We start from the raw sequence: 165155 nt of genomic DNA on the forward strand, positions 1-165155 counted from the left end.
GTTATCCAGAATTTTCATGATTATCAGATGATTATCACGCCTGAAGGCGTGCAGCAGATATTGCCGATGGGACCGGTTGCCTCTCAGGAAGCGATTAAACTCCTTGGTACGAATGGTGGCGGCTTCTTTGGTGCGAACTCCGCACATCCGTTTGAAAACCCGACTGCGCTGACTAACTTTGTGCAGATGCTGGCTATCTTTCTGATCCCCGCAGCACTCTGTTTTTCCTTCGGACGCTGTACCGGGAATCCGCGCCAGGGTCTGACTTTGCTGGTCGCAATGAGCATTGTGTTTGTGGCTGCCGCGGCGGCTGTGATGTGGAGTGAAACGCAGGGGAACCCGGCATTTACCGCACTTGGTATCGACAGCGCCATCAATATGGAAGGCAAAGAGGCGCGTTTCGGTATCCTGGCGACAGGGCTGTTTGTGGCGGTGACAACAGCGGCATCCTGCGGGGCGGTGAACAGCATGCATGATTCACTGACACCGCTCGGCGGATTGATCCCGCTGTGGCTGATGCAGATTGGCGAGGTAATTTTTGGCGGTGTCGGCGCAGGTTTCTACGGCATGATGCTGTTTGTGTTCCTTGCGGTCTTTATTGCCGGGCTGATGATTGGGCGCACGCCTGAATATCTCGGTAAAAAAATCGAAGTACGGGAGATGAAACTGACCGCACTTGCCATCCTGGTCACCCCGGCGCTGGTCTTACTGGGTACGGCGCTGGCGCTGAGCACAGATGCCGGACGCGGGGCGGTTCTCAATCCCGGCGCACACGGCTTTACAGAAGTGCTCTACGCGCTGTCATCGGCATCGAACAATAACGGCAGTGCATTCGCCGGGTTAAGCACCAATACCCCGTTCTGGAACCTGTTACTGGCATTTTGTATGTTTGCCGGTCGTTTTGTGGTGATAGCACTGATTATGGCGCTGGCAGGTGCGTTGGTGAGAAAAACCGCTCAGACCGCCGGAGCCGGAACATTGCCGACAACCGGCGCGTTATTTACCGGGTTATTGATTGCCGCGATTTTACTGATCGGCGCGCTGACGTTTGTTCCCGCACTGGCGCTTGGTCCGGTGGCGGAATTTCTGGCTGTATTTAAGTGATTGACGGGAGAAGACAATGAGTCGTCAGACACAGCGTTTATTTGAACCAAAACTGGTGAAACAGGCGTTACCGGAGACATTCAGAAAACTATCCCCGGTGGTGCAGTGGCAGAATCCGGTGATGTTTATTGTCTGGTGCGGCAGTCTGTTAACCACACTGCTTGCCGCCGGTATGATGACCGGGCTTTTCAGCGGCAACGGGGCATTCACACTGACTATCGCCCTGTGGTTATGGTTTACCGTGTTGTTTGCGAATTTTGCGGAAGCGCTGGCGGAAGGGCGCAGCAGAGCACAGGCTGACAGCCTGAAAGGCATGAAAAAAACCAGCCGGGCACGAAAGCTGCGTTCCGCTGAGCGCGACAGTGAATATGAAACTGTCGCGGCAGATACGTTACGCAAAGGGGATTTGGTGCTGGTGGAAGCCGGTGATTTGATCCCGTGCGACGCTACGGTACTGGAGGGCGGCGCATCCGTGGATGAGAGTGCGATCACCGGTGAATCTGCGCCGGTGATCCGCGAGTCCGGCGGGGATTTTTCTTCTGTCACCGGTGGTACGCGGATCTTATCGGACTGGTTGATCATTGAGTGCAGCGCAAACCCGGGAGACAGTTTTCTGGATCGCATGATAAGCATGGTGGAAGGCGCGAAGCGCAGTAAAACGCCGAATGAAATCGCTCTGACTATTCTGCTGTCGGCACTGAGTATTGTCTTTTTGCTGGCGGTGGCAACATTGTGGCCGTTTACTGAATTTGCCGGTCATGCCGTCAGTCTGACAGTGATGATTGCGCTGCTGGTGTGTCTGATCCCGACCACGATCAGCGGGCTGTTATCTGCCATTGGTGTGGCGGGTATGAGCCGGATGCTGGCGGCGAATGTGATTGCCACCAGCGGGCGCGCTGTGGAAGCCGCCGGGGATGTGGATGTGCTGCTGCTGGATAAAACCGGGACCATTACCCTGGGAAACCGCCAGGCGTCAGACTTTCTGGCAGCACCGGGTGTGGATGAACGCACACTGGCGGATGCGGCACAACTGGCATCGCTGGCAGATGAAACCCCGGAAGGGCGCAGTATTGTGGTACTGGCAAAGCAGCGTTTTAATATGCGGGCGCGTGATCTTGCCGGTCTGAAAGCCACCTTTATTCCGTTTACCGCACAAACGCGCATGAGCGGGATCAATGTGGACGGACGAACTATCCGCAAGGGCTCTGTGGATGCTATCCGCCGCTATATCGAGGTCAATCACGGTCAATTCCCGGCGCAGGTCGACAAACTGGTGGAAGAGGTTGCCCGCCAGGGCGGTACGCCACTGGTGGTGGCAGAAGAGCACCGTGTGCTGGGTGTTATCGCGCTGAAAGATATCGTCAAAGGCGGGATCCGCGAACGCTTTGCGCAATTACGCCAGATGGGGATCAAAACGGTGATGATCACCGGTGATAACCGGCTGACAGCGGCGGCGATTGCGGCAGAAGCAGGTGTTGATGATTTTCTTGCGCAGGCGACGCCGGAAGCTAAACTGGCGCTGATCCGCCAATATCAGAAAGAAGGGCGGCTGGTGGCAATGACCGGGGACGGCACCAATGATGCCCCGGCACTGGCGCAGGCAGATGTGGCGGTTGCCATGAACTCGGGAACACAGGCGGCAAAAGAAGCCGGTAATATGGTGGATCTGGACTCCAACCCGACCAAACTGATTGAAGTGGTTCATATTGGTAAGCAGATGCTGATGACGCGCGGCTCGCTGACAACATTCAGTATTGCCAATGATATCGCCAAGTATTTTGCGATTATCCCGGCGGCATTTGCGGTGACTTATCCGCAACTGGATGCGCTCAATATTATGCGTCTGCATTCGCCGGATTCAGCCATATTAAGCGCGGTGATATTCAATGCCCTGATTATTATTGCGCTGATCCCGCTGGCACTGAAAGGTGTGCCGTATCATGCCCTGAGTGCAGCGGCAATGCTGCGCCGCAATCTGTGGATCTATGGAACGGGCGGATTAATCGTGCCTTTTATCGGTATTAAATTGATTGATATGTTGCTGACCCTGACAGGGTTAGTATAAGGATATGCAATGAGTCAGATACGTCCTGCAATCGTTATTTTTCTGGTTCTGGCGCTGGTCACCGGGGTATTTTATCCGCTGTTAACCACGACGCTGGGTGAGTGGTGGTTTGCCCGCCAGGCAAACGGCTCCCTGATTGATGTCAATGGTGAAGTAAAAGGCTCGGCACTGATTGGTCAGCAATTTACACAGCCCGGATATTTTCACGGGCGTCCGTCAGAAACGGCGGGCACACCTTATAATGCACAAAGCTCCGGCGGCAGTAATCTGAGCACCAATAACCCGGTACTGTTACAGCGTGTGGCACAGCGGGCAGAGGCATTACGGGCAGAAAACCCGGATGCCTCCCGTACCGTTCCGGTTGATTTGGTTACGGCGTCTGCCAGCGGACTGGACCCGGATGTTTCCCCGCAGGCGGCATACTGGCAGGCTCCGCGTGTTGCCAACGCGCGCGGAATGAGTGTGCCGGAGGTCAACGAACTGATCAGTGAAAATATCACCACGCCGGTTCCGGCATTTACCGGCGACCCGGTTGTGAATGTGCTGAAACTGAACCTGGCACTGGATGCACACACGTCAGCGCGTGCGCGCCTGAATTAACAGAAGGACATCAATATGCATGACGAGCCACTGCGTCCCGATCCTGATCAGTTACTGGCTCAGGTAACAGAGCGCCCGCGCGGGAAACTGAAGATTTTCTTCGGTGCCTGCGCGGGGGTAGGGAAAACCTATGCCATGTTGCAGGAGGCGCAGCGGCTGCATGAACAGGGTGTTGATGTGCTCGCCGGTGTGGTTGAAACCCACGGACGGCAGGAAACCGCCGCGCTGCTGACGGGGCTGCAGGTACTGCCGCTGAAAAAATATCAGTACCGCGGACGGCAGGTCAGCGGGTTTGATTTGGATCGCGCCCTTGCCCTGCATCCGGCGGTGATCTTAATGGATGAGCTGGCACACGCGAACATTCCCGGCGCACGACACCCGAAACGCTGGCAGGATGTGGAAGAGCTGCTCAATGCCGGGATTGATGTGCTCACCACGATCAATGTGCAGCATCTGGAAAGCCTGAATGACATTGTCGGCGGCGTTACCGGCGTTATTGTCCGTGAAACGGTGCCGGACCCGGTTTTTGATGCCGCCGATGAAATCGTCCTCGTGGATTTGACCCCGGACGATCTTCTTACCCGTCTGCGGGAAGGGAAAGTCTATCTTCCCGCGCAGGCGGAGCGGGCAATCGAGCACTTTTTCCGTAAAGGAAACCTGATCGCCCTGCGCGAACTGGCATTGCGCCGGACAACCGATCGCGTTGATGAGCAGATGCAGGCATGGCGTGAGCATCAGGGTCAGGAGAAAGTCTGGCATATCCGCGATGCTATTTTAGTGTGTCTGCGCCCGGCGGGTGCGAATGAAAAACTGATCCGCGCCGCCGCCCGGCTGGCGGCTAAACTGGGCAGCGACTGGCACGCCATTTTTGTCGAAACCTCAGCCCGCCATAAGTTGCCCGCACAGCAACGGCGCGGAATTTTAAATGCACTGTCACTGGCACAGCAGCTCGGAGCCACCACGGCGACACTGGCAGAGCCGGAAGAGAGCCGGGCGGTTATCCGCTATGCGCGGGAAAATAATCTCGGCAAAGTCATGATCGGGCGGTATGTCCGCAAACACTGGTGGCAACAGGATAAACTATCGGATCAACTCAGCCGCCTGGCGGCCGATCTTGATGTGGTCATGATAGCCCCGAGGGACAGACAGCCGGAAAATCAGAGCAAATACAGTGATAGCCGTCCGTTTCTGGATAAACACAAAACCGATTTACAGGGCTGCATTGCGGCGGCACTGATTTGTGCAGTCACCACACTGCTGGCGCATCACTGGCTGATGGCGTTTGATAATGCCAACCTGGTGATGCTCTATATCCTGGGTGTGGTGGTTGTGGCGCGTTTTTACGGACGCTGGCCGTCAGTATTTGCCACTGTGATTAATGTGGTCAGTTTTGATTTATTTCTGATTAACCCTAAGGGCACACTGGCTGTCTCTGATATGCAGTATCTGCTCACTTTTGCCGTCATGATGACAGTCGGGCTGGTGATCGGCAGCCTGACGGCAGGTGTGCGCTACCAGGCAAGGGTGGCACGTTACCGCGAGCAGCGCACCTATCATCTGTATGAGATGTCAAAAGCACTGGCAACAGCGCGTGAGCGTGATGAAATCGCCACTGTCAGCTGTCACTTTATCAGCCACAGCTTCCATGCCCGCTGTGAAATTCTGCTGCCGGATGCGCAGGGCAATCTGACTCCGGCGGGGGTAAGACCGGGCGCTATTGCCTGGGATGAAGCGATCACCCGCTGGAGTTATGACAAAGGGCAGCCCGCAGGATGCGGCACCGGTACATTGCCCGGTGTGCCGTATCAGATCCTGCCGCTCAGCACGACAGAGAAAGTGCTTGGTGTGATCATTGTTGAGCCGTATAACCGCCGTCAGTTGCAGATCCCCGAGCAGCAAAGGCTGCTTGAGACGCTGATCCTGCTGGCGGCGGGTGCCCTGGAGCGGCAGTCTCTGACAGAAAGTGAAGAGCAGGCGCGTCTGTTCAGTGAGCGGGAGCAGATACGTAACTCGCTGCTGGCGGCGCTGTCCCATGATTTGCGGACACCGCTGACTGTTCTGTTTGGTCAGGCGGAAATTCTGACATTGGATCTCACCAGTGAGGGATCAAAATATGCCTCACAGGCGATGGAGATCCGCCAGCACATTCTCAGCACCACACGGCTGGTGAATAATCTGCTGGATATGGCGCGGATCCAGTCCGGTGGTTTTAATCTCAATAAAGAGTGGTTGCCGCTGGAAGAAGTGATCGGCAGTGCGCTGATGATGCTCAAACCACGTTTTAACACCGATGCGATTGAGATAGATCTCAATGACCCGATGCAGCTTATCTGTGCGGATGGTCCGCTGTTTGAGCGCGTCTTAATTAATCTGCTGGAAAATGCCATTAAATATGCCGGTATTCAGGCGCAGATCGGCATTCGCTCCCGCGTGTCAGAAAACAGTATCGATATTGAAGTGTGGGATAACGGCCCGGGTATTCCGCCGGGGCAGGAAGCGCGGATTTTTGATAAATTTTCCCGCGGGCAGAAAGAATCGGCTATTCCGGGTGTGGGTCTGGGGCTGGCGATTTGTCAGGCGATTGTTGATGTTCACGGCGGCACTATCTGCGCCGGAAACCGGGACGGGGGTGGCGCAAGCTTTCATATACGTTTACCCTATAAAGACCCACCAACTATTGATGAAGCCGATAATCCATTGTGATCACTGTTTTAATTGTTGAAGATGAAAAAGGTATCCGCCGTCTTCTGCGCACTGCGCTGGAAGGGGATTCCCTACGCGTTTTTGACGCTGAAAATCTGGCCCGCGGGCTGGTGGAAGCCGCGACCCGCAAACCGGATCTGGTGATCCTCGACCTGGGATTGCCTGACGGCGACGGTATTGAGTTTGTACAACAATTCCGCCAGTGGAGCTCAGTTCCGGTTCTGGTACTTTCTGCCCGTGACGATGAGCATGATAAGATAGCTGCCCTTGATGCCGGGGCGGATGACTACATGACAAAACCCTTTAGTGTCGGGGAGTTACAGGCACGTTTGCGTGTTCTTATGCGCCGTTACCAGGGCAGTGAAAAAAATGATCCGGTGTATGAATTCGGGGATATCCGCGTGGATATTGCCGGACGTCAAATCAGCAAAGCCGGGGAAGAAGTGCATCTTACTCCGATAGAATTCCGCCTGCTGACTATTCTTATCAACCACAGCGGCAAAGTATTAACCCAGCGTTTTCTGCTCAATGAAGTGTGGGGTCCTAATTCAGTTGAGCATGCGCATTATCTGCGTATTTATATGGGGCATTTGCGTCAGAAGCTGGAAACAGATCCTGCCCGTCCTCAGCATTTTATTACTGAAACCGGGATCGGCTACCGGTTTATATCTGCACCTTAAATACATTTATTTTTCTAATTCTTTTACCTCCCTCACTGTTATGACAAAACTGTTCTGTTTTCCGTCAGATAACATCGTTTATATCAAAAAATAGTCATTTAGTGCGCCCTATAGTAAATCCATGAGTGTCAGACCAACGGATTTTTAAATGTCTGTACCTGACGTCATTCAGATTGCAGCCGACGAACCTGCGGTTTGAATGAATAAGGGTCTAAAAGGAGTTAGTTATGGATTTTGTTATCCAGCTTATTGTGGTGTTGATCTGTCTGTTTTACGGTGCACGAAAGGGGGGTATCGCGCTTGGGTTATTAGGCGGGATTGGTTTGGTTATACTGGTCTTTGTGTTTCATCTCAAACCGGGAAAACCCCCGGTGGATGTCATGCTGGTGATTATTGCGGTTGTTGCAGCTTCCGCGACATTACAGGCGTCCGGCGGGCTGGATGTGATGCTCCAGATTGCTGAACGGCTGCTCAGACGTAACCCTAAGTATGTCTCAATTGTGGCACCATTTGTTACCTGTCTGCTGACCATTTTGTGCGGTACCGGGCATGTTGTGTATACCATTTTACCGATCATTTATGATGTGGCGATTAAAAATAATATCCGTCCGGAAAGACCAATGGCGGCCAGTACGATAGGTTCCCAGATGGGCATAATCGCAAGCCCGGTGTCTGTCGCGGTGGTGTCATTAGTGGCGATGCTGGGGGATGTGACATTAAACGGAAAACATCTCGGGTTTGTTGATTTACTGGCGATTACTATTCCGTCAACACTTATCGGAATATTATGTATCGGGATATTCAGCTGGTATCGCGGCAAAGATTTGGATAAAGACCCGGAGTTTCAGGAATTTATTTCCAAGCCTGAAAATAAAGAATATGTGTATGGCGATACCGTCACACTGCTGGATAAAAAATTACCCCGCAGCAACTGGTTAGCGATGTGGATCTTTTTATCTTCTATTGCTGCTGTGGCGCTGATGGGCGCATTTCCTGAGCTACGGCCTGTGTTTGACGGAAAACCCCTCTCGATGGTACTGGTTATTCAAATCTTTATGCTGTTTGCCGGTGCGCTGATTATTATTTTCACCAAAACCAAACCTGCGTCTATTTCAAAAAATGAAGTATTTCGTTCAGGGATGATTGCGATTGTGGCGGTCTACGGTATTGCGTGGATGGCGGAAACCATGTTCGGCGCGCATTTGGATCAGATAAAAACCGTATTAGGTTCTCTGGTCACCGAATACCCGTGGGCATACGCGGTGGTATTATTGCTGGTATCAAAATTTGTAAACTCCCAGGCTGCGGCACTGGCGGCAATTGTCCCTGTTGCGCTGGCGATTGGTGTGAATCCGGCGTATATCGTGGCATCCGCACCGGCCTGTTATGGTTATTATATTCTGCCGACTTACCCGAGTGATCTCGCGGCTATCCAGTTTGACCGTTCCGGCACCACAAAAATAGGGCGGTTTGTGATTAACCACAGCTTTATTTTTCCGGGGTTGATTGGCGTGGGTGTTTCCTGTGTATTTGGCTGGGTTTTCGCTGCAATGTACGGATTCTTATAATCCTGCACTGTAACTTACTGATAACGGACATTTTGTCCGTTATCAGTAGCATCATGCATTCGTTATATTATGGTTAAGCTGTTGTCTTCGGTGTTTTTTCGATCCGGAACACACCGACCATTTCATTGAGTGTACCCGCCTGATCGTTGAGAGCAGAAGCCGCAGCGACTGACTGTTCAACCAGTGCCGCATTTTGCTGCGTTGCAGAATCAATCAGCCCGATAGCACTGTTTATCTGCGTTATTCCGTCTGTCTGCTCATGGCTGGCGTGCCCTATTTCATGCAGTAATGCGTCCATCTGACTGACATTTGCAACAATCCCGCGCAATGATTCGGCGGCATCCTCCACCAGTTTCAGCCCTTCCTGTGTCTGTCCGGCTGAATTTTCAATCAATGAACGGATCTCACTGGCAGAATCTGCACTGCGCTGCGCCAACAGACGCACTTCACCGGCTACGACAGCAAAACCGCGTCCGTGTTCACCCGCGCGGGCGGCTTCCACGGCGGCATTCAGCGCCAGAATATTGGTCTGGAAGGCAATGGAATCAATCAGATTGATGATGTCAGACATTTTGGTGGCAGTGGCATTGATAGTGCGGATTTTTTCGGTCATCTGCTGCATCATTTCGCCATTGTGTTTTACTACCCCGGCGGTATCTGCCGACAGCGCAGTTGCTTTCTGTGTATTGGCGGCGGTGTTTTTGACTGTTGCGGTTATTTGCTCCATTGAGGCCGCCGTTTCTTCCACAGAGCCCGCCTGTTCTTCTGTGCGCGCCGCCAGGTTCTGGTTACCGGCCATAATCTGCTCTGCCGTGGCAGACAAACTTTCAGAGCCGTTTTTCACTTCGCGGACAATATCCTGAAGATGTAACTGCATTTCAGACAGCGCCTGTAACAGGACGCCGGTTTCATCTTTATGTGTGGTGTTTATATGCTGTGTCAGATCACCCTCTGCAATTGCTCTGGCAAAACGGACGGCTTCATCAAGCGGGCCGGTAATGGTACGGACAATAATTCTGGCGAGGACGGCACTGATGATAATACTGATAGCCGTCAGTGTGAGCAGCAGAGCGCGGTTGGTTTTAAAATTACTTTCCAGTTGGCTTCCCGCACTTTTCATATGGTTATCCTGTAGCGCAATCAGCTGCATTACATTCTCGCGGTATGCCCGCTGGATCCCCGTAGTGGTATTGAGCATTTCATTAATAGCCGCCTGACTATCATCACTTTGCATATATTGCGTCATCCGGCGCTGTGAACTGAGGTATTGCTGGCGGACTGAACGGATCTCTTTAAGGATGCGCTGAGAGGTTTCATCTTTGAGTTGCTCACCCAGTTCATCGAGTATCAGGGTGATTTTCTTACTGGTTTCAGATGCACCAGCAGCCATCTGCCGGATCTGCGGATTCTTGTCGTCCAGTAGTCTGAGTTGCTGAATCCCCACAAAATCATGAAAATAATCAATCAGTAAGTTCGCTTTTACTGTCACCGGATAGTCATTTTCCAGCACATCCCGGATGCCATCATCTGCTTTATTCAGACTGATAATGGAAAGCGCTGAGCTGATAATCATCAGCAATATTGAAAAACCAAAAGCCACAAAGAGTTTCGTACTGATTTTCATGCTGTGCAAAAGCATCGTTCCTCCGGATACTCATTAAATGACTTATTATCGGTAATCATATTGGAAACTTTATAAATTAATTAGGTTTACTTATAACGCACCCTGATATTGATAAAAATGTTATTTCTTTCGTAGTGCTGTCTTTCTTTTAAAGCGTAATCAGCGATGTTAAAGGTGAAATAGTTATCATTTGTTGATATTTAGTGCTGATTTTTTGTGTGCGGGTGATATTAAAAAATATGGCGTATTCTTTTTTTATCTCAGTTTATCCATAAGAAAATAATGCTTATTTTTCTGAAAAATAAGCATTATTTCTGTTTTTTTTCATAAACAGAAAGCGACAATACTTTCCTTACAGCATAAAAAGTAAATTTTATACTGATAATTTCGTTGTTGATTTTACGACCGGATTTCAATGTACTTATCAGTACATTTACAGCGTCAACCAGAGAGACAATTATGGAAAATAATAAAAAAAATTATTCGCGGCGGAACCTTTATTACGATGGATGAATCATACGGCGATATTGTGAACGGGGTGTATGGCCAGGGCATGCAGATTTATGACTTTTAGCCTGCCCTGCCATTTCGGGTATTTCCGGTGTAGTACCGGCAATACCCTTTTTTATATCTGCGATCGGTTACCAGTGAACTGTCAGTGTTGTGGTTATCTGTCGATCATTGCCCCAACTGCATGCGGCATCCGTAAAACAGGATGCAACATAATGCTTATTGAATAAATTATTAATATTCAATGCAATTTCCGCATCGTCAACAGCGGGCAGATTATCCAGTTTGTAACGCAGCATCAGGTCAGTCACGGTGTACGCCGGAACTGTGAAACTGTTTGCATCATCCCCTTGTGTTTTGCCGTTATAGCGAACCCCGCCACCGACTGTCACACCATTGAGCGGTGCATTGTCAAAAGTATAATCTGTCCATAATGATGCTGTGTGCATTGGCACCATAGCAGGGTGATTATTTGCATTTTCCTGCTGCTGCCGGAACCGGGTATCGGTATAGGCGTAACCGGCGATCAGGTTCCAGTTATAGGTGAGTGCAGCTTTGCTTTCCAGTTCAATACCACGTGAGCGGATCTCCCCGCCCTGAACACTGAAAAACGGATTGAGCGGGTCGCGGTGCAGGTTGTTATCTTTTGTCAGTTCATACACGGCAAGCGTGGCAGAGAGTGCCGAATTATCCGGCAGAAATTTCAGTCCGGCCTCATACTGTTTGCCGCGTGAAGGATTAAGCGGCTTACCGCTGACCGTCGCTGCGGTACTCGGCTCGAAGGACTCGCTGTAGCTGAAATATGGCGCAAAGCCGTAAGGCAACTGATAATTTACCCCGCCGCGCCAGGTGAACTCCCGGTCAGTCTGATGATGATTGGTGTCTTCTCCGCTCATATTGTCATGGCTGCGGGATTTACTGACGTTTTCGTCATAGCGTCCGCCGAGGGTGAGTGTCCAGTCCTGCCAGAAAAGCTGCTCCTGGGCATAAATCCCCGTCTGACGGTTCTTATTCACCGTGTTTGCCTGTGCCAGCGGCATGGTGGTCAGATTGCCGTACTGCGGTGAGCGCAGATCCAGCGGTGCTGCAACACCCATCTCATTAGTCATGCGGTTGCGCAGCTGAGAGTAATCCAGCCCCAGCAATAGGGTATTTTTCCAGCCATTGCCGCTGATGTTATGAATGGCGTGGGTATCTGTCACCAGTCCGGTAAGCCGCTCATTATTGATAATATGATTGCGGGCAAGGGTGGAGGTGAGATCCTGCTGTGGCACGCCGTAACAGGCCATCGGATTACTGCTGCATAATCCGCCGCCGTAAATTGTACGCCAGTTAGTGCTTATCTGCTGATAGCGCGCACCCTGATGAAATGACCAGTTTTCATTGAAAGTATGGTCAAACTGCCAGCCGAATAAGCGCTGCTGCCGTTCAAAGCGGTTGTAGCCGGGTTCACCTTCATTAAAACCGGTACTTAGTTTGCCGGTCGCACCACTGTCAACTGTCCCTTCGCGCGGCAGCCAGCCGTAATAGCCATTGCGCGGGGCATTCATTGCCTGCGCCGTGAGCAGTAATGATGTGGCATCATCCGGCTGCCAGAGGTACGAGCCCTGTAATGCATAATAGCGTTCCCGCTCGCCCTGTTGTTGCTGATGCTGGTCGTGGATTGTCCCGGTCAGCCGGTACGCCTGTGTTTCATCGTCATTAAGGGCATCACTGAAATCAAACCCGGTCTGCCATAAATGATGGTTCCCCGCCTGTAACCGGACTTCCCGCAGCGGTGTCATCTGCGGGCGTTTGGAGGTCATTGTTACCACGCCGCCCGGATTGGACTGACCATAAATCACAGATGCCGGACCTTTGATGACATCAATCCGCTGCATAAACTCCGGCAACATGCGGCTTTCTGCATACATATCACCCTGAACTTTTAATCCGTCCAGATAGATGTTCTGACTGACATTATGGAAGCCGCGCATCATGACACTGTCAAACACGGAGGAACTGCCGGAGGTGCCGGTGACAACACCGGGTGTATATCCCAGTGCCTGTTTAAGTGTTGATGCGCCGCGTGCGGTGACTTCCTCCTCACTGATAACAGAAACGGAAGACGGCACTTTATTCAGTGGTGTGGCGGTTTTTGTGGCACTGTCGCTGTAGGTGGCATGATAGGTTCCGTTACTCTCAAGCGGATTGGCTGTCACAGGTGCGGCGGTCACGATTATTTCATCAGGCGCGGCATGACAGGCACCGGCAATCAGTAAGGCGGGTAGTGATAACCGGAAAAGTGATAACCGGAAAAGAGAGCCGGAAAGGGAAGGGCGGTGAGGTGCAGTCATAAAAAAAATCTCATTTGAATGATAATTATTACCGTTATAAGTAAAAAAAAAAGGGATAACGGGCCGGTAATAAGAAAAGGCTGCCGGTGGCAGCCATAAAGAATGAACTCAGTGAATTACTCAGTATTGGTATGCGGGTGCGGTTTCCTCAGAAAGAACGCCAGTGCCAGAGACAGGAAACCGAGCAGAAGGATGAACCAGAACACGGCGTGAAGTCCCGCCGCCAGTGCGCTGGTTTCGCCGTGCTCCGGGAACGCGGCATACGTCTTTTCGCGGTAAAAGGACATCAGCGTGATAGCCATGGCAGTACCCACCGCGCCGGCGACCTGATAAAAGGTATTCCAGACGGCAGATCCATCAGCATACAGGCTTGCCGGTAATGCGCTCAGTGCGGTGGTTTGCGCAGGCATAATCACGCAGGTCACACCGAGACAGAGAAACATAAAGGCAACAACGATGTGCCAGATTTGTGCGGACTCACCAACTGAAAACAGAAACAGAGCAGCACTTGCCAGCATAAAGAGTGATCCTGTCACGACAAACGGACGGGCATCGAAGCGGTTATAGAGCAGACCAATCAGCGGGGAAAATATGACGTTAATAATATTACCCGGCAGCAGCAGTACCCCGGCGAGAGCAGCGCTCAGCATCAGCACATCTTTCAGGAAGAGTGGCAGGATGATCGCGGCACAGAGTACGCTCATCATACTCAGGATCATCAGCAGCAGACCAATGACAAACATTGGCTGGCGGAATACATCCGGATGGATCATCGGCGTTTTCATTACAACCTGGCGGCGGGCAAATACGCCTAAGCAAATGAGTCCTGCCAGTAATGATCCCCACACCTGCGGGCTGCTCAGGCTGTGTTCCGCCATAATTGCCAGTCCGTATATCACGCCGCTGAACCCGGCGGAGGAGAGCAGCAGTGAGAAAATATCAATACGTGGCCGGGTTATCTCCCCTATAGGTGCCATCGCTTTCAGCGCGAGCAGAATGACGGCAACATACGCCAGTGCGCTCAGCCAGAAAATTGCATGCCAGCTGAATCCCGTGAGGATAAATCCGGAGAGTGTGGGTCCCAGCGCGGGTGCCAGTGTGATGGCTATCCCGACCATACCCATCACCATTCCCCGCTGATAGACAGGGAAAATCAGCAGTGCGGCGCTCAGCAGCACAGGCAGTACAACACCGGTGCCGACAGCCTGGATAACCCGCCCGAGCAGCAGCACGGTAAAGCCGGGTGCGAAAGCCGCAATCAGGCAACCGGCGAGTGAAACCGCCAGTGCATTGAGGATCAGCGTGCGGGTGTTAAACCAGCGCACCAGAAAGGCAGACACCGGCACGAAAACAGCCAGGGTGAGAAGGTAGCCGGTCACCAGCCACTGTGCCTGTCCGGCAGAAAGTATAAATTCGCTCATCAGATTGGTGAGCGCCATATTTAATGCGGTTTCCCCGAACAGCCCGATAAATGTCCCGGCCATCAGTACGCTGAGCATCATTTTCGGGTAGCGTACCTGTTGTTGTGCTTCTGTTGTCACGTTATTTCCTCTGTTTCATCAACCTGGTTGACGGTGAGGAAAATAACGCATTTTGAGATAATGGTCAACTTGGTTGACGTGGTGTTTTTGCTATACTGCACAAAAAAGAAAAGGGGTGGCTGAGTGAAAATTGCGTTGAATGAACTGGATTTCGTCGATTTAATCAGTGAGCGGCACACATTGCTCCGTGAGCGGATAGATACCTGCTGGAATGCACAGAGTAAGATCCGCATGGGAACATCGGAATGGTATATCCTCTCAAGGATTAGTGATCAGCCGGTGTCCATTGCGACTATTTCTGCGACTGTCACTATCTCCCGCCAGGCTATTCATAAATTTATCCGTCAGCTGGAAGAAAAAGGGCTGATTACGGTTTTTGATTTGCAGGACAGTAAAAAACTGAAAGGCGTCAAAATGACCGCACACGGGCAGCGGTGCTATGACGCGTACGAAGCCATCAAAGTTTCACTGTGTGATGAGATAGGCGCGGCAATCGGGCATGAGAATGTCGCCCTCATGACCCGGTTATTGCAGCAGCCCTGGTTCGGGGAAAAAGCGTGATGTATCTGTTACGGGCAGACGACATCACTGTATGTCAGTGTCAGGCTGGTGGAAGACAGCCAGCCGACTAAACAATCTGTCAGTTGGTCTTTATCATCAAATCCGTGCTTTTCTGCCTGCTCACATAAACGCTGCCATAAAATACCTTCCTGTTCAGGGATTTGTCTGTGCAATCGCATAGCAGCGGTGAGTTTCTCACTGACTTCCTGCGGTTGCGGGAAGCGTGCAAGTGAGTGAGCATACAAGCAGTGCAAATCAGCATGTAACTGTGCAATTTGTTCCTCCCCGTAGTTCAGTAACGTCCCGGCCTGCGTCACAGCAGACAGTGATAACGGCTGTTTGTCCGTCTCTTTTTCTATCGCGCCGCACCCCGGTAATGGTATATCCGCCAGAGCGGCCTGCAACATAATGCAGAGATGATTATTGCTATCGATATTATTCATGTCTGTCTCCGGACGTGTTGTGGCGATGCCTGTTGTTCTGCGGGTGATACTAGCGTGCAGAAAAAACGATGCTTCGCTGCCGGGCGAAATACCCTGTCAGATATCATGAAGAAAAGGAAAATCCAGAACACTCCGCTTGTTGCTTTTTAAGTATTCACTTATAAATCAGGCAATCGTGTTTTGTTGCGTAACGCATCAGATACCAGGCTGCGCATCATAAAATAAGTTTATTTACAGGAGTTATAAATGTCAGGATTTTCATTTGCTTATGGTTATGGTGAGGAAGAACATCTGGGCGGAAATGCGCTCGAAGGCGATCCGAATACATTTTGTCCGACAGTGTGGGACTATCTGATCAAGCGTTTTGCGTTACGATCCGTGCTGGATATCGGCTCAGGCCTGGGATTTGCTGCAGATTATTTTCACCGCGCCGGAATGCAGACATTGGCGGTGGAAGGGCTGGTATCGAATGTTGATAACTCATTGTATCCGGCGCTCAAGGTCGACCTTACGCATTCATCTGTACATTGTCGTGTCGACTTGGTTCATTGTCAGGAAGTCGTTGAACATATTGATGAAATGTATCTGGATCATCTTCTGAATTCATTTTCCTGCGGACGCGTAATGGTGATGACACACGCATTTCCGGGCCAGGGAGGACATCATCACGTCAACGAACAGCCGCCGGAGTACTGGATTGAGAATTTGAAACGATATAATTTTGAATTACTGTCAGAAGATACCCGGCGTATCCGGGTTATGGCAGAAAAAGACGGTGCAATTTATATGGCGAACAGCGGAATGGTCTTTATCAACCGGAACCGCCTCTGAGTTTAATGCGTTCGTGGTAATTTATGTTAACAAAGCACGTCACAAAGACGTGCTTTGTTAATGTGGATCTGCTGTCGGGATGATTCATAGAAATGACACCGGTAAACCGGGGAGATGTAAATAAAACGTAATAATGTTAATCCTCCGGAAATGAATAATTACCCTGATAATCTGCATAATATAATTTACAAAGTTATTGGTCATAAATTAATATAAAATACAAACTGCCTTTATTATATGTATTTCTCTGATATAGATCACCGGTCTATATAGTTATGGTTTATTTAAAAACCACTGTTAATAATAAGATATAGACTGCTGGGTTATATTTAATACTGCGTTATATCATTGGTTTAATTAATTCATATTAACCCACATGAAATTAACATATTTTTATTAATCCTGATTTAATATAGACAAAATTGGTTTTTTAATTGATATTTTGATATGTGTCGCAGTATAGTGTTTGCAGTTGGATATATTAGTACGAGTTCATTAATAAGTGCTGATTTAAAACAGGTGCAAAAATGGAAAATAACAATCGATTTTGGCCACATATAAGACGTGTTACACATCTGATGATGTTCTCACATCGCTCTTGCTTTAGTTTTAATCGTTTTAATGCAAAAAGGTAGTCCTTCTACTGACATCCATAATGTCATCAGCATATTGCTGTCGTATGGATCGTCAACCTCAATATCATTATATCCGGCACAACAAGTGCAGGACTATACTGAACGCTGATTGATAATTCATATCCCGGCTTTTGTGTATGTAATTCGTGAGTACATGATTTTTTCTTTCATTATTTTATGGCTTATACCCAACGTCATTCAGGATGCAGTCAACGAACCTGCGGTTTGAATGAATAAGGGTATAGGTGCTGTAATTGTATGATTTGAAATTATCAGGTTACTTTATGATATTGCTGTGCATTATGGCATATATACCCAACGTCATTCAAGTTGCAGCCAACGAACCTGCAGTTTGAATGAATAAGGGTATAAATAGTGTGAATCTTTAACTCAATATTATATTGAGGGAACAAGCTCGCATTATAAAAACAAATAACTAAAATATTTTCTGAAAATATTTTAGCGGGAATTCTTTTGCGAAAAATATAGGTATTTAAAATGAATAATTATAAATTTGCTGTCAGCTATGATATGAGTGACTATATCGTCACGCACAGAAATAGTGTGGATATCTTAAGCACCGAATTTACTGATGTTGCTGTAATTATTATTTCTCTTGATGATATTCAGAATGGGAAATTAGATTTCATTGAACAGCATAGCTTTGGTCAGCCCGTTTTTGCGGTAATTGGTCAGAATGATATCATTCCGGCGGAGATCATTACACGCCTGACCGGTGTGATTGATTTAAATAAAAATAACGGTTCCCTGTACAGTAAGCAACTTGAGACAGCCGCACTGAAATATGAAGAAAGTTTATTGCCACCATTCTTCGGCAGTCTGAAAAACTATGTTGAGAAAGGTAATTCCGCATTTGATTGCCCGGGGCATCAGGGAGGTGAATTTTTTCGCCGTCATCCGCTGGGTAATCAGTTCGTTGAATATTTCGGTGAAAATCTGTTCCGCTCCGACTTGTGTAATGCCGATGTCTCTATGGGGGATTTATTAATTCACGAAGGCGCACCGTGCGCCGCGCAACAGCATGCAGCCAAAGTATTTAATGCAGATAAAACATATTTTGTCCTGAACGGGACATCGTCATCCAATAAAGTCGTTCTGAATGCCTTACTGGCACCGGGTGACCTGGTATTGTTTGACCGTAATAACCATAAATCAAACCACCATGGTGCATTAATTCAGGCAGGGGCGACACCAATCTATCTGGAAGCAGCACGTAACCCGTTTGGTTTTATCGGTGGTATTGATGCGCACTGCTTTGAAGAAGACTACCTGCGTGACTTAATTAAAGAAGCCGCACCGGCACGGGCGGGTGAAAAACGGCCGTTCCGTCTGGCTGTTATTCAACTGGGTACGTATGACGGTACAATTTATAATGCACGCCAGGTTGTTGATAAAATAGGTCATTTATGTGATTACATCTTATTTGATTCTGCCTGGGTGGGTTACGAACAATTCATTCCGATGATGAAAGATTGTTCTCCGCTGCTGCTGGAACTCAATGAAAACGATCCGGGCATAATGGTGACACAGTCAGTACACAAACAGCAGGCAGGCTTCTCCCAGACCTCACAAATCCATAAAAAAGATCACCATATCAAAGGTCAGGATCGCTATGTGAACCATAAGCGCCTGAATAATGCATTTATGATGCATGCGTCAACCAGTCCGTTCTATCCGTTATTTGCCGCACTGGATGTCAACGCCAAAATGCATGAAGGCGAATCCGGTAAACGCTTATGGATGGACTGCGTTAAAACCGGGATCGAAACCCGTAAATTATTACTGAAATCATGCAGCCATATCCGTCCGTTTATCCCTGAGACTGTTGACGGACGTTCATGGGGCGAATTTGATACTGATGTGATTGCTGATGATCTGAGATTTTTTAACTTTGTGCCGGGTGAACGCTGGCATGCCTTTGAAGGTTATGCAGAAAATCAGTATTTTGTTGATCCCTGCAAGCTGCTGCTGACCACCCCGGGTATTAATGCCAAAACGGGAAACTATGATGCATTCGGTGTACCTGCAACTATCCTCGCAAATTATTTACGTGAAAATAATATTGTCCCTGAGAAATGCGACCTTAACTCAATCCTTTTCCTGCTGACACCTGCTGAAAGCATGGCAAAAATGCAGCACTTAGTGGCACAAATTGCACGCTTTGAACAACTTCTGGAGCAGGATGCCCCGCTGGAAGTCGTTCTGCCGTCTGTGTATCACGCAAACAAAACCCGTTATCAGGGATACAGCATCCGTCAGTTATGTCAGGAAATGCATGACATGTACGTGAAATTCAATGTGAAACAGCTCCAGAAAGAGATGTTCCGTAAGGCGCACTTCCCTGAGGTAAGTATGTTACCGCAGGCCGCCAATATTGAATTTGTCCGCGGTAATGTTGAATTGGTTGCCGTTGATCAGATAGAAGGATGCATTGCGGCAGAAGGCGCTCTGCCTTACCCGCCGGGAGTGCTGTGTGTTATTCCGGGGGAAATTTGGGGCGGTTCTGTTCAGCAGTATTTCCTTGCGCTGGAAGAAGGTATCAACCTGTTCCCGGGATTCTCACCGGAATTGCAGGGTGTGTATATCCGCAGCGATGAAGATGGTCGTCAGCGGGCATACGGCTATGTAATCAGACACTAAGTTTGCTAATACTTGCATGGCGGGGCAGGGATTAGCATGTCCCGCCATCCCGGGAGAGAAATATGAGTGCTTCAAAAAATAAAATGAGCGTATTACAGCTCACCATATTGACCGCGGTGAATATGATGGGGTCCGGTATCATTATGTTACCGACCAAACTGGCAGAAGTGGGGACAATTTCAATTTTGTCCTGGGTTGTGACCGCAATCGGGTCGATGGCGCTGGCATATGCCTTCTCCAAATGCGGGATGTACAGCCGCCGCAGCGGCGGGATGGGCGGGTATGCGGAATATGCATTTGGTAAGTCCGGTAACTTTATGGCGAATTACACCTATGGTGTTTCTCTGCTGATAGCCAATGTCGCGATTGCGATTTCTGCGGTTGGTTATGGTGCTGAATTAATGGATGCCGTCATGACACCTTTCGGCATCGGTGTCGCCACTATTGTTGTTTTGTGGATCTGTACAGTGGCGAACTTCGGTGGTGCAAAAATCACGGGGCGGATCAGCAGCATTACGGTATGGGGCGTTATTATCCCGGTTGTCGGTATTTCTGTTATCGGCTGGTGGTGGTTCAGTCCTGAGCTGTATGTTAACTCGTGGAACCCGCATAATTTCCCGCTCTTTGATGCTGTCGGCTCATCAATTGCGATGACATTATGGGCATTCTTAGGCATGGAATCGGCATGTGCTAATAGTGATGCTGTTGATAATCCTGAAAAAAACGTGCCGATTGCAGTTCTTGGCGGGACACTCGGTGCGGCGGTTATTTATATCGTATCGACAAATGTGATTGCCGGTATCGTACCGAATATGGATCTGGCAAATTCTACAGCGCCGTTTGGTCTGGCATTCTCACAAATGTTTACGCCGGGTGTGGGTAAAGTCGTTATGGCGCTGATGATTATGTCCTGTTGCGGCTCATTATTAGGCTGGCAGTTTACTATTGCTCAGGTCTTTAAATCATCATCAGATTCCGGTTATTTCCCGAAAATTTTCTCTTCAGTGACCAAAGCTGATGCGCCGGTGAAAGGTATGTTGGTTATTGTGGTTATTCAGTCTGTATTGTCACTGATGACAATCAGTCCGTCACTGAATAAGCAGTTTAATGTGCTGGTTAACCTGGCCGTTGTTACCAATATTATTCCTTATATCTTATCTATGGCCGCGATGATCGTTTTGCAAAAAGTGGCAAAAGTCGATCCGAAGAAAGCACGGACAGGGAATATCATTGCATTTATCGGTGCGGTTTACAGTTTTTATGCCCTGTATTCATCCGGTGATGATGCTGTCATGTGGGGTGCTTTAGCCACTTTCCTCGGCTGGACTCTCTACGGTTTTGTCTCCCCGCGTTTTGAAATGAAGCAAAATCAGGATGTGATGGTTAAATAACGGATACTCTCCGGCGAAACCCGCTTGTGCAGGTTTCGCCGGAGGATTTTTATCCGGTAACCGGCCAATATTATTGTGAATGACGGGAGATATATTTAATGACGGACACATTAGTCACTAAACCCAGGCGTGGGCGACCGCCGAAAAATCATGACTCAGGAATTGATGTCAGAGAATTGCTTATCCGCAGCGGTACAGAGATGTTTACTGAAAAAGGTTATATGACATCGGATATTAACGGGATACTGAAAAAAGTGGGTATACCGAAAGGATCTTTTTATTATTACTTTAAAAGTAAAGAGCAGTTTGGTCTTGAGATCATGCGTCATTACGACAGCTATTTCTCGCATTTACTGGATAAGTACCTGTCTGATCCTGCGTCGCCACCTCTGACCCGCTTAGTCAGATTTTATCAGTCGACAAAATCCGCTATGGAAAAGTATGACTGGCAGCGCGGATGTTTAGTCGGTAATCTCGGGCAGGAAGTGACTAATTTACCCGACGGATATGGCGGAATATTAAAGACTATTATCAGCGGGTGGCAAAAAAAAAGTGGAAGTCTGTCTGTCGCAGGCACAGGCTCTGAATGATATTTCAGCCTTAGTTGATTGCAGACTGATGGCCGTATTTTTCTGGATGGGATGGGAAGGGGCGGTTATGCAGGCTAAACTGGCCCGCAACGGTGAGCCTCTGGATATATTTATCACTATTTTCATAAATGAATTGATTAAAAATAAAGCATAACCGTGTTTCGGTGTGCTGCCCGCCCGGTCGTTATTGAAGAATAATTTATCAGATATCTCAGCTGTTAAAATAACCGTGATTACCTGATAATTTTTTTTATAATTAACAAGATGACTGGTCTATATCCGTAAAAGGGCAATATGATATTTACGTGCATTTTGATTAAAAATAGTGGTCGGTATACTGTAAAATGTGATCAAATGCATGAATCACTGTTATCTGATTGATACTCGGATTGATCACGGTGAGACAGGGGAAAGAGAATATTATAGTCCCGGCATGGAAGTAATGAAAAACAAAGCCCGGAGATTTAAGTAAAAAGACACAATAGTTATTTACTATTGTGTCTCAGGCTCTTCCCGTAAAACGGATACCGTATTTACAGTACCGGTGTACTGCCCACAAAATGATAATCCGGTAAAATAACGACCTTTGCATGTATTCATCGGGTGAGCCCGGTCGTTACTTTGCATATTACTCACTCAAACTTTACAACAGAGCCCTTTCCCCGCTGGTGTTTGTTTCCCGTTTCCGCTCAGGGTTTGAAATGCGGAAACAATCAGCACCAGAATAACCAGCGCAGATCCTGTCCATGTTGCAATTACAGGGTTTTGACCAAAGATACTCATCGAAAATGCGCTGAACATGGTTCCCGACGTGATGCCCATTGTGATAACGGCAGTGTGAACCGTCGTTACCAGATAGCCGGTACCACCTGCCTGAGTAACCCTTGTTATCAGTGCCGGGTTCATGGATATACCAATCAGTCCGACTACCAGTACCATGACGAGTGTTACCGCTTTGATATCACTAAATAGTGAAAGTGAGACTAAAGCGACGAGCAACACGCTATGCCCGATACGTAACACACCAACAGAATGTTCATCTGCGAACCGGCCTGCAACCAGGTTACCAATGACCGTACAAATTCCGTAACCCAACAGGATCATGGTGGTTGCATCAGGACTGAATCCGGCATTATCCTGAAGTAAAGGTGTGAAAAATGAGAATGAGCCGTAAGCTGCGCCGATTGTCAGAAAGCTCACGAGGTAACGGGACCATAATTTAGGTGATTTTAAATTTTTGAGATCTTCCCAGGATTCACTCATGGTTGCTTTTGCCAGGTCAGGCAAGCCTGTTCTGACAGCGACGCTGACAAGTAAGGGCGCTACACCCAACAGATAAAAGCAGTTTTGCCAGTCCCATTGAGTCGCGATGAAATGACTTAATGGTAAACCGATTACGGTACCGATCATTAATCCGCTGAGCACAATAGATACCGAACGGCCTATCTGACCGGGTGATGGTGCCAGTCTTGCTGCAAAGGTCAGGGCAAGGCCGAATGTTGCACCGGACAGACAACCTGTTAATACGCGTGCTAAAGCCAGCCACAAGTATGAATGTACAACCGGCGCAAGCATTTCTATTACCGCATAGGCTATCATAATCCGGGTGAGCATAATTCGCGGTGATTTGCGCCGGAGAACATAGGCAATAACCGGCCCGCCGATAGCCATACCTAATGAATACACGGAAACTAATAAACCAACCTGACCAGTGGTTACATTAAGGTCAGCGGCTATGTTTGGCAGCATGCCTGCGGTCTGGAGCTCGCTCATCGCGATGACTAAAATAACAGCCATCAGTATGTATAAATTTCGATTCAACTTTTCACCTCTTGATCTGATCCATATTTAGCGTCAACTAAACGTATAACACCATGATTATTAATTATTTTTATATGACGTTGTTCTGCCGGCGATTGCACTAAGCAACGTAAGAGGTGATTGATTCTTTACCACCGGTGATATGAAATGCTTTTACATGGGGGCTCATATTCAAAATAACCTCTGTTGTTTATCGATCAGTATAAAATTGAGCGCGTATCCGAATATGATAATACCCCGCTAAATAGTTGTTTACTTATCAGTAAAGAATGTGATGTAAAAAATAGATTTAAGGGATATTACATTTTTGCAATTATCCCTTCTGCTGTGGCATTTAAAAAACAGGGATCACCGACGGTAACACCCATTATCCTAAGTCCGTAATACCCGGCAAGAAAGGCTTTGCTGGCAACGCTGCTATTTGGGGTAACCTGAAACTCTCCTGCTTCTATACCCCGGGTAATGACTTTGTTAATCAGCGATTCTAACCGGTGGAGGTAATGGCGGTTAATCGACTGAATTTCAGGGTCTTTAGGGCTTCGTTCCAAAACGGAATGTAAGGCCAGGCAGCCGCGTGAACTTCCACTATCAAGGTCGGTGGCGATCCCCCACTGAAGCAATTTCATCAGGCGTTCTTTGGCTGTTCCCTGACTGTTCAGAATGTCTTTTTGAGCAATGATACCAACGTCCTGATAGTGCCGCAGAGCTTTTTCATATAGTCCCTGTTTGTTACCGAAAGCATGGTAAAGACTGCCCCGGCCAAGACCGGTTTCCTGACAAAGCATCTGTGTACTGCTTGCTTCGTAACCGTTATTCCAGAATACATTCATGGCTGACTCAATCACTTTTTCGTCGTCATATTCCTTTGGTCGTCCGCTCATAAATCAGTACCTCATAATTCAATTGATCTAAGTTAATCAGTTTTTGACTGATCAGTCAAGAACTATATTTGACCGATCATTACACAATAAGACGTTACTCCCTGCGAAAAATGTAACGCATGAGCAGCCGAATTATTTCACTGGATGCTAAAAACTAAAAGGTGTTCCACATAAATATGATGCTGAAAAATAGCAGCAGTTTATGGCGGCGTATGTCCGGTTAAAGTCCGCCGTGAATGATGAGCCCATCCTGTTTATTGATGATGTTCATTTGGCGCAGGTGATCAAAATTAACTGAAATTAATTATTCTCATATAAAATAAAAGCCCTGATCATTTTTCAATGTCAGGGCTTTTAAGGTACTGCATGTTTTACATTTAACATTAAATATGACTAACGTAATACTACTTTGATACTACTATTAAAAATGTACACGCTTGTTGCTATATGGTTTTACTAAATTACTCTTCTCTCCATATAAACGTTTTTTTGAAAATTTCATCATTAAATGATGAACTAAACAAGTACACTTCCCCTCGCGATATAAACTCCTGATACGTTACCTTACTCCTGTTGCTAACCATTGCGATTGCAACACCCCAGGTAAATCATAGCCTTACATCATCGCGTAAATCATATCTTAACAATGGTACTTAACAACTAATAACTTACGTTGATACTACATTAAACAAATATATTTCCCCTCGCGATATAAACTCCTGATACGTTACCTTACTTCTGTTGCCAATCATTGTGATTGCAACCCCCCGGGTAAATCGTAGCCTTATATCATCGCGTAAATCACATCTTATACTATGGTGCTTTAACAGCTGACAACATATATCTTGCTGTTGAAATAAATCTATCAAAAATAAATTTTATGTCAATACTGTTTTTGCTTACATAACTGAAAAGATAAACAGTAAAAAAATAAGGTAATATTTCAGAGTACAGAATTGTATTAAATATGAGGGTAATTTCCCTATTTAAAACAGAGGCTTTCAGTAAAATATGGTTAACTGAGCTCGTTTTTATATCAGTGTGGATACTGTCCACCCGCGTTATCTTATATCCCGGACAACAAAAAAGCCTTTCCCGAAATACAGAAAAGGCTTTTCAATTCAAAGCATTATACGTTATGAATTAATTCATGCCGTATTTTTTCAGTTTTTTACGCAGTGTACCGCGGTTGATACCCATCATTGTAGCAGCACGGGTCTGGTTACCACGGGTGTATTGCATAACCATGTCCAACAGTGGCTGTTCAACTTCAGCCAGCACCAGCTCATACAGTTCATTAACATCCTGACCGTTTAATTGAGCAAAATAGTTCTTCAATGCCTGCTTAACTGAATCACGTAACGGTTTCTGTGTTACCTGATCTTGTGAATTTACAGTAGCGACGGTTAGTACGTCAGAATTTACGCGTTGTTCGAACATAGTTCTGTCAGCTCTTTTCTTTATTTACGCAAAAAATTTTCAAAATATGCTTCCAACGCCTCCAGCTGTTCGCCGGCATCCTCAATGGCGTTGAATGAGCGCCGAAACTGAACATCAGGCGCATGTTCCTGCATATACCAGGAAACATGCTTGCGGGCTATACGGGCTCCCTTGCCTTGACCATAAAAGTCATGCAATTCCCGTACATGCTCACACATAATGCGTTGCACCTCTGCACCGGGCAGCGGTGGCAACAGTTCACCTGTGTCCAGATAGTGCTGGATTTCCCGGAAGATCCAGGGTCTTCCCTGAGCAGCACGACCGATCATCAGCGCGTCTGCGCCGGTGTAGTCCAGTACTGCCCCGGCTTTAAGCGGGTCAGTTATGTCGCCATTGGCAATAACCGGTATGGCAACAGTCTGCTTAACTGTCCGGATGTTGTCGTATTCGGCTTCACCATTAAAAAGACAGGCACGGGTCCTGCCATGAATTGTAATAGCCTGAATACCGCAACGCTCGGCCAATTGGGCAATCATTACACAGTTTCGTTCTTCCGGTGACCAACCGGTGCGAATCTTCAGCGTCACAGGCACGTCGACTGCATTTACCACTGCTGAGAGAATCTCTTCTACCAGATGCGGATAACGCAGCAGTGCTGAGCCTGCCAGCTTGCGATTCACTTTTTTGGCGGGACAACCCATATTGATATCGATGATTTGCGCACCGCCGGCAACATTAATCTTTGCCGCGGCCGCCATTTCAGCGGGATCATTACCAGCTATCTGCACAGAACGAATACCCGGCTCATCACGATGTACCATGCGTAATCTCGATTTGTCCGTCTTCCATACCTGAGGATTGGAAGAGAGCATCTCTGAGACGGCCATACCTGCGCCCATTTCATAACACAAAGACCGGAAAGGCCGATCTGTAATGCCTGCCATAGGGGCCGCTATAAGGCGGTTTTTCAACTGGTATTGTCCGATTCGCATAGACGAAGAAGTGTGGCCATACTGTGACTGCAAGGGCGCGTATATTACGCATTTTTTCAAAGATATGAAAGGACAAACTTTGAGCAAATCGACCTTTAATGATGATTTTTTTTTTATTGCTTTTTTAAGATTTTATTAATTAATGTTTTGTAACAATAAGTTAGGCTGAAATCAGCATTGCAGCGGGATTGTAATTTAATTTTCATAAGAAAATGCGCCTGCGGATTTTTGCTTATAAACTATTCACTAAGCAACGCAAGCGCACGATTTATATACAAATTATATACAAACAGTCTGAGTATCAGTTATGTTTCGTCGCCGTTATCCGGCACCATTCTTCTTTTTCTGCAATCTCATCGATGATAAATGCATCACGATAGGCATCTGCCACACCTTCAGCCTGGGTCGCCAGCACCCCGGATAATCCGAGTAATCCGCCTGCCTGAGGCAGTGCGCCGATGATCGGAGCCAGTTCACGCAGCGGACCGGCCAGAATATTGGCTACCACAACGTCTGCAACGAGCGTGTCAGGCTTTTCATCTGAAAGGTAAAGGGTCAGGTTGTCTGAGACACCGTTGCGCTCTGCGTTGTCTCTGCTGGCCAGAATCGCCTGCGGGTCAATATCAATACCAATGGCGGCTTTTGCACCCAGTTTCAGCGCGGCGATCGCAAGAATGCCGGAACCACAGCCGAAATCGATAATGGTTTTGCCGTTCAGATCCAGCCCGTCGAGCCATTCCAGGCACAGCGAGGTTGTCGGGTGTGTCCCGGTGCCGAATGCCAGACCCGGGTCGAGCATCACATTGACTGCACCGGGGTCCGGTACATCGCGCCAGCTCGGGCAGATCCACAGGCGCTGACCAAAACGCATCGGGTGGAAGTTATCCATCCATTCACGTTCCCAGTCTTTGTCTTCGAGCTGTTCAATTTTGTAAACAAAATTTTCGCCCAGCAGCGGGTGCTGTTGTAATTGTGCGACAACCCATTCCATATCGGCGTCGGCGTCATATAAACCGACGATGTCAGTATCACCCCACAGGCGGGTTTCGCCCGGCAGCGGTTCAAAAACCGGTGTGTCGTGACTGTCCTGAAATGTGACAGATACCGCGCCGCTTTCAGTCAGTTCGTCACCGATCGTTTCAGCGTGTGCGCCGGTGGAATTTAAGCGTAATTGGATCCAAGGCATAACATTCTCTTTAAGCTAAGCGGCATCCGGCGGGATACGGCTTGAGATGGTGATTTCCGGACCCGCCGGAAAATAAAAAAGCCCCTGAATGACAGGGGCCTGATATAGGGCAGAAGATGAAAATCAGACCTCGTGAAGACCGAGTTTTTTCTCCAGATAGTGGATGTTTGTTCCACCTTTGCAGAAGTTTTCATCATTCATAATCAGCTGATGCAGCTCAATATTGGTTTTAATTCCGTCAATAATTAACTCCGCCAGCGCATTTTTCATACGGGCGATAGCAATTTCACGGGTTTCACCATAAGTGATCAGCTTGCCAATCATGGAATCATAGTATGGCGGCACGGTATAACCGGCGTAAATATGTGATTCCCAGCGGACACCGAAACCACCCGGTGAGTGGAAGCGGGTAATTTTGCCCGGGCTTGGCAGGAAAGTATGCGGATCTTCGGCATTGATACGGCACTCGATCGCATGGCCTTTCACATGAATATCTTTCTGTTTAACAGAGAGCGGCAGGCCGGATGCGACACGCAGCTGCTCTTTAATCAGGTCAATACCGGTGATCATTTCAGTGACCGGATGTTCAACCTGAATACGGGTGTTCATCTCAATAAAATAGAACTCGCCGTCTTCAAACAGAAACTCAAATGTACCGGCACCGCGATAGCCGATATCGATACAGGCTTTGGCACAGCGCTCACCGATACTTTTACGCAGTTCGGCGCTGATGCCCGGAGCCGGCGCTTCTTCAACGACTTTCTGGTGACGGCGCTGCATGGAGCAGTCACGTTCTGCCAGATAAACCGCATGTCCCTGACCATCAGCCATAATCTGGATTTCAACGTGACGCGGGTTTTCAAGGAATTTCTCCATGTAAACCACGTCATTGTTGAATGCCGCTTTGGCTTCACCCTTGGTCATGGCAATCGCTTCTTCGAGATCAGCGTCATTGCGGACAACGCGCATACCGCGTCCGCCGCCGCCGCCGGAAGCTTTGATGATAACCGGATAACCAATGCGGTGTGCGATGGTGTGATTCAGCGGCATATCGTCGCTGAGCGGGCCGTCAGAGCCCGGTACACACGGAACACCCGTTTCTTTCATCGCGTGGATTGCAGAGACTTTATCGCCCATCAGACGGATGGTATCGGCTTTCGGGCCGATAAAGACAAAGCCTGAGCGTTCAACTTGTTCAGCAAAGTCAGCGTTTTCAGATAAGAAACCGTATCCCGGATGAATAGCCTGGGATCCTGAAATTTCTGCGGCAGAGATAATCGCCGGGATATTCAGGTAACTTTTCGCGGAGGCTGCCGGACCAATACAAATGGTTTCGTCAGCCAGTAAAACGTGTTTTAAATCACGATCCGCGGAGGAATGAACAGCAACTGCTTTAATGCCGAGCTCTTTACAGGCCCGCAGGATGCGCAGTGCAATTTCACCCCGGTTAGCAATAAGGATTTTTTCCAGCATGATTCGCCTCGTTATTCGATGACGACCAGTGGCTCGTCAAATTCGACAGGTTCGCCGTCGCTTAACAGAATTGCTTTGACCACACCGGCTTTGTCAGCTTCGATCTGGTTCATCATTTTCATGGCTTCGACGATGCACAGGGTATCACCGACATTGACCTGCTTACCAACGTGGATAAAAGGTTTCGCATCCGGACTTGGTGAAAGGTAGAACGTACCTACCATCGGGGAACGGACCACATGACCGGCAATTTCTTTTTCCGCAACACTGTCAGCAAGGCCCTGAGACGGAGCAACAGCATTGGCTAACGCCGGCTGCTGAACCTGGGGAATATATTGCTGAGGTGCGGCAAAAGTCTGTATCGGTAATGCACGACTGATGCGTACTGATTCTTCGCCTTCAGAAATTTCCAGCTCAGAAATACCGGACTCTTCGACCAGCTCGATCAGTTTTTTTTATTTTACGAATATCCATGAGATGATTCCGTACTCTTAGTGTTGAGTTAGTTGTGACAGACGGTGAACCGCTGCCTGTAAAGCATAACGGTAACCTTCCGCGCCCAGTCCGCAGATAACGCCGGTGGCAATATCTGAGAGATAGGAGTGATGGCGGAACGGCTCCCGTGCGTGTACATTCGACAGATGAATCTCGATAAACGGGATACTGACAGCCAGCAGGGCATCACGCAGAGCCACACTGGTGTGAGTGAATGCGGCCGGGTTAATCAGAATAAAATCTGTGTTTCCCCGCGCAGCATGAATTCTGTCGATGAGTTCGTGCTCGGCGTTGGATTGCAGGTGATGTAATGTCACACCGCACTGACCAGCGTCCGCGGTCAGTGTAGCGACGATATCCGCAAGAGTGAGCGTCCCGTATTTCTCAGGCTCCCGCGTTCCCAGCAGGTTCAGATTCGGGCCGTTCAGTAACAAAATTTGATAACTTTCGGTCATTCTGCTGCCATCTCCTGCAATCTTACGTAATCGCACAACATAACGCGATGTTAATGCGTTGTCACCTTTTTCTCATCGTATGCAAAATTATTTTTTGCGGATGAAGGGCGACATTATAAACATTTCATTGCAGTTCGCAGCAAAATACTGGTCTGAACAGGTCAGATACCGGCATAAGCAGGTGGATTAATCGTTATCACAGTGTTTCATCATCATCTTGTTTCGTACCTGAACGGCTCTGTATGGCGACTATCCGCGGATGTTAACCAATGTCCGGCCGGTGATGGCATTGTTCATAAGTTTTTCTGCGTAACTGACGGCGTCAGACAGAGATATTTCTGTCGCTGCCTGTAAATAGTAGTCTGCCGGCAGGTCTTTTAACAAACGCGCCCAGATTTCAGGACGTTTTTCTGTAGGTACGCTCACAGAATCCACGCCCTGAAGACGGACATTACGTAAAATAAACGGCATCACGGTTGTCGGTAATGTAAATCCGCCGGCTAATCCGCAAGCCGCCACAGTGGCGTTATAGTGCATCTGTGCCAGCAGATTGGCAAGTATCTGTCCGCCGGTTGTATCCACGGCACCCGCCCAGCGCTGTTTTTCCAGCGGACGCCCCTGCGCGCTGAGCTCTTCACGCGCCAGTACGGCTTTAGCCCCTAATTTCAGCAGATAATCGGTGTTGCTCTCACGTCCGCTCACGGCATAAACGGAATAACCCAGTTTTGCCAGCAGAGCCACGGCAGTACTGCCCACACCGCCGCTTGCACCGGTGACAATAATATCGCCGCTTTGTGGTGTGACGCCGCCGTCTTCAAGGGCTTTCACACACAGCATGGCGGTAAACCCGGCGGTACCGATAATCATCGCCTGACGCGCTGTCATGCCGGAAGGCAGAGGTGTCAGCCAGTCGCCGTTAACCCGCGCCTGTTCTGCCAGTCCGCCCCAGTGATTTTCTCCCACACCCCAGCCGGTAAGAATAACGTTCTGACCCGGCTGATAGCGCGGATCTTCTGAATGGCTGACCGTACCTGTGAAATCAATACCCGGTACCATCGGGAAATTACGGATAATCTTTCCTTTCCCGGTAATGGCCAGTGCATCTTTATAGTTGAGGCCGGACCAGGTCACATCCACAGTGACATTTCCCTGTGGCAGTTGTGCCGTATCCACATCTTTAACAGTGGCAGTCAGTACATTATTATCTTGCTCAAGTAACAGGGCTTTCATCTTCGACCTCATTTTTTGTGTGCGGGAACAGATATATACCCAACGTTATTGGTATAGTTATTTTGGTATCAACCTTTTAATATAGGAGATATAACCCGGGTGAATACTGACAGGGCGCAAGATTATGACCTGCCAACAGAGCGGGTTATATTTATTTACAGCATTATTTTGAGATTATTCCGAAGAAAAGGTACTGTGAACACGCCATAATCGGGCGGCATGAAAGGCGCTTTTTCCGGTTTATTCGGGATTTGTCCGCATATTTTAATCAGCATAATGGCGCGATAGCCTCTGCCCGATTGTAAGATTGCGTATATTATATAAAATCCCGTTGAACTTGACGTAAAGTGACGGGTCGACTGTAGGACAGTTTCTCATCAGGGATAACGTGATATCGCCGGTTTTCGATGAGAAGTATGTGTAAGAATTTAAGATCCGGAGATAATAACCGGATTTTTATTACTAATTTTAGTCCGTCTATGCGTATTTCATCAAATAATGAGAAAAAGTCTGCATTTTTGTGCAGCTTTATACTGCGTAGCGTATAAAAATTATCTAGAATAGACCGCTTCCCCTATGTGGTGTGGACACGCTTCTGGCAAGGTGCATGTGTGGCTTGTCGCAAAAAACGTGGTTGGTAAAGTAGACGGTTTTATTTCCGTCCCCGGCTTGCAGGATTATCCTTTTGTATGTTTAAAAAAATTCGTGGCATGTTTTCCAACGACTTGTCTATTGACCTGGGTACTGCCAATACCCTGATTTATGTCAAAGGACAAGGTATTGTGCTTGATGAACCGTCTGTTGTGGCTATCCGTCAGGATCGCCCCGGCTCCACCAAGAGTGTTGCGGCAGTCGGGCATGAAGCCAAGCGGATGCTGGGGCGTACCCCCGGTAATATCGCAGCAATCCGTCCGATGAAAGACGGTGTAATCGCTGACTTTTTTGTGACTGAGAAAATGCTTCAGCATTTTATCAAACAGGTTCACAGCAACAGCTTTATGCGTCCGAGCCCGCGTGTTCTGGTGTGTGTACCGGTTGGTGCAACTCAGGTTGAGCGCCGTGCTATCCGCGAATCTGCACTCAGTGCCGGTGCCCGCGAAGTCTATCTGATCGAAGAGCCGGTTTCTGCGGCAATCGGTGCCGGTTTGCCGGTATCAGAAGCGACAGGTTCAATGGTGGTGGATATCGGCGGTGGTACAACAGAAGTTGCCGTTATCTCTCTGAACGGCGTGGTGTATTCCTCCTCTGTCCGTATCGGTGGTGATCGCTTTGATGAAGCCATCATTAATTATGTGCGCCGTAACTACGGTTCACTGATTGGCGAAGCAACGGCTGAGCGCATCAAACACGAAATCGGTTCTGCATATCCGACTGACGAAGTGCTTGAAATCGAAGTTCGCGGCCGTAACCTGGCTGAAGGTGTTCCGCGTGGTTTCACGTTGAATTCCAACGAAATTCTGGAAGCATTGCAGGAACCGCTGACCGGTATTGTCAGTGCGGTGATGCTGGCGCTGGAACAGTGCCCGCCGGAGCTGGCGTCTGATATTTCCGAACGTGGTATGGTGCTGACCGGTGGTGGTGCATTGCTGCGTAATTTAGACCGCCTGCTGATGGAAGAAACCGGGATTCCGGTGATTGTTGCAGAAGATCCGCTGACGTGTGTTGCACGCGGTGGTGGTAAAGCACTTGAGATGATCGATATGCACGGCAGCGATCTTCTTAGTGAAGAATAAGCGGACTCCCGTTCGTTCAATACTGCAAGCCGGGGGAGTCCGCTCCCTCTGCTCGCCGGATACACCCTCTGTCCGCCCGGACAGAATTACTGTAGCGCCTTGTATCGCAACCTATGAAGCCGATTTTTAGCCGGGGGCCTTCCCTTCAGATTCGCATTATTATCGCGGTTATTTTTGCCATCGGATTTATTGTGGTTGATAACCGGGTTGATGCGTTTACCAAAGTCCGTAACTATCTGGATACGGCGGTCAGTCCGTTCTATTTTTTAGCTAACGGCCCGCGTCAGTTACTTGATGGTATTTCGGATAACTTTGCAACACGCCAGCAGCTGGAATTTGAAAACAGGGCATTGCAGCAGGAACTGCTGGTTAAAAACAGCCAGAATCAGTTGCTTGAACAGTTTAAACAGGAAAATGCTCGCCTGCGTGAATTGCTCGGCTCTCCGTTGCGCCAGGATGAGCACATGATGGTCACCCAGGTGATGTCAGGAGCGAATACGCCTTACCGCGATCAGGTGGTGATTGATAAAGGCAGCCGTGATGGTGTGTATAACGGGCAGCCGGTTATCAGTGATAAAGGTGTGGTCGGGCAGGTTATTGCTGTCTCTCAGCTGACCAGCCGCGTATTGCTGATTTGCGATACAACACACGCACTCCCGATTCAGGTATTGCGTAATGATATCCGCGTTATTGCGTCCGGCACCGGGTGCAGTGATGATTTACAGCTTGAGCCTTTGCCGAACAATATTGATATCCGTGTCGGGGATGTTCTGGTCACATCCGGTCTTGGCGGACGCTTCCCGGAAGGCTATCCGGTCGGGGTGGTCTCTGCGGTGAAGGTCGATAATCAGCGCGCGTATACCATTATCAGTGCAAAACCGATGGCTGATCTTCAGCGGTTGCGTTACCTTCTTTTATTATGGGGCGGGGATGGTAATCCGCGTGACCCTTCCGGCCCGTCTGAAGTTTACCGCGCGGCAAATGAACGCATCATGCAGGTCATGCCGCAGGTGGTTCCGCCAATTATGGCACCGGCACCGGAAAGTGCGCCGGAAAGTGCTGTGCCGCCGGTAGTACAATCTGCAGTGCAACCAAAACCAGCAGTGCAACCAAAACCAGCAGTACAGCCCGCACAGCCAAAACCGGCCCGTCCTGCACAATCTGCTGTGCCGCCTGCCGCTCAGGGTACACCGGATACCGCAGACACCGCACCTGTCCGTCAGCTGAGAATGAAGCCGCAATGAATACCTACCGGGGACAGAACCGGATAATCATCTGGATCTCATTTCTGATAGCGATTGTGCTGCAAATCATGCCGTGGCCGGAACAACTGCAATTTTATCGCCCGTCCTGGGCGATGCTGTTTCTTATCTACTGGGTGATGGCGCTGCCACACCGGGTCAGTGTCGGCTCTGCTTTTTTTCTCGGTATGATGATTGATCTGATTGAAGGCTCCACGCTCGGCGTGCATGCACTGAGCTTATCGATTGTCACTTATCTGGTGGCGTTCAAACATCAGTTACTGCGTAATATGGCACTGTGGCAGCAGTCATTGGTGATTATGGTATTGTCGGCACTGATGCAGTTCTTTGTTTTCTGGTCAGAATTTCTACTGTCAAACATTGTGTTTCATCCGGAAGTCTTCTGGAACAGTCTGGTCAATGGTATCTTATGGCCATGGATCTTTTTTATTATTGCGTAAGACGCGCCGTCACTTTTCTGTTCATTAATAAGGGAACGGCGGCGTGATACGTTAACAAAACGTCAGGACGCCTGAATGCTGCCGATTTACCTTGCTTCAACCTCTCCCCGCCGCCGGGAACTGATTAAACTGCTGAATGTGCAATGTGAAATACTGTCCCCCTGTATTGATGAAATCCGCCGGGACGGTGAATCTGCGCCTGCATATGCGGAGCGTCTGGCGCGGGAAAAATCACAGGCAGGCGTTTTACTGGCAACAGAAGACAGGCCGGTTATCGGCTCGGATACCATTGTGGTACTCGACGGCGAAGTCCTGGAAAAACCCCGCGATGAAGCCCATGCTTTCGCCATGCTCAGTGCACTGTCCGGTCATACGCATCAGGTGATGACTGCTGTCGCGGTTTCCGATCGTTTTCGTACCCTCAGCATCCTGATTGTGACAGATGTGACTTTCCGCCGGTTATCTGATTGTGAAATAAAAGAATATATCCAATCTGGTGAGCCAATGGATAAAGCGGGTGCTTATGGCATTCAGGGGCTTGGCGGGCGCTATGTCCGGAAAATTAATGGTAGCTATCATGCCGTAGTGGGATTACCGTTAGTGGAAACCGAAGAATTGATTAAGCGGTACACGGAAACCCTGAAAGGGACTGTACCGGCACACTTAGATGGAAAAGAAATACCATGACAGCCGAACTTTTAGTCAACGTGACCCCGTCTGAAACACGAGTGGCTTATATTACAGGCGGGATCCTTCAGGAAATTCATATCGAACGCGAAGCAAAACGCGGCATCGCCGGTAATATCTATAAAGGGCGTGTGAGCCGGGTGCTGCCCGGGATGCAGGCGGCCTTTATCGATATTGGCATGGATAAAGCCGCGTTTTTGCACGCCTCTGACATTATTCCGCATACAGAATGTATTGCCGGTGATGAGCAGGAGAAATTCCGTACCCGCGATATCGGGGAGTTGGTGCATCAGGGGCAGGATCTGATTGTCCAGGTGGTGAAAGATCCGCTGGGTACCAAGGGCGCGCGCCTGACCACGGATATCACACTGCCTTCCCGTTATCTGGTCTTTATGCCCGGCGCTTCCCATGTGGGCGTTTCCCAGCGCATTGAAAGTGAAGAAGAGCGCGAGCGGCTGAAAAATATTGTCTCCGGCTATTGTGATGAGCAGGGCGGATTTATTATCCGCACAGCAGCAGAAGGGGTCGGTGAAGAAGAACTGACATCCGATGCGGCGTTTCTCAGACGCCTGTGGACAAAAGTTATCCAGCGCAAAAAACGCAATACCACGCGCACCAAAATTTATGGTGAGTTGGCACTCGCTCACCGCATTCTGCGTGATTTTGCCGGTGAATCACTCGACCGGATCCGCATCGATTCCCGCCTGAGTTTCAGTGATTTGCAGGAGTTTGTGGATGATTATATTCCGGAAATGACCGCAAAACTGGAGTTGTACCAGGGCAGCCAGCCAATTTTTGATCTCTATGATACCGAAAACGAGATCCAGCGGGCGATGGAACGAAAAGTCGAAATGAAATCAGGTGGTTATCTGATTATCGATCAGACTGAAGCGATGACGACAATCGACATCAATACCGGCGCATTTGTGGGACACCGGAATCTGGAAGAAACGATTTTTAATACCAATATTGAGGCAACTCAGGTAATTGCCCGCCAGTTACGGCTGCGCAATCTCGGCGGTATTATTATCATTGATTTTATTGATATGACGGATGCGGATCACCGTCGGCGGGTGCTCAGTTCTCTGGAGCAGGCGCTGTCGAAAGATCGCGTGAAAACGACTATCAATGGTTTCTCTCAGCTCGGGCTGGTGGAAATGACCCGCAAACGTACGCGGGAAAGCCTCGAACATGTTTTATGTGAGAAATGTCCGGCCTGTCAGGGGCGGGGAAATGTCCGCTCCGTGGAAACGGTCTGCTATGAGGTCCTGCGGGAAATTGTCCGCGTTCACCGGCTGCTGGATGTTGATCGCTTCCTGGTATATGCCTCTCCGGCGGTGACAGAAGCTTTGCAGGGTGATGAATCCCATGCACTGGCGGAAGTGGAAATTTTTGTCGGCAAGCAGGTACAGGTCCGCGCAGAACCACTTTACAGTCAGGAACATTTTGATGTGGTGATGATGTAATATACCCAACGTCATTCAAGGTGCTGGCTGAGCGAAGCCAACGAACCTGCAGTTTGAATGAATAAAGGTATATACCCAACGTCATTCAGGATGCAGGAAGGCGGCAAGGGAAGACTGACGGGGAGCATACATAAGTATGTGACCCGGCTGGCTGAGTGAAGCCAACGAACCTGCAGTTTGAATGAATAAGGGTATAAAATAGCGGTATGTTCCCGGATATGAGACAGTATCCGGTATCACCGGCCTTGACAGCAGCAGGGAGAAGGGGAGCCAGTGAGGCGACTGCCAAAGGTTTTGTTTACATGTGTTGTTGTGATTGTGATTGCTGCTGCTCTGTTACTGGGCGGTCTGCGTTACCTATTGCCTCAGATTAATGAATATCGCCCGCAAATCGAAGAAAAACTCTCTGAGATGACCGGAGCGACAGTCAAAATGGGTGAAATCAGCGGACGCTGGCAGGGTTTTGGTCCTGTACTGACCATCCGTGACCTGACGGTTACCAGTGATGAAGCTGATATATCAGCCGAAAAAATTAATCTCTCCCTCGATATCTGGCGCACCTTATTCCGCTTTAGTGTCAGTTTTCGTGACCTGACATTCTGGCATATGAATGTGGATTACAAATCCCCTCTCAGCAGTGACGGCGGCAATTTTGAGCCGGATGCCATTTCTGCCCTCTGGCTTGAACGTTTTGATAATTTTGACCTGCGTGACAGTGAAATCCGTTTTCTTACCCCGTCCGGCGACCCCGCTACCTTAGTGGTTTCCCGCCTCTCCTGGCTTAATCAGACCAAGCGCCACCGGGCACAGGGCGAAGTCCGGCTCTCATCCGTGAATAACCCGCGCGGCTGGTTACAGGTGCGCCTGGATCTGCGGGATGTGAATGGTCTGCTGGATGAAGGTATGGTGTATCTCCAGGCGGATGAAATTGACATGACGCCGTGGTTCAGCCGCTGGCTGCGGGATAACACCGGACTGAATGAAGCCCGTTTCAGTCTTGCCGGCTGGATGACGGTTGAGCGCGGGACAATCACCCGCGGGCTGGTACAACTGAATACCGGCGAGGCGGACTGGCTGGTCGGCAAAGACAGACACACGCTGGAAGTCCGCGACCTGGTTGTGCGCATGCGCCGTCAGGGCGAAGGCTGGTTGTTTAATATTCCTGAGCTGTTTAACCTCAAAACAGACGGACAACAGTGGCCGGAAGGTAATTTATCACTGCTTTATATCCCCGCATCAGAAAAATATCAGGGCAATCAGCATTTGCGTATCCGCGCCAATAATATTGAATTGGCGCGCCTGAGCAGCATTGTACCGACATTTTCTTTCCTGACGAATGATGATGTCAGAGCCTGGCAGAACCGCGACCCGTCCGGGTTGATTCAGGACTTTGCCCTTGATATCACGCCTGCCACCCCGGAAATGCTGGATGTGGATGTGGCCTGGCAGGATGTGAGCTGGAAACCCTGGGGCGGGCTGCCGTCAGTCTCTCATTTCAGCGGGCTGCTGCGCGGTGATCGGGCAAAAGGCATTATGCGTTTTGCCCTGGCGGACAGCGTGGTGGACTATCGTCCGATGTTTACCGCGCCGCTGGCTGTTTCGCAGAGTGGCGGACAAATCCAGTGGCGCAATACCGACGGTAATTTCAGTGCCTGGAGTGATAATTTAGATCTGCGCTCCGGCGCATTATGGACAAACGGGCACTTCCGTTATCAGCAAAATAAAGAGGGTCCGCCGTCACTCGGGATCCTGGCGGGTGTCCGGCTGACGGACGCCGGAGAAGCCTGGCGCTATTTCCCCGTTCCGCTGATGGGCGAACATCTCAATGAATACCTGACTCAGGCGCTGATTGCCGGGAAAGCGGAAGACGCCACGGTAATCTTTCAGGGAGATCCTGCTGATTTTCCGTTCCGCAAAAATCAGGGGCAGTTTCAGATATGGGTGCCGCTGCGTGATGCCACGTTCAAATACGACCCGGACTGGCCTGCACTGATGGATGTGGATGTCGATCTGAATTTTCATAATCACGGGTTATGGATGACGGCTCCGCAGGCGAAACTGGGTAACGCAACCGCACGGAACCTGAAAGCCGATATTCCGGACTTTACGATTGAGCGCCTTTATATTAAGTCAGATATTGAGGGGAAAGGGGAGTCGCTGGGGAACTATTTTGATCAGACCCCGATGAAAGACTCCATCGGCAATACCCTGAAACAGCTGAAAATTGGCGGCAGTGTCTACGGTAACCTTAACCTGGAAATTCCGCTCAATTTTGATGAAATGGTGCGGGCGACCGGTGAGGTCCGCCTGAAAAATAATACTATTGATGTCGTGCCGCTCGGCAGCACGCTGCATGATGTCTCCGGGCAGTTCCGTTTTGATAACGGCGACCTGGAAAGTGATCGCATTACTGCGCGCTGGTTCGGTCAACCGCTGAATATTCACTTCACGACCAAAGAAAATCCGAAAGATTTTGCGGTTAATATCGCACTGGACGGCAACTGGCAGATGAAAGGGATTGATGGCCTTCCTGATGCCGTAAAACAGCATGTAAAGGGTGCTTTTCCGTGGACGGGCGAGGTGAAAATTGCGCTTCCGCAAAAAGGAGAAGTCAGTTATACGGTTGATCTGGATGGTAAAACCGGAAAGCTGACCAGCAGCACGCTACCTGCAATCCAGCGCTGGGCGGCTGACACCGGCACACTGAATATTCATGCCACAGGAACAGAGCACACACTGAAAGCGGGGGGAACGCTCGGAAAATCCCTCAGTTTTCTGACAGACTGGACACTCGGCGATATTCTGACTCTGCGCGGTGCCGCTATCCGTCCGGGTAGTAAAATACCGGAAAAAATCATCCCTGATACCATCAGTATTGCGTTACCGGCGGTGACAGGGGAGCACTGGGTCGGCGCTCTGGCTGTTGCAGGGCAAAGTCATGAATCGCCTTCATCACTGAAACTGCCGGGGAATATTGATATTTCAGCGCCAAGTGTGGATTTTGCCGGACAGCGCTGGAATCAGATGAAACTGCGCATCCATCCGCAGGAAAATGGCTGGTTGCTGAGTGCGGACGGAAAGGAGCTGCGCGGTGATATCCGCCTCCCGCCGTCCGGACCGTGGCAGGCAAGCATTGACTATCTTTATTATAATCCGGACTCCATTGAGAACGCATTGCCGAAATCTCAGCGTAGTGAGCAGACCAAAACAGATTACCGGGTCGCAAGCTGGCCGGCAATCACGTTGCGTTGTGAGGCGTGCTGGGTCGGCGGGTTGAATATCGGTACGGTGAATGCCAAGGTTTATCCTGAAAATAACACCCTGGTTCTGGATGCGGCATCGGTAAAAAACAGTGCCAGCGAGCTGACGGTCAGCGGACGCTGGGATGCGGGGCGTACACCACTATCGCACTTTAAAGGTCAGTTTAAAGGGCCGGTATTTGATAATATGGCTGCGTATTTCGGGGTACTGGTGCCGATCACCGGCTCGCCGTTTACCGTGGATTTTGACCTGAACTGGCGTGATGTGCCGTGGTCGCCTGATGTGGCGTCACTGAACGGCATCATTAATACCTCGCTGGGGAAAGGAGCCATGGAGCGTATGGGCGGCGGAAATGCCGGAAAACTACTGCGGCTGGTCAGTTTTGATGCGTTATTACGTAAATTACAGCTGGATTTCACTGATACCTTCAGTAATGATTTTGTTTTTGACAGCATACGCGGCAAAGGTGTCATCAAAGAAGGTGTTCTGAGTACGAATGATACCCGCGTGGATGGTCTGATGGCGGATATCAGTTTTGATGGTTCGATTTATCTTGTGGAGCGTCGCATTGATATGTCGGTGGTAGTCACACCGGAATTGTCTGCGACAGTCGGGGTGGCAACGGCGTTTGTTGTCAATCCGATAGCGGGAGCTGCGGTCTTTGTTGCCAGTAAGGTACTGGGCCCGCTCTGGAGTAAAATTTCGGTGATACGTTATCACCTGAGCGGCAGTTTAGAAGAGCCTAAGATAGATGAAGTTTTGCGTCAGTTAAAGGAGACTAAGTAATGAAAAACGCAAATGTGGCATTATTACAATTGTGCAGCGGCACAAATACCAAACACAATTTGGCGCAAATCGAACAACAGATCAAACAACTGCCTGATAATATCAAATTGGTCATGACGCCGGAAAATGCCCTGATTTTTGCCTCGGGCAATACCTATCATAAATATGCGGAAACCCAGGGTGACGGGCCGTTGCAGAGTGCAGTAGCTGATATGGCGCGCCGTTACGGTGTCTGGATCCTGATTGGCTCTATGCCGCTGATAAGCCGTGAAGATCCGCAGCGCATTACTGCCAGCAGTATTTTGTTTGATGATAAGGGCGACATTAAAGCCCGTTATGACAAAATCCATATGTTTGACGTGAATATTGACGACGAACAGGGTTCTTATAATGAATCCAAAATTTTCCAGCGCGGTGAGCACATCACGGTAGTGGATACCCCGGTAGGACGCCTCGGCATGACTATTTGTTATGATCTGCGTTTTCCGGGTCTGTTCCAGGCGCTGCGTGAGCAGGGTGCTGAGATTATTTCTGTCCCGGCGGCGTTTACCCGTCTGACCGGAAAATCACACTGGGAGCCGTTACTGCGCGCCCGTGCGATTGAAAACCAATGCATTATCCTCGCACCGGCTCAGGTTGGTGTACATGGCACCCGCCGTACATGGGGACACTCCATGGTGGTTGACGGCTGGGGTAAAGTTGTGAAGAAAAATCCGGATGCGGTCGCGGCGATTGAAGCGGATATTCGTCCGGAAAGCTTAACATCAATGCGCGAGCAGATCCGTGTGGTCAAACACAACCGGTTCCGTCCTCAGCTGACCTCGCTGATTGAGAAAAAAACGACAGGTAAAGAGTAAATTATGAGTTTTTCAACTGTTAGCAACGATCTGCTGACCGCCAATGGTCTTGATGAACAGGATTTGTTTTCTGTTCTCACTCAGTTGGCTGATCGTCATATTGATTACGGCGATCTCTATTTCCAGAACAGCTTCCATGAAGCCTGGATACTGGAAGATAAAATTATTAAAAACGGCTCTTATAATATCGACCAGGGTGTCGGGATCCGCGCCGTCAGCGGCGAGAAAACCGGGTTTGCCTATTCGGATCAGATAAGCCTCACTGCATTACAGCAGAGTGCTTCTGCGGCGCGCAGCATTGTGCGTGAGCAGGGAAATGGTCAGGTTCAGGCACTGAGTCGTGTGAATAACACCGCGCTGTATGCCGCACTCGACCCGCTGCGTTCTATGCCGCGTGAAGAGAAAATTGCCCTGCTGCACCGTCTTGATCGTGTGGCGCGGGCAGAAGATCCCCGTGTTCAGGAAGTGAATGCCAGCCTGACCGGTGTCTATGAAGAAGTGCTGATTGCCGCAACCGACGGCACGCTGGCGACGGATATTCGTCCGCTGGTGCGCCTTTCTGTCAGCGTGCTGGTGGAAGAGGATGGCAAACGCGAACACGGCGGCAGCGGTGGCGGTGGTCGTTTTGGTTATGACTATTTCCTCGGCACAGAAGACGGTGAAGTCCGCGCTGATAATTTTGCCCGCGAAGCCGTGCGTATGGCGCTGGTGAATCTCTCTGCGGTTGCCGCTCCGGCAGGTTCAATGCCTGTGGTATTAGGCGCAGGCTGGCCGGGTGTGTTACTGCATGAAGCTGTCGGACATGGACTGGAAGGTGATTTTAACCGCCGCAATTCCTCTGTATTCAGCGGAAAAATAGGTCAGCAGGTCACATCAACACTGTGCACGATTGTTGATGACGGCACCATCAGTGATCGCCGTGGCTCACTGGCGATTGATGATGAAGGCGTACCGGGTCAATACAACGTATTGATCGAAAACGGTATTCTGAAAGGATATATCCAGGACAAACTGAATGCGCGCCTGATGGGTGTCGCACCGACCGGTAACGGTCGCCGTGAATCCTATGCCCATATGCCGATGCCACGCATGACCAACACTTATATGCTGGCGGGTGAATCGTCGCCGGAAGAGATTATCGCGAGTGTGAAAAATGGTCTGTATGCCCCGAATTTCGGCGGCGGTCAGGTGGATATCACGTCCGGGAAATTCGTTTTCTCCACATCGGAAGCGTATCTCATTGAAAACGGTAAAATTACCAAACCGGTGAAAGGCGCAACACTGATTGGCTCGGGCATTGAAGCTATGCAGCAGGTTTCGATGGTCGGTAATGATCTGAAACTGGATAAAGGCGTGGGTGTCTGCGGAAAAGAGGGGCAGAGCGTCCCTGTCGGCGTCGGACAGCCTACGCTGAAGCTTGACAGTATCACAGTCGGCGGTACGGCGTAATGATGCAGAAGTACGGCACGCTGGTGATTGTCCTGATCGTTGCCGTTTCTGCCTGGCTGGCGGGGTTACCGGGACAATTTATTGACACCCGCCCGTCAGAGCCGGTCCCGCAGCAGACAGAACAACCGCAAGCGATTGATGCACTGACGGAAAAATCCCGCGTGGTTCGTTATGTGCAGCAGCATCAGCAGTTACCGGATTACTATGTGACAAAAAAAGTGGCGCGGAATGCGGGCTGGCAGCCATCAAAAGGGGATCTTTGCGAGGTGATGCCGGGTAAAGCTATCGGCGGTGATCGTTTTGGTAACCGCGAAAAAGGCTTGCCGGATACCCCTGCGCGGCAGTGGTTTGAAGCAGATATTAATTATAACTGCGGACATCGCGGCAGTGACCGCCTGCTCTACTCAAATGACGGGCTGATTTATGTGACAACAGATCATTACCGCTCATTTCAGAAGGCAGGATAATGCATGACGGATGAGACAAACACGACCGGGACAAACACGGCTGAGATAAACAGAGTGCATTTTGATTTCCGTATGATCCGGACCACAGAGGATTTTTATCAGCAATTCAGTGATAAATTTCAGTTGGTTGCGGGTTTTGGTCATAACACGGATGCATTATGGGATATGTTAACGGGCGCAATTGAGTTGCCTGTAACGCTGGTGTTTGAGCATATTACTGCGCGTCAGCGGCGGTTGTTCTCGGCGGTGATTGCCACCTGTCGTGATGCAGAGGAAGAGTGGCCGGGGGATATTCAGCTGATACTGACCCCCCTGACCATGCGGGCGGATTAAGCGGTTTCAGCCAGTTCTTTCAGATACTGGAACAACTGGCGGTACGCTTTCGGGGGCTTATTCCCTTCGCGCTCTTTTTTCGCATTACGGATAAGTGAGCGCAGTTGCTGACGATCAAGGTGCGGGAACAGATCGATAGCTTCTTCTGCCACACTGTCATCACCGGTAACCAGACGATCACGCAGATCTTCCAGCTTGTGCAGCAGAACGACTTGCTGGTTATGACGGTTTTTCAGTTTATCCAGTGCCGTGATGATGGGATCCATGTCACGGGAGCGCATTAGTTTACCGATGAGCTGTATCTGACGGCGAAGGCCTTCACGTTTGATTTTTTGTGCCAGCAAAATGGCATCGAGTAATTGTTCATCCAGCGGAATTCGTTCCAGCTGTACTTTACTTAACGCAACCAGTTCGGCCCCGAGTTTTTTCAGGATTTCCGCATCGCGTTTGATTTCGCTTTTGCTGACCCAGATAATCTCGTCGTCTTCTTCTTCCTGAGGAAGGGCTTCGGGTTCTTCAAACCAGGTTTCAGGCTGCTTTGCCATAATTGTATTTCCTGTGGCGAAACACAGAGCAGCATGACGCCGGATGATCTCTGTGTTTGTGAGTGTTAACATTCGTATATTGGCTATTGTAACCGGGGAAAAGGCCGGATAACACCTATTAGCTACCTGATTGGCTGAACGGCCCCTTAATTTATTAGATTGGAACCTGATTGATGAATATCACTTCTCAGATTATGGCGCAACGTACGCGTCTTGAACAGGCAGTTCAACAGGCATTGAGTATTGCACAAAAAGGCTGTGACAGTGCAGAAGTTGCTGTCAGCAGAACCACCGGCATGAGTGTCAGCACCCGTATGGGTGAGGTGGAAAACGTTGAATTTAACAGTGATGGCGCGTTAGGGATAACGGTTTATCATAACCAGCGCAAAGGCAGTGCCTCTTCCACCGATTTAAGCGACGATGCAATTGTCCGCACGGTACAGGCCGCTATTGATATTGCAAAATACACATCAGAAGATCCGTTCGCGGGTCCGGCTGACCGTGACTTGCTGGCATTTGACGCACCGGACTTGCAACTGTTTTATCCGGCGGAGGTCAGCGCGGACCAGGCGATTGATTACGCCGCAAATGCAGAGAAAGCGGCATTGAGTGCCGATCCGCGCATTACCAATACCGAGGGCGGCAGTTTCAACAGCCACTGTGGGATCCGTGTTTTTGGTAACACGCTCGGGATGTTACAGAGCTATTGCAGCACCCGTCACTCAATGTCAGCCAGCGTGATCGCTGAAGAAAACGGGGATATGGAGCGTGACTACGCTTACACTATTGCCCGTAAACTTGAGGATTTACAGTCTGCTGAATGGGTCGGAAAAGAGTGCGCACGCCGTACATTATCACGTCTGGCACCGCGTAAGCTGGCAACCCAAAAAGCGCCGGTTATTTTTTCACCGGAAGTCGCCACCGGGCTGTTTGGTCATCTGGTGGGCGCTATCAGTGGTACATCAGTTTACCGCAAATCAACTTTTCTGCTCGACAGCCTCGGCAAACAGATCCTGCCGGACTGGCTGACTGTCCGCGAGCTGCCGCATGTGATTGGCGGGCTGGCTTCAACGCCGTTTGACAGCGAAGGTGTCCGCACAGAGGATCGTCTGATTATCGAAAATGGTGTACTGACTAACTGGCTGATGACAACTTACGCTGCGCGGAAACTCGGGCTGAAAAGTACCGGGCACGCAGGCGGGATCCATAACTGGCATATTGCCGGACAAGGGATGGGCTTTGATGCCATGCTCAAAGAGATGGGCACAGGGCTGGTTGTGACGGAGCTGATGGGACAGGGTGTCAGCGGTATTACCGGCGACTATTCACGCGGTGCATCCGGTTTCTGGGTGGAAAATGGCGAGATTCAGTATCCGGTCAGTGAAATCACGATTGCCGGTAATCTGAAAGACATGTGGGCGAATATGATTGCCACCGGGGATGATATCGAAACCCGCAGCAACATCCAGTGCGGCTCTGTCTGGCTGCCGGAAATGAGTATTGCCGGGCAGTAATATCCCCGTGTTAAAAACCTGAATTCCTTGTATGACTACATGAAAAACCCTGACATTTACGTCAGGGTTTTTTATGCCGGAAAGAAACATAGCGATGAAATTATTAAAGTTAGATAGTTCATTACCGGAGAATCTTACATCATCAGCATCGCAATACTTTGACAGACAAAGGTAACCTGACTTTCAAATCCGAACAACAGAGGGAAAGAGAACTCAGACATCGGCGCAGGCAGGCCAAAAAGGTAAGCAAGACTAAAGGCAGACATAGTATCTCCGGACTGAAAAGGATATACCGGCATCATGCATCAAAGAAGGGAAAAACGGAAGCTGCGCCCGCAGGTAAAAAAGAAAACGGACGCAGAGTCGGCTAAAGCAGATTAGCGGTGTAATTCACCGGCGGCTTCAGGCTGATAGATTATCTCTAATACTTTGATGCGCGCAGAATCGCCGTTCGGCATTTTCCATGAAATTTCTGTACCAACAGAAAGGCCGAGTAACGCAGCGCCCATCGGTGCCATAACGGATAATTGTTCCGCACTGTCTTTGAGTGATGCAGGATACACCAGGGTGCGGATGCTCTCTTTCTCATTCGACAGGTCGATAAAACGGATACGGCTGTTCATCGTGACCACATTGGCAGGAATGTCTTCCGGCGCAACAATGTCTGCGCGATCTAACTCGTCGTTTAATGCAGCCGCAATGGCGCTGTCTGCGTAAGCAGGTTGTTCCAGCAGCTTATCCAGACGCTCTGCATCCAGTTCATTGATAATTATGTTGGGTTTATTCATACCACACTCCGAATCATTTCCAATACAAAAGAACACCCCCACACCAGAAGGAGGGGGGTGCTCTTTTGTGAATTAATCTGATAGTAGGCTGTTCTTCCCTGAAAGGAAAGAGATCAGGATCACGAACCACCAGGCTGCGTGAGTGAAACAGCGTATCAATTTTTTTTTAAGTAAAATATTCCGTTTAGTATAGCTAATCTTCATCAAAACCTGAATCGAAAAGGGAAATAATTGCCTCAATCGCTAAATTTTCATCAGGCCCTGTCGCTTCCACTTCAATAATACTGCCCTGTTCAGAATCAAGCATCAGCATTGCCAGTACACTGTCTGCGCGGGCTTCTTCGTTTTGTTTATTGCGAAAGATAACCGTCGAACGGAACGTCTGGATCAGTTCAACCAATTTCATCGCCGGCCGGGCGTGAAGCCCCAGCCGGTTTTTAATCTCAACCTGACAACGGATTGTCATGGATTATTTCCGTTTTTCCAGCGTACGATGACGTGATTGCACGTTTTTACCCCGTGAACGGAAATAGTCCGCCAGTTGCTCCGCGACATATACAGAGCGGTGCTTCCCGCCGGTACAGCCGATAGCAACAGTCAGATAGCTGCGGTTGTTGGTTTCCAGCATCGGCAGCCACAGTTCCAGATAGCTGCGGGTCTGATAAATAAAGTTATGCACTTCAGTATGGCGATCAAGGAACGCTGCCACCGGTTTATCCAGCCCGGTCATCGGCCGCAGTTTCGGATCCCAGTGCGGGTTCGGCAAAAATCGGACATCAAACACATAATCAGCATCAATAGGAATACCGTGTTTGAAGCCGAAGGACTCGAATACCATCGTCAGCTCGCGTTCGCGTTTGCCGAGGATCCGGGTTCTCAGCATTTCTGCCAGCTCATGTACTGACATCTCTGAGGTATCGATAATCAGATCTGCCCGTGAGCGCAGCGGCTCCAGCAGATCACTCTCCTCGTCAATCGCACTTTCCAGTGACAGATTTTTGGTGGAGAGCGGATGCAGGCGCCTTGTATCACTGTAACGGCGGATAAGCGTATTGCGATCAGCATCCAGAAAAAGTAGTTGTGGTGAGAAACTGGCCGGTAACCTGGTCAGGGCTTCTTCAAAGACTTCCGGAGATTCAGGCATATTCCTGACGTCAATACTCACGGCGGCAGAAATGTCGCGTGCTGTCAGGGTGTCAGCAAGTGCCGGTAACAGGGTCACCGGCAGATTGTCGACACAATAGAAACCCATATCTTCCAGCGCCCGCAGGGCAACGGATTTACCCGAACCGGAACGGCCGCTGACAATCATCAGCACCATGAGGGGACTCCCTATCGTTTCTCTTTCAATGGCATAATGCCATTATCTCATTGTCGTTAGCCGGCTGATATCATTCCGTGATGATACTGTACAGCTCTTCATCGCTTTGCGCCTGACGAAGACGGCGGCAGAGCGTTTTATCCGCAAGTTTTTTTGCGACTAACGACAGTGTGTGTAAATGGGTCTGACACTGGTCAGAAGGAACAAACAAGGCAAACAGGATGTCCACATTCTGATTGTCAATCGCATCAAACGCGATAGCGTGCTCCAGGTGTAAAAACACACCACAGGCTTTGTGTGCCTCGTTGCAGTCCAGTTTTCCGTGCGGAATAGCAATCCCGCCACCAATACCGGTTGTCCCGACTTTTTCCCGTGTGAGGAGTGCCTCAAACAGCGTACTTTCCGGCAGGTTCAGTGCCGGGGCTGCCAGCTCACTGATTATTTCCAGTGCACGTTTTTTGCTGGTGCAGTGAATATTATTGCGCGTGCAACTGATACTCAGTACATCGCTCAGGGACAAATTTGCTTCGTTATTCATTTCATTGTTCACTTAGGATCAGAATCCCGGATGCCAGGATGACAGCCGGGATCAGATTACTTCTTTTTTCTGAGAAAATTTAAAATACCCGCTTGTTTATGTTCAAACACACAGGAATTGTTAATGGTTTCTCAGTTTTTCTTTATGTTTTGATAACTGACGACCCAGCTTTTCAGCCATTTCATCAATTGCAGCATACATATCATCTTTTTCCGCTGACGCGTGAAGATCCGCACCGTTTACCTGAGCCGTTGCCTCCGCAATTTTACTGACTTTCTCAATCCGCAGAGTCACCTGGACGCTGTTGATTTTATCGAAAAACTGCTCCAACTTTTTACATTTCGACGTGATAATCTCACGTAATGCTTCTGTAATTTCAACGTTGTGGCCAGTAATTTGTAATTCCATAGTGTCTTCCTTCTCAAATAATATCAGACCAGCTGCTTACGCTGATTTGAGGGTGGGATGGATAACGACTCACGATATTTCGCAACAGTGCGTCTGGCTACCTGAATACCCTGTTCGGCAAGTATGTCCGTCAGCTTACTGTCACTGAGTGGTTTTACCGGATTTTCGGCGGCAACCAGTTTTTTCACCAGAGCCCGGATGGCCGTGGAGGAGGCTTCGCCTCCGCTGTCGGTACTCACATGGCTGGAGAAAAAGTACTTCAGTTCAAAAATACCCCGCGGACTGTGCAGAAATTTTTGCGTGGTAACACGGGAAATTGTTGATTCATGCATTTCAACCCGCAGTGCAATATCAGCCAGCACCATGGGTTTCATATACTCGGCGCCGTGCTCAAAGAAGGCCTGTTGTTCTTCAACAATGCAGGTCGATACCCTGAGCAGAGTGTCGTTCCGGCTTTCCAGACTTTTAATGAGCCACTTTGCTTCCTGCAAATTGTTACGGATAAACTGACTGTCACTTTCATTGCGGGTTCGCGAACCCAGTGCGGCATAATGGCTGTTTACCCGCAGACGGGGAAGGCTGTCTGAGTTGAGCTCAACGGCCCACTGCTCCCCGTGTTTTCTGACAAGGACGTCAGGAATAACATACTCTGATTCACCGGTGTTGACTACCAGACCCGGACGCGGTTCCATGGTCTGAATCAGATCAATGGCAGATTTTAATGCGTCTTCTTTTAATTTTGTTACCCGTCCCAGCGTACGGAAGTCCCGGTTTCCCAGCAATGTAAGGTGTTTATCCACAATCACAAGTGCATCTTTCAGGCTTGGTGTGGTTTCCGGCAACATTTTCAGCTGAACCAGCAGGCATTCACGCAGATCACGGGCACCAACGCCGACGGGATCAAAACGCTGAATGCGTTTGAGCACGGCTTCGACATCTTCGGTGGTAACCTCATCATCCCCGATACTCAGGCGGATATCTTCCACCGGAACAGTCAGATAGCCGGTTTCATCAATGGCATCGATAACGGAGAAGGCAATTGCCGCGTCGGTTTCGGTGAAGGGCGTCAGGCGGGCCTGCCAGATAAGATAATCCTGTAACGTTTCAGTGGTTTCGCCCTGATAGAGCGGAAGTTCATCATCACTGTAGTCACTGCCGGTACCGGATGGCGAGCCGGCGGTGTAAATTTCGTCCCACTGTGTATCCAGCGGAAGGTCTTCAGGCAGCACGGTTTGCTCAAGTGCTTCAACGCTGTCCATTTCTTTCTGTGTTTCAGCACCCGCAGGCGTGTCTATTTCCTGCTCATTATCATCGAGTTCCAGAAGCGGATTAGATTCCAGCGCCTCGCGGATCTCCTGCTGAAGTTCCAGCGTGGAGAGCTGCAACAAACGGATAGCCTGCTGAAGTTGTGGCGTCATCGCCAGTTGCTGGCTGAGTTTTAGTTGCAGACTCTGCTTCATTGCGGACACGGGCTCCTTACGGAAATTACAGGCGGAAACCTTCGCCTAAATAAACACGTTTAACCTGCTCATTATTCAGAATGGACTCTGGTGTGCCGTGGGCTATCATGTGACCCTGGCTGACAATATACGCCCGTTCACAGACATCCAGGGTTTCCCGGACGTTATGGTCGGTGATAAGAACACCGAGTCCGTAATCACGTAAATGCTGAATAATTTTTTTAATATCAAGTACCGAAATCGGGTCAACACCGGCAAACGGTTCATCCAGCAGAATAAATTTCGGATTCGCCGCCAGTGCGCGGGCAATTTCCACGCGCCGCCGCTCTCCGCCGGAGAGTGACTGACCGAGGCTGTCCCGCAGATGGCTGATATGAAACTCTTCCATCAGCTCTTCCGCCCGGTCCCTGCGTTCATCATTGTTCAGGTCGTTGCGGATTTCAAGCACCGCCATCAGGTTTTGCCATACCGTCAGACGACGGAAAATAGAGGCTTCCTGCGGCAGATAGCCGATACCTTTGCGGGCGCGTTCGTGCAGCGGCAGCAGTGTGATATCTTCATCATCAATACTTATCTCCCCTGCATCACGGGGAACAATACCCACAACCATATAGAATGTGGTGGTTTTCCCTGCACCGTTCGGTCCGAGCAGCCCGACGATTTCGCCGGAACTGACCTCGAGAGTAACATCCTCGACGACCTTACGCCCTTTGTAGGCTTTGGCTAATTTGCTTGCAATTAATTTTGCCATAAATCGTTACTTACCTTTCTGGCTGGTTGCTGTCGGGCCTTTTTCCTGAATCTGTGACGGCAGCAGAACGGTTGTTACCTGTTTGCCTTTGTCACTGAATGCCTGCATTTGTTGTGTCGGCACAACATAGGTGATTCTGTCACCGCTGATATTGCTGTCTAACTGCTCCAGATACGCATTTCCGGTGAGTGTGACCAGCTCGGTTGCCATCTCATAACGCATTTTACTGCCACGGCCTTTGATCGGCTTGCCGTTGTCCTGCATCTGATAAAACGTGACCGGATTACCAAATGCTTCGATAACCATTTTATTGGAATCACCGCCCGGACGGGTGACAACCACTTTATCAGCCCGGATATCGATAGAGCCTTGTTTAACCGCCACGCCATCTGTAAATGTGGTGATATTTTTTTCTAAATCAAGAGATTGCTTTAACGATGTGACGGTTACCGGCTTCTGTGTATCCTCTTTTAAAGCGAATGCAGGGATGCTTACAGTCAGGATCGTCGTTGCTATCAATGTATTAAGGATGTTTGCTTTCATTTGGGATCTCATAGTAAGTCTCTACATCTTTGATCAGTTCCGCATTGCGATGGCGTAAATTTCCCCGCATTTGCATCCCGACGGACCGCAGTCCGGTGCCCAGAATTGTCACTTTATCATCAGAGCGGACATCCTGGGTTATCAGATTGACTTCCGCATTTTCCGTGGTAATTTTCTGTAGCTGTGTGTCGGCGGTCAGACTGTTTATCTGCACATCACCATATAAATACAACATTCTGTCATTGGTTAATTTGGCCCGCTTTGAACTGACCGTCCAGGTAGCGGTTTTATCAGGGTCATACGTGGTCAGTACCGGATTAGTAAACCATGTAATTTTTTCCTGAGCAAAATTCTGCACATCGTCTGCATTCAGCTTGTACGCCAGCAACCCCGTGGGTTCATACGCCAGGGTTGATGATGTTTGTGTCTTATATGTCGGCGTACCATCTTCCACAATCTCGCCGTCGCCGTCACCCATACGGGATTCTGACAAGTTCCAGCCAAGCAGTCCGAGAACAATAAGGGCTAAAATGATGATCAGCCAAAGCTTAAATTTACTCATGAATTCCTTGGTAAAGCCAGTGTAATCAATGAATTATTATTCAGATGGACAAGCCTTTGGCGTCATCCAGTTTATCTTGTGCCAGCAAAATAAGATCGCATAATTCGCGGACCGCACCCCGTCCGCCTGCAATCTGTGTAATATAATCCGCTTTCGGTAATAATACAGGGTGTGCATCAGCGACGGCGACAGATAACCCGACTTCTGCCATGACCGGCCAGTCGATCAGATCATCACCGATATACGCCACTTCTTCCGGGCGGAGTACCAGTTTATCTAATAGTTCACGATACGCCAAAAGCTTATCACTCTGCCCCTGGTAAAGATGTGTAATTCCAAGTGTAATGGCACGATCTGCCAGTAATTTGGCTTTACGACCGGTAATTATCGCCACTTCCACACCGGAGGTGAGCAGGCAACGGATCCCATACCCGTCGCGGACGTTGAACGCTTTCAGCTCTTCCCCGTTATTACCCATATAAATGAGCCCGTCAGACATCACGCCGTCAACATCGCAAATAAGCAGGCGTATTTTAGCGGCTTTTTCTATCACGGTTTGCTTTATCGCGCCATAGCAGGTGGCGACAGTGGCATTTTGTGTCATGACAAATCCTTATACGACGCCGGCATGAAGTAAATCGTGCATGTGCAGCACGCCCAGCAGTTTATCACCTTCCGTGACTAATAATGAGGTGATATGACGTGACTGCATTAAATTCAGTGCTTCAACTGCCAGGGTATTAGGACTGATACGGATCCCGCCCGGTGTCATAACATCGGCAATCCGGCAGTTATTCAAATCGACTCCGGCATCAAAAATCCGGCGCAGGTCACCATCGGTGAAAATCCCCTGAATCAGCATGTCATCGTCACAAATCACTGTCATGCCAAATTTTTTGCGGGTAATTTCGACCAGGGCTTCACGCAATGTGGCATTTTTCGGTACGCGCGGAATATCATCATCGGTATTCATTAAATCAGAAACCAGTAACAGCAGTTTACGCCCGAGTGCGCCGCCCGGATGGGAGAGCGCAAAGTCTTCTGCGGTAAAGCCACGAGCCTGTAACAGTGCGATAGCCAGGGCATCGCCCATTACCAGAGTCGCCGTGGTACTGGTGGTCGGCGCCAGCCCCAGCGGGCAGGCTTCCTGCGGGACACTGATGCACAGATGGATATCCGCTGCTTTTCCCATAGTACTGTCCGGGTTACCGGTCATGCAGATAAGCGGGATGTTCTGACGTTTGATAACCGGTATAAGTGCCTGAATTTCTGAGGATTCACCTGAGTTTGAAATGGCAATTATCACGTCTTTCGGTGTCACCATGCCGAGGTCGCCATGTGCCGCTTCTCCCGGATGGACAAAGAAAGAGGGCGTGCCTGTGCTGGCAAAGGTTGCCGCAATTTTATGCCCGATATGACCGGATTTTCCCATGCCCATGATGATAACTTTGCCTTCACAGTGAAACATCAGTTCACAGGCGCGGTCAAAATCATCATTGATATACTGCTCGAGTGACGCAAGGCCTTCACGTTCAATATGAAGAACACGCTTACCTGCCAGTTGAAAATCAGTTCGGGACATCAGGTTTTTCTCACTTTCAGTGTGTTAATGGCTAAAGCTGTACAGCTTAATAGCCCATAAAGAGGCTTGTCAGCCAGGCAATAAATCCGCCGAGCAGAATAATCCCTTTCAGCCGGTTCAGGCGCTGTTTCCGGCCTGCCGAAAAAAGAACAAAAAGAATACTGGCCGCTATCATAACCCAAAAATCAGATACAAAACTGTGCGCGGTCATCGGAGTGGCAGCTAATATGGCAGGGATACCGGCAACGATTGTGATATTAAATAATGTTGAGCCGATAAGATTACCGAGAGCAATATCCTTTTCCCCTTTTACCGCAGCAGCAATTGTGGTGCAAAGCTCCGGCAGGCTGGTACCGATTGCCAGGATAGTCAGCCCGGTTATCCGCCCGCTGATGCCCGCATAACGGGTAAAGGCGACCGCATTATCAATCACAATCCGCACAGATACCGGCAAAATCAGTAATCCGGCGACCAGCCACAATAAAGCAATCGGCAGACTATTTTCCTGCGGTAGTTCATGGTTTCGTTCAGTTGTGAAGCCGTCATATTGGTCACGCCGGGCAATCGAGGCAATTTTTACCACCAGCCAGAGGCTTGCCAGCCCCGCAAGCAGCAGAAATCCGCCCTGAATCCGGGTAATGCCGCCCGACCAGATAAACAGCCCGAAAAGCGCCATCACCGCCAGCATAATCGGCAGTTCACGGCGCAAAATAGCCGACTGGACACTCATAGGGCGGATCAGTGCCGCTAATCCGGCAATAAGCAGTAAATTGGTAATGTTGGAGCCGATAATGGTGCCGAGAGCCAGAGCAGGTTGCCCCTCAAGTACCGCGCCCGCAGAAATAATCAGTTCAGGTAAAGAAGTACCCAGACCAGCAACAACAATACCAATAATAAACGGGGAAATACCAAGCGCACGGGAAAAAATCGCCGCGCTGTAAACAATCCGGTCAGAGGCATAAACAAGCAATATCAACCCGATAAGTAAAAGAATGCAAGTGAGTAGCATAGCTCTCCTCCGGGTCAGAAATAGTGGATTATGATAAAGTGCAGGGTGTTAAGGTTATTGTACGGGGTGAGTCGCAAAAGTAAATCCCCGTCATCCTTTCGTCCACAGGTGCGTTGGCTGCGCTCAGATCCCCGGGTCACATACTTGTGTATGCTCCCCGGTGCTCTTCACTTGCCGCCTTCCTGTGAACAAAATGATTTAGTGGATTGCATCTCCGTCATCCTTTCGTCCACAGGTGCGTTGGCTTAGTTCGTCCACCCCGGTCACATACTGATGTATGCTCCCGTGGATGTCCTCACTTTGCCGCCTTCCTGTGAACGAAATGATTTAGGGGATTGAATCTCCGTCATCCTTTTGCCCGCAGATGCGTTGGCCGCGCTCAGATCCCCGGGTCACATACTTGTGTATGCTCCCCGGGGCTCTTCACTTGCCGCCTTCCTGCGAACAAAATGATTTAGGGGATTATATTTTTCTTATGAAAAGACATATTTTGCGGGGATGGTATTTTTTGTTTAAAAACAAAATCCGGCAGATATCCGGAGGGAAACTGGCGGGGAAATAAAATATAAGTACAATATCCTTTCTGTGCCGGGCGCGAATTTAATATCCTGATACACTTATTTATTACCGCTTTTATCACGGTTTTCCGGTAGTTCCGGATAATTCAGATAGTATCGTCCGCATTTAAAGGCGAAAGTTGCCGCGATTTTTTATATTATGATGGGTCAGTCCGATAAGGTGTTGCGCAAACACGAAAAACATAACGTTAAGGTTGTGAGGTTATGAACCGACAGACGGAAAATATTATTGAGATCCGGAATATGTGCTTCCGGCGCGGGTCGCGCATGCTGTTTAATGATATCAGCATGGATGTACCGCGTGGCAAAGTAACCGCGATTATGGGACCTTCCGGGATCGGGAAAACCACATTGTTACGCCTGATCGGTGGTCAGTTACGTCCGGACAGCGGCGAGATCTGGTTTGACGGCGACAATATCCCGGCACTTTCGCGCAGTAAACTGTATCAGTCACGCCGCAAAATGAGCATGCTGTTTCAGTCCGGGGCTTTATTTACGGACATGACGGTGTATGACAATGTTGCTTTTCCGCTGCGTGAACATACCCGCCTGACTGAACCGCTGATCCACACCACCGTAATGATGAAACTCGAAGCCGTGGGTCTGCGCGGTGCGGCAAATCTGATGCCGTCTGAACTGTCCGGCGGGATGGCGCGCCGTGCGGCACTCGCCCGTGCTATTTCGCTGGACCCTGATCTTATTCTGTTTGATGAGCCGTTTGTCGGGCAGGATCCGATCACGATGGGCGTGCTGGTCAAATTGATTGATGAGCTTAATCAGTCGCTGGGCGTTACCTGTATCATTGTTTCTCATGATGTGCCGGAAGTGCTCAGTATTGCAGATCATGCGTACATTGTTGCGGAACAGTCTGTCATTGCACAGGGTACAGCGGATGAATTGCAGAATAATACGGAGCCGCGCGTACGCCAGTTCCTGGATGGTATTGCCGACGGACCGGTTCCTTTCCGCTATCCGGCGGGTGATTACCACGCTGATTTATTAGGATAAACGAGACATGTTGACACAGGCACTTGCTGCTTTGGGACGCCGCACGATTGAAACGTGCGCGTCTTTCGGGCGGTCAGGATATATGCTGTTCCGTGCACTGTTCGGCAAACCACAGTTTGCCCGTCAGTGGCCGCTGCTGCGCCAGCAGCTCTACAGCGTCGGGGTTCAGTCCCTGCTGATTATTTCAGTATCCGGGCTGTTTATCGGAATGGTTCTGGCTTTACAGGGATATCTGGTTCTGAAAACCTTCGGGGCAGAAGCCAGCCTTGGCATGATGGTGGCACTGTCACTGTTGCGTGAGCTGGGACCTGTCGTGACGGCACTGCTGTTTGCCGGACGGGCAGGATCTGCGCTGACCGCCGAAATTGGTCTGATGAAAGCGACTGAACAGTTATCCAGCCTCGAAATGATGGCAGTCGATCCGCTGCGCCGGGTTGTTGCACCGCGTTTTTGGGCCGGACTAATCAGTATGCCGTTGTTATCCATGATTTTTGTCGCCGTCGGAATTTTGGGCGGTGTCATGGTCGGGGTGGACTGGAAAGGTATTGATGAAGGGTTTTACTGGGCGTCCATGCAGGCGAATGTGGAGTGGCAGAAAGATCTGCTGAACTGCTTTATCAAAAGCGTGGTCTTCGCTCTCACAGTGACCTGGGTTGCGCTGTTCAATGGTTATGATGCTATCCCGACGTCTGAAGGGATCAGTCGGGCAACAACACGCACGGTCGTTCATTCATCGCTTGCCGTGTTAGGGTTAGATTTCGTGCTTACGGCACTGATGTTCGGGAATTAAATAATGCAAAGTAAGAAAAATGAAGTTTGGGTCGGGCTCTTTGTCATCGTTGCGATTGCGGCGATACTGTTCCTGGCACTGAAAGTGGCGGATATCCGCTCTGTCGGCAGCGAAAAAACGTACCGGATTTATGCCACCTTTGACAATATCGGCGGGCTTCAGGCGCGCTCTCCGGTGAAAATCGGCGGTGTGGTGGTCGGTCGTGTCAATACTATCTGGCTGAACGAAAAATATGTTCCGGAAGTCGCGCTGGACATTTACAGCAAGTATGACCATATCCCGGACACCAGTTCATTATCCATCCGTACTTCCGGTTTGCTGGGGGAGCAGTTCCTCGCGCTGAATATGGGGTTTGAGGATGAAGAACTGGGCACGGCTATCCTGAAAGACGGCGGCCGCATTCAGGACACCAAACCGGCGATGGTACTGGAAGATTTGATAGGACAGTTCCTGTACAAGAGCGGTGACGGCGGCAGTGAAGCTGCCCCTGAAACGGCTCCGGCAGCACAGCACTGATACGTAAAGTAATATAAAACCGGGTATTTTCGTGCTCAGTGCCGGAAAATTTGCACAATACTGTTTATACCCAACGTCATTCTATTTTCGCAGCGGGATACCGTCTGTGAGAGATCAGGAGTTAACTATGTTTAAGCGTTTACTGATAGCCGCGATGCTGGTTGTTATTGCCCCGTTTGCCGGTGCTGTTGATCAGACAGACCCGTATGCACTGATGGAAGATGCGGCGGCAAAAACCTTTAACCGTCTGAAAGCCGACCAGGCGCAGATCCGGGCTAACCCGGAATATCTGCGTACTGTGGTTCAGGAAGAGTTACTGCCTTATGTACAGATTAAATATGCGGGTGCGCTGGTATTAGGCTCATATTATAAAGATGCGACACCGGCACAGCGCGATGCCTATTTTAAAGCATTTGAGGCTTATCTGGCACAGGCTTACGGTCAGGCACTGGCAATGTATACCAACCAGAACTATCAGATAGCACCGGCACAACCACTGGATGATAAAACCATCGTGGCTATCCGCGTGACGATCACTGAACCGGCCGGTCGCCCGCCAATCCGTCTGGATTTCCAGTGGCGTAAAAATACCAAAACCGGTAACTGGCAGGCGTATGACATGATTGCCGAAGGGGTGAGTATGATCACCACCAAACAAAATGAGTGGGCATCCATTCTGCGTCAGAAAGGCGTTGATGGCCTGACAACTGAGCTGGAGCGCAGTGCAAAAACACCTATCACGCTGGATCAGAAATAATGACTGCCGCACTGACGTGGGAAAAACACAATGACGTGCTTGCACTGACAGGTGAACTGGATCGCGACACACTGATGTCGTTCTGGACAGCGCGTCAGGCGCAGATGGATTGCGTGCGGACAGTGGATGTATCCGGTCTGGCGCATGTGGACTCAGCGGGACTTGCCATGCTGGTGCGCCTGAAAAGTGAGCAGGGTGATACCCCGCTGGTGCTGGCAGGGGTGAGCCCGAATCTGCAGATGCTTATTTCACTTTACGGCGTTGCATCTGAATTCAGCGATAATCAGTAATAACGCATGAAACTTAAAATACGGTAAATAACGGCGCGATCGATATAAATTTGCTGTGATTTTCCGTAAGGTAACTGCCTCCGGTAGTCGTCATTCCGATGACTGTACTGCCGGGGGCATTTTTAATGGTTTAAGAGTCCGGCATATTCGATTACGATAGTACCTATAACGTACAATCTGATAACCAATTTGAGATATTATGGATACGAATGAAATCAAACAAGTGCTGATGGATACATTGGCACTGACTGACGCAATTGTGACCGGAGACGGCAGCCATTTTCAGGTGGTCGCCGTGGGTGACCTGTTCGACGGCATGAGCCGTGTTAAGCAGCAGCAGGCTGTTTATGCACCACTGATGGAATACATTGCGGACAACCGTATCCACGCGTTGTCGATCAAAGCATATACACCAGCTCAGTGGGAACGGGATCGCAAACTGAACGGGCTGTAATCGCGGCCGGGCAAAGCACGAATAAAAAATTAATGATAATGAGAGTGTCTACAGATGGATAAATTTCGGGTAAAAGGTCCTTCCGTCCTTCAGGGCGAAGTGACTATTTCGGGCGCAAAAAATGCTGCATTGCCTATCCTGTTCGCCGCAATCCTGGCAGACGAGCCGGTTGAATTACATAATGTGCCGGAACTGCGGGATATCGACACATCAATAAAATTATTAACACAATTAGGTGCCAAAATTGAACGTAATGGTACGACATTACGCGTTGATGCCTCTGATATTCATGAATATTGTGCGCCGTACGACCTGGTGAAAACCATGCGTGCGTCAATCTGGGCACTGGGACCGCTGGTTGCCCGCTTTGGTCACGGTCAGGTTTCACTGCCGGGTGGTTGTGCCATCGGCGCGCGCCCGGTTGATTTGCATATTACCGGGTTAGAGCAGCTTGGTGCAAAAATCACGTTGGATGAAGGCTATGTGAAAGCGGAAGTTGACGGTCGTTTGACCGGCAACACCATTGTGATGGACAAAGTAAGCGTGGGTGCCACAATCACCATCATGTGTGCAGCAGCGCTGGCAAAAGGCAAAACCGTTATCGAAAACGCGGCCCGTGAGCCGGAAATTGAAGATACCGCTGCATTCCTGAATGCGATGGGTGCAAAAATTACCGGCGCCGGCAGTGACCATATTGTCATTGAAGGTGTTGAACGCCTCGGTGGCGGCTCTCACACTGTCGTACCTGATCGCATTGAAACCGGTACATTCCTGATCGCAGCTGCCGTTTCACGCGGGAAAATTCTGTGCCGTAATGCCAAGCCGGACACTCTGGATGCCGTACTCGCCAAGCTGCGCGAAGCCGGTGCTGAGATTGAAACCGGCGATGACTGGATCCGCCTGGACATGAAAGGTCAGCGCCCGAAAGCGGTAACATTCCGCACCGCGCCGCATCCGGGATTCCCGACTGACATGCAGGCACAATTCAGTCTGCTGAACCTGGTGGCAGAAGGCTCCGGGATGATCACAGAAACTATCTTTGAAAACCGCTTTATGCACATTCCGGAGCTTATCCGTATGGGCGCACATGCTGAAATCGAGAGCAATTCAGTTCTGTGTCACGGTGTGGAAAAGCTGTCCGGTGCGCAGGTGATGGCGACAGATTTACGCGCATCCGCAAGCCTGGTGCTGGCGGGCTGTATCGCAGAAGGGACAACGATTGTTGACCGTATCTATCATATTGATCGCGGTTATGAGCATATCGAAGAAAAATTGCGTAAATTAGGCGCGAATATCGAACGTATTCATTCAGAAGAGTGATACTAAGAAGAAAGAGCGGATAACCCGCTCTTTTTTTTTGATTTTTTTTTTAGTTTTGTCCGGCTGGCGGGGTAAATTCTTCAATCATCACATCGGCAGAATTCATCTGACCATTACGTAATAATGTTACCGGCACCATACTGCCCGGGCTGAGCTCTGCAACCTGATCCATCATCTCAAGTGGCGAAACGGTTGGTTTATTATTGACACTGGTGATGATATCGCCGACCTGAATACCTGCCTTATCTGCCGGACCATCCCGCGCAACCTGAAAAACACGTAATCCACTGATTTGATTGATGTCACTGTTGTTTGTCCGGATCGGCGGCAGCTCTTTTGAGGTAATGCCGATATATCCCCGGATCACCCGACCGTCTTTAATCAGCTTATTCATAATCCGCAGCGCCAGCTCAGCCGGAATAGCAAGACCGATGCTGTCACTCAGGCGTGAGGGATCATTACTGTCAAAAGACATGGTGTTGATGCCGACCAGTTCGCCTTCAGTGTTGACCAGCGCACCACCTGAGTTACCCGCCATAATGGAAGCATCTGTCTGAAGAAAATTCTGGCGGCGTGTCGGACTCAGCCCGACGCGACCCATCGCACTGATAATTCCCTGGTTTACGGTTTGCCCGACATTGAACGGATTGCCGATAGCCAGCACGACATCACCGACGTGAGACGGGCGTTTCGGGTTTATCGGGATCACCGGAAGTTTATCAGTGGTATTTATTTTTAATACGGCAAGGTCTGTCAGGTCATCTGCGCCAATCAGCATACCTTCATACAGTCTGCCGTAATTGCCGTATTGCAGGGCAATCAGGATTTGATCCGCGTTTTTGATAACATGATGGTTGGTCAGAATATAACCCTGCTCATTCATTATCACGCCTGAGCCGAGGGAGGTCAGTTCGGGTCCCTGCTGGGAAAGGCTGCCCATACTGCTGCTGTAGACGTTGACAACAGCGGGTGCAGCGCGGCGTACCGCTTTGTTATAGCTGACCGGCTCATCATTATTAAACAAATGATTAAACCACTGTGTGACAAATTGCGGGCGAATAGACGGGACGCTGACCAGCAGAAGGGCAGCAACAATAAGTCCCATGAATACGGATCGCAATAATTTAAACCACATAGTACTTAACCGGTGTTGTGAATTAAGGAAGAAAGGGTTGCAGGCAGAATACCATAATCCTGATGATTAATATGTGGGTAAATGCCGTAATTTATGATGATAACCAAACAAATAAGCGCGGATCCGGCGCTTATTTTTATATCCGTTCTGACTGTTATGTTATCAGCATCAGGCCGGGGATCAATTACGTCTGTTTACCGGCCGTGGTTAAAAGGGTTTGTCCCCCGTCACCGTTGCGCGGTGCATGATACGGTGAGCATTTCCGTAATCGAAACAGGCGAGATGCGCAGTGCAGCGATTATCCCAGATAGCCACATCCCCGTTTTGCCAGTGCCAGCGGACCGCATAGGTTGGCCGGGTACTGTGTTTAAACAAGAATGCCAGCAATATATCACTCTCTTCCGGGCTTAATTCATTGATACGGCTTGTAAAACCTTCCGTAACAAATAAACATTTCTCACCGGTCACCGGATGTGTTCTGATCACGGGATGGCTTACCGGCGGATAATCCTGCCTGGCTTTTTCCAATGATGCCTTTGCTTCTTTTGTCTGAGTGAAACGACTGTCAGGAAATGAACGGCTGATATCATGTTCTGCTGTCAGACCGGATAAAAATTGCTTCATGGCCGGGGACAGATCTGCGTAAGCGCGGGTCAGAGATGCCCATAACGTATCTCCCCCGTATGCCGGCACCTGTACCGCCGACAACACGCATCCCATCGCGGGTTTTTCCAGAAAGGTTACATCGGTGTGCCACAGTTCATTATCTTTTAAGTCCAGCAGATGGCTGTCCAGCACAATGATTTCCTTCACGGTTTCATGAGAGGGAAAAATCGGATGTATATGCAGATGACCGAACGCAGCAGCCAGGTCACGCTGAACTTCCGGTTTGAGGTATTGCCTGCGGAAAAATAAAACCTGATGTTCTGATAGTGCTGCCTGCAATTTTGGCAATGTATCTGCATCTTGTATCTGGTTCAGATCGATATCGCTGATTTGAGCGCCGATAGCGGGTGTTAACTTTTGTATATCCATATCCGTTCTCCCGGGTTGTTTAAGATTCTTTTGCGTACCACGGAACTAATGCCTGCTGTAAATAACGTAGTGCCAGTTCAATGCTGAGCGCCACAACGGCAATCACGGCAATGCCTGTCATGACAATCCCTGTATTCAGAAATTGTGCAGCGGACTGCACCATAAATCCCAGTCCCCGCTGTGCCGCGACTAACTCGGCTGCCACCAGTGTTGACCAGCCCACACCCAGCCCAATCCGGACACCGGTAATGATGTGCGGTAATGCTGATGGTAAAATCACATACCTTAAAACCTGCAATCGGTTTGCCCCCAGAGATTGCACCGCCCGTATCCGGTTTTCCGGCACAGCCAGAACGCCCTGCATGGCGGAAATTAAAACCGGTGCCAGAATGGCCAGATAAATCAGCAGGACTTTGGTGGTTTCACCAATACCAAACCAGATAACAATCAGTGGCAGATAAGCCAGAGGGGGAACAGGGCGATAAAGTTCGATAACAGGATCTAACACGCCGCGGATCAGCGGACTCAGCCCCATCATAACGCCCGCCGGGATCCCCGTAATTACCGCCAGGAGCAGTGCCTGAAGTATCCGGTCCAGGCTGGCGGCCAGGTGCTGCCACAGCGTGGCATTCATATAGCCGGACTCTGATAACGCCAGAAACTGACGTCCGATCTGTTCCGGCGCGGGCAGATACAGCGGGTTAACCCACTGTAATGTACTTGTCAGCCACCATCCTGCTATCAGTACAGATATACTCACGATGCTGATTAATATCCGGCTGTGCCGGGCTTTTCTCTCTCCGGATAGGTATTTCATGGTATGACCTCTTTTCTGACAATATGGTATATGCTCTGCATCTGCATTATTAACCGGTTAATTAACTGCACTTGTGTGCCATTATTTTATCGGACAGGTAATCTCTGTAATGAATAAAACTCTGGTCAGATTTTATCTGACGAATAGTCATACCGTCTGACCAGTGTTTATAAAATGGTGGTTCTTCAACGGATATTATTCGTCCCGGATTTGGCGCCATTAATATCAGATTCGTGGCCAGAAGAAGGGTTTCTTCAATATCATGTGTAATAATAAAGAAAGCACTCTGCCGGTTTTTTTTCAATGTCAGAATTAATGATTGCATTTGTTCACGGTTAGCGGCATCCAGCGCCCCAAAGGGTTCATCCATCAAAATAAAATCAGATTCAATGGCCAATGCCCGCGCAATACCAACCCGTTGCCGCATTCCTCCGGATAATGACCAGATATTATCCGTAATAACATGAAGCAGCCCTGTATCCTGCAGTTTCTCTTTTACAATTGCGGTTTCTTCCTGTTTCCCTGAATTTTTAATTTGCAGCCCCAGTGCGACATTTTCATAAACATTGAGCCAGGGCATAAGTGCATCATTTTGAAATACCACCGCTCTGTCTGATGCCGGGCCATAAATTATTTTTCCGTCCTGTGTTATTTCCCCCCCGGACGGAGATAAAAAACCGGCCACAATATTCAGCAACGATGTTTTACCGCAACCGGAGGCTCCCAGTACAACCGTAATACCATTATCAGGTATAGTTAAATTCACATCAGATAATATGATTTGTGGTTTATCGGGGTAAAAAAAAATCAATATTTTTAAGAATAATATCAGCCATATTATTGTTCCTTTGCCGTTTCAATGGCCTGTATACTGATATTTTCGGCATAAGTGGTTTTTACGGTATCAATGCTGCCCTGCTGCTGTAAAAACAGAGCGGTATCACGGATCTCACCGGCAAGAGAGGTGGCCAGAATCCGGGTCTGCTCCTGCAAACCGGGATAATCATTACCGGACATTACCGCGGCAACTTCATCCGGTTGTGATCCGGTCAGTGCGGCAATTTTACCGGATATCTCAGGGTGCTCTGATAAACTATTTTTATTCCGGTTATACCACTGCACTTCCTTGTCAGTGACCGCGACAAATCGGGCAAGGACATCAGAGTGCTGTTCAGCGAAGGTATTTTCCGCCACCCACAAATCATAGGTTGGTTTCCCCCGGGCGCTCATGTCACGGCCGGACATCAGGATCTGTCCGGAGGCTTTAAGCTGACTTAATGCCGGCTCCCAGACATAAGCCGCATCAATATCCTCTCTTTCCCATGCGGCAACAATTTCAGCAGGGCGCAGATTAATGAGTTGTACCGATTTTTCATCAATATTCAGGTGTGCCAGTGCCGCAAGCAAACTGTAATGGGCCGTTGATGTAAAAGGCACCGCAATTTTTTTACCGGTTAATCCGCCTGACGAATGGCGGTCATTGCGGATAATCAGGGCTTCGGATGTACCTAAAATGGCGGCAATATAAAATACCTTAACCGGTAATCCCCGGCTTGCGGCAATACTGAATGGCGCTGATCCTATATTGGCGATATCCACATCGCCGGCAGCCAGTGCGGTTAATATACCGGCACCGCTGTCAAATTTTTTCCAGATGATTTGTTTCCCGGTGGCCTTTTCATAGGCGTTATTTGCCTGCGCAATTTTACCGGGGTCAATACCGGTCTGATAGGCGATCACGACTGGTTTTTCAGCCGATTTATTTTTCCGGGGCTGTTGGTGCGCCGGCAGTGTCTGACTGTGAATAAAACCGGTGACAAGTGCCAGAACCGCTATTAAAGATAAAATCACCCGCTTTTGTTTTTGTTTTTGAGGCTGATATAACGACATAGTTTTCTTCCGGTGAAAAATGATGAATATCGATATATTAAGATGACGGGTGTATATATCCGGAAATAATTAATTATTATATTTAAATTCCATTTTGTTATGCATGAATATTATTCAATGTAATTGTTCTGGTTTTTTAAATAATTAATTTAAATCGGTCTGTTTTTGCGTATCAATTGTTATTGCGTGAGGTGTTTGATCGGGGTATATACTGGCGTGGAATGACAAAGGCATGATGTTATATTTTTTGGCTATAAGATATGGGGTTGTTATCTTATCCTATTTGGCAGGGATGTTATAACCTGGGAAGTACCGGAATAATAATTTATATATAATACGGGAGCAACAGGGTAATGATAAAAAAGCAATCTCCGGTATCGGTGTTCCCGATATCAGCGGAGCAGCTTTCTGCTCTGCAAACAATAACTGACAATGTCACGTCTCATCAACTGGCCTGGATATCCGGTTATTTATGGGGAAAGGTTAGCGAAGAACTGTCCACCGATATTCCTGTTACGGTAACAGCCTCATCAAACGATATTATTACTATTATATCAGCATCGCAGACCGGTAATGCACGACGTCTGTCAGAAGAATTAAACGTACATTTAATTAATGAAGGTTTCAGTGTTAATTTGATAAGTGCGGGTAAATTTAAATATAAACAGCTTGCCCGCGAAAAAATAATTATTATTGTGACCTCCACTCAGGGAGACGGAGAACCACCGGAAGAAGCGGTGGCGTTTTATAAATATCTGCATTCAGAAAAAAAGACCTGATCTCAGTGAAATGGTTTATGCGGTCTTTTCATTGGGTGATTCGTCATATGAAAAATTTTGCCGTGCAGGTATAGGGTTTGATACTCAGTTAGCGAAATCAGGGGCGAAATCGTTACTGTCCCGGGTGGATGCAGATGTGGATTATCAGTCTGTTGCCGGGGAATGGATTAACGAACTCACTCAATTGCTTAAAAAACGGGTATCAGAACAGGGAGATGGTCAGCAGGCGGCAACACCTGTGGGTTGCACCGGCGGGATTAACACTCATGCCTATACAAAAACCACGCCACTGACCGCATCACTCTTGGTTAATCAAAAAATTACCGGACGGGGATCACGCAAGGATGTGCGCCATATTGAAATCTCACTGGGGGATTCCGGCTTGCGTTATCAGCCCGGGGATGCACTCGGTGTTTGGTTTGAAAATGATCCGGCGTTGGCGGATGAAGTACTCAGCTTATTACAACTGAACGGGGAGGAACGTATTTTTATCACCGGTCAGTCATACCCGCTGAGGGAGGCGTTGATTTGTCATCTGGAATTAACACAGAATAATAGCGTGACGGTCAGTAAATACGCGCAGTTAGCACAGAATGACGTGCTGTTAAGCCTTATCAGCGATAAACAGGCCACTGTGCATTATGCGAAAACAACGCCTGTTGCAGCAATGCTCAGGATGACTGCCTCACAGCCATCCGCTCAGGCATTCGCCGATATCCTCAGACCGCTTACTCCCAGACTGTACTCAGTTTCCTCTTCACAGGCTGAAACAGAAAATGAAGTTCATCTTACCGTCGGAGTGATCCGTTATGAAACAGACGGATATGCACGTACGGGCGGCGCTTCAGGGTTCCTGGCTGATCATATAAAAGAGGGCGGGGATCTGCGGATCTTTATTGAGCACAATGATAATTTCCGCCTTCCGGCTGATCCGGCTGCTCCCGTTATTATGATCGGAGCCGGAACCGGTATTGCGCCATTCAGGGCATTTATGCAACAACGTGAAAATGATAATGCGACAGGAAAAAACTGGCTTTTTTACGGAAATCAGTGTTTTACAGAAGATTTTCTGTATCAGACTCAATGGCAGCGTTATGTCACAGAGGGTTTATTAACCTCAGTGTCTTTAGCCTGGTCGCGTGATAAGCCGGTCAGAACCTATGTACAGGACAAGTTGTATGAGCAGGGTGAGGAAGTGTGGCGCTGGATTGATGCCGGCGCACATATCTATGTCTGTGGTAATGCAAATCATATGGCCTGTGATACGCAACGGGCATTGCTGGATATCATCAGCCAATACGGAAATATGGATAGCGGATCGGCTGATGAGTTTTTAAGTGAACTGCGCACTGTGCGCCGGTATCAGAGGGATGTTTATTAATGAGTGATAAAAAATACGGACCTTTAATTGTTGAGGGTAAACTGAGCGACAGCGAAAGAATGAAGCGTGACAGTGATTATCTGCGCGGGACGATTAAAGACGATTTGAAAAATGGTCTGACCGGCGGGTTTGAAGGGGATAATTTTTTACTGATCCGCTTTCACGGGATGTATCAGCAGGATGACCGTGATATCCGTGCGGAACGCACAGAACAGCAGTTGGAACCCCGTCATGCCATGATGCTTCGCTGCCGTCTGCCGGGCGGTATTATTACACCGGCGCAGTGGCTGAAAATTGATAAATTTGCATCAGAAAATACGCTGTACGGCAGCATCCGCATTACCAACCGGCAGACGTTTCAGTTTCACGGTATTTTGAAAGGGGATTTAAAACCGGCACATCAGATGTTGCATGAAGCAGGGCTGGATTCACTTGCCACGGCTAATGATGTTAACCGCAATGTTCTCTGCACGTCTAATCCGGTTCAGTCTGAATTACACAGTGAGGCGTATCAATGGGCAAAAAAGATATCGGAACATTTATTACCCCGGACGCGTGCGTATGCTGAGATCTGGCTTAATAAAGAAAAAGTTGCAGTAACAGATGAGGAGCCAATATTAGGGAAAACCTACCTGCCGCGTAAATTCAAAACATCAGTGGTGATCCCGCCCGTAAATGATGTTGATTTACATGCTAATGACATGAATTTTGTGGCTATTGAACAAAACGGAAAACTGATAGGTTTTAATGTTCTGGTCGGCGGGGGGCTGGCTATGACACACGGTGATACCGCAACATTTCCCCGTTTGGCCAGTGAATTCGGGTTTATTTTCTTAAAGGATACACTGGCGGTCGCGCAGGCGATTGTCACCACGCAACGTGACTGGGGAAACCGGACAGACCGCAAAAATGCCAAAACCAAATACACTCTTGAACGCGTCGGTATTGACGTTTTTAAACAGGAAACGCAGCGGCGTTCAGGTGTGACATTCTCTCCTGTCCGTCCGTATACATTCACATTACGCGGTGATCAGCCCGGCTGGTTAAAAGGTATTGATGGTCACTGGCATCTGACGCTTTTTATTGAAAATGGCCGCCTGATTGATCTGCCCGGCAAACCATTAAAAACAGGCGTGGCGGAAATCGCAAAAATTCACCGGGGGGATTTTCGTTTAACCGCCAATCAAAACCTGATTATTGCGGGAGTTCCACAGGCAAAAAAAGAGAATATTGAATTGATCGCACGGGCGCATGGTCTTATCAGTGACAGTGTTACTCCGCTGCGTGAGAATTCAATGGCATGTGTTTCTTTCCCGACATGTCCGCTGGCTATGGCAGAAGCGGAGCGTTTCCTGCCTGATTTTATCACCTGTGTGGAAAACATTATGCTGTCACACGGTGTGGGCGGAGAGCCTATTGTATTGCGTGTGACCGGTTGCCCGAATGGCTGCGCCCGGGCGATGTTATCGGAAGTGGGATTAGTGGGAAAAGCGCCGGATCGCTATAATTTACATTTGGGCGGAAATCGTACCGGTACACGAATTCCCCGTATGTACAGGGAAAATATCAGCTCAGCAGTGATTTTATCTATTCTGGATGAATTAATCGGACGCTGGTCAACAGAACGGAATAGTCAGGAAGGATTTGGTGATTATCTGATCCGTGCCGATATTATCAAACCAGTGCTTAACTCAGCGGTTGATTTTTATGAGGCAAAAGTGGTTTAACGTAAAAACCGCGCCATTTTCAGTGGCGCGGTTTTTACTATTTACAAAAATCCAGGTTAATCAGCGGCCTGCATTATTGAGAAGCAGGTAAATATCCTCACCACCGCGTAAAATATTCAGTGCGAGAACATTCGGTTTGGCATCAATTATCTTACGTAATTCAACAATGCTCTGAACGCGCTGGTTGTTGACGCCGACAATCAGGTCACCGGCCTGTAATGTGGATGCTTCAGCAGGTGATCCCTTCTGAACCACATCAACACTCACGCCTTTGTCGCCTTGCTTATTACTGCCGTTACTCAGTGTTGCGCCTTCCAGTAGTGTGGTCAGGTTTTCAGCTTTGGTCGTCTGACCTTCGCTGTTATCCAGAATCACACTGACATCCAGGGCTGCACCTTTACGCAATAAACCAATTTTCACTTCTTTGCCCGGTGGTGTGGTGCCGACTTTTGCCCGCAATTCAGCAAAGCTGCCGACACGTTTGCCGTCAACGGAAATAAGCACGTCACCGGCTTTGATTCCGGCTTTAGCTGCCGCTGATTTAGGGATAACTTCACTGACAAATGCGCCGCGTTGTGCTTCCACATTCATGGCTTTTGCAATATCAGCATTCATTTCAGTACCACGGATCCCGAGAACGCCGCGTTTCACTTCACCGGTTGCGATTAACTGACCGGTCAGGTCTTTAGCCATATTACTCGGGATAGCAAAACCGATCCCGACGTTACCGCCGCCCGGTGCCAGAATCGCGGTATTAATACCGATTAGCTCACCGTTGAGATTAAGCAGCGCACCACCCGAGTTCCCCCGGTTAATGGATGCATCCGTCTGAATAAAGTTTTCCAGCCCTTCCATATTCAGTCCGCTGCGACCTAATGCAGAGATAATCCCGGAGGTGGCGGTCTGACCTAACCCGAAGGGGTTACCGACAGCCACGGTGAAATCACCCACACGCAGTTTATCTGAGTCAGCCATCGTAATGGCGGTCAGGTTCGGGGCATTTTTCACCTGCAACAGAGCAATGTCAGTTTGCGGATCACGGCCGATTAAAGTGGCGTCATACTCACGTCCGTCATTGAGCTGGATCTGAATTTTATCGGCATTCTGAATAACGTGGTTATTGGTCAGAATATAACCTTTCGCCGCATCAATAATGACACCGGAGCCCTGACCTTCAAACGGGCGCACACTTTCTTGTTGAGTCGGTGCATTCGGGCCGAAGAAGAACTTAAATTCTTCCGGAACTTGCTGGCGCTGAACCGCCGTGCCGGAGACTTTGACACTGACGACAGCCGGTAATACTTTTTCCAGCATTGGCGCCAGGCTTGGTAATGATTCACCGGCAGCCAGTTTGGCCGGCAGTGCGGCATTTGAAACCGCAGGGATGACGGCGAGGGATAATCCGAGGCTGATGGCAACAGCACTGAGCAGGTTTTTTTTTCTTCTTGTTCATCATGTGTTTTATTTCTCATCAATTAATAAGCTGAATCTGCGGCACACAAAGCCGCAGCATACGCAGATAGTCTTATGACTCTATATGCGGGATGAAAGTTCCGCGTTCAATGAGAATAAAACAACCTTTACAAGGCTTTACGTGAACTTAAATTCGTATGACTAATTGTTTCATGTAAATCATTAAATGGCTGAATTCAGATAAAAAAAAAACCGTGGTATCCACGGTTTCTCAGATTAATTTTCTTTATTTTCGGCGGGGCGGAACAGGCCGGATGAACCGTCTGAGTAATCCCGCGGCGGTAATTTAACCGGCGGCTGGTCGTTATCCGCTTCCGCTTCTGTCAGGCGGTAATTGAACGGATTATCCTGAGCAGGAAGACCGGGCATCAGTTCTGACGAGCTTTTCGCCATGTGCTGATATAACTGGCGGTAATCTTTTGCCATGTTATCAAGCAATTCTGCGCTACGGGCAAAGTGACTGACGAGCTCTTTACGATACTCTTCCAGTTCAGCTTTGTTTTTATCCAGATCACGCTTCATCGCTTCCTGTTCCCTGAGTTTTGAACTCCCCAGACGAACAGCAAGCGCACCAATGATTAAACCAACTGCTAAACCAATGAGTGCATATACCCAAATCATGGCAACTCCTTTAAGTGCATCATGCGCGTAAGATTCTGTTATCACTATAACCGGATTTACTGTCCGGGGGGAATAGCGAACATTGTGGTTGCCGACATTATCCCGGATTTCTGAGTATAATGCCCGCCACAACATCATAAAAATCGCAATATACCCGTATTCATTCAAACAGCAGGTTTGCTGACGGCATCCTGAATGACATCGGGTATAGAAACCATTGATAATGTTAAGGGATTTCTGTTTATGAGTACAACACCGCGTGAGTTGTATCAGCAGGCTCTGACCGGCTCTGCCTTTCAGCCCGATGAGGTTCAGCGCCTCACGGTTGAACGGCTGACGCAGATGCATCAGGCTCTGAGTGAGCACTCTCCCTGTATACAAGAGCCGGAAAAAGGACTGCGCGGTACACTGAACCGCTGGCTGAAAAAAACACCTGTGCAAACGGGATGTCAGCCGGTACGGGGGCTTTATATGTGGGGCGGGGTCGGGCGCGGCAAAACCTGGCTGATGGATCTCTTTTATGACAGCCTGCCGGGGTCACGCAAACTGCGTCTTCATTTTCACCGCTTTATGTTACGGGTTCATGAAGAACTGGCAGAACATCAGGGACATGAAAACCCGCTGGAACTTATTGCTGATCGCTTTGCGCAGGAAACTGATGTTCTGTGTTTTGATGAGTTTTTTGTCTCAGATATCACGGATGCTATGATCCTCGGATCGCTGCTGGAAGCCCTGTTTAAGCGGGGGATTGCGCTGGTGGCAACATCAAATATTCCGCCGGATGAGTTGTACCGTAACGGATTGCAGCGGGCACGTTTCTTACCGGCGATTAAACAGATAAAACACTATTGTGATGTCCTGAATGTTGATGCGGGAATTGACTACCGTCTGCGGACACTCACACAGGCGCATCTCTGGCTGACGCCGTCAGACGGGCAAACAGGCGCGGTGCTGGACTCCATGTTCTCGCGCCTGACCGGCGGCGGGCACCATACCGGTCAGATGCAGCTGACGATTAATCATCGTCCGCTGCCGGTGGTGCGGGAAGCCGACGGTGTGCTGGCAATTACGTTTCATACCTTGTGTGAAGAAGCGCGTAGCCAGTTGGATTATATTGCGCTGTCAAAAATTTATCACACGGTGTTGTTGTATGGCGTGCCGGTGCTGACGACAGAAAACGAGAATGCCGCCCGCCGCTTCCTCGCGCTGACAGATGAATTTTATGAGCGGAAGGTCAAACTGATTATTCAGGCGGATACACAGATGGACGCGCTCTATCAGGGGCAGTTGCTGTCATTTGAGTTTGCACGGTGTCTTTCACGATTGCAGGAAATGCAAAGTGAGGAGTATCTAAAAATGCCGCATCTGGCATAATACGTCCCCCTGAAAAGTACTTTCAGGTTTTTTTCAAATTGGGGTCGATCTTTTGTGGATAGTTCTCTATAATCTTGCGACCCCACGTTACAGCGATTTTTTTATTTTCCCGAAAAAATCGCAACTAGTGCCAGATGATTCTGCTCGAAGGGGTAGGTTTACTGGACAAGCGTCGTGTGAACCTCAGTTTTAGTTTTCTGAACATTGAGTGTTCGCCAACATGTAACTTATTTATTGGGTAAGCTTTAATGAAAACTTTTACAGCTAAACCAGAAAGCGTACAACGCGACTGGTTCGTTGTTGATGCAACCGGCAAAACTTTAGGCCGTCTTGCAACAGAATTGGCTCGCCGCCTGCGCGGTAAGCACAAAGCGGAATACACTCCGCACGTTGACACTGGTGACTACATCATTGTTCTGAACGCAGAAAAAGTTGCTGTAACAGGCAAAAAGCGTACAGACAAGATTTATTATCGTCACACAGGTTACGTCGGTGGTATTAAACAAGCGACCTTCGAAGAGATGATCGCCCGCCATCCTGAGCGCGTTATTGAAATCGCTGTGAAAGGCATGTTGCCAAAAGGTCCTCTGGGCCGTGCAATGTACCGTAAGCTTAAAGTTTACGCAGGCAACGAGCACAATCACGCGGCACAGCAACCGCAAGTTCTGGACATCTAATCGGGATTATAGGCAATGGCTGAAAATCAATACTACGGCACTGGTCGCCGCAAAAGTTCATCCGCTCGTGTGTTTATTAAACCGGGTAGTGGAAACATCGTTATTAACCAACGTAGCCTCGAAAATTATTTCGGTCGCGAAACAGCACGCATGGTCGTTCGCCAGCCGCTGGAATTGGTTGATATGTTAGGTAAAATGGATCTGTACATCACTGTTAAAGGTGGTGGTATTTCAGGTCAGGCAGGCGCTATCCGTCACGGTATCACCCGTGCACTGATGGTGTATGACGAATCTCTGCGTTCTGAGCTGCGTAAAGCTGGCTTCGTAACGCGTGATGCGCGTGAAGTTGAACGTAAAAAAGTGGGTCTGCGCAAAGCACGTCGCCGTCCACAGTTCTCCAAACGTTAATCACTGTTTTCGTTGGAATACAAAACCCGCCTGTCGGCGGGTTTTTTTTTTAACAGCTATAAATATCCGGTCTTATCCTGTTTACTGCATTTATTTCGTTAATCTGTCCCGATTAATACCCGTTTTTAGTATTTTTGAATGATTTTTTGTTCAGACTCACCCTAAGTTGACCGAAATCTGGTAGACTTGCACAAACATTTTTCTCACCCCTGAACACTAAACTGGTTTAGTGAAAACTAAAACCGGAAGACTGTTTCGCATCCTGATTGGCCGCGATGGTTTTCTTTCCCGGATTCAGTGAGAGACTACAGGCAGGAATAGCGTACTGCGCTGTTCACGCCTTTATTTTGATAAACTTGGAGGTTTTCATGGCTGTCGCTGCCAACAAACGTTCGGTAATGACTCTGTTCTCCGGCCCGACCGATATTTTCAGCCACCAGGTACGAATTGTACTGGCGGAGAAAGGGGTAAGTTTTGAAATTGAGCATGTCGAAGCGGGCAATCTGCCACAAGACCTGATCGATCTGAACCCATACCAGACGGTACCGACACTCGTGGATCGCGAACTGACCTTATATGATTCACGTATTATCATGGAATACCTTGACGAACGCTTCCCGCATCCGCCTCTGATGCCGGTTTATCCTGTTATGCGCGCCCAGAGCCGTGTGATGATGCACCGCATCGAGCAGGACTGGTACACGCTGATGAATAAAATCGAGAAAGGCTCAGCCCAGGAAGCGAACCAGGCACGTAAACAGCTGACAGAAGAGCTGGTTGCGGTGTCACCGGTATTCAAAGAGTACGCGTATTTTATGAATGAAGAATTCAGCCTGGTGGATTGCTATCTGTCCCCGCTGTTATGGCGTCTGCCGGTTCTGGGTATTGATCTGTCCGCGCGTCCGTCTTCAGATACCAAACATCTGCAATTTTATATGCAGCGCGTGTTTGAGCGTGATTCTTTCCTGGCATCTCTGACAGAAGCTGAGCGCGAAATGCGTTTACAATCCAGAGGTTAACCGCTGATGGATATCCCGGAAATGACACCACGGCGCCCATATCTGTTACGGGCGCATTATGAATGGTTACTGGATAATGAACTGACTCCGCACCTGGTTGTTGATGTTAATATGCCCGGTATTAATGTGCCGATGGAGTATGCTCAGGACGGACAAATTGTTCTGAATATTGCGCCGCGTGCGGTGGGCGGGCTGGAAATGACCAACGAATGGGTAGGATTTAACGCCCGGTTCGGTGGCATTCCGCGCCAGGTTGATGTTCCGATGGCGGCAATTATTGCTATCTATGCCCGCGAAAATGGTGCCGGACTGATGTTTGAACCGGAACCGGCTTATGACGCGGCAGATGAAGGCGACATTATTCATAGCCCGGCGACAGACAACATCACACTTATTCATGATGAACCGGTAAAAACGGCGGAGCAGGAAACGGACGGAAACGATCCCGAACCACCAACGCCGCCGCGCGGTCGCCCGAACTTGCGTGTTGTGAAGTAACCGGCTGATATTAATATTAAAAAAGACCCGTTTCAGGGTCTTTTTTTTTGCTTTTAATCCGTGAATCCGCAATAGTGAAATATCAGGTTTTGGTGCTATCCGTTTGTTAAATTATAATAATCTGATAGCTGTGATATAATAAGATCACTATGATATTCCGGCTTTTCAGTATTTCATTTTTTTTAAAATACGTATTAGTTACTAATAAAATAACGGTTTCCTGAAAATAACGCATTCTGTTTGCAGAATTTAATCATGAAATGATAATTTAGTTATTAAATTCAGGAGGTGCAATAAGGTACGGTTTTTTTAAAAAAAAGAGTGAAATGGAATAATCTGAATATGTAATCAATAATGTTATCTGTAAAGTAAAATCACTAATGTTATTTCTTATTACTATCATAATATGTTGTTTTCCGAAGGAACGGATTTTTGATAATAATAGGAATATGGCGTATTGTTCGGAGTAATGATTTTCCTTTATGGATAAGTGAATAAATATATTACAACTACTTGTGAATAGGGATTTTATGGAAAAGGAATTTAATGTAATCAGTAAGGTTTTTTACACATCTGTAACGCTGTTATTATCTGTTATGCTCTCCGGATGTACCGGGTCATCAAACCCGAAAGATCCTGTCATAAAGCATTCATTTAAACATCAGGATTCCGGCTATATTCTGGTCCCTGTTATAATAGATAATGATAAGTATACATTCTTATTGGATACTGACTCTCCGGCTTCTGTTCTGGATTCCGGCTTGGTTGAAAAATTATCGGACAAGGTTTACAGCCCGCCGGTTTCTTACAAGCTCTATTCTGGTGAGCTTGAAAAACCCGGCACAGAAGGCAATGTTAGTTTTATTAAACCGGTTAATTTTAAGATTGGTAATTATACCTTTAATGGCGGGGATGTATGGGTATCGAATGACCTTAATATCCTCTCACAGTCAACCGGGGAAGAAATCTCCGGTATTTTGGGTATCGATATTTACAGACGGTTAAACTGGGAAGTTGATAATAAAAACAAAACGCTGACTCTGTATTCAAATCCGCCGGGTCTTGATGAGTATGAAGAGTGTATTTCTTATAGCGACGCCGCATTTCATTCACCTCATTTTAGCGGGAATTTTAATAATAAAAAACGCACTGAGGTAAGTCTGGATACCGGTTCTGAATTAAGCTATATGGCTGAGGATATCCTGAAATATCTGATAAAAAAATAATAAAGCGACCTATCTTAATGAGATTGAAAACTCAGTTTCAACAGATATTACCGGTGTGCAGGAGAGTACTAAATCGTCTTATTATGTCAGTGACTTTGAATTAAATAATACGACCTTCCCCGGACAGCGTTTTTCAGGTAATAAAAACGCAGCAAGTGCCCTCGGAATGGATTTTTTTTAAATCATTTGATAAGTACGTGTTGTCACCGGACAGAATGCTGATTTGTTATAATAAAAGTGAGAAAAGCAGGCTGAATTTTAAGCGTATCCGATCGTTAAACCTGCGGGCTACAGAGGGTAAAGTTGAATTATTCTATAACAGTGCAAAAGTACTGAAAGAGCATAATTTAAGAAACGGGGATATATTAATCAATATTAATGGTACTCAATACCCTGCACATTCAGTGAATAAAGCCGCAGATTTGATTGATACATTACCTGACGGCGATGTGAAGCTTATCTTTAATCGTGATGGTGAGCTTATTCATGTAAATCTGTAAATCTATACCCTTATTCATTCAAACTGCAGGTTTGTTGGCTGCACTCAGCCAGCCGGGTCACATACTTTTGTATGCTCCCCGTCTGTCTTCCCTTGCCGCCTCCCTGCATCTTGAATGACGTTGGGTATATACTCTTTGTGCTTCAATTCTGCTGATTAACAATGCGCTCTGGGATGACAGAGCGCATTGTTGTGTTTAAACATGCAGATAATCGAGAATGCTTTCAGCGGCGCGGCGTCCCTCCGCGATGGCGGTCACCACAAGATCAGAGCCGCGCACCACATCCCCGCCTGCAAAAATGCCACTGACTGAGGTTTCAAACGGGTACTGTGCCTGTGAAGAGGCACTGATCCGCCCCTGTGTGTCGCGTTCAATATTCAGTGCATCCAGCCAGGGCATGGCGTGTGGACGGAAGCCAAAGGCAATTATTACGGCATCCGCTTCAATGGTATAAGCGGAATCATTATCTGTTTCAATTATACGACGTCCGTTACTGTCGGTGCCGCCCAGTTGCGTTGCCATAACACGGACTCCGCTAACGTCTCCCCGGTCATTGAGTTCTATGGCCGATGGTTGACAGTGAAACTGAAAATTAACCCCTTCTTCCTTCGCATTTTTTACTTCGCGCCGGGAGCCCGGCATATTGTCTTCATCACGACGGTAAAGGCAGGTGACATCCGCAGCGCCCTGGCGGATAGCGGTGCGCAGACAATCCATGGCGGTATCTCCGCCACCGAGCACAACTACCCGCTTATTCTTCAGGTCAATGTAGGGCGATGAATTATCATCCGGCAGCTCCATAATATGGCGTGTGTTACCAATCAGGTATGGCAGGGCGCTGTAAACACCGGGAGCCTGTTCATTTGGTAGTCCGCCGTTCATCGGCTGATAGGTTCCGGCACCAATAAACACGGCATCATATTGTTGCTGTAATTCACTGAGCGAAATATCTTTTCCGATCTCAGTATTGAGATGAAACTCAATACCCATTTCGGTGAATAATTCACGGCGGCGCTGCATAATGGATTTTTCCAGCTTGAATGCCGGAATACCAAAGGTAAGCAGACCACCGATTTCAGGATGTTTATCATAGACAACCGCATTGACGCCGTTGCGGATTAATACATCCGCACAGGCAAGCCCGGCGGGACCCGCACCAATCACCGCCACGGTTTTACCTGTCGGGCGCACCGCAGAGAGATCCGGTTTCCAGCCCATTTCAAAGGCTTTATCCGTAATGTAGCGCTCAATATTGCCGATAGTGACCGCGCCAAATTCATCATGCAGCGTACACGCGCCCTCACACAGTTTGTCCTGCGGGCACACCCGTCCACACACTTCCGGCAGACTGTTGGTCTGATGGGCAAGTTCGGCGGCTTCAATAATCCGTCCTTCTTCCGCCAGTTTCAGCCAGTTTGGAATATAGTTATGGACCGGACATTTCCATTCACAGTAGGGATTACCGCACCCGAGGCAGCGATCGGCCTGGTTCTGCACCTGGTTGTGTGAGAAGGACTCATAAATCTCGATAAACTCTGTTTTACGGCGCACCAGAGGTAATTTTTGCGGATCAATACGCTGTAATTCAATAAATTGATAAACATTGCGGCTCATATTTTTTCTCCCTGCGGTGTCCGCAAGCGTAATTCGGTATGGACCCGGCTGTGCTGCGTTATCAGTGTACTGAGGTCGGACGATTTAGGTTTGACCAGGATAAACCGCCCGACCCAGTGTGTCCATGCGTTGAGGATGGCATTTGCCCGCGCCGATCCGGTCAGGCGGAGATGCTCCTGCAACATGCCACGCAGGTGTTCCTGATGAACGGGCAGCGTGCTGATGGCAAGGCTTTCTGTCATTTCCGGATTAACGCGTCCGGCGATACTGCCATCTTCATCAGCCAGATAGGCAAACCCGCCGGTCATTCCCGCACCGAAGTTGATCCCGGTTTTACCGAGCACACAAACAATGCCGCCGGTCATATATTCACATCCGTTATCACCTACGCCTTCGACGACCGCCAGTGCGCCGGAGTTGCGTACGGCAAAACGTTCTCCGGCACAGCCTGCGGCATAGAATTTCCCGCCGGTCGCACCATAAAGACAGGTATTTCCGGCAATGGTGGTTTCATGGGCAATAAACGCAGAACCGGGGTACGGATGCACAACAATCTGCCCACCGGCCATGCCTTTCCCGACGTAGTCATTGGCATCACCCGTCAGGGTTAACTCAATACCGGCGGCATTCCAGACACCGAAACTTTGCCCGGCCGTACCGGTAAAATGCAGTTTCAGCGGCGCGGCAGCAGCACCTGTATCGCCAAGCGTTTCTGCAATAAAGCCGGATAATGAGGCGCCGACAGAGCGGTCTGTATTGCGGATATCATAATAAAATGTCCGCGATTGCTGATTCTGCACATAAGGGCGGGCATCTTCAAGGATCCGCTGATTCAGTTCGCCTTTATCAAATGCCGGATTGCTTTCGCAGCAGAAACGGGCAGCACCATTTTGCGGGACAGGGGAAGCAAGCAGATCCTGTAAATTGATTTTGTGATGTCTGGCGGTCGTTCCCGGTATCTGATACAGCAAATCTGTGCGCCCGATAAGGTCAGTCAGCTTTGTTACACCAAGCTGTGCCATCAGTTCGCGGGTTTCCTGCGCAATAAAACGGAAGTAGTTCATTACCCGCTCCGGCAGTCCGTGGTAATGATCACGGCGCAATGTCTCATCTTGCGTGGCAACGCCGGTCGCACAGTTGTTCAGATGACATATACGCAGGTACTTACAGCCGAGCGCCACCATCGGACCGGTGCCGAAGCCGAAACTTTCCGCGCCGAGAATAGCGGCCTTGATAACATCCAGTCCGGTTTTCAGCCCGCCATCTGCCTGCAACCTGACTTTGTGGCGTAACCCGTTACTGACCAGAGCCTGTTGTGCTTCTGCCAGACCGGGCTCCCACGGGGAACCGGCATATTTTACTGAGGTCAGCGGGCTGGCTCCGGTGCCGCCGTCATAACCCGATATCGTGATGAGATCGGCATAGGCTTTTGCCACCCCGGTCGCGATTGTGCCGACACCCGGTTCAGACACCAGTTTGACGGAGATAAGCGCCTGCGGATTAACCTGTTTGAGGTCAAAAATCAGCTGCGCCAGATCTTCGATAGAGTAAATATCATGGTGCGGCGGCGGGGAAATCAGCGTGACGCCGGGAACGGAATAGCGCAGTGAGGCAATATACGGCGTGACTTTGTCACCCGGAAGTTGTCCGCCTTCGCCGGGTTTTGCGCCTTGTGCCACTTTAATCTGAATAACCCGGGCGCTGCGCAGGTAGCCCGGCGTCACGCCAAACCGTCCTGATGCCACCTGTTTGATTTTGGACTCTTTTTCTGTTCCGTAACGCGCCGGGTCTTCACCCCCTTCACCTGAATTGGAGCTGCCGCCGAGGCGGTTCATCGCAATCGCCAGTGCTTCATGGGCTTCAGGGCTTAATGCGCCGACAGACATCGCGGCGGTATCAAACCGGGTAAACAGTGAGTCGGCGGACTCCACGTCATCTATGTTTACGGGCTGTGTATCAGTGCGCAGTGCCAGCAGGTCGCGCAACATTGCGACCGGGCGGGTGTTAACCAGATCCGCGTAACACCGGTAATCGGCATAGTCTCCGCTGTGAACGGCTTTTTGCAATGCGTTTACCACATCCGGATTCCAGGCATGATATTCACTGTTATGGACATATTTCAGCAACCCGCCCGCATCCGGTTGTTTGCGCACCAGCCAGGCACGGTGGGATAAATCACTCAGATCCTGTTGGAAATCACTGAAATCAGCGCCACCGATCCGGTTTGCCGCACCCTGAAAGCAGAGATCAGCCACCGCATTATCCAGCCCGACCGCTTCAAATAGTTTTGCACAGCGGTAGGAGGCAACGGTAGAGATCCCCATTTTGGACATGATTTTATACAGCCCTTTATTGATCCCGTTACGGTAGTTAAGCAGAACCTGTTGCGCTGAGTGATTAATTACACCAGCGCTGCTTAATTTCAGCAATGATTCACATGCCAGATACGGGTAAACCGCCGTGGCACCAAAACCTAACAGGACGGCAAAGTGGTGGGGGTCACGTGCACCGGCGGTTTCGGCAATAATATTGGCATCACAGCGCAGATTTTTGCTGACCAGGCGCTGTTGCACTGCACCAACAGCCATGGGTGCGGGGATCGGCAGCGTGTCCGGTGAAATATGTCTGTCACTGAGTATCACCAGCACCACGCCCCGGCGGACGGCGGCCTCTGCATTATCACACAGAGAGCGGATCGCCTGCTCCAGTGAGGTTTCCTTCGGATTAAAACAGAGGCTAAATACTTGCGACCGGTAGTTGTGCGGATCACGGCTCAGGAGTTGCTCAAAATCCGTGTGCATCAGTACCGGGGATTTCATGCTCAGGCGGTGCGCCTGACCTTCCGCCTCACAAAAGACATTCATTTCCCGCCCGATACTGGTTGCCAGTGACATAACATGGGCTTCACGCAGCGGATCAACCGGCGGATTTGTGACCTGGGCAAACTGCTGGCGGAAGTAATCATAAATCAGGCGGGGGCGGGCGGAGAGTACCGCAAACGGGGTATCATCACCCATTGAACCGACTGCTTCCTGCCCGTTTTCACCCAGCACCCGCAGCACTTGCTCCAGTTCTTCCAGGGTATAACCGAATTGTTTCTGATAAACGGCAAGCTGTGCGTCATCCAGTGTCCGCTGTGGGGGCATGCTATCCATCAGGGTTTCATAAGGCGTCAGACGCAGAACGTTTTTTTCCAGCCAGGCTTTGTACGGATGGCGGGTTTTGAGGTCGTTATCCGTCTCATGCGCATGCAGAATTTTACCTTCCTGTGTGTCGATAACCATCAGTTCGCCTGGTCCGACACGTCCTTTCTCCACCACTTCATCGGGCTGATAGTCCCATATTCCGATTTCAGAAGCGCAGGTGATTAGTTTATCGGTGGTTATCACATACCTCGCGGGGCGTAACCCATTGCGGTCAAGATTACAGGCGGCATAGCGACCGTCAGAAATCACGATACCGGCAGGACCATCCCACGGCTCCATGTGCATGGAATTGAAATCAAAAAAAGCGCGCAAATCCTCATCCATATCCGGATGATTCTGCCATGCAGGCGGCACCAGCAGACGCATGGCGCGCACCATATCCATTCCGCCGTTGAGAAATAACTCCAGCATATTATCCAGCGAACTGGAGTCCGATCCGGTTTCATTCACAAACGGAGCGGCATTGATAAGATCAGGGATAAGCGGCGTGCGGAATTTATAGGCGCGCGCGCGTGCCCATTCACGGTTGCCGGTAATGGTATTGATTTCACCATTGTGTGCCAGATAGCGGAAAGGTTGCGCCAGCGGCCAGCGGGGAACCGTATTTGTCGAAAACCGCTGATGGAACAGACAGATGGCAGATTGCATCCGTAAATCCGCCAGATCAGGATAGAAGCGCGGCAGGTCTGCTGCCATGCATAATCCTTTGTAAATCGTGACCAGATTAGAGAGGCTGCAGACATAGAAATCCGGGTCAGTAATGCGCTTTTCAATACGCCGCCGCGCCATAAACAGGCGGCGCTCCAGATCCCGTGCGCGCCATCCTGCCGGTGCATTGATAAAAACCTGTTCAATCAGGGGCATCCCGGCAAGGGCAATTTCACCCAGAATATCCGGTCTGACCGGCACTTTGCGCCAGCCTGCAACAGACAGTGTTTCATCGCGCAGCTCTTCTTCGATAATCTCGCGGCAGGCTTGTGCAATCTGCGGGTCCTGACTGAGAAACAGCATCCCGACTGCATAATTACGCGCCAGTTGCCATTGATTCTGCTCAGCTATCAATCGGAAGAAGCGATCTGGTTTTTGTAATAGCAGCCCGCAGCCATCGCCGGTTTTGCCATCAGCGAGGATAGCCCCGCGGTGCTGCATGCGGGCTAATGCACTGATTGCGGTGCGCACCACTTTGTGGCTGGGCTCTCCCTCAAGATGGGCTATCAGCCCGAAACCGCAGTTATCCTTGTCTTGTGACGGGTTATAAAGCATACAGGCCCCTTTTGCGTGTCTCACATTGTGCCGTTAATTCAACGGCTAAGCGTGTTTCCGGGCCTCAGTCAGCCGTTACTGACAGTTAATACATCAGTAAAAGAGACAGTGATGGTGTGTTTGTGCCGGTACCGGTATGAATAGTTATGATGCCGGAGCAGGCGACAGGCAGCCCGGAAGGTCGTTTTTCAACTTATCGGTAAATGATATTCAGGTCAAATATCAGGGAAATAGCAGTAACGGATACTGATTATTGCGATAATGCAATGAAAAAGAACCATTTTATGGTCTTTCATTCCATTTTTATGCGGATGTATAACCCTTTTTTTTATGTGATGAATATCACTGTTTTTTGCGGCTTAGCACCGTGTAGCATGGGCATTTTTTTTATATAACCTGATTTTATCTGCTTTGTTCCTGCTAATTTGCAGATAAATGTCGTGTTTTTATTTTTGTTCAGTGAAAAAAACAGAGACCGGTATCAAAGCAGTCATATTATCCGGTGTGATGTGGTTATTTTTTCTGTTAATTTGATTTTTTATGTAATCCGTTATGATACGGGCCGGGACAATAACAGCTCAGCACGCGGTGATCCGCACATTTTACGATATGATACTAACCCTTATTCAGCGGGTGGAGCAGGTATGAAGTTGCTACGCGGTTTAGCGCAATATTATGTTGATTTACTGATGAAGCTCGGGCTTGTCAGGTTCTCGTTATTACTGGCTTCCGGGCTGGTGGTGCTGGCGATGGTGGTGCAGATTGCCGTCACGATACTGTTGCAGGGAGAAGTGCAGAGTATCGATCTTGTCCGGTCGATTTTCTTCGGGCTGCTTATCACGCCGTGGGCTGTTTATTTTATGTCTGTGGTGGTGGAGCAACTGGAGGAATCCCGCCAGCGTCTGTCGCGTCTGGTGAGCAAACTGGAAGTGATGCGCAAACGGGATCTGGAGCTTAATGAGCAGTTGAAGGAAAACATCAGTCAACTGAATCTGGTTATCACTGAGCGCGAAAAAGTGGAAGGCGAACAGGTTGTCCTGATGGATAAACTGAAAAAAGAGATGAGCCGCCGCGAGCAGACCCAGCTGGAGTTTGAGCAGCAATCTGTTCTGCTGCGCTCTTTTCTGGATGCCTCTCCTGATCTGGTTTACTACCGCAACGAAAAAAATGAATTCTCCGGCTGTAACCGCGCGATGGAACTGCTGACCGGGCGCAGTGAAAAACTGCTGCGCGGGCTGACTCCGCGTGATATCTATGAGACTGAAATTGCTGATAAAGTGATGGAAACGGATGAAAAAGTCTTCCGCCATAATGTCTCTCTCACTTATGAGCAGTGGCTGGTGTATCCGGACGGGCGGAAAGCCTGCTTTGAGCTGCGCAAAGTGCCGTTCTATGACAGTGTCGGCAAGCGCCATGGTCTGATGGGGTTCGGGCGTGATATCACTGAGCGCAAGCATTATCAGGAGGCGATTGAAAACGCCAGCCGTGAAAAAACCACGTTTATCTCCACCATCAGTCACGAATTGCGCACGCCGCTGAACGGCATTGTCGGGCTGAGCCGCATTTTGCTGGATACGGAACTGGACGCGGAGCAGGAAAATTACCTGAAAACCATCCACGTCAGTGCCGTGACACTCGGCAATATCTTCAATGATGTGATTGATATGGATAAACTGGAGCGGCGCAATGTCCGCCTGGATATCCAACCGGTGAATTCAGCTGAGTTTATTTCAGATCTGGAAAATCTCTCCGGGCTGCTGGTTCATCCGAAAGGATTGCAGTTCACGCTTGATCTGGTTCCGCCTGTTCCGCAGGTGCTTCTCACTGACGGCACCCGTCTGCGCCAGATCCTGTGGAATCTGATTGGTAATGGTGTGAAATTTACCCGTAAGGGCGGAATTTCGGTAAAAGTGTGGCGTGAAGAAAATGACATGCTCTATTTTGAGGTCCGCGATTCCGGGATAGGTATCCCGCAGGAAGAGCTGGAAAAAATCTTTGTGATGTATTACCAGGTCACGGACAGTGCAGGCGGGCGTCCGGCAACCGGTACAGGAATTGGTCTGGCGGTTTCCCGCCGTCTGGCACAGGCAATGGGCGGGGACATCACCGTGACCAGTGAGCCGGGCAAAGGCTCCTGTTTTACACTCTCCATTTGCGCACCCGCGCAGGAAGAGTCGGCTGAGGATGAAGATGATGGCCTGCTGCTGCCGGCACTGAATATTCTGCTGGTGGAAGATATTGAGCTGAATGTGGTGGTGGCGCGCTCTGTCCTGGAAAAACTGGGCAATACCGTGGATGTCGCCATGAATGGTCATGACGCACTGGCGATGTTCTCTCCTGAAGAATATGACCTGGTCCTGCTGGATATTCAGTTACCGGATATGAGCGGGCTGGATATTGCCCGTGAACTGCACCGGCGTTATCAGCCGGATGATTTGCCGCCGCTGGTGGCACTGACGGCAAATGTGCTCAAAGATAAAAAAGAGTATCTGGACGCCGGGATGGATGAGGTACTGAGTAAACCGCTTGCTGTCGGCGCTCTGACGCAGGTCATAGCGAAATTCTGGGGAGATGGTACAGAAGGTCTGCCTGCATCTGAACCTGTACAGGAAGCCGCAGAGGACGTTTATGCGCAGTCACTGGATTTGGAGATGCTGAACCAGTACATCGAGCTGGTCGGACCCAAGCTTATCCATGACAGCCTGGATGTGTTTGAAAAAATGATGCCGGGTTATCTGGCAATTCTCAATTCCAATATGGTGGCGAAAGACCAGAAAGGGGTTGCGGAAGAAGGGCACAAAATTAAAGGTGCGGCAGGCTCTGTCGGATTGGTTCACCTGAGACAGGTTGCTCAGCAGATTCAGTCTCCGGATTTACCGGCATGGGCTGATAATGTGCAGGAATGGGTTGATGAACTGAATCATGATTGGGAAAGTCAGGTGGGTATTTTAAGAAAGTGGCTGGCTGATCGCAGATAAAAAATAACCCCAACCGAAGTTGGGGTGCGCGAATACTGCGCCAACACCAGGGAAACTGGTTCACCCGCTTCAACTATTTATCGTTATTTAGGCGAGTGATGAATTAGGCTCTTACATCATACAGACATCAACATAGCAAAGATAAGTATTTTTGTTACAAGATTCATTAAAAACTGTGATGAAGATAGGTGTTTGCGTCTCTGAAAGGTCAGGGATTAATCTACTGTAAAGGGGTCAGATATGAAATCCGTTGGTATTGTTTTAAGTGGGTGTGGTGTTTTTGACGGTAGCGAGATCCATGAATCCGTTCTTTCACTGCTCAGTTTGACACAATCCGGTGCCTGCGTTCATTTCTTTGCACCGGATGAGCCTCAACGCACTGTTATTAATCACCTTTCAGGTGAAGAAAAAAACGACAAGCGTAATATTCTGGAAGAGTCCGCACGGATTTCCCGCGGGCAAATCCGTCCGTTATCGGAGGCGGATGCAGCGCAGCTTGATGCCCTGATTATCCCCGGAGGATTTGGTGCCGCCAAAAATTTATGTGATTTCGCCACAAAAGGATCTGCCTGTGAAATTAATAAATATTTTTTATTATTAACGCGGGAAATGCTGGCACAAAACAAACCGATGGGATTTATGTGTATCGCACCGGTAATGATCCCGAAAATTGTAAATTCATCAGTTCAGCTTACCATTGGTGATGATCCCGCTATTGCAGAAGCGATCGCGGAAATGGGTGGCATTCATGTAAACTGTACGGTGGATAATATCGTCGTAGACGAAACCCATAAAATCGTAACAACACCAGCTTATATGCTGGCTGAGAATATTGTACAGGCGCAGACCGGTATTGATAAATTGGTTAAGAAAGTTCTGCAAATGGCCGGATAATCAGTGAGGGAAATTATGGGGAGGATTTTGCGGTTTCTGCGGAAAATAGTTATTTTTGTTATGTTGTTATGGGTAACAATGATAATTTTGTTCGCATTTCTCCCTGTTCCCTATTCTATGGTGATGCTGGAAAGACAGGTTTCAGCATGGGCAACATTTAATTTTTCTTATGTCGCCCGCAGCACATGGGCAGGCGAAAGTGCCATTTCCCCTTATATGAAGCTGGCAGTGATTGCATCAGAAGATCAACGCTTCCCTGATCATCACGGATTTGATTTTGACGCAATTTCCGATGCGCTCTCACAAAGCAGTAAAAAAGGGCATTCATCCAGAGGCGCGTCCACACTGACACAGCAGACAGTGAAAAATCTATTCTTGTGGGACGGACGTAGTTGGGCGCGTAAGGGGCTGGAAACGTTACTGACGCCGGGTGTGGAACTTATCTGGTCAAAATCCAGGATCCTGACGGTCTATCTCAATATTGCCGAGTTCGGACCGGGGATTTTTGGTGTGGAAGCGGCATCACAGCACTTTTTCCGTAAAAGTGCCAAAAATTTGACTGCGGCGCAGGCAGCTCTGCTGGCCGCAGTATTACCTAATCCGCATCGTCTGCGCGCGGATAAGCCATCTGCTTATGTGCGCGGGCGTCAGCAATGGATTTTACACCAGATGCAACTGCTGGGCGGGACCGGGTTCCTGGAGAAAAATAACCTTACAGATAAGTAACCGGAATACAGTCAATCCCCTTATTATTTCGTATTGTTTAGCCTTAACGATAAGTATAAGTGATGAGAGTAACGGGATTGGTAAGTTTGGTATAATTCTCTTAGTATTCGTTATTTATTGATATATCCTGTTTTTTTTTATCAATGCAGATCATCATGCGTTATTTACCGGCAGGAACAGCAACCGGAACAGCAGAGTAAAAAAAACCTGACTGCGGGTCAGGTTTCTTATCTGTTTCTGAAAGTCCCGGTTAATTGAGCCAGGTAAAGGCGGTGGTGACTTTCTTCGCGCCGTCGGTTTCACTGGCAATTTTTGCCGCGGCAGCGCCTTCCTGACGCGTTACCACACCTAACAGAAAAATCTCTCCGTTTTCAGTCAGCACTTTAATATTAGCCGATTTTACCGCGTCACTGGTCAGTAACTTGGAGCGGACTTTGGTGGTTATCCATGCATCTTTTGATGCGGTGCCCAAATCGACAGGGGCTCCCTGACGGACTTCGTTGTAGACCATTTCGGTTCCGTCAACTTTAGCGGCAATTTCTTTTGCGCGCCGCGCCAGAGACAAATCATCAGCCTGACCAATCAGCAGGACTTTTCCCTGATAGGCAACAGGGACAATACGCGCCTGTTTGATATCTTTATCTTTATTGAGCTGGCCACTGACACGGGCTTCTAATGTGCCGTCATCGACCTGTGTACCGACAGAGCGGGGGTCTGTGGCGGCCTTGGTTGCAACAGCCGCAGATCCGACGATAGCTGCGCCGATACATCCCTGTAACAGTAATGCGGTACAGACAAGTGCTGCCACGGGCACGATTCTCATAATATCTCCTTAGTCTTCCTGATGGGGGAAAAGGGTATTGTCGATTAAATCACATAAACAATTTACCGTCAGCATATGCACTTCCTGTATGCGAACACTGCGTTGTGACGGCACGCGGATTTCAACATCCTGCGGACCCAGTAATCCGGCGAGTTCCCCGCCATCGTAGCCCGTCAGGGCAACAATAGTCATATCGCGGGTAACCGCAGCTTCGACAGCTTTAATAATATTACGGCTGTTTCCGTGTGTGGAAATGGCCAGTAATACATCACCTGTCTGTCCGATAGCCCGGACTTGTTTAGCATAAATCTCATCCTGCTGCCGGTTGGCGGCAATCGCCGTCATCACGACGTTATCTGTATTCAGCGCCAGTGCAGGTAAGCTCGGACGTTCAGTCTCAAAGCGGTGGATCATACTGGTGGCGAAGCGTGATGCCGTCGCCGCTGAACCGCCGTTTCCGCAACAGAGTATTTTATTGCCATTTAATAAAGACTGAACCATCATCATGGCCGCCCGGGAAATGGCATCCGGCAGTGCTTCTGCTGCCGCAATCTGAGTCTGAATACTTTCAGTAAAACACTGTTTGATTCTATCTAACACGTTAGGGCCTGCTATTAGCGACGGGTTATACCCTTATTCATTCAAATTGCAGGTTCGTTGGCGGAACTCAGCCTGCCTGCATCCTGAACGACGTCGGGTATATTACATTAATAAAAGTCAGTATGACCAAAGGCGTTTTTCAGCCATTCGACATGGTCACCGGTTATGGCGCAAATGTCAAAACGACAGTCGCAGGTCATCATGCTCAGCTGCCGCTTAGACAACCAGCAGGCGGCAGCATACAGTAACCGGCGCTGCTTGGTTTTGGTGACACTGGCCGCAGCACCGCCATACAGTGCATTGCGGCGGTAACGGACTTCGGTAAATACCAATGTGCCGTTATCCTGCATAATTAAATCGATTTCACCACGGCGAAACCGGACGTTTTGTGCAACAAACGTCAGTCCCTGACTCTCCAGCCAGATCCTGGCAGATTGTTCGTACTGCCGGCCTGTCAGCCATCTAAGCATAAATACGCCATCCCTGTGAATCTATTATGCCAAACAGAACGGGGTGACATCCGGTCACCCTCAAAAATCAGATAAAACTTAGTTGGCAGATGCCAGCGGTGTGATGTTGCCCTGCTTAAAGACAAGCCACGGAAGCCGGCGGTAAACCGTACAATTATCCGTAATGGAGAGGTCACCACTCGCACCGTTCATGCGCAGGGAATGGCTCTGCATATCCCCGTACTGATTTGCCAGGCGCCAGGCATCCATTCCCATGGCATACAGCCGGACGCGGGTATAGTCATTACCAAACCGCCCTGCGACCTGACTCAGTAACTGCGGATTACCACCTGCAATTAACGGAATGTCAGTCAGTCTCAGACCTTCCATCTCAAACTGAAAATCTTTGCCGGTGCCTGCTTTATTGCTGCGGGAGCTGGCATAAAAGGCCGGGCGTCCGCGGGCACTGGTGGCAAATTCCAGCATCGGTTTAATATACGTCAGTTGATCCGATGTGGCGATAATATAGACAGAGTCTACTCCGCCACCGGCTGGCTCCGGCTGGCTCACCAGACCTTCAGTCTGTGCGGTCTGCTGTGATGCAGGAATAACCGGGACACCGGAAAGCGGGATTGCACTGCCGGGATTTCCGGAGAACGTCTGGTGGCGCACAACGCCGCCGCCGTTTTTCTGCCATTCATCAGCAAAGCTTTGCGCAATACGGCGACCGAAGCTGTTGTCCTGCGTCAGTACCAGCGGTGCGGATTTATTTTCCTGACGGATAAACTGCGCGGCATTGCGGGCTTCATCCTCAGGTGAGAGTGAAAAATAGCAGACATTCGGCTTGGCAATTGGTGTGTCTAATTCATTGAGCGCAAGAATATTCAGAGGTGTATTGCTTGATGCGAGAGCCGTAACATCACCTTTGAACAATGGCCCGACAATCAAATCCATGCCATCAGCCTGTGCCTGTGCCAGTAATGTTGTGAGCGGCTGGCTGTCGGTGTCGTAGATTTTTACGTCTGTGACACTGCGGGCTTCTCCGCTGTATGGCTGAGCCTGCGGAGCGGATGTTGCGGCAGGTTCCTGTGCCGCTGCCACGACCGGGCTGGCAGCCGTTGCGCCGTCACTGTCTGTATTATTTGATGGCGCACCATTAGCCTGATCAGGCGTGCTGATATCTTTATCCGGATCTGCGGCACTGACAGTGGTTTGTGCAGCCACCGGTTCCGTTGTCAGCGCAGGCTGACCTGCAGGCGCCTGTGTTGTTGTCTGCTGATAGCCGCTGGTAAAGTTTGCCTCACCGTTTTGTGCATCAGTAAAGCCCTGACGGATAGCATCACCCATCAGTTTTGCCTGACCACTCAGCGGCAGAAAGAGCGCGACGCGGGCATTTTTCCCGGTCTGATTGTACATGCTGCTCATGGACTGGATTAAATCCTGCGGCAGAAGTTTTGCCGCCGGGTTTTCCGGATAACGGATTTGCCAGTCACCGATGGCGGCAAGCAGTGCTTTTTGATCCTGCTGGTTGCCCTGCCAGACGATCAGGAGATCCATCCAGCCACGCAACGTGGTTTCATCGGCGTTAATCTGAACCTTGTTGCGCTCATCAGGTGAAAAACGTGTTAGCATCAGCCAGGTTTCGTTAATGTTTTGCTGGTGTGCGTCCGGGTCGGTGAGCAGTGGCTCCTGAGCGATAAATGCACGGACGGCATCCATTGACGGCTGTCCGGCGGCAGCATCGATAACCCGCTGATATTGCTGAACCAGCGTTTCCGGTTGGTTTTTGCCACCTGTACCCGCAGTTTGATTATCGAGCGTACACCCTGAGATAATCAATGTTGAAAATAATGCGGTACAAAGTAATTGCTTGCGGTAACGCGATAAAGTTAAGGAAAACATACTGTACCCGGTTATAGTTTTCTGAAAGCTCAATTCTAATGTGATCATCTGGATGAAACAATGAATCAACCTAATCGAGCCGTGGTTGCGGCAGCGACACTGTATGTTGTGCCGACACCTATCGGCAATCTGAACGACATCACTGCGCGCGCCCTGGAGGTTCTTACGCATGTCGATCTGATTGCGGCTGAAGATACACGGCATACCGGTTTGTTACTTTCTCATTTCGGGATTAATAACCGGCTGTTTGCGCTGCATGATCATAATGAACAGTATAAAGCAGATCAATTAATTACCAAATTACAGTCCGGGACGAGTATCGCATTAGTCTCCGATGCAGGTACACCATTAATTAACGATCCCGGCTATCATCTTGTCCGCCGTGCCCGTGAGGCGGGGCTGACTGTTATCCCGCTGCCCGGCGCCTGCGCTGCGGTGACAGCACTGAGTGCAGCAGGTCTGCCGTCGGATCGTTTTTGTTACGAAGGGTTTCTGCCGGCAAAAACAAAGAGCCGTCAGGACACATTGCAGGCGCTGGCAGAAGAGCCGAGAACACTGATTTTCTATGAATCTACGCATCGTCTTCTGGATACGCTGGCAGATATGGTCACCGTGTGGGGCGCTGAGCGCTATGTTGTGCTGGCGCGGGAGCTGACAAAGACCTGGGAGTCAATTCAGGGCAAACCGGTCGGCGAATTACTGGCGTGGGTTCTGGAAGATGAGAATCGCCGTAAAGGTGAGATGGTCCTGATTGTTGAGGGCGCGAAGCCGGTTCAGAATGATGACTTCAGCCCGGAAATTTTGCGCGCGCTGGCGATTATTCAAAAAGAACTGCCGCCGAAAAAAGCCGCCGCAATTGTGGCTGAGATTTACGGCGTGAAGAAAAATGCGCTGTATCGTTATACCCTGGAGAGCGACACGCCGGAAGAATGATGCATTTCCCGTCATTCAGCCTTTCCGGACGGACTTATTCTGTACATCGGCAGGAAAGCCGCTTATAATCCGCCCCGGAGTCAGCCAGGCAATCGCTGCTTTATCGTAGTCCCTTCGGGAGACGGGTAGAGGGGAGGAAAGTCCGGGCTCCACAGGGCAGGGTGCCAGATAACGTCTGGGAGGCGCGAGCCTACGACAAGTGCAACAGAGAGCAAACCGCCGATGGCCCGCAAGGGCACAGGTAAGGGTGAAAGGGTGCGGTAAGAGCGCACCGCGCGGCTGGCAACAGTTCGTGGCATGGTAAACTCCACCCGGAGCAAGGCCAAATAGGGGTTCACATGGTGCGGCCCGCACTGAACCCGGGTAGGCTGCTGGAGCCAGTGCGCGAGTGCTGGCCTAGAGGAATGGTTGTCCAAGACAGAACCCGGCTTAACGGCTGACTCCACACTTATAAAAACCCCGCGTCTGACGCGGGGTTTTTTCATTTCAGCCGGACTGAATCAGGCGATGATATCAATCAAAAGCGCCCTGCAATCTGTCCGTGCGTGAAACGTGACTTCCCGGCTGTCCTGAATAAAGGCGCCGTCACCACACTCAACCATTTCCTGCTTCTGCCCGTCACCGGCAACAACACATCCGTGTATTGACTGATAAAATGCCCGCCTGCCATACAGAGGCAGGGTGAATGAATCGCCTGCCCGAATATTCAGATGAGAGATCCTGATCCCCTGCTGTAAATCAATACTGCCGTTTTCACCATCCGGTGAGGCAATCAGCTGAACCGGAGCAGATGTCAGCGTGAGTGACTGTGCGCCTCCGCGGGAGGCGCCGGGAACGGCACGCAGCCAGATCTGAATACGGGTCAGCGGTGACTCACCGCAGGGATTGGTTTCGGTATAACTGACGCCCTTGCGTGGCGAGAAAAACCGGCACTCATCCTGTTTATTTTCAAGATACAGCCCGTCATTGTCACGAATGTCGTGTTTCCCTCTCAGGATCAGGTTTACAATATCCACATCAGGATAGGATTTGGGCTGGAATCCGGCACCGGGTGCCAGAACTTCCTGATTCAGTGCTTTCAGCGGACCATATCCCAGAAACTCCGGGTCAAAATAGTGCCCGAAAGAGAAGGCATATTTTGCCTGCAACCAGCCATAATCTGCGGAGCCGGCTTGTTTTGCGGTTCGGTGTATAATCATGATGGTCTGCCTGCTGAGAAAAATATACTGAAATAATAAAGGGCTGGACGCCGAATTGTTAGCCAGTTAATCTGGTGGCGACATTCAAATTTTCTGATTGAGATAATGATGAGTAAAGACAAAGCGTTAACGCTGGAATCATTGCGCGTGATGGATGCTATCGACCGCCGGGGCAGTTTTGCCGCAGCGGCTGATGAGCTTGGGCGGGTGCCGTCCGCCCTGAGCTATACCATGCAGAAACTGGAAGAAGAGTTGGATGTTGTATTATTTGATCGCTCCGGACACCGGACAAAATTTACCAATGTCGGGCGGATGTTGCTGGAGCGCGGGCGTTTACTGCTGGAAGCCGCTGAGAAGCTGACCAGTGATGCAGAAGCGCTTGCCCGCGGCTGGGAGCCGCATCTGACTATTGCCTGCGAAGCGCTGATACCGGCGGCGTCCCTGTTTCCGCTGGTGGAGAAACTGGCGCTGAAATCCACCACACAACTGACGCTGGCGACAGAAGTTCTCGCCGGCTCCTGGGAGAGACTGGAAGCCGGACGGGCAGATATCGTGATTGCGCCGGATATGCATTTCCGCTCATCTTCTGAAATTAACTCCCGCCCGCTCTATTCGGTGGTGAATGTCTATGTGGCGGCACCGGATCACCCTATTCACCGTGAGCCTGAGCCGTTATCAGAGACAACACGGGTAAAATACCGTGGTATAGCGGTGGCTGATACCGCCCGTGAGCGCCCGGTGCTGACGGTTTTGTTGCTGGATAAACAGCGGCGCCTGACCGTCAGTTCAATAGATGATAAACACCGTGCTCTGCTGGCCGGACTGGGTGTGGCAACCATGCCGTATCCGCTGGTGGAAAAAGATATTCAGGAAGGTCGCCTGAAAGTGGTCGGACCGGAATACAGCCATGAAACGAATGTGATAATGGCATGGCGGCGTGACAGCATGGGTGAGGCGAAAGCCTGGTGTTTGCGTGAAATTCCGAAACTGTTTATCAATAAATAAGCCTGATAATAAAAAATACACTAAATCAATAACCTGTCGGATATTTTCCGGCAGGTTTTTTTTTCGTTCAGATATTAAGACAGACCCGGATTGACAAAAAAAATACTATTTAGCATCATATAATATATATACCCGACGTCATTCAGGATACAGCCAACGAACCTGCGGTTTGAATGAACAAGGGTATAAATTATATATCCCCGATGCAGGAGGCAATGTGGATCTCAACCGGTTTATGTCAGATGAAAGTTTTACGTTAGATCATGATCTTTTTGAAAAGATAATTTATATAAATTTAAAAAACAGAACAGATCGTAATAAAAACATTCTGGCTAAATTAACTGAAATGGAGATCCCGTATGACAAAATTATTCGCTTTGAGGCAATAGAAACCGATTTGGGGTATATCGGTTGTGCGCAGTCTCATGCAGCAGTCATGAATATGGTGATTGAAAATAGCTGGGGAACGGTATTAGTTATTGAAGATGATACGGATTTTTATACCGACCCGGAGCATATCAAACAAGCTAATACATTTTTATCCCGCCTGAAAGAAAAAAAACTGGGATGTTGCCCTCCTGGGCGGAAATTATTTTTGTGTTTATTATCATGAGCCTGAGTGTTGTCTTTTCAACCTTATGATGTCGTTCTGTGCTAATGCCTATATTGTGAATCAGCATTATGCTGACAAGATGCTGTCGATATTTAATGAATCTGTTTATCTTATCAGTGAAACGGGTGTGCCTGATGAATCAAAAGGAATTGATGCACACTGGTGTAATTTTATGAAAGATGATAACTGGTATGGTTTATATCCCTGTATTGCTTATCAGGCAAAAGGAATAAGTAATATAAGGAAAGGATATACTGACTATGAGTATTTGTTTAATAAACCATTATCAGAACTTGAGTTTCATGATAAAGAATAACTTACAGCGTTACTCATACTAAAAAAAGTATCCGCCATCAGGCGGATACTTAAAATGTTATACCCAACATCATTCAGGATGCAGGCAGGCGGCAAGGGAAGACAGACGGGGAGCATACATAAGTATGTGACCCGGCGGGCGTAGTGAAGCTAACGAACCTGCAGTTTGAATGAATAAGGGTATTTTATTATTTTGCTGTGTGGCTTTGCCTGAATGTTATTACCATTTCTTTTTTAATAAATAATCAATACTGAATTTACCGGGGCCGGTGACAGCCAGCAGGAGAAAACCACCTGCAATAGTAAAGTTTTTCATAAACATTAACTGGTTAGCGCCTTCGGCAAAATTAGTGTGGAACAGCAGCGCGGTCAGCACAGTAAACCCGAAAGTGAAAACAGCGGTTGTCCGGGTTAAGAAACCAAACAAGATTGCCAGCCCGCCGCCGAGTTCCAGCAGAATAGTCAGTGGCAGCAGCGCGCCGGGAACACCCATTGCCTGCATATACTGCTGAGTTCCGGCATAAGCATCACCTAATTTTCCGTATCCGGCCACAATAAATAAAACAGGCATCATGATACGTGCGATTAAAATAGCGTAATTGTTCATTGAGAGATCCTTATTAGCTCAACAATATTGAATTTATAAATCTGCAGGCAGAGTCACTTATTCTTCATTTAAATGGCACGATATGCCAATACGTTTTGTTGGACTAATAGTATGTGCGAATGAGAAGGATTGTTAGCAAGAATTCTTCATGAACAAATTCAAATTTTTTGATTTTGAAAGAAAGAGGTTAACTGTGAGGTTTATTGCGGGGTAAATTGGATTGTATGGTGCGTATCACGCCCCATAACCCAATGGCGCGTTGTCCCCAGCGGTACAGTTTCTTCGGATGACGGACAGAGAATACAGAGATAAGACTAAGACCGGCTATTACCAGCGGACGCAGTTGCACCACTGTCTGCCAGGTTCTGTCCAGTGATTCTGTCTTTTCCAGCCAATGTTCAGTGGTCTGTGATAAATCGCTGCGTTGTGCAGCGATGGTATCAATCAGTGCCTGCTTACGTAATGCCCGTTCAGCGCGGGTCTGTTTATTCATGATGTTGCTCCTGCTGTTTTTTTTTCCAGCAGTTGCTTATCAATCGCCAGTTGTTCGCGGGTCGCACTCAGCAGCGATGATTTACGGGCTTTGCGGACAGCGGACAGTGCAAAAATCAGCGCGCCTCCCAGCAAGACTACCGTCGTGACCGCCAGTGCGGTCAGACGATAGACGGGATCAACCGCCCACATGACCAGGATAAGCAAACTCATCAGCCCGAAAGCGGTCAGCAACAGTGCAACGCCGGCCAGTAAAATCAGCTGGATAAGGTTGGCTTTTTCCTCTTCAAGCTCTGTGGCAATGAGCCTGAGGCGGGTTTCAGCCATGCTGACCACAATAGTGGCGATGCGCGTCAATGTGTCGAGGAGCCCTTTACCGGGCCCCTGCGGACGTTCAGATTCAGCCATAACTCAGCGACGGGTCAGTAAAACGCCTAACACGACACCCACAGCAGCGCCGATCCCGACACCTGTCCATGGATTTTCTTTCACATAGTTATCCGCACGACCGGCCATCTCTTTGGTTTGCTGGATAACCTGCTCTTTACCTTCCGTCAGGCGGGCACGGGAATTCTGTAACGCGGCCTGTGCTTTTTTCTTCAGTGAATCCAGCTCTTCTTTTGATTTATTTTCTGCATTACCTAACACAGATTCCAGAGTATCAGCCAATGATTTCAGTTCGGCGCGTAACTCTTCATTTGAATGATGTGACATAGGAACTCCTTGTGATTGTGTAACCAAGGTTATATACCCAACGTCATTCAAGATGCAGGAAGGCGGCAAGGGAAGATCGCCGGGGAGCATACATCAGTATGTGACCCAGCGATCTGAGTGCAGCCAACACACCTGCAGTTTGAATGAATAAGGGTATAAGTGCAATTGAGGTCTAATGATAGTGTATTTTCCGGCGTTGTCCTGCACATTTCAGGCGGTGGGCGATTAATTCAGAATAAACTGCGGGGAAATGAAAGCTTGCGGGATGATATTCCCCGGTCTACGCAATTTCAGCGACAGACCGGGAAAGGATTTATTGCGGGGTGATATCCGTATCGGTATTTTTTGTCCGCTTGCGTCTCCAGACAACCCACAGGCTGGCAATTAACCCGCAGACTAATAGGACAACCGGGATAATCATCAGAATATTCATCAGATAATGCTCATACTTGCGGAAAAGCGGACTGATGCCCAGGCAATACCCGAGAGAGGTTAAAATTCCGACCCAGAGAAAACCACTCAGCCAGTTAAAAAACTGGAAACGACGGGAACTCAGACCCGCAATCCCCGCCAGCATCGGCAGTAATGTACGGATAAAGGCAAGAAAGCGGCCGACTAACAGCGCGGCAAGACCATGACGGTGAAATAACCCGTGTGCGCGCTGGTGATAATGAGGCGGCAAATGTGACAGCCAGCCTTGTACCATACGCGTATTACTGAGCCAGCGCCCCTGCAGATACCCGACCCAGCAACCCAGGCTGGCACCGGCGGTAAGAACAATCAATGTCGTCGGAAAATCCAGCGTATCTTTTGCGATTAATACCCCGACCAGGATGAGCAGGCTGTCACCGGGTAAGAAGGCGGCAGGAAGCAGGCCATTTTCCAGAAAAAGGATGGCGAACAGCATAATATAGATAGCCCATAACAGAGATGGGTTTGACAGGGTCACATAATCCTGATGCCAAAGTGCAAAAAAGAGTTGCTGCATTGTTTCCATCAAGTATTCCTAAAACTGAAGTAGGCCTATTTCGTCGATCGGGTGTGTTCAGGTAAAGAACCACAGAACATCTGTAATGATGTTTGCGGCAGGTAACCCCTGATATACGTGTTGCAAGACCGGGTCACTTTAGCAAATTAGGGGTAACGGAGACAGTGAATTTTTTCCGGATAACGTAAGATGATATTAAGGTGAGATTTTTATTTTTCAGTTTATATCTGTTGTTAAATCAATAAGTTCTGCGATGAAAGTGCCATTTTTAATCAAAGCTGCTGTTAATGAAAGACTTTTCCGGGGCTATTGCATTTAAATCATCTGTTTTAATGGCGGGTGTAATTGGCTGTCAGAGGTATCATGAATATATAACAATTGAGTGAAAAATAATCACATAAAAATTATTTTTATATTTTAATTTTAAAAATCATAGTGTTATTCAATTATTTGTCACTGAAGTGGCAAAAGAGCTAAATCGGCAATCATTAACAGAATTGGAGATGTTTTATTTTTCCGGACATATTTTATGTTATGTCAGGATCAGTACTCTGATGATTATTCGCAAACCGGCAAAATACCGGGGGTTATGCAGGATAAATCAGGTAATAACCAAAATGAATTAATTAGGTTAAGTTATTAATAGTTGTGACCAAAGTGCCATGCTGTGTTAATAATTTGTATAACCCCTCTTTTTGTGGAATATTGTTCTGGGTTTTGTGGTGTTTTTGAAACTTAAAAACTAAGTTTATTGTTTTTTTTTAGGGTAATAAATTGTGATCATGGCGTCATAATTCAAAAATTATTAAAATTAATCACATTGCGGAATCCATTTCAACCAGATGAATTTAAACGTTTATTTTATAATTTTTCACGATATTGATTATTTGCTGATCATTTGAAATGCAACTAATTTGGCGCAAAATAGCGGTATTACTCTTGTGTAATTTACTATTTTGGAGCTAATTGTGGATCAATCAGAACGCATCACGTCCGCTTCTGCGAATGTACTCAATAACGAGTTTGAAGTTAAGTATCAAAATGTCATCAGCGATTTCTTCAGCCGGGATCCCGGCAAATGGCCAATTTTAAATCACCCGCAAATTCAGGCTATTACCGAATTCCGGCAAACCACACAGGCGGATGTTCAGCAAATAGGCCGCTATCCGAAAGGTGCTGAACTATTTTCCCGTCTGGCAGATGATTCACATATTCGTCAGAACGTTATCCGTCCGGGAGAAGGGCAGGATGATTTACTGGTATTTGCATCAGCGCTGTGTAAAAACTGGGAAAATCCGCTTGCGGTTGAAAATGTTATTGCCATGCCATCGGATCCGGCAATCTATGGCTCAATGCTCGGGTTACTGGGAAATCCGAATATGGTGTACTGCGAATACTCAGGTGTGGCAGATACCATGGAAAAAACCGTGGTCAGAAAAATAGCGAATCTGATAGGTTATGATGCGGACAAAGCCTCCGGTTTGTTCACCCAGGGCGGGACTATGTGTAACCTGTACGGGTATCTTTTCGGGATCCGTAAATCACTTAAACAGTCCAAACATCTGGGGATGTCTGTTGATCAGGATTTCCGCATTATCAACTCGCAGGGCGGGCACTACTCTAATATCACTAACCTGTCTTTACTGGGTGTGGATATTCAAAATAAAACCATCCGCATCCGTGTCGCATCAGATAATACGATTGACCTTGCTGATCTTGAGCAGCAAATCCGCGCCTGTTATACGGTTCACTGTAAAGTCCCGGTTATTTTGCTGACTGCCGGCACAACAGATACCTTTGGTGTTGATGAAATCAAACAGGTTCATGATCTGCGTAACCGCTTATGTGAAGAGTTTGAAATTGCCGATAAGCCACATATTCATGTGGATGCCGCAGTTGGCTGGCCGATTATCTTCTTTATTGATTATGACTTTGCGACGAACCCGCTGGCCATTAATGATGCCACACTGACCGGGCTTCGCCATAATGTAGAGAAATTTAAACAGCTTAAATATGCAGATTCTATTACGATCGACTTCCACAAATGGGGATATGTGCCTTATACCTCAAGCCTCGTGATGGTTCGTGATGGCGATGATTTCAAAGCGCTGGAAAACGATCCGGAAAACTTTACTTATTTTGAACACTCGCTGGAAGGACAGACGCACCTGCAATCCACTATCGAATGCAGCCGCAGTGGTGTCGGGATCTTCGGCGCGTACGCCGGGTTGCACTATCTGGGTGTTGAAGGATATCAGACGATTATTGCGCACTGTCTGCAAAATGCGAATTATCTGCGCAATCACTTGTTATCAATGGGTAATGCCTGCGTTATGGTGCCGGAAAACCAGGGGCCGAGTGTCGGGTTCCGTCTCTATTCACCAAAACTGGTGACAGATCCACAGGCCATGTTTGCGCATGAACTGACCTGCGCCAGTGATAAAACAGCCTATGACATGATGGTACGTAACAGTCACTGGCATCGTGATCTGTTCCTGAAACGTGGCAAATCCGGCCTGTATACTAACTGGGTGGATTCAATCGCCTGCTCAACCTATGCAGAACATAACCGGTTTGCGTATATTCCGGGAGAGAAAGCGGTGTTTATGAACCCGGTAACACAGCGTCATCATATTGATGCTTTTGTTGATATGCTCAGAGCCATGAGTGCCGAATAGTATACTCTTATTCATTCAAACTACAGGTTCGTTGGCTGCGGCTCAGCTAGCCGGGTCACATACTAATGTATGCTCCCCGTCTATCTTCCCTTGCCGCCTGCCTGCAACTTGAATGACGTTGGGTATATAATCAAACGATTGTTTTATGAAATTGAAAGTGGCGGAAAGTCCGCCGCTTTCAATTGAATAATAATTCTTATTATTCAATTTATTACATCTTAATTTTATTCTTTTTTTTCAGCTATTTTACAGACACTATATAGATAGTGTTAATTCACTCTGCGTGTGGTTTTATTACCTAATTATTCTTCTTTTGGCGAAATTATATTGTGAGATATTTTTGTTGATGTTAGCTTTGTGTTAGCCAAAACGTTAACAACATGAAAAAAACCACACAATTTACATTAGAAGGATACACATTATGAAACAGCTTTCTAACGCAGAAGTGGCAATGGTAAGTGGCGCAAACAATCAGGTAATTGCAGCGAATGAGCACAGTTCGGGTACTAAAGTGATTGTCGGGGTCGGTATAGGTACAGGCATTGGTATCGGTCCCTTTATTATCGGCGGAGGTGTCGCGATTATCAGAACGTTTACTCTGGGCGGCAGACGCTAAATTAGTTTCAGTAAAAGTCGCACAGGTCGCATAGACAGATATGCGACTTTTTTTTTGTTTTTTTTAATTTTTTTTTTATGTTATAAAAGAAAAAGAGCATCGCGGTAACTATACGATTAATCTATGTATCGCGGCGCAATTAAAACTGATTTTGACAATGAAGAGTAAAACCATGAACGCAATCATTAACCATCTGCTAAGCCTAAACCTACTACTCAGTTAGGTGGCTGCGTTTATTTGTTTTTCTTCACAAGCCACCAGCAAGGTGGCTTTTTTTGTATGTGTAACCTGCTGGTGGAACTGTTTTTTTAAGGGAGTTCCTATGATGTTTGGTTACACGGCAAGGATTATTATCAGTACCATTTCACCGCAGAATGATTGTTCTGCCGCCGCCTCAGTCACTCAGATGACACAGAAGGAGGCCGCATGAGTCAGCAATGGACATCCCGCTTCGGGCATATTTTAGCCGCCGCCGGCTCTGCTATCGGCATCGGTGCTATCTGGAAATTCTCTTATGTTGCCGCATCTAACGGCGGTGGCGCCTTTCTGATCGTTTTTCTGTTATTCAGTTTTGTTATTGGTCTTGCCGTCTTACTGGCTGAAAATATTTTAGGCAGCAGTACGCGGGCTGAAGCCGTTAATGCATTTAAACAAATGATGGGACGCCACTGGGCATGGATTGGCGTTATCGGTGTATTCAGCTCATGGTGTATTTACAGCTTTTACAGTGTGGTCGGGGGCTGGACCATTGGTTATACGGTGATGGCGGCGACCGGTAAACTGAATATCACGGACAGCGCAGAACTGACCGGTATATTCACCCGCTTTATCAGTGATCCCTGGTGGCCGGTTATTGCTCATCTCACCTTTGCCGGTCTGACCTGTTTTGTGGTGCTGGCGGGTGTACAGCGCGGGCTGGAAAAATCGGTTAAGATAATGATGCCGCTGTTATTTATCATCATGATTGCATTGATTATCATTGGTATCAGCTTGCCGGGTTCGTCTGCCGGACTGAAATTATTTTTGTATCCTGATTTCAGCAAACTGACCGGGAAAGGGGTATTGGATGCACTGGGGCTGGCTTTTTTCTCGCTCTCAATAGGGCTGGGTATTCATATTACCTACAGCGCCTATTTATCTGATAATAAAGGTATTGCAAACTCAAGTATGTGGGTGGTTATTCTCTCCTGCATGGTATGTGTGCTGGCAGGTCTGATGATATTCCCTGCATTGTCTGCCGCCGGTTTAGCGCCGGATGCAGGTCCCGGTCTGACCTTTATGACTATGCCGGTTTATTTCGCCCACTTACCCGGTGGCTCTGTTCTGGCGGTCACTTTCTTTGTTTTATTACTGATGGCGGCGCTGACTTCCGCAATTTCATTGCTGGAGCACATTGTGGCATATGTTCAGATGCGTTTTCAGTGGACGCGCCGCAGGGCGGGTCTGGTGGTAACAGCATCGATTATGCTGATGGGAATTCCGGTGTCTTTATCATTCGGACCGCTGAGTGATGTCACTTTCGGCGGAAAAACGGTGTTTGATCTGCTGGATTACCTGACATCGAATATTCTGATGCCGTTGTTCGGTATTGCGGTCTGTCTGATTTTCGGCTGGTCACGTAAGGCGAATGCGCTGATCCCTGACAACATTACCGGTCTGAAACGTCAGAGCTTATTGTTGGTGTGGCGCTATGTGGGGCCGATTTGTATTGGTGTGATCCTGGTACATGGTCTGATTGGCTGACAGAAGAATAAAAAAAAGCGGCAGGAAATTCTCCCTGCCGCTTTTGGTTTGACAGAACCGGTGTATCAGAACCGGTAGTTTACGCCGACCAAACCACTGTAAGGGGTTTCCTGTTTACTGCTTTTTGCGTAGTTAAATTCACCGTAAACAGCCCATTTATCATTGAGTTTTGCATCAATACCAACACCGTATTTCCCTGTGGTGCCGGACATATCATTTGTCCGTTTGGTTTCTTTATTAAGCTCAACCTCACCGTTTTTGGCAAACTCATGGTTAACCGCCACACGGATATAAGGTTTGATCTGCGCGCCGTTTTCCAGTATGAAATTTTTACCTAAAGTTGCACCCAGTTCACCACTGAACGATTTGGCAGCATCCGCTTTGATACTCATACCATTACTGTAGCGGTAATTTGCACCCTGTCCCCGGAAGGCGGACACCATAACGTAAGGCTCAATAAAGTAATCATCTTTTTCAAAGTATTTACCGGCTTCAACGGAGAAACCAACGCCGTTTGTATTACTGTCAGCCGATGTTTTTCCGTCATTGAAACGGGCATCATAAGTGCTGCGGAAATGGTTGGCTTTCACCACGCCATCCACATAAATCCCGGAATTGTGGCGGAAGGTTGAATAAACACCCAGACTGTAACTGTCTATTTTACCGTCGTTTTTAGCCATGTCGAGTGAGGAGTGGCTGTAACCGGCGAGTACCCCGGTCCAGAGTTTACCGCTTTCAAACTCTGTCATTTTGTCACCCCCGGCGACGATACCATTCATATCGTGGCGGTAAGCAACCTCATTATTATTGATATTATGGCGGGCAGTAGTGGCTTTTGACCAGACCCCGAGATTAACCTGCGAATCATTACGTAATTCACCCAGGCGGGCGCGCAATGTGCTTAATTCGCCTTTCCAGACAGTCGGAATGGCGTTGGCAATCATCAGAGCGGTTTTCGCCGGATCAGTAATTTCAGGGCGGACCGGATCAACAGGTTTTACCGGTACTTCCGGATCAACAGGTTTTGTCTCTTTTACAGGGGAAAGATACCATTCATCTGCCGTATTTTTATCCTGAACCAGATAGTATTTGTAAGCACCTAAATCAACGCTTTTATTGGTCAGGGCGAAGGTATCGTTCTGACTGCCTGCTGCATGGATCAGATGATAACGGTATGGATCAGTTGTATTGCTGACCAGCGCTTTACCTGAGTCCATCACACGGACACCGTGATTACCGCTGACCGAGTCAGTGATATTGAGAAAATCACCTTTGCCGTCAGCCAGACCGGTGTTCATCACAAATAATCCGTTACCGCTGAGCTCATTGATATTTAACTGACTGTAATTATTAGTGTTATTTCCGGTCATATCACCGAATACTGTTACGCCGTTGTTGGTCAGTTTATTGATAGTCGCTATCGACTCAGGAGATGCTTCATTCTGACTTATGTATATGAATGACTTATCATTCTTCAGATTAACCTGTTCAGCGTATGCGCCTTTACTGAGAACACCGTTCAGAGTGTGATCACTGCCTGCGCCCAGAATCAGAGAACCATTCTCAACAGTCAGTGTACCCAGTGAATATGCCCCGTCATCCAGGGTACTACGCCCGCCATTTTGGATGGTGGTATTTTCGGTACTGCCGTATGCCTGTACATGCTGAGTTCCGCCATCGACCAATGTTGCTGCGGCTTCTGCATATTTTTGCACAAGCTGAATACCCTCTTTATAAATAGTGGTATTTTCTGCCTTGCCGTTCAGACCGACTGTTTGTGTGCCGCCCGCCATAACTTGTGTGTTTTCAGCGGTTGGTTTATCGCCCCAGGTTTCGTCAGGATCATTATCCGGAACCCATTGTCCGTTTTCCCAGTCACCGCTGTGGTTTGTGATGATTTGCTCACCATAAATCACCGTATCTTCCGCAGTCCCTGATTTTATTCTTTGGGTACCACCGTCATAAATAGTGGTATTTTTGGCGCCGGTTTTGTCATTGACATAAACCATCTGGTAGCCGCCGTCATATATGTAGTTATTCAGCGCCAGTCCTGATACTGACTGGTAACTGCCTGCTCCGGTAATATAATTATTAATGGCGGTCCCGGCGTCTACCGTATAAGTGCCGCCATTACGGATAAGGGTATTTTTTACAACCGCATCATCTGATTTTATGGGGATATAGAGTTCACCGCCGTCAATCAGGTTATTTTCAGCATAGGCATTGTAGCTGACCGTCAGTTTCCCGTTGGTTTTCACCTGCGTGTTATACGCCTGTACTTTTTCTTTATCTGATGCCGTCCGTAACTCCATAACACCCCATGCATCAACCGTGGTGTTATAGGACTTTGTTCCGTTATGCAGTTGCAGGTTCCCGGTATTGTTTGCATCAATACCCCTGAGCGTAATATTTATCACGCTGCTGTCATCAAACGCGGTTCCGCGGTATGAGTCGCCCAACCGGAAAGAGGCGTGGTCGAGGGTTGTGCCGATAAGGTGGGTATCGTCGGTGAAATTCACTGTTGGTTTGACTGATGAAGGATACGCCATATCAATTTCAGTCAGAAATTTCGAACCCTTAATCGTAACGCCTTTATTTGTTTCAGTCGCTTTCAGTGCATCACTGTCAGCATTCGTATAGCTGCCACCCTTTTTAATCTGCTCAATACGCAGTGATTCATCACTGAACTTAAATTCAGGGATCGGTTCCGGGGGGGATGGTGGCGGGAGGTGCGGTATCAGCAATACCCACAGAAGAATACGCTATGCCGGTTACTGAGAGTATCAGGAACGACAATTTTTTTTAATTTCATCACATTGCCTGTTTTTTCGGAGATGGAATGAACCGGAGGTCGCCATCTGCTCAGCAGATAACGCAAGTGTACTTGGTACATATAAATACTTATCACGGGTGTAAATCTTAAATTTTACGTTATGGCAAGTCAATGTGTCGTAAATCCAACAAATTATAAAATTAATAGTTTTAAATTTAATTTAATTTAAATAGATTTCTGCATGAATATAAAACGAGTATTTTAGTGATTTGTTATTTAAGGATGAGATATAAAGCATTTAATAAACATTATAATTATATGTTAATTAATAACATATACACAACACAATGTTTGATTTATGGGTGTAGCGAGATTATTAATCGCCAATAATGTATTTCATGGCGATATATTCTTTTTTTTTGTTGTATGTCATTTCTGTTTTTTTAAGAAAAAGATAAACACAGGCGCCGGGCATTAGTTTACCGGTTGGTTTATCAGAAATATTACTGTGTTATTGCCGGTATCAAATTACAGGATGGCTGTTTATCCGGCTGAAAATAAAAGGAATCATCAGCAGATCAACTTGATTTTTATCGGTAAATAAATAAGGAGCAGGTATATCAGGCAGTGGTGTGAATGCCCCTCCAAAAAATGATAAATTTTCCTGTTCTTGTGTACATTAAATCCGGTCTTGTATATATTCATCGTTTAGCTTTTTGTGTCATTTACTCATTAGATTGACAGGAAATACGTCGTATGAAAAAGATGAAAGGTATATTTATTGCTCTTGCTGTAACGGCTTTATTAGGGGGCTGTGCCCGTACTGCACCCATTCTGACGCCTCAAACCTCTGTTACTGCTAATGTTTCGGCTGATAAAGTAAAAACAGCTATTCTGGAAGCAGGTCAGAAACGTGACTGGATTATGAAACAGACCGCTCCGGGTGTTATTGAAGGTAAACTGATTTCACGCGATCACACTGTCCGGATCAAGGTTACCTATAGCGCAACTTCTTATAAAATCAGTTATGTTGACAGCCAGAATCTGAAAGCCTCTGATGGTAAGATTCATAAAAGTTATAATCGTTGGGTAAATAACCTGGATAAAGATATTCAGCTCCGCCTTGCTGCTCTGTAAATATAACTCTGATAAAAATGTAATTTCACTAAGGTGAAATTACATTTAATTTATAATTATGATAAAAAAAATTAAAATTCGATAACGACGATATTTCTGCTTTTGATGCCATCAGCGACGCTCAGAAAATTGCATTTGCGCCCATGTTATTCCAGGCAACAATGTGTTTGCGCGACTTTGGTATTTTGGCTTTTCTTGATGAAAAAGGAAAAACAGGCGCACTTCTCAGTGAGATAACGCAGGCTGTTTCGTGCAGTGATTATGCGGTTTCTCTGCTGCTTGATATGGGGCTGACCGGTAAATTAATTTATATGAACGGGGAGTCTTACTGTCTGGGGAAAACCGGCTGGTTCCTGCTTCATGATGAAATGACCCGGGTGAATCTCGATTTTACACAACATCTTTGCTATCAGGGTTTGTTTTCACTGAAAGAATCACTGGAGAACGGCAAACCGGAAGGACTGAAAGTGTTCGGACCGTGGGAAACGATTTATCCTGCCCTGAGCCAGTTACCCGAACCGGCAAAAACCAGCTGGTTTAATTTCGATCATTTTTATTCAAGTGGTGCTTTCAACGCGGCCGTCAGTGTGATTGCAGAGTATTCTCCGTCTCAGCTTTATGATGTCGGCGGGAATACCGGAAAATGGGCGTTGATCTGCTGTGAGGCACTTCCCTGTATCAATGTGACCATCCTCGATTTACCGCAGCAGATAGCGCTGATGAAAGAAAATATCAGCACAACGGCCCATCATGCACGGATAGCCGGCACCGCCATTAATATTCTGGATGAGTCTGCGTTACCTGATGCGGCAGATATCTGGTGGATGAGCCAGTTTCTTGACTGTTTCACCCCTGAACAGATCGTTGCAATCCTGATAAAAATCCGCACTGCCATGAAACCCGGGGCAAAAGTCGCCATTATGGAGCTGTTCTGGGATTGTCAGCCGTATCATGCAGGTGCGTTCAGCCTGAATGCATCCTCACTCTATTTTACCTGCATGGCTAACGGAAACAGCCGCTTTTATGCACTGAGTGAATTTAAAACACTGCTGCACAATGCCGGGTTTGAGATTGAGCGTACGGAACATAATTTAGGCGTGGGGCATACTTTGCTTATCTGCACTCCGGCGGATAAATAGCCGGTACTGAAATATGCCTACCCAACATCATTCAGGATGCAGGCAGCCAACGAGCCTGCAGTTTGAATGAATAAGGGTATAAACATAATCTGATTGGTGAGTTTACGTATTTATGCGCTTTAGTATCGATATCCTTGACCGGACAGCGCTTGCACCGGGACTGACGACGACAGAAGAGTGGCTTGCGTGGAGCCGGCAGTCTGCACCGGTTATCAGTGCCGCACATCCGCTGCCTAAGTGTTCTCAGTTACCGATGATGATGGCGCGGCGCTTAAACAGCGGCAGCCGTCTGGCGGTCAACTGTGGACTGGAAATGCTGCGGAAACACCCGTCAGTGGATGCCATTGTGTTCAGCAGTCGCCACGGTGAGCTGGAGCGGAATTACCGTATCCTCAGCGAATTAGCGACACAAACCCCCGCGTCACCGACAAATTTTACGATGTCTGTTCATAATGCGGCGGTGGGGACTCTGGCGATTATTGCAAAATCCACTGTACCGACCTCGTCTGTTTCTGCGGGAAAAGAGAGTTTTCAGCAGGGATTATTCGAGGTGTTATCTTTATTACACGGCGGGCATAAATGTGTTCTTTTCGTGGATTTTGACGGCGCAATTCCGGATGTTTATCAGCCTGTTCTGCCTGACGGTACGCCTTTTCCGCCCTATGCCTGTGCGCTGGTACTGACAAAAGGAACGCAATGGTCGTGTACCGCACAGCCTGTTGTCCCGGCATCTTCAGAGCAGAGCAACCTTCCGCAGAGCCTGCAATTTTTAAACGGGCTTCTGAACGCGCAGAACCAATTTCATGTTACCGGTGATACCCACCGGTGGAACTGGCAGGGTAACTGACGATAATTATGCGTTTTATGTACTGGCCGGAGCGGCTCTGGCGGCAATGTATCACTCTGTTTTGCTTTGTGTTATTCGGCGTCGGCGGGGTATTACTCTCATTTATCTGGTTTAACGGCCTGTTTTTGTTTTGTCGGAATAAACCTCTGCGGGTAAGGCTTGCGCGGCGCAGTGTCAGTTATAGTTTCAGGTTGTTTTTATGGGTCACAAAAGTGCTGGGGGTGATGAGTTATACTGTCGGTGGCGCTGAAAAACTGCACCAGGATAAAGGCTGTCTTATCCTCGCGAATCACCCGACATTGCTGGATTATGTACTGATTGCCTCCGTCATGCCGGATGTGGATTGTCTGGTAAAATCAGCACTGCTGCGTAATCCGTTTGTCAGTGGCGTTATCCGTGCCTGCCACTATTTAGTGAATAACCAGCATGACATTTTGCTGGAAGAGAGCCGGGAGCGCCTGGCGCAGGGCGATAATTTACTGATATTTCCCGCCGGTACCCGGACGACACCGGGTGTGCGGACACCATTTCAGCGGGGAGCGGCAAATATTGCCCTGCGGTGTGATTGCCCGGTACGCTTTATTCATATTTATAACAGTGAAACGGCGCTGACGAAACAGAGCCGCTGGTATGATATTCCGCAACAAAAACTGCGTTATAACATAGTGATAGGTGAACGACTGGAAAGTGATCAACTGATTGATCCGAAAACCGAATTACCGTCTCTGCGGGCGCGGCAACTGACGCGTATTTTTGAAAGCCGTTTACTGTGACCATTAAATTTACACCGTCATTAAACTTACATAACCATTAAATTTTAGATAATCATTGGGATTTAGACTTGCTATGGCCGATATATCATCAGTGCAGAATGCATTAAAACAACTCATTATTGACACGCTGAATCTGGAAGATATTGCCCCGGACGAGATTGAAACGGATGCCCCGCTGTTTGGTGACGGGCTGGGTCTGGATTCTATCGATGCGCTGGAACTGGGACTGGCGATTAAAAACCGGTATGGCGTTGTTTTATCTTCGGACAGCGATGAAGTCCGTAAACATTTTTATTCTGTTGCCACGTTAGCAGCATATATTGACTCACAGAAATAACCGGAAATAACGATGAAACAGGAAGAACTTTATCAGGAGATCAGTCAGTTGCTGGTTTCTTTATTTGAAATTGAACCCGATCAGATCAAACCGGAATCCCGTCTGTATGAAGACCTGGATCTCGACAGTATTGATGCGGTGGATATGATTGTTTATCTTCAGAAAAAAACCGGAAAAAAAATCAAACCGGAAGCCTTTAAAAGTGTCCGTACAGTGCAGGATGTTGTTGATGTGCTGAGCGACCTTTTTACTGAAGAATAATCAGGCTGCTATGCAACACGTTGGCGGCTATCGCCGGTATGTTCCGTTATTGTTCAGAGGGGCGGATATTGTCCTGATGATCCTCTGGCCGTTTGTGGTGCTGTATCTCCTTTATCTCGGGAAGATGCAGCTCACAGGCGCGGTACTGCTGGGCTATTTTGTTGTGCGTTTTGTGTTGTTATCAAAAACGGCACGGCACAATAAACGGCTGACACTGATACTGACCGCGACAGGCGTATTGCTCTGCACGCTGAGCATACTGTTTAAAAACCATCAGGCGCTGATGTATTACCCGGTTGCGGTAAACGTTACGTTACTGGCGGTGTTCAGCTACAGCCTGTACCGCCCGCCCTCGGTAATTGAACAGCTCGCCCGTTTGCAGACGCCGGATCTCAGCCCGCACGGGCAGCGTTATACGTTCCGGGTCACACAGGTCTGGTGCCTGTTTTTTATTCTGAACGGGACGATTGCGCTGCTGACAACGCTATCAGGTGATGTGACCCTCTGGGCGTTGTGGAACGGATTTATCAGTTATTTACTGATTGGTTTGTTATTTGCCGGGGAATGGTGTGTCCGCAGACGGGTGCAGCGCAATGATCCGCAGCAGAACCAACACAAGATTAAGTCATAATATGGAAAATCATTACCGTCCTGTATCTCAGTGGCTGGCAGCCGCGCCGGAAACCCCGGTGTTACGTCATGAAGGGCGGATAATCACCATTGCCGGACTGACGCAACAGGTAAGCCTGCTGTGTCAGCCGCTTATCCGGCATCCTGCGCAGGCGTGTATATTGTGCTTTCAGGACAGCGCACATTTTATTGTGGCGCTGCTGGCGGTGCTGCATGCCGGAAAAACACCGGTACTGCCCGGTAATCATGACCCCGCACAATGCCTTGCCCTGACGGACAGTAATACACTGTTGCTGACAGATGGCGTTCTGCCGCCATTTTCTGACGGCTGGTTTACCCCGGCGTATCAGGATGTGTCTGTGCCGGTTCAGCCGTTACCGGCGATCCCGGCGGACAGTTATCTGTCACTTTATACGTCCGGCTCCGGCGGCACACCCAAACGTGTTGATAAATCACTGGCGGTTATGGATACGGAAGCCCGCTGGCTGGCGTCATTATGGGAACATTCATTTCATGCGGGATGTGTCCGTGGCTCTGTCAGTCATCAGCATTTATATGGTCTGACATTTTGTCTCTGGCTGCCGCTTTCTCTCGGGTATCTGACGGATACCACAATAGTCGAATTCCCGGAGCAGCTTGCGTATCCGGAACCCTATATTTTTATCACCAGCCCCGCGTTTTTGCAGTTCCTCGACCATAACCTGGCGCCGCCGGTCTGGTCTTTTATTATTTCTGCCGGTGGAAAACTGGAATGGGCGCTGGCCGATGCGACTCTGCGCTGGGGCGCGGTTGCGGTGAATGAAATATACGGCAGCACGGAAACCGGTGTGGTTGCACACCGGGAAAGACGCAGCGGTGACAGCGCCTGGCAGTTGTTTGACGGCGCGACACTCTCTGCGGCGCAGGGCGAATCTTACTATTATCTGCATTCTGCACTGCTGGCACCGCAGACGCATTTCCTGCTGGAAGATAAGCTGCAACTGACGGATGACGGCGGGTTTATTCTCGCCGGGCGCACCGATAAAATTATTAAAATTGGTGAGAAACGCATTTCTGTCACGGCAATTGAAAACCGTCTGATTGAACATCCGGCTGTCGCGGATGTGGCTGTTGTGCCGGTATCCCGCCGTGGGCGGACCTATCTGGGTGCGGTTGTGGTGGTTTGTGCCGGGACAAAAACACCCGGAGCGGAGCAGTTTGCACAGTGGCGCGCTTTTTTACGGCATCACACCGATCCTGTGGCTGTTCCCAGGTTTTGGCGTGTGGTTCCGGTTATTCCGTTAAATCCGCAGAGCAAACGATCATGGTCGGTATTACAGGAGTTATTTAATGTTACCGGTTGAAAAAACGCACTCATTAACAGGTCCGGATGCGCTGAGCGTAACACTGACTATTCCGCCATCCCTTTCCTGGTTTGAGGGACATTTTGATTCTCAGCCGGTGTTACCCGGCGTGGCGCAAATTGAATGGGCAATACATTATGCGGCGCGCTATCTCAATGTTAATGCCGCATTTTCATCACTGGAACAGGTGAAGTTTTTATCGCCCATTCTGCCGCAGGATGAGGTCACGCTGCTGCTGACATGGGATGCACAACTGCAAAAATTACAGTTCCGTTATCACGCCTTTCCGTCAGCGGATGCGGAACCGGTACTGATGAGCAGCGGGAAAATCCGGTTATGTCCTTAATTCTTTCTGCCGGGATCTCTGTTGCGCCTGCGCTGTTTAAGCCCTGTGCACTGATCCCCTGCTATAACCACGGAAAAACGCTGGCGGCAGTCGTCTCAGCACTGACAGCACAGAACCTTGATTGTCTGGTGGTTGATGACGGCAGTGATGAAACCACACAGAGCGATATCGCCGCCGTACAGGCAGCATTCCCGCAGTGTCAGGTGTTGCGCCTGGCGCAAAATCTCGGTAAAGGCGGGGCGCTGGAGGCGGGTTTTCGTCTGGCTGCCGGACGGGGATACACACATGCATTGCAGGTTGATGCTGATGGTCAGCACGATCTCAATGCGGTTGCGCAACTGCTTGCGATGTCGACTGAAACGCCGGACAACCTTATCTCCGGTCAGCCGGTGTATGACGGATCTGTGCCCAAATCCCGCCTTTACGGGCGCTATATCACGCATTTCTGGGTGTGGATTGAAACATTATCCTTTTCCCTGAAAGACAGTATGTGCGGCTTTCGGGTTTATCCTCTCGCCGCAACGCTTGCTGTGATGGATAAGGTTCGGGTGGGGCAGCGCATGGATTTTGATACTGAAATTATGGTTCGCCTCTATTGGGACGGGACAGACAGCCGCTTTCTGCCGACCCGGGTGTATTATCCGCAGGCCGGTATTTCGCATTTTGATGTGGTGAAAGACAATGTGCGTATTTCCAAAATGCATACGCGGCTGTTCTTCGGCATGTTACCCCGTATTCCGCGTCTTTTATGGCGCAGACCCGTCCGGCACTGGGGTGCGACGGCTGAGCGGCGCGGTGTCTGCGGTATGCGCTTTATGATAAAAGTCTATAATCTGCTTGGTCGTAAGCCATTTCAGTTTCTGCTGCTGTTTGTGGCGGGTGGGTTGTGGCTGACCGGCGGAAAACAGAGCCGGGCTTCCCGTGATTATCTGCAAAAAATCCGTACCCGCTATCAGGCACTGGGCAGGAAGGCACCTTCCGGACTGAACAGTTATCGTCACTTTCTGCGCTTCGGGGAAGCGATGCTGGATAAAGTCGCGGGCTGGAGTGGAAAACTGGTCTGGAACCGCGATGTTGCGTTTGCTCCCGGTGCACTGTCTGTACTGGAGTCTGACTCTGCGGGCGGAAAGCTTATTCTTGCCTCACACCTCGGGGATATTGAAGTGTGCCGCGCGCTGGCGGAAACCGGGATGATCAAACGTATAAATGCCCTGGTTTTTCATGAGCATGCCGCCCGTTTTCAGCAAATTATGGCGGAAGTCGCGCCGCAGGCGATGCTGAATCTTATCTCAGTAACGGCTATCACACCTGATATCGCAGTCTTATTGCAGGATAAAATACAGGCCGGTGAATGGGTGGCGATTGTCGGGGACAGGATTGCTGTCTCCAGCTCTCAGCACAATACCCGGCGCATCAGTTGCAGCCCGTTTCTGGGCATACCGGCACCTTTCCCGCAGGGACCCTTTATTCTGGCAGCATTACTCAAATGCCCCGTGGTACTGATGTTCGCCCTGAAAGAGCAGGGGCGCATCATTATTCACAGCGAGGCGTTTGCCGACCCTGTGGTATTGCCGCGCAAACAGCGTGATGCGGCATTGCAGACCTATATTGATCAGTATGCGGCGCGCCTTGAGCACTACACACTGCTCTCCCCCCTGGACTGGTTTAATTTTTATCCTTTCTGGCAGTTACCTGCCGATTCTGTCTCACCGGAGGAAAACCGCCATGTTGTCTGATCCGCGTTTTACTATCGATGTGGATGTTTTTATCCCCTTTCATGACTGTGATCCGATGGGGATTGTCTGGCACGGTAACTATCTGCGTTACTTTGAAGTCGCGCGGGAGCAACTGCTTAATCAGTTTGACTACGGCTACCGGCAAATGCTGGATTCCGGTTATGTCTGGCCTGTCGTGGATGTAAAAGTGAAATACCGCCGGTCAGCGCGTTTCGAGCAAATCGTGACGGTTCGTGCCGTAATCGCCGAATATGAAAACAGATTAAAGATTAATTATATTATCAGCGATAAAAAAACGGGTGAAAAACTGACAACCGGTTACACCATACAGGTCGCGGTTGAGAAGCATACCAATGAGCTGCAATTTGTCAGCCCGGATATTTTATTTGCCCGGATGGGGATCGAAAAGTGAAATACATTGTGATAGTACTGCTGTTTATTTCCGGTCTGGCGCAGGCGCTGACCATTGATGAACTGCGCGATACCTTTGCCACTCAGACAACCGTGAGAGCCAAATTTACCCAGGAGCGGCAGATAAAAAATATCAGAGCGCCGCTTATTTCGACGGGATCTATGTTGCTGTCTCAGGAAAAAGGGTTGTGGTGGCAGCAGCGTGAGCCATTTGTTACCACGCTTATTCTGCGCGATAACGAGATGATTCAGCGCATGAACGGACAGCCTGATCAGACCATTACGGCAGAAAATAATCCACAGATGTTTCAGTTTAATGCCCTGATGAGGGCGCTTATCAAAGCGGACAAAACCGTGCTGGAAAATCATTTCACCACCACATTTACCGACAAAGGGCAGGGGAAATGGCAATTGCATCTGGTGCCGGTGACGACTCCGCTCGACAAGTTGTTTTCTGAGATTAGCCTGAGTGGTTCGCAGGTGATCGAACAGGTTGTGCTGACAGATAAACAGGGCGATGCAACAACGATTACTTTTTCAGACCATCAGCTTATGCCGGAAAACCTGACACCGGAAGAGGCGCGCTATTTTGACTGAGCGTATATTTGGTACAGGCGCGCGGATCTGGGCGGGATGCTGCCTTTTGCTGGTGGCGCTTTTTATCTGGCTGCTGCCCCAGGCGCGCATTGCATCCAGTGTGATGGCGCTGCTGCCGGTACAGGTGATAAGCAGTGCGTCTCCGGCGCTGTCTGAGGGGTTTCTTGCCAGGCTTGATAAACAGCTGGTCTGGCTGGTCAGCCCGGCGGCGGGGGCGCCGCAGGTGCAGGATAATGCCGCCTCTTCTTGGCTTAACCAACTGAAAAAACAGCCCTTTATGGCATCAGTCAACGGGCCGGTAACGGCGGAGCAGCAGAAATCATGGGGTGAATTTTACTATCGCCACCGTAACGCTCTGGTTGATGAGCAAACCCGCGCCCGGCTACAGAACGGGGAGCAGCAGGCGGACTGGATCACCGGACAACTGTTTTCTGCTTTTTCAGGGCTGAGCAGCGTTGAGCTGCAACATGACCCGATGCTGCTGGTGCGCGGATCACAACTGGCGTTACAGCAGGCGGGCAGTAAATTTTCACTGCGTAACGGCTGGCTGACCGTATCCGATGCCGAGGGGCGGACGTGGTATATGATCCACGGAGAACTGAATGACGGCGCAGGTGAGCTGAAAAAATCACATGAGACGGTCAGTACGCTCGAAGCGATGCAACAAGACTGGCTGAAAGCCAATCCCGGCGGGCAGATCAAAGTACGCGGCAGCTTGTATTACAGTGATTACGCCAGCCAACAGGCTCAGTCAGACATGAGCCGTCTGGGAACGGTAACCGTTCTGGGTGTCTTTTTGCTGATTGTCGCGGTTTTCCGCTCAATAAGACCGCTGTTCCTCTGCCTGTTTTCTGTGCTCACCGGCAGTTTGTGCGGGGTGGTGGCAACACTGCTGGTTTATGGCGAAATCCATCTGCTGACCCTGGTGATGAGTATGAGTATTATCGGGATTTCTGTGGATTATGCGATTTACTATCTGACAGAACGGATGGTTTACGGGCAGCAGAGCAGCCCGCGCGAAAGTCTTTTAAAAGTACGCCCTGCGCTTATTCTGGCGCTGGGTACGACCGTTTCCGCGTATCTGATTATGATGCTGGCACCTTTCCCCGGTATCCGCCAACTGGCGCTGTTTGCCGCTGCCGGTCTGACCGGCGCGTGCCTGACGGTTATCACGCTTTTCCCGGTACTGGTGCGCGGATTACCTGTCCGCCCGGTTCCTTTCAGTATGTTGCTGCTGCGCTGGCTGGCTGTCTGGCGGCATAATAAATGGGTCAGAACCGGGCTGCCTCTGCTGGCTGTACTATTCTCGCTGGCGGGGATCAGTCAGCTACGGATTAATGATGATATCGCGGCATTGCAGGCACTGCCTCAGACCCTGGCAGAGCAGGATCGCGATATCGGCGAAATGACCGGTCAGCGCAGTGACCAGACCTGGTTTCTGGTAACCGGTGCATCGCCGGAGCAGGCATTTCAGCGCCTGGAAAATATGTTACAGCCACTGGATGCCCTGCGGGCAAAAGGCGTTTTCAGTGCGTATCAGCGCGTGCCGTTTTATTCACAGCAACGTCAAAGTCAGAATGCAAAATTAGTCCGCGATGCCGCACCCGGCGTACTTACCCGTTTACAGGCTATCGGCACGGAAGATCCGGTTATTGACACGTCCGCTATGTCAGTTACACCGGAAGAATGGCTGGCATCACCTGTCAGTCAGGGCTGGCGTCTGATGTTACTCACGCTGCCCGGAACCGGTGAAACCGGGATATTACTGCCGGTAACCGGCGTGAAAGATACCGGGGCGCTGGCAAAACTGGCTGATGATCATGAGGGCGCAAGCTGGATCGCCCGTAAAGCGCAGTTTGATGAGCTTTTCGGTTTCTACCGGCTGGTTCTGAGTATTCTGCTGGGCGTGGCATTTTGTGTCGTGGTGGTGACTTATCTTTTCCGCGAAGGGATAAAAAGAGGGCTGGTGTGTGTTATCCCGACCACGCTGTCACTGCTGGTTGCGCTGGGCGCGCTCGGCATAAGCGGAATGCCGCTCAATCTCTTTTCTCTGTTGGCGCTGGTGCTGGTACTGGGCATAGGGATTAATTACAGCATCTTTTTCAGTAACCCGAAAGGCACCGCACTGACATCACTGCTGGCGGTAACTGTTGCACTCTGTACCACATTACTGACCCTGGGAATGCTGGTGATGAGTGCCACCCAGGCAATACAGGGATTCGGACTGGCGCTGTGCGCCGGTATCTTCAGTGCATGGTTGTTCTCCCCGCTGACAATGGGCACAACCAAACAACGACATAAAAACAAGGTACGATAATGCGTTCAGTCTGTTTTCTCTTTTTATTTATCTTAACCGGATGCGTAACACCACAGCAGGATAAGCAGCCCCGCGCCTGGCTCAAGCCCGGCGTCAGTGTGATCCTTCCGTCACCGGGACTGGATATGCCGGTCAGTGAGCAGCAATTGCTGACCGCAAACGTCAAAGGAAAATCCTATTCGCTGGTGGCGCTGCTGGATGCAGATAAAGAGCAACTGACGCTTGCCGGGCTCTCTTCTCTGGGGATCCGCCTGTTTTTACTCCATTATGATAAAGACGGGATCCGGACCGAACAATCGGTGATGCTGCCGGAGATCCCGCCTGCGGAGCAGGTGCTGTCAGATATTATGCTCAGTTACTGGCCGGTGGCGCGCTGGGCGCCTCAGTTACCGCAGGGATGGACTCTGACTGATAACGGTGACCAGAGAGAGCTGCGGGATGAACAGAAACAGATTGTCAGCCTTATTACTTACAGTAACGCACAGGGAGAGCGCATCCCTGTGCAGATAGACAATCAGATATTCAGTTATCAGATAATCATCTCTCATCTGGAAACCACGCCATGATTTACATTAATGCGGTTGGCATGCTCAATGCGCTGGGAAATAACACGCAAGAGATCCGCCGTAATCTGCCGCTGCGCCATGCGCCCGGTATGAAAGCGCGGGATAACTGGTTACAGTCAGGTGATGCGTGTGTGCTGGGTGGCGTGCAGGCGGAGCTTCCTGATGTTCCGGTGCATTTGCATGCACATAACAGCCGTAATAATCGTCTGTTGCTGGCGGCATTAGAGCAGATCCGCGAACCGGTGACCCGGATGATACACACTTATGGTGCGGATCGTATTGCGGTGATCCTCGGTACCAGTACCTCGGGGCTGGATGAGGCGGATCACTTTATTGATGCGCACTTTCAGTCAGGGGAAGCGCCGGGCTACCATTATTATCAGCAGGAGCTGGGTGATCCTGCCCGGTTTCTTGCCGCTAACCTCAGCCTGACCGGACCTGCCTATACACTGTCTACCGCCTGTTCATCCAGCGCGCGGGCGGTATTGTCGGGTCAGCGTCTGATTAAGGCGGGGCTGGTGGATGCGGTGATTGCCGGGGGCGCTGATACACTCAGCCGGATGCCAATCAATGGCTTTAACAGCCTTGAGGCACTCTCATTGACGCTGTGTCAGCCGTTTGCGCAGGATCGCCCCGGAATAACCATCGGTGAGGGTGCAGCACTGTTACTGATGAGCCGCGAACCGGCAGACGTGGCTTTTCCCGGCGGCGGGGAGTCCGGAGATGGTTATCATATGTCTGCGCCTGAGCCTGACGGCAAAGGTGCGGAGCAGGCAATCCGCATGGCGCTGGATAACGCGGGACTGACAATCGGGGATATCGGCTATATTAATCTGCACGGGACAGGAACACCGCTCAATGATGCGATGGAATCCACTGTCATCAACCGGCTTTTTGGTACGGATACCCCCTGTAGTTCAACCAAACCGCTGACCGGTCACATGCTGGGCGCTGCCGGAGCCGGGGAGGCGGGGCTGTGCTGGCTTATCCTGAAAGAGAATCTGGCGTTACCGGCGCAGATTTTTACGGATAAACCGCAGGATAGTCAATTACCGTCCTGTGGTCTGCTGACCACAGAAATTCCTTTGCGCAAGCCGGTGATCCTGTCGAATTCGTTTGCATTCGGTGGCAATAACTGTGCTCTGATATTTGCAGGAGTGACGCATGATATATGATAAACCGGCGGCGTATCTGCCGCATTCGGCACCCATGGTACTGCTGGAAAGCGTTATCAGCGTGGAGCCGGAAAGTGCCCGGTGTGATGTTGTTGTCACAGCACCGGGCGTGCTCGGGCGGTTTCTTGATAAAAACGGGAACCTGCCCGGATGGTATGCTATTGAATTGCTGGCTCAGACAGTCGGCGTCTGGTCCGGCTGGCACCAGCAGCAGAATCAGGTTTCTCAGCCTGCGGTGGGACTGCTTCTCGGCGGGCGCGGAATTAAATGTAGCTGTCCGGCATTTCCGGCAGGTGCGCGTTTATCAGTAACGGTCAGGCTTCAGTTAAAAGATGACAATATCGGCAGCTTTGAGGGCGAGATAAGTGCGGGAGATATCAGCCTGGCGACCGGGCGGATCACCACTTATCAGCCCGCATTTGATGAGCTGACAGCGCTTTTCCAGCGCGATTGTTACTGTCATTAATAAGAAAAAACAGTTAATTAAATCAACACAGTCAATTAAACCAAAAGACATAATAATGATGAAAAATCGTAATCGTACCGTTCTGATCACCGGTGCCAGCAAAGGCATCGGCAAAGCGATAGCCATAAAACTGGCGCAGGATGGTTTTGATATTGTGGTTCACTATTTACAGGATAAAACAGGTGCGCTGGAAACACTGGCTCAGATTGACGCCGCCGGTGCGCAGGGACGGCTGATTCAGTTTGATGTTTCTTTGCGGGAGAACACGCAGGAGATCCTGGAGCAGGATATTGCCGCGCACGGTGCTTATTATGGCGTGGTGTGCAATGCAGGGATCACCCGGGACGGGGCATTCCCGGCACTGACCGGCGAAGATTGGGACGATGTCATCAGTACCAATCTCGACAGTTTTTATAATGTTATTAAGCCCTGTATTATGCCGATGATTGGTCTGCGCAACGGCGGGCGGATAATCACGTTGTCATCAGTATCCGGACTGACGGGAAATCGCGGACAGGTCAATTACAGTGCCGCTAAAGCCGGTATTATCGGTGCCACAAAAGCCCTTGCGGTTGAACTGGCAAAACGAAAAATTACCGTAAACTGCATTGCGCCCGGTTTAATTGAAACCGGCATGATTGCGATGGAGCCGGCGGCGCTGGAACAGGCGATGGCGATGATCCCGATGAAACGCACCGGCTCTCCGGATGAAGTCGCCGGGCTGGCATCGTATCTGATGTCAGATATCGCGGGCTATGTCACCCGGCAGGTTATTTCAGTCAACGGAGGTATGTTATGAATCATCGGGTCGTTATCACCGGAATGGGTGGCGTCTGTGCCTTCGGCGAAAACTGGGATGCGGTTAAAGCACGGATACTGAAAGGCGAAAATGCCGTTCAGGTGATGCCTGAATGGGCTGAATTTGACGGGTTGAATACTCAGTTGGCAGCACCAATTCCGGAATTTATTCTGCCGGAGCACTATACCCGTAAAAAAATCCGCTCAATGGGACGGGTTTCCCTGCTGGCGACCCGTGCCAGTGAACTGGCGCTGACAGATGCGGGGCTGATTGACGACCCGGTGTTAACCAGCGGAGAAACGGGGATAGCTTACGGCTCTTCAACCGGCAGCACCAAACCGGTCAGTGAATTTGCCACTATGCTGACGGAAAAACACACGCACAATATTACCGGTACAACTTATGTTCAGATGATGCCGCATACCACAGCCGTTAACGCCGGGTTATTTTTCGGTTTACGGGGGCGCGTTATCCCGACTTCCAGCGCCTGTACTTCCGGCAGTCAGGCGATTGGCTATGCTTATGAAGCCATCCGTCATGGTTACCAGACGGTGATGGTTGCCGGCGGTGGCGAAGAACTGTGTCCGTCTGAATCCGCAGTATTTGATACCTTGTTTGCCACCAGCCAGAAAAACGACGCGCCGAAAACCACACCGGCGCCGTTTGACGCAGCCCGTGACGGGCTGGTTATCGGCGAAGGCGCAGGCACGTTAATCCTGGAAAATTACGAGCACGCCCTTGCACGCGGAGCTACTATTTACGGGGAAATTCTCGGCTTTGCCACTAACTGTGACGCGGCACATATCACGCAGCCTAAAATCGAAACTATCCAGATTTGTATCGAAAAAGCCCTGAAAAATGCCGGGTTGCAACCGCAGGATATCGGCTATATCAGTGCGCACGGTACAGGAACGGAGCGGGGCGATATTGCAGAAAGTCAGGCGACGGCGAATATTTTCGGCAAGAATACCCCGGTTTCTTCCCTGAAAAGCTATTTTGGTCATACGCTCGGCGCCTGTGGTGCGCTGGAAGCCTGGATGAGCCTGGCGATGATGCGTGAGGGCTGGTTTGCACAAACCCTGAACCTGAATAATCCTGATCCTCAGTGCGGAGAGCTTGATTACATCATGGGTGCGCCGCGTAAAATTGATACCGGGATTATTCAGACCAATAACTTTGCATTCGGGGGTATTAATACCTCGATTGTGATAAGCCGCGTCTGACCTGATGCACTGCACAGACCGTGTTGTTATCTGGCTGGCGGATATTGCGGCGCTGTGCAGTGATGATAAGGCCTGTGCAGAGGTTCTGTCCGTCTGCGGGGGCGCTGCCCGTAATACGCCCTCTTTTATTGCCGGGCGGCGTCTGCTGGCTCATGCGGTCGGTTATGACGCGTTGCGAACCATTAATCTCTCTGCGCAGGGAAAACCCTGTTTTGCCGACCCTGCGCAACCCCGGTTCAGCATCAGTCACAGCCGTGACTGTATTGCGCTGGCGATGACCGGCGGGTCAGATATCGGGCTTGATATTGAAGTTATCCGTCCCCGCCCCCGGCATCGTTATCTCAGCCTGGCGGCGCGCTATTTTAGTGCCGGCGAACAATCTGCGCTGCATTGTGCGCCGGATGAAGAAACCGCACTCTCGTGCTTCTGGCATAGCTGGACAGCTCACGAAGCGGTAATCAAGCAGCGGGGGGAGACTGTCTGGCAAATCAGACCGGATGATACAGACAGCAGCGCACTGGACACACAGCAACTGCAACTGCTGGCGCTGCATACTCCTGAGTGCGCAGTTTCATTGTGTTGCTCTGTCGGTTTACTGTGTTCTACTCCTCAGTGGGTCTGTCTGCCTCCTGAATGAGAGTATAACAGTGGAGAGCTTTATTTATTCTCTTCCCGTTATTGAAAGAGCGTAATAATGAATTTATTAAGAGCGCTGCTTCCTGTTGTTGAGAATAGTTATAAAATAAGATTTATATTCATTCCCATCTGATTTCATCGGGGTATATATTTATTTAATTATAAGAAATGAAAATAAAGACACGGTAAAGCATACGTGTTTTATGATGCATAATAGCGATATGATTTTTCCCGTTAAGTTAAATAAGAAAAACAAATAACGTCCACTTTTTAATCTTTAGTATGAAAATCATACAAGGCCCCCGGTTGTCTCTCATTGTTTTTATCCGGAAATCAAAACGATTCACATTCTGCTATCCGTTGTGCTGACTGGTCTTAGCTGTTCTGCTGACTCCATTCACGTAGCATTTTTGTCATTCTTACAGAGGGTTTTAATCTTTAGGAATAGTCAAAAGCCAGATTTAACATTCAGACGTTTATATCGTTTTAAATGTTAAATTTTAATAAAAACATCTGATTGCCTCTGTCTGTATTCCAATGCTATGAATGTTTTATTATTTTATCTCTTTTTGTTACTTATAACCCCGCTCAATACCCTTATTTTTAGTGTTGATTTTGTTCTGTGTCGCATTAATTATTTAAAAAAAACGATTACATTATGTCTCAAATAAACACTACGGAATAATAGAATGATTGAAGATAATACTTTTATCACTTCTGAGGGTATTAACCGGCGCGGCTTTCTGAAACTCTGTGCTGCATTAGCAGCAACTATGGGTCTCAGTTCAAATGCCTCTGCCGAAATTGCGGCGTCCGTCAGCCGTAAGGATTGTCCCCCCGTCATCTGGATATCTGCACAGGAGTGTACCGGTTGCACTGAGTCCCTGCTCCGGGCGACGCACCCGACAATCGAAAACCTCTTACTTGATATGATTTCTCTGGAGTACCACGAGGTACTCTCCGCCGCATTTGGTCATCAGGCCGAAGCGAATAAGCACAATGCCATCGAGAAATACAAAGGCAAGTATGTGCTGGTGGTGGATGGCTCTGTGCCGCTGAAAGATGATGGCATTTATTGCATGATCGCGGGCGAACCGATTGCCGACCACATCCGTAAAGCGGCTGAGAATGCGGCTGCGATTATTGCTATCGGCTCTTGTGCCGCATGGGGTGGTGTTGCGGCAGCGGGCGATAACCCGACCGGCGCGGTGGGTCTTCAGGAAGTGCTGCCGGGCAAAACCATTATTAATATCCCGGGCTGCCCGCCGAATCCGCACAATTTCCTGGCAACGGTTGTGCACATTATTACCTACGGCACCGTACCGAAACTGGATAGCAAAAACCGTCCGCTTTTTGCCTACGGACGTTTGATCCACGAACATTGTGAGCGCCGCGCACATTTTGATGCCGGTCGTTTTGCCAAAGAGTTCGGCGACGAAGGTCACCGCGAAGGCTGGTGTCTCTATCACCTGGGCTGCAAAGGACCGGAAACCTACGGCAACTGCTCGACATTACAGTTTTGTGATGTCGGCGGCGTGTGGCCGGTGGCTATCGGGCATCCCTGCTATGGCTGTAACGAAGCCGGTGTCGGCTTCCATAAAGGTATCCATCAGCTTGCTTCTGTGCAGAACCCGACTCCGCGTGCGGAAAAACCGGATGTGGATCTGAAAGAGGGCGGCGTGGTTTCCGGTGGTGCCATCGGGTTGCTCGGCGGTGTTGTCGGGCTGGTTGCCGGTGTCAGTGTTATGGCGGTGCGTGAGCTGGGGCGTCAGCAAAAGAAAAATGATGCTGACTCGCCGCGGGGAGAGTAACTGTGAACAGGCGTGACTTTATTAAAGTAGCCTCCGGCGGGGCTTTGCTTCTGGGGAGTTCCTCCGCAGGTCATGCGGCGGCAGAAAACCGCCCGCCGATCCCGGGCTCGCTCGGCATGCTCTATGACTCAACATTGTGTATCGGCTGCCAGGCCTGTGTGACAAAGTGCCAGGATATCAACTTTCCGGGGCGTAACCCGCAGGGTAAACAGATCTGGTCCAACAATGACAAACTGTCACCGTACACTAACAATATTATTCAGGTGTGGCAGAGCGGTACGGGTGAGCACAAAGATCAGGAAAAAGACGGTTATGCCTACATCAAAAAACAATGTATGCATTGCGTTGATCCTAACTGTGTCTCTGTCTGTCCGGTCGGCGCACTGAAAAAACATCCGGTCACCGGCATCGTGCATTATGACAAAGATGTCTGTACCGGGTGTCGTTACTGCATGGTCGGCTGTCCGTTTGATGTGCCGAAATATGATTACGACAATCCGTTCGGGATGATCCACAAGTGTGAGCTGTGCAATCAGAAAGGCGTGGAACTGCTGGATAAAGGCAGATTGCCCGGCTGTGTGGACGTGTGTCCGACCGGTGCGATTATTTTCGGCTCCCGCGAAGACCTGATGAGTGAAGCCAAAAAACGTCTCGGACTGAACGCAGGCGAGGAGTACCGCTATCCGCGCCAGACCCTGAAAACCGGCGATGAGTATAAACACACCGTACCTTCTTACTACCCGCATCTTTACGGGGAAAAAGAGGGCGGCGGTACTCAGGTGATGGTGCTGACCGGCGTGCCGTATAAAAATCTGCAATTACCTGAACTGGCTGAACTTTCAACCGGCGCCCGCTCGGAAAATATCCAGCACACCCTTTATAAAGGCATGATCCTGCCGCTTGCTGTTCTGGCGGGTCTGACAGTGCTGGTACGCCGCAATACCAAAAACGACCATCATGACGGAGGGGATGACCATGAGTCATGATCCTAAACCACTGGGCGGAAAATTATTCAGTAAGCCGATCATCATTTTCGGACCGCTTGTTATCCTCTGCGCGCTGCTTATCGTCAAACGTCTGATTTTCGGGCTGGGATCTGTCTCAGATCTGAACGGCGGCTACCCGTGGGGGATCTGGATTGCTTTTGATCTGCTGATCGGCACCGGATTTGCCTGTGGTGGCTGGGCGCTGGCGTGGGCGGTATATGTCTTTAATAAAGGGGAATATCACCCGCTGGTGCGCCCTGCGCTGCTGGCAAGTCTGCTGGGGTATTCACTGGGCGGATTGTCCATCACCATTGATTTGGGTCGTTACTGGAACATGCCGAACTTCTTTATTCCCGGCATCTTTAATGTGAATTCAGTCCTGCTGGAAACAGCGGTTTGTATGACGATTTATATCGGCGTGATGGCGCTGGAGCTTGCCCCGGCGGTATTTGAGCGCATGGGCTGGAAAGTGTCCCTCAAGCGACTGAATAAAATCATGTTTTTTGTGATTGCCCTCGGCGCATTGTTGCCTGCGATGCACCAGTCATCCATGGGTTCACTGATGATTGCCGCCGGTTATAAAGTACATCCGCTGTGGCAGAGCTATGAAATGCTGCCGCTGTTCTCTCTGCTGACCGCTTTTATTATGGGTTTTTCCATTGTCGTGTTTGAAGGCTCACTGTTACAGAGCGGGCTGAAAGGCAACGGGCAGGATGAGAAAAACCTGTTTACCAAACTGGCTGTCACGGTCAGCGTGCTGATGGCGCTGTTTCTGATATTGCGTTTCGGCGAATTAATTTATCACGGCAAACTCGGTCTTGCTTTCGCAGGTGACTATTACTCTGCGATGTTCTGGACAGAGATTTTGCTGATGGCATTTGCGCTGGCGGTATTCAGCCTGCCGAAACTGCGCCGTGACTCACGTCTGCTCTTTATCGGCGCACTGAGCATGATGCTTGGTTGTGCGGCGTGGCGTCTCGCCTATTCACTACTCGCCTTTGATCCGGGAAATGGCTATCACTACTTCCCGTCGGCGGCAGAATTATTAATTTCGATTGGTTTCGTGGCTGTTGAGATCTGCGCGTACATCTTGTTGATCCGCCTGTTGCCGATAATTCCTCCTTTAAAAAAATCATCTGTTCACAATTATCATGAGGCGAGCAAGTCATGAGCCAGAGAATTACGATTGATCCGGTCACCCGTATCGAAGGGCATTTACGCATCGACTGTGAAATCGATAACGGCATGGTCACCAAAGCCTGGGCTTCCGGCACCATGTGGCGTGGTATGGAAAAAATTGTGAAGGGCAAAGATCCGCGTGATGCCTGGATGATCCTGCAACGCATCTGCGGCGTCTGCACAACCACGCATGCGCTGGCCTCTGTGCGCGCAGTGGAAAATGCCCTCAATCTGGATGTGCCGGTGAATGCGCAGCATATCCGCAATATCATACTGGCGGCACACACCACTCATGACCATATTGTTCATTTTTATCAGCTGTCCGCGCTGGACTGGGTGGATATCACCTCGGTACTGAAAGCCGATCCGGCGAAAGCCTCGGCGATGCTTAACGGCGTATCAAGCTGGTCGCTGAACAGTACGCAGGAATTCACCCGGGTGCAGGAAAAAATCAAAACGCTGGTGGAGAGCGGGCAACTGGGTATTTTTGCCAACGGCTACTGGGGACACCCGGCGATGCAGTTACCGCCGGAAGTCAATCTGATCGCCGTGGCGCACTACTTACACGCGCTGGAGTGTCAGCGCGATGCCAACCGCATTGTGGCGCTGTTGGGCGGAAAAACTCCGCATATTCAGAATCTTGCTGTCGGCGGTGTGGCGAATCCGATCAACCTTGACGGACTCGGCACTCTGAATCTTGAGCGCCTGATGTACATCAAATCATTCATTGATAAGCTCAATGATTTCGTCGAGCAGGTTTATAAAGTGGATACTGCCGTGATCGCGGCATTCTATCCGCAGTGGTTTGAAACCGGGCAGGGCGCGGTGAACTATCTGAGCACCCCTGAATTCCCGACTGACGGCAAAAACGGCAGTTTCCTTTTCCCCGGCGGTTACATTGAAAACGCAGATTTGAGCACCTTCCGCCCGATCACCTCTCAGGCAGATCCTTTCCTGCTCGAGGGGATTCAGGAGAGCGCAAAACACGCCTGGTATCAGGATGAAGAACCGCAAAAGCCGTGGGAAGGCACAACCAACCCGAATTACACCGGCTGGGATCCTGACGGCAAATATTCCTGGGTAAAATCGCCGACACTGTACGGTAAAACCGTGGAAGTGGGACCGCTGGCAAACATGTTCTGCAAACTGGCGGCAAAACATGAAGGCACGCAGGAAAAACTGAATGAAATTATTGCGGTTTATACACAATTAACCGGCAAACCATTGGAAGTGAAACAATTACACTCCACTCTCGGTCGTATTATCGGGCGCACAGTACACTGCTGTGAATTGCAGGCGGTTCTGCAACATCAGTATGCCGCGCTGATTGCCAACATCGGCACCGGCGACCATATTACCTATGTGAAACCGGATATCCCGGAAACCGGCGTCATCAAAGGCGTGGGCTTCCTGGAAGCACCGCGCGGGATGTTATCGCACTGGGTGGTTATCAAAGATGGTGTGATTGAAAACTATCAGGCGGTTGTGCCGTCCACCTGGAACTGCGGACCACGCAATAATAATGATGTGGTCGGGCCGTATGAACAGTCACTGGTCGGGCTGAAAATTGCCGATCCGGAGAAACCGCTGGAAGTGGTGCGGACTATCCATTCATTTGACCCTTGTATGGCGTGTGCGGTACATATTGTTGATATCGATGGTAACGAAACTGTCTCAGTGAAGGTGTTGTAATGCGGATACTGGTGCTGGGTGTCGGTAATATTCTGCTGACAGATGAAGCGATTGGTGTGCATGTCGTTGAAGCGCTGGAGCAGCGCTATCATCTGCCTGATTATGTCGAGGTTATGGATGGCGGCACGGCAGGAATGGAGTTACTGGACAGTATGGCTGGGCGGGATCATCTGATTATCGCCGATGCCATCGTGACCACAAAAAGCACGCCGGGAACCATTAAAATCCTGCGCGATGATGAAGTCCCTGCGCTGTTTACCAACAAAATATCGCCGCATCAGCTCGGGCTGTCAGATGTGTTGTCAGCCCTGCGTTTTACCGGGGAATTTCCCCACAAACTCACGCTGGTCGGGGTTATCCCGGAATCTCTGGAGCCGGAAATCGGTATGACAGAGACACTTAAAGCGGCTGTTGAGCCCGCACTGCAACAGGTGCTGGCGGCACTGCGTGAATCAGGTGTTGACGCAATTTTAAAGGAGCCGGCACATGTCTGATGATATTCAGGGCTTTCAGAACAGCCCGGTGGCACAGATAAAAACGGCATTTGAGAAAATCGCCGGTGATGCGATGCAACAGCTTACTTTTCTGCATCCGTCGATGCCGGTCTATGTCACAAATTTTACCTTGTTTGAAGGACAGTGGACGGGATGTGTGATTACGCCGTGGATGTTCAGCGTGCTGATTTTCCCGGGACCCGGACAAACCTGGACCGCGCGTAAGGTCAGTGAAAAAATCGGGCTGCATCTGCCGTACGGCACCATGACATTTACTGTCGGGGAGCTGGACGGTGTATCGCAGTATCTCACCTGCTCACTGTTATCACCGCTGCCGCATTCACTGGCAGCGGAAGAGGGAATGCGGCTGGCAGATGATTGCGCGCGTATGTTGCTTTCGCTGCCGGTAAGTGATCCGGACGCGCCGCAGATGGCAGGTCGCCGCGAGGTATTCCTCCGTCACGCGGAACGCGGGCATGCATGAGTTATCACTCTGCATGAGTGCGGCGGATATTATCCGCGAACAGGCGCAGGAGCACGGTATCACGCGGGTGACGGATGTCTGGCTGGAAATCGGCGCACTTGCCGATGTGGAAGAGAGTGCGCTGCGCTTTGCGTTTGATATTGCCTGCCGCGACACAGCGGCACAAGGTTGCACGCTGCACATTGATATTATCCCCGCGCAGGCCTGGTGCTGGGATTGCAGCAGAGCAGTGTCCGTAATGCAGCACGCGACGGCATGTCCTCACTGTCACGGAGAACGTCTGCGGGTCAGTGACGGCGACGCGCTGCGGGTAAAAAGCCTGGAGGGAGAGTGAGATTACGGCTCTCCATATTCTTTTAACCATTGTGCAAACAGCTTCATTGCCGGGCTTTCCGGGCGTGATTGCAGACGCGTCAACCAGTAACCGCCCAGTGTAATTTCTGTGGCAAAGGGCTGAACAAGTGCGCCGGATTGTATCCGGCGCTCAAACATGCAGACCGGGGCAATCGCAATCCCGGCGCCGAGCTGCGCGGCTTCTGCCATTGCCAGCGAGGTATCAAACACCATGACCGGGTGTGACGGCGAAAGCGCTTTCCCGCCTGCGCAACTCATCCATCTGCTCCATTCATCCCGCCGGTAAGATCGTAATAAAGGAAACTGAAGAATATCATCAGGATGCTGTAGTTTTTCAGCAATTGACGGCGTGCATAACGGCGCATGCGGTGCATTGAAAATTAATTCAGAATCCACTTCGTGCCACGCGCCGTTTCCAAAGCGAATAGTATAATCATGTCCTTCTGCGGCGGGATCTACATGGTTATTATGCGTGGAGATCTGCACATCAATATGCGGGTATTTATCATAAAAATCCGCAAGGCGCGGCAATAACCAGCCGACAGCAAATGTCCCGACCACCCCAGCTTTTATGCGCTCACGGAATTGCCCTTGCGAAAACTGATCCAGGGTATCGGCGATTTTATCAAACGCCTCATTGAGTACCGGCAGCAGACTCTCTCCCTCGTGAGTCAGTACCAGTCCGCGGGACACGCGGACAAACAACGCGCACCTGAGTTGTTCTTCCAGTAATCTGACCTGCTGGCTGACGGCGGCATGAGTCACATTCAGCTCAACAGCGGCGCGGGTAAAACTGAGATGGCGGGCGGCGGCTTCGAATGCTCTGAGCGGATTCAGCGGAATATAGCGTCTGACCATATATCACCTGTAAGTTTTTCTTTAGGCTCTTGTTATAATTTACCGTTTGTTCTGTACCCGTATTCTGACGATACTTCAGCCCGGGATCCATATACATAAGAGATTAATTATGATGACAAAATCGTTATCCGCAACACTGGTTTCGGCACTGCTGGTATTTTCAGTACCGGGGCTGTCAATCGCGGCAGATGTCGCTGCCACGGTTAATAACACTATTGAGCCATTACTGAAGCAGCAGGCAATTCCGGGTATGGCAGTAGCTGTTACCGTGCAGGGAAAACAGTATTTCTTTAATTACGGGCTTGCTGATGTACAGGCAAAACAGCCGGTAACAGAAAATACACTATTTGAGCTTGGATCTGTAAGCAAAACTTTCACAGGTGTGCTTGGCGGCATATCAGTGGCAAAAAATGAGATCTCACTGAGTGACCCTGCCATAAAATACTGGCCGGAACTTAATTCTGCGCAATGGAAGAAAATCACCTTACTGGATTTGGCAACTTACACGGCGGGCGGATTGCCGTTACAGGTGCCGTCTGAGGTAGTCACCCGGCAGGATTTACTGTATTTTTATCAGCAGTGGCAGCCACAATGGACACCGGGAGATATGCGTCTGTATGCAAACAGCAGTATCGGGCTGTTTGGTGTCCTGACCGCAAAAGCCATTGATATGCCATATGAAAAAGCACTTCAGACACGTATTTTTACACCACTGGCACTGTCACATACATTTATTACTGTGCCGGATGCGGCAAAGAATCAGTATGCCTATGGTTATAAAAACAATGAGCCGGTGCGCCTGTCTCCGGAGCAGCTTGATGCCGAATCTTATGGCGTGAAGTCATCCTCAAAAGACATGCTTAACTGGATAGAAGCCAATCTGAACCCGTCTGAAACGGGTAACAGTGACCTGGAAAACGGGATCAAAGTTGCACAGACGCGTTACTACAAAACAGCTGCAATTAATCAGGGACTAGGTTGGGAGATGTATGACTGGCCGCAGCAATCAGATATGATCGCGGGCGGCGTGACCAATGAGGTGGCATTAGAACCGCATCCGGTAACAAGTCACGGCGTCCGGCCATACAAAAAAGCCTCATGGGTGCATAAAACCGGTGCAACAAACGGGTTTGGTGCTTATGTGGCATTTATTCCGGAAAAACAGATCGGAATTGTTATCCTTGCGAATAAAAACTACCCGAATACGGAAAGAGTGAAAGCCGCACAGGCTATTTTGAGTGCGCTGGAGTAAGCGGGTTTTAGAACATAAAGGCCACTCATTATGAGTGGCCTTTATGTTTGGTTTGACGAGGTGTTTAGTGTAATGGCGGGGCTATATCAAATATAGCCCCGCCATTACACCCCGGCTATCAGTGCGGAAAAAGTAAAGCCGCCACTGTCATTCAGACATACCGGGTAAAAATAATAACTAATCTGATATTAACAGAGCAATGCAGAGTCTCTGTCATAGTGACAGCAGCGGCAAGTCAATTAACAGGTAATTTATATTGCAAATGAACTTATTATGCTTATTATTTGAGTGTATATATCGGTATTTATAAATTTAAATTGGCGGATGTATCGAAACAGAGAGTTGTATATTATTAAACCAAGCCGATAATAATAGCGATAATACGCATTATTAATCTGTGGTATTACATGTATTTAATCTTTAAAAGACTGGTGAGGTAAAGCAGAATGCTACTTATAAGGATGTGAAATAATACCTTATGAATCAATTAACCACGTAATCATTAACATCTCGTACACTAAGTAACCCCGCCATAATAACGGTTTTTCATTCTTATTTATCTGTCTGTTTTTAATTAAAATAAAATTTAATGCTGGTTTTTTGCACCTGTTTTTATGGCGATACAATCATAAATGGAGCTAATTCCAATTATATTAATTAGTTACATATGAACATATAGTGATTATGATTTTAATCGAATGTCACAGGTAAATAAAAAGCATTGCAATGTAATGTCTTTTAAGTAAAGCTATTTAAATAAAAAATGCTTATAAAACAGAAAATAACCCATGTAATTGTATTTCTGAACCGACGGAGTTAACGTTCTCATCTGGTTTTTTCAGTATTTTGAATTGTATAGTTTTAATGATGCTTTGCTTTATTGGCTATTATTTAATCACTATTTCAGTGAGTATGGTATGATTTCTGCAGTTATTATCTCGTTTGATATATAAGTGTCCCGGATAAGGACAGATCTTTATTCAGGTATAAATACAATCTGTCTTTTTATGATTAATCTATTTTCGATGCTTTGTATCTGCGGTTTCACTAAAACATGTATCAGTTCAGATAATAACGTATTTATTATAAAGACTTAAAGTCGTCGGCTAAATTTAAAGATTACCAGAGTTGTAATGAAACAATTTGTTTTTTATTATGTTTTTTTATTTTTTTCATGTTCTTCAGTGTATGCTGAAAACCAGGCTGAATTATTATTCCATGTCGGTGCCGGAGCAGATAAAGAATACCGTATCGGCGGTACGATTGAGAATAAAATGGCCTCACCAATTGAGCATGTTGCGATAACATATCTGATACTTAATGAACATTGTTACCCCGGAAATGCCAATGTTATTACTTTTAACCAAATCCCCGGGAACGAAAAATATGACTTTTCTATTCCTGTCGACGGGCCATTGTACGGTTATAAAATCTTATCATTTACAGCGTTTGATGATATGGGCAGTGAATACGTTACAGAAGATACTACGCTGCAAATAATTCGTGAGCGGGAGACATCAAGAAAAGATACCTGCAAAAAATCACGTTAATTTATATTGTTAAAAATTAAATACATGTGTTAACAGGCTTTGCCGGTAACATCATTTTTTAATAGGTCTAATCTGCTATGACAAATACAACAGAACTTAATTCAATGACACCTCGTCACCGCTACTTTATATTTTTTTAATATTGGAATACAGATTGTATTCCCGTTATCTCTTTCATTTACCCCGTCAATACTCGCTCATGCAACAGAAAATAGAACAAAATTCCTGTTATTACCTGAAACTAAAGTTTATACGCTGGGGTTAGGCGATACACCTGCGGGTATTGCAAAACAGCAAGGTATAACACTTGAACAGTTAAAAAAACTGAATCAGTTCAGAACATTTTCAAAACCGTTTGAAGAGCTGAGCATCGGTGATGAGATTGATATTCCGGGCGGATCTGAACCGGTAAAAACAGTGGGTACAGAAATCACTGGCACAGAAACAGCCGGTAATTCGGCAGGTATTGCTCAGACGGCATTACAGGCAGGGCATTTTTTACAAAATAATCCCGGCAGAGATGCGGCAAAAGATTTGGCTCGCTCTGTGGCAGTGGGTGAAATTAATACACAAACTAATAATGAAGTTACTGAATGGTTGCAGGGTAAGGGAAAAGCCCGTGTTAAATTTGATGTGGATAATGATTTCACATTAAAAAATTCACAGCTGGATATTCTGGTTCCTTTGTGGGAATTACCGGAACACATGGTATTTTCACAGGCGTCACTGCATCGTACAGAAAGCCGAACCCAATCAAACTTAGGGCTGGGTTACCGTTTTTTTGCGTCTGAATATATGCTCGGGGTAAATACATTCTATGATCACGACTGGTCCCGGAGTCACTCCCGGGTCGGACTGGGTGCTGAGTATCAACGTGATTTTATGAAATTATCGGCTAACGGATATTTCAGAACGTCGGACTGGAAAGATTCCCGTGATGTGCAATTTTATGAAGAGCGCCCGGCCGATGGTTGGGATTTGCGTGCCGAAGGTTATCTGCCGGCATACCCTGAGATTGGGGGTAAATTAGTTTACGAAAAATATTACGGCGATAGCGTAGGCTTATTCGGTAAAGATAATCAGCAAAAAAATCCATATGCGGTGACGGTTGGCGCGAATTATTCGCCTTTCCCGTTACTGACATTTAATGCAGAACAACGTCAGGGTAAAAGTGGCGAAAATGATACACGGTTTGGTATAGATCTAAATTATACCTTTGGTGTACCTATGTTGCAGCAACTTGATTCTCATCAGCTGCTTGCCAGCCGCTTGTTACAGTCCAACCGTTACGATTTTGTGGATCGTAATAACCATATCATTCTGGAATACCGTAAAAAAGAAACGATTTCAGTCTCACTTCCTGCTCAGGTAAGCGGATATACCGGTGAAAAACGTACACTTAACCTGTCTGTTAACAGCCGTCACGGTGTCAGCCATGTGGAATGGAGTGCCCCGGAATTATTGGCACATGGCGGACAAATTACCCGCGAAGGAATGACACAGTACAGTGTTATTTTGCCTGATTATCAATACGGGAAAGGGGCTGTTAATCACTATACGGTTTCTGTCATTGCATATGATGAATCGGGTAATCCGTCACGACAAGCAAGTACGCAGGTATTAGTAACTTCAGCGGCAGTAAGCCCGGCCGGCAGTATATTATCACCTTCAGAAATCCTGCTGCCGAATGATGGCAAGTCGACTGAGCAGTTAATACTGAAATTGCAAAATACGGATAATCAGCCTGTAACCGGTGTTGCTGCAGATATTCTTATGTCAGTTAAATCACTATCCGGCTCACAGTCTGATGTTACGGTCAGCAAATTTACCGAAGCCACTGATAATCCCGGAACTTACTATGCCACAGTAACAGCGGGTATATCATCAGGGGAGTTTTTACTGACTCCGAAAATTCAGAATATCAGCATTGCATCAGCGAAAGCTATTATTGGCCGGGCACCAGCTGTCAGCGAATTGATGATAACCGGTAAGCTGGCGTTAGGAGAGACCTTAACCGGAACGTATAAATTTAATGCTAACGGAAGTAATAATGAGGACAGATCCCGCTATCAGTGGGGAAATGAGGGAAAAACCAGCAGCCTCAATCAGAGTGAAACGGTTATTACATCCGGCAGTATACCCGGGTATATCCTGGTCAAAGAGGATATCGGGAAGATAAAATCACTGAGTTTACAGGCAAGAAATGCTTTAAATACAGCCGGTAACACCGAAACCGTCACCACGGTGCCGGGCAGTACCGGTAACGGCACCGACGGCGGCAACAACGGCAGCATCACTGATGAAACGGGTGCTCCGGCAATCAGTCAGGTGGCGATCAGCGGCACCCTGTCAGTGGGGCAGACGCTGCGCGGCAGCTATACCTTTGATGCGCAGACCGGTAACCCGCAGGACAGCTCAGTGGCGGCCTGGGGTGAGCGCGGCAGCACCGAAGCCGCGGTGAGCGGTGGTCACGGCACGGCAACGGCGAACGGTACCCTGCCGGACTATGTGCTGAAAGCAGCGGATACCGGCAAGGTGATCGCGGTTTCGGTACAGGCGAAAAACGGCGCGGGCGTGACCGGTAACACGGAAACCGTCACCACAGCGCCGGGCAGCACCGGTAACGGCACGGACGGTGGTAATACGGATGGCAGCATTATTCAATACACGTTTACATTGACGCCTGAAAATCTGAGATTGGGGGAAACACTGCAATATCAGTATGTTTTAGAGGCGAAAGATATTACTGATGGTAAAAAAAACCATTATCCCGGCTAATAGCGCTACATGGTCTGCGAGTAATAACGGAATCGCGACTATTGCTGCTACGGGTATTCTCACAGCAAAAGCTGCAGGTAACACCGAGGTTATTGCAAAAGGGATATACCAGAATCAGCCTTTTGAAATTAAGGCAACGTTGAATGTGTCACCATTAATTCATTCAAAACTATTTGGGTATGCTGCTGGTAACTCAGCATCCGTTGTCGTAACCCCACCTGACTATACCATCGCTATGCGTTGTGCCGGGATAGTCGACAATATGGGTGGGATAGGTGGTAACGGAGGAGATCTTACTACAGTGAAGAATGTCTCTAATGTCTCTAAAATTGTGACAAATACAGGCAGATACGCAGGTCATAGAGTCCTTTCCTCAATTACATTCTATTATGCCGGGGGGACGTCAACAAAATGCGGCAGAGAAGATAAAGGAACTGTCATTGTTGACTCCAGTGAGGAGTATGATATTCCTGATAATTACCGTTTACAGGGTTACAAGGCTTTCGGTGACCAATATGTAAATGGCGTAGAATATATTATTGTTGAGAAGTAATTAGCGGTATTAAAAAGCCTCTGCTTGTTGAAAGCAGAGGCTTTTTGCTGTCAGCCTTAAACTTGGTCATCTGATTTTAAATAGTCCTGACTAGTGTTTTTTCCTGAATCAGTGCCCGGAAATACGGGAGAAATCCCACTCTTTCAGCGCCTGTATGGCATCTTTATCGCCGTATTTTGCCGCCAGTAACAGGTTATCCCGCGCTTTACGCAGGTCGTCATCACTGCCTGTTCCTGCCAGTTTATTGTAATAAATCAGGGCCAGTTTATATTTTGCCAGGCTATGGTGATCCCCTTGCTCTAATGATGTCATATCATAATATTGCGCGGCCCGGGCATAATCTTTTTTCAGTCCGGTCTGACCGAAATAGAGCATATCACCGGCAAGATGAGCGGTATTACTGTCTCCCAGTTTTGCGCCTGCATCAAAATAGGAAAGGGCTTTTTCACCATCAGTCACTATCCCGCGTTCATTTGGCTTGCGGTACAAATTACCTAATGTATTATAGGCGCGTGCATAACCATTTTTACCCGCGATTTCATAGTAATACAGCATTTTTGTCGTATCTTCCGGTACGGTTTCCCCCCGCGCATAACTTACTGCCAGGGAGAACGCAGCACCTGCATTCCCGTTTTCAGCCTTTTGACGGCGCACCTCTGTTTCTTTTTCAAATTGACCGTATTTTTCATATTCCTGTGTTTTACGGACACGCGCTTCAATCGCTTTACGATCCTGCTCTGAAAGCCCGGCAACCAGATCTGACTCATTCAGGGAAGAAACCTCCGCTAATAATCCGTAGTAATAGGCTTCTGCGGCATTCTGATTTTTGACCTGTGCGTCATACATGGCAGACAACGCATGGGTGGAATGGTACTCCAGTGATGTTTTATACCAGGCAATGGCGTTATCAGGATTTGAATCAATATTACAGTACCCCTCCAGCCAGGCATCTCCCAGTTGTTTAGTGTCAGTTTCCGGCTGTTGCGTGTAGCGATCCCGGCGATTTTTTTTCGTGCGGGGTTCGTTTAAGCCATTCAGTCAGGTACAGAGCGGCTTTATCGGCATCTCTATAGTCTTCGCAATACTTGGATGGCATATAGAATGTATACAGCAATTCTGTTGCGGAAATATCCCCGCCGTCATGTGCTTTTTTCAGATAAATTATGGCGTTATCAATATCATTGTTATTGCGGTAATAGAAGAACAGAGCTATCTGTGCATCTGCCCGTTGATCGGCAACGGATTGCAGGAAAGCGAGATATTTTTCATTATCCGGCTTCCTGAATGTATTTCCGCTGTCATTACGTGTATTACCACTGTAGAGACCTGCCAGCGCCGTAAATGCTGCCGCCGACACTGCCGGGTCCTCATTTTTTATACCTTTTTCCAGCCATGAAACAGCATCAGTCCACTCAGCAGAATCCGGTGTAAAGTTGGGGTCGCTTAAAGAAAGTGCCGCAAGTTGTACTTCAGAACAGATATCCCCTTTCTCCGCGCCCCGGTGCAGTATTTCCTGTTTTTTTATCCGGTTATCAGTCATCGCCGCTTGTAAACAAAATGCAGGGACATAGCCGGTTTCAGCGCTTTTCCCGAACCAGAGTTGTGCCGCCGGGTTATTTCCCTGCTGCTGATACTTCTGCCCGAGCGCCAGGATGGCGTTATTATCTCCGCTGAGAGCCGGTTTAAGAGTAGTTTCATAGAATGTGATATTTTCTGACACATCACGCGGTCCCCGGTACTGGCGCAGCCAGATAACAGCTTCACTCAGATCCGGCTCTACAATCCACTGCTGCGCAGTTTTGTCATATTTACCGTCTGTTAGTATATCTGAAAGCAGAATAGCCGCCCGGTCATGACCGGCTTGTGCCGCCTGCCGGAGGTAAATGACGGATTTTTTCTGATCTTTTTGTGTACCATTTCCTGTCAGAAGTGCATAACCTAACTGGTAAGCGGCATCCGGACTTTCACCGGCGAGTTGCAGGTTACGATCAAACTTATCCATCTCCCCGAGTTCATACTTTCCCTCTCTGCCGGCTTTGGCAAAGTAATGGCGGGCTTTCTGACGATCGGTGCTGACCAGATTGCTGCCGCTGAGATACTGGGCAGCCAGTTTGCGTGTGTAATTTTGCTCACCGGCATCGGCAAGTTGTTCATACAGGTGCAGGAGATTGGTTTTATCGGTGGCACTGATAGTATCGGTTTCACTGTAATTGTCGATGAGTGAGATCATGGCATCGTTATAGCCACCATCAGCACTTATTTTCAGATATTTCAGCCACATGTCGTGATCGCTTTTCAGCCCGTAGTTACCGTTTCTCCAGGCGTAGGCTAATGAATAGGCAGCTTCTGCATTGCCTTTTTGTACCAGTGCGTTCAGCTCAGCAAGCTTGGCTTTGCCCTCTTTCAGGTCTCTCAGACGTGAGATGGTAAACCGGTAATCTTTGTCCGGAACTTTTTCATACCAGGCGATAGCGATATCCGGATCCGTTTTTTCACCGTAATTACCATTGACATAAATCTCCCCTAATTCATACATGCAGCGGATGCTTCCGGCATCGGCACACTTTTTATACCGGAGAACAATATCCCGTTCAGAAAGTCCTGTTATTCGTAAAAAGGCCTGCAGATGAACCGGTTTATTTCCTGTGTTCTCAATTTGTTTTAACTGAGAAATAATATATTCGTCCGCATCTGAACTACCGAGTCCGGATGCAGTCAGCATCAGCTCAACAGACGGACGCAATGCCTCGTCTGTCATATCCGGTTGATTTTCTGCCTGTGTTAATTTTAATAACGCATAGTAATAACTGACAGCAGGATCATGACCGATTAGTGGTTCGATCAGTTTTATGGCATCCGGATTATTCTCTGTCAGCGCAAAATATACCCAGAAATTTTTTGCAACAGCATTGTCCTTTCCCTCGCTGAACAGGATTTGTGCCGCATCATTCCATTCTTTTGGTGACAGAATATAACGGGCGCGTTCATTATCAAGTACATCCAGAACCAGTTTCAGTGCCTGGTTGTTTTCTCCGGTATTCAGCGCGATAAGTGCTTTTGCCTGGTGAATATCTGCGCGTGATGTGTATTCCCGTGCTTTTCCGTATAACTCCATGGCCCGTTCCCGGTTTTTAACCGGATCGTCGCGGAGCAGAATGTCGGCATAGAAATAAGCTTGCCGATAGTTTTTATTGTCATCGACATCTTCTTTCAGGAAAGCAATAATCTCTTTTTCATCAATATATTTCCCGCCATCGTAAGTAAAATAAATATCTGTTAAGTGGTGATAGCTATCACTTATATCATGATTATTTTTGTTACGGATAAGTGATTTATATATCTCAATTGATTTTTTCAGATCTTGTTTAATACCAATGCCATGCCCGTATTTATAAGCAAGACCATCCTGATATTCCGGGTCTGGTGATAGTTCCGCTGCTTTTTTATTAAACTCAAATGCACGGACGGGATCGTAAATATGACCATTGTCATCACCATAACGCTCAGATGCCAGCATAAGCACAGCGGGGTCTTGCGGATATTTTTCCAGCAATTTGGCTAAATAGGATGAAACAAGCTTATTGGTTTCCTTATCCGGATAGCCATAACTGCGCGCTGTGGTGTCGATGATTCTCATCATTGCATCGCGGTGCCCGGTATCCGCTGCACGTTTCAGATATTCTTTCGCCAGCTCAGTGTCATATTCTATGTCGTAGTCTATGCGGATATTGGCATAAACCTGATACAGCATAAAAAGTGCATCGGGATAACCGGCATCAGCCGCTTTTTTCAGATAATCAGGATGTGAGCGGGTGGCAACATACCAGACATACATCGCTTTCGGATCGTTGGCATCGATCAGTGGTTGCAGATAAGTGAGGGCTTTTTCTTTATCGGGGATAACACCGTCACCATCAGCATAAATATAAAAAAGGGTATAACGGGCATGCGTATTTCCATTTTTTGCCAGTGTTTCAAGTTTATCCCGGCGGGCTGTTACTTCTTTCTGTGTCAGTGAGCCGTAAAGCGACAGTGGTTGTGGTTCCAGATCTTCACTGGACACAGAGCTTATCTGTGAAAGCGCCATATATTTATATTTTTCTGCCTGGTTCAGATCCTGTGCGATGCCATTACCGCCTTCTTCATAAATACCTGCAAGTAACATTGCCGGGAACGTAAAATGCTCACTGAGTAATGGGGTAAGAATTTCAACTGCTTTTTTATAATCTTTATCATTCTGGTAAGCGATATATCCCAGTCCTAACTTTGCAATAAATGACCCTTGTTCTTTGGCATCAGTCATATATTTGCGGGACAGTTCTATATCTGACGGAATATGTCTGTATTTATCGTGGAGGTAAATGCTGCCCAGTAATTCCTGTGCCTCCCGTACACCCGCCTGTGCTGATTTTTTCAGGGAATCAATACCATAGAGGTCGTCCGGTGACTCTTTTATTAAACCACGGTAGCGGTAAAAACCAAGATTATAGAGCGCACTTTTATTTCCGGCCTGTGCCGATGCCAGCAGCCATTGCTGCCCCAGTTCACTATTTCCCGGTATATCAGTACCACCGAGATACATCATTGCCAGTGCGTAAGCGGCCTGCGGGTCTTTTTCTGCATTTTCGGAGAAATAACGGAATGCACCTTCGGTATCGCCGGTCAGATAAAGTTCATAGCCTTTATCTGACGGCGCTGTACCTGACTGTGACAGCCAGGCTCCTCCGGACAGTACAATAATAATAAACAGAATAAGCCCGTATTTACGTTGCTTTGTCATATCAATCCCTTTAATAGCCGGTTCTCCCGGAAAACGTCGTTAATTAAGGTAAAGTACGTAAAGAAATAATCAGATTTTAGCGTCAGCTTAGCGTAATGAAATTGTATTTCAACTAATTCAACTTTGATGACAATTGCATAATAAATCCCGGGTTAAAACATCTGTTATTGGTTTTATTTGTATCATTTTATGAGTAAAAATAGTGATAACACAGAGGTTAGTGTGACAAAGGTGTGATTGTAAATAATTCGTATTAAAACAGTTCGTTCCTGTTGGTTGGCGCAGTATCAAAGAAATTTGTTGATCCCGTCTGATAAAGTGAAATAACAGGCTTTACATAAATGTGTAATATTTAAATACTGTAACAAAATAAAAGGGCTGTCAGGGATAATGGAATGTTACATGAATAAATATAAAATGTTTACCCGTGAAGAGCAGAACGAAATCAAAAATAAATTTTATTTTGTTGATAAGGATATATCAGGCAATCACAGGCTGTATTTTAATAATTCCGGTGGTTCTTTCCGGTTAAAACGTGCAGAAGAAAAATTTCATGAAGTGGATGCTATTCCTGACTGCGCGGGGCAGCCATATTCTGTATCGCAATATCTCCTGGAGACAGAACAAAAAGGAAAAGAGGACGTCAGGATTATTTTTAATGCACAGGGTGGGGCTGTCTATCCGGGCTATACCGCTTCACAGGTTATGTTTGATCTTGTCCGGGTAATAAGTGAACACGCGACAGGCTCAAATATGGTGACATCCATGTTAGAGCATCCGTCAGCATTTGATGCGGTCAGCCATTACGCGGAAAAGACACAGTGTGAGTTGCGTGTGGCGGATGCGGACCCGTTAACCGGCGGTGTTAATGCTGATGCTATTTTATCCCTGATTGATGAAAATACCGCTCTCCTGTGTGTGATGGCGGCTTCAAATATCTCAGGATATATTTACGATATTGAAAAAATTGTCACTCAGGCAAAAGCTATCAATCCGGATATTTATATTATTGTTGATGCCGTACAACATGCGCCTCATGGCGTACTCGATATTTCCGGTCTGAATATAGATGCCATAAATTTTGCGCCTTATAAATTTTTCGGCGTCAAAGGCGTTGGCTTTGCTTTTATTTCTGACAGAGCGGCGGGTCTGGTACACCATAAATTAAAGGGTAAGGCGGACGCTGACTGGGAATTAGGCACACCGGCGCCTGCACACTATGCCGCATTATCTGAAGTGGTTGATTATATCTGCCGGCTCGGACAAAAAGAGTCTGATATTGAAGATATCAGCAGCAGAGAAAACCGCAGGGCATTATTTGCAGCCGGAATGAACCGTATTGCAGAGCATGAACGGGGTTTATTGAATCTGTTATTAAATGGCACAGAAAAAGTACAGGGATTGCGGGCGATGCAGGGCGTGACTGTCTGCGTGGATAACGGAGATTTAAGCCGCCGCAACCTTATTACCGGGATTGTATTTGATGATTTAAATTGCACCGATGCTGTCCGTGAATTTGCAAAGCGACATGTCATTGTCCATGAACGCGCAGTATCCAGCCTGTATTCACAGCGGATACTGACCTCTTACGGACTGAACAGCCTGATAAGAATATCGCCTTTGCACTGTCATTCTTCTGAGGATATAACAGCATTTTTGCAGATAACCCGGGACATTATTGCAGAGAGCCGGACGTAATCGGTGGGTGACAGCCGGATAATAAAGGCTCCCGGTTTAATTTTCCGATTCACCGGAGCCCCCGTTGCCGGCTTTTTATAGTCTGTTTTGTCAGTAAATCTGTGAATTATCCTCTGAATTACACCTGCATTGTGTAATCGGGAACTGGGAAAAAACAGTGTATTTTCTTATCCGGAAATATTTTTCTTTTATAAACAATATTCTGCAAACACTATCCTGCAAGCAATATTCCCTGACCAACATTTCACTGATGAATTCATTAATATTTTGAAATTTAAAACTCTCTCCTGAAATTAACACTTTAGCTTTTCTACATATTTATACGTAAATCCGTATTGTATAAAAATAATACAAATCATCTTAATCTATTGATATCTATTGGTTAATAATAGCCATGTCTATTTAACTCATCTCTGGTGTAATTGTGTTTTTTTTTCTGTTTTATCTATCTACATCAAAAAAATAGTAAAGATATATTGATTAGTTTTTCAATGTTTAATATAAGTAAATATATGTATTTAAGCCAAATCTTAGCGGTTAATGGTTTACTTAGATCATTTGCGTGAGATTAAAACTTGTAATTCCAGGTAAGAATAAGGATTTATGCTATGTCGGACAGCTTTCAGAATGAAGTACCCAAAGCCCGTATTAATATAAAACTCGATTTACACACCGGAGGTGCTCAGAAAAAAAGTCGAACTCCCTCTTAAATTGCTTGCAGTTGGTGATTACAGTAACGGGCAGGATTCCCGCCCGCTGTCTGAGCGCGAAAAAGTCAATGTGAATAAAAATAACTTCAATAGTGTCCTCGCTGAATTTAATCCCACCGTTAATCTGACTGTCAAAAATACCCTCACGCCTGAGGGCGCAGAAGAAAATATTTCTATTTCATTCAAGGATATGAAGGATTTTGAACCGGAACAGGTCGCCCGTCAGATCCCTCAGTTACGGGCAATGCTGGCGATGCGCAATCTCCTGCGTGATTTGAAATCAAACCTGCTTGATAACGTCACTTTCCGTCGCGAACTGGAAAACATTCTGAAGGACCCGGCGCTCAGTAATGAATTGCGCAATGAGCTTTCTGAATTGGCACCGAAAAAAGACTAATTGGATTAAATACTTACAGGATGATGATGCTGATGTCTGTCAATAATGAAAAATTACAAAACGCAGGTGAAACCACTGTATTGGATGCCCCCGTCGGTCAGGGCGTTTATGCCTCGTTATTTGAAAAAATAAATCTGAAACCCGTTTCTGAAATTAGTGACATTAATGCCTTTCAGGATAATGCGGCACTGGCTGATGCGACGGCTGATGAGCGTGTCACAGTGGCTGTCCGGGTTTTTCTTGACCGCCTGAAATCCGCAGGTGAGAAAGTCGAGCGCCTGGATCGTAATCTGCTTGATCATCATATTGCACAGCTGGATTCGCAAATCAGCCGGCAATTGGATGAAGTGATGCACAACAGTGAATTCCAGACGGTGGAATCAGCCTGGCGTGGTCTTAAATTCCTGATTGACCGTACCGATTTCAGACAAAATGTGAAAATTGAATTACTGGATATTGCCAAGAATGATTTACGTCAGGACTTTGAAGACAGTCCGGAAGTGATTCAGAGCGGGCTGTATCACCATACGTATATTGAAGAGTATGACACGCCGGGCGGAGAGCCGATTGCGGCGATTATCTCAAACTATGAGTTTGACCGCAGCCCGCAGGATATTGCATTACTGCGCCATATTTCAAAAGTGTCCGCATCGGCTCACATGCCGTTTATCGGATCGGCGGGACCCAAATTCTTTGGTAAAGAAACCATGGAAGAAGTCGCGGCAATTAAAGATATCGGTAACTACTTTGATCGCGCGGAATACATTAAATGGAAATCTTTCCGTGATTCCGATGATGCCCGTTATATCGGACTGACGATGCCGCGTGTATTAGGCCGCCTGCCGTATGGTCCGGATACTGTTCCGGTGCGCAGCTTTAACTATGTGGAAGAAGTTAAAGGCCCGGATCATGATAAATACCTGTGGACCAATGCGACGTTCTCATTTGCGGCGAACATGGTGAAAAGCTTTATCAATAATGGCTGGTGTGTACAAATCCGCGGACCTCAGGCAGGTGGTGCGGTGAAAGATCTGCCAATCCATTTGTATGATCTGGGCACCGGCAGTCAGGTGAAAATTCCGTCTGAAGTGATGATTCCGGAAACCCGTGAGTTTGAATTTGCCAACCTGGGGTTCATTCCGCTGTCATATTACAAAAACCGTGATTACTCCTGCTTCTTCTCTGCTAACTCAGCACAGAAACCGGCGCTGTATGAGACTGCCGCTGCAACAGCCAACAGCCGTATTAATGCGCGTCTGCCGTATATCTTCCTGTTGTCCCGGATTGCCCATTACCTGAAACTTATTCAGCGCGAAAATATCGGTACGACAAAAGATCGCCGTCTGCTTGAGCTGGAACTGAACAACTGGGTGCGCGGACTGGTCACTGAAATGACCGATCCGGGTGATGATTTACAGGCTTCTCACCCACTGCGTGATGCCAAAGTGGTTGTGGAAGATATTGAGGATAACCCGGGCTTCTTCCGTGTCCGGTTATATGCCGTACCACACTTCCAGGTCGAAGGGATGGATGTGGATCTCTCTCTGGTTTCGCAGATGCCTAAAGCAAAAGCATAAGGGCGGGCAGGGATGAAAATTTATCGTCCGCTGTGGACTGACGGGGCCTTTCTGGCCCCCCAGCAATTTCAGCAGCAGGCCCGCTGGGACAGCCATGTGGCGGGTGTTGTTGCCGGAATGTCGGTTGCGTCTCCCTGGGGGGTGGTTTGTGCTGAATTTGATGAAAGCGCACTGACCATTTCCCGTCTGAGTGCGCAGAAACTGGTAGTCCGGTTTTCGGATGGCACACTGATTGATACCTCTCTGGCAGATAATCTGCCTCCGGTTGCCTCTCTGGCGCGGTACTCAGAACAGCAGACTCTGGATATTGTTCTCGCGCTGCCGCTGTTACAGGCGAATGGCGGGAATCTGGTGCCGGAAGGGCAGTCAGAACGTCCGCGCCGTTTTATGCAGGAGTGGGTAAAAGTTCAGGATCTGGCGGGTGATGAGCAAACCGATATCGCGGTACTGCGTCATTCGCTTTCACTGCGCAGTGCTCATGAAGAAAACAGCGCTTACATCACCTGCCCCGTCGCCCGGCTGATACGCAACGGGCAGGGGACATGGTCGTTTGACAGGCAATTTATTCCGCCTCTGCTCAGTTGTACGGCAAGTACAGAACTGACCACCATGCTGTCTGAATTTATGCACCGGTTGGTCGCCAAGCGTCGGCGGCTGATGGCTATGCGCAGGGAAAGCAATGAACGGATGGCTGACTTTGCCGTTGCCGATGTCTCGCTTTTCTGGCTTCTGAATGCGCTGAACAGTGCGGAACCGGTGCTGACAGAGCTGCTCTCTTCCTTACAGCGCCATCCTGAATTGCTTTACCGGGAACTGGTGCGTCTGGCCGGCAGCCTGCTGACTTTCTCTCTGGAGCATCAGACTGATGATATTCCGCTCTATCAGCACAGTGAACCTGAACAGGTTTTCCCACCGTTGTTTACGTTACTGAATCATCTACTGGAAGCCAGCCTGCCATCCCGCATGATAACGATTGACCTGAAGAAAGACGGACCATTCTGGAAAGGTGAACTGCATGACAGTCGTCTGCGGGAAGAGGCCGATTTTTACCTCTCTGTACGCTCTGCATTACCGGCTCATCTGCTTATCACGCAGTTCCCGCTGCTGTGTAAAGCCGGCAGCGCGGAAGATGTGGCAAATGTCGTCAATGTGGCACTGAACGGTGTGCCGCTGAAAGCATTGACCCATGTTCCCGCGGCTATTCCGCTGCGCCTTGAGAATCAGTACTTTGCCCTCGATCTGAGTAATACAGCCGGTCAGGCGATGCTGTCATCCGGACACTGTTCATTTTATGTTCCGGGAACGCTTGGTGAAATCCATCTCGAATTATTTGCGGTACTTCGATCATGATGAATGCAACGAACGCCAACTCAGCAATGACCATCGATGCCATTTTTTCTGATACCTGGCTGATGGTGTGTCAGTTACGCCATGGCAGCCCTGTATCAGACGGGGCGGGGTTGTACCGTCATGTCTGTGACATGGTGGACCAGACCCGTGAGCGCCTGACGGAGAAAGGTTATCCGGAAAAATCGGTCGAAAATATGCTTTACGCGCAGTGTGCGCTGATTGATGAAAGTGTCATGAATCGCCCTGCCCATGATGATGGCTACGACCAGTGGATACTCTCTCCCTTACAGGCGCGCTATTTCAATACACTGGAAGCCGGTGACAAATTATGGGATCGCGTGCGTGAGCTGCTCAGCGAAACCGCGCCGGACCCGGATGTTCTTATCTGTTTCCACCGTGTTCTGACCCTGGGATTTGCGGGGAAATATCATCACACCACATCACCTCAGCGGGAACAGATTATTCAGCAACTGACTGCCCGTGTTCCGGCGTATGCGCTGTCATCATCGCTGCCGCTGGTTGTCCGTCCGGCATTACGTTTCAGCCGCCGCAAGTTGTATTGGGCGGGATGGGTGGGCGGGATACTGTTACTCGCTGCATTGTGGTGGGGATTCTCTGCCTCACTCGAACAGTTGCTTTCGCAATTAATCACGCAGGGACAGTGATGTATAACCGGATAAAACAAAGCCTGACATTGCTGACAGGCAGCCTCCTGCTATGGCTGTTTTGGGGGTTCTGGTCACCCGGCCGCGATGTGGCACTGTTTCTGAGCGCGTTTGTCATCATTATTGCGGCGGTACTGATTTACCGCCAACAGAAACAGGTGCGCAAAGAAAGACTGATCCGGGCGGACAGCCTGCCTGCGGATGATTACCACGGTGCTGTGGTGCTGGTCTGTGGTCAGTCAGCCGCCCTGTTTGCTGCCGGGGAAAACCGGCGGGAAACGACGAAAGCCCGCTATATCGCCGTACCGGAGCCCGCCGGGCTCAGCCGTATTATCCGGGAATTTCGTGAACAGTCACCCGCACAGCTCAATCGCTTATCTCTTTTATATGTTGTTGTCCCTGAACAAATAAATCAGGAAGAAGAACTGGAGCAGATGATTATCAGCTGGCGGCGGGCTGTCGGCGAAGCCCGGCGTCAGGCCGGAAAAGCGGTGCCGTTCTGGATTTCTGTGTATCTCACACCCCTGTACACCACAGATGTCTCTGCCGCAGATGAAGAACCCTGGTTTACCCCGGCAGAGCGGGCTGGTGAGTTTCATGTGCAACAGGCGGGTTCTCCGGCATGTTCACTGCCGGAATGGCTGGCACATCAGCCGGTTACCGATGAGCAGCGTTTTGCAACAGCTCTCTGGTTTGATCATTATCTGGCATGGTTAAGCCTGGTTTTTGTTCCCCGCCTGACGGTAAAACAAACCGGAGCCGCGCCGTTGTATCCGGCCGGATGGGCGCTGCGTTTTGCGCCGGTTGCTGCTCTCAATAATAACGTCTGGTCTCAGTTTATTGCACATAGTACGCGACTGCCGCTGCCGGTTCAGACTGTCACGCCACAACCCCTTCCGCTGCCTGACCATCTGCTCAGCCGGTTACGTTATGACGTCAGTCTTGTGCGCACAGAAGCCGTATTGGGCGTGACCGGGATTATCTGTGGATTATTTCTGGCGGGCGCACTGACGGGAAGCTACTTTCATAATCAGCAGCTTATCTATCACATCAGTGATGATCTGCGCCAGTTTGAACAACTTCCCGGTGAGCCGGCTGAACCTAAAATGGTGGCATGGAAGCAACTGCAAACAGATGCCGCCCTGCTTGCTGCCTGGCAACGGGAAGGGATCCCGTCCTCTTATTCACTGGGGCTCTATCAGGGAACCCGCATCCTGCCTTATCTGTATACCGCACTCAGCCGCTGGGCTCCGCCGCCGCCGCCGGCACCTGTCATTGTGCAGGAGGCGCCTGAAATGGTTTCTCTCGACAGTCTGGCGCTATTTGACACCGGAAAATTCACCCTGAAACCTGGAGCCACCAAAGTTCTCGTTGATGCTCTTATCAATATCCGTGCAAAACCGGGCTGGCTCATCGTGGTATCCGGCTATACGGATATCACCGGACATGCGGATTTAAATCAGAAACTCTCACTCAAACGCGCGGAATCTGTCCGCGACTGGATGATCGAAACCAGTGATATCGATCCCGGCTGTTTTGCTGTTCAGGGCTACGGACACAATCACCCTGTCGCGGATAACAACACGGCTGAAGGCCGTGCAAAAAACCGGCGCGTAGAAATTCGTCTGATGCCGCAGGCTGATGCCTGTCGTGCCTCAGATACTGAAAACGTATCACCGGCGGATGGTGATACACATTCCCCAAAAAAGGAGAAGTAACTATGGCAATCCCAGTCTACCTCTGGCTGAAAGATGACGGCGGCGCGGAAATCAAAGGTTCCGTTAATGTTCAGGATCGCGAAGGCAGTATCGAAGTGGTTGCTCAGGATCACAGCCTTTATATCCCGACAGATAACAACACCGGGAAACTGACCGGCACCCGCATCCATACTCCGTTTGTCTTTGTAAAAGAAATTGATGCGTCAAGCCCGTATCTCTACAAAGCGGTTACCACCGGACAGACGTTGAAATCAGCAGAATTCAAATGGTATCGCATTGATGATGCAGGCCAGGAAGTGGAGTACTTCAATACCAAACTGGAAAACGTAAAAGTAGTGAAAGTTGCACCAAAAATGCATGACGTAAAAGATCCGTCCAAAGAGAAACATAACCACCTGGAAGAGATCGAACTGCGCTACGAAAAAATTACCTGGACTTACAAAGACGGCAACATCATTCATTCAGATTCATGGAATGAACGCGCGACTGCCTGACATTAATAACAGGCGGGAAACCGCCTGTTTTCTTTTCAGCCTTACTCATCACACCAACCCCGCTCATTAACTCAGTTGCCTTATGGGCCCCGGCTTACGGTCAGGGGCGGTAGCATATCTGAAAACCGGATATTATCCCCGAATCCAGGAAAGAGAACATGGAAAATCAATCTGTTATGTTGTTACGCCGTTTAAACCCTTATTGCGCGTCTGCGCTGGAAGCAGCGGCTTCACTGTGTCAGACCCGGGCACATGCAGAGGTAACCATTGAGCACTGGCTGCTGAAAATTCTCGAACTCGGAGAGGGCGATATCACGGTGCTGGCCAGACGTTATGAATGGGATCTTGAATCTCTCTGGCAAAGTCTGCTGAACACGATTGATGCCCTGCCGCGCACCGTCCGCACCCGTCCGCAGTTATCTGAATCCCTGATTACATTGATAAAAAATGCCTGGATGGTCGCATCTCTGGATGAAGACACAGAGCAAATCCGCAGTGTACATCTTCTGTCTGCCATGATCCGCCATCCGATGCTGGTGCCTGATGATAACCTCTGGCCATTAATGACATTGAGTGAAACCCAGCTTCAGCGCCTGCGCCCGCTGCTGGATGCGCAGTCGGATGAACGCCCTGAAATTCAGCAGGCTGAATCGCATAATGCCGTTCCCTCATTAACACAGGCGGCAACAATTCCCGGCGCAGAGGGACAGAAAAGCACCCCACAGGCGGTGATAGGTAACACGCTGAGTGATGCATTACAGGCGGTACTGAATAAATTTACCATCGATATCACAGAAAAAGCCCGCCAGGGCGACATTGACCCGGTATTCGGGCGCGATGATGAAATCCGTCAGATGGTGGATATTCTCTCCCGCCGCCGGAAAAACAACCCGATCCTCGTCGGGGAACCCGGTGTCGGAAAAACGGCGCTGGTGGAAGGACTGGCATTACGCATTGCCGAAGGCAATGTCCCGGTCGCGATGCAAACCACATCTCTGCGGACGCTGGACTTAGGATTATTACAGGCCGGTGCGGGTGTGAAAGGGGAATTTGAACAGCGCCTGAAAAACGTGATTGATGCCGTTCAGCAATCGCCGTCACCGGTTCTGCTGTTTATTGATGAAGCCCATACTATTATTGGTGCCGGTAACCAGGCCGGTGGCGCAGATGCCGCGAACTTACTGAAACCGGCACTGGCGCGTGGTGAATTGCGCACAATCGCCGCAACCACCTGGTCTGAATACAAACAATACTTTGAGCGGGATGCTGCACTGGAGCGCCGCTTCCAGGTTGTTAAAGTCGACGAACCTGATGATGAGAAAGCCTGCCTGATGCTGCGCGGACTGAAATCCCGCTATGCAAAATACCACGGCGTCCATATTACGGATGATGCAGTAAAAGCCGCCGTCACCTTATCCCGCCGTTACCTGACCGGGCGGCAACTGCCGGACAAAGCTGTCGATCTGCTGGACACCGCCGGTGCACGTGTCCGTATGAGCCTGGATACACTGCCGGAAGCCCTGACCCGGCTGAAAGCACAACGTAATTCCCTGGTGCTGGAGCAGGAAGCCATCTTCGATGATATCGCGATCGGCAATATCACAAATGCAGAAAAACTAACCGGGCTTGCCGCTCAGGATGCACAGCTTGCCGGTGAATTTGCCGCGCTGGAACAACGTTTTGAGCAGGAAAAAACCATTATTACCGCACTGATGGCCGCCAGAGCCGAACCGGATAACACCGGGCTGATTCAGTCATTACAAAATGAACTGACCGTATTGCAGAACGGCGAACCATTACTGAACCCGGATGTGGAAACCCGCACAGTTGCAACGGTGATTGCAGACTGGACCGGCGTGCCGCTCTCCGGCTTATTAAAAGATGAACAAACCGGATTGCTGGAGCTGGAAGATTCGCTGGAAAAACGGGTTGTCGGGCAAAAAGGCGCACTGCTGGCGCTGGGGCAGCGTTTACGGGCTGCCGGCACCGGGCTTGCCTCTGAAAACGGTCCGCAGGGTGTTTTCCTGCTGGTGGGACCCAGCGGGATCGGCAAAACTGAAACCGCACTGGCACTGGCCGATGTCCTGTTCGGTGGTGAAAAATCACTGATAACCATTAATATGTCGGAATACCAGGAAGCCCATACCGTCAGTCAGCTTAAAGGCTCACCTCCGGGATATGTGGGATACGGTCAGGGTGGTGTGCTGACTGAAGCCGTCCGAAAACGTCCGTACAGCGTGGTTCTTCTGGATGAAGTGGAGAAAGCGCACCGGGATGTTCTCAATCTTTTTTATCAGGTATTCGATCGCGGATTTATGCGTGACGGGGAAGGGCGTGAAATCGATTTCCGCAATACCGTGATTATGATGACCGCTAACTTGGGCAGTGATTATCTGATGCAATATCTGGATGAAAACCCGCAGGCAACAGACTCGGATCTGCACGAAACACTGCGCCCTATCCTCCGTGACCATTTTCAGCCCGCACTCCTCGCGCGTTTCCAGACCATTATTTACCGCCCGCTGGATGCAGAAGCACTGCGCACCATCACTGAAATGAAACTGCGCAGCGTGATGAAACGCCTTTACACCCACTACCGCCTGACCGGCATTGTGGAAGACGCGCTGTACGACACCCTGGTCAGCGCCTGTCTGCTGCCGGACTCCGGCGCCCGTAATATTGACAGCCTGCTTAATCAGCAGATCCTGCCGGTACTCAGCCAGCAATTACTGCTGCGTCAGGCGAATCACCGGCAGGAGCCGTATGTGATCCTCGGCTATAACGACGAAGAGGGAATTACGCTGAGTTTTACGGATAGTTATCCGGATAGTTATCCGGTAACAGAAGAGGCATAGTACCGGAAGGTATAGCGCCGGGAAACTCTCGTTTGGGAATAACCTGCTTACCGCCTGCCAGTATCTCAAATGACGTTGGGTATATAACTATCAGACAAGGATTCGCCGTATGTCACGAATAATCAACAGATTAAAGCGCTATTCCCGGCGGCAGCGGGTTATTGGTGTGGTGATTATCGGGATGCTGTCCGGCGGGGCCTGGCTGCTGCATACCCCGGAGCCGGTCTTTCTGGCGGGAAATTTATCCGGGTATAACCATATGAAAGGAACCGCGGTGAACTGGTTTGAGGTCAACGGTAACCGGGGACGGGGAGCCGGTGGTACCTGCTGCATTATGGTGTCGGAAAAATGGCAGCCGGGCATGGAAGTGCTGGTGGAGTGGGAAGTGGATCCGGACAGAAGACCTAAAAATATGCCGAGTGTTACAGACCCTGCATTCGAAGAGTTTATGGAAAAACATAAAGCCAATTACAAACGCTATAAAAAAATCGTTCCAATCCCGGAATATGATGATCCCTGCAGTGTCAAAGTTCATTTTTTACCCTGTCAGGAAGTAAAAATCACATTGTCATGCCGGGCGCCATGGCATCCGGAGTATCCGGTAAAAGAACCATTACAGATGGAGGAGCCTGCGGTATGTCCAAAATAATTAAGTGGTTTCAGCAGACCACCCGGCGGCAGCGGGTTATTGGTGTGGTGATTATCGGGATGCTGTCCGGCGGAGCCTGGTTGCTGCATACTCCGGATCCGGTCTTTCTGGCGGGGAATTTATCCGGGTATAACCATATGAAAGGAACCGCGGTGAACTGGTTTGAGGTCAACGGTAACCGGGGACAGGGAGCCGGTGGCACCTGCTGTATTATGGTGCCGGAAAAATGGCAGCCGGGCATGGAAGTGCTGGTGGAATGGGAAGTAGATCCAGATGGATATCCGATTGATGTACCGGAATTTAATGACCCGAATTATAAAGAATACATGCGCCAGCATAAAGCCAATTACAAACGCTATAAAAAAATAGTTCCAATCCCGGAATATGATGACCCCTGTGATGTCCAGGTTCACTTTTTGCCTTGTCAGGAGGTGAAAATATCATTGTCATGCTGGTCCCCATGGGATCCTAATTATCCGGTAAAAGAACCATTACAGATGGAGGAGCCTGCGGTATGTCCAAAATAATTCAGTGGCTTCAGCAGACCACCCGGCGACAGCGGGTAATTGGTGTGGTGATTATCGGGATGCTGTCCGGCGGAGCCTGGCTGCTGCATACCCCGGAGCCGGTCTTTCTGGCGGGAAATTTATCCGGGTATAACCATATGAAAGGAACCGCGGTGAACTGGTTTGAGGTTAACGGTAACCGGGGACGGGGAGCCGGTGGTACCTGCTGCATTATGGTGCCGGAAAAATGGCAACCGGGAATGGAAGTGCTGGTGGAATGGGAAGTGGATCCGGACAGGAGACCTAAAAATATGCCGAGTGTTACAGACCCTGCATTCGACGAGTTTATGAAAAAACATAAAGCCAATTACAAACGCCATAAGAAAATCGTTCCAATCCCGGAATATGATGATCCCTGTAGTGTGGATGTCCATTTTTTACCCTGTCAGGAAGTCAAAATCACCCTGTCATGCCGGTCAGCCAGTCATCCGGATTATCCAATCAAAGAACCTTATAAAATGGAGGAGCCTGCGGTATGTCCGAAATAATTAAGTGGCTTCAGCAGACCACCCGGCGGCAGCGGGTTATTGGTGTGGTGATTATCGGGATGCTGTCCGGCGGGGCCTGGCTGCTGCATACCCCGGAGCCGGTTTTTCTGGCGGGAAATTTATCCGGGTATAACCATATGAAAGGAACCGCGGTGAACTGGTTTGAGGTCAACGGTAACCGGGGTCGGGGAGCCGGTGGCACCTGCTGCATTATGGTGCCGGAAAAATGGCAGCCGGACATGGAAGTGCTGGTGGAGTGGGAAGTGGATCCTGAACGATCGCCTCCGAATATGCCTAAACTTGGTACAGCCGAATTTAAGGTATTTATGGAAAAACATAAAGCCAATTACAAACGCTATAAAAAAAATCGTTCCAATCCCGGAATATGATGATCCCTGTGATGTCCAGGTTCACTTTTTGCCTTGTCAGGAGGTGAAAATATCGTTGTCATGCTGGTCCCCATGGGATCCTAATTATCCGGTAAAAGAACCATTACAGATGAAGGAGCCTGCGGTATGTCCGAATTAGAAATCAGCAAAGCATCATTATTGTCCGGAAATCAACTTAAATTATCAGTAATGGCAGGTAAAGCCTACAGGTTAACCAAGAAGGTAACGCAGGGTGACCCCTGCTGGTTACCGCCGGTATTTCCGGCACAAGGTCGTTTATACCTGACCAGGCAGCAACTGGACAATAATATTCAGAAAATTATATCTGCTGAAAAGATATTTCAGGGTTCAGCCGGCAGCAAAAATACCTTTTCATGTTGTAAAAGCCTGCATGTCAGCCTGTTTTTTGACGGGACAAATAATAATGAAAAAAATGATACTGGCAAAGACCACCCGACAAATATTGCAAAGCTCTATCATGCCTGCTCTCCTGATGACTATGTGGCAATGAGTAAAGGATTTTATGCCTATTATATGCCCGGAGTAGGAACGCCCTTTCCTGAAATAGAAACGTATGATTATTATACGGATGGACTGAAATATGCCACAGGCGGAGACTGGCGTATTTTTTGGGGATTAATACAAGTCTACAGTAGTATATATCATGCTATAACAAAACGAAGATTAGGATTATCTGAGTTACGTGCAGCATATAAAATGGTAAGTGAATCTCGGGATTATGGCGTTAACAGAGATAACAATCTTGAAAGCTATAATAAGTCATATGGTTTAACTGAGTTATTTTTACCGCTGAGAAAGCGCCTTGTTGAAATAACACCCAAATTAGTGGCTTTAAAATTATATGTTTATGGTTTTTCCCGTGGTGCCGCAGAAGCAAGGGCATTTGTTCATTGCATAAACCATTTCCTTAACTATTTTTCTGACTATAACGGCGGTTTCCCTGCGGGGACACTGTGTGGTATTCCGGTCAGCGTCGAGTTTTTAGGTATTTTTGATACGGTACCTGCGGTTGGTCTTGCGAATGTTTTTCCCGGCGCAACCGGTCACGGCAGTTGGGCGGATGGCACCCAGCAATTACCGGCGTCTGATTTAGTCAAAAACTGCTGCCACCTGGTGGCGGCACATGAACAGCGGCAATCTTTTGCGCTGGACTCTGTCCGTACCTCGGGAGGAACCTACCCGGCAAATACCGTGGAAGTTCTTTACCCGGGCATGCACTCTGATGTGGGGGGCGGATACCCTAAAGGGGACCAGGGAAAAGCCCGTGGCGGAACGGATGAATTACCGTCTCAGATTACGCTGCATGATATGTATGCCGCGGCGATTGATGCAGGTGCACCTCTTGCAATTCACCCCGAAGTATTAAAGCTTAGTGTTGAGATACAAAAACATTATGGTTTTCGTGAAATGTCTCCTGATTCTGTCGAAGAATTCGATGCTTCATCAGGTATATCTGACAAATTCAACGCTTGGCGAACCTCCACATTTCCGGAGGATCCGGTAAAGAGCAGAGATCCGCAGTCATGGTGTTACCGGCCTGAGCGTTTTAAAACACTGTTTCTTGAACAGGCTGTTGAATATCAGCTTATTTTGATAACAGCATGGCGTATTGCCCGGTATGCTTCAGATCAAGGTGATGATATTAATCTGACAGAACAGGCATTTTTTGAAAAAGCGCCACAACATTCAGATATTCACGCCCAACCGTATGAAGCGGATTTCAGCCGGCAGGCAACGGGTGTCTTAGCTGGTGAATGGAAAGAGAACCAGAGAGCTGCCGGAGTGATAACAACACGGCGCAACCGGGAAATAAAGGCACATGCCGGGGATAATGAGTGGCTGCCGTCCAATTCGGATAAAGATAACCCGCTTATCGGCGGGCCACTGTATGATGCCTCTAATAGCCGTGGTCAGCTGTGGGAAGCCTCTCTGGAATTTAAGTCGGATTATAAATTATCAGTTGATAAATCAGCGGTCAGACCTGATTCATTAATCAATTTTTCATCTCAAAGAACAAAGCAGGGTTGCTATGAAAATAAAAAATCCGAAAATAAAGAATCCGAAAATTTTCGGAAAAAGATGGGAATGACACCAACAACAATATATGGAAAACCACCTGCTTTGGATGATTGCTCTCAGCTTCCGGATGATGGTTTTCCTTTTCTTGATGTAAGAGTTACGGCGGTTTTATTACAAGTTACAGATAACTACCTTAAAGATATAGCTTATGCTATTACAACACAAAATGAAGATATGGAGTTATCAGCACTGGCAAGAAATGCAAAAAAAATTATTCGATGATGTTATTCTTCAATGCATCATAACAAAAGGAAATAACTCGGAGCTGGATAATATAATCTCTCTTTTTGATGATCATATTCATGACTCAAGGGCTTGGTTTATGCATTCGGAAACAGGAAGCCGGGAAACGTTTAGTGGTTATTTTCTGTCGCGTATGATTTATTTTGGTGATAAATGGAATAAATCGATGCAGCTTATTGTTAATAAGGGGCATATCTATGGTGTGGATAAGAAAAATCCTGATTACAAATTTGTATATAAACCGGGTGTCGGACTCAAATTATTTGATGTGAAAACAGGAGAGGAAGTTCCTCTGGATGAAAGCAAGCGTCCACCGGCAACAAACGAAATCATGAAAGTAATCAGAAAAATAAATCAGCAACAGAGAGATGATTCTGTAAAAGCAATTTATGATGCACTGAATAAAACGGCGGGCAGTGTGGCCGATACAATAAAGAGTATATAAGTCAGTCATCAATAAAATACGCCTGATAATACATATTCCAATATCCCCGTATAAAACTCATCTATATAATTAATAGATGAATACATTAATACATACGACTGTACGGAATTATCTGTCATTAAATCCGGAAAACAGGAAGCCTTTATATTATGAATATAAATCTGTCCGATATTAAAACGTCTCTGCTCAGTGGTCAGAACCGCTATCAACTGACTGTCCGCGGGTGTGATATCCCGCTGGATGTTGAGTATTTCACCGGGCGCGAAGCCGTCAGTGATACTTACCGTTATCAGGTCACATTTACCAGTGCCGCGAATGACCTGACTGTGCAGCAATTATTACGCCGCTCAGCCACACTCTCTTTTGCGCCGCCCTTTACTATGACAGGTGCCGCCGGTGTGGCAAAACGCGTTCACGGAATGATAACGGATTTCCGCCGTCTTTCAGGCTCGGCGGATGAAGCCCGTTATCAGATTATAATCGAACCGTTTTTTGCTTTGCTGCGTCATCAAATCCGCTCTCACCGTTTTTTCCTTAACCAATCTGTTCCGGATGTGGTTGCCCATATTTTCCGGGAACATAATTTTAAGGACTGGGAATTTGAATTTAATCTGAAAAATGAATACCCGAAGCGGGAGCAGATTAATCAAATCAATGAAAGTGACAGGCAATTTATTGAACGCCTGCTCAGTGAAGCCGGTATTTTCTATTATTTCAGTTTGCAGGATGACACTCAGACTGAGGTTATTCATTTCGGGGACAGACAAAGCAACTATCTGGCAGATAAATTCCTGCCGCTCAACAGCCCGTCAGGCATGAGTGACAACAGCGCTGACAGTGTCTGGGGGCTTTCACTGCGCCATCAGGTCGTTGAACACCAGGTTCAGACCAAAGATTACAATCACCGTCAGGCACAGGATTTACTGCTTTCCTCACCTGCGGATATGATGCGCGGTGACAGTGACGAAAACCACTATGGTGAGGTGTATCACTACCGGGCGCGGCACCTGACCAGCGGCGATAAACTGAAACCGGATGCGGAAACCGGTAACTTCTGGGCGCGTCTTGACCATGAACGTTTCCTTGCGCGGCAAACATTACTGCGCGGGCAAAGTACGGCGGCAGACCTGACCCCGCTTCAGGTACTGACTATCAAAGAAAGCGGTGTGTTATCCACATTGCCGGGGGTTTTTCAGTCTCCGGTGGTTATCACGCGGTTACGGTTCAGCGGCGGACGCGATAAAGCCCTGAATGTGCGTTTTGATGCAGTGCCGTACAGTGAAACCGTATGCTGGCGACCGGCTCTGAAGCCACGCCCGGTGATCGCCGGAACACTGATGGCACGCGTCACCAGTGCGAAAGATAATGATATTTATGCCCATCAGAATGAAGATGGCTTCTATTGGGTCAAATTTGATGCCGACCTCGATGATAAAGCGCCGGGCTATGAAAGTATGCCGGTGCGCCTCGCCAAACCCTATGCCGGTGATACTTACGGCATGCACTTTCCGCTGATTCAGGGAACCGAGGTGGCGATAGCGTTTCATGAAGGTGATCCTGACCGCCCGTATATTGCCCATGCGCTGCATGACTCGCGGCATCCCGACCATGTGACTTCAGATAATAATACCCGCAATGTTATCCGTACACCGGCTAATAATAAGCTGCGTATGGAAGATAAGCGGGGTGAGGAACATATCAAGCTCAGCACTGAGTACGGCGGAAAATCACAGCTTAATTTAGGTCATCTTGTTAATCAGGGCAGAGAAAAACGCGGTGAAGGGTTTGAACTGCGGACGGACAGTTGGGGTGCTATCCGGGCGGGTAAGGGATTGTTTATCAGTGCCGATACCCAGCAACGTGGCGGAGGGGATGTACTGGCAATGAAAGACGCGGTTGCGTTGATTGATAGTGGTATTGACCAGATAGCTGACTGGGAAGACGTTACTCAATCACATAAAAACAGACAACCGGATCGGCAAAGCCTGACTGAATTCAGAGATAAAGCAAATGAACTCGCTTCCCCGGCTATTTTGATTCATGCCCCTGAAGGGGTCGGAATTGTGACGGATGAAACATTGCTGATGCAAAGTACAGGTGCGCTTTATCAGCAAACCCGTGATGAAATGCATCTGGCGGCATCAAAGGAAATAGCGCTGAATGCGAAGAAAAATATATCACTCCTGGCGCAACAGGAAGGTATACGGATGGTTTCAGGTAAAGGACCATTTGAACTGGAATCACACGGCGACGGCCTGGATATCACGGCATTAAAGGATGTGATTATTCAGTCAACTCAGGGACATTTGCAAATTACAGCAAAAAACGGGATCACATTAGGATGCGGCGGAGGATATATAAAGATTTTGCCGGATGGTCAGATTGAAATCCATACCCCGAGCCGTTTAAGTCTGAAAGGGCAGCATGTCTGGAATACACCGGCGGGAGAAGATTTCCCTTTACCGGATCTTCCGCAGTCAGTCTGTAAAGAGTGCCTCGCACTGGCACAAAAAAAATGCCGCAGGAGTTGCTATCCGTGAATAATATAACAATGAATTTAACGTGTGACACCGCATTGCAATGGATTGAACAATTAAAGCAGGTATCAGAAGAAACCCGGCTTAGTTATATGGATATTATTGTTGACCAGGCAGGGTTGCGTGAGTCAATCATTCCTGCATTAATGAAGCCGGAGCATAATATACAGTGGTTCTCACTGTTTACGGGAACACCGGAAGAGGGGTTACTTGAATATGCCCCGATATTATTTCGTATAGAGTGGAAGAATATAATGCATCTCACTCTGATGGAGGAGATATTTGAACTTCTGCATGGAATGCCAAGAATTCTGACATTATTTTCACCCTTGTCATTTAGTCAGATAACGAAAAATTTATCAGTGCTGTCAGAAGCCGAGTGGGGCAATGTTTCCTGTTTATTACGGTTTTATGATTCCCGGATATTCCCTGAATTAATAAAGGATATTCTGACACCGGAACAGCGCGGAGACTTTACGGATCTCGCTTATGTATGGGGCTATTTAAATCGGGACTCTGAAGCCCGCTGGGTTATCGGCAGCTTTACGCCGGAGACGGAAGATAAAGTATTTTCTGTTGTCCTGCTGGATGACAATAAAATAGGCCGGTTAGGAAGTATCAGTGATGCGGAAGAATTAATGGACTATCAGGAATTTTATGACCGTGGTCTGAGCCGGGAAGAAAATTTTTCTGTATTATATCGTTATGCATTACAGGCACTGAACAGTAATTATCTGGGAGAGTTATCCGACTATATTCGTAAGAATAACTTACTGACAGAGTAATTGATTATGAGTGATATCAGACCAACATTATTCGATAATACCATGGCGCTGTCCGGTGATAAAACAACGACGGGAGCCACATGTTATGCAGCAGATGAAAAAGTCCGCTTTAAGCGCACGGGCCTGCGTATCGGAGACAAAGCGACATCGTGCCCCCGGTGCGGAAAAACAGGAACCATTGTTACCGGAGAAAACCGGGTTAGCAATCACGGTAAGTCACCGGCAATTCATGGCTCGGTAGTTCAGTGTGGATGCCCGTTTGGTGATAATAAAATAATTGCACTGACAGATATTGCAGATACCGGCCACAAGCCTGACATGTGTATGCGCAGTTCTTCTGAAGAAATATATGAAGGTGAACCAACCCTATTTGTGATTGAAAATGACGGCGATATTACATATCAGCTGCTCAATCAGTTTAATATGCGCCTGGAAAAAGATATCAGCCATATTAAAAAAATAAATAGTGGAATAAACTATTTCGTCAGGCATCAGGTTATTCTTTTTTATCCTGAAAACATTACAGAAGATAAACAACAGGATATTGAATTACTTAAACAATCGCAAAAGATAATTAATGATAATATTGATTCTCTTACAGAGGATGATCGTGGTTTTTTATATGACAATTATAATATAATCGCTAATATATCTAACTATGGCGAAGGTTTTATCGGACTTATTTCCTCATCGGGAACATCCCTGATGGATGAAATAAAAACAGTATTAAAAGAAATTGAGGTACTTTATGAACAAAGCCTTAAAGCAACAGGAAAATTAAAAGGAGCGGCTTTTTATGAAGCAAGGCAGAAATTACTTGCTAAACTTGATAAACTATTAAATAAGCCATTGGCTAAAAAAGCAATGGGTATAGCCGATTCTAAAAACCTGAAAAAAGGGCTTAAATTAAATTCAAAATCGATAATACAGCACTGGAACAATACAGAAGAAATAAGTATAAAAGGTTATGAAAAGTATACGGCTAACCTGGCAAAATATACAAAATATCTGAATAGAGTTGGTTGGATGGCAGTTGGTATGTCTGCGATTAATTCGGTTAATGACATTAATAAAATTTGTTTGGAGGGAACAGATTATGAATGTGAAAAAGCAGCTGTAACAGAAACTGCGAAATTAGCGCTTGGTACAGGAGGCGGGATATCGGCGGAACGAAAGGCTCGGTAATCGGAGGGAGTATTTGCCTGGCTGTAGGTGTTCCGACAGGCGGGGTTGGTTTAATAGTGTGTGGTGTTGTTGGCGGGTTGCTGGGGGGATTAGCTGGATCTGCGGTTGGAGAGAAAGCTGCAGATACTATTACTTCTTCATTGTACACATTATCGGAAAATCCGGATGTAAAAGAAAAAGTTGATAAAGTAAATGAATTAAACCTTAATATCATATACTACAAATATAGCAGGTGATGTATGGATGGTAAGCTTATATTTTCAGTTATTATTGCTATTTATATTATTTTTGCTATTTTCAGAATGGTATATTATTATTTTCAGGATCAGGATTCTGCATTGCTACGTGAAAAATCATTTTTTAATAAATTTGGTTATGTTCCCTACCCTAAAGGTTTAATGGGGGGGGCCGGGTTTTTTACACATGAATTCAGAGACACATGGTTTATATTCGTTTTATTTTTATGTAAATTTAATTTTGCCAAAAAAAGAGTAAAGAAAGAAGAACTTGATTTTATAGCCTCATGGCCTGAGTCTTATACCTTTTATTTAAAGAAAAAAACGAAGGCGGGATTTTTTGATTTTATGATTATTATCATTTTGTATGCAGCACTTGAGATTATTTAGGTTTGATGTTAGGTATTTATATGCTGTTTTTTCCTTGTTAGTAATGAGTATGGTGGGGATAAGTATTGGAATGGTTTAAATGATATTGCTAATTATTTTTTATTATCTGCTTGTATTTATCGGAGTTATTGTATTTTTTAATGCCAGAGCCAATTTTAAGACTAATTCCGGAAAAAACAAACCAGGAAGGATAAGACGATTATTTTCAGTTTTTTTATTTTATTTTGTGTCTTTTTTTAGTGGAGTTAATGTTGCCGGGGAGATGAGTCATGAACTAAGTGTGTCAGAGGCTATATTTTTCATATCATCTGTTTTTAATATATTTTTATTTGTTTCATTTATTTGGAAATTTGAGGGGATGAAACATGATTAAACTCCCGGAGAAAAAAATATTAGTGTCAGGTCTTTTAGTATAGCAACAGTCAGAGGCGCTATGATCGGGTATGAGTAACTGTTAGCTAATAAATATTACGGACGAGTTAATTAATGGCAGGTGTTAATGGAAGTTAAAGACTATATCCCTATTTTTTTTATTTCTCTATATCATTTTTTCGTTTTTCAGGTTTATATATTATTATTATCAGGATCAAGATTCTGCTTCATTACGGGAATCATCATTTTTTAATGAATTTGGTTATTACCCCTATCATAAGTCATTGGCAGGTACCAGAGGTGTCTTTACTCATGAGTTTAAAGATACCTACTTTAATCTAATTTTGTTTTTTCATAAGAATAAGATAATGCAGAGGAAAATAAAAAAAAGATGAGATTGAATTTGTACTATCATGGCCTGAGTCTTATACCTTTTATTTAAAGAAAAAAACAAAGGCGGGATTTTTTGATTTAATCATCATTGTTATTGGTTTTGTTATTTTAAAGTTAATTTAAAACCAGTAATAATATATTACTACTCACTCCTGTTTTAGAAGATTATGAATAATAAAAAAATTGATAACGACATTATGTTTCGGGCTGGTACTGTTTATTACCGGTTGCTCCGGAGCATCCGGATTTGGAAAGAAAAAAAACAGAGCCTATGGCGGCATCTGTTACCGGGTATAATCATACTCAATTAAGTATTACCACATTTTCGATTAATGGGGGAGGAGGTAGTATGGGGGGATCCTCATGCTGTGTATTGTTACCGGAAAAATGGTCACCACATCTGGTTGCCAGAGTAAAATGG

The 165155-nt window shown here is 48.4% G+C and carries 147 protein-coding genes, 1 other RNA gene and 4 pseudogenes (1 of these 152 running past the window's edge); 102 read left to right on the forward strand and 50 right to left on the reverse strand.

The genetic code is table 11. From position 1 onward, the window contains the following. The 6 genes from kdpA to AYY16_RS12285 form a co-directional block, all read left to right on the forward strand. Window positions 1–1104: the 3' portion of a potassium-transporting ATPase subunit KdpA gene (kdpA, locus tag AYY16_RS12260; protein ID WP_067366816.1), read on the forward strand. The gene continues 579 nt to the left of window position 1, outside the view; 1104 of the gene's 1683 nt are visible here — the last part of the coding sequence; the start codon falls outside the window, past its left edge; its stop codon occupies window positions 1102–1104. A 16-nt stretch (window positions 1105–1120) separates the two neighbouring features. Further along, the gene (kdpB, locus tag AYY16_RS12265; protein WP_067366819.1) at window positions 1121–3169 is read left to right on the forward strand and encodes a potassium-transporting ATPase subunit KdpB; all 2049 of its coding nucleotides are present in this window, start codon (window positions 1121–1123) and stop codon (window positions 3167–3169) included. Window positions 3170–3178: 9 nt separating this feature from the next. After that, a complete protein-coding gene (gene kdpC / locus AYY16_RS12270) occupies window positions 3179–3769 on the forward strand; it encodes a potassium-transporting ATPase subunit KdpC (RefSeq protein WP_067366822.1) in 591 nt (196 codons plus the stop codon). Between the two features lie 15 nt (window positions 3770–3784). After that, window positions 3785–6472 carry a two-component system sensor histidine kinase KdpD gene (gene kdpD / locus AYY16_RS12275; RefSeq protein ID WP_067366825.1) on the forward strand — a complete coding sequence of 896 codons (2688 nt, stop codon included), beginning with the start codon at window positions 3785–3787 and terminating at the stop codon, window positions 6470–6472. Then, window positions 6469–7152, forward strand: a complete 684-nt coding sequence (gene kdpE / locus AYY16_RS12280; protein ID WP_067366828.1) for a two-component system response regulator KdpE — start codon at window positions 6469–6471, stop codon at window positions 7150–7152. Before kdpD ends, kdpE begins: the two co-directional genes overlap by 4 nt. Window positions 7153–7379: 227 nt before the next feature. After that, a complete protein-coding gene (locus AYY16_RS12285) occupies window positions 7380–8720 on the forward strand; it encodes an anaerobic C4-dicarboxylate transporter (protein WP_067366831.1) in 1341 nt (446 codons plus the stop codon). Between the two features lie 73 nt (window positions 8721–8793). On the opposite strand, the gene AYY16_RS12290 is transcribed toward AYY16_RS12285, so the two are convergent. From AYY16_RS12290 to AYY16_RS12300, 3 genes are all read right to left on the reverse strand, one after another. Continuing rightward, window positions 8794–10359: a methyl-accepting chemotaxis protein gene (locus AYY16_RS12290; protein WP_067366833.1), complete on the reverse strand. Its 1566-nt coding sequence runs from the start codon at window positions 10357–10359 to the stop codon at window positions 8794–8796. A 626-nt stretch (window positions 10360–10985) separates the two neighbouring features. Next, on the reverse strand, window positions 10986–13190 hold the full coding sequence (locus AYY16_RS12295; RefSeq protein WP_067366841.1) for a TonB-dependent siderophore receptor: 2205 nt from the start codon (window positions 13188–13190) through the stop codon (window positions 10986–10988). Window positions 13191–13306: 116 nt separating this feature from the next. Next, a complete protein-coding gene (locus AYY16_RS12300) occupies window positions 13307–14731 on the reverse strand; it encodes a DHA2 family efflux MFS transporter permease subunit (protein ID WP_223861221.1) in 1425 nt (474 codons plus the stop codon). Between the two features lie 123 nt (window positions 14732–14854). Here AYY16_RS12300 and AYY16_RS12305 point away from each other — a divergent pair, with 123 nt between their 5' ends. Further along, window positions 14855–15292, forward strand: a complete 438-nt coding sequence (locus AYY16_RS12305; protein WP_067366844.1) for a MarR family winged helix-turn-helix transcriptional regulator — start codon at window positions 14855–14857, stop codon at window positions 15290–15292. Window positions 15293–15300: 8 nt separating this feature from the next. Here AYY16_RS12305 and AYY16_RS12310 read toward each other — a convergent pair whose 3' ends face one another. Then, complete coding sequence (locus AYY16_RS12310; protein ID WP_067366847.1) at window positions 15301–15735, reverse strand: hypothetical protein; 435 nt, start codon at window positions 15733–15735, stop codon at window positions 15301–15303. A 246-nt stretch (window positions 15736–15981) separates the two neighbouring features. Here AYY16_RS12310 and AYY16_RS12315 point away from each other — a divergent pair, with 246 nt between their 5' ends. The 6 genes from AYY16_RS12315 (at window position 15982) to AYY16_RS21545 (ending at window position 21997) form a co-directional block, all read left to right on the forward strand. Further along, entirely contained in the window at window positions 15982–16566 is a 585-nt protein-coding gene (locus tag AYY16_RS12315; RefSeq protein WP_067366850.1) for a class I SAM-dependent methyltransferase, read from the forward strand. Between the two features lie 527 nt (window positions 16567–17093). Next, the gene (speFL, locus tag AYY16_RS20285) at window positions 17094–17201 is read left to right on the forward strand and encodes a leader peptide SpeFL (RefSeq protein WP_150384934.1); all 108 of its coding nucleotides are present in this window, start codon (window positions 17094–17096) and stop codon (window positions 17199–17201) included. Between the two features lie 498 nt (window positions 17202–17699). Beyond that, window positions 17700–19862, forward strand: a complete 2163-nt coding sequence (gene speF, locus AYY16_RS12320; RefSeq protein ID WP_067366853.1) for an ornithine decarboxylase SpeF — start codon at window positions 17700–17702, stop codon at window positions 19860–19862. Window positions 19863–19924: 62 nt separating this feature from the next. Continuing rightward, the gene (potE, locus tag AYY16_RS12325) at window positions 19925–21253 is read left to right on the forward strand and encodes a putrescine-ornithine antiporter (protein WP_067366856.1); all 1329 of its coding nucleotides are present in this window, start codon (window positions 19925–19927) and stop codon (window positions 21251–21253) included. 98 nt (window positions 21254–21351) lie between these two features. Further along, entirely contained in the window at window positions 21352–21843 is a 492-nt protein-coding gene (locus tag AYY16_RS12330) for a TetR/AcrR family transcriptional regulator (RefSeq protein ID WP_328585674.1), read from the forward strand. Beyond that, window positions 21806–21997, forward strand: a complete 192-nt coding sequence (locus AYY16_RS21545) for a TetR family transcriptional regulator C-terminal domain-containing protein (RefSeq protein WP_328585675.1) — start codon at window positions 21806–21808, stop codon at window positions 21995–21997. Before AYY16_RS12330 ends, AYY16_RS21545 begins: the two co-directional genes overlap by 38 nt. Window positions 21998–22479: 482 nt before the next feature. Here the strand turns inward: AYY16_RS21545 and AYY16_RS12335 are convergent, their stop codons facing one another. The 9 genes and pseudogenes from AYY16_RS12335 to acuI all read right to left on the reverse strand — a co-directional run bounded on the left by AYY16_RS12335 (window position 22480) and on the right by acuI (window position 31816). Next, complete coding sequence (locus AYY16_RS12335) at window positions 22480–23664, reverse strand: MFS transporter (protein WP_067366857.1); 1185 nt, start codon at window positions 23662–23664, stop codon at window positions 22480–22482. A gap of 299 nt (window positions 23665–23963) precedes the next feature. After that, entirely contained in the window at window positions 23964–24545 is a 582-nt protein-coding gene (locus AYY16_RS12340; protein WP_067366860.1) for a TetR/AcrR family transcriptional regulator, read from the reverse strand. A 1143-nt stretch (window positions 24546–25688) separates the two neighbouring features. Next, on the reverse strand, window positions 25689–25985 hold the full coding sequence (gene fis / locus AYY16_RS12350; protein WP_067366866.1) for a DNA-binding transcriptional regulator Fis: 297 nt from the start codon (window positions 25983–25985) through the stop codon (window positions 25689–25691). A gap of 20 nt (window positions 25986–26005) precedes the next feature. Then, window positions 26006–26977 (reverse strand): tRNA dihydrouridine synthase DusB, encoded by a 972-nt coding sequence (gene dusB / locus AYY16_RS12355; protein WP_067366868.1) that lies wholly within the window; start codon window positions 26975–26977, stop codon window positions 26006–26008. A gap of 301 nt (window positions 26978–27278) precedes the next feature. Then, the gene (prmA, locus tag AYY16_RS12360) at window positions 27279–28163 is read right to left on the reverse strand and encodes a 50S ribosomal protein L11 methyltransferase (protein WP_067366871.1); all 885 of its coding nucleotides are present in this window, start codon (window positions 28161–28163) and stop codon (window positions 27279–27281) included. 123 nt (window positions 28164–28286) lie between these two features. Beyond that, window positions 28287–29636 (reverse strand): acetyl-CoA carboxylase biotin carboxylase subunit, encoded by a 1350-nt coding sequence (gene accC / locus AYY16_RS12365; RefSeq protein WP_067366874.1) that lies wholly within the window; start codon window positions 29634–29636, stop codon window positions 28287–28289. Window positions 29637–29647: 11 nt separating this feature from the next. After that, a pseudogene (accB, locus tag AYY16_RS12370) lies at window positions 29648–30110 on the reverse strand (acetyl-CoA carboxylase biotin carboxyl carrier protein). Between the two features lie 17 nt (window positions 30111–30127). Beyond that, window positions 30128–30586: a type II 3-dehydroquinate dehydratase gene (aroQ, locus tag AYY16_RS12375; protein ID WP_067366877.1), complete on the reverse strand. Its 459-nt coding sequence runs from the start codon at window positions 30584–30586 to the stop codon at window positions 30128–30130. A gap of 249 nt (window positions 30587–30835) precedes the next feature. Further along, window positions 30836–31816: an acrylyl-CoA reductase (NADPH) gene (gene acuI / locus AYY16_RS12380; protein ID WP_067366880.1), complete on the reverse strand. Its 981-nt coding sequence runs from the start codon at window positions 31814–31816 to the stop codon at window positions 30836–30838. Between the two features lie 689 nt (window positions 31817–32505). On the opposite strand from acuI, the gene mreB reads away from it, so the two are divergent. The 10 genes and pseudogenes from mreB (at window position 32506) to AYY16_RS12430 (ending at window position 44557) form a co-directional block, all read left to right on the forward strand. Further along, window positions 32506–33549, forward strand: a complete 1044-nt coding sequence (gene mreB / locus AYY16_RS12385) for a rod shape-determining protein MreB (protein WP_004236290.1) — start codon at window positions 32506–32508, stop codon at window positions 33547–33549. 113 nt (window positions 33550–33662) lie between these two features. Beyond that, window positions 33663–34793 (forward strand): rod shape-determining protein MreC, encoded by a 1131-nt coding sequence (gene mreC, locus AYY16_RS12390; RefSeq protein ID WP_067366883.1) that lies wholly within the window; start codon window positions 33663–33665, stop codon window positions 34791–34793. Beyond that, window positions 34790–35279: pseudogene (mreD, locus tag AYY16_RS12395) on the forward strand (rod shape-determining protein MreD). Before mreC ends, mreD begins: the two are co-directional and overlap by 4 nt. Window positions 35280–35326: 47 nt before the next feature. After that, entirely contained in the window at window positions 35327–35938 is a 612-nt protein-coding gene (locus tag AYY16_RS12400; RefSeq protein ID WP_067366886.1) for a Maf family protein, read from the forward strand. After that, on the forward strand, window positions 35935–37404 hold the full coding sequence (gene rng, locus AYY16_RS12405) for a ribonuclease G (RefSeq protein ID WP_067366889.1): 1470 nt from the start codon (window positions 35935–35937) through the stop codon (window positions 37402–37404). The genes AYY16_RS12400 and rng overlap by 4 nt, the downstream gene beginning before the upstream one ends. A 273-nt stretch (window positions 37405–37677) precedes the next feature. After that, entirely contained in the window at window positions 37678–41451 is a 3774-nt protein-coding gene (gene yhdP / locus AYY16_RS12410) for an AsmA2 domain-containing protein YhdP (protein ID WP_067366892.1), read from the forward strand. Beyond that, complete coding sequence (gene nit1 / locus AYY16_RS12415) at window positions 41451–42308, forward strand: deaminated glutathione amidase (RefSeq protein ID WP_067366895.1); 858 nt, start codon at window positions 41451–41453, stop codon at window positions 42306–42308. The genes yhdP and nit1 overlap by 1 nt, the downstream gene beginning before the upstream one ends. A 3-nt stretch (window positions 42309–42311) precedes the next feature. Beyond that, complete coding sequence (tldD, locus tag AYY16_RS12420; RefSeq protein WP_067366898.1) at window positions 42312–43757, forward strand: metalloprotease TldD; 1446 nt, start codon at window positions 42312–42314, stop codon at window positions 43755–43757. Then, window positions 43757–44224 (forward strand): ribonuclease domain-containing protein, encoded by a 468-nt coding sequence (locus AYY16_RS12425; protein ID WP_067366901.1) that lies wholly within the window; start codon window positions 43757–43759, stop codon window positions 44222–44224. Before tldD ends, AYY16_RS12425 begins: the two co-directional genes overlap by 1 nt. 3 nt (window positions 44225–44227) lie before the next feature. Further along, the gene (locus AYY16_RS12430; RefSeq protein WP_082970719.1) at window positions 44228–44557 is read left to right on the forward strand and encodes a barstar family protein; all 330 of its coding nucleotides are present in this window, start codon (window positions 44228–44230) and stop codon (window positions 44555–44557) included. On the opposite strand, the gene yjgA is transcribed toward AYY16_RS12430, so the two are convergent. Beyond that, window positions 44554–45102, reverse strand: a complete 549-nt coding sequence (gene yjgA / locus AYY16_RS12435; RefSeq protein WP_067367300.1) for a ribosome biogenesis factor YjgA — start codon at window positions 45100–45102, stop codon at window positions 44554–44556. The two genes, AYY16_RS12430 and yjgA, sit on opposite strands and share 4 nt — an antisense overlap. A gap of 173 nt (window positions 45103–45275) precedes the next feature. On the opposite strand from yjgA, the gene pmbA reads away from it, so the two are divergent. Further along, window positions 45276–46616 (forward strand): metalloprotease PmbA, encoded by a 1341-nt coding sequence (pmbA, locus tag AYY16_RS12440; RefSeq protein WP_067366904.1) that lies wholly within the window; start codon window positions 45276–45278, stop codon window positions 46614–46616. A gap of 134 nt (window positions 46617–46750) precedes the next feature. Here pmbA and AYY16_RS21440 read toward each other — a convergent pair whose 3' ends face one another. The 13 genes from AYY16_RS21440 to AYY16_RS12500 all read right to left on the reverse strand — a co-directional run bounded on the left by AYY16_RS21440 (window position 46751) and on the right by AYY16_RS12500 (window position 55578). Beyond that, the gene (locus AYY16_RS21440) at window positions 46751–46882 is read right to left on the reverse strand and encodes a hypothetical protein (protein ID WP_263317262.1); all 132 of its coding nucleotides are present in this window, start codon (window positions 46880–46882) and stop codon (window positions 46751–46753) included. 111 nt (window positions 46883–46993) lie between these two features. After that, window positions 46994–47404, reverse strand: coding sequence for a nucleoside diphosphate kinase regulator (rnk, locus tag AYY16_RS12445; protein WP_067366907.1), 411 nt, complete (start codon window positions 47402–47404; stop codon window positions 46994–46996). Between the two features lie 193 nt (window positions 47405–47597). Next, complete coding sequence (gene npr, locus AYY16_RS12450; protein ID WP_067366910.1) at window positions 47598–47870, reverse strand: PTS phosphocarrier protein NPr; 273 nt, start codon at window positions 47868–47870, stop codon at window positions 47598–47600. A 3-nt stretch (window positions 47871–47873) separates the two neighbouring features. Continuing rightward, window positions 47874–48725 (reverse strand): RNase adapter RapZ, encoded by an 852-nt coding sequence (gene rapZ, locus AYY16_RS12455; RefSeq protein ID WP_067366913.1) that lies wholly within the window; start codon window positions 48723–48725, stop codon window positions 47874–47876. A gap of 70 nt (window positions 48726–48795) precedes the next feature. Next, window positions 48796–49263 carry a PTS IIA-like nitrogen regulatory protein PtsN gene (ptsN, locus tag AYY16_RS12460; RefSeq protein WP_067366915.1) on the reverse strand — a complete coding sequence of 156 codons (468 nt, stop codon included), beginning with the start codon at window positions 49261–49263 and terminating at the stop codon, window positions 48796–48798. Between the two features lie 120 nt (window positions 49264–49383). Next, window positions 49384–49671, reverse strand: a complete 288-nt coding sequence (gene hpf / locus AYY16_RS12465; protein ID WP_067366918.1) for a ribosome hibernation promoting factor — start codon at window positions 49669–49671, stop codon at window positions 49384–49386. Between the two features lie 23 nt (window positions 49672–49694). Continuing rightward, window positions 49695–51131 (reverse strand): RNA polymerase factor sigma-54, encoded by a 1437-nt coding sequence (rpoN, locus tag AYY16_RS12470; RefSeq protein ID WP_067366921.1) that lies wholly within the window; start codon window positions 51129–51131, stop codon window positions 49695–49697. A gap of 25 nt (window positions 51132–51156) precedes the next feature. Beyond that, a complete protein-coding gene (lptB, locus tag AYY16_RS12475) occupies window positions 51157–51882 on the reverse strand; it encodes an LPS export ABC transporter ATP-binding protein (RefSeq protein WP_067366924.1) in 726 nt (241 codons plus the stop codon). 6 nt (window positions 51883–51888) lie between these two features. Continuing rightward, entirely contained in the window at window positions 51889–52425 is a 537-nt protein-coding gene (gene lptA / locus AYY16_RS12480) for a lipopolysaccharide ABC transporter substrate-binding protein LptA (protein ID WP_067366927.1), read from the reverse strand. Continuing rightward, a complete protein-coding gene (lptC, locus tag AYY16_RS12485) occupies window positions 52406–52987 on the reverse strand; it encodes an LPS export ABC transporter periplasmic protein LptC (protein ID WP_067366930.1) in 582 nt (193 codons plus the stop codon). The genes lptA and lptC overlap by 20 nt, the downstream gene beginning before the upstream one ends. 40 nt (window positions 52988–53027) lie before the next feature. Then, a complete protein-coding gene (gene kdsC, locus AYY16_RS12490) occupies window positions 53028–53591 on the reverse strand; it encodes a 3-deoxy-manno-octulosonate-8-phosphatase KdsC (RefSeq protein WP_067366933.1) in 564 nt (187 codons plus the stop codon). Window positions 53592–53600: 9 nt separating this feature from the next. Further along, entirely contained in the window at window positions 53601–54569 is a 969-nt protein-coding gene (kdsD, locus tag AYY16_RS12495) for an arabinose-5-phosphate isomerase KdsD (protein ID WP_067366936.1), read from the reverse strand. Window positions 54570–54615: 46 nt separating this feature from the next. Next, on the reverse strand, window positions 54616–55578 hold the full coding sequence (locus AYY16_RS12500; RefSeq protein WP_067366939.1) for a calcium/sodium antiporter: 963 nt from the start codon (window positions 55576–55578) through the stop codon (window positions 54616–54618). A gap of 782 nt (window positions 55579–56360) precedes the next feature. Between AYY16_RS12500 and mlaF the strand changes: the two genes are divergently transcribed. From mlaF to murA, 7 genes are all read left to right on the forward strand, one after another. Continuing rightward, window positions 56361–57164: a phospholipid ABC transporter ATP-binding protein MlaF gene (gene mlaF, locus AYY16_RS12505; protein ID WP_067366942.1), complete on the forward strand. Its 804-nt coding sequence runs from the start codon at window positions 56361–56363 to the stop codon at window positions 57162–57164. Between the two features lie 7 nt (window positions 57165–57171). Next, window positions 57172–57954: a lipid asymmetry maintenance ABC transporter permease subunit MlaE gene (gene mlaE, locus AYY16_RS12510; protein WP_067366945.1), complete on the forward strand. Its 783-nt coding sequence runs from the start codon at window positions 57172–57174 to the stop codon at window positions 57952–57954. 3 nt (window positions 57955–57957) lie between these two features. Beyond that, a complete protein-coding gene (gene mlaD / locus AYY16_RS12515; RefSeq protein ID WP_067366948.1) occupies window positions 57958–58470 on the forward strand; it encodes an outer membrane lipid asymmetry maintenance protein MlaD in 513 nt (170 codons plus the stop codon). 127 nt (window positions 58471–58597) lie between these two features. After that, window positions 58598–59227, forward strand: coding sequence for a phospholipid-binding protein MlaC (gene mlaC, locus AYY16_RS12520; protein WP_067366951.1), 630 nt, complete (start codon window positions 58598–58600; stop codon window positions 59225–59227). Further along, window positions 59227–59517 carry a lipid asymmetry maintenance protein MlaB gene (mlaB, locus tag AYY16_RS12525; protein WP_067366954.1) on the forward strand — a complete coding sequence of 97 codons (291 nt, stop codon included), beginning with the start codon at window positions 59227–59229 and terminating at the stop codon, window positions 59515–59517. Before mlaC ends, mlaB begins: the two co-directional genes overlap by 1 nt. A 199-nt stretch (window positions 59518–59716) precedes the next feature. Further along, window positions 59717–59971, forward strand: coding sequence for a BolA family iron metabolism protein IbaG (gene ibaG / locus AYY16_RS12530; protein WP_067366956.1), 255 nt, complete (start codon window positions 59717–59719; stop codon window positions 59969–59971). Between the two features lie 54 nt (window positions 59972–60025). Next, entirely contained in the window at window positions 60026–61291 is a 1266-nt protein-coding gene (gene murA / locus AYY16_RS12535) for a UDP-N-acetylglucosamine 1-carboxyvinyltransferase (RefSeq protein WP_067366959.1), read from the forward strand. A 49-nt stretch (window positions 61292–61340) separates the two neighbouring features. Here the strand turns inward: murA and degS are convergent, their stop codons facing one another. The 5 genes from degS to tauA form a co-directional block, all read right to left on the reverse strand. Beyond that, window positions 61341–62426 (reverse strand): outer membrane-stress sensor serine endopeptidase DegS, encoded by a 1086-nt coding sequence (degS, locus tag AYY16_RS12540; protein WP_067366962.1) that lies wholly within the window; start codon window positions 62424–62426, stop codon window positions 61341–61343. Window positions 62427–62633: 207 nt separating this feature from the next. After that, window positions 62634–63461 (reverse strand): taurine dioxygenase, encoded by an 828-nt coding sequence (gene tauD / locus AYY16_RS12550; RefSeq protein ID WP_067366968.1) that lies wholly within the window; start codon window positions 63459–63461, stop codon window positions 62634–62636. A gap of 19 nt (window positions 63462–63480) precedes the next feature. Continuing rightward, the gene (tauC, locus tag AYY16_RS12555; RefSeq protein WP_067366973.1) at window positions 63481–64278 is read right to left on the reverse strand and encodes a taurine ABC transporter permease TauC; all 798 of its coding nucleotides are present in this window, start codon (window positions 64276–64278) and stop codon (window positions 63481–63483) included. Between the two features lie 61 nt (window positions 64279–64339). After that, the gene (locus tag AYY16_RS12560; protein ID WP_235846298.1) at window positions 64340–65044 is read right to left on the reverse strand and encodes a taurine ABC transporter ATP-binding protein; all 705 of its coding nucleotides are present in this window, start codon (window positions 65042–65044) and stop codon (window positions 64340–64342) included. Between the two features lie 71 nt (window positions 65045–65115). Beyond that, window positions 65116–66168 carry a taurine ABC transporter substrate-binding protein gene (tauA, locus tag AYY16_RS12565; protein WP_067366979.1) on the reverse strand — a complete coding sequence of 351 codons (1053 nt, stop codon included), beginning with the start codon at window positions 66166–66168 and terminating at the stop codon, window positions 65116–65118. 353 nt (window positions 66169–66521) lie between these two features. On the opposite strand from tauA, the pseudogene AYY16_RS12570 reads away from it, so the two are divergent. The 3 genes and pseudogenes from AYY16_RS12570 to cysI all read left to right on the forward strand — a co-directional run. Then, window positions 66522–67737 (forward strand): annotated as a pseudogene (locus AYY16_RS12570) (flavodoxin domain-containing protein); the annotation flags it as partial. 201 nt (window positions 67738–67938) lie between these two features. After that, a complete protein-coding gene (locus AYY16_RS21145; protein WP_235846304.1) occupies window positions 67939–68328 on the forward strand; it encodes a ferredoxin reductase domain-containing protein in 390 nt (129 codons plus the stop codon). Next, window positions 68328–70055, forward strand: a complete 1728-nt coding sequence (cysI, locus tag AYY16_RS12575; protein ID WP_067366982.1) for an assimilatory sulfite reductase (NADPH) hemoprotein subunit — start codon at window positions 68328–68330, stop codon at window positions 70053–70055. Before AYY16_RS21145 ends, cysI begins: the two co-directional genes overlap by 1 nt. A 60-nt stretch (window positions 70056–70115) precedes the next feature. Here cysI and degQ read toward each other — a convergent pair whose 3' ends face one another. Both degQ and zapG read right to left on the reverse strand, forming a co-directional pair. Then, the gene (gene degQ / locus AYY16_RS12580; protein ID WP_067366985.1) at window positions 70116–71486 is read right to left on the reverse strand and encodes a serine endoprotease DegQ; all 1371 of its coding nucleotides are present in this window, start codon (window positions 71484–71486) and stop codon (window positions 70116–70118) included. A 258-nt stretch (window positions 71487–71744) separates the two neighbouring features. Continuing rightward, window positions 71745–72149 (reverse strand): Z-ring associated protein ZapG, encoded by a 405-nt coding sequence (gene zapG / locus AYY16_RS12590; RefSeq protein WP_067367302.1) that lies wholly within the window; start codon window positions 72147–72149, stop codon window positions 71745–71747. Window positions 72150–72392: 243 nt separating this feature from the next. On the opposite strand from zapG, the gene zapE reads away from it, so the two are divergent. The 7 genes from zapE (at window position 72393) to AYY16_RS12625 (ending at window position 77851) form a co-directional block, all read left to right on the forward strand. Continuing rightward, window positions 72393–73523 (forward strand): cell division protein ZapE, encoded by a 1131-nt coding sequence (zapE, locus tag AYY16_RS12595; RefSeq protein WP_067367305.1) that lies wholly within the window; start codon window positions 72393–72395, stop codon window positions 73521–73523. A gap of 248 nt (window positions 73524–73771) precedes the next feature. Beyond that, the gene (gene rplM, locus AYY16_RS12600) at window positions 73772–74200 is read left to right on the forward strand and encodes a 50S ribosomal protein L13 (RefSeq protein WP_067366990.1); all 429 of its coding nucleotides are present in this window, start codon (window positions 73772–73774) and stop codon (window positions 74198–74200) included. A gap of 15 nt (window positions 74201–74215) precedes the next feature. Continuing rightward, window positions 74216–74608: a 30S ribosomal protein S9 gene (gene rpsI, locus AYY16_RS12605; RefSeq protein ID WP_067366993.1), complete on the forward strand. Its 393-nt coding sequence runs from the start codon at window positions 74216–74218 to the stop codon at window positions 74606–74608. A 368-nt stretch (window positions 74609–74976) separates the two neighbouring features. Next, window positions 74977–75627, forward strand: a complete 651-nt coding sequence (gene sspA / locus AYY16_RS12610) for a stringent starvation protein SspA (protein ID WP_067366996.1) — start codon at window positions 74977–74979, stop codon at window positions 75625–75627. Window positions 75628–75633: 6 nt separating this feature from the next. After that, window positions 75634–76125, forward strand: coding sequence for a ClpXP protease specificity-enhancing factor (sspB, locus tag AYY16_RS12615; RefSeq protein ID WP_067366999.1), 492 nt, complete (start codon window positions 75634–75636; stop codon window positions 76123–76125). 596 nt (window positions 76126–76721) lie between these two features. Beyond that, entirely contained in the window at window positions 76722–77351 is a 630-nt protein-coding gene (locus tag AYY16_RS12620) for a retropepsin-like aspartic protease (protein ID WP_235846305.1), read from the forward strand. A 215-nt stretch (window positions 77352–77566) separates the two neighbouring features. Next, the gene (locus AYY16_RS12625; protein WP_067367005.1) at window positions 77567–77851 is read left to right on the forward strand and encodes a PDZ domain-containing protein; all 285 of its coding nucleotides are present in this window, start codon (window positions 77567–77569) and stop codon (window positions 77849–77851) included. Between the two features lie 195 nt (window positions 77852–78046). On the opposite strand, the gene AYY16_RS12630 is transcribed toward AYY16_RS12625, so the two are convergent. Next, window positions 78047–79465 carry an FAD-dependent oxidoreductase gene (locus AYY16_RS12630; protein ID WP_067367007.1) on the reverse strand — a complete coding sequence of 473 codons (1419 nt, stop codon included), beginning with the start codon at window positions 79463–79465 and terminating at the stop codon, window positions 78047–78049. Continuing rightward, window positions 79462–83934, reverse strand: coding sequence for a glutamate synthase large subunit (gltB, locus tag AYY16_RS12635; protein WP_067367010.1), 4473 nt, complete (start codon window positions 83932–83934; stop codon window positions 79462–79464). Before gltB ends, AYY16_RS12630 begins: the two co-directional genes overlap by 4 nt. A 689-nt stretch (window positions 83935–84623) precedes the next feature. Between gltB and arcB the strand changes: the two genes are divergently transcribed. The 3 genes from arcB to mtgA all read left to right on the forward strand — a co-directional run bounded on the left by arcB (window position 84624) and on the right by mtgA (window position 88532). Then, a complete protein-coding gene (arcB, locus tag AYY16_RS12645; RefSeq protein WP_396673031.1) occupies window positions 84624–86912 on the forward strand; it encodes an aerobic respiration two-component sensor histidine kinase ArcB in 2289 nt (762 codons plus the stop codon). A gap of 240 nt (window positions 86913–87152) precedes the next feature. After that, window positions 87153–87806 (forward strand): isoprenoid biosynthesis glyoxalase ElbB, encoded by a 654-nt coding sequence (elbB, locus tag AYY16_RS12650; RefSeq protein ID WP_067367015.1) that lies wholly within the window; start codon window positions 87153–87155, stop codon window positions 87804–87806. 15 nt (window positions 87807–87821) lie between these two features. Beyond that, window positions 87822–88532: a monofunctional biosynthetic peptidoglycan transglycosylase gene (mtgA, locus tag AYY16_RS12655; RefSeq protein WP_082970720.1), complete on the forward strand. Its 711-nt coding sequence runs from the start codon at window positions 87822–87824 to the stop codon at window positions 88530–88532. A 250-nt stretch (window positions 88533–88782) separates the two neighbouring features. On the opposite strand, the gene dolP is transcribed toward mtgA, so the two are convergent. The 4 genes from dolP to AYY16_RS12675 form a co-directional block, all read right to left on the reverse strand. Next, complete coding sequence (gene dolP / locus AYY16_RS12660; RefSeq protein ID WP_067367022.1) at window positions 88783–89355, reverse strand: division/outer membrane stress-associated lipid-binding lipoprotein; 573 nt, start codon at window positions 89353–89355, stop codon at window positions 88783–88785. A 9-nt stretch (window positions 89356–89364) separates the two neighbouring features. After that, a complete protein-coding gene (gene diaA, locus AYY16_RS12665; RefSeq protein WP_067367024.1) occupies window positions 89365–89955 on the reverse strand; it encodes a DnaA initiator-associating protein DiaA in 591 nt (196 codons plus the stop codon). A 107-nt stretch (window positions 89956–90062) separates the two neighbouring features. After that, a complete protein-coding gene (locus tag AYY16_RS12670) occupies window positions 90063–90425 on the reverse strand; it encodes a YraN family protein (RefSeq protein ID WP_067367027.1) in 363 nt (120 codons plus the stop codon). A gap of 78 nt (window positions 90426–90503) precedes the next feature. Continuing rightward, window positions 90504–92306: a penicillin-binding protein activator gene (locus tag AYY16_RS12675; protein WP_067367311.1), complete on the reverse strand. Its 1803-nt coding sequence runs from the start codon at window positions 92304–92306 to the stop codon at window positions 90504–90506. A gap of 60 nt (window positions 92307–92366) precedes the next feature. Between AYY16_RS12675 and rsmI the strand changes: the two genes are divergently transcribed. Both rsmI and rnpB read left to right on the forward strand, forming a co-directional pair. Beyond that, window positions 92367–93239: a 16S rRNA (cytidine(1402)-2'-O)-methyltransferase gene (rsmI, locus tag AYY16_RS12680; RefSeq protein WP_067367030.1), complete on the forward strand. Its 873-nt coding sequence runs from the start codon at window positions 92367–92369 to the stop codon at window positions 93237–93239. Window positions 93240–93315: 76 nt separating this feature from the next. Continuing rightward, window positions 93316–93687, forward strand: an RNA gene (gene rnpB, locus AYY16_RS12685) — RNase P RNA component class A. A gap of 52 nt (window positions 93688–93739) precedes the next feature. Here the strand turns inward: rnpB and AYY16_RS12690 are convergent. After that, entirely contained in the window at window positions 93740–94438 is a 699-nt protein-coding gene (locus AYY16_RS12690) for a pirin family protein (protein WP_067367033.1), read from the reverse strand. 108 nt (window positions 94439–94546) lie between these two features. Here AYY16_RS12690 and AYY16_RS12695 point away from each other — a divergent pair, with 108 nt between their 5' ends. The 3 genes from AYY16_RS12695 (at window position 94547) to AYY16_RS12705 (ending at window position 96372) form a co-directional block, all read left to right on the forward strand. Further along, complete coding sequence (locus AYY16_RS12695) at window positions 94547–95443, forward strand: LysR family transcriptional regulator (RefSeq protein ID WP_067367314.1); 897 nt, start codon at window positions 94547–94549, stop codon at window positions 95441–95443. A gap of 217 nt (window positions 95444–95660) precedes the next feature. Further along, window positions 95661–96056: a glycosyltransferase family 25 protein gene (locus AYY16_RS12700; protein WP_067367037.1), complete on the forward strand. Its 396-nt coding sequence runs from the start codon at window positions 95661–95663 to the stop codon at window positions 96054–96056. 55 nt (window positions 96057–96111) lie between these two features. Then, complete coding sequence (locus AYY16_RS12705; protein ID WP_156665002.1) at window positions 96112–96372, forward strand: hypothetical protein; 261 nt, start codon at window positions 96112–96114, stop codon at window positions 96370–96372. Window positions 96373–96591: 219 nt separating this feature from the next. Here AYY16_RS12705 and AYY16_RS12710 read toward each other — a convergent pair whose 3' ends face one another. From AYY16_RS12710 to AYY16_RS12730, 5 genes are all read right to left on the reverse strand, one after another. Then, entirely contained in the window at window positions 96592–96978 is a 387-nt protein-coding gene (locus AYY16_RS12710; protein WP_067367046.1) for a DoxX family protein, read from the reverse strand. Between the two features lie 187 nt (window positions 96979–97165). Beyond that, window positions 97166–97471, reverse strand: a complete 306-nt coding sequence (locus AYY16_RS12715; protein WP_067367052.1) for a YqjK-like family protein — start codon at window positions 97469–97471, stop codon at window positions 97166–97168. Next, window positions 97468–97878 carry a phage holin family protein gene (locus AYY16_RS12720; RefSeq protein WP_067367055.1) on the reverse strand — a complete coding sequence of 137 codons (411 nt, stop codon included), beginning with the start codon at window positions 97876–97878 and terminating at the stop codon, window positions 97468–97470. The genes AYY16_RS12715 and AYY16_RS12720 overlap by 4 nt, the downstream gene beginning before the upstream one ends. A 3-nt stretch (window positions 97879–97881) precedes the next feature. After that, window positions 97882–98184 (reverse strand): ElaB/YgaM/YqjD family protein, encoded by a 303-nt coding sequence (locus AYY16_RS12725; RefSeq protein WP_067367058.1) that lies wholly within the window; start codon window positions 98182–98184, stop codon window positions 97882–97884. A 313-nt stretch (window positions 98185–98497) separates the two neighbouring features. Further along, window positions 98498–99181, reverse strand: a complete 684-nt coding sequence (locus AYY16_RS12730; protein WP_067367061.1) for a DedA family protein — start codon at window positions 99179–99181, stop codon at window positions 98498–98500. A gap of 959 nt (window positions 99182–100140) precedes the next feature. Here AYY16_RS12730 and AYY16_RS12735 point away from each other — a divergent pair. From AYY16_RS12735 to AYY16_RS12745, 3 genes are all read left to right on the forward strand, one after another. Next, window positions 100141–101850: a pyridoxal phosphate-dependent decarboxylase family protein gene (locus tag AYY16_RS12735; protein ID WP_067367062.1), complete on the forward strand. Its 1710-nt coding sequence runs from the start codon at window positions 100141–100143 to the stop codon at window positions 101848–101850. Between the two features lie 421 nt (window positions 101851–102271). Further along, the gene (locus AYY16_RS12740; RefSeq protein WP_067367064.1) at window positions 102272–102466 is read left to right on the forward strand and encodes a hypothetical protein; all 195 of its coding nucleotides are present in this window, start codon (window positions 102272–102274) and stop codon (window positions 102464–102466) included. Window positions 102467–102892: 426 nt separating this feature from the next. After that, a complete protein-coding gene (locus AYY16_RS12745; protein WP_067367067.1) occupies window positions 102893–104209 on the forward strand; it encodes a sodium-dependent transporter in 1317 nt (438 codons plus the stop codon). Window positions 104210–104274: 65 nt separating this feature from the next. On the opposite strand, the gene AYY16_RS12750 is transcribed toward AYY16_RS12745, so the two are convergent. Next, complete coding sequence (locus AYY16_RS12750; RefSeq protein WP_067367069.1) at window positions 104275–106953, reverse strand: autotransporter outer membrane beta-barrel domain-containing protein; 2679 nt, start codon at window positions 106951–106953, stop codon at window positions 104275–104277. 785 nt (window positions 106954–107738) lie between these two features. Here AYY16_RS12750 and AYY16_RS12755 point away from each other — a divergent pair. The 26 genes from AYY16_RS12755 to hypA all read left to right on the forward strand — a co-directional run bounded on the left by AYY16_RS12755 (window position 107739) and on the right by hypA (window position 130701). Continuing rightward, window positions 107739–108119 carry a hypothetical protein gene (locus tag AYY16_RS12755; RefSeq protein ID WP_067367072.1) on the forward strand — a complete coding sequence of 127 codons (381 nt, stop codon included), beginning with the start codon at window positions 107739–107741 and terminating at the stop codon, window positions 108117–108119. A 92-nt stretch (window positions 108120–108211) separates the two neighbouring features. Then, window positions 108212–109258 (forward strand): methyltransferase, encoded by a 1047-nt coding sequence (locus tag AYY16_RS12760; protein ID WP_067367075.1) that lies wholly within the window; start codon window positions 108212–108214, stop codon window positions 109256–109258. Between the two features lie 112 nt (window positions 109259–109370). Beyond that, a complete protein-coding gene (locus AYY16_RS12765) occupies window positions 109371–110105 on the forward strand; it encodes a beta-ketoacyl synthase chain length factor (protein ID WP_067367078.1) in 735 nt (244 codons plus the stop codon). 8 nt (window positions 110106–110113) lie between these two features. Beyond that, the gene (locus AYY16_RS12770) at window positions 110114–110878 is read left to right on the forward strand and encodes a lysophospholipid acyltransferase family protein (protein WP_067367081.1); all 765 of its coding nucleotides are present in this window, start codon (window positions 110114–110116) and stop codon (window positions 110876–110878) included. A 73-nt stretch (window positions 110879–110951) separates the two neighbouring features. Continuing rightward, window positions 110952–111215 carry a phosphopantetheine-binding protein gene (locus AYY16_RS12775; RefSeq protein WP_067367084.1) on the forward strand — a complete coding sequence of 88 codons (264 nt, stop codon included), beginning with the start codon at window positions 110952–110954 and terminating at the stop codon, window positions 111213–111215. A 12-nt stretch (window positions 111216–111227) separates the two neighbouring features. Then, the gene (locus tag AYY16_RS12780; RefSeq protein WP_067367090.1) at window positions 111228–111476 is read left to right on the forward strand and encodes an acyl carrier protein; all 249 of its coding nucleotides are present in this window, start codon (window positions 111228–111230) and stop codon (window positions 111474–111476) included. Window positions 111477–111486: 10 nt separating this feature from the next. Then, the gene (locus AYY16_RS12785; RefSeq protein WP_082970722.1) at window positions 111487–112107 is read left to right on the forward strand and encodes a COG4648 family protein; all 621 of its coding nucleotides are present in this window, start codon (window positions 111487–111489) and stop codon (window positions 112105–112107) included. Next, window positions 112070–113449, forward strand: coding sequence for an AMP-binding protein (locus tag AYY16_RS12790; RefSeq protein WP_082970723.1), 1380 nt, complete (start codon window positions 112070–112072; stop codon window positions 113447–113449). Before AYY16_RS12785 ends, AYY16_RS12790 begins: the two co-directional genes overlap by 38 nt. Further along, complete coding sequence (locus AYY16_RS12795; RefSeq protein WP_067367098.1) at window positions 113436–113795, forward strand: ApeI family dehydratase; 360 nt, start codon at window positions 113436–113438, stop codon at window positions 113793–113795. The genes AYY16_RS12790 and AYY16_RS12795 overlap by 14 nt, the downstream gene beginning before the upstream one ends. Further along, entirely contained in the window at window positions 113786–115531 is a 1746-nt protein-coding gene (locus tag AYY16_RS12800; RefSeq protein WP_067367100.1) for a glycosyltransferase family 2 protein, read from the forward strand. Before AYY16_RS12795 ends, AYY16_RS12800 begins: the two co-directional genes overlap by 10 nt. After that, the gene (locus tag AYY16_RS12805) at window positions 115521–115943 is read left to right on the forward strand and encodes an acyl-CoA thioesterase (RefSeq protein WP_067367103.1); all 423 of its coding nucleotides are present in this window, start codon (window positions 115521–115523) and stop codon (window positions 115941–115943) included. The genes AYY16_RS12800 and AYY16_RS12805 overlap by 11 nt, the downstream gene beginning before the upstream one ends. Beyond that, complete coding sequence (locus AYY16_RS12810; RefSeq protein WP_067367106.1) at window positions 115940–116539, forward strand: outer membrane lipoprotein carrier protein LolA; 600 nt, start codon at window positions 115940–115942, stop codon at window positions 116537–116539. The genes AYY16_RS12805 and AYY16_RS12810 overlap by 4 nt, the downstream gene beginning before the upstream one ends. Window positions 116540–116642: 103 nt before the next feature. After that, window positions 116643–118856 carry an MMPL family transporter gene (locus tag AYY16_RS12815; RefSeq protein WP_082970736.1) on the forward strand — a complete coding sequence of 738 codons (2214 nt, stop codon included), beginning with the start codon at window positions 116643–116645 and terminating at the stop codon, window positions 118854–118856. Next, window positions 118856–119422, forward strand: coding sequence for a DUF3261 domain-containing protein (locus tag AYY16_RS12820; RefSeq protein WP_067367111.1), 567 nt, complete (start codon window positions 118856–118858; stop codon window positions 119420–119422). Before AYY16_RS12815 ends, AYY16_RS12820 begins: the two co-directional genes overlap by 1 nt. After that, window positions 119419–120597 (forward strand): beta-ketoacyl-[acyl-carrier-protein] synthase family protein, encoded by a 1179-nt coding sequence (locus AYY16_RS12825; protein WP_067367114.1) that lies wholly within the window; start codon window positions 119419–119421, stop codon window positions 120595–120597. Before AYY16_RS12820 ends, AYY16_RS12825 begins: the two co-directional genes overlap by 4 nt. Then, window positions 120587–121063 carry an ApeP family dehydratase gene (locus AYY16_RS12830; protein WP_067367119.1) on the forward strand — a complete coding sequence of 159 codons (477 nt, stop codon included), beginning with the start codon at window positions 120587–120589 and terminating at the stop codon, window positions 121061–121063. Before AYY16_RS12825 ends, AYY16_RS12830 begins: the two co-directional genes overlap by 11 nt. Before the next feature lie 58 nt (window positions 121064–121121). Beyond that, complete coding sequence (locus AYY16_RS12835) at window positions 121122–121862, forward strand: 3-ketoacyl-ACP reductase FabG2 (RefSeq protein WP_067367320.1); 741 nt, start codon at window positions 121122–121124, stop codon at window positions 121860–121862. Further along, window positions 121859–123085, forward strand: a complete 1227-nt coding sequence (locus AYY16_RS12840) for a beta-ketoacyl-ACP synthase (protein ID WP_067367122.1) — start codon at window positions 121859–121861, stop codon at window positions 123083–123085. Before AYY16_RS12835 ends, AYY16_RS12840 begins: the two co-directional genes overlap by 4 nt. A gap of 4 nt (window positions 123086–123089) precedes the next feature. Then, on the forward strand, window positions 123090–123722 hold the full coding sequence (locus AYY16_RS12845; RefSeq protein WP_067367125.1) for a 4'-phosphopantetheinyl transferase superfamily protein: 633 nt from the start codon (window positions 123090–123092) through the stop codon (window positions 123720–123722). A gap of 688 nt (window positions 123723–124410) precedes the next feature. Then, window positions 124411–125532 (forward strand): hydrogenase 2 small subunit, encoded by a 1122-nt coding sequence (hybO, locus tag AYY16_RS12850; RefSeq protein ID WP_067367128.1) that lies wholly within the window; start codon window positions 124411–124413, stop codon window positions 125530–125532. Between the two features lie 2 nt (window positions 125533–125534). Next, window positions 125535–126518: a hydrogenase 2 operon protein HybA gene (gene hybA, locus AYY16_RS12855; RefSeq protein WP_067367131.1), complete on the forward strand. Its 984-nt coding sequence runs from the start codon at window positions 125535–125537 to the stop codon at window positions 126516–126518. Then, window positions 126508–127689, forward strand: coding sequence for a Ni/Fe-hydrogenase cytochrome b subunit (hybB, locus tag AYY16_RS12860; RefSeq protein WP_067367133.1), 1182 nt, complete (start codon window positions 126508–126510; stop codon window positions 127687–127689). Before hybA ends, hybB begins: the two co-directional genes overlap by 11 nt. Then, on the forward strand, window positions 127686–129389 hold the full coding sequence (hybC, locus tag AYY16_RS12865) for a hydrogenase 2 large subunit (RefSeq protein WP_067367139.1): 1704 nt from the start codon (window positions 127686–127688) through the stop codon (window positions 129387–129389). Before hybB ends, hybC begins: the two co-directional genes overlap by 4 nt. Next, entirely contained in the window at window positions 129389–129883 is a 495-nt protein-coding gene (locus AYY16_RS12870; protein ID WP_067367141.1) for a HyaD/HybD family hydrogenase maturation endopeptidase, read from the forward strand. The genes hybC and AYY16_RS12870 overlap by 1 nt, the downstream gene beginning before the upstream one ends. Beyond that, window positions 129876–130367 (forward strand): hydrogenase-2 assembly chaperone, encoded by a 492-nt coding sequence (gene hybE, locus AYY16_RS12875; RefSeq protein WP_067367142.1) that lies wholly within the window; start codon window positions 129876–129878, stop codon window positions 130365–130367. The genes AYY16_RS12870 and hybE overlap by 8 nt, the downstream gene beginning before the upstream one ends. Next, window positions 130360–130701, forward strand: a complete 342-nt coding sequence (gene hypA / locus AYY16_RS12880; RefSeq protein ID WP_067367144.1) for a hydrogenase maturation nickel metallochaperone HypA — start codon at window positions 130360–130362, stop codon at window positions 130699–130701. Before hybE ends, hypA begins: the two co-directional genes overlap by 8 nt. Before the next feature lie 2 nt (window positions 130702–130703). Here hypA and ampR read toward each other — a convergent pair whose 3' ends face one another. Further along, window positions 130704–131579 carry a LysR family transcriptional regulator AmpR gene (ampR, locus tag AYY16_RS12885; protein ID WP_067367149.1) on the reverse strand — a complete coding sequence of 292 codons (876 nt, stop codon included), beginning with the start codon at window positions 131577–131579 and terminating at the stop codon, window positions 130704–130706. A gap of 112 nt (window positions 131580–131691) precedes the next feature. Between ampR and ampC the strand changes: the two genes are divergently transcribed. The 4 genes from ampC (at window position 131692) to AYY16_RS12905 (ending at window position 137712) form a co-directional block, all read left to right on the forward strand. Then, window positions 131692–132831, forward strand: a complete 1140-nt coding sequence (gene ampC, locus AYY16_RS12890; RefSeq protein WP_067367322.1) for a class C beta-lactamase — start codon at window positions 131692–131694, stop codon at window positions 132829–132831. A 1133-nt stretch (window positions 132832–133964) separates the two neighbouring features. Continuing rightward, on the forward strand, window positions 133965–134381 hold the full coding sequence (locus AYY16_RS12895) for a hypothetical protein (RefSeq protein ID WP_067367153.1): 417 nt from the start codon (window positions 133965–133967) through the stop codon (window positions 134379–134381). Between the two features lie 417 nt (window positions 134382–134798). Continuing rightward, window positions 134799–137159 carry an inverse autotransporter beta domain-containing protein gene (locus AYY16_RS12900; protein ID WP_067367156.1) on the forward strand — a complete coding sequence of 787 codons (2361 nt, stop codon included), beginning with the start codon at window positions 134799–134801 and terminating at the stop codon, window positions 137157–137159. Continuing rightward, window positions 137131–137712 (forward strand): beta-prism lectin domain-containing protein, encoded by a 582-nt coding sequence (locus AYY16_RS12905; protein ID WP_067367159.1) that lies wholly within the window; start codon window positions 137131–137133, stop codon window positions 137710–137712. The genes AYY16_RS12900 and AYY16_RS12905 overlap by 29 nt, the downstream gene beginning before the upstream one ends. 108 nt (window positions 137713–137820) lie before the next feature. Here the strand turns inward: AYY16_RS12905 and AYY16_RS21150 are convergent, their stop codons facing one another. After that, window positions 137821–138558, reverse strand: a complete 738-nt coding sequence (locus AYY16_RS21150; RefSeq protein WP_067367161.1) for a tetratricopeptide repeat protein — start codon at window positions 138556–138558, stop codon at window positions 137821–137823. Between the two features lie 121 nt (window positions 138559–138679). Continuing rightward, on the reverse strand, window positions 138680–142492 hold the full coding sequence (locus AYY16_RS12915) for a tetratricopeptide repeat protein (RefSeq protein ID WP_067367163.1): 3813 nt from the start codon (window positions 142490–142492) through the stop codon (window positions 138680–138682). Window positions 142493–142894: 402 nt separating this feature from the next. On the opposite strand from AYY16_RS12915, the gene AYY16_RS12920 reads away from it, so the two are divergent. The 20 genes and pseudogenes from AYY16_RS12920 to AYY16_RS21715 all read left to right on the forward strand — a co-directional run. After that, window positions 142895–144190, forward strand: a complete 1296-nt coding sequence (locus AYY16_RS12920) for an aminotransferase class V-fold PLP-dependent enzyme (protein WP_067367166.1) — start codon at window positions 142895–142897, stop codon at window positions 144188–144190. Window positions 144191–144798: 608 nt separating this feature from the next. Then, window positions 144799–145297, forward strand: a pseudogene (gene tssB, locus AYY16_RS12925) (type VI secretion system contractile sheath small subunit). Between the two features lie 26 nt (window positions 145298–145323). After that, on the forward strand, window positions 145324–146874 hold the full coding sequence (tssC, locus tag AYY16_RS12930) for a type VI secretion system contractile sheath large subunit (protein WP_067367169.1): 1551 nt from the start codon (window positions 145324–145326) through the stop codon (window positions 146872–146874). Window positions 146875–146886: 12 nt separating this feature from the next. Beyond that, on the forward strand, window positions 146887–148224 hold the full coding sequence (gene tssK / locus AYY16_RS12935; RefSeq protein ID WP_067367172.1) for a type VI secretion system baseplate subunit TssK: 1338 nt from the start codon (window positions 146887–146889) through the stop codon (window positions 148222–148224). Continuing rightward, window positions 148221–148889 carry a type VI secretion system protein TssL, short form gene (tssL, locus tag AYY16_RS12940; RefSeq protein ID WP_223861252.1) on the forward strand — a complete coding sequence of 223 codons (669 nt, stop codon included), beginning with the start codon at window positions 148221–148223 and terminating at the stop codon, window positions 148887–148889. The genes tssK and tssL overlap by 4 nt, the downstream gene beginning before the upstream one ends. Next, window positions 148889–150607: an OmpA family protein gene (locus AYY16_RS12945; protein WP_067367175.1), complete on the forward strand. Its 1719-nt coding sequence runs from the start codon at window positions 148889–148891 to the stop codon at window positions 150605–150607. Before tssL ends, AYY16_RS12945 begins: the two co-directional genes overlap by 1 nt. 2 nt (window positions 150608–150609) lie before the next feature. Then, window positions 150610–151101, forward strand: a complete 492-nt coding sequence (locus AYY16_RS12950) for an Hcp family type VI secretion system effector (protein ID WP_067367178.1) — start codon at window positions 150610–150612, stop codon at window positions 151099–151101. Window positions 151102–151259: 158 nt separating this feature from the next. Next, window positions 151260–153956 carry a type VI secretion system ATPase TssH gene (gene tssH / locus AYY16_RS12955; RefSeq protein ID WP_067367181.1) on the forward strand — a complete coding sequence of 899 codons (2697 nt, stop codon included), beginning with the start codon at window positions 151260–151262 and terminating at the stop codon, window positions 153954–153956. A gap of 109 nt (window positions 153957–154065) precedes the next feature. After that, window positions 154066–154605 carry a DUF3304 domain-containing protein gene (locus AYY16_RS12960; RefSeq protein WP_067367184.1) on the forward strand — a complete coding sequence of 180 codons (540 nt, stop codon included), beginning with the start codon at window positions 154066–154068 and terminating at the stop codon, window positions 154603–154605. Then, complete coding sequence (locus tag AYY16_RS12965) at window positions 154593–155132, forward strand: DUF3304 domain-containing protein (RefSeq protein WP_067367187.1); 540 nt, start codon at window positions 154593–154595, stop codon at window positions 155130–155132. The genes AYY16_RS12960 and AYY16_RS12965 overlap by 13 nt, the downstream gene beginning before the upstream one ends. Then, on the forward strand, window positions 155120–155659 hold the full coding sequence (locus AYY16_RS12970; protein WP_067367190.1) for a DUF3304 domain-containing protein: 540 nt from the start codon (window positions 155120–155122) through the stop codon (window positions 155657–155659). Before AYY16_RS12965 ends, AYY16_RS12970 begins: the two co-directional genes overlap by 13 nt. After that, a complete protein-coding gene (locus AYY16_RS21445; RefSeq protein WP_067367193.1) occupies window positions 155647–156048 on the forward strand; it encodes a DUF3304 domain-containing protein in 402 nt (133 codons plus the stop codon). The genes AYY16_RS12970 and AYY16_RS21445 overlap by 13 nt, the downstream gene beginning before the upstream one ends. Continuing rightward, entirely contained in the window at window positions 155960–156187 is a 228-nt protein-coding gene (locus tag AYY16_RS21450) for a DUF3304 domain-containing protein (protein WP_162271057.1), read from the forward strand. Before AYY16_RS21445 ends, AYY16_RS21450 begins: the two co-directional genes overlap by 89 nt. Then, window positions 156175–158370: a T6SS phospholipase effector Tle1-like catalytic domain-containing protein gene (locus tag AYY16_RS12980; RefSeq protein ID WP_067367196.1), complete on the forward strand. Its 2196-nt coding sequence runs from the start codon at window positions 156175–156177 to the stop codon at window positions 158368–158370. Before AYY16_RS21450 ends, AYY16_RS12980 begins: the two co-directional genes overlap by 13 nt. Next, window positions 158348–158836, forward strand: coding sequence for a T6SS phospholipase effector Tle1-like catalytic domain-containing protein (locus tag AYY16_RS12985; RefSeq protein ID WP_067367199.1), 489 nt, complete (start codon window positions 158348–158350; stop codon window positions 158834–158836). Before AYY16_RS12980 ends, AYY16_RS12985 begins: the two co-directional genes overlap by 23 nt. A gap of 149 nt (window positions 158837–158985) precedes the next feature. Then, window positions 158986–161376, forward strand: a complete 2391-nt coding sequence (locus AYY16_RS12990) for a type VI secretion system Vgr family protein (protein ID WP_235846300.1) — start codon at window positions 158986–158988, stop codon at window positions 161374–161376. Continuing rightward, entirely contained in the window at window positions 161373–162158 is a 786-nt protein-coding gene (locus AYY16_RS12995; RefSeq protein WP_162271058.1) for a DUF4123 domain-containing protein, read from the forward strand. The genes AYY16_RS12990 and AYY16_RS12995 overlap by 4 nt, the downstream gene beginning before the upstream one ends. A 6-nt stretch (window positions 162159–162164) precedes the next feature. Further along, entirely contained in the window at window positions 162165–163343 is a 1179-nt protein-coding gene (locus AYY16_RS13000) for a PAAR domain-containing protein (RefSeq protein WP_067367202.1), read from the forward strand. 239 nt (window positions 163344–163582) lie between these two features. Then, window positions 163583–163969, forward strand: coding sequence for a hypothetical protein (locus AYY16_RS13005; RefSeq protein WP_067367204.1), 387 nt, complete (start codon window positions 163583–163585; stop codon window positions 163967–163969). Window positions 163970–165005: 1036 nt separating this feature from the next. Next, on the forward strand, window positions 165006–165155 hold a 150-nt coding region (locus AYY16_RS21715; protein ID WP_208020740.1), incomplete at its 3' end, for a DUF3304 domain-containing protein.

This window comes from Morganella psychrotolerans, from assembly GCF_001676155.1.
Classification (GTDB): Bacteria; Pseudomonadota; Gammaproteobacteria; order Enterobacterales; family Enterobacteriaceae; genus Morganella; species Morganella psychrotolerans.

Bases quoted from the DNA above. Each gene is read 5' to 3' on its own strand.
- kdpB (WP_067366819.1), top strand. From the start codon at position 1,121: ATGAGTCGTCAGACACAGCGTTTATTTGAACCAAAACTGGTGAAACAG.
- kdpC (WP_067366822.1), top strand. From the start codon at position 3,179: ATGAGTCAGATACGTCCTGCAATCGTTATTTTTCTGGTTCTGGCGCTG.
- kdpD (WP_067366825.1), top strand. From the start codon at position 3,785: ATGCATGACGAGCCACTGCGTCCCGATCCTGATCAGTTACTGGCTCAG.
- AYY16_RS12285 (WP_067366831.1), top strand. From the start codon at position 7,380: ATGGATTTTGTTATCCAGCTTATTGTGGTGTTGATCTGTCTGTTTTAC.
- AYY16_RS12290 (WP_067366833.1), bottom strand. From the start codon at position 10,359: ATGCTTTTGCACAGCATGAAAATCAGTACGAAACTCTTTGTGGCTTTT.
- AYY16_RS12295 (WP_067366841.1), bottom strand. From the start codon at position 13,190: ATGACTGCACCTCACCGCCCTTCCCTTTCCGGCTCTCTTTTCCGGTTA.
- AYY16_RS12310 (WP_067366847.1), bottom strand. From the start codon at position 15,735: ATGAATAATATCGATAGCAATAATCATCTCTGCATTATGTTGCAGGCC.
- AYY16_RS12315 (WP_067366850.1), top strand. From the start codon at position 15,982: ATGTCAGGATTTTCATTTGCTTATGGTTATGGTGAGGAAGAACATCTG.
- speFL (WP_150384934.1), top strand. From the start codon at position 17,094: ATGGAAAATAACAATCGATTTTGGCCACATATAAGACGTGTTACACAT.
- speF (WP_067366853.1), top strand. From the start codon at position 17,700: ATGAATAATTATAAATTTGCTGTCAGCTATGATATGAGTGACTATATC.
- potE (WP_067366856.1), top strand. From the start codon at position 19,925: ATGAGTGCTTCAAAAAATAAAATGAGCGTATTACAGCTCACCATATTG.
- AYY16_RS12330 (WP_328585674.1), top strand. From the start codon at position 21,352: ATGACGGACACATTAGTCACTAAACCCAGGCGTGGGCGACCGCCGAAA.
- AYY16_RS12340 (WP_067366860.1), bottom strand. From the start codon at position 24,545: ATGAGCGGACGACCAAAGGAATATGACGACGAAAAAGTGATTGAGTCA.
- fis (WP_067366866.1), bottom strand. From the start codon at position 25,985: ATGTTCGAACAACGCGTAAATTCTGACGTACTAACCGTCGCTACTGTA.
- dusB (WP_067366868.1), bottom strand. From the start codon at position 26,977: ATGCGAATCGGACAATACCAGTTGAAAAACCGCCTTATAGCGGCCCCT.
- prmA (WP_067366871.1), bottom strand. From the start codon at position 28,163: ATGCCTTGGATCCAATTACGCTTAAATTCCACCGGCGCACACGCTGAA.
- accC (WP_067366874.1), bottom strand. From the start codon at position 29,636: ATGCTGGAAAAAATCCTTATTGCTAACCGGGGTGAAATTGCACTGCGC.
- aroQ (WP_067366877.1), bottom strand. From the start codon at position 30,586: ATGACCGAAAGTTATCAAATTTTGTTACTGAACGGCCCGAATCTGAAC.
- acuI (WP_067366880.1), bottom strand. From the start codon at position 31,816: ATGAAAGCCCTGTTACTTGAGCAAGATAATAATGTACTGACTGCCACT.
- mreB (WP_004236290.1), top strand. From the start codon at position 32,506: ATGTTTAAAAAAATTCGTGGCATGTTTTCCAACGACTTGTCTATTGAC.
- mreC (WP_067366883.1), top strand. From the start codon at position 33,663: ATGAAGCCGATTTTTAGCCGGGGGCCTTCCCTTCAGATTCGCATTATT.
- AYY16_RS12400 (WP_067366886.1), top strand. From the start codon at position 35,327: ATGCTGCCGATTTACCTTGCTTCAACCTCTCCCCGCCGCCGGGAACTG.
- rng (WP_067366889.1), top strand. From the start codon at position 35,935: ATGACAGCCGAACTTTTAGTCAACGTGACCCCGTCTGAAACACGAGTG.
- nit1 (WP_067366895.1), top strand. From the start codon at position 41,451: ATGAAAAACGCAAATGTGGCATTATTACAATTGTGCAGCGGCACAAAT.
- tldD (WP_067366898.1), top strand. From the start codon at position 42,312: ATGAGTTTTTCAACTGTTAGCAACGATCTGCTGACCGCCAATGGTCTT.
- AYY16_RS12425 (WP_067366901.1), top strand. From the start codon at position 43,757: ATGATGCAGAAGTACGGCACGCTGGTGATTGTCCTGATCGTTGCCGTT.
- AYY16_RS12430 (WP_082970719.1), top strand. From the start codon at position 44,228: ATGACGGATGAGACAAACACGACCGGGACAAACACGGCTGAGATAAAC.
- yjgA (WP_067367300.1), bottom strand. From the start codon at position 45,102: ATGGCAAAGCAGCCTGAAACCTGGTTTGAAGAACCCGAAGCCCTTCCT.
- pmbA (WP_067366904.1), top strand. From the start codon at position 45,276: ATGAATATCACTTCTCAGATTATGGCGCAACGTACGCGTCTTGAACAG.
- AYY16_RS21440 (WP_263317262.1), bottom strand. From the start codon at position 46,882: ATGTCTGCCTTTAGTCTTGCTTACCTTTTTGGCCTGCCTGCGCCGATG.
- rnk (WP_067366907.1), bottom strand. From the start codon at position 47,404: ATGAATAAACCCAACATAATTATCAATGAACTGGATGCAGAGCGTCTG.
- npr (WP_067366910.1), bottom strand. From the start codon at position 47,870: ATGACAATCCGTTGTCAGGTTGAGATTAAAAACCGGCTGGGGCTTCAC.
- rapZ (WP_067366913.1), bottom strand. From the start codon at position 48,725: ATGGTGCTGATGATTGTCAGCGGCCGTTCCGGTTCGGGTAAATCCGTT.
- ptsN (WP_067366915.1), bottom strand. From the start codon at position 49,263: ATGAATAACGAAGCAAATTTGTCCCTGAGCGATGTACTGAGTATCAGT.
- hpf (WP_067366918.1), bottom strand. From the start codon at position 49,671: ATGGAATTACAAATTACTGGCCACAACGTTGAAATTACAGAAGCATTA.
- rpoN (WP_067366921.1), bottom strand. From the start codon at position 51,131: ATGAAGCAGAGTCTGCAACTAAAACTCAGCCAGCAACTGGCGATGACG.
- lptB (WP_067366924.1), bottom strand. From the start codon at position 51,882: ATGGCAAAATTAATTGCAAGCAAATTAGCCAAAGCCTACAAAGGGCGT.
- lptA (WP_067366927.1), bottom strand. From the start codon at position 52,425: ATGAAAGCAAACATCCTTAATACATTGATAGCAACGACGATCCTGACT.
- lptC (WP_067366930.1), bottom strand. From the start codon at position 52,987: ATGAGTAAATTTAAGCTTTGGCTGATCATCATTTTAGCCCTTATTGTT.
- kdsC (WP_067366933.1), bottom strand. From the start codon at position 53,591: ATGACACAAAATGCCACTGTCGCCACCTGCTATGGCGCGATAAAGCAA.
- kdsD (WP_067366936.1), bottom strand. From the start codon at position 54,569: ATGTCCCGAACTGATTTTCAACTGGCAGGTAAGCGTGTTCTTCATATT.
- AYY16_RS12500 (WP_067366939.1), bottom strand. From the start codon at position 55,578: ATGCTACTCACTTGCATTCTTTTACTTATCGGGTTGATATTGCTTGTT.
- mlaF (WP_067366942.1), top strand. From the start codon at position 56,361: ATGAACCGACAGACGGAAAATATTATTGAGATCCGGAATATGTGCTTC.
- mlaE (WP_067366945.1), top strand. From the start codon at position 57,172: ATGTTGACACAGGCACTTGCTGCTTTGGGACGCCGCACGATTGAAACG.
- mlaD (WP_067366948.1), top strand. From the start codon at position 57,958: ATGCAAAGTAAGAAAAATGAAGTTTGGGTCGGGCTCTTTGTCATCGTT.
- mlaC (WP_067366951.1), top strand. From the start codon at position 58,598: ATGTTTAAGCGTTTACTGATAGCCGCGATGCTGGTTGTTATTGCCCCG.
- mlaB (WP_067366954.1), top strand. From the start codon at position 59,227: ATGACTGCCGCACTGACGTGGGAAAAACACAATGACGTGCTTGCACTG.
- ibaG (WP_067366956.1), top strand. From the start codon at position 59,717: ATGGATACGAATGAAATCAAACAAGTGCTGATGGATACATTGGCACTG.
- murA (WP_067366959.1), top strand. From the start codon at position 60,026: ATGGATAAATTTCGGGTAAAAGGTCCTTCCGTCCTTCAGGGCGAAGTG.
- degS (WP_067366962.1), bottom strand. From the start codon at position 62,426: ATGTGGTTTAAATTATTGCGATCCGTATTCATGGGACTTATTGTTGCT.
- tauD (WP_067366968.1), bottom strand. From the start codon at position 63,461: ATGGATATACAAAAGTTAACACCCGCTATCGGCGCTCAAATCAGCGAT.
- tauC (WP_067366973.1), bottom strand. From the start codon at position 64,278: ATGAAATACCTATCCGGAGAGAGAAAAGCCCGGCACAGCCGGATATTA.
- tauA (WP_067366979.1), bottom strand. From the start codon at position 66,168: ATGTCGTTATATCAGCCTCAAAAACAAAAACAAAAGCGGGTGATTTTA.
- AYY16_RS21145 (WP_235846304.1), top strand. From the start codon at position 67,939: ATGCAACAACGTGAAAATGATAATGCGACAGGAAAAAACTGGCTTTTT.
- cysI (WP_067366982.1), top strand. From the start codon at position 68,328: ATGAGTGATAAAAAATACGGACCTTTAATTGTTGAGGGTAAACTGAGC.
- zapG (WP_067367302.1), bottom strand. From the start codon at position 72,149: ATGATTTGGGTATATGCACTCATTGGTTTAGCAGTTGGTTTAATCATT.
- zapE (WP_067367305.1), top strand. From the start codon at position 72,393: ATGAGTACAACACCGCGTGAGTTGTATCAGCAGGCTCTGACCGGCTCT.
- rplM (WP_067366990.1), top strand. From the start codon at position 73,772: ATGAAAACTTTTACAGCTAAACCAGAAAGCGTACAACGCGACTGGTTC.
- rpsI (WP_067366993.1), top strand. From the start codon at position 74,216: ATGGCTGAAAATCAATACTACGGCACTGGTCGCCGCAAAAGTTCATCC.
- sspA (WP_067366996.1), top strand. From the start codon at position 74,977: ATGGCTGTCGCTGCCAACAAACGTTCGGTAATGACTCTGTTCTCCGGC.
- sspB (WP_067366999.1), top strand. From the start codon at position 75,634: ATGGATATCCCGGAAATGACACCACGGCGCCCATATCTGTTACGGGCG.
- AYY16_RS12620 (WP_235846305.1), top strand. From the start codon at position 76,722: ATGCTCTCCGGATGTACCGGGTCATCAAACCCGAAAGATCCTGTCATA.
- AYY16_RS12625 (WP_067367005.1), top strand. From the start codon at position 77,567: ATGCTGATTTGTTATAATAAAAGTGAGAAAAGCAGGCTGAATTTTAAG.
- AYY16_RS12630 (WP_067367007.1), bottom strand. From the start codon at position 79,465: ATGAGCCGCAATGTTTATCAATTTATTGAATTACAGCGTATTGATCCG.
- gltB (WP_067367010.1), bottom strand. From the start codon at position 83,934: ATGCTTTATAACCCGTCACAAGACAAGGATAACTGCGGTTTCGGGCTG.
- arcB (WP_396673031.1), top strand. From the start codon at position 84,624: ATGAAGCTCGGGCTTGTCAGGTTCTCGTTATTACTGGCTTCCGGGCTG.
- elbB (WP_067367015.1), top strand. From the start codon at position 87,153: ATGAAATCCGTTGGTATTGTTTTAAGTGGGTGTGGTGTTTTTGACGGT.
- mtgA (WP_082970720.1), top strand. From the start codon at position 87,822: ATGGGGAGGATTTTGCGGTTTCTGCGGAAAATAGTTATTTTTGTTATG.
- dolP (WP_067367022.1), bottom strand. From the start codon at position 89,355: ATGAGAATCGTGCCCGTGGCAGCACTTGTCTGTACCGCATTACTGTTA.
- AYY16_RS12670 (WP_067367027.1), bottom strand. From the start codon at position 90,425: ATGCTTAGATGGCTGACAGGCCGGCAGTACGAACAATCTGCCAGGATC.
- AYY16_RS12675 (WP_067367311.1), bottom strand. From the start codon at position 92,306: ATGTTTTCCTTAACTTTATCGCGTTACCGCAAGCAATTACTTTGTACC.
- rsmI (WP_067367030.1), top strand. From the start codon at position 92,367: ATGAATCAACCTAATCGAGCCGTGGTTGCGGCAGCGACACTGTATGTT.
- AYY16_RS12690 (WP_067367033.1), bottom strand. From the start codon at position 94,438: ATGATTATACACCGAACCGCAAAACAAGCCGGCTCCGCAGATTATGGC.
- AYY16_RS12695 (WP_067367314.1), top strand. From the start codon at position 94,547: ATGAGTAAAGACAAAGCGTTAACGCTGGAATCATTGCGCGTGATGGAT.
- AYY16_RS12710 (WP_067367046.1), bottom strand. From the start codon at position 96,978: ATGAACAATTACGCTATTTTAATCGCACGTATCATGATGCCTGTTTTA.
- AYY16_RS12715 (WP_067367052.1), bottom strand. From the start codon at position 97,471: ATGAATAAACAGACCCGCGCTGAACGGGCATTACGTAAGCAGGCACTG.
- AYY16_RS12720 (WP_067367055.1), bottom strand. From the start codon at position 97,878: ATGGCTGAATCTGAACGTCCGCAGGGGCCCGGTAAAGGGCTCCTCGAC.
- AYY16_RS12725 (WP_067367058.1), bottom strand. From the start codon at position 98,184: ATGTCACATCATTCAAATGAAGAGTTACGCGCCGAACTGAAATCATTG.
- AYY16_RS12730 (WP_067367061.1), bottom strand. From the start codon at position 99,181: ATGGAAACAATGCAGCAACTCTTTTTTGCACTTTGGCATCAGGATTAT.
- AYY16_RS12740 (WP_067367064.1), top strand. From the start codon at position 102,272: ATGAAACAGCTTTCTAACGCAGAAGTGGCAATGGTAAGTGGCGCAAAC.
- AYY16_RS12745 (WP_067367067.1), top strand. From the start codon at position 102,893: ATGAGTCAGCAATGGACATCCCGCTTCGGGCATATTTTAGCCGCCGCC.
- AYY16_RS12755 (WP_067367072.1), top strand. From the start codon at position 107,739: ATGAAAAAGATGAAAGGTATATTTATTGCTCTTGCTGTAACGGCTTTA.
- AYY16_RS12765 (WP_067367078.1), top strand. From the start codon at position 109,371: ATGCGCTTTAGTATCGATATCCTTGACCGGACAGCGCTTGCACCGGGA.
- AYY16_RS12770 (WP_067367081.1), top strand. From the start codon at position 110,114: ATGCGTTTTATGTACTGGCCGGAGCGGCTCTGGCGGCAATGTATCACT.
- AYY16_RS12775 (WP_067367084.1), top strand. From the start codon at position 110,952: ATGGCCGATATATCATCAGTGCAGAATGCATTAAAACAACTCATTATT.
- AYY16_RS12780 (WP_067367090.1), top strand. From the start codon at position 111,228: ATGAAACAGGAAGAACTTTATCAGGAGATCAGTCAGTTGCTGGTTTCT.
- AYY16_RS12785 (WP_082970722.1), top strand. From the start codon at position 111,487: ATGCAACACGTTGGCGGCTATCGCCGGTATGTTCCGTTATTGTTCAGA.
- AYY16_RS12790 (WP_082970723.1), top strand. From the start codon at position 112,070: ATGATCCGCAGCAGAACCAACACAAGATTAAGTCATAATATGGAAAAT.
- AYY16_RS12795 (WP_067367098.1), top strand. From the start codon at position 113,436: ATGTTACCGGTTGAAAAAACGCACTCATTAACAGGTCCGGATGCGCTG.
- AYY16_RS12800 (WP_067367100.1), top strand. From the start codon at position 113,786: ATGTCCTTAATTCTTTCTGCCGGGATCTCTGTTGCGCCTGCGCTGTTT.
- AYY16_RS12805 (WP_067367103.1), top strand. From the start codon at position 115,521: ATGTTGTCTGATCCGCGTTTTACTATCGATGTGGATGTTTTTATCCCC.
- AYY16_RS12815 (WP_082970736.1), top strand. From the start codon at position 116,643: ATGGCGCTGCTGCCGGTACAGGTGATAAGCAGTGCGTCTCCGGCGCTG.
- AYY16_RS12820 (WP_067367111.1), top strand. From the start codon at position 118,856: ATGCGTTCAGTCTGTTTTCTCTTTTTATTTATCTTAACCGGATGCGTA.
- AYY16_RS12825 (WP_067367114.1), top strand. From the start codon at position 119,419: ATGATTTACATTAATGCGGTTGGCATGCTCAATGCGCTGGGAAATAAC.
- AYY16_RS12830 (WP_067367119.1), top strand. From the start codon at position 120,587: ATGATATATGATAAACCGGCGGCGTATCTGCCGCATTCGGCACCCATG.
- AYY16_RS12835 (WP_067367320.1), top strand. From the start codon at position 121,122: ATGAAAAATCGTAATCGTACCGTTCTGATCACCGGTGCCAGCAAAGGC.
- AYY16_RS12840 (WP_067367122.1), top strand. From the start codon at position 121,859: ATGAATCATCGGGTCGTTATCACCGGAATGGGTGGCGTCTGTGCCTTC.
- AYY16_RS12845 (WP_067367125.1), top strand. From the start codon at position 123,090: ATGCACTGCACAGACCGTGTTGTTATCTGGCTGGCGGATATTGCGGCG.
- hybO (WP_067367128.1), top strand. From the start codon at position 124,411: ATGATTGAAGATAATACTTTTATCACTTCTGAGGGTATTAACCGGCGC.
- hybB (WP_067367133.1), top strand. From the start codon at position 126,508: ATGAGTCATGATCCTAAACCACTGGGCGGAAAATTATTCAGTAAGCCG.
- hybC (WP_067367139.1), top strand. From the start codon at position 127,686: ATGAGCCAGAGAATTACGATTGATCCGGTCACCCGTATCGAAGGGCAT.
- AYY16_RS12870 (WP_067367141.1), top strand. From the start codon at position 129,389: ATGCGGATACTGGTGCTGGGTGTCGGTAATATTCTGCTGACAGATGAA.
- hybE (WP_067367142.1), top strand. From the start codon at position 129,876: ATGTCTGATGATATTCAGGGCTTTCAGAACAGCCCGGTGGCACAGATA.
- hypA (WP_067367144.1), top strand. From the start codon at position 130,360: ATGCATGAGTTATCACTCTGCATGAGTGCGGCGGATATTATCCGCGAA.
- ampR (WP_067367149.1), bottom strand. From the start codon at position 131,579: ATGGTCAGACGCTATATTCCGCTGAATCCGCTCAGAGCATTCGAAGCC.
- ampC (WP_067367322.1), top strand. From the start codon at position 131,692: ATGACAAAATCGTTATCCGCAACACTGGTTTCGGCACTGCTGGTATTT.
- AYY16_RS12895 (WP_067367153.1), top strand. From the start codon at position 133,965: ATGAAACAATTTGTTTTTTATTATGTTTTTTTATTTTTTTCATGTTCT.
- AYY16_RS12905 (WP_067367159.1), top strand. From the start codon at position 137,131: ATGGTAAAAAAAACCATTATCCCGGCTAATAGCGCTACATGGTCTGCG.
- AYY16_RS21150 (WP_067367161.1), bottom strand. From the start codon at position 138,558: ATGTATGACGCACAGGTCAAAAATCAGAATGCCGCAGAAGCCTATTAC.
- AYY16_RS12915 (WP_067367163.1), bottom strand. From the start codon at position 142,492: ATGACAAAGCAACGTAAATACGGGCTTATTCTGTTTATTATTATTGTA.
- AYY16_RS12920 (WP_067367166.1), top strand. From the start codon at position 142,895: ATGAATAAATATAAAATGTTTACCCGTGAAGAGCAGAACGAAATCAAA.
- tssC (WP_067367169.1), top strand. From the start codon at position 145,324: ATGCTGATGTCTGTCAATAATGAAAAATTACAAAACGCAGGTGAAACC.
- tssK (WP_067367172.1), top strand. From the start codon at position 146,887: ATGAAAATTTATCGTCCGCTGTGGACTGACGGGGCCTTTCTGGCCCCC.
- tssL (WP_223861252.1), top strand. From the start codon at position 148,221: ATGATGAATGCAACGAACGCCAACTCAGCAATGACCATCGATGCCATT.
- AYY16_RS12945 (WP_067367175.1), top strand. From the start codon at position 148,889: ATGTATAACCGGATAAAACAAAGCCTGACATTGCTGACAGGCAGCCTC.
- AYY16_RS12950 (WP_067367178.1), top strand. From the start codon at position 150,610: ATGGCAATCCCAGTCTACCTCTGGCTGAAAGATGACGGCGGCGCGGAA.
- tssH (WP_067367181.1), top strand. From the start codon at position 151,260: ATGGAAAATCAATCTGTTATGTTGTTACGCCGTTTAAACCCTTATTGC.
- AYY16_RS12960 (WP_067367184.1), top strand. From the start codon at position 154,066: ATGTCACGAATAATCAACAGATTAAAGCGCTATTCCCGGCGGCAGCGG.
- AYY16_RS12965 (WP_067367187.1), top strand. From the start codon at position 154,593: ATGTCCAAAATAATTAAGTGGTTTCAGCAGACCACCCGGCGGCAGCGG.
- AYY16_RS12970 (WP_067367190.1), top strand. From the start codon at position 155,120: ATGTCCAAAATAATTCAGTGGCTTCAGCAGACCACCCGGCGACAGCGG.
- AYY16_RS21445 (WP_067367193.1), top strand. From the start codon at position 155,647: ATGTCCGAAATAATTAAGTGGCTTCAGCAGACCACCCGGCGGCAGCGG.
- AYY16_RS12980 (WP_067367196.1), top strand. From the start codon at position 156,175: ATGTCCGAATTAGAAATCAGCAAAGCATCATTATTGTCCGGAAATCAA.
- AYY16_RS12985 (WP_067367199.1), top strand. From the start codon at position 158,348: ATGCAAAAAAAATTATTCGATGATGTTATTCTTCAATGCATCATAACA.
- AYY16_RS12990 (WP_235846300.1), top strand. From the start codon at position 158,986: ATGAATATAAATCTGTCCGATATTAAAACGTCTCTGCTCAGTGGTCAG.
- AYY16_RS13000 (WP_067367202.1), top strand. From the start codon at position 162,165: ATGAGTGATATCAGACCAACATTATTCGATAATACCATGGCGCTGTCC.
- AYY16_RS13005 (WP_067367204.1), top strand. From the start codon at position 163,583: ATGGATGGTAAGCTTATATTTTCAGTTATTATTGCTATTTATATTATT.